At 39.1% G+C, this 230,686-nt stretch carries 207 protein-coding genes and 1 tRNA gene (2 of these 208 cut by a window edge); 93 read left to right on the top strand and 115 right to left on the bottom strand.

Translation table 11 applies throughout. From position 1 onward, the window contains the following. Together CIT02_RS02355 and CIT02_RS02350 are read left to right on the top strand one after the other, a co-directional pair. Positions 1 to 470 carry the 3' portion of a glycosyltransferase family 4 protein gene (locus CIT02_RS02355; protein ID WP_292613684.1) on the top strand. 739 nt of this gene lie to the left of the window's left edge, so the window shows 470 of its 1,209 coding nt (coding positions 740–1,209); its start codon lies beyond the left edge, outside the window; the stop codon is at positions 468 to 470. Positions 471 to 503: 33 nt separating this feature from the next. Continuing rightward, entirely contained in the window at positions 504 to 1,538 is a 1,035-nt protein-coding gene (locus CIT02_RS02350; protein ID WP_292613683.1) for a glycosyltransferase family 2 protein, read from the top strand. A 21-nt stretch (positions 1,539 to 1,559) separates the two neighbouring features. Here the strand turns inward: CIT02_RS02350 and CIT02_RS02345 are convergent, their stop codons facing one another. The 10 genes from CIT02_RS02345 to CIT02_RS02300 all read right to left on the bottom strand — a co-directional run bounded on the left by CIT02_RS02345 (position 1,560) and on the right by CIT02_RS02300 (position 13,166). Beyond that, a complete protein-coding gene (locus CIT02_RS02345) occupies positions 1,560 to 2,768 on the bottom strand; it encodes a glycosyltransferase family 4 protein (RefSeq protein ID WP_292613681.1) in 1,209 nt (402 codons plus the stop codon). A 5-nt stretch (positions 2,769 to 2,773) separates the two neighbouring features. After that, positions 2,774 to 4,894: a DUF2206 domain-containing protein gene (locus tag CIT02_RS02340; RefSeq protein WP_292613678.1), complete on the bottom strand. Its 2,121-nt coding sequence runs from the start codon at positions 4,892 to 4,894 to the stop codon at positions 2,774 to 2,776. A 10-nt stretch (positions 4,895 to 4,904) separates the two neighbouring features. Then, the gene (locus tag CIT02_RS02335; protein ID WP_292613676.1) at positions 4,905 to 6,095 is read right to left on the bottom strand and encodes a glycosyltransferase family 4 protein; all 1,191 of its coding nucleotides are present in this window, start codon (positions 6,093 to 6,095) and stop codon (positions 4,905 to 4,907) included. Then, a complete protein-coding gene (locus CIT02_RS02330; RefSeq protein ID WP_292613674.1) occupies positions 6,095 to 7,213 on the bottom strand; it encodes a glycosyltransferase family 4 protein in 1,119 nt (372 codons plus the stop codon). Before CIT02_RS02330 ends, CIT02_RS02335 begins: the two co-directional genes overlap by 1 nt. Before the next feature lie 58 nt (positions 7,214 to 7,271). Next, on the bottom strand, positions 7,272 to 8,411 hold the full coding sequence (locus tag CIT02_RS02325; RefSeq protein ID WP_292613672.1) for a glycosyltransferase: 1,140 nt from the start codon (positions 8,409 to 8,411) through the stop codon (positions 7,272 to 7,274). A gap of 108 nt (positions 8,412 to 8,519) precedes the next feature. Continuing rightward, complete coding sequence (locus tag CIT02_RS02320) at positions 8,520 to 9,638, bottom strand: glycosyltransferase family 2 protein (RefSeq protein WP_292613670.1); 1,119 nt, start codon at positions 9,636 to 9,638, stop codon at positions 8,520 to 8,522. 146 nt (positions 9,639 to 9,784) lie between these two features. After that, positions 9,785 to 11,404, bottom strand: coding sequence for a hypothetical protein (locus tag CIT02_RS02315; RefSeq protein ID WP_292613668.1), 1,620 nt, complete (start codon positions 11,402 to 11,404; stop codon positions 9,785 to 9,787). Between the two features lie 154 nt (positions 11,405 to 11,558). After that, positions 11,559 to 11,822: a TIGR00304 family protein gene (locus tag CIT02_RS02310; protein WP_292613666.1), complete on the bottom strand. Its 264-nt coding sequence runs from the start codon at positions 11,820 to 11,822 to the stop codon at positions 11,559 to 11,561. 162 nt (positions 11,823 to 11,984) lie between these two features. Continuing rightward, complete coding sequence (locus tag CIT02_RS02305; RefSeq protein WP_292613664.1) at positions 11,985 to 12,473, bottom strand: methyl-coenzyme M reductase family protein; 489 nt, start codon at positions 12,471 to 12,473, stop codon at positions 11,985 to 11,987. Between the two features lie 111 nt (positions 12,474 to 12,584). Continuing rightward, positions 12,585 to 13,166: an RNA-binding protein gene (locus tag CIT02_RS02300; RefSeq protein ID WP_292613663.1), complete on the bottom strand. Its 582-nt coding sequence runs from the start codon at positions 13,164 to 13,166 to the stop codon at positions 12,585 to 12,587. 131 nt (positions 13,167 to 13,297) lie between these two features. On the opposite strand from CIT02_RS02300, the gene CIT02_RS02295 reads away from it, so the two are divergent. The 7 genes from CIT02_RS02295 (at position 13,298) to CIT02_RS02265 (ending at position 18,773) form a co-directional block, all read left to right on the top strand. Next, positions 13,298 to 13,693 carry a hypothetical protein gene (locus CIT02_RS02295; RefSeq protein WP_292613660.1) on the top strand — a complete coding sequence of 132 codons (396 nt, stop codon included), beginning with the start codon at positions 13,298 to 13,300 and terminating at the stop codon, positions 13,691 to 13,693. A 133-nt stretch (positions 13,694 to 13,826) separates the two neighbouring features. Then, positions 13,827 to 14,345 carry a hypothetical protein gene (locus tag CIT02_RS02290; RefSeq protein WP_292613658.1) on the top strand — a complete coding sequence of 173 codons (519 nt, stop codon included), beginning with the start codon at positions 13,827 to 13,829 and terminating at the stop codon, positions 14,343 to 14,345. Between the two features lie 343 nt (positions 14,346 to 14,688). Next, a complete protein-coding gene (locus tag CIT02_RS02285; RefSeq protein WP_048073354.1) occupies positions 14,689 to 15,069 on the top strand; it encodes a roadblock/LC7 domain-containing protein in 381 nt (126 codons plus the stop codon). Then, positions 15,066 to 16,238 (top strand): ATPase domain-containing protein, encoded by a 1,173-nt coding sequence (locus CIT02_RS02280; RefSeq protein ID WP_292613654.1) that lies wholly within the window; start codon positions 15,066 to 15,068, stop codon positions 16,236 to 16,238. The genes CIT02_RS02285 and CIT02_RS02280 overlap by 4 nt, the downstream gene beginning before the upstream one ends. A gap of 4 nt (positions 16,239 to 16,242) precedes the next feature. After that, on the top strand, positions 16,243 to 16,962 hold the full coding sequence (locus tag CIT02_RS02275) for an RAD55 family ATPase (protein WP_292613652.1): 720 nt from the start codon (positions 16,243 to 16,245) through the stop codon (positions 16,960 to 16,962). Positions 16,963 to 17,038: 76 nt separating this feature from the next. Then, a complete protein-coding gene (locus tag CIT02_RS02270) occupies positions 17,039 to 17,752 on the top strand; it encodes an RAD55 family ATPase (RefSeq protein WP_292613650.1) in 714 nt (237 codons plus the stop codon). 139 nt (positions 17,753 to 17,891) lie between these two features. Continuing rightward, positions 17,892 to 18,773, top strand: a complete 882-nt coding sequence (locus tag CIT02_RS02265; protein ID WP_292613648.1) for a tetratricopeptide repeat protein — start codon at positions 17,892 to 17,894, stop codon at positions 18,771 to 18,773. Between the two features lie 198 nt (positions 18,774 to 18,971). Here the strand turns inward: CIT02_RS02265 and CIT02_RS02260 are convergent, their stop codons facing one another. From CIT02_RS02260 to metG, 4 genes are all read right to left on the bottom strand, one after another. After that, the gene (locus tag CIT02_RS02260; protein WP_292613646.1) at positions 18,972 to 19,943 is read right to left on the bottom strand and encodes a glycosyltransferase 4 family protein; all 972 of its coding nucleotides are present in this window, start codon (positions 19,941 to 19,943) and stop codon (positions 18,972 to 18,974) included. A 6-nt stretch (positions 19,944 to 19,949) separates the two neighbouring features. After that, positions 19,950 to 20,426 carry a helix-turn-helix domain-containing protein gene (locus tag CIT02_RS02255; protein ID WP_292613644.1) on the bottom strand — a complete coding sequence of 159 codons (477 nt, stop codon included), beginning with the start codon at positions 20,424 to 20,426 and terminating at the stop codon, positions 19,950 to 19,952. 119 nt (positions 20,427 to 20,545) lie between these two features. Then, positions 20,546 to 22,111: a DUF530 domain-containing protein gene (locus CIT02_RS02250; RefSeq protein ID WP_292613642.1), complete on the bottom strand. Its 1,566-nt coding sequence runs from the start codon at positions 22,109 to 22,111 to the stop codon at positions 20,546 to 20,548. 97 nt (positions 22,112 to 22,208) lie between these two features. Next, positions 22,209 to 24,233, bottom strand: coding sequence for a methionine--tRNA ligase (gene metG, locus CIT02_RS02245; RefSeq protein WP_292613640.1), 2,025 nt, complete (start codon positions 24,231 to 24,233; stop codon positions 22,209 to 22,211). 341 nt (positions 24,234 to 24,574) lie between these two features. Between metG and CIT02_RS02240 the strand changes: the two genes are divergently transcribed. Together CIT02_RS02240 and priS are read left to right on the top strand one after the other, a co-directional pair. After that, a complete protein-coding gene (locus CIT02_RS02240; RefSeq protein WP_292613638.1) occupies positions 24,575 to 26,011 on the top strand; it encodes a DNA primase in 1,437 nt (478 codons plus the stop codon). A gap of 6 nt (positions 26,012 to 26,017) precedes the next feature. Continuing rightward, a complete protein-coding gene (priS, locus tag CIT02_RS02235; RefSeq protein ID WP_292613636.1) occupies positions 26,018 to 26,989 on the top strand; it encodes a DNA primase catalytic subunit PriS in 972 nt (323 codons plus the stop codon). Between the two features lie 62 nt (positions 26,990 to 27,051). Here priS and cca read toward each other — a convergent pair whose 3' ends face one another. From cca to CIT02_RS02195, 8 genes are all read right to left on the bottom strand, one after another. Then, a complete protein-coding gene (cca, locus tag CIT02_RS02230) occupies positions 27,052 to 28,452 on the bottom strand; it encodes a CCA tRNA nucleotidyltransferase (RefSeq protein WP_292613634.1) in 1,401 nt (466 codons plus the stop codon). A gap of 112 nt (positions 28,453 to 28,564) precedes the next feature. Then, positions 28,565 to 29,113 (bottom strand): RNA 2',3'-cyclic phosphodiesterase, encoded by a 549-nt coding sequence (thpR, locus tag CIT02_RS02225; RefSeq protein WP_292613631.1) that lies wholly within the window; start codon positions 29,111 to 29,113, stop codon positions 28,565 to 28,567. A gap of 206 nt (positions 29,114 to 29,319) precedes the next feature. Then, positions 29,320 to 30,258 carry a hypothetical protein gene (locus CIT02_RS02220; RefSeq protein WP_292613629.1) on the bottom strand — a complete coding sequence of 313 codons (939 nt, stop codon included), beginning with the start codon at positions 30,256 to 30,258 and terminating at the stop codon, positions 29,320 to 29,322. Positions 30,259 to 30,574: 316 nt separating this feature from the next. Continuing rightward, complete coding sequence (locus tag CIT02_RS02215) at positions 30,575 to 31,144, bottom strand: hypothetical protein (RefSeq protein WP_292613627.1); 570 nt, start codon at positions 31,142 to 31,144, stop codon at positions 30,575 to 30,577. A 265-nt stretch (positions 31,145 to 31,409) separates the two neighbouring features. After that, on the bottom strand, positions 31,410 to 32,534 hold the full coding sequence (locus CIT02_RS02210) for a 3-dehydroquinate synthase II (RefSeq protein WP_292613625.1): 1,125 nt from the start codon (positions 32,532 to 32,534) through the stop codon (positions 31,410 to 31,412). A gap of 94 nt (positions 32,535 to 32,628) precedes the next feature. Continuing rightward, positions 32,629 to 33,426: a 2-amino-3,7-dideoxy-D-threo-hept-6-ulosonate synthase gene (locus CIT02_RS02205; protein ID WP_292613623.1), complete on the bottom strand. Its 798-nt coding sequence runs from the start codon at positions 33,424 to 33,426 to the stop codon at positions 32,629 to 32,631. Positions 33,427 to 33,440: 14 nt separating this feature from the next. Next, entirely contained in the window at positions 33,441 to 33,980 is a 540-nt protein-coding gene (locus tag CIT02_RS02200) for an SAM-dependent methyltransferase (protein WP_292613621.1), read from the bottom strand. Between the two features lie 594 nt (positions 33,981 to 34,574). Then, complete coding sequence (locus CIT02_RS02195; protein WP_292613619.1) at positions 34,575 to 35,237, bottom strand: NAD(P)/FAD-dependent oxidoreductase; 663 nt, start codon at positions 35,235 to 35,237, stop codon at positions 34,575 to 34,577. Between the two features lie 292 nt (positions 35,238 to 35,529). Between CIT02_RS02195 and CIT02_RS02190 the strand changes: the two genes are divergently transcribed. Further along, the gene (locus CIT02_RS02190; RefSeq protein WP_292613617.1) at positions 35,530 to 36,144 is read left to right on the top strand and encodes a hypothetical protein; all 615 of its coding nucleotides are present in this window, start codon (positions 35,530 to 35,532) and stop codon (positions 36,142 to 36,144) included. A gap of 147 nt (positions 36,145 to 36,291) precedes the next feature. Here the strand turns inward: CIT02_RS02190 and CIT02_RS02185 are convergent, their stop codons facing one another. The 3 genes from CIT02_RS02185 to hisD all read right to left on the bottom strand — a co-directional run bounded on the left by CIT02_RS02185 (position 36,292) and on the right by hisD (position 40,576). Continuing rightward, on the bottom strand, positions 36,292 to 37,539 hold the full coding sequence (locus CIT02_RS02185) for an NAD(P)/FAD-dependent oxidoreductase (RefSeq protein ID WP_292613615.1): 1,248 nt from the start codon (positions 37,537 to 37,539) through the stop codon (positions 36,292 to 36,294). 106 nt (positions 37,540 to 37,645) lie between these two features. Then, positions 37,646 to 38,965: an aspartate--tRNA(Asn) ligase gene (gene aspS / locus CIT02_RS02180; protein ID WP_292613613.1), complete on the bottom strand. Its 1,320-nt coding sequence runs from the start codon at positions 38,963 to 38,965 to the stop codon at positions 37,646 to 37,648. Between the two features lie 327 nt (positions 38,966 to 39,292). Continuing rightward, on the bottom strand, positions 39,293 to 40,576 hold the full coding sequence (gene hisD, locus CIT02_RS02175; protein WP_292613612.1) for a histidinol dehydrogenase: 1,284 nt from the start codon (positions 40,574 to 40,576) through the stop codon (positions 39,293 to 39,295). A gap of 255 nt (positions 40,577 to 40,831) precedes the next feature. Here hisD and CIT02_RS02170 point away from each other — a divergent pair, with 255 nt between their 5' ends. The 3 genes from CIT02_RS02170 (at position 40,832) to CIT02_RS02160 (ending at position 43,225) form a co-directional block, all read left to right on the top strand. Continuing rightward, the gene (locus CIT02_RS02170; protein WP_292613610.1) at positions 40,832 to 41,155 is read left to right on the top strand and encodes a UPF0058 family protein; all 324 of its coding nucleotides are present in this window, start codon (positions 40,832 to 40,834) and stop codon (positions 41,153 to 41,155) included. A 29-nt stretch (positions 41,156 to 41,184) separates the two neighbouring features. After that, positions 41,185 to 42,561, top strand: coding sequence for a 2,3-diphosphoglycerate synthetase (locus CIT02_RS02165; RefSeq protein WP_292613608.1), 1,377 nt, complete (start codon positions 41,185 to 41,187; stop codon positions 42,559 to 42,561). 112 nt (positions 42,562 to 42,673) lie between these two features. After that, positions 42,674 to 43,225, top strand: coding sequence for a RimK/LysX family protein (locus tag CIT02_RS02160; protein WP_292613607.1), 552 nt, complete (start codon positions 42,674 to 42,676; stop codon positions 43,223 to 43,225). 191 nt (positions 43,226 to 43,416) lie between these two features. On the opposite strand, the gene CIT02_RS02155 is transcribed toward CIT02_RS02160, so the two are convergent. Beyond that, a complete protein-coding gene (locus CIT02_RS02155) occupies positions 43,417 to 43,629 on the bottom strand; it encodes a DUF2188 domain-containing protein (RefSeq protein WP_292613605.1) in 213 nt (70 codons plus the stop codon). Positions 43,630 to 43,845: 216 nt separating this feature from the next. After that, positions 43,846 to 45,798, bottom strand: coding sequence for a cation-translocating P-type ATPase (locus tag CIT02_RS02150; protein WP_052660005.1), 1,953 nt, complete (start codon positions 45,796 to 45,798; stop codon positions 43,846 to 43,848). A 619-nt stretch (positions 45,799 to 46,417) separates the two neighbouring features. On the opposite strand from CIT02_RS02150, the gene thsA reads away from it, so the two are divergent. The 6 genes from thsA (at position 46,418) to CIT02_RS02120 (ending at position 54,615) form a co-directional block, all read left to right on the top strand. Further along, positions 46,418 to 48,004 (top strand): thermosome subunit alpha, encoded by a 1,587-nt coding sequence (thsA, locus tag CIT02_RS02145; RefSeq protein ID WP_292615002.1) that lies wholly within the window; start codon positions 46,418 to 46,420, stop codon positions 48,002 to 48,004. Positions 48,005 to 48,240: 236 nt separating this feature from the next. Continuing rightward, on the top strand, positions 48,241 to 49,008 hold the full coding sequence (locus CIT02_RS02140) for a metal-dependent transcriptional regulator (protein WP_292613601.1): 768 nt from the start codon (positions 48,241 to 48,243) through the stop codon (positions 49,006 to 49,008). Beyond that, the gene (gene feoB / locus CIT02_RS02135) at positions 49,001 to 51,004 is read left to right on the top strand and encodes a ferrous iron transport protein B (protein WP_292613599.1); all 2,004 of its coding nucleotides are present in this window, start codon (positions 49,001 to 49,003) and stop codon (positions 51,002 to 51,004) included. Before CIT02_RS02140 ends, feoB begins: the two co-directional genes overlap by 8 nt. 158 nt (positions 51,005 to 51,162) lie before the next feature. Continuing rightward, entirely contained in the window at positions 51,163 to 51,855 is a 693-nt protein-coding gene (locus CIT02_RS02130) for a hypothetical protein (RefSeq protein WP_292613597.1), read from the top strand. Positions 51,856 to 52,042: 187 nt separating this feature from the next. Then, positions 52,043 to 53,947 (top strand): acetate--CoA ligase, encoded by a 1,905-nt coding sequence (gene acs / locus CIT02_RS02125; protein WP_292613595.1) that lies wholly within the window; start codon positions 52,043 to 52,045, stop codon positions 53,945 to 53,947. 89 nt (positions 53,948 to 54,036) lie between these two features. Further along, positions 54,037 to 54,615, top strand: a complete 579-nt coding sequence (locus CIT02_RS02120) for an acetate uptake transporter (protein ID WP_292613593.1) — start codon at positions 54,037 to 54,039, stop codon at positions 54,613 to 54,615. A gap of 271 nt (positions 54,616 to 54,886) precedes the next feature. Here the strand turns inward: CIT02_RS02120 and CIT02_RS02115 are convergent, their stop codons facing one another. The 4 genes from CIT02_RS02115 to CIT02_RS02100 form a co-directional block, all read right to left on the bottom strand. Then, positions 54,887 to 55,282, bottom strand: a complete 396-nt coding sequence (locus tag CIT02_RS02115) for a tautomerase family protein (RefSeq protein WP_292613591.1) — start codon at positions 55,280 to 55,282, stop codon at positions 54,887 to 54,889. A gap of 44 nt (positions 55,283 to 55,326) precedes the next feature. Then, the gene (locus tag CIT02_RS02110; RefSeq protein ID WP_292613589.1) at positions 55,327 to 56,157 is read right to left on the bottom strand and encodes a DUF4013 domain-containing protein; all 831 of its coding nucleotides are present in this window, start codon (positions 56,155 to 56,157) and stop codon (positions 55,327 to 55,329) included. 97 nt (positions 56,158 to 56,254) lie between these two features. Next, positions 56,255 to 57,469: a GMC family oxidoreductase N-terminal domain-containing protein gene (locus CIT02_RS02105; protein ID WP_292613587.1), complete on the bottom strand. Its 1,215-nt coding sequence runs from the start codon at positions 57,467 to 57,469 to the stop codon at positions 56,255 to 56,257. Between the two features lie 31 nt (positions 57,470 to 57,500). Then, the gene (locus CIT02_RS02100; protein ID WP_292613585.1) at positions 57,501 to 57,968 is read right to left on the bottom strand and encodes a DUF5518 domain-containing protein; all 468 of its coding nucleotides are present in this window, start codon (positions 57,966 to 57,968) and stop codon (positions 57,501 to 57,503) included. Positions 57,969 to 58,206: 238 nt separating this feature from the next. Here CIT02_RS02100 and CIT02_RS02095 point away from each other — a divergent pair, with 238 nt between their 5' ends. Continuing rightward, the gene (locus CIT02_RS02095; RefSeq protein WP_292613583.1) at positions 58,207 to 58,668 is read left to right on the top strand and encodes a metal-dependent transcriptional regulator; all 462 of its coding nucleotides are present in this window, start codon (positions 58,207 to 58,209) and stop codon (positions 58,666 to 58,668) included. Positions 58,669 to 58,717: 49 nt separating this feature from the next. Beyond that, positions 58,718 to 59,431, top strand: coding sequence for a HEAT repeat domain-containing protein (locus CIT02_RS02090; RefSeq protein WP_292613581.1), 714 nt, complete (start codon positions 58,718 to 58,720; stop codon positions 59,429 to 59,431). 2 nt (positions 59,432 to 59,433) lie between these two features. Here the strand turns inward: CIT02_RS02090 and CIT02_RS02085 are convergent, their stop codons facing one another. From CIT02_RS02085 to CIT02_RS02075, 3 genes are all read right to left on the bottom strand, one after another. After that, on the bottom strand, positions 59,434 to 59,892 hold the full coding sequence (locus CIT02_RS02085) for an HIT family protein (RefSeq protein ID WP_292613579.1): 459 nt from the start codon (positions 59,890 to 59,892) through the stop codon (positions 59,434 to 59,436). A gap of 197 nt (positions 59,893 to 60,089) precedes the next feature. Continuing rightward, a complete protein-coding gene (locus tag CIT02_RS02080; protein WP_292613577.1) occupies positions 60,090 to 60,509 on the bottom strand; it encodes a ZIP family metal transporter in 420 nt (139 codons plus the stop codon). Then, a complete protein-coding gene (locus CIT02_RS02075; protein WP_292613575.1) occupies positions 60,449 to 60,835 on the bottom strand; it encodes a hypothetical protein in 387 nt (128 codons plus the stop codon). The genes CIT02_RS02080 and CIT02_RS02075 overlap by 61 nt, the downstream gene beginning before the upstream one ends. Before the next feature lie 308 nt (positions 60,836 to 61,143). On the opposite strand from CIT02_RS02075, the gene CIT02_RS02070 reads away from it, so the two are divergent. Next, on the top strand, positions 61,144 to 62,550 hold the full coding sequence (locus CIT02_RS02070) for an MFS transporter (RefSeq protein ID WP_292613573.1): 1,407 nt from the start codon (positions 61,144 to 61,146) through the stop codon (positions 62,548 to 62,550). A gap of 174 nt (positions 62,551 to 62,724) precedes the next feature. Further along, positions 62,725 to 63,186 carry a hypothetical protein gene (locus tag CIT02_RS02065; RefSeq protein ID WP_292613571.1) on the top strand — a complete coding sequence of 154 codons (462 nt, stop codon included), beginning with the start codon at positions 62,725 to 62,727 and terminating at the stop codon, positions 63,184 to 63,186. A 59-nt stretch (positions 63,187 to 63,245) separates the two neighbouring features. Here the strand turns inward: CIT02_RS02065 and CIT02_RS02060 are convergent, their stop codons facing one another. Then, a complete protein-coding gene (locus tag CIT02_RS02060; protein ID WP_292613569.1) occupies positions 63,246 to 63,527 on the bottom strand; it encodes a hypothetical protein in 282 nt (93 codons plus the stop codon). 198 nt (positions 63,528 to 63,725) lie between these two features. After that, positions 63,726 to 65,156, bottom strand: a complete 1,431-nt coding sequence (locus CIT02_RS02055) for a M48 family metallopeptidase (RefSeq protein WP_292613567.1) — start codon at positions 65,154 to 65,156, stop codon at positions 63,726 to 63,728. A 416-nt stretch (positions 65,157 to 65,572) separates the two neighbouring features. Between CIT02_RS02055 and nucS the strand changes: the two genes are divergently transcribed. Next, positions 65,573 to 66,343 (top strand): endonuclease NucS, encoded by a 771-nt coding sequence (gene nucS / locus CIT02_RS02050; protein ID WP_292613565.1) that lies wholly within the window; start codon positions 65,573 to 65,575, stop codon positions 66,341 to 66,343. A 114-nt stretch (positions 66,344 to 66,457) separates the two neighbouring features. Next, positions 66,458 to 67,234, top strand: coding sequence for a metallophosphoesterase (locus CIT02_RS02045; protein WP_292613563.1), 777 nt, complete (start codon positions 66,458 to 66,460; stop codon positions 67,232 to 67,234). Between the two features lie 110 nt (positions 67,235 to 67,344). Here the strand turns inward: CIT02_RS02045 and CIT02_RS02040 are convergent, their stop codons facing one another. The 3 genes from CIT02_RS02040 to CIT02_RS02030 form a co-directional block, all read right to left on the bottom strand. Next, a complete protein-coding gene (locus CIT02_RS02040; protein WP_292613561.1) occupies positions 67,345 to 67,596 on the bottom strand; it encodes a hypothetical protein in 252 nt (83 codons plus the stop codon). Positions 67,597 to 67,680: 84 nt separating this feature from the next. After that, on the bottom strand, positions 67,681 to 68,835 hold the full coding sequence (locus tag CIT02_RS02035; protein WP_292613559.1) for a VWA domain-containing protein: 1,155 nt from the start codon (positions 68,833 to 68,835) through the stop codon (positions 67,681 to 67,683). Positions 68,836 to 68,842: 7 nt separating this feature from the next. Next, on the bottom strand, positions 68,843 to 69,733 hold the full coding sequence (locus tag CIT02_RS02030; RefSeq protein WP_292613557.1) for a MoxR family ATPase: 891 nt from the start codon (positions 69,731 to 69,733) through the stop codon (positions 68,843 to 68,845). Positions 69,734 to 70,038: 305 nt separating this feature from the next. On the opposite strand from CIT02_RS02030, the gene CIT02_RS02025 reads away from it, so the two are divergent. The 5 genes from CIT02_RS02025 to CIT02_RS02005 all read left to right on the top strand — a co-directional run bounded on the left by CIT02_RS02025 (position 70,039) and on the right by CIT02_RS02005 (position 75,564). Then, positions 70,039 to 70,842 (top strand): hypothetical protein, encoded by an 804-nt coding sequence (locus tag CIT02_RS02025; protein WP_292613555.1) that lies wholly within the window; start codon positions 70,039 to 70,041, stop codon positions 70,840 to 70,842. A 355-nt stretch (positions 70,843 to 71,197) separates the two neighbouring features. Then, positions 71,198 to 73,504 carry a PAS domain S-box protein gene (locus tag CIT02_RS02020; protein WP_292613553.1) on the top strand — a complete coding sequence of 769 codons (2,307 nt, stop codon included), beginning with the start codon at positions 71,198 to 71,200 and terminating at the stop codon, positions 73,502 to 73,504. Between the two features lie 227 nt (positions 73,505 to 73,731). Continuing rightward, a complete protein-coding gene (locus CIT02_RS02015) occupies positions 73,732 to 74,028 on the top strand; it encodes a hypothetical protein (RefSeq protein ID WP_292613551.1) in 297 nt (98 codons plus the stop codon). Between the two features lie 49 nt (positions 74,029 to 74,077). Then, the gene (locus CIT02_RS02010; protein WP_292613550.1) at positions 74,078 to 74,524 is read left to right on the top strand and encodes a response regulator; all 447 of its coding nucleotides are present in this window, start codon (positions 74,078 to 74,080) and stop codon (positions 74,522 to 74,524) included. Between the two features lie 143 nt (positions 74,525 to 74,667). Next, positions 74,668 to 75,564 (top strand): PAS domain S-box protein, encoded by an 897-nt coding sequence (locus CIT02_RS02005; protein ID WP_292613548.1) that lies wholly within the window; start codon positions 74,668 to 74,670, stop codon positions 75,562 to 75,564. Positions 75,565 to 75,639: 75 nt separating this feature from the next. On the opposite strand, the gene CIT02_RS02000 is transcribed toward CIT02_RS02005, so the two are convergent. Continuing rightward, positions 75,640 to 75,981: a DUF488 domain-containing protein gene (locus CIT02_RS02000; RefSeq protein WP_292613546.1), complete on the bottom strand. Its 342-nt coding sequence runs from the start codon at positions 75,979 to 75,981 to the stop codon at positions 75,640 to 75,642. A 212-nt stretch (positions 75,982 to 76,193) separates the two neighbouring features. On the opposite strand from CIT02_RS02000, the gene CIT02_RS01995 reads away from it, so the two are divergent. Genes CIT02_RS01995 through CIT02_RS01985 form a run of 3 tightly spaced genes read left to right on the top strand, consistent with a single transcriptional unit; the run spans position 76,194 to position 78,464 of the window. Beyond that, the gene (locus CIT02_RS01995; RefSeq protein ID WP_292613544.1) at positions 76,194 to 76,865 is read left to right on the top strand and encodes a B12-binding domain-containing protein; all 672 of its coding nucleotides are present in this window, start codon (positions 76,194 to 76,196) and stop codon (positions 76,863 to 76,865) included. Between the two features lie 15 nt (positions 76,866 to 76,880). Further along, positions 76,881 to 77,309 carry a hypothetical protein gene (locus CIT02_RS01990; RefSeq protein ID WP_292613542.1) on the top strand — a complete coding sequence of 143 codons (429 nt, stop codon included), beginning with the start codon at positions 76,881 to 76,883 and terminating at the stop codon, positions 77,307 to 77,309. Between the two features lie 36 nt (positions 77,310 to 77,345). Then, a complete protein-coding gene (locus CIT02_RS01985; RefSeq protein WP_292613540.1) occupies positions 77,346 to 78,464 on the top strand; it encodes a sensor histidine kinase in 1,119 nt (372 codons plus the stop codon). 355 nt (positions 78,465 to 78,819) lie between these two features. Here CIT02_RS01985 and CIT02_RS01980 read toward each other — a convergent pair whose 3' ends face one another. Both CIT02_RS01980 and CIT02_RS01975 read right to left on the bottom strand, forming a co-directional pair. Continuing rightward, positions 78,820 to 81,210, bottom strand: coding sequence for a hypothetical protein (locus tag CIT02_RS01980; protein ID WP_292613538.1), 2,391 nt, complete (start codon positions 81,208 to 81,210; stop codon positions 78,820 to 78,822). A gap of 260 nt (positions 81,211 to 81,470) precedes the next feature. After that, positions 81,471 to 81,860, bottom strand: a complete 390-nt coding sequence (locus tag CIT02_RS01975; protein WP_292613536.1) for a TIR domain-containing protein — start codon at positions 81,858 to 81,860, stop codon at positions 81,471 to 81,473. A gap of 178 nt (positions 81,861 to 82,038) precedes the next feature. On the opposite strand from CIT02_RS01975, the gene CIT02_RS01970 reads away from it, so the two are divergent. The 3 genes from CIT02_RS01970 (at position 82,039) to CIT02_RS01960 (ending at position 84,563) form a co-directional block, all read left to right on the top strand. Next, entirely contained in the window at positions 82,039 to 82,932 is an 894-nt protein-coding gene (locus CIT02_RS01970; RefSeq protein WP_292613534.1) for a succinylglutamate desuccinylase/aspartoacylase family protein, read from the top strand. A gap of 237 nt (positions 82,933 to 83,169) precedes the next feature. Further along, the gene (locus CIT02_RS01965) at positions 83,170 to 83,997 is read left to right on the top strand and encodes a carbon-nitrogen hydrolase family protein (RefSeq protein ID WP_292613532.1); all 828 of its coding nucleotides are present in this window, start codon (positions 83,170 to 83,172) and stop codon (positions 83,995 to 83,997) included. A gap of 122 nt (positions 83,998 to 84,119) precedes the next feature. Continuing rightward, the gene (locus CIT02_RS01960; protein ID WP_292613530.1) at positions 84,120 to 84,563 is read left to right on the top strand and encodes an N-acetyltransferase; all 444 of its coding nucleotides are present in this window, start codon (positions 84,120 to 84,122) and stop codon (positions 84,561 to 84,563) included. 13 nt (positions 84,564 to 84,576) lie between these two features. Here CIT02_RS01960 and CIT02_RS01955 read toward each other — a convergent pair whose 3' ends face one another. The 3 genes from CIT02_RS01955 to CIT02_RS01945 form a co-directional block, all read right to left on the bottom strand. Next, positions 84,577 to 85,149: a HEAT repeat domain-containing protein gene (locus CIT02_RS01955; protein WP_292613528.1), complete on the bottom strand. Its 573-nt coding sequence runs from the start codon at positions 85,147 to 85,149 to the stop codon at positions 84,577 to 84,579. A 236-nt stretch (positions 85,150 to 85,385) separates the two neighbouring features. Next, positions 85,386 to 88,112, bottom strand: coding sequence for a PAS domain S-box protein (locus tag CIT02_RS01950; RefSeq protein ID WP_292613526.1), 2,727 nt, complete (start codon positions 88,110 to 88,112; stop codon positions 85,386 to 85,388). A 229-nt stretch (positions 88,113 to 88,341) separates the two neighbouring features. After that, complete coding sequence (locus CIT02_RS01945; protein WP_292613524.1) at positions 88,342 to 89,208, bottom strand: response regulator; 867 nt, start codon at positions 89,206 to 89,208, stop codon at positions 88,342 to 88,344. A gap of 474 nt (positions 89,209 to 89,682) precedes the next feature. Here CIT02_RS01945 and CIT02_RS01940 point away from each other — a divergent pair, with 474 nt between their 5' ends. Beyond that, positions 89,683 to 89,823, top strand: a complete 141-nt coding sequence (locus CIT02_RS01940) for a hypothetical protein (protein WP_292613522.1) — start codon at positions 89,683 to 89,685, stop codon at positions 89,821 to 89,823. Positions 89,824 to 89,957: 134 nt separating this feature from the next. Here CIT02_RS01940 and nudC read toward each other — a convergent pair whose 3' ends face one another. Next, positions 89,958 to 90,797, bottom strand: a complete 840-nt coding sequence (gene nudC, locus CIT02_RS01935) for an NAD(+) diphosphatase (protein ID WP_292613520.1) — start codon at positions 90,795 to 90,797, stop codon at positions 89,958 to 89,960. Between the two features lie 104 nt (positions 90,798 to 90,901). Beyond that, positions 90,902 to 91,282: a helix-turn-helix domain-containing protein gene (locus CIT02_RS01930; protein ID WP_292613518.1), complete on the bottom strand. Its 381-nt coding sequence runs from the start codon at positions 91,280 to 91,282 to the stop codon at positions 90,902 to 90,904. 285 nt (positions 91,283 to 91,567) lie between these two features. Here CIT02_RS01930 and CIT02_RS01925 point away from each other — a divergent pair, with 285 nt between their 5' ends. Next, positions 91,568 to 92,689, top strand: a complete 1,122-nt coding sequence (locus tag CIT02_RS01925; RefSeq protein ID WP_292613515.1) for an aldo/keto reductase — start codon at positions 91,568 to 91,570, stop codon at positions 92,687 to 92,689. Between the two features lie 86 nt (positions 92,690 to 92,775). Here CIT02_RS01925 and cofH read toward each other — a convergent pair whose 3' ends face one another. Both cofH and CIT02_RS01915 read right to left on the bottom strand, forming a co-directional pair. Then, on the bottom strand, positions 92,776 to 93,825 hold the full coding sequence (cofH, locus tag CIT02_RS01920) for a 5-amino-6-(D-ribitylamino)uracil--L-tyrosine 4-hydroxyphenyl transferase CofH (RefSeq protein ID WP_292613513.1): 1,050 nt from the start codon (positions 93,823 to 93,825) through the stop codon (positions 92,776 to 92,778). 184 nt (positions 93,826 to 94,009) lie between these two features. Next, positions 94,010 to 94,252: a hypothetical protein gene (locus CIT02_RS01915; RefSeq protein WP_292613511.1), complete on the bottom strand. Its 243-nt coding sequence runs from the start codon at positions 94,250 to 94,252 to the stop codon at positions 94,010 to 94,012. A gap of 154 nt (positions 94,253 to 94,406) precedes the next feature. Here CIT02_RS01915 and CIT02_RS01910 point away from each other — a divergent pair, with 154 nt between their 5' ends. From CIT02_RS01910 to CIT02_RS01895, 4 genes are all read left to right on the top strand, one after another. Next, a complete protein-coding gene (locus CIT02_RS01910; RefSeq protein ID WP_292613509.1) occupies positions 94,407 to 94,946 on the top strand; it encodes a DUF1697 domain-containing protein in 540 nt (179 codons plus the stop codon). Positions 94,947 to 94,977: 31 nt separating this feature from the next. Further along, on the top strand, positions 94,978 to 95,622 hold the full coding sequence (locus CIT02_RS01905) for an MBL fold metallo-hydrolase (protein WP_292613507.1): 645 nt from the start codon (positions 94,978 to 94,980) through the stop codon (positions 95,620 to 95,622). Positions 95,623 to 95,734: 112 nt separating this feature from the next. After that, positions 95,735 to 97,063, top strand: a complete 1,329-nt coding sequence (locus CIT02_RS01900) for an ATP-binding protein (protein ID WP_292613506.1) — start codon at positions 95,735 to 95,737, stop codon at positions 97,061 to 97,063. A 775-nt stretch (positions 97,064 to 97,838) separates the two neighbouring features. Beyond that, positions 97,839 to 100,877, top strand: coding sequence for a PAS domain S-box protein (locus CIT02_RS01895; protein ID WP_292613504.1), 3,039 nt, complete (start codon positions 97,839 to 97,841; stop codon positions 100,875 to 100,877). 72 nt (positions 100,878 to 100,949) lie between these two features. Here CIT02_RS01895 and CIT02_RS01890 read toward each other — a convergent pair whose 3' ends face one another. After that, positions 100,950 to 101,249, bottom strand: coding sequence for a hypothetical protein (locus tag CIT02_RS01890; RefSeq protein WP_292613502.1), 300 nt, complete (start codon positions 101,247 to 101,249; stop codon positions 100,950 to 100,952). A gap of 188 nt (positions 101,250 to 101,437) precedes the next feature. Here CIT02_RS01890 and CIT02_RS01885 point away from each other — a divergent pair, with 188 nt between their 5' ends. After that, positions 101,438 to 102,211 (top strand): phosphatase PAP2 family protein, encoded by a 774-nt coding sequence (locus CIT02_RS01885; protein ID WP_292613499.1) that lies wholly within the window; start codon positions 101,438 to 101,440, stop codon positions 102,209 to 102,211. 29 nt (positions 102,212 to 102,240) lie between these two features. On the opposite strand, the gene CIT02_RS01880 is transcribed toward CIT02_RS01885, so the two are convergent. After that, a complete protein-coding gene (locus CIT02_RS01880; RefSeq protein ID WP_292613497.1) occupies positions 102,241 to 102,861 on the bottom strand; it encodes an MFS transporter in 621 nt (206 codons plus the stop codon). 309 nt (positions 102,862 to 103,170) lie between these two features. Between CIT02_RS01880 and CIT02_RS01875 the strand changes: the two genes are divergently transcribed. The 4 genes from CIT02_RS01875 (at position 103,171) to CIT02_RS01860 (ending at position 105,599) form a co-directional block, all read left to right on the top strand. Next, the gene (locus CIT02_RS01875) at positions 103,171 to 104,016 is read left to right on the top strand and encodes a carotenoid biosynthesis protein (RefSeq protein ID WP_292613495.1); all 846 of its coding nucleotides are present in this window, start codon (positions 103,171 to 103,173) and stop codon (positions 104,014 to 104,016) included. A 158-nt stretch (positions 104,017 to 104,174) separates the two neighbouring features. Continuing rightward, positions 104,175 to 104,834, top strand: coding sequence for a ribonuclease III (gene rnc, locus CIT02_RS01870; protein WP_292613493.1), 660 nt, complete (start codon positions 104,175 to 104,177; stop codon positions 104,832 to 104,834). Positions 104,835 to 105,236: 402 nt separating this feature from the next. Continuing rightward, positions 105,237 to 105,416, top strand: a complete 180-nt coding sequence (locus tag CIT02_RS01865; protein ID WP_292613491.1) for a hypothetical protein — start codon at positions 105,237 to 105,239, stop codon at positions 105,414 to 105,416. 30 nt (positions 105,417 to 105,446) lie between these two features. Next, complete coding sequence (locus CIT02_RS01860) at positions 105,447 to 105,599, top strand: hypothetical protein (protein WP_292613489.1); 153 nt, start codon at positions 105,447 to 105,449, stop codon at positions 105,597 to 105,599. A gap of 299 nt (positions 105,600 to 105,898) precedes the next feature. Here the strand turns inward: CIT02_RS01860 and CIT02_RS01855 are convergent, their stop codons facing one another. The 4 genes from CIT02_RS01855 to CIT02_RS01840 form a co-directional block, all read right to left on the bottom strand. Next, on the bottom strand, positions 105,899 to 106,894 hold the full coding sequence (locus CIT02_RS01855) for a magnesium transporter (protein WP_292613487.1): 996 nt from the start codon (positions 106,892 to 106,894) through the stop codon (positions 105,899 to 105,901). Positions 106,895 to 107,016: 122 nt separating this feature from the next. Continuing rightward, positions 107,017 to 107,820, bottom strand: coding sequence for an alpha/beta fold hydrolase (locus CIT02_RS01850; RefSeq protein WP_292613485.1), 804 nt, complete (start codon positions 107,818 to 107,820; stop codon positions 107,017 to 107,019). Between the two features lie 36 nt (positions 107,821 to 107,856). Further along, positions 107,857 to 109,908 (bottom strand): CHASE4 domain-containing protein, encoded by a 2,052-nt coding sequence (locus CIT02_RS01845; RefSeq protein WP_292613483.1) that lies wholly within the window; start codon positions 109,906 to 109,908, stop codon positions 107,857 to 107,859. A gap of 72 nt (positions 109,909 to 109,980) precedes the next feature. After that, positions 109,981 to 111,261, bottom strand: a complete 1,281-nt coding sequence (locus tag CIT02_RS01840; RefSeq protein WP_292613481.1) for a serine dehydratase subunit alpha family protein — start codon at positions 111,259 to 111,261, stop codon at positions 109,981 to 109,983. A 282-nt stretch (positions 111,262 to 111,543) separates the two neighbouring features. Here CIT02_RS01840 and CIT02_RS01835 point away from each other — a divergent pair, with 282 nt between their 5' ends. Then, positions 111,544 to 111,936: a protease inhibitor I42 family protein gene (locus CIT02_RS01835; protein ID WP_292613479.1), complete on the top strand. Its 393-nt coding sequence runs from the start codon at positions 111,544 to 111,546 to the stop codon at positions 111,934 to 111,936. Positions 111,937 to 112,112: 176 nt separating this feature from the next. Here CIT02_RS01835 and CIT02_RS01830 read toward each other — a convergent pair whose 3' ends face one another. The 8 genes from CIT02_RS01830 to CIT02_RS01795 form a co-directional block, all read right to left on the bottom strand. Next, positions 112,113 to 112,781, bottom strand: a complete 669-nt coding sequence (locus tag CIT02_RS01830) for a response regulator (RefSeq protein ID WP_292613477.1) — start codon at positions 112,779 to 112,781, stop codon at positions 112,113 to 112,115. Positions 112,782 to 112,790: 9 nt separating this feature from the next. Next, positions 112,791 to 113,102 (bottom strand): hypothetical protein, encoded by a 312-nt coding sequence (locus CIT02_RS01825; RefSeq protein WP_292613475.1) that lies wholly within the window; start codon positions 113,100 to 113,102, stop codon positions 112,791 to 112,793. A 17-nt stretch (positions 113,103 to 113,119) separates the two neighbouring features. After that, positions 113,120 to 113,299 carry a hypothetical protein gene (locus CIT02_RS01820; protein WP_292613473.1) on the bottom strand — a complete coding sequence of 60 codons (180 nt, stop codon included), beginning with the start codon at positions 113,297 to 113,299 and terminating at the stop codon, positions 113,120 to 113,122. A gap of 100 nt (positions 113,300 to 113,399) precedes the next feature. After that, positions 113,400 to 114,842: a flippase gene (locus tag CIT02_RS01815; protein WP_292613471.1), complete on the bottom strand. Its 1,443-nt coding sequence runs from the start codon at positions 114,840 to 114,842 to the stop codon at positions 113,400 to 113,402. A gap of 13 nt (positions 114,843 to 114,855) precedes the next feature. After that, the gene (locus CIT02_RS01810; protein ID WP_292613469.1) at positions 114,856 to 116,220 is read right to left on the bottom strand and encodes a peptide MFS transporter; all 1,365 of its coding nucleotides are present in this window, start codon (positions 116,218 to 116,220) and stop codon (positions 114,856 to 114,858) included. 38 nt (positions 116,221 to 116,258) lie between these two features. Beyond that, positions 116,259 to 117,740 (bottom strand): amino acid permease, encoded by a 1,482-nt coding sequence (locus CIT02_RS01805; RefSeq protein ID WP_292613467.1) that lies wholly within the window; start codon positions 117,738 to 117,740, stop codon positions 116,259 to 116,261. Between the two features lie 15 nt (positions 117,741 to 117,755). Then, complete coding sequence (locus CIT02_RS01800; protein WP_292613465.1) at positions 117,756 to 119,210, bottom strand: amino acid permease; 1,455 nt, start codon at positions 119,208 to 119,210, stop codon at positions 117,756 to 117,758. 35 nt (positions 119,211 to 119,245) lie between these two features. Continuing rightward, the gene (locus tag CIT02_RS01795) at positions 119,246 to 119,650 is read right to left on the bottom strand and encodes a ribbon-helix-helix protein, CopG family (RefSeq protein WP_292613463.1); all 405 of its coding nucleotides are present in this window, start codon (positions 119,648 to 119,650) and stop codon (positions 119,246 to 119,248) included. A gap of 301 nt (positions 119,651 to 119,951) precedes the next feature. Here CIT02_RS01795 and CIT02_RS01790 point away from each other — a divergent pair, with 301 nt between their 5' ends. From CIT02_RS01790 to CIT02_RS01775, 4 genes are all read left to right on the top strand, one after another. Then, positions 119,952 to 120,395: a hypothetical protein gene (locus CIT02_RS01790; RefSeq protein ID WP_292613461.1), complete on the top strand. Its 444-nt coding sequence runs from the start codon at positions 119,952 to 119,954 to the stop codon at positions 120,393 to 120,395. Positions 120,396 to 120,493: 98 nt separating this feature from the next. Beyond that, positions 120,494 to 120,658: a hypothetical protein gene (locus CIT02_RS01785; protein ID WP_292613459.1), complete on the top strand. Its 165-nt coding sequence runs from the start codon at positions 120,494 to 120,496 to the stop codon at positions 120,656 to 120,658. A gap of 178 nt (positions 120,659 to 120,836) precedes the next feature. After that, positions 120,837 to 122,462 (top strand): ABC transporter ATP-binding protein, encoded by a 1,626-nt coding sequence (locus tag CIT02_RS01780; protein WP_292613458.1) that lies wholly within the window; start codon positions 120,837 to 120,839, stop codon positions 122,460 to 122,462. Between the two features lie 167 nt (positions 122,463 to 122,629). After that, positions 122,630 to 124,066: an MFS transporter gene (locus tag CIT02_RS01775; RefSeq protein WP_292613456.1), complete on the top strand. Its 1,437-nt coding sequence runs from the start codon at positions 122,630 to 122,632 to the stop codon at positions 124,064 to 124,066. 139 nt (positions 124,067 to 124,205) lie between these two features. Here the strand turns inward: CIT02_RS01775 and CIT02_RS01770 are convergent, their stop codons facing one another. The 7 genes from CIT02_RS01770 to CIT02_RS01745 form a co-directional block, all read right to left on the bottom strand. Next, entirely contained in the window at positions 124,206 to 125,168 is a 963-nt protein-coding gene (locus CIT02_RS01770; RefSeq protein ID WP_292613454.1) for an ABC transporter substrate-binding protein, read from the bottom strand. A 150-nt stretch (positions 125,169 to 125,318) separates the two neighbouring features. Continuing rightward, complete coding sequence (locus CIT02_RS01765; RefSeq protein ID WP_292613452.1) at positions 125,319 to 128,138, bottom strand: DEAD/DEAH box helicase; 2,820 nt, start codon at positions 128,136 to 128,138, stop codon at positions 125,319 to 125,321. Positions 128,139 to 128,331: 193 nt separating this feature from the next. Beyond that, a tRNA-Leu gene (locus CIT02_RS01760) sits at positions 128,332 to 128,414 on the bottom strand. Positions 128,415 to 128,660: 246 nt separating this feature from the next. Then, a complete protein-coding gene (locus CIT02_RS12065; RefSeq protein ID WP_363123957.1) occupies positions 128,661 to 128,795 on the bottom strand; it encodes a DUF6516 family protein in 135 nt (44 codons plus the stop codon). A gap of 129 nt (positions 128,796 to 128,924) precedes the next feature. Next, positions 128,925 to 129,203: a hypothetical protein gene (locus CIT02_RS01755; RefSeq protein ID WP_277897272.1), complete on the bottom strand. Its 279-nt coding sequence runs from the start codon at positions 129,201 to 129,203 to the stop codon at positions 128,925 to 128,927. A 106-nt stretch (positions 129,204 to 129,309) separates the two neighbouring features. Next, positions 129,310 to 129,792: a DUF488 family protein gene (locus CIT02_RS01750; protein ID WP_292613448.1), complete on the bottom strand. Its 483-nt coding sequence runs from the start codon at positions 129,790 to 129,792 to the stop codon at positions 129,310 to 129,312. 111 nt (positions 129,793 to 129,903) lie between these two features. After that, positions 129,904 to 130,221 (bottom strand): hypothetical protein, encoded by a 318-nt coding sequence (locus tag CIT02_RS01745; protein WP_048073276.1) that lies wholly within the window; start codon positions 130,219 to 130,221, stop codon positions 129,904 to 129,906. Positions 130,222 to 130,677: 456 nt separating this feature from the next. Here CIT02_RS01745 and CIT02_RS01740 point away from each other — a divergent pair, with 456 nt between their 5' ends. Next, positions 130,678 to 130,929 carry a hypothetical protein gene (locus CIT02_RS01740; RefSeq protein WP_048085142.1) on the top strand — a complete coding sequence of 84 codons (252 nt, stop codon included), beginning with the start codon at positions 130,678 to 130,680 and terminating at the stop codon, positions 130,927 to 130,929. 146 nt (positions 130,930 to 131,075) lie between these two features. Here the strand turns inward: CIT02_RS01740 and CIT02_RS01735 are convergent, their stop codons facing one another. From CIT02_RS01735 to CIT02_RS01725, 3 genes are all read right to left on the bottom strand, one after another. Further along, positions 131,076 to 131,603, bottom strand: coding sequence for a phospholipase D-like domain-containing protein (locus tag CIT02_RS01735; protein WP_292613443.1), 528 nt, complete (start codon positions 131,601 to 131,603; stop codon positions 131,076 to 131,078). 162 nt (positions 131,604 to 131,765) lie between these two features. Further along, the gene (locus tag CIT02_RS01730; RefSeq protein WP_048073273.1) at positions 131,766 to 132,446 is read right to left on the bottom strand and encodes an ABC transporter ATP-binding protein; all 681 of its coding nucleotides are present in this window, start codon (positions 132,444 to 132,446) and stop codon (positions 131,766 to 131,768) included. A 24-nt stretch (positions 132,447 to 132,470) separates the two neighbouring features. Further along, a complete protein-coding gene (locus CIT02_RS01725) occupies positions 132,471 to 133,610 on the bottom strand; it encodes an FtsX-like permease family protein (RefSeq protein ID WP_292613441.1) in 1,140 nt (379 codons plus the stop codon). A gap of 554 nt (positions 133,611 to 134,164) precedes the next feature. Here CIT02_RS01725 and CIT02_RS01720 point away from each other — a divergent pair. The 3 genes from CIT02_RS01720 to CIT02_RS01710 all read left to right on the top strand — a co-directional run bounded on the left by CIT02_RS01720 (position 134,165) and on the right by CIT02_RS01710 (position 136,916). Continuing rightward, positions 134,165 to 135,610: an MFS transporter gene (locus tag CIT02_RS01720; RefSeq protein ID WP_292613440.1), complete on the top strand. Its 1,446-nt coding sequence runs from the start codon at positions 134,165 to 134,167 to the stop codon at positions 135,608 to 135,610. A gap of 175 nt (positions 135,611 to 135,785) precedes the next feature. After that, entirely contained in the window at positions 135,786 to 136,133 is a 348-nt protein-coding gene (locus CIT02_RS01715) for a DUF2085 domain-containing protein (RefSeq protein WP_292613438.1), read from the top strand. Positions 136,134 to 136,169: 36 nt separating this feature from the next. Then, complete coding sequence (locus CIT02_RS01710) at positions 136,170 to 136,916, top strand: PsbP-related protein (RefSeq protein WP_292613435.1); 747 nt, start codon at positions 136,170 to 136,172, stop codon at positions 136,914 to 136,916. 96 nt (positions 136,917 to 137,012) lie between these two features. Here CIT02_RS01710 and CIT02_RS01705 read toward each other — a convergent pair whose 3' ends face one another. The 7 genes from CIT02_RS01705 to CIT02_RS01675 all read right to left on the bottom strand — a co-directional run bounded on the left by CIT02_RS01705 (position 137,013) and on the right by CIT02_RS01675 (position 144,096). Further along, positions 137,013 to 137,456 carry an Hsp20/alpha crystallin family protein gene (locus CIT02_RS01705; RefSeq protein WP_292613433.1) on the bottom strand — a complete coding sequence of 148 codons (444 nt, stop codon included), beginning with the start codon at positions 137,454 to 137,456 and terminating at the stop codon, positions 137,013 to 137,015. A 179-nt stretch (positions 137,457 to 137,635) separates the two neighbouring features. Continuing rightward, positions 137,636 to 137,866, bottom strand: a complete 231-nt coding sequence (locus CIT02_RS01700; RefSeq protein WP_292613431.1) for a type II toxin-antitoxin system HicA family toxin — start codon at positions 137,864 to 137,866, stop codon at positions 137,636 to 137,638. Beyond that, positions 137,863 to 138,099 (bottom strand): type II toxin-antitoxin system HicB family antitoxin, encoded by a 237-nt coding sequence (locus CIT02_RS01695; RefSeq protein WP_292613429.1) that lies wholly within the window; start codon positions 138,097 to 138,099, stop codon positions 137,863 to 137,865. Before CIT02_RS01695 ends, CIT02_RS01700 begins: the two co-directional genes overlap by 4 nt. A 172-nt stretch (positions 138,100 to 138,271) precedes the next feature. Continuing rightward, positions 138,272 to 139,375: an acyltransferase family protein gene (locus CIT02_RS01690; protein WP_292613427.1), complete on the bottom strand. Its 1,104-nt coding sequence runs from the start codon at positions 139,373 to 139,375 to the stop codon at positions 138,272 to 138,274. A gap of 327 nt (positions 139,376 to 139,702) precedes the next feature. Then, positions 139,703 to 141,199: a PQQ-binding-like beta-propeller repeat protein gene (locus tag CIT02_RS01685; RefSeq protein ID WP_292613425.1), complete on the bottom strand. Its 1,497-nt coding sequence runs from the start codon at positions 141,197 to 141,199 to the stop codon at positions 139,703 to 139,705. Between the two features lie 370 nt (positions 141,200 to 141,569). Beyond that, entirely contained in the window at positions 141,570 to 142,055 is a 486-nt protein-coding gene (locus tag CIT02_RS01680; RefSeq protein ID WP_292613423.1) for a TspO/MBR family protein, read from the bottom strand. An 82-nt stretch (positions 142,056 to 142,137) separates the two neighbouring features. Further along, positions 142,138 to 144,096 carry a lectin like domain-containing protein gene (locus CIT02_RS01675; protein WP_292613421.1) on the bottom strand — a complete coding sequence of 653 codons (1,959 nt, stop codon included), beginning with the start codon at positions 144,094 to 144,096 and terminating at the stop codon, positions 142,138 to 142,140. Positions 144,097 to 144,440: 344 nt separating this feature from the next. Here CIT02_RS01675 and gdhA point away from each other — a divergent pair, with 344 nt between their 5' ends. After that, positions 144,441 to 145,775 carry an NADP-specific glutamate dehydrogenase gene (gene gdhA / locus CIT02_RS01670; protein ID WP_292613420.1) on the top strand — a complete coding sequence of 445 codons (1,335 nt, stop codon included), beginning with the start codon at positions 144,441 to 144,443 and terminating at the stop codon, positions 145,773 to 145,775. A gap of 559 nt (positions 145,776 to 146,334) precedes the next feature. Here gdhA and CIT02_RS01665 read toward each other — a convergent pair. Continuing rightward, on the bottom strand, positions 146,335 to 148,212 hold the full coding sequence (locus tag CIT02_RS01665; RefSeq protein WP_292613419.1) for a DUF262 domain-containing HNH endonuclease family protein: 1,878 nt from the start codon (positions 148,210 to 148,212) through the stop codon (positions 146,335 to 146,337). 167 nt (positions 148,213 to 148,379) lie between these two features. Beyond that, complete coding sequence (locus CIT02_RS01660; protein ID WP_292613418.1) at positions 148,380 to 149,051, bottom strand: zinc ribbon domain-containing protein; 672 nt, start codon at positions 149,049 to 149,051, stop codon at positions 148,380 to 148,382. Positions 149,052 to 149,198: 147 nt separating this feature from the next. On the opposite strand from CIT02_RS01660, the gene CIT02_RS01655 reads away from it, so the two are divergent. The 4 genes from CIT02_RS01655 (at position 149,199) to CIT02_RS01640 (ending at position 152,464) form a co-directional block, all read left to right on the top strand. After that, positions 149,199 to 149,375, top strand: coding sequence for a hypothetical protein (locus CIT02_RS01655; RefSeq protein ID WP_292613417.1), 177 nt, complete (start codon positions 149,199 to 149,201; stop codon positions 149,373 to 149,375). After that, a complete protein-coding gene (locus CIT02_RS01650; RefSeq protein WP_292613416.1) occupies positions 149,372 to 149,542 on the top strand; it encodes an ATP-binding protein in 171 nt (56 codons plus the stop codon). The genes CIT02_RS01655 and CIT02_RS01650 overlap by 4 nt, the downstream gene beginning before the upstream one ends. Positions 149,543 to 149,596: 54 nt before the next feature. After that, complete coding sequence (locus tag CIT02_RS01645; protein ID WP_292613415.1) at positions 149,597 to 151,714, top strand: N-6 DNA methylase; 2,118 nt, start codon at positions 149,597 to 149,599, stop codon at positions 151,712 to 151,714. Positions 151,715 to 152,041: 327 nt separating this feature from the next. Beyond that, complete coding sequence (locus CIT02_RS01640; protein WP_292613414.1) at positions 152,042 to 152,464, top strand: YkvA family protein; 423 nt, start codon at positions 152,042 to 152,044, stop codon at positions 152,462 to 152,464. 20 nt (positions 152,465 to 152,484) lie between these two features. Here CIT02_RS01640 and CIT02_RS01635 read toward each other — a convergent pair whose 3' ends face one another. Further along, on the bottom strand, positions 152,485 to 156,312 hold the full coding sequence (locus CIT02_RS01635) for an AAA family ATPase (RefSeq protein WP_292613413.1): 3,828 nt from the start codon (positions 156,310 to 156,312) through the stop codon (positions 152,485 to 152,487). Positions 156,313 to 156,471: 159 nt separating this feature from the next. Between CIT02_RS01635 and CIT02_RS01630 the strand changes: the two genes are divergently transcribed. From CIT02_RS01630 to CIT02_RS01595, 8 genes are all read left to right on the top strand, one after another. Then, the gene (locus CIT02_RS01630; RefSeq protein ID WP_292613412.1) at positions 156,472 to 159,816 is read left to right on the top strand and encodes a helicase-related protein; all 3,345 of its coding nucleotides are present in this window, start codon (positions 156,472 to 156,474) and stop codon (positions 159,814 to 159,816) included. After that, positions 159,816 to 162,467, top strand: a complete 2,652-nt coding sequence (locus CIT02_RS01625; RefSeq protein WP_292613411.1) for a DUF1156 domain-containing protein — start codon at positions 159,816 to 159,818, stop codon at positions 162,465 to 162,467. The genes CIT02_RS01630 and CIT02_RS01625 overlap by 1 nt, the downstream gene beginning before the upstream one ends. 5 nt (positions 162,468 to 162,472) lie before the next feature. Further along, positions 162,473 to 165,535: an ATP-binding protein gene (locus CIT02_RS01620; RefSeq protein ID WP_292613410.1), complete on the top strand. Its 3,063-nt coding sequence runs from the start codon at positions 162,473 to 162,475 to the stop codon at positions 165,533 to 165,535. Between the two features lie 23 nt (positions 165,536 to 165,558). Continuing rightward, the gene (locus tag CIT02_RS01615; protein WP_292613409.1) at positions 165,559 to 168,828 is read left to right on the top strand and encodes a helicase-related protein; all 3,270 of its coding nucleotides are present in this window, start codon (positions 165,559 to 165,561) and stop codon (positions 168,826 to 168,828) included. 9 nt (positions 168,829 to 168,837) lie between these two features. Further along, the gene (locus tag CIT02_RS01610; protein WP_292613408.1) at positions 168,838 to 171,468 is read left to right on the top strand and encodes a hypothetical protein; all 2,631 of its coding nucleotides are present in this window, start codon (positions 168,838 to 168,840) and stop codon (positions 171,466 to 171,468) included. A gap of 247 nt (positions 171,469 to 171,715) precedes the next feature. After that, entirely contained in the window at positions 171,716 to 173,659 is a 1,944-nt protein-coding gene (locus CIT02_RS01605) for a HEAT repeat domain-containing protein (protein ID WP_292613407.1), read from the top strand. After that, complete coding sequence (locus CIT02_RS01600) at positions 173,619 to 174,845, top strand: tRNA-guanine transglycosylase (protein ID WP_292613406.1); 1,227 nt, start codon at positions 173,619 to 173,621, stop codon at positions 174,843 to 174,845. Before CIT02_RS01605 ends, CIT02_RS01600 begins: the two co-directional genes overlap by 41 nt. A 26-nt stretch (positions 174,846 to 174,871) precedes the next feature. Then, complete coding sequence (locus tag CIT02_RS01595; protein ID WP_292613405.1) at positions 174,872 to 179,110, top strand: hypothetical protein; 4,239 nt, start codon at positions 174,872 to 174,874, stop codon at positions 179,108 to 179,110. On the opposite strand, the gene CIT02_RS01590 is transcribed toward CIT02_RS01595, so the two are convergent. Continuing rightward, complete coding sequence (locus CIT02_RS01590) at positions 179,107 to 179,604, bottom strand: hypothetical protein (RefSeq protein WP_292613403.1); 498 nt, start codon at positions 179,602 to 179,604, stop codon at positions 179,107 to 179,109. The genes CIT02_RS01595 and CIT02_RS01590 overlap by 4 nt on opposite strands. A 240-nt stretch (positions 179,605 to 179,844) precedes the next feature. Between CIT02_RS01590 and CIT02_RS01585 the strand changes: the two genes are divergently transcribed. Beyond that, complete coding sequence (locus tag CIT02_RS01585) at positions 179,845 to 180,633, top strand: exodeoxyribonuclease III (RefSeq protein WP_292613401.1); 789 nt, start codon at positions 179,845 to 179,847, stop codon at positions 180,631 to 180,633. Between the two features lie 119 nt (positions 180,634 to 180,752). Here CIT02_RS01585 and CIT02_RS01580 read toward each other — a convergent pair whose 3' ends face one another. Together CIT02_RS01580 and CIT02_RS01575 are read right to left on the bottom strand one after the other, a co-directional pair. Continuing rightward, a complete protein-coding gene (locus CIT02_RS01580; RefSeq protein WP_292613399.1) occupies positions 180,753 to 181,532 on the bottom strand; it encodes a class I SAM-dependent methyltransferase in 780 nt (259 codons plus the stop codon). Between the two features lie 107 nt (positions 181,533 to 181,639). After that, positions 181,640 to 182,086, bottom strand: coding sequence for an N-acetyltransferase (locus CIT02_RS01575; protein WP_292613397.1), 447 nt, complete (start codon positions 182,084 to 182,086; stop codon positions 181,640 to 181,642). 378 nt (positions 182,087 to 182,464) lie between these two features. On the opposite strand from CIT02_RS01575, the gene CIT02_RS01570 reads away from it, so the two are divergent. Then, a complete protein-coding gene (locus CIT02_RS01570) occupies positions 182,465 to 183,493 on the top strand; it encodes a virulence RhuM family protein (RefSeq protein ID WP_292613395.1) in 1,029 nt (342 codons plus the stop codon). Between the two features lie 133 nt (positions 183,494 to 183,626). On the opposite strand, the gene CIT02_RS01565 is transcribed toward CIT02_RS01570, so the two are convergent. Beyond that, the gene (locus CIT02_RS01565; protein ID WP_292613393.1) at positions 183,627 to 184,070 is read right to left on the bottom strand and encodes a hypothetical protein; all 444 of its coding nucleotides are present in this window, start codon (positions 184,068 to 184,070) and stop codon (positions 183,627 to 183,629) included. Here CIT02_RS01565 and CIT02_RS01560 point away from each other — a divergent pair. Further along, a complete protein-coding gene (locus CIT02_RS01560; RefSeq protein WP_292613391.1) occupies positions 184,029 to 184,316 on the top strand; it encodes a hypothetical protein in 288 nt (95 codons plus the stop codon). The genes CIT02_RS01565 and CIT02_RS01560 overlap by 42 nt on opposite strands. Here CIT02_RS01560 and CIT02_RS01555 read toward each other — a convergent pair. Together CIT02_RS01555 and CIT02_RS01550 are read right to left on the bottom strand one after the other, a co-directional pair. Next, positions 184,264 to 184,719 carry a hypothetical protein gene (locus CIT02_RS01555; protein WP_292613389.1) on the bottom strand — a complete coding sequence of 152 codons (456 nt, stop codon included), beginning with the start codon at positions 184,717 to 184,719 and terminating at the stop codon, positions 184,264 to 184,266. The two genes, CIT02_RS01560 and CIT02_RS01555, sit on opposite strands and share 53 nt — an antisense overlap. A 107-nt stretch (positions 184,720 to 184,826) precedes the next feature. Then, a complete protein-coding gene (locus CIT02_RS01550; RefSeq protein WP_292613387.1) occupies positions 184,827 to 185,396 on the bottom strand; it encodes a nucleotidyltransferase domain-containing protein in 570 nt (189 codons plus the stop codon). Positions 185,397 to 185,588: 192 nt separating this feature from the next. On the opposite strand from CIT02_RS01550, the gene CIT02_RS01545 reads away from it, so the two are divergent. From CIT02_RS01545 to CIT02_RS01525, 5 genes are all read left to right on the top strand, one after another. Continuing rightward, entirely contained in the window at positions 185,589 to 187,904 is a 2,316-nt protein-coding gene (locus tag CIT02_RS01545; protein ID WP_292613385.1) for an ATP-dependent helicase, read from the top strand. 111 nt (positions 187,905 to 188,015) lie between these two features. Further along, a complete protein-coding gene (locus tag CIT02_RS01540; RefSeq protein ID WP_292613383.1) occupies positions 188,016 to 188,210 on the top strand; it encodes a hypothetical protein in 195 nt (64 codons plus the stop codon). Positions 188,211 to 188,424: 214 nt separating this feature from the next. Beyond that, positions 188,425 to 189,609, top strand: coding sequence for a PD-(D/E)XK nuclease family protein (locus CIT02_RS01535; RefSeq protein ID WP_292613381.1), 1,185 nt, complete (start codon positions 188,425 to 188,427; stop codon positions 189,607 to 189,609). 8 nt (positions 189,610 to 189,617) lie between these two features. Beyond that, on the top strand, positions 189,618 to 189,755 hold the full coding sequence (locus tag CIT02_RS01530) for a hypothetical protein (RefSeq protein WP_292613379.1): 138 nt from the start codon (positions 189,618 to 189,620) through the stop codon (positions 189,753 to 189,755). A 288-nt stretch (positions 189,756 to 190,043) separates the two neighbouring features. After that, positions 190,044 to 190,397 carry a hypothetical protein gene (locus CIT02_RS01525; RefSeq protein WP_292613377.1) on the top strand — a complete coding sequence of 118 codons (354 nt, stop codon included), beginning with the start codon at positions 190,044 to 190,046 and terminating at the stop codon, positions 190,395 to 190,397. A 144-nt stretch (positions 190,398 to 190,541) separates the two neighbouring features. On the opposite strand, the gene CIT02_RS01520 is transcribed toward CIT02_RS01525, so the two are convergent. The 4 genes from CIT02_RS01520 to CIT02_RS01505 all read right to left on the bottom strand — a co-directional run bounded on the left by CIT02_RS01520 (position 190,542) and on the right by CIT02_RS01505 (position 193,286). After that, entirely contained in the window at positions 190,542 to 191,090 is a 549-nt protein-coding gene (locus CIT02_RS01520) for a hypothetical protein (protein ID WP_292613375.1), read from the bottom strand. Positions 191,091 to 191,260: 170 nt separating this feature from the next. After that, positions 191,261 to 191,881 (bottom strand): hypothetical protein, encoded by a 621-nt coding sequence (locus tag CIT02_RS01515; protein WP_292613374.1) that lies wholly within the window; start codon positions 191,879 to 191,881, stop codon positions 191,261 to 191,263. 417 nt (positions 191,882 to 192,298) lie between these two features. After that, positions 192,299 to 192,646, bottom strand: a complete 348-nt coding sequence (locus CIT02_RS01510) for a hypothetical protein (RefSeq protein ID WP_292613372.1) — start codon at positions 192,644 to 192,646, stop codon at positions 192,299 to 192,301. A 1-nt stretch (position 192,647) separates the two neighbouring features. Then, positions 192,648 to 193,286 (bottom strand): SatD family protein, encoded by a 639-nt coding sequence (locus CIT02_RS01505; protein ID WP_292613370.1) that lies wholly within the window; start codon positions 193,284 to 193,286, stop codon positions 192,648 to 192,650. Positions 193,287 to 193,518: 232 nt separating this feature from the next. Between CIT02_RS01505 and CIT02_RS01500 the strand changes: the two genes are divergently transcribed. The 3 genes from CIT02_RS01500 (at position 193,519) to CIT02_RS01490 (ending at position 194,988) form a co-directional block, all read left to right on the top strand. Then, positions 193,519 to 193,728 (top strand): hypothetical protein, encoded by a 210-nt coding sequence (locus CIT02_RS01500; protein WP_292613368.1) that lies wholly within the window; start codon positions 193,519 to 193,521, stop codon positions 193,726 to 193,728. Positions 193,729 to 193,919: 191 nt separating this feature from the next. Continuing rightward, positions 193,920 to 194,627 (top strand): zinc ribbon domain-containing protein, encoded by a 708-nt coding sequence (locus CIT02_RS01495; RefSeq protein ID WP_292613366.1) that lies wholly within the window; start codon positions 193,920 to 193,922, stop codon positions 194,625 to 194,627. 127 nt (positions 194,628 to 194,754) lie between these two features. Continuing rightward, entirely contained in the window at positions 194,755 to 194,988 is a 234-nt protein-coding gene (locus tag CIT02_RS01490; RefSeq protein ID WP_292613365.1) for a hypothetical protein, read from the top strand. 146 nt (positions 194,989 to 195,134) lie between these two features. Here CIT02_RS01490 and CIT02_RS01485 read toward each other — a convergent pair whose 3' ends face one another. The 4 genes from CIT02_RS01485 to CIT02_RS01470 all read right to left on the bottom strand — a co-directional run bounded on the left by CIT02_RS01485 (position 195,135) and on the right by CIT02_RS01470 (position 197,341). Continuing rightward, on the bottom strand, positions 195,135 to 196,118 hold the full coding sequence (locus CIT02_RS01485) for an ARPP-1 family domain-containing protein (RefSeq protein ID WP_292613363.1): 984 nt from the start codon (positions 196,116 to 196,118) through the stop codon (positions 195,135 to 195,137). An 11-nt stretch (positions 196,119 to 196,129) separates the two neighbouring features. After that, positions 196,130 to 196,516: a response regulator gene (locus CIT02_RS01480; protein ID WP_292613361.1), complete on the bottom strand. Its 387-nt coding sequence runs from the start codon at positions 196,514 to 196,516 to the stop codon at positions 196,130 to 196,132. Between the two features lie 62 nt (positions 196,517 to 196,578). Continuing rightward, a complete protein-coding gene (locus tag CIT02_RS01475) occupies positions 196,579 to 196,992 on the bottom strand; it encodes a hypothetical protein (protein WP_292613360.1) in 414 nt (137 codons plus the stop codon). Between the two features lie 25 nt (positions 196,993 to 197,017). Next, complete coding sequence (locus CIT02_RS01470; RefSeq protein WP_292613359.1) at positions 197,018 to 197,341, bottom strand: hypothetical protein; 324 nt, start codon at positions 197,339 to 197,341, stop codon at positions 197,018 to 197,020. Between the two features lie 269 nt (positions 197,342 to 197,610). Between CIT02_RS01470 and csa3 the strand changes: the two genes are divergently transcribed. Next, positions 197,611 to 198,204 carry a CRISPR-associated CARF protein Csa3 gene (gene csa3, locus CIT02_RS01465; RefSeq protein ID WP_048073220.1) on the top strand — a complete coding sequence of 198 codons (594 nt, stop codon included), beginning with the start codon at positions 197,611 to 197,613 and terminating at the stop codon, positions 198,202 to 198,204. Positions 198,205 to 198,377: 173 nt separating this feature from the next. Here csa3 and CIT02_RS01460 read toward each other — a convergent pair whose 3' ends face one another. Then, on the bottom strand, positions 198,378 to 201,632 hold the full coding sequence (locus tag CIT02_RS01460) for a PAS domain S-box protein (RefSeq protein ID WP_292613355.1): 3,255 nt from the start codon (positions 201,630 to 201,632) through the stop codon (positions 198,378 to 198,380). Between the two features lie 224 nt (positions 201,633 to 201,856). On the opposite strand from CIT02_RS01460, the gene CIT02_RS01455 reads away from it, so the two are divergent. Both CIT02_RS01455 and CIT02_RS01450 read left to right on the top strand, forming a co-directional pair. Further along, complete coding sequence (locus CIT02_RS01455) at positions 201,857 to 202,318, top strand: hypothetical protein (protein WP_292613353.1); 462 nt, start codon at positions 201,857 to 201,859, stop codon at positions 202,316 to 202,318. A gap of 114 nt (positions 202,319 to 202,432) precedes the next feature. Further along, positions 202,433 to 203,113 carry a hypothetical protein gene (locus CIT02_RS01450; protein ID WP_292613351.1) on the top strand — a complete coding sequence of 227 codons (681 nt, stop codon included), beginning with the start codon at positions 202,433 to 202,435 and terminating at the stop codon, positions 203,111 to 203,113. Positions 203,114 to 203,224: 111 nt separating this feature from the next. Here the strand turns inward: CIT02_RS01450 and CIT02_RS01445 are convergent, their stop codons facing one another. Then, positions 203,225 to 204,592 (bottom strand): MFS transporter, encoded by a 1,368-nt coding sequence (locus CIT02_RS01445; protein ID WP_292613349.1) that lies wholly within the window; start codon positions 204,590 to 204,592, stop codon positions 203,225 to 203,227. A 346-nt stretch (positions 204,593 to 204,938) separates the two neighbouring features. Here CIT02_RS01445 and CIT02_RS01440 point away from each other — a divergent pair, with 346 nt between their 5' ends. Next, positions 204,939 to 205,223, top strand: coding sequence for a hypothetical protein (locus CIT02_RS01440; protein ID WP_292613347.1), 285 nt, complete (start codon positions 204,939 to 204,941; stop codon positions 205,221 to 205,223). A gap of 109 nt (positions 205,224 to 205,332) precedes the next feature. Here CIT02_RS01440 and CIT02_RS01435 read toward each other — a convergent pair whose 3' ends face one another. Then, positions 205,333 to 207,060: a sensor histidine kinase gene (locus CIT02_RS01435; protein ID WP_292613345.1), complete on the bottom strand. Its 1,728-nt coding sequence runs from the start codon at positions 207,058 to 207,060 to the stop codon at positions 205,333 to 205,335. Between the two features lie 505 nt (positions 207,061 to 207,565). On the opposite strand from CIT02_RS01435, the gene CIT02_RS01430 reads away from it, so the two are divergent. After that, positions 207,566 to 208,267 (top strand): zinc ribbon domain-containing protein, encoded by a 702-nt coding sequence (locus CIT02_RS01430; RefSeq protein ID WP_292613342.1) that lies wholly within the window; start codon positions 207,566 to 207,568, stop codon positions 208,265 to 208,267. A gap of 115 nt (positions 208,268 to 208,382) precedes the next feature. Here the strand turns inward: CIT02_RS01430 and CIT02_RS01425 are convergent, their stop codons facing one another. Then, positions 208,383 to 209,693, bottom strand: coding sequence for an ADP-ribosylglycohydrolase family protein (locus tag CIT02_RS01425; protein WP_292613340.1), 1,311 nt, complete (start codon positions 209,691 to 209,693; stop codon positions 208,383 to 208,385). A 124-nt stretch (positions 209,694 to 209,817) separates the two neighbouring features. On the opposite strand from CIT02_RS01425, the gene CIT02_RS01420 reads away from it, so the two are divergent. Together CIT02_RS01420 and CIT02_RS01415 are read left to right on the top strand one after the other, a co-directional pair. After that, positions 209,818 to 210,051 carry a hypothetical protein gene (locus CIT02_RS01420; protein ID WP_292613338.1) on the top strand — a complete coding sequence of 78 codons (234 nt, stop codon included), beginning with the start codon at positions 209,818 to 209,820 and terminating at the stop codon, positions 210,049 to 210,051. A 281-nt stretch (positions 210,052 to 210,332) separates the two neighbouring features. Then, positions 210,333 to 210,539 (top strand): hypothetical protein, encoded by a 207-nt coding sequence (locus CIT02_RS01415; RefSeq protein WP_292613336.1) that lies wholly within the window; start codon positions 210,333 to 210,335, stop codon positions 210,537 to 210,539. A gap of 158 nt (positions 210,540 to 210,697) precedes the next feature. Here CIT02_RS01415 and CIT02_RS01410 read toward each other — a convergent pair whose 3' ends face one another. Then, positions 210,698 to 211,186 (bottom strand): HEPN domain-containing protein, encoded by a 489-nt coding sequence (locus CIT02_RS01410; RefSeq protein ID WP_292613334.1) that lies wholly within the window; start codon positions 211,184 to 211,186, stop codon positions 210,698 to 210,700. A gap of 313 nt (positions 211,187 to 211,499) precedes the next feature. Between CIT02_RS01410 and CIT02_RS01405 the strand changes: the two genes are divergently transcribed. Beyond that, a complete protein-coding gene (locus tag CIT02_RS01405; protein WP_292613332.1) occupies positions 211,500 to 212,042 on the top strand; it encodes a PsbP-related protein in 543 nt (180 codons plus the stop codon). A 145-nt stretch (positions 212,043 to 212,187) separates the two neighbouring features. Here the strand turns inward: CIT02_RS01405 and CIT02_RS01400 are convergent, their stop codons facing one another. The 5 genes from CIT02_RS01400 to CIT02_RS01380 form a co-directional block, all read right to left on the bottom strand. Next, on the bottom strand, positions 212,188 to 212,637 hold the full coding sequence (locus tag CIT02_RS01400; protein ID WP_292613330.1) for a hypothetical protein: 450 nt from the start codon (positions 212,635 to 212,637) through the stop codon (positions 212,188 to 212,190). A 345-nt stretch (positions 212,638 to 212,982) separates the two neighbouring features. After that, a complete protein-coding gene (locus CIT02_RS01395) occupies positions 212,983 to 213,777 on the bottom strand; it encodes a peptidoglycan-binding protein (protein WP_292613327.1) in 795 nt (264 codons plus the stop codon). 610 nt (positions 213,778 to 214,387) lie between these two features. After that, a complete protein-coding gene (locus CIT02_RS01390) occupies positions 214,388 to 214,672 on the bottom strand; it encodes a hypothetical protein (protein WP_292613325.1) in 285 nt (94 codons plus the stop codon). 178 nt (positions 214,673 to 214,850) lie between these two features. Continuing rightward, entirely contained in the window at positions 214,851 to 215,357 is a 507-nt protein-coding gene (locus CIT02_RS01385; RefSeq protein ID WP_292613323.1) for an NUDIX domain-containing protein, read from the bottom strand. Positions 215,358 to 215,683: 326 nt separating this feature from the next. Then, complete coding sequence (locus CIT02_RS01380; protein ID WP_292613321.1) at positions 215,684 to 216,358, bottom strand: peptidoglycan-binding protein; 675 nt, start codon at positions 216,356 to 216,358, stop codon at positions 215,684 to 215,686. A gap of 1,007 nt (positions 216,359 to 217,365) precedes the next feature. Between CIT02_RS01380 and CIT02_RS01375 the strand changes: the two genes are divergently transcribed. After that, positions 217,366 to 217,581, top strand: a complete 216-nt coding sequence (locus CIT02_RS01375) for a TIGR04165 family Cys-rich peptide (protein WP_292613319.1) — start codon at positions 217,366 to 217,368, stop codon at positions 217,579 to 217,581. Positions 217,582 to 218,229: 648 nt separating this feature from the next. Here CIT02_RS01375 and CIT02_RS01370 read toward each other — a convergent pair. From CIT02_RS01370 to CIT02_RS01360, 3 genes are all read right to left on the bottom strand, one after another. After that, on the bottom strand, positions 218,230 to 218,394 hold the full coding sequence (locus CIT02_RS01370; RefSeq protein WP_292613317.1) for a DUF2116 family Zn-ribbon domain-containing protein: 165 nt from the start codon (positions 218,392 to 218,394) through the stop codon (positions 218,230 to 218,232). Between the two features lie 185 nt (positions 218,395 to 218,579). Then, the gene (locus tag CIT02_RS01365; protein ID WP_292613315.1) at positions 218,580 to 219,485 is read right to left on the bottom strand and encodes a 3'-5' exoribonuclease YhaM family protein; all 906 of its coding nucleotides are present in this window, start codon (positions 219,483 to 219,485) and stop codon (positions 218,580 to 218,582) included. Between the two features lie 378 nt (positions 219,486 to 219,863). Next, positions 219,864 to 220,079, bottom strand: a complete 216-nt coding sequence (locus CIT02_RS01360) for a hypothetical protein (protein WP_292613313.1) — start codon at positions 220,077 to 220,079, stop codon at positions 219,864 to 219,866. Positions 220,080 to 220,444: 365 nt separating this feature from the next. On the opposite strand from CIT02_RS01360, the gene CIT02_RS01355 reads away from it, so the two are divergent. Continuing rightward, complete coding sequence (locus tag CIT02_RS01355; RefSeq protein ID WP_292613311.1) at positions 220,445 to 221,953, top strand: MBL fold metallo-hydrolase; 1,509 nt, start codon at positions 220,445 to 220,447, stop codon at positions 221,951 to 221,953. Between the two features lie 181 nt (positions 221,954 to 222,134). Here CIT02_RS01355 and CIT02_RS01350 read toward each other — a convergent pair whose 3' ends face one another. Beyond that, positions 222,135 to 224,525: a HEAT repeat domain-containing protein gene (locus CIT02_RS01350; RefSeq protein WP_292613310.1), complete on the bottom strand. Its 2,391-nt coding sequence runs from the start codon at positions 224,523 to 224,525 to the stop codon at positions 222,135 to 222,137. A gap of 392 nt (positions 224,526 to 224,917) precedes the next feature. Then, positions 224,918 to 226,318 (bottom strand): Mur ligase family protein, encoded by a 1,401-nt coding sequence (locus CIT02_RS01345; RefSeq protein ID WP_292613308.1) that lies wholly within the window; start codon positions 226,316 to 226,318, stop codon positions 224,918 to 224,920. Between the two features lie 575 nt (positions 226,319 to 226,893). Between CIT02_RS01345 and CIT02_RS01340 the strand changes: the two genes are divergently transcribed. After that, on the top strand, positions 226,894 to 228,129 hold the full coding sequence (locus tag CIT02_RS01340; RefSeq protein ID WP_292613307.1) for an LL-diaminopimelate aminotransferase: 1,236 nt from the start codon (positions 226,894 to 226,896) through the stop codon (positions 228,127 to 228,129). A gap of 217 nt (positions 228,130 to 228,346) precedes the next feature. On the opposite strand, the gene rfbD is transcribed toward CIT02_RS01340, so the two are convergent. The 3 genes from rfbD to CIT02_RS01325 form a co-directional block, all read right to left on the bottom strand. Then, positions 228,347 to 229,186, bottom strand: a complete 840-nt coding sequence (gene rfbD, locus CIT02_RS01335) for a dTDP-4-dehydrorhamnose reductase (RefSeq protein ID WP_292613304.1) — start codon at positions 229,184 to 229,186, stop codon at positions 228,347 to 228,349. 47 nt (positions 229,187 to 229,233) lie between these two features. After that, positions 229,234 to 230,427, bottom strand: coding sequence for a bifunctional ornithine acetyltransferase/N-acetylglutamate synthase (gene argJ / locus CIT02_RS01330; RefSeq protein ID WP_292613302.1), 1,194 nt, complete (start codon positions 230,425 to 230,427; stop codon positions 229,234 to 229,236). A 193-nt stretch (positions 230,428 to 230,620) separates the two neighbouring features. Next, on the bottom strand, positions 230,621 to 230,686 hold the end of the coding sequence (locus CIT02_RS01325) for a hypothetical protein (protein WP_292613300.1). 261 nt of this gene lie beyond the right edge of the window; only the last 66 of its 327 coding nucleotides appear in the window; its start codon lies off the right edge, out of view; its stop codon occupies positions 230,621 to 230,623.

Genomic DNA, 230,686 nt, shown 5'->3' with positions numbered 1-230,686 from the left:
TAGATCCTGAAATTCGCCCTAAATTTGTTTTAGTAGCGAATAATGGTGATAATGAATGGAAACAACATTTGGAAGAACTGGCAGAAAGTTTAGATGTTGATATGGAAATTTTGACTTTAATTAACGATGATAGATTGGTTGAACTTTATAACCAGGCCCGGTTGGTTCTGTATTCATCCTACCTGGAACCATTTGGACTGGTACCACTGGAATCTATGGCCTGTGGAACACCAGTAGTTGCAGTTAAAGAGGGAGGGGTTAGAGAAACAGTGATCCATAATAAAACTGGACTCCTCACCGAAAGAGATGAAGAACTTTTTTCCAGTGCGGTAGAGGAGTTACTGCAGGATGAAAGTAAGAGATCCAGGTTTTCCAAAAATTCAGTGGAATTAGTTCGAAACCACTGGACACTTGCTGAAGCGGGAAAAAGATTGGATTGGCATTTGAACCGGGCTAAAAATAGTAAATAGGTATTAATTTCTAAATAATTGGAGAATTCGAAAATGAATAACAATGACCCTCATGTTTCCATTATAATTTTAAACTGGAATGGCTGGGAAGACACTCTGGAATGCCTGGAATCACTCTATGCCATCGATTATGAAAATTACAATGTAATTGTGGTGGACAACGGATCACAGGATGATTCCTTGGAAAAGATCAGGGAATATTGTCAGGGTAACCTTAAAACTGAGTCACCATTTTTTAAGTATAACCTTCATAACAAACCAATTAATCTAATTGAATTGGATAAAGATGATGTTGATAAAGCAGAGATATCTGCCAGGGTTAGCACCAAATCACCAAATCTTTATCTTCTAAAAAATGATAAGAACTATGGTTTTGCCGATGGAAATAATATAGGGATAGATTTTGCCCTAAATAATCTTTTTACTGACTATTTAATGCTTTTAAACAATGATACTGCTGTTGATAAGGATTTGATAAGTCCTTTAGTTAAAACTGCTGAATCAGACCCTAAAATAGGTCTGGTTGGCCCGAAAATTTATTCCTATGATCGCCCCAATGAGATTCAAACCGTAGGATTTAATATAAAATGGTCCCGGGGTGAAATTGTATCCATTGGTCATACAGAAAAAGATGAAGGCCAATATGATAAAGTAACCAATGTTGACTGTGTATCCGGCTGTTTAATGTTAATTAAAAAGGAAGTGATCCAGAAAATGGGAAAATTCCTGGATCATGAGTACTTTCTGTACTACGAAGATATGGATTCCTGTGTCCGCACTAGGAAATTAGGATACGAGATATATGTTGTTCCGGATTCAAGAATATGGCACAAAACTTCATCCACATCCAAAAAAGCAGCCCAAACTGCGGGTTATTACACCTCCAGAAATGTATTCATTTTCATGAAAAAGTATTCGCAAAAAAACCAGTATCGTTCATTTCTGGTGTACTTCTTTATTTATAAATTATGGTACTCTATAGGGCTCAACACAGTTTATTACAGGGATTTAAAAGCATTTATCCCAATATTAAGGGGTACCAGAGAAGGTTTAGGTTGGAAAAAGTAAAAAATCCATATTTTTCTTTTTTCACTTTTCTACAAAGTTAATAGCCTTTTGAAAACCTTCAACCATATTTTTGTATGAAAAATTAGTTTCTACTATTTCTTTAGAAGACTTACCCATCCTTTCCCGCAATTCATCCTGGGACAGGATAAGTTTCATGGAATTATACAGTGCAGTGGAATCCCTTTCCGGAACAATGAAACCATTTTTCCCATCTTGGATCATATCAACTGCAGAACCCACGGCATCTGTGGCAATAACCGGGTTTCCATAGTACATGGCTTCATTAACAACAAAAGCCCAGGCATCAACCATTTCATGGGTTATGGAGGGGACAACGCACAGATCACTAGGGCCATAATAGTTTTTTAGGAGATCATTATCAACGTGGCCCAGGAAGTACACATCATTATCAATGTGGAGATCTTCGGCCATTTTTTTTAATTCTCCTTCGTAATCTCCTTTACCAATAATAACCAGAACAACATCACTCATATCCTTTTTTAGAGTGGAAAATGCACTTAATAAGTATTCCACTCCCTTCTGTTTCACCAAACGCCCAACAAACAGTACAATCTTTTTGCCTTTAAAGGAAGGATATTCATGGTATAAATTAGCTTCATAATTATAGTCATCTACTGGTTGATCGGGGTAAGTTCCTGTTTCTATGATTCCTTCTGGACTTTGAGTGGGGGGCTGTGAAATATTACTGGCATTGGGCATTAAAAATACCTTGGAGGGTAAAGCCCCTAGATATATAACACATTCTTTTTGTTTGGTTCCCGGGAGGATAATAGCGTCAGATTTTTTAACAATGATCTGGGCAAAAAATTTCACCAATCTCCTTTTGGTGGTTTTCTGGTTCCAGTTCCAATCTTCAGTCCATAGTACGAATTTTTTCCCCCTCAACTTAGCAATGGCAAAATAAAGAGTGGTTTCGATTATTTCTGGTAGACTATCCCAGCTACCCCCAACGATTATATCGTAATCTCCTGATGATTCTTTAATAACTCCAAAAGCAATTCCCAAATAATTTTTTAATATGGTATAATCCACATTTTTCATTCCTTCAATCTTATCATCTATTTCCACATCATATATCTCTTTAGACACATCTAAATGGGTGAAAACGAATTTAATAGGATAAATTTCGGATAATAAACTGAAAAATGGCCTACGGTACCACATGGCTGTGTTGTGGATAAAAACTATGCGGGATGATTCTGGATTCATTGTTATCAGTCCCATATCCGGGAATAGCCGTTATCGTAGATGATAAATTTCCCTATAAATAAGTTACGGAAATTGGTTATGTTTTCCTCTTCTTCCAGCTGAGTATACACAATACCCTTTTTAATATTCACATTCCATTCATAGATATAACCATGGGGTATGGTTTTATTGTCCAGGAACAACTGCTGGCTGATATTGTTAAACTGGATTCCACCTAACATCAACCTCTGGTGTCCAATACCATCGGTGTATATCTTCTGGTCTATTTTAGAATTGTTTAACCATTGGGCTCCAATTATTTCCTGATCGTATATAAAGTATTCACCACGGAGTTTCCCGTTGCTATCATAGTGGGGAGAATAGGGGGTTCCATAGAAATAGTACTGCAGGTATGTACTGCATGAAAAGAGGGATACCAGAAGCACAAATATCAATACATAGCTTAGGTTAACCTTCCTAAGTAATTTAGCAACTTCATCCAGGCCTATGATAAAGGCGGGGGCTAAAAATATCAAACTTTGCAGGAATATGCGGGGAGCACCGTATAACTTGGAAACCATGGGTACAATGATGAACATGATTAACAACAATATGAATAGGTATATTCCCAAAATAAAGCCAAAGTCCATTTTTTTCCGGTAATATTTGAATTTTAGGGTTATTCCCAGTAATCCCAGGAAAATAGCAAAAAATACCAGGTCGTTGGCAATTATACTCATGAGGTTGGGTAGGGATTTCACACCAATACCGAAGATAGCCAGCACCGATGCATCCCGGGAGTCAGCAGTTATTCCTGAGGCAGTGCTGCTGCTGATCTGTTCCATGGATCCAGAACCTGCTGCCAACTGTATTCCGGCAAAAACCCCGTACCAGACCATCATAAATGCAAAAATCAATACTATAACATCAAAATTTTGGAAATTGATCTTCTTGTTTTTTAGATTTTTTAAATAAGGCACCAGACTCTTCAGGAAGGGTAACAGGATTATGGGTAGTAACAGGGTCAGTGCCACGTAGGCTGTGGAGTAATGGGAGATTATCATGGCCCATACTGAAATGATAAGCAATATTTTACGGGATTTATCGGATATTTCCTTATCAAACAGGATGAAAACAGCCAAAAAGAAGAACAAAAGTGCCACTAACTGGCGTGTACATCCCAGGGAAAGTATGAAGAAATTCTGGAACACTATAAGTAACGCCGCCAAAAACGCCTTATCCTTTTTGAAATATTTATTGAAGGTAAGATAAGCTACTAAAGGAACCAGTGAACCAATGAAGGCATAAATCGTCTTAAATATATATTCTCCGTTTATGTTACTTAAAACAGCGTATATTGTGGGGAGAATGGTGATGCTGGTACAGAGGTAGTAGGCGTTACTGGCGTTGGTTACCACATCCCAGAAGGCCTGGGAAAAGGTGATGTTAAACACGGCGTATTCATGGTGGACATCAATTCCAAAAATATGATTGGATGTTAATCCATTGAGTAAAAGCAGTGCCAGGCTTATCAACCAGATTGCCAGGGGATAAGTTGAATGGTGTGCTTTATTTTTAAAAATCAGAAGACAAGCCACGTAAATTGGAATTAAAAACAACATTACCAGTATGATAAAGTTGTACTCCATTTTATTCATTAAAAAGGTTCCAATGATGGCTAAGATGGGTAAAAGAATAGGGAATATAGCCAGGGTGATTGATTTATTTTCCAAGTTCATTTCCCAGTTAAACAACTGATCAAAGGTTAAATTCTTATTTTTCTTAAATGAGATCAGCATTAAGGCAAATATAATCAGATTTAATGAGATTAGAAGGGGAACTAATGTGAATGGCTTAATATTTACCAAGTATAGGAAGTTCAGGCCTAACCCGAAGAACATGAGGAAGGCTATGCTCAGGGCAAAGGTCAGCACTATCTTTTTAAGGAATTTTATTTTATGTAAGGGGAGTAGAGATAAAATTAAAAATCCGGGCACGGTAGTGAAAAAGACCACTCCCAAAACTTCTCGTAGGATAGGTATATTCAGAAATATACTCAGATCAGTGGCAATTAGTAAGCAGAACAAGGTAAAGATCAATTTATTTACATCGCTGCTGCTTATTTTCTTTATTATCTCTGTAATCATGGGACTCCTCTTATTTAGCAAGTTTTTGGTATTCTCTTTCTAGCTGTTTAATGTGCTTGTCCATGGTGTATCTTTGCACAGATTCGTATGTTCCTTGTTCTAATTTTTTCAGAGTTTCGGGTGAATCAATTAAATTTTCCAAGAGTTTCTGGAGTTCATTTACATTACCTGCTTCAAACAGGTAACCATTAAATCCATCTTCAATTAGTTCGGGAATTCCCCCAATTTTACTACCAATTACGGGGGTTCTGCAGCTGAAACTTTCATAGATAACCATTGGTGAGTTATCGTACCATATGGAGGGCACTACAGTTAAGTTGGCCTGTTGATACATTTTTATAAGTTCTTTTCCCTCAAGAAAGTCGTGGAATTTAATCCGATTATCATTTTCGGACATTGACTTTAATTTTTCGCTGCATAACCCTTTCCCAACAATATCCAGGCGTATATTCATATTTTCAATTTTCCTGAAGGCTTTTAAGAGTATGTGAACACCTTTATGTTCACCTAAATTGCCCACATAGAGTATATTCGTCTGGGAGTAATCTTTTTCAAATTTTTCGTTGTCCTTTAACTCAATCCCCAAGGGGATTTTTTTAGATTTAACATCTTTAAAGAGACCATTTGATTTTAATTTATTTATGACGAATTGTGAAGGTGATATTAACAGATCTACTTTGTTCTTGGCCAGATGTTTTTGGATTTGATTGTAGATTTTACAAAGTGCCGATGGATTTTTGCAGATCTCTCCTGAACTATTTAATAAATTGGCCCTCATGCAAACCAGAGAATAATCATGGGCCGTGAAAACCAGGGGAATTTTCAAACTTTTAGCCGGTGCAAATGAAGAAAGTGATAATCCTTTGAAGTTATGAATATGAACAATATCTGGATTTTCTGTTTTCAATATGTTTTTAATGATTCTTTCATCGTAGGGGTTCCATAAATCTATTATATGCCATAATGGTTTGAGTAACATTGATTGGTTAGGATGATGGTAAATTTCGTAAAGATTTAAAGGTTTAACCTGGTAAATTTTCACGCCATTAATGATTTCCACATCATTTTCACTGAAAGGGGTGGTAATAACTATTACTTCGTGTCCTTTTTTCACTAGTTCCTCTGAAACTTTTTTAACACTTACTTCAGCACCACCCAATACATTGGGCGGATATAAATTTGATATTAAACAAATTTTCATTAAAGCACCCTTTCATAAAGATTTTCAGCCATTTCAGCAATTTTTAACCAGGTATATTTCTCTTGAACCAGTTTTCTTCCTCTTATTCCCATTTTTTCAGATAATTCCTGGTTGGTTAACAGATCAACAATGGCCTGTGCTAATTTCTCCACATCCCGGGGAGGTATTATTATACCGGCATTAACCTCCTTCAAATCATCTGAAACCCCCACAATATCAGTACTTATCACTGGAGTTTCACAAGCGAGAGCTTCAAGGGCAACAATTCCAAAACCTTCCTGTTTTGATGAGATGGAAGGGAGTACAAAGGCACGGCATTTATTATAATACTCCACTATTTTTTCGTGGGGAATGAATCCATGGAATTCCACATTATTTTCTAACCCAAGATCCTTGGCCATTTTCTGGTAATAGTCCAGTAATTTTCCTTCTCCACCCACTACCAGTTTAACATCATTCACTTCTTCTTTGACAATTTTTAAAGATTTCAGTAGATAATCTAAACCTTTATACTGGTGGAATTCATCTAAAAGGCTCAGGAAAAATAGGGAATGGGCTTCTTTGGTCAAGTTCAGGGGTTTGAATTTCCTGACATCCACTCCATTGGGTATTACTTCAATTTTATCCTCATATCTCTTTAAATAAGGTGAGGACTGTAAATAATCTGGTTGAGTGATGATAATTTTTGAGGCATGGTTCAATAATAATTTCAGGGCAGTACTATTGTATAATTTAGCGATATAGTGAGCTGCCCCATTCCCAATGATATCATTGTGATAAGTAACTATCAATGGTTTATTTTTAAATTTCGATGCCATATAACTCCAGTCAGCACTCCAGGGAGTGGGGATGTGGGTATGAATAACATCAAAATTTTCTTTACTTAGGGCATAGGGCAATCCCGGTGTTAGGTTGGTATTGGCTATTTTCCCCAAGTAATTAATCCTCTTTACTTGGATATCTTCAACTGTTTCTTCCCTTGATGATGGGGGTTCATTGGCACATAAAACCCTTACTTGGTGTCCTTTTTTTACCAGTTCCTGGGAAAGATAGTAAACATAATTCTCCACCCCTCCAATGAAGGGATAAAACCTGATTGGAGTTTGCATTATCTTCATAATTATCCTCAATTTTTTAATTAAATTTTAATTTAGTCTTTTATTAAGTCTTTAGCATTTATTCATTAATGGAATTTTGATAATAAGCCTCTAAATTGGATACAATTTCATTCCAGTCATATTTCCAGGCAGACTCAATACAGTTTGTCTTTAGTTTATCCCTTTCTTTTAAGGCTTGATTTATTTTAAGTGCCATATCTTTTTCACGGGGTGGTGTTATAAATCCATTAACTCCTTCCTGTACCAGGTCAGCTGCAGCGTTCATTGAGCCTTCTACAACCACCACTGGAATGCCACAGGCATTGGCCTCCACTACAACCATGCCAAAACCTTCCCTCTCCGATGGAAGCACGAAAACACTGGAAGCCTTCATGAAACCAAATAGATCCGAAACATTTTCCAGGAATCCCATAAATTTTACATTGTTTAAAAGATCCAGTTCCTGGACCAATCCTCTAAGTTTATCCATTTCGGGTCCATCACCAATTATCAAGCATTTTACATGGGGATTGGTTTTTTTGACCGTGGAAAGGCTGCGGATCAGTAAATCTACACGTTTTTCCTTTATAAGTCGGCCCGCGAAGATCAAATCCAATTCCTCATTTTTAGGGGAGATCTGTTCTATTTCCTTAAAATTGATGCCAGGAGGGATTACCATTGAGTGGCCAGTTTTTCTGATATTTTTAAGGTCCTTTTCAGTTTTAGGGGATATGCAGATTATATGATCACTGAGATGGTAAATTATCTTTTCCAGAACTTTACCAAAAAATCCCATGAATCCCAGGTAGTTATACCAGTAATCACCCCAGACCTCCAGGGCAGTGATTATTAAGAATGATTTGCCCCTCAGGGAATGAAACTTGGCCGGGAAGCAGGAGAAGAACGGAAACCCCTGACAGTCCACCACATCAAATTTTTCTTTCCAGAGGCTGGGCATTAATTTAAATGCAAATAGTATGGCTTCACTAATGGATCTGCGGTTGTTTGTGTAAAGTTCTCGGGGTTCACCCACTCCGTGCATGTGAATGCCATCCAAGATAATATCCTTCTTTCCTTCTTCAGCCCACCACCATCCCCAGGAGTAACAGTGTATTTCATGGCCTTTTTGAGCCATTCTAAGTGCTAAGTCATATATCCTTTTCTCAGCACCACCTTTAACCCATGGATAGGCTGCATCGTAAACATAGGCAATTTTCATTTTTGAATGTACTCCAGAAATAATTTATTTATCTTGTTAGCTATTTCTTCAATTTAACAACCAGATTAGTAAGTAAATTCTGTTGATCTCGAGAAATAGGGATGGTAGTTAATCCCCTTTATTTAACAGCAGTAAACTTAAGAACATTCCGGAAAAAATGGTCTGGATACCTAACAGTGAGAGGATCATGGCCACCACTGTGGTTTGCACCTGGTATAGTGCACCAAAACCTCCGGTGCTCCAGTTAGCAATAACGTAAAGCCCAAGGATTATCCCTCCGGCCAGAAAAATGACTCCTAAAAGCAGTTCCTTCTCTAATGAATGGTAACTCATCAATTTCTTCTTAATTCCAGAGCTACTGGAATAACCGTAGGTAGCACCAAAGGCTCCAAAGTAGAACCATGAAAGGAGTAACTGATATCCGGTTAATACTAGAATACCGCCCAAGATGAGGGAGTGCATTCTGGATATTCCTTGAATCCATACCAGCAAGGTTAGGGCAGCTCCAAAAACGAGAGCTATAACTCCGGGTATTAATAGGAATGGTCCAGGCCGGTAGAGCATCATAAAACGTAGATGTCTCCATCCATCTGAAAATGAACTGAGTTTTGATTCACCTTCGCGAGGGTAGTAGGTAATGGGGATTTCAGCAATTCTTAATTTTTGGCGGGATGCTTCTATCACCATTTCCGAAGCAAATTCCATCCCGCTGGTTTTTAAATTTAATTTACCCCATGCTTCTTTAGTCATGGCCCTCATACCACAGTGGGCATCGGAAATTCCCGTGTGGAATAGTACGTTTAACACCCAGGTGAGAAAGGGATTGCCTATGTATTTATGAAGGGCAGGCATTGCTCCGGGACGTATATCTCCCTTTAACCGGGAACCCATTACAAACTCGGCATCACCCTTTAAAATTGGTTGGATAAATTCAACCATTTCATCAAAAGGATAGGTCCCATCTGCATCTCCCATTACCAGTATATCCCCAGTGGCTTCCTTAAAACCGCGCAGGTAAGCATTACCATAACCCCGGTTGGTTTCTAAAACAACCCTGGCTCCAGCTTCCGAAGCTTCTTTAGATGTATTGTCAGTAGATGCATTATCCACAACTACTATTTCTGTTTCAAGTCCAATATCATTGAGTTTTTTGATGGGCACTGAACGAACAGTTTTTCCCACAATTCCTTCTTCATTCAGAGCGGGGATAACGACAGAAACTTTCATAGAATCACTTTACAAATATTAAAAAGATTATTTAACTTAGTTTTTTATGTTATATAATTTATACTCATCACATATTATGTTTGGTTAATTTTCAACATATTTAATGATTTTGAGGTTATCTAGTACCAGTAATTAACTCACTATAATTAATAATCTATGGTGCACACAATGAAATCATCATTTTCATAAACCTTAGTAGCGTAGTCTGGTTTTATTTCTGGAAAATTTTGGGTGATATTTTTACTGAAGTAATATAATGAGAAGAACTCGGAATTAATGCTGCGCATATAAATGGGATTATCCTTATCTTCTGCGGGTAACACCAGATTCTTATCGTAAACCAGATACCCCACATTTATTTCTTTTAACCTTAACAACGGAGTATCAGTATGATTCTTAAGGGCATAATGTGCAAAACCATAATTCATGGGCATACCCGCCTCAGTAGCCAGGAACATTCCGGTGAACTGGTTGGAAATAACCAACGAACGACTTTGGTTACCATTCTCCCGGAACCAGTTGGCCAGGTCCACTTCTGAATCAGAAGGAGGAGCTATCTGCACCTTCCCAAATTCATTTTTAGCACTGTAGACTGCAATATTTGAATCCGTTACCGTTAGCATGGCAATCAACATGGAAATTGCCAGAATAACTACTAAAAATCCAGTCCGGATGGTGGGGGATGAAAATCGAGGATATTTCCCTTTTTCATGGTACTTTTTGAGTTTACAGCAGCTAATTTTAATCCCGTACCCTCCCAGTATGGAAAGAGGTATCAAAAGGTATATGAGAACCCGGTAGGTGATGACATTGACTCCTAACAAGTAGGCATTACTCAGGATGATCATGGCCATGATCCAAACCAGGATCAGGTTATCCTTTCTACGGTGGTTTTTAAGGGCAAACACAGCTCCTATCACTGAAAATATTAGCACTAAGACTCCTATGTTTCCCAGGTAACTGTAAATCCCCAGAGAACGACTATAATCTAATGAGGTACTCATACCAGTAATTGCACTTATTCCCTGTTGCATTATGGTTTGTAGAAGTTCGGGAGCGAAGATCTGGAGGGCAACAACTCCGGCAATAGCTATACCTATAATCAACAGAAAGAAGGACACAAAGTTCCCTAGAACCTTAAAGTCACGGTAAACTACCAGTTCCATCAGGGTAATGGATATAATGGTCAGACCCAGACACAGAGTAGCTGCCTGATGAGTGCCAATCACTAAAATAAACAATAACCCTCCTAAAATAGCCATTTTAAGTTTTTTATCCTGTATGGATTGGTAATAAAGGTAAACAGCCAGGGGAATGAAGATAAGGGCCAGGTTTTCTGGCAGGGCCAGAATCATCCTTTCCACCAGCATGCTGGATAACATTAGAAATCCAGCACCAATCCCTGCTATTTCCCCGTAAAATTTGTAGGCCACATAGGAAACAGATAGAACAATGGCCATGGCCAGCAAAGGCTGCAGTAAACGGGCAACCTGAAAAAAGTCAATTCCCAGTCCGGTGCCCATGGCGGCAATTAAAAAATGGAATAATGGAGGATAACCTATCTTTTGACCCACTGGAGCATTTAAGAGTGGATTAATGAGTGTGAAACCATTATGGGCGTAAACCTGTGCATACTGCACATGGTATATTATATCCCATCCCAGTGGCCACTGGTACTTCAGGGTGGGGATTAAGGCAATAATTAAGGCCGCAATAGCAGGTATTAAAATTAAATACTTTCTACTGTTAATTGAAGTGTGATCCATATAATTTCACCGTAAAAATATCATTGTAATAAAGACAGCAAATTGAACACCATCAACCTTTAAATGGGATTTGGTGTTAAATGGAAGCCGATATTGGCATCGGACTATTGTTTTTTTATTTATATATCCTTAAATCATTACCTTTATTTAAAAGTTAAAGATGTCCCCGGTAAAACAGGATGTAAGCCAGTATCATCAGGATTATCGCGCCCACTAGGGCAATGGAGACCATACTTTTATCATTACCAAATACAATTGGTATGGGACCTACTAAAATTACCCCGCCCGTGCTGACCTTACTATTGTCGTTGCTGTCCGTTTTTCCTGATGATAGGAAAGTACTGCCTATGAATATAAGGAGCATACCCACAACTACGGCCACTATGCCTATTAAAATGATTGTTTGTCCTTTTATCATCTTTTCACTTTTAGTTAAGGGATAATAGAAATTTTGGTTGAATAAGGTTGCTTTTTATCCTTAAAGTTGTTTTAAATATATATTTTTAGTCCCTATTTTAATTAGTTATATTAGCTTTCATAAATTCTAAGAGACTAAATCAATTTTTGATTAAAAATTAGACTATATCTTGGATTGATACTCCAGTTTTCCCTTTATTTCACGTTTTTCAACAAGTTCAAGGGACAGCATTAACTCTATACATTCTTGTAATTCTTCTAATTCAGCAGAAATAATAATATCTGTTTCAGATTCAAGCATATTCTCTTGACTGGATTCAGATGATTTTAAGATATTTTCCAGGCTCATCCATCTACCATTCTTACAAAGGACATTGTGAACATCCATTAGGTAGTGAAGGTTTCTTTTTAATGGTTCTTCAACTTCAATTTCCTGAATTTCTCCCTTTATCTCCCTGGCTAGTCCCTTTATACTGGATACTTCATTGGGAGGAACCATAAAAATAACCTGAATTTCTTCGGATAGAAAGTAGTTTCCCCGGCTGATATGCAAGTGGTTTTCTTGGAATAACAATCCTCCCACATCATCCACATGCTCAGCTAGGAGGTCGAACTTGTGCACACCACCACTAAAATGTAATATTCTGTACATTTTTAACCCTGTATATTAGATGGTTCAGGTCAGTATAAAATTTCTTGGTTTACCAGTTTCTTTTATGGAAAATAATTAACACCGTAAACATTTGAAAACATGTATAAATGATTAATCTTTAATCAAAAAATCTTTCCAACGGCAAACCGCAATTCCAGTGGTGTCACCCAATTCTTCTATCTGTACTATCCAATCAGAATCCCGGTCATCGTGTTCCAGATCCAGCTCACGACACAATATACTGGCTATCTGACTGGAGAGTAACTCAGCAGAATTCATATTCTCCTTACCCTTCAACGTGTAACCATTGTCCCTTAACTTACATTTCACAGTAAACGATTCATTTTTGGCAACCTTGACTTGTACCAATTTCTGGATAGTGCTAATTACTAGCCCAGGCGGTGCGGATACTATGGAATCCAGGGGTATTGCCTTTTTAATAGCCACGGTATGAGTTTTTCTTAGCTCTTCAATGGCTTTGGCAGGATCAGTATCCATTTCCACGGTTACTGTGTCAAAATATTCTGATTGCATAATATAAAACCAGATTCCAATGTGATTGAAGGTTTTTTCAATTTCTTCCACCCCCAAAATTTCTGGTTTCACTTTTTCCAGGCCATTTTCATCCATTTTTTCTTTAAATTTTACCAACAGAACAACAACATCTTTTTCTAACTGTTCATCACTTTTCATTCTATAACCCCCACCCCCCTCATACTTAGTAGGAGGAGTCATAGGATAAGTATTAATAATAGTATGATATTAATAAATTTATGGGTTCATCTATTACCATAGATAGCAGGGCCAGTCTTAATGTGGATTTTGTGTTATCCCTCTTCCTCCTCCTAGTGGTAGTTGGGGGTATCCTGGGAACAGTCCAGATAAGGTTAGAAACAGTTCAAAAGTCTGATGAATCAGTTCAGGCACGTTTAATATCAGAAAAGGTTGCTTCTGCCATTGAAGAGGTTTATGCCTCAGGGGAAGGTCATGAAATAAAAATAGAAATGCCGGGTAATATTGAAGGGTCTTCATACCGGGTTAAAGTAAATCAATCTGGGGTTAGGGTTGATGTGGGTGGCTGGACTGGTTATTCCTATTCTTTTTCCAAAAAAATATCAGACTATGCTCAGAGTCAAAATGAAGTGATTATGCGACCTAATACTAATTACACTGTTCGCAATGTAAAGGAGGGTAAACGTAATATTGTGGTAATATTTTAGGGAAAAAATACCTTTACATTTTTATTACTCTATTAAATTAAAACATGGATGTAATAATGAACATGGTTCTTAAAAAACTGTTTTTAATAAAAAATACCCTTTACTAACCTTTTCCTGGAGGATAGAACAGTTCATGTTGGTGAATGAGTATATTATACTGGATATAAAAGGACAACTACCCATTGAATTTCTACTGGTTGTTGGTTTTAGTGTTCTAATATTGATGCCTCTGGCCCTGAGTCTCAGTAACGCTGGAGAACTTAACCAGGCCATGAGTGCAGCCCGAGCCGGGGCATTACAGGGAGCAACATCAGATAGCGTGGCCATATATCCTGAAGATACATTTCGTGACTATCAAAGGGAGCATCAACGGCTGTTAGATCCATCTGGAGTAAAGATAGTTAAGATCACCTATCTAAACCAGGGTTTTAATCAGAGTTATCAGAAGACCAAAATTCAGTTAAAAATTTATGCATCTGCACCATCGGTTCCTGATAAAACTGATAGAAACTGTTTAGGTGATAGAATCAATTTCCAGGCCCGTAAAAAAATTACAAAATCATTTAATACAGAAAATCTTACCAATTCTATGTACAATCCTGCTTTTTCACAGAAATACATGTTCACCACGGCAAATGTCCAGTGGCAGTAAAATTTTTGTATAACTTTTTGCATGCCCGGTGGTAATCAATGATTTTTTCCCCATTGGATGAAGGGATTTATGAGAATTAACTCATTGCCATGGATAAAAGTTGAAGTCAATAACTAGAACTCTTCTTTTTTGTTTGGCGGTTTGAATAAGTTTTAATTAAACAATGAAATTTATCCTGAAATTATAAAAAATTTATAACCATATGAATACAACTTAATAATAGAAAAGAAATTGCCTATTGGTAAAATGCACAGTTTAACACTAGATGTTTCATTTATCCATCTACTCAATTTAATTAAATTAACATACACTGGTAGTGAATTATCAAAAAAGAGGGAAGTTCATGGCCAAAACTAAGAAAGAACAATTAGATGACACTCTTACAGCCCTAATGCAGGTGGGGCAGATAAAAGCATGTGGAATAGTATCTAAAGAGGGGCTGTTAATCAACTCCAGAACACCTCCTGATGTTGATGCCCGAATTTTCTCGGCACTCTGTTCCACTATCATGGGTGCGGCAGAGGCCGCCTCCGGGCAAATGGCCACCGGCGGAGTTAGTCAGGTATCAGTAAAAACTGATAAAGGAACCATTGTATTAATGCCTGCCGGTGCCAAAGCAATTTTAACTGCCTTAACTGAGCCAGAAGCTCAACTGGGGCTCATACTGGTGGAAATGGAATCAATAGCCCAGGAAGTAAATCAGGTCATGGGTGAGTCTAAATGAAGAAAACTCACATTCCCAAACTGGATGATTTTTTGGGTGGGGGAATACCAGAAGGTTCATCTGTACTGTTCTATGCTGACCCCGGTGTTGAATGTGAGGCTTTTGGATATCAAACCCTGCAAAGCAGATTAGAAGAGGGGGATCGCGGGTTCATTTTCACCAATGTAACGGAACCAAGCTCCATTCTTTATGAATTCGAGAAATTCGGATGGGACCTAGAAAAGGAATTGGATGAGGGTCAAGCCTTTTTTGTAGACGGAAGCTCGTATTTCATAGGGGTCCCAGTGATGGGTAAATATACCATAGAAGATTATTCACAGATAGAAGAAGTGGTTCATAAAGCAATAACCGATGTCCCTGATGGAGTAGGAGTTATTAATAATCTTTCCGCACTTATAGATTATCTTGATCCAGGGGAAACTGTGCGTATCATAAAAAAATGGAATAAGGCTGCCCGTGAAAATAAAACTGTTTTACTGTATTTATTCACAGAATGGGATTATGAAACTGATTTAATTGATGAAATAAAGGCTTCAATGGATTGTCTGGTTAACCTGAGTACCATTGAAGAGAGAGTCATTATTGGGCAGGGATTTATGGTTACAGGAGCAACCTGGACCACACCCTCCAGTAGCATGGTACTTTTCAACATTCTGCGCCCGGGCGGAGTAAAGATTTTCATACCCAAGATCCTGGTAACTGGACCATATAATGCAGGAAAATCAAGTTTTGTTAAAAATATTGCCCCAAATTCGGTTTCTGTGGATAAAATGGCCTTGGGCCAGGTTCCCACCACGGTGGCCATGGACATCGGCCACATGGAACATAAAGGATTTGTTGCCGATGTTTTCGGAACACCAGGACAGGAACGCTTTGACCTTATACTTGATTTACTTTCCAAAGAAGCAGTGGGAGCATTTATCCTGGTGGATTCTACCGATCCCCATACATTTCCCCGTGCTAAAGAAATGATAAAAAAATGCAAGGCTGAGGCCATACCTAAAGTAATTGTGGCCAATAAACAGGATCTACCCGACTCATTAACACCGGATGAAATAAGGAAGGTAATGAGAATCGACCAGAGTATTCCCATAATTCCAGTCAGCATACTTAACAATGAAGGAATTGAGGAAGCCATAGATGCACTGTTAGATATACTTTACAGGTGAATAAATGATCGTTCGCATTACATCTGGAATAACTGGTTTCGATGAATTGACAGTACCCGGTGATGATCTAGGCTTTGCCCTGGGAGGAATCCCTGAAAACACTATAACACTATTATATGGTCCGGTAGGTGTGGGTAAATCTTTATTCTGTCACAGTTTCACTTATCAGGGGTTAAGTACTGATGAACCCTGCTTATATTTAACCACCGACCAGAACTTCTCTACTATTTACCATAATATGGAAGACCTGGGACTCTCCCTGCAGGAATACATGGAGGGGACTATGTTGCAGGTAATTGATGCCTCCTCTAATGGGGAAAAATTGGAAGACTCTCCCACTCACCAATCATCCAATGTTAAAAACCCCACAGATATACTGGTTAAGGTTAGCCGGGGAATCAATTCCATATCTCAAAATAATCCTCGTTTTCGTGGTGTTGTGGATTCAATAACTGCCATACTTGAATCCAATGATGAAATGTTGATAATGAGGGTGTTAAAAAGTTACATATTACGGGTGAAGCAAGCAGGGGGCACAGCGATAATCACCCATACCCAAGGATCAGCTGATCCTCGAACGGAAATAATTATCAAATCCATGGCCGATAACATCATCCGGGTGGATGGGAAAACACTGGTTATTGAGTCCATGAAGGGGTTGGGACGGAAGAAAGCCCCCTACGAGATAACCGGAGAAGGCCTTATCCTGGGTAAAGAGGAATGAAATATTGAAAGTAATAAATATTACAGGATAAAAGCCCATTTACTAAAATAAATTTCATATAGGAGAATTCGATACAATGAGCATGGTTGAAACTGGTATACCGGGCTTAGATGAATTATTATCATCAAATGATGGGGATGGATTTCCTGAGAACACCACCACTCTGGTTTACGGACCCCCCAAGGTGGGCAAATCTATTTTTTCCTATCAATTCGCCTACCATGGATTGGACCTCAAGGAGCCCTGTCTGTACATCACCACCGATGACGGAATAAAACAATTAACCCAAAACATGATGGATTTTGGATGGTTTTTGCAGGGTTTTATTGATGAAGAACTTTTATACGTTATTGATTCAATATCTTCCCTATCGGGAGTACGTGTGGAAAATACTGCAACATATGCTTCTTCCAAAATTAATGACACCACTGATCTAATGGTTAAAGTTGGGTTAGGGACTCGTTTTGTTTTTAAAAAATCCAATGAATTTCGTTCTGTTTTTGATTCATTAACCACTCCCTTTGTTTTTAACCCGGAACCAATGGTTGTTCGTTTTTTGAAAACCTACCTAAGACGCCTGAAGGAAGCAGGGGCCACAGTACTGGTTAATTATACCGAAGGAGTTGCCTCCCCCGGCACCGAAAAAATACTCAAATCAATAGTCGACAATGTAATAATGCTTGATGGGAGTTATATGACATTTAAATCAAGTTATGACTTTATGGGAACTGCCAAATATGATATCACCGACCAGGGGATAGTTTTGGGAGAGGGGGAACTTCTGTGGTAAAAAAGATTTTCAAAACTAAACCTATCCCATAAAATGACCGTGTAGTTAACCGCAGGATTATGGCTCGGAAGAACAGCCAGAAGACACTTAGACAGTTACCAAATATAGATTTCAGTGTGAAGATGGGGAGGAATTTGCTATGGAACTTTTTAAGGGAAAAGATGAGTATGGTGATTCTCTCAAAATACTTTTAGAACAGCTTTGGGAATATCAGGAGGCTGAAGCTAATTTAATGGTCGAAATTGCAACAATTCACTACGAAAATGGAGATACAAATAACACCATAGGATTTTTAGAAAAATCAGTGGAAATATACCATGAATTGGGTTTTGATGAGCAAGAAGCTACTATTCAGGATTTAATAGGTGATGTGTATCGGAATATTGATAATCTTTCCAACGCTCTGGAACATTACTATAAATCGTTAAAAATAAGTTCCACCCTGAAAATACCACTTGAAGCAGAAGTTTTAGCCAAAATTGAGGAATGTGAAGTTCAACAGGAAAAAATGGATGATAAAAAAGTTAATAAGACATTTCCCATGGGATTAAAAGTCTCTGAGGAGTCATCTGAGCCTGAGGAGTCAATAGATTATATAAAACTGGGAAAAAGATTGGATGATATCATTGTACTTCTGGATGAATCAGCAGTTTATGGTACTTACCAGAAATATGAAAATCCCATGTTCCATCTGGAAGAAGCCTATCAGATGGCCAGCAGTATTGATGATAAAAAGGGGGAAGCAGCTTTACTCCTGATAATGGGTGATGTTTCCCTGAAAGCAGAAAAAACCAAAAAAGCCCTGGATTTTTTCCATAAATCTCTCAATTTCTTCCAGAGAATTGGTGATAAAAAAGGTGAATCAATAGCCTTACTGTTGATGGGAACTGCATATTTTTTACTGGGCGAGGTAAATGAGGGTTCCAACCATCTTCGCCAGTCCATGGATATCATAAGGGGATTGAATGATCCAGTTCTTGAAAAAGCTGCTTTAGAACTTTTAAACTCGATATATGACTGATTTTCCATACCTACCATATTTCTTATTTTACTGGAATTTTCATTAAGCCCTATCCAACCGGGTTACTATTCTTATCGACCATTAAGCACTGATTCTGCATATTTTGTATATCAATATAACAATATTAATTTCTATTAAATTAAATAAAAAAAATTGGAAAAAAAATGGTTTTTTTAAAAAAATAAGTACCTTAATTTTTTAGAACATACGTGACTTTAGGAAGTAGGCCAGGATTATTCCCAGTGCTCCAAAGATTAATCCAATTAACCATACGATTTTAACCACATCTTTTTCTTCCATGGGTCGTTTTAATATCCATCGTATCAATGAATTAAAACCAGTCTCTGGTGCCATCAGTTTTCCATCTTCTCCCACCTGGGTGGGCTGGTGTTGTTGTCTTTCCATGACCCCGGCACTGCGTAGCTTGAGCAACATATCGATTATATTGGGTATGAGGACAATCAGGGCAATGATTCGCACCCGGCCAATAAATGCCACTACTACAATGGTTGCTCCAATAATTAGAGTGCCTACATCTCCAGGGAAGACATTGGATGGGTGTCGATTGTAGTAAAGGAAGGCCAGGAGGGACCCTAGCATACACATACTGATTACCGCCACATCGTACTTGCCCATGATAATACAGGCAATACTCAACGAGGTCATGGCAATGGCACCCAGTCCAGATTCAATTCCATTTAACCCGGCCAGCATGTTGGTGAGGTTGGCGGCAATGGTAACTGCAATGGGGATGAGTAAAAGGTAGATAAGGTCCACGTTAGGTGGAGCAATCCATATAAGGGGCAAACCTGCCAGCCAGAGGAGTATAAGCTTTTCCTTGGAAGACAACATCACCAAATCATCCACCATTCCCACCAAACCTACCAGGAGGATCACCAGTAGGGTTATGGTGAGTTGGAACTGCAACTCGGGATAGAAATAAATACCCAGAAATATCCCGATAATAAATCCAAAAAGAATACCAATACCACCCATTTCTGCCACCGCAGGTTTGGATGGTTTGTGAATGTCTCGACCCACAATATCGGCAGCCTTTAATTTCTTAATAAGGCGAGGCATACTCAGGAAAGTTACCAGAAAGGCCACCAGGGCACAGATAGCCGAGGTCAAAAATAGATTCTGGTAGAGAAGTATAAGATTGGGTTCCATTTTTCATCACCGTTTTAAGAGGGAGTACACAGTTCTAAGGGGAATATCGAGTTTTGAAGAGATATTTTTAACTGAAACTCCCTGTTTATATAGATTTTTAACTTCATCAACTGTATCATTAGCGTATTTATTTTTCCTCCCTGGTTTGAGGGGGGATTTTTTAAGGTAATAAACAGTTTTAAGTGGTATATTCAGATTTTCTGATATTTCACGTGGTGAATATCCTGATTTTAATAAAGTATGTACTTTTTGAGTGTCTTTTTCACTGTACTTTTTGGGTCTGCCTTTCTTTTCTATGGATACAACAGAAACTCCCAGTTCTTCTAAGGCCTGGAGGTACTTTGGTGAGATTCGTGCGAACAGACTAGTGGGAATTGTAATCTTCTTTAGATGAGGGTATTCCTCCAGTAATTCCATGATCCTGCTGAATGATAGTGGTTTATTCACGTAAATTTCTTCTTTTACCGTGTTATCATCTTTCAATAAAGAACCACTTCCCAGTGAGATCATTTATTCTCTATTCATTAATCCATAAGAACTCAATTCATAAAAACATTTTTCTAAAAAATTAAGATGGTGAGTCTAAAAAATGATTAAATTATTTATTTTTTCATCATGGCCATGAACTGTTTGGCCCGGGAACTAGCTGGTCTTTGTAGGGTGTCGAGGGTCTCTTTGCCCTTTAAAACATCTTCAACTTCTATGGAAAACAGTTGGGCTGTTTTTGCTACCGGTAGGTTCCCTTCACTGGAAAGTAGAGCAGCACCCAGGGCAGGTCCCATCTGCAGGTGGAGACCTTTCATCTTTTTTTCCACGGAAAATTTCTGGGCCAGCACCCTTCCCATGTGGGGTATGTAGGTGATACTTTCTGAAAGGTATTCCTGCATATTCCTCACCACATCAACTTCAAAGTCCTGGAACGCCTTCATCTGATTGGTGTCCAGACCCGGTCGAAGATAAGGGAAAGGGCCAGAATACTTATTTCTCCGATCATAAGAAGTGGTTAAGTAGTAGTGTAGGAGATCCCACAAAATATATATCCGGGGAATTTCAAGGAATAAAGACTTTTCAAGCAAATTTTTCTCTTTTAAATCATTTTGAAGGGTTTCTTCAGGTTTTCCGTCCTCATTGAGCAAACCCCTTTCCTCCAGTTCCCTCTGCAGGTAAAAATTTTTAAGACTCTCGGGGTCATCTCCTGTATCATATTTATTGGCTTTTATCTTGGAAATTTCCAGGGCCTTCTGGTATTCTTCAACTTTACCTTTATTATGGAGAGTCTTTTCCAGAAGATCCGGCAAAAATTGGAGTATCCTGTTCTCGGCGTACTTAACATAGCCCAATGAAAGGGCAGTTTGCACGTGTTTATCATTTATAATGGACGGTTTCTTGCGGTGAAACTGCATCATTTCAATACGGGCGTTGGAACCGTACTGGCTGCGAATCTCCTTTTCGTAATTGGCCTCTTCCTGGGCATCAATGGTCACCCTCTTCCTGACCCAGCGGTTATCTTCCATAACCTTAATAACCAGGGAAACTGTCTTTACTATTCCTCTCTTCTCCTGTTTCAGGATGCGCACCATACTACGAAAGGCTTCCCTACTCCGGGGGCTTAGATCAGATAGTTTAACCATGTAATCTCCAGAAAGGGGTAAAAACGGGATAATTTCCAGGCGATAAACACCTTCCTGATTTACATGTAACTTTAAATCATCCTGACCACATTCACAGTTTCCCCGGGTTAGGAGTGATATTTCATGACCCCTGTACTTTCTATGGCATGAAGAACATTCCAGGGTCGCAAATTCTTCTAAATGTCCAATGGCAATCTTGTGGGAGGACATGGCTGATTTTACCCTGTCCAGGATGTTTTTCTTGGCAGCAGCATTCATCCGGAAATACTGGGTGTGGCGGCTGACATCGTACATATCCTCGGCTTTGGTTTCACCAGTGAGTGGACGGCCGTACTTGTTAATGGAACGGTAAGGCGCAGTATAACCCTTAATCTCCATGGTCTCCCTCATGTCCTGGAGGGTATCCATGTTGTTCTTGAAGTAAGTGTAAAGGGAGAGGAATTTTTCCGGGCTTTCCATGTCAATTAATGAAATTTCCCTTCTCTTTATCTGATCCAGAAAACGCTCGGATTTTCCAATGAGTACAGATTCATTCATGGTATTCCTTCATAATTGTATCAGTCACAGCCCGTTTTAGATGGAAGTTCCCTCCCTGGTATTCCATCCTTATTAATCAGAATAGTTTTACAACCCCCTACCTTATACCTTCGCCTATGGTAGCGTCAGGGGCGGTCAAGAGAGTGGAACTATCTCCTGCTGCTAATACCATTCCCTCGGATTTGATTCCAAAAAGTTTGGCTGGTTTGAGGTTCACCAGAATGATCACCTTCTGGTTGAGTATTTCTTCTGGTGAGTATTTAGTGGCTAAACCAGCTACCACCTGTAACTGTTTATCCTTAACATCTACCATGAGTTTAAGCAGTTTGTCAGAGCCTTTAACTTTCTCTGCTCCAATTATTTTACCCACCCTCAGGTCCAGTTTAGCAAAATCATCAATACTTATTAGATCATCCATGGTTTCTTTCTCCTCTAAATTTTTATACAGTGTTTCCTTTTCCTGGGCAATTACTTCGTCATCAATTTTAGCAAATAATGGTTTGGCCTTTGATATGGGGGTTCCTGGTGCCAGGAATTCGGCTGATTCTTCCCATTTTAAGTTATCTTCCAGGCCAAGTATTTCCCTCATTTCCCGGGATTTAGATGGAAGATAAGGATTTATAACCATACTTATCACCTTGGCCAGCTGATTACACAGATAAAGGGTGGTGGCAGCCCTATCACTGTCTTCCTTGACAGTTTTCCAGGGTTCCTGGTCGTTGAAATATTTATTTCCTGTTTTGGCCAGTTTAACAATGTCTTTAAGGCCTTCCCGGAAATCGAAGTTTTCAATACATTCAGCTACTCTACCAGGGGTGGCGTTGATCTCTTCAACCAGTTCCAGATCATCCTCGTTGTATGAACCAGGTTCTGGTATGACTCCTTGGAAGAACCGGTGGGTGAAGGAGAAGGTACGGTGCATGAAATTTCCCACCACATCGGCTAGTTCATCATTGACCCTTCTCTGGAAGTCATCCCAGGAGAAGTCCGTGTCCCGGGTTAAGGGTGCGTTGGCCACCAGGTAGTACCGCAACAGATCTGCATGGAATTTTTCCATGAAATCAGAAGCCCAGATCACCCAGTTCTTACTGGTTGACATTTTACGACCCTCCAGTGACAGGTACTCTCCGGCCACTATGTTGTAAGGAAGTTTGCAGTCATGGGCCAGTAGCATGGCCTGCCAGAATATGGAATGGTGGTAAATAATATCCTTACCAATGAAATGCACCGCCCGATCATCCCAGTAGGGCTCCCATGCTTTGTTTTCACGGCGAGCCCACTGTGCAGCGGAAGAGATGTATCCTAAAAATGCCTCTCCCCACACGTATATTATCTTACCCTCTGCGTCATCCAGGGGGACAGGTATGCCCCAATCCATGTCCCGGGTGAGTATCCAGTCCTTCAATCCCTCGTTTATCCATTGCATGGCATAATTACGGACATTAGCCGGTAAAACCGGATTACCCTCAATGACTTCTTTTAGTTTATCCTGAAAATGACTTAAACGGAAATAGTACTGTTCTGACTCCCTTACTTCTGGTTCACTGTCACAGATAAGGCAGTGGGGTTCCACCAGCTGCACTGGTTCCAGGTGGCGGCCACAGGTCTCGCAGTGGTCACCACGGGCCCCTTCCCCACCACAATGAGGGCAGGTACCCTCCACGTAGCGGTCAGGGAGGAAACGTTCGCACTGGGAACAGTAAAGCTGTTTAATGGTTTTAGGGTAGATACAATTTTTCTGGTAAAGATCTAAAAAGAAGTTCTGTGATATTTCATAATGCAGGGGGGCAGTGGTTCGGGAGAAGTTATCAAAGGAAATATCTGATAATTCCAGGTCCCTCTGGATCAGTTCCCAGTTGCGGGTGGCCACATCCAGAGGTGATACTCCTTCCTTTTCGGCCTGAACAGCAATGGGTGTTCCATGTTCATCAGTGGCACACACAAACAGCACATCAGTGCCCTTCATCCGATGATAACGGGCATAAATATCAGCAGGTATGTAGGTTGAGCGCAGGTGTCCCAGATGGCAGGGGCCATTGGCGTAGGGCAGTGCGCAGGTGATAAATACTTTATTTGAATCTGTACTCAAAGATATTCCTCCTATAATCGCCTTGTTAAGCATGATACAGCATATTTTAACTTAAATATCTATTTTTAAATATTTATTAACCATCTTACAGTAAAAACTCAGTTGGAGTTGATGATAAAGAATAATATCTATTTTTATCTAATTTCTATATAAGATTTATCCATTAATCTACCTTCCCCTCGAGGTGTTGTTAACACCATTACCCATTAACCTTCAATGAAGGGTAATATTCAATAAAAGATGAGAAAAAACGCGGAAGGAATAACTTTCCAGTCATCTTCTTAGCTATTGATTTTTGATATTAAACAGATTCTTAGAATATCTAAAACACCCCAACAATAAATTTTTTTAACCGGGTAAACAACACATAAATTATGGTTTCTATCTCTTTTTTAAACCCCCTCTCACCAGAGGGGAAGGATATTGTAAGGGAATTGGGCAGCTTTGATGGTATATCTCAGGACATACCAGAACTACGCAGGCTGGTAACCCGTAATCCATCTCAAGAAATAGTTGCTGATGAAGAAATACCATCCAACTACTTGGAGCTGGCCCTGAAAAGGATAGAATGGTATGTTAAGAAAAAAAATGACCGAGAATTCAATAGCCGGCGATATTCATTCCTATCAGACCAGGACATAACCAAATATGATGTTATTTCATTTTATCTACTGTGCCAGTCAATTGGGGTTAAATTCGGACCTAACTCACGTGAAACACGGGTTATGGTTGAAGCCCAGGGGGATCTGGTCCAGGAAAGGCTGGGAAAATTAAGTCTACAGGAAGGCAGGTTGATGGTGGACCAATCCCTGCAACTCTTACTAAAGGGGGATACTGTTCACTGGACATTTTTCCAGGAATTACTGAGCACCCGTAAAATACGCCTCACCGAACTGGTTCTGGACCAGGGAGAGTTGGTACTGAACCAGGAGGACTTCATTGATCGCTTTGGATCACGGATCAAGCACCGAAATCCCAGCAGCATGTACCAACTTTTAATTGGGGATGAACTCAAGGAATTGCTCATGGTCAAGATGATCATGCAGGAAACCGAGGACTACATTAAACAGGTACATGAAAAGGCCCGGATCATGGTAGAGCCCAACCCTATCCTCCTGGAACTGGCTGAAGAGGTTGCAAAGATACTGGCTGAACCAATGCAGAGTTACGGTTATGGTTCTGGTCGGGGTGGTAGTGGACCAATGAAGGCTGGACCACTGAACAGCCAGGCATTTCCTCCCTGTGTGAAAAAGGCACTGGAGGGTATAAAATCCGGGGGAAGGAACGATGCCATTGTACTATTCATGACCCCCTTCGTATCCTACGCCCGACTTTACCCGGATGTTTTCCGGATGAACCTGTCTAAACGGGTCTCTGATCAGGACCCGCAGCTCGAGATCACCGAAAAAGAGATTTTGCCCCTGATTTACGAGGCTGCCCAGCGCTGCGTACCCCCATTATTTGAGGACCAGCCCCAGGAAAAGGTCAACATCAATGCCAAACTGGGATTTGGAATGCACTCCGAACTTAAAATGGAACACGAAGGTGAAACCACCTGGTACACTCCCATGAGTTGTGAAAAGATAAAATTGCACCTACCTCATCTTTGCCGACCCGATGATGTCTGTAAAAAGATAGGAAATCCTTTAAGTTATTATAACCGGATGTTATGGGAAGTTAGAACCCTTAAAAAGGCCGATGATTCAGGAAGTACAACTGCCAGTGCTGAAAATAGTTCTGAGGGAGTTGGAGATGATAACGATTCCCCAGGTAAAGATGGAACAACACCGGATAAACCAGGGGAGGCCTGATACGGCATGGAACTCAAACCAGCAACCCCCAATGAACGCCGGCAGTACTACCGGGAAGAATGGGATGTTAAAAATGTCCCTGATTTTATCCGCAATACTCTTATACAGAGGGAGTTCGGTTTTGACCATATTGGTCGCGGACCCAATGACCGCTACCGTGTGTTTCGCAATTCTGATGATTTGAGGAAGTTCATGCGGGTTAGAACACCATTTGCCGCCTATTCATCGGTAGCATTTTACAATAATCCTAAACGCAGGGGAGGATGGCTTAAGGCTGAACTGGTTTTCGACGTGGATGCCAAGGATATACCCATAAGGTCCTGTGGATGTGATAACGTCTGTGAGATATGTTTAAACCAGGCCAAGGACATTGTCATGGGACTGCTGGACACCCTTCAGGGAGATCTGGGGCTGAAAAATATTAACGTGGTGTATTCGGGCCGTGGTTACCATATAAGGGTCTTGGATGATGCAGTGATGGCCATGGACAGTGATGTACGTAGCCAGATCGTCAAATATTTAGTGGGTGCTGATGTTCCCCGGAGTGAATACTCCAGCCACGGAATGAAATACAACCTGGAACACTTCACCATACCATTTGGCTACCCCCAGGTATTCACCCACAGGGTAAAACAGGCCCTGTTAAACCTGACTCTCGATACAGAAATCGATGATGTCAGTAAGGATATAAAAAAGGCAGTAATAAAACACCGTGAATTACTCTATGATGACCAGTGGGGAATATTCCGCAAAGCAATCGGACCCGTAAGGTACGCCCGGTTGGTTAAGGGTATTGCCTCCTTAAACCTGACACTGGTAGATGCTAAGGTATCCATAGACCTCAAACGAATACTCCGCCTACCCTCATCCCTCCACTCAGGAGTGAGCATGAAATCCACCCTCATCAAGAACCTGGAAACTTTCGACCCCTTCCAGAATGCAGTACCTAAATTCGTTTACGAAAGGGATGATAAGTAGAGTTTATTGTTTTTTTAAAAAAAATTAAGGGTATTTAACCGGATAGTGGTGTTAATACCCCTTTAATCCCGGGTTAAAAGCTCATTTTTATGAAGATAACTGTACAGGAATTTCATCACACCCTCGTCGGCATCTTCAGCGATTAACAGATCCAGAACATCCACTAGATTGTATTTTTCCAGTAGTTTCTTCTTTAAATGTTTCCCCACACGTAGATTCCGGATCCCACCAGGGGTGAGTGTCTCCTGGATAAGGGACTCTGCATCCCGATATTCCCTTCTGGTGAGTGTAAACCATCGTTCACCTTCCACCCATGATTGGGGATGCTTTTCCAGGAACCTTTTGGTGTTCTCATCATCCCACACCGTGGGTCCCGAGTACTTCCGGAAGGGAGTTAACTTCCACGTGTTCATTTCCAGGAGTATTATGCCGGTGGTGTCCTCATCACTCCAGGAATCACTCCCCATAACTTTAAAGTCCTCATTTTCCAGGATCTTCACCAGGGATTTTTCAGTCTTCTGGATCTGGGGATGCAGGGCATCCGCAGGAATATTTGGGGTGTGGAAGGCCAGGAGAACTGAATGGGTCTTTCTCTGTTGAAATTCATCCCGCAATGTTTCCCGGTCATACTTTAAGGTTTTAGGATAGAAATATGATTTTTTAGGGTTTTCCAGGAAGTTACCTGCTGCCACCCTGAATTCAGCCATCTTCTGCAGTGTCAGTGCGGCAGAAACATTCCGGTTCTGGTCAGTCGGGTCCACCACTATCAGGGGATCCTTAAACTGGGCCCCGGTACCGAAGTTCATAAGATCTATTCTGTATCCAGGTTCCCAATGCTCGAGTGCACCTTCCAGAACCTTCAGGAACGAACCGTAGTGGATAACCAGCAATTCACACAGGTAACCAGAAAATCCACCCACCTTGAACTCCGAGCCGTAGGTTCCCACCATCTTCATGAACCGTTTTAAAAGCCGGACTTCCCTGGTCTGTTCTGGCCCTAAATTATCCACCACAAATAGGGTGTGCAGCAGGGTGCGGTCCACCGCAGATTTGAGTTCACTGGAATCTGTGATGTCATAGCAGGGTACTAAATCCACCTCATAACCTTCAATAAAACCAGTGAGGTAAGGGTGGGAGGCATAACGTTCCTCATAGGTTCCATCAGCTTCATCTACACATTTATGGGCCAGTTCCAGACCCTGACTTTTCAGATCATCCAGGGAAGTGGTGAGGGGAAATTTAATGAAAATATCAATGTCCAGACCCTTACCCTCTTCAGAGTTACCATTGGATAACCAAGTGTTCTTGGCCACTGAGCCCAGGAGCACGGCTTCTGCATTAATATTCAGTTTATTAACATTTTTATTGATTATGTCCTTTAATTTATCTGCTAAACCTTTAACTTTCGCTACCTCTTCTTTTGAAGGTTCAATATCCGCTAATATTGGGTTAAAATCAATCACTTATAATTACCTCTAAGCTGGGCTTTTTGCCATGTTTTTCTTTTTATGGAATTAATTTATTAAATCAAACTTATTAGATTAAATCTTGAGTTTAAGGTTCTTGATTTCAAGATTAAATGAAAAATTGTTGGATATCGGTATAGATAGGACCTACCGGGGTTAGTTCGCTTTTTTTCAAAGTTATCTTCTCCAGGGTCATGGGTCCAATCTCAATTGACTCCAATTTTTGCACGGTTTCTGCCAGAATTTCCTTGTTTCGTGGTCCCTTTACCCGGGCAATGGTTAGGTGGGGTATGTAGCTGCGTTCCTTTTTAAATCCCATCTTGACAAATTCCTGGTCAAGATCCCGTTGCAGCTGGGAGAACTGCTCTGGTTCTTCAACTCCCAGCCAGATAACCCGCATATATCCCATGTTAGGGAACACTCCCGTCCCCTTAATATTCAGGGGAAATGATTTGTACTTTTCCAGTTTGTCCTGGGTTATCTGGATTATCTTTTCAGTCTGGGTAGAGGAGATTTCTCCAAAAAATTTGAAGGTGAAATGCAGATTCTCCGGCTCCACCATCTTCAATGGGGCGGCAGTTTTTTTTAGTTCCTTCTGTACTTTCTGAATTTCATAATTTAAAGTGCTGTCCACGTCAACTGCTAAAAATGCTCGCATATTATCACCAGTTTGATTAACTAGTCTTTTTGTTGGTTGTAATTAAATTTAATGGTAATTTAAGGAATTAATTGAATTTATGGGGAATTATCAGTGAATAACCAGTATCTATGAGGTATTCCTCAGTGATTCAAGACTCAGTGATTCAAGACATTTTCCTGTGATTATATTCTTTTTTCTTTGATAAATACTTCAAACCGTTATTATTATATGATGAGGTTCCTAATCCTGCCCAGACTTTCCTGGGGAGTTTCCACGGTGTTGAGTAAATAAACATCCACTCTCCGGAATAACTCATAGAAAAAATCACTTCTCAGGTTGAGTTTCCGTTCATCCATTATTAATTGGTGGGGGTTGCAGAAATCATTTTCCAGCATGAATTTCAGGGCCTCATCAGGATCAAGTTGGCGGAAGGGAGGATTAGAAGCATTTCTTTCCAGGAGAACCACGGCTTTCAGGGTGCTGGTTTCCCGGACCCGTCCCTGGAAGAGGGTGTTCACATCAGCGATGCCCCGCCCTTTGTTGTCCAGTTGGACACGGGCCACTTCTTCTGAAAAACCCTGCCACACCTGGCTCAAGTCATCCCGTATGTATGAGTTTTTTTCTGATGAATAAATAACCGCGGCGTTGTTAAATAGTCTGGTGAAGAACCAGTCATCGGATAGATAGTTAAAGTTAGGGTACTGGAGGAGTCCGTAGGTCAGGGTGGTTTTTCCAGTTCCGGGTGGGCCAATAATGGCCATTCCATGACCACCACAGTCCACTGCTGATCCATGGGTGGAGTATCGCCGGTGTTCAGAGTGGTACTCCTCAAAGAAGTCAGAAATAGTGGCCAGGGCAATACTTTTAATCCAGCCATAGTAGTCACAGTTTTTAATGATACAGGTCTTGGAAACAGTTTCATATAAAACCTGCAAATTTCCACCATCTTCCACGGCAAAGACCTTAGCATGGGGGCGGATATCCTCATTCATGAACTTTAAGTTATCCTCCCATTCCTCCTTAAAGCCCTCATTATCAGTAAGGAGTTTAACACAGGCCCCGTGAATATTGGCCTTTCTTTCGAACTTTACCCTGCTTTTAAGTTCAGCCAACATTCTATCCTTGGTGTGGGGTGTTACTAACTCCACCTGGTAATCTGACATGTATATTATCCCCTGAATCTTACATTACTTTTAATCTCTTCCTTTGTAACTCATGGATTATAGATCTAACTCTTTGTATAGATCTAAAAATTAAGTGGCAGTGGCTACTGTTACTTATATTATAATATAGTTACGGTGGGCTTAATTTTTTTCTCCTACCTTGGGATCATCAAAGTTAGGAATCACTCAAAGCTTAGTATATATCAATGGCCCCCATTCAGGAGATATTTCAGGGGAGATTGACCACCAGAATGATCACTCCAGGAGATATTCCCCGGGATTGGTCACCCCGGGGATATTCTTAGGGGGGATTGAATCACTCCAGGAGATTAACCAAAGTTTCCAGATGGGTTTTTAATTCAGCCATGGCTGTGTTGTACTGTTTTGAATTGTTGGCAATTAGTTTTAAATCTTCTGCGTAGGCTTTACTATCTCCCTTTTCCATATCAGTGTACAATTTTTGATTCAGGGATTCAGTTTCATTATTCAAACGGGAAAATTCTTCATGAATACTGGAAATATTTTTTAACTCATTGGAAATATCTCCCCGGAATATCAGAGTGTAGGCCCACATTCGGTAACTGAAGAACTGATCGGATACCCCTAAATTTTGATTGAAAAATTCGGGAGGTGGTGTGTTTGATATTCGCATACTACTGGCCACCGCACTCCGCTCGCTAGGGGATACATATTCCAGTGAAGATGCACTTTCTGTATAAGCCGCTGCATTTTCCATCTCTTTAATGGTAGAATCATTGTTTACCGGCACCTGAACTGTACTTAATTCAGATTTAAATGTATTCAAATCACTGGGCATTAAAATACTGGTAACTGCAACATAAAACAGGCCGTAAATACCGATGATGGCTACTAAAATAATTAACAATGCTAAAATCTTTTTATTAATAGTTCTGCCCCCTTACCTATGGATTTATCTTATCATGGTATAATGGTTAAAAAGTATTATTTAAATTTTTATCTTTAGGATTGTAGATTATAGAGAAATAGGACTTTTATAGAGAAATAGGACTTAAAAAATATCAAAAAAGCAGTGCAAAATGCCGGTTCAACATTAACATGGAAAAATAGAGAGATTAAAATAAAAGATAAAGATTAAAAGATGTATTTATCTTTTAACCAGTTTTTTGGAACTATTTTTCGATAATGGTCTCTTCAATGGCCATTCCGAAGTGTCGGGCTTTGGGATCCAGGTAGATCATGACTTTGTCCCCTACCTTGAGTTCGGCTACAGAGAGGGGTGTGCCGTCTTCTGAGACCAGGCGGATGGTTTCTGCGTTTTGGAGTAGAGTTCGGAGAATAACTCCATCTGATTCAGCTTCCACCAGCATCAGGGGACGTTTTTCAATTTTAACCCGACCTACAATGGCCACTTTACTGTTACCTTCCTGATCCACAGTTAGAACTTCATCCCCGGTTTCCAGTTCCGAGAGATACTTGGTCTTGTTTCCGGGGGTCATGACGTAGGCGTGCACTGGTCCGGCGTTAACCCGGAAGGGACGTGAGGCAACGTATTCACTTTCCATGGACTCACTGTGCACCAGGAACAGTCCCTGGGAGTATGATCCCACCAGCATACCCTCACCCAGGTGCATCATGGAACAGGTGTCCACACACACCCGGTCTCCAATACCCACTGGTTCCACCTTGGTTATGGTGGCTGGTTTCAATTGGTAACTTTCACTTTTTATCTTGTCTATTAACTCCGAAACCTTTTTTATATGGCTAATTTCATGGGGGCAGAGTAGAATACCATCGGTTCCGTGTTCCATTGTTTCCAGGGCTACTTTAGCTTCATCGTAGTCCGCTACTGCGGCAATGATCTTCACATCTTCGTCCTGCAATCCAGCAATGAGGTTTTCCAGGGGAATGACCTTCCAGTCACGTCCCATGAGTATTAGGTAATCTGCTTCCTTTCCCAGGAGAGCAGCCAGTTCCTGATGTTTTTTGGTGAGAATTTCCACATAGGCTGCTACTTTCTTGTCCATTCTCTTTAACCTTTTAACTGCAGCCAGATCCTTGGATTCTGAAAGATCATCGGGTATGATAAGGGTGCCATCACCTTCACTGTTACGACCTACCAGCATCACATCGGAGCCATCAATATCCGAGATGAGTTTTACATTACCCAGTCTGCGGATATTGTCCACATCGCTGAAGTCAACAACGTGATCCATCCCGGATTCCAGTGCAGTGGTAATGAATTGTTTTTTCTTGTCCCATACATTACCTTCAGCCATTATCCACGCAAATTTCATAGTTTAACCTTCTAAAACATTTATAGTTCCTTTCGTCTACAAATGTTCGTGTTTTTTGGGGGTTTATTTTATCGGGGTTTAAAAAATGGGTTATTTATTTACCATTTAAGATTTTAAGGGCTTCGTCCACTTCCAGGTTGTTGTGCACTATTTCTGCAATGGCCCGTGTTGTTTTCTGGGGTGATCTGGCCTGGAAAATGTTTCTACCTATGGCCACACCAGCTCCACCCATGTCCACCGAGTTTTTAACCATTTCCAGAAGTTCACGGTCGGTTTCCACTCGGGGCCCTCCGGCAATGACCAAGGGGACGGGGCAACCGTCGATAACTTCTTTGAATGTCTCCGGGTCTCCGGTGTAATTGGTTTTAATGATGTCGGCTCCCAGTTCGGCACCGGCACGGGATGCCAGCTTAACCACTTCGGCATCGTGTTCATTGTCAATTTTCTTGCCGCGGGGGTACATCATGGCAATGAGGGGCATTCCCCAGTCATCACAGATCTCGGAGATGCTTCCCAGGTGCATTAACATCTCGGGTTCCATCTCTGATCCCACGTTTACGTGTACTGATACTGCGTCTGCTCCCAACTGGATGGCTTTTTCCACACTGGTCACCAGTACTTTATGATCCGGGTCTGGTCCCAGGGCAGTACTGGCGGATAAGTGGATAATCAGCCCAATATCTCGCCCATAACCTCGGTGTCCTGTGCCGACCATTCCTTTATGCATTATTACAGCGTTGGCACCGCCGCTGGCCACTTCATCTATGGTCTCTGCCATTTTTATTATTCCTTCCACAGGTCCGATGGAAACACCGTGATCCATGGGCACGATAACACATCTCCCGGTTTTCCGGTTGATTATCCTTTCAATCCTGATTTTCTTTCCTATCATAAATACCCTCCTTCTTATAGTTTAGGAGACCAGAGTTTTAGTTCTTTTAAACGCGGTGGGATGCCATCATCTCCACAGGACTCCAGCCACCCATTTTCTGACCTGATGATCTCAGTGCCGGATGATGAGTGAATAAAGTCTAAAAGACCTCTATTTCTTATTATTGTATCACGAGGTTTTAAAGTTGATGACCAAATGTAGAAAACTTTGAAGGTGGTGTCGGGATGGTAACCTCCACCCAGATCCACCGAGAGAACATCACATCCTCCCCACTCCTCCACCTTTTGGGCCACTTCTTCCAGGGTTTCGTGTAGACGCACATCCTGCTGGATAAACTCAATGGGAGTTTCAACTTCCTTTTTCAGTTCATCCAGCTTCTCTTTAGATTCAGTGCCCTTATCGAGTGCTATTATCTTTCCGTGGGGCGCCAGCTGGGATATGATACGGGTGGAATTACCTACATGGCAGCCCAGCTCTACTACAACATCATCTTCTTTGATAATGTCTTTCAGGGTCTGTCTGTAAACTTTGATATCGTATACAATGTTGATCATGGTATTGAATCCAGGATACGTTATTAAATATATAAATTGTGTGATTTCATTCCTTTTTAATGTAGGTAATTGGGAATAGATGGCAAAAGTTCACCGGACAAGAAGCAGTAGAAATCCGGAACTTAAGGGAAGTTGGTGAAGCATTGCGATTATTTAGTCTATAAAATGGCAAATGTTTAAATTATATTAAAATTGAGAACTTTTTTTATTTTTTAATTTTTTTTATCCTTTAAAAAAATATAATAACCAAAGATAACATAATAACTTACAGGGGGGATTGTTATGACTTCGGATGATAAAAATACCGAGAATAAAGACCATTACGTTCGTAATGTACGTAAATATCGCCTGAAATCCATCAGGAGTATTTTAAAAACTACCAAGAAGTATCATTAACCATAGTCTTTTTTTCATTACTACTATCTATTTTCTCGATTCCTATTTAGATTTCTGATTCTTCATTAGCCCTGCGGTTACAGAACAAATCAGTAACGAATGTATGCCGGCTATAAAAAGAATTGGAGATATTTTCTCCAATATTATGGATTTTTAGGGCTAAATCCAATTTTTTTAAAGATTTATCTCAATTGATATTCATTCTTCGAGAACAGTGTTTTTAAATCTTTCAAAACCCATCCTCTCTATAAATCTACCTAAACGTTTTTTGTCCCCGTTTTCCTGGTAATATTCGATTATTTTCCCAATCAGTTCCAGGGCTTCTTCATCTGGCAGATCTTGGGCTAACATTTGGCCGATCATTGGTTTTATTCCACTGGTTCCACCTACCATAATTCTCCACCCCTTTCTGAAGCCAATGACTCCAATATCTTTCACTCCTGACTCTGAACAGGAATTTGGACACCCGGATACTCCAATTTTTAGTTTGTTGGGTAGTTCTATTCCCTGGAACCGTTCATCGATTTTAAGTCCCAGGCTGATGGAATCCTGTTGACCTCGTTTGCAGTAGGTGGTTCCGGGGCAAATTTTAGTGGTTCTAACTTTTTTCCCAATGAACCCTCCAGGTTTCATGTCCAGATCTTCCCAGATCCGGTCAATATCATCGTATTTAATCCCAATAATGGCAATACTCTGGTTAGAAGTTACTTTAAGAGTTTTTGCATGGTATTTCTGGGCAGTATTCGCTATTTTAATTAATGTATCCGGGTCCACCATACCCCCGGGAATATAGGGAATTATTGCGTAGGTTTCCAGATCTTTCTGGATAACTGCTCCTTTTTCTGGAATATTTTCTGGCATCTTTACCACCTTCCATTCAATACATTTCCATTCTAATTCTATATACTCAATGACTAATAAAATCGTAATTCCGTGCAATTTATTTATCTAACTGGACTTTAGCACTGAAATGCAGATGTCATCAACATCCTAAAAAGTAATAACCATATGCTTGTTGTTCTGGATAATCAAATGAAATCATCATTTCCTGTTAATTCCCATCTAAAAATTAATATATGCCTTTTACTATAATATCCATAGATTGAATTAGGTCTAATGCACCTAAAACCAATTTCTTTGGTGGGGATTTGACATGGCAGAGGATGAGGGAAATGAATTGGAAAAAAGTGTTGATGAATTAAATCAACAGCGTATTGATCTGGAAAAAGAGATCAACGATTTAAATCTCCTGAGAAATGAAAAATTGAAATCATTCAATGATGAACTTGAAATTAAGATTGAATGGATGGATAAAGAGCGGATAAAAGCCATTAAAGAGCGGGACAATTTACTGCGTAAGGTCAGGCATTCCAATGAAAAAAGCTGGAAGAATGCCCTGAAAATGGTTGGTATTTTAGGATTTCTGGATCTGGTGGTGGTACCCGCCATAATCATCTTACTGTCCATACCATTGCAGTGGATATTTGTATCCTTGGGTCTGGTCACTTTCCTGGGTATGATGCTCATTGTAAATTACATGTCGGGAACATCACCCTTTAACACCGGTGAAATCAGGAAGGCCATTACTGTATCTCTTATAACGGTGTACCTGGCATTTGTTCCCCTGTTAACCATGGGGGTGGTGGTTTTTCCGGGAGCACAGACCATTTTATCCAACTTCACCTGGCTCATTGCCGTGGTTATCGTGCTCTACTTCGCTACCCGGCCACTGGAAGAGTACATTAAAAATATGAGCTCTAAAAAATAGGCTAAAATAATTCTTTTTTAATCAATTTAACAGGATTTTAAATGGTCCTGTTATATTGATATATTTTTAAAATATTTTTTTAATTTTATTACAAATTTTTAATCAATTGGTGTTTAATAAACCAAAATATATTTTCCGGGTTCATTTTTAATTCTCTGAGGATGCCGCACTGCACCCCGCAACATAACCGGTAGAAAAGGCCTGCTGTAAGTTATACCCGCCTCTACGGCCACAGCCAGATATTATCTCCCCGGCAAAATATAATCCACTAACCAACTTGGATTCCATAGTTTTAGGGTCAATTTCCTTCTTGTCGATGCCCCCACAGGTTACCATGGCCTTATCCAGGGGGAGATGACCAGTTACAGTTAAAGGCAGGGCTTTGAGTGCTTCCTGCAACTTCAACCTCTCCTTTTTGGTGACCTGGTTCAACTGTTTCTGGGGATCAAGTGATATGGTATTTAATATAGGTTCAATGGTGCGGTTGGGGAGATGTTTTTTTAAGTAGTTCTTTAGAATCTTTTTACTGTTATTCTGGAAGTCTCTAATTAGCTCTCCTTCCAGGGATTCTCTCTTTTCTCCCGGTTTAAAGTCAATGTAGAGCTTTAAATCACCGTGTTCATCCCAAAGATTTATAATATCATGACTCATATCCAGAATTACTGGTCCTGACACACCAAAGTGGGTTAAAAGAAGGTTTCCCTGGGGTAAAGTTATTTTTTTACCTCCGTATGCTATCTTGAGGCCCACATCTATCAGGGTAACTCCCTTTAACTTATGAATCCATTTTTCCCGCACCCTAAGGGGAACACCACCTGGTTTTAGTTCGGTAATATTATGGCCCAATAATTCTGCCATATTTAAACCATCCCCAGTTGAGCCGGTGAAGCCATAGCTAACTCCTCCCGTGGCAATGATAACTTTACTGGCGGTGATTACCTCATTTTCGGTTGAGGAAAGTTTGAAAATCTTTGAACTTTTATTTAAATGCTTTAAACGGTAATTATAAACAATTTTTACCCCGTATTTATTCAAAACCTTTATTAAAACTTCAGCCACAGATTCTGCCTTTTCAGTGATGGGGAATACACGTCCCTCTTCTTCTACCTTCATTTCAAGGTCATTTTCTTTAAAAAACTCCATCATGTCCTGGTTGGAAAATGTGTTGAAGGCATCACGATAGAATGAACCTCTTTTGCCAAACTTTTCAAGGAAAACTTTCAAACTGGAAGTATTGGTAAGATTGCATCTACCGTTACCGGTTAGGAGCAGTTTACGACCTATTTTATCGTTTCTCTCCAGCAAAATCACATTTTTTCCCTGTTTTGCCCCCTGGATGGCGGCCATGCAACCGGCAGGTCCGGCTCCCACTACAGCTATGTCGTATATTTTCATTTTACATTTCCTTGAGTAATTATTTAGATTTAAGAAATAGAAAAGAAGTAATTACATAAAATAATGAATGGGGGAATATCAAACTTTTTTTATTAAAAAAGTTGACTTAAGGAGTCAACCTTCTCCTGTCCCTGGGGAAGAGCACGGTTTCCCGGATGTTTTTCATTCCGGTGATGCACATGGTGAACCTTTCTGCTCCCAGTCCCCATCCGGCGTGTGGTGGCATTCCGTACTCGAATGCTGCTAGATAGCGCTGGAAAGAGTCAGGGTTCAGTCCTTTACTCTTTATCTGTTTCACCAGGATGTCGTGCTGGTGCACCCTGGTTGCCCCCGAGGATATTTCCAGATCCCGGTACATCAGGTCGAAAGCATAGCTTTTTTCCGGTTCATCTTCATGGGGCTGGACATAGAATGGTTTGATTTCACTGGGCCAGTTGTTTATGAAGTAATAACCCTCCATAACTTCGCCTAATGCCTTTTCAGCTGCACGAGAGAGGTCTTCGCCGTGCTGAAGTTGCACACCTTTGGAATTAACTATGTCTATGACTTCATCGTATTCCAGGCGGGGGAAGGGCAGTTCAGGTACTTCCAGTTCAACTCCCAGATCTTCCAGTTCAGCCTGGCAGTTTTCCTTCACTTCTTTAATGGCATGGTGCACCAGTTTCTCCAGGAGCTCCATGGCTTCTTCCTGGTCAGCAAAGGCCAGCTCGGCATCAATGGATATTACCTCGTTGAGGTGTCTCAGGGTATCGTGTTCTTCAGCCCGGAAGATAGGGGCAATTTCAAAGACCTTATCCAGTCCAGTGGCCATCATCATCTGTTTGTAGAGTTGGGGGCTCTGACCCAGGAAGGCTTCCCTTTCGAAGTAGGTTATGGGGAAGAGTTCGGTTCCACCTTCAGTGGCGGATCCCACCAGTTTGGGGGTGTTGACTTCCATGAAACCCTTTTCTTCCAGGAAAATACGGACTGAGTGCAGCATTGTGCTTTTTATTTTGAATATGGCACTGATACTGTGTTTTCTCAGATCAAGGTAACGGGAATCCAGCCGGGTGTCAATTTCAGCCCGCACCTTTTCAGTGGGATCCAGTGGTAATGGCTGTTTGGATTCATTCAGGACCTTAACTTCTTCTGGTATGACTTCCACACCACCCGGTGCTTTAGGTGACCCTTGAATGGTTCCTTTAACCGCGATAACTGACTCTTTTTTGAATTTTCTTATTTCTTCCATTAGTTCGGGGGTGATCTTTTTGCTGGGAGCGGTTATCTGGGTTATACCGTTCCGGTCCCGTAAGAGTACGAAGATAATACCGCCCAAGTCACGGATCTCATGAACCCAGCCCATGAGAGTCACTGTTTCGCCGTCCATATCTTCGTCAAGTTCCTGTGAGTAATGTGTTCTTTTCCAGTCTCCTAATGAATCTGTCAATTTAATTCACCTCAATTTAATGTAATAGGGATACAAATTGGTGTGTGAACATCTAAAATAGCTTTTTAAGCTCAAATTCAAATTTTAGATGCAAAAAATTGCATCAATACCAGTATTGAATTTTTAAAGCTGTGATAATAAATTCAGCACTGACAAAAATGATGATTTTTTTAATTCAATTCATATTTGATTAATTTTATCCAATTATACCTTTAGTGTTCCATGTGGAATATACTTATTTCTATTAAACTAGTCACTGGCATGCTATATAATATATTAGTTTAAGGTATACTCCCTGCTCTACCAATATAATATGTCAGCACCAGGTCATTTTTTTATTCCATCCAGACGCTTTTTAAATGATTCAGCGTGTGCATAAAGGCCTTCGTATTCTGCCAGGGGAATAACCACATCTTTCAGGTTGTTTAAACCTTCTTCAGATAACCTCTGGACAGTTGGCTTCTTCAGGAAGGATTCCGTGGAAAGGCCAGAGTACATCCTGGCACAGAATGAGGTGGGCAGGACGTGGTTGGTGCCCGAACCATAATCACCGGCAGCCACTGGGGTTAAATTTCCCAGGAATATGCTACCTGCATTTTTAATATCTTCAACCACTTCTTCTGGATTGTGGGTTGCTATTATCAAGTGTTCCGGCGCGTATTCATTGGAAAACCGGATGGCATCCTCTATTGTATTGACCACAATGATTTTACCGTTTTTTTGCAGTGATTCAGTGATGATCTCTTCCCTTTTCATAAGGGGCAGCTCTTCCTCTACCTGGTCCTTCACGGCAGCGGCCAGTTCCATGGACGTGGTAACCAGTACTGAGGCAGCCTGGGGGTCGTGTTCTGCCTGGGCCAGGAGATCCAGTGCAATGTACTCGGGATTACCAGTTTCATCGGCTATTATGAGGACTTCGGAGGGTCCGGCAGGAAAATCAATATCTACCTGTCCGTATACCATTTTTTTGGCAGCGGTGACAAAGATGTTCCCTGGTCCCACAATTTTATTCACCGCAGGAATGGTTTCAGTTCCGTAGGCCATGGCCGCAATGGCCTGTGCCCCTCCAACCCGGTACACCTTGTCGGCACCAGCAAGGTATGCTGCCGCCAGAACCATGTCCGGTACCGTTCCATCCGGACCAGGAGGTGTGCAACATATAATTTCCTCCACCCCTGCAACCTTTGCCGGGATAACTGTCATTAAAATACTTGACGGATAAATTGCCCTTCCTCCCGGTATGTAACAACCCACCCTTTCCAGTGGACGGACGATCTGACCGGCAGTTATGCCTTCATCCACTTCCAGGGACCATTCCTGGGGTAACTGGGACTGGTGAAATTTTTCAATGTTGGATGCCGCTTTTTTAAGACTAACCATAAGCTGGGAGTCAATTTTCTGGATACTCCTCTTTAAATCCTCTTCTTCAATGAGAAAATCCTTAAGGTCAACTTTATCAAATTTTTCAGTGTAATGGTGGAGTGCCTTATCCCCATTATCCCTAACATTGCTTACAATGTCCTCTACAATGTTGACAATAGAACTGGAGTCTAACTCTGATCTCTGTAAGAATTTTTCCATAGTTCCGTCATCTGTTTTTATAATTTTCATTTTTTAACCAAGCATCAATTTTATTAACCAAGACCAAGTTTTTAAACAGGTTGTCGTGGATTATTGTTATTGTATTATGGATCAGTCAAAACCTTTATTTGTAACCATGGGTAAACATTAATTTACCCACTGTGCCCAGCACTTTCAAACTTTATACCTTATGCTTATGGTTTTTTCTGGGTATAGCTTTGGGGACAAATTTATATATGCCTGTTGATGGAATTTAAATTACTTAATTGTAGGTGTCTGGTAGATATGTACAAAGATGAGCTTATACAGTTACACCAATTCTTGGTATACGTTTTAAAGCATCTGGACCATGAGTATGAGGTGAAAGATGAATGTAAGGATTACTTGTGCCTTAACATCAGCCCACATCACATACACCGCACCAAAGCCGAACATAAATATGCTATTTTTGTATTATCAAATTCTATTTCTGAGATCATTGCTGCCAACAACGGAGGAACTTCTTCTAACATTTCCAATGGACTCTCAGAATTAGTAAAACGGTCGCGGAAAGAACTCATACGATTCCAGAACGATGATGCCTTAGCCATCCAAAAAATTGAAATGTAAAAAAACACCCCCTGGCTGGTGATATTGAAATGAGTACCTTATTAAAGATGGTATGCTTGATTGATGGTGAACACTATCTTCCGGTTACTAAATCCGCATTAAATACTCTTGATAACATTGAACACAACGAAGTGGTTGCCGCGGTATTCATTGGAGGCACAGAAAAACTTAGAGATGCCACACCAGAATCCATTGGTAAGAAACTGGGAGTTAAAGTTTATTTTGGTCCTGATCATCATAAAATTCCCTATGATCTTATTGTGGAAGTAGCCGTGGAACACCAGGCCGATGTGGTTATGGATCTTTCTGATGAACCCGTTGTTGATTATTCTAAACGTTTCAAGATAGCTTCTATGGTACTGGAGCAGGGAATACTCTACGAGGGGCCGGACTTTTCATTCCAACCCCTGGATGAATACGACGTCCTCACCAAACCATCCCTTAAAATTCTGGGAACTGGTAAACGAATCGGTAAAACCGCAGTGTCCGCTTACGCTGCCCGTTTAATCCACATGGAAAACTACAATCCCTGTGTGGTGGCCATGGGGCGTGGAGGTCCGGAGGAACCGGAGATCGTCCGGGGAGATGAGATCAAAATCACACCCCAGTACCTAATGGAACAATCCGATAAGGGAGTCCACGCTGCCAGTGACCACTGGGAAGATGCCCTGATGAGTCGAATACTCACCATTGGATGCCGCCGTTGCGGTGGAGGAATGGTGGGGCAGGTGTTCATCACCAACATGAAACAGGGCGCCCAGATGGCCAACGAAGTTGATTCTGAATTTGTGATAATGGAGGGAAGTGGAGCAGCCATACCACCCATTAAAACTGACCGGCACATTGTACTGGTAGGTGCCAACCAGCCTATAATCAACATTGAGAGATTCTTCGGCCCCTACCGTATTAAAATGGCTGACCTGGTGGTTATAACCATGTGTGAAGAGCCAATGGCCAGTCCCGGGAAGGTGGAACGTATCCAGAAATTTATAGAGGGAATTAATCCCCAAGCCACGGTTATACCCACGGTGTTCAGGCCCAAACCCCTGGAATCAGTGGAGGGTAAACGTGTCTTATTCGCTACCACCGCCCCGGATTCAGTTAAAAATGTTCTTATAAAACACCTGGAAGAAGAATATGGCTGCACAGTGGTGGGAACCACGCCCTACCTGTCTAATCGGCCATTACTCCAGAAGGACATTGAAAAATACATTGACCAGGTTGATGTCATGTTAACCGAGTTGAAGGCGGCGGCAGTAGACGTGGCCACCAAAGATGCACTTCAGGCCGGTCTGGAAGTGGTGTACTGTGACAACATACCACTGGTAATCCGGGAGGAAGATAACCTGGATCCCGCTATCCTGGAAGTGGTGGACCAAGCCATAGCTGACCACAGTAATAAATAAAAGCATTCTTGAAGGCAGGAATGATTTTTTCCTGTTTTATTTTCATTTTATTTAGCCTTTTTTTAGAGATATTTTTAAAAATATGGAATCCTAAGACCCGGTGGGTGATCAGGTGGAATCTACAGATTATACTCAGTTAGATTATGATAAACTCAAAAAACAGCTTTCTTTCAACTTCGCGGAGAACAAAGCCATAAAGGACCTCCAGATCAAACCGGATGCCTTCATACCTGTACTATTTTCCCTTAAATTTGGTGGAGACTGGAGTTTTAAAACCAGTGAACTGGAAGCCATGGCCGTGAAAGAGAAAATAACCCGTTACAACGAGGTCAAAGAGGAATGTTATACTCTGGAAAGGGTAACCCTATTTGTAAATCCAATTTTAATCTCCACGGAAGGTAAAGTGTTGCGTCTGGAGAAATGTGGTACTAAAAATGAACGTGAACTGGTTGAAAGACCTTTCCGGGTGAAACTGGATGCTGAAGATATCATACTGGCGGAACTCAACCCCGCAGCCATGGAAATACATCTAGAAAGAATCAAGGGACCCCTGACCTTTGAAGGGTCTGCGGCCTACGGTGTCTCCCACGAGATGGAACATCTGGCTGGTTGTGAGCATACCGGGAAATTCATATGGGAATTTAAGTATCGAGTGCAGGGTTGAACATTATGGTTAAAATTTAGGGATACTTTTTTTTAGCTACTTTTTTTTAGCTATTGTGATTAGGAGGATAAATAGTAAATTAAGTGAATGCTAGACAGGGATTAGTGATGCTAGATAAGTGAAAATTCTTAATTTAAAAAAATAGGGTATTAAGGAAAATAAAAAAAAATTGGTTAGCCAGTAGATCTATCTTAATAGAGGTTCTTACCGAAGCTTTCCCGTTTTTCTATTTTACCATTTTCACTGTGGATGAAAACTTCCACATTATATCGTTTACCTTCTTCCTCGGCGAATTCAATTGCTTCTTTTTTGGTGTCAAAATGTCCCGATGCCTTCACCGCACCATCCCTTTTAACATCCCAACCCCCCTTTCTACCAGTCATCACATGGAGATTAGCAGCCATCTTTTCACCTCTTGGATTATGGATAATTAATCTTACTCGGCCTTAGATATGTATTATAATCTTTAAATACCTATCTTAAAATTATAACAACTTAAATCAATTATTTTAAGCTAAAAATACACTGACTTAATTTTCACATAGTTTTAATGTTTTTTCAATAGGATTTAATTTTTAGGAAGATAAAAAAAAGGAAAAATAATTAAAAAATGCCTAAAATCAAGGCGGGGATACAGATTCCGCATTTTTAACGATAATTTTTGATTTTTTAGAAGTTTTATTGCGGCGATAATTGATGAGCCGGGAAGAATTACCCACCACCAGAACCGATCCCAGGTTGTGAATCAGAGCACCAGCCACCGGGCCAATGATACCAAAGGCAGCCAGGACAATGGCCGTGAAATTGATGAGGATGGGTACCACTATGTTCACGTTAATGGTGCCCCGGACTTTACGGGAGAGATGGATGAGTTCTGGTATTTTACTTATATCATCGGACATCAAGGCTACATCGGCGGTTTCAATAGCCACATCAGAGCCCAGGGCACCCATGGCCACACCCACATTGGACCGGGCCAGGGCCGGAGCATCGTTGATCCCATCACCAATCATACCCACCTTCCGGTTTTGCTGTAGCTGTTCTTCAATTACCCGGACCTTATCCTCGGGAAGTTGCTGGGAATAGACCCTATCTACTCCGATATCCCGTGCTATAGATGATGCCGTAACCTGGTTATCACCGGTTAACAGGAAAACCTCCTTAATACCTATTTCTTTAAGTTCCTCTACTATTTCTCTGGACTCTCCTTTGATCCTATCTGCTACAGTTATAATTCCAATTATTGATTGTTCAATGGCCACCAGCAGAACAGTTTTACCCCTATTTTCCTGAAATTTCATTATATCAATCATTTCCGGAGTTATAAGGACTAGGTTGTTATCCATGAGTTTTCTATTTCCAACCAGAACCTGCTGATTATCTATATCGGCCTCGACACCCTGGCCTAGTTCTACCCTGAACTTTTGAGGGTCATCTACTGATAATAATTCATTTTCTGCTTTATGGAGTACAGCTTGACCAATGGGATGTTCTGAGAATTTTTCTGCCATTGCAGATATACTCAAAATCTCTTCAGGAGTGTACTCATCACTTAATGACATAACTTCAGCTACTTCGGGTTTACCGTAGGTTATGGTACCGGTTTTATCGAAGGCAATAACATCCACCTTACCCACAGTTTCCAGTGCTTCCCCACTTTTAATCAGGATTCCCTTACGTGATGCATTACCAATACCGGCCATAATTGCCGTGGGAGTGGCCAGTACCAGTGCACAGGGACAAAACACCACTAATATAGTTACCAAGCGTATGATGTCCTGGGTTAAGAAGTAGGTTATCAGGGAGGCGGCAACTGCCAGGGGGACAATTACAGTGGCCACCCGGTCAGTTAATCTAACCACCGGTGCTTTTTTATCTTCAGAATCACGTACCAGGCGTATGAGTTTGGCCAGGGATGTATCTTCCCCCACTTTAGTAGCCTCTACTTCAATGACGCCCAACTGATTCAGAGTGCCTATAAATACTTCATCCCCTATTTTTTTATCAACCGGCATGGATTCCCCAGTCAGTATGGACTGGTCAATGGAGGTATGTCCCTTTATAATAATTCCATCAACTGGGATGGATTCTCCTGGTTTTACCAGAAGAATGTCACCCATGGCCAGATCCTCCACTGGTATTTCCCTCTCTCCGTCGGGTGTCTTAATGCGGGCCATAGGGGGTGTTAGCTCTAAAAGTTTTTTTACACTTTCCCGGGCTTTTCGAACTGTTCGGTCCTCCAGTATCTCACCAATCGTCATGATAACGGCAATTTCTGCAGCTGCAAAATATTCCCCAATTAACAGAGAGGCAATCAATGCTATACTCACCAGTACATTTGCTTTGAGATCAAAAGAGGTGATAAGTCCCTTAACTGCCTCCAAAAGAATGGGAGTTCCACTGATTACCACGCTCACCAGGGCCACGTCAAATGGTATTACATTTTTTAAGATACCGGACCAGCTGATTAATAAAAAAACTGCGGAAATAATTGTTAAAACTATGGAACGATATTCACTATCCGTTTTAAATTTATTAAAGCTAATATTATTTTTAATATCTATATTTGGCATCAAAGCACCTTTTTTATATTTTATTAATAATTCCCTGAAAACACTAACTTTTTTAATAACTCATTGTGTTTTGATTTAATGTTCCATTTGCGGTTTAATGATCATTGACTGGAGAATTGTCAATTATTCCCTGTTTGGAATCTTTTTTGCAGGGAAATGTTTCCCAATCAAAAAGAATAACCCTGTTTGTATACTGGCTAAAGTATTACTATAATTCTTTTTGAACTTTTTAACACTATAAAAATGATTATTAAAGTATTTAAAGGTTATATAAAGCTTTTTGGATTAATAATAAAGTTGGATTGACCTTTGGGATCAATTCAGTTTATTAAACCATTTTTGAAATAAATTCAAGTATCCTAAACTGTTTATTTGATCTGAAAATCCAGGTACATGAGTAATAATTTTCTGGTTAAAAAAAGATGTGACCTTACTAATTTTCAATCCGGGGAAAAGGAGTATTATATAAAACGGTCAGTACTGATGAATCTTTAAATAACCTGCTTCCGCAACATATTTATATAACCTCTAACCCACTGATAAATTACCAATTGAGAAAAACGGAGATGATAATGTGGCACAATTAGGTGGACAAGGACAAGGACAACCTATTATTATAATGCCTGAAGGCTCTTCCAGAGTATTAGGAAGGGACGCTCAGAGAATGAACATTATGGCCGGAAAAGTACTGGCTGAAACCGTTAGAACAACTTTAGGCCCACGAGGAATGGATAAAATGCTCGTGGATGGTTTAGGTGACATTGTGGTTACCAATGACGGAGTAACCATCCTCAAAGAAATGGACATCGAGCATCCTGCCGCTAAAATGCTGGTGGAAGTAGCCAAAACCCAGGAAGACGAAGTGGGAGACGGAACCACCACTGCAGTCATCATTGCTGGAGAACTCCTCAAAAAGGCAGAAGACCTCCTGGACCAGGAGATACACCCCACCACCCTGGTGATGGGATACCGAAAAGCTGCAGCAAAATCGCAAGAACTCTTAAACCAGATAGCTATTGATGCTAGTGACCGTGAAACCCTCTGCATGGTGGCCATGACTGCCATGACTGGTAAAGGAACCGAAAAAGCACGAGGACCACTGGCTGAACTGGTAGTAGATGCCGTACTCCAGGTGGCAGAAGACGGTGAAGTGGACACCGACCACATTAACATCCAGAGAATACAGGGTGCAACAGTCCACGATTCCCAGATCGTCAATGGAGTGGTTATCGACAAAAGCAGGGCAACCAATGCCATGCCTAAAAACCTAGAAAACGCCAAAATAGCACTTCTAAAATACCCAATAGAAGTCAAAGACCTGGAAACTGACGCCAAAATCAAACTCACTGACCCGGCCCAGATGCAGGCCTTCTTAGACCAGGAAGAACAGATGGTAAAGGACATGGTGGACAAGGTCGTGGAAAGCGGTGCCAATGTTATATTCTGTCAGAAAGGAATAGACGATCTGGCACAGCACCTACTCGCCAGAGAAGGAATCACGGCCCTCAAACGGGTAAGAAAATCCGATATGGAACGTATGGCCAAAGCCACTGGAGCACGCCTGGTAACCAACATTAACGAGCTCTCCCCAGAAGATCTGGGACACGCCGGCCACGTCTACGAGAAGAAGATCTTCGATGAAATACTCACCTTTGTGGAAGAATGTGATGATCCTAAGGCAGTATCCATCATCCTCCGAGGTAGTACCCGACACGTAGCTGAAGAAGTCGAAAGAGCAGTAGAAGACGCTATCGGAGTAGTTTCTGCAACCGTGGAAGATGGTCAGGTAGTAGCTGGTGGTGGGGCCCCAGAAGTAGCTCTGGCCAAAGGACTCCGGGACTACGCCGACACCATCAGTGGCCGTGAACAGTTAGCAATTGCTGCTTTCGCCGAAGCCCTGGAAATCGTCCCTAAAACCCTGGCTGAAAATGCAGGTATAGACCAGATCGATGCCCTGGTGGACATGCGAGCCGCCCAGGAACAGAGTTTCTACATGGGACTGGATGTATTCCAGCGTGATGTGGTAGACATGAAAGAAGCCCACGTCATTGAACCTAAACGGGTTAAAAAACAGGCTATCCAGTCAGCTGCCGAAGCAGCAGAAATGATCCTGCGTATCGACGATATGATCGCCTCATCTGGCTCTGGTGAACCAGATATGGGTGATATGGGTGGAATGCCTGGTGGAATGCCACCAATGATGTAAGTCTTCCGACTTACCTCCCCCATTTTTTCTATTTTTTTAAAATTCAGGAAATTAAATTGTTTTTCAAATATTAAAACATTCATATCTAATTTTTGATTAATATAAGAGTTAATTATAATTTAAACAAGAAAATAATGTTTATTATTTGTTTTAAAAATTTAGTAGGTTGTATATCTTATTAGGTTCCCCTAACTTTTATATAGTATTAAACTAAAACTTTATTTAGGTGTACCTAAATGTCTTCTGGAAATAGTTTAAGTGAAAATGCCGAGGAATACATGGAAGTTCTCTATAAACTATCTTTAAAGGAACGACCAGTTAAAACTACCAAGATATCTACCATGCTAAATGTATCACCGGCCAGTGTAACCCAGATGATAAAAAAATTACAAAAAGAGGGTTACGTTGATTATTCACCTTATAAGGGTGTCACCCTTACTGAGGAAGGATATAAAATTGCCTCCAAGATCACCAGAAAGCACAGACTTCTGGAGAGATTCCTCCACGATGTGCTTAAAATAAAAAAGGATAAAGTCCATGACCAGGCCTGTGAAATGGAACACGTGCTTTCAGACGACGCGGAAAGAGCATTATGCCAGCTCCTGGAAAACCCGGATGAATGCCCGGATGATGAAGAACTGATACCAGTGTGTGACTTCCAGTTTGAAACCTGTGATGAATGCCGTAAACGCCGGCAGGAAGAAGTTAACCAGGTTGGAAAACGTGATAAGAACCTGGTCTCCATTACAGATATGGAAAAAAATGAAAAAGGTAAAGTAACATTTATCCGGGGAGATTATAAAGTCATACGCCGACTGATGGACATGGGAATAACCATGGGTGCCCATATATCCGTCCTGGAAGTTGCTCCATTTAAAGGGCCAGTGGAATTATTGGTACGAGGATCTAACCTTGCACTGGGAAGAGATATCGCTAAAAACGTTTTTGTAGAGATAATCAGAGAAGACACAGTCCCATCTAAAGGAGCCCTATCATATGGTTAAACTTCCGGAATGCATTGAAAAATCAGAATACGAAAAGAACATTTCATCTGGAACCCCGGAATTAAAAATTGAACCAGCGGATATTACCATAGCCCTGGCCGGAAATGCCAATGTGGGTAAAAGTGTTATTTTTAACAATTTAACGGGTTCAGAACAGGTAGTGGGGAACTGGCCGGGGAAAACAGTGGATCTTGCTGAGGGAACTTTCCACTATAATGGTCAAAAATTCCATATAATCGATTTACCGGGAATATACTCTTTTTCCACATTTTCCATGGAAGAAATCGTTTCCAGGGAATACATTGCCCACGAAAAACCAGAGGTGGTTATCAATGTCCTTGATGGTTCAGTACTGGAGAGAAACCTTTTTTTCACCCTGCAACTAATGGAAATGGGAGTCCCTCTGGTGGTTTGTGTTAACCAGATGGACATTGCCCGGCAGAAGGGATTTCACATTGACACTGAAAAATTGGAAAGAGCCCTAGGTGTGCCAGTGGTTCCCACGGTAGCCATACATGGTGAGGGATTACAAAAACTGGTAGAAAAGGCCATTGACGTTGCTCAAGCCAGGAAAGTAGTGGAAGTCCCGGTTGAATATGGCGGTGAAGTGGAAAGGGTAGTTAAACAACTGGAAGAATTCCTGGATAAAGAGGGCCTTGACCTGGGATATTCCAATAGATGGGTAGCCATTAAACTTTTAGAAAATGACCCTGAAATTAATAAACAAGTTGAATCAGCATCAGAACGCGCAATCCAGTACTCCACCTACCTCGCCCTTGAACTGGAGAAAATCCATGATGAACCTTCATTTTCCATAATTGCCTCGGAACGTTATGCCCTGGCCAGTAGGATCGCAGCCGGAGCTCAAAAACAGGATAAATATAAACCTACACTATCTGAAAAACTGGACAAAATTCTTATACATCCCCTATTTGGATATTTCACCTCGGCACTGGTGATACTTGGTCTTTTAATCTGGACATTTGTTCTGGGAAACTTCCTATCCGAGATCATCACCGAAGCAATGAGTTTCTTCCAACCAGTGGATGCCGCCCTATCTGGTCCAGTAATTGCGGTTCTATGGAACGGGGCCTTTGGAGGATTTGTAGCAGGGGTCACGTTGATCGTGCCCTTTGTCATCCCCTTCTACATTCTGCTTTCCTATATAGAGAATTCTGGTCTCCTCACCAGGGTGGCCTTTATGATGGACAGTTTTATGCAAAAAATTGGTTTGCATGGTAAGGCGCTGATACCCCTGGTACTGGGATACGGTTGCAGTGTCCCGGCCATTGACAGTACTAAAATTCTGGAGACCAGGAGGGAAAGATTACTGGCCGCATTTGCCATAACATTTGCCCCCTGCTCGGCCAGAACCATAATCATACTGAGCCTGGTGGCCATCTTTGTCAGCATATGGTGGGCTCTAGCCCTTTATGTTCTGGATATAATCATAATATTTATAATGGGAAAACTGGCTCTCAAGGCCATGCCTGGTGAGTCCACGGGTTTGATCATGGAGATGCATGCCCTGAGGCTGCCATCCACATCCACCATTCTTAAACAAACCTGGAACCGAACAAAATCCTTGATCTATCTGGTGTTCCCAGTTTTCATCGCCGGAAGTGCGTTGATTCAGGTATTATACGTGCTGGGCATACTGGGGCCTATAAGTAATTTTATGGCACCATTAACAGTGGGATGGCTTTTACTACCTTCCTTTGCAGGAATACTCTTGATTGTTGGGGTAGTCCGTAAAGAATTCGTTCTCTTAACTCTGGTGTCATTTGTAGGGACAGATCTATCCCTGGCACTGACTCCGGTCCAGTTTATTGTACTGGCGTTAATAGGAATGTTGTACATACCTTGTCTTTCCACCATTAGCATATTAATACGGGAATTTGGCTTGAAAGCGGCCAGTGTTATCTCTGCCGCCAATTTAATAACCGCATTTATAGTAGGAGGAATAGCAGCCCATTTGCTGTCATTCATCCTTTGATGTTCTTCTTTTTTCCATAGCAAGTTATTTATTTGGTATGGAAGTAAGTTTAGTAGTTCACTAAAAATAAAGAAAAAAAATTAGTATCAAAAATTGTTGTACCAAAAAATATGAGTTTAGTGTCAAGATGCTTTTAATCTAAATTAGGTGATAAAAAAATGAAATGGTCATTAATTGCAATTGCCATTCTGGTGGTGATTGTAGGTTATTCTGTGGTCACTGTATCCAGTGGCCCTCTATCTCCTTTAGGTAGAATTTCATTCGTTAAAGTAGGAAATCCTGATTTTTATCCGGGGCATACTCATTCAGAACTTCTGGTTCAATATGCCAAGGAGAAAAATTCCAATTGTGCCTTGATCTGTCACTTTGCCGGAAGTTCCAACTACCGTAGCTATCAGGACGGTGATGTGTTTATAATTGAACTGGGTCTCATTGACACCCAGGGTACCGGAGCAGCGGACCCTACCAATTATTGGGATTCCATTAAATTAGCATTATTTGGAGCTCCTGACGATCGATACAAGTACAAGTCGGATGGTATCGTTTTTGACACCTATGATGAGGCTATGAACCATGTATACACCCTGGCTAAAGAACACAACCAGACTGGACCTCTCCCTATAGCCTGGCATGGTAATGCCCGTCAGGGTAATGCGGTTCTAATCCAGGGATGCGGATTCCCCCTGTACTTCCACGTCCTGCAGAAAACCTATGGGATGGTCCCCGCCTATCTGTACACATTAAATGGGATGATCTTCCCTCATATGAATAATCCCTACCGTAATTTTGAATTGGGTCATGCCACGGAGTTACAGCAACTTTATAATGAAGGTGAACTGGATTACACCTAATTTAGGGAATATTTAAGGTAAACTCGTCTATTATGTTGAGTTTCACCTTCTTTTTTTTACCAAAAATCAATTTATAATGATTAATCATAATTTATAATGATTAATAATAGTAATATATATATAGTTAGAGTAACTTAGTAGTTACATTCATTAAAAAATGGAATATCTAACTAAAGGGCGGATGAAAATGGTACGGGATACAGCAGTCCTTCTGGATGAAAGAAGGGTTTTCGAACCAAAAGAAGAGATTCTAAATAGAGCCCATGTGAAAAATTGGGAAAAAGAAATTGAAAAGGGTAAAGACCTGGAAAAATACTGGGCAGAAAAGGCCGAACAATTCGAATGGTTCCAGAAATGGGACCAGGTCCTGGATGAAAGTAATAAACCATTCTACCAGTGGTTTGTAGGGGGTAAAATTAACCTGGCCTACAATGCCGTGGACCGATGGATTGAAACGGAAAAACGAAACCAGGTGGCAATCCTCTACATCAACGAACGTGGAGAAGAGAAAAAAATCACCTTCTACGAGTTATATGTACAGGTGAACAAACTGGCCAATGCCCTCAAAAACCTGGGAGTGCAAAAAGGAGACACAGTTTCCATGTACCTCCCCATGTGCCCCGAGCTATTAATATCCATACTGGCCTGCAACAAGATCGGAGCAGTCCACAGTGTAGTATACTCTGGACTCAGTGTCGGTGCATTTGTGGAGCGTATGAACGATGCCAAGGCCAAAGTACTCTTTACTGCCGATGGTACCTACCGAAGGGGTAAAATCATCGACCTTAAAGCCATAGCTGATGAAGCAATACTGCAATGCCCCACCATTGAAACCATAGTGGTGGTAAACCACACTGGAAAACCCATCCAGATATCAGAACTATCAGGAAGGGAAATCTTCTACGAAAGACTGGTCGATGGTGAACCTGCCTACTGCGAACCAGAATGGATGGATTCCGAAGACCCCCTCTTTATATTATATACCTCCGGAAGTACCGGGAAACCCAAAGGAGTAATGCACACCACTGCCGGATACATGGTGGGAGTGGCCACCACCCTCCGTGACATATTCGATATACACGAAAACGACCTCTGGTGGTGCACCGGGGACATCGGATGGATCACCGGACACAGCTACGTTATCTACGGACCACTGCTACTGGGTGCCACCACCGTGGTCTACGAGGGAGCACCGGATTACCCTGACCCGGGGGTGTGGTGGAAGATCGTGGAAAAATACGGGGTAACCAAATTCTACACAGCTCCTACAGCAATCAGACACCTTATGAGATTTGGAACAAGATACACCAATCTTTACAACCTAGAATCCCTGCGCATCCTGGGAACAGTGGGGGAACCCATAAACCCCGAGGCCTGGATGTGGTACTACAAAAATGTGGGTAAAGAAAACTGTCCCATAATGGACACCTGGTGGCAAACTGAGACTGGAATGCACCTTATATCACCCTTACCTGCCGCCTCCCTGAAACCAGGATCAGCAACCCGTCCCTTCCCTGGAATAGATGCCGATGTGGTGGACGAAGAGGGCAACCCTGTACCAATAGGCAAAGGAGGATACCTGGTCATTAAAAAACCATGGCCCTCCATGTTCCGCACCCTGTACAAGGATGAAGAACGGTTTAAAGATGTTTACTGGAATGCCTTCCCCGGATACATCTACAAGGCCGGTGATATGGCCCGCAAAGATGAGGATGGATACTTCTGGATACAGGGACGCAGTGATGATGTTTTGAAAATTGCCGGCCACCGTATAGGTTCAGCGGAAGTTGAATCAGCCTTCGTAGGACACCCGGCAGTAGCCGAAGCTGCAGTCATTGGTAAATCTGACCCCATTAAGGGGGAAGTAATCAAGGCCTTCATCATCCTCCGCGAAGGATACGAACTCAAGACCCAGCTCATAGAGGACCTTAAAAAGCACGTCCGCTACGAACTGGGGCCAGTAGCTGTACTGGGAGAGATTGTCCAGGTGGACAAACTACCCAAAACACGTAGTGGTAAGATAATGCGCCGTATCCTACGGGCCCAGGAAAGGGGTGAAGATCTGGGAGACACTTCCACCCTGGAAGAATAATGCCTCCCAGTTTTTCAGAAGCCATAAAAAATTCATAATTCCAAAAAAGGAGATGATTTGAATAAATTTGCCCTAAGGGGTGTGATAATATGGAAGATGACAAAAAATCTGTCTTAATAAAAGATCTAACTGCAAATCCAGCACCACTGGGACTGTTGGGGTTTGGTTTAACCACCGTGTTACTGAACATACATAACGCCGGTTTCATCCCCCTCAACAGTATGATCCTGGCTATGGGAATAGCCTACGGGGGAATCGCCCAGATAATGGCCTGTGCCATGGAATACAAAAAGGGAAACACCTTTGGCACTGTAGCCTTCGGGTCCTACGGCCTATTCTGGTGGAGTTTCGTCCTTCTCCTGGTACTCCCCAAGATGGGACTGGCCACTGCACCGGATAAACTATCCCTGGCTGCCTACCTCTTCATGTGGGGGCTTTTCACCCTGGTGATGTTCATTGGCACCCTCAAGTTAAGCCGCGGATTGCAAGTGGTCTTCCTGTCACTGGCCATATTGTTCTTCCTACTGGCACTGGGAGATATAACTGGAAACACTACCATAACCTTAATAGCCGGTTATGAGGGCATATTCACCGGTTTCAGTGCCGTATACGTGGGATTGGCCCAGGTTCTCAATGAAACCTATGGAAAGGATGTGTTGCCCACCTAAATTCACACCCACCTAAATTAATTCACATTTATTTGAATAGCTAACCGCCTCCAGCTATTTAAATACAGTTTACTTCCTCTGGTCTAAACTGGGGGAAGCTTTTTCTTTTTATCAGACCTAGAAACTTGAAAATTAATTGAAAATTAATTGAAAAATAGATTGTAAAATTTAAAGATCTATAAAATTCATAACAACTTTCCTAATATTGTTGTATCCCTACAACAAAATATGATAATAAATTGAAAAATAAATAATGGAATTATTTAATCCATTAAACATCTATTTTAAATCCTAAATCCACTTCACTGGCTGGTTTTCCCCCGCGGATACCCCAATTATCCATGGGGGGTTCCAGTAGGATAATCAAAATATCGTGCCCATCAATACCAGGACTTTCACCTAAATTCTCCACAATAGCCTGATAAAGCTTCTTTTTAGCATTAAATGAACGTCCAGGGAACATTGTAATCTGGATCATGGTCACGGCATCGGTGCGATCCGGTGGACATTCAAAATCTTCCTTATCCAGTTCATATATCCGCTGGAAACGATCACTGTCCGGGATTCCCAGTGCATCCACCAGTGCCTGGTGCACACCATCCAGAATTGCCTTCTTATATTCTGAGGAAAATCCTTTATGAATTTCTATTTTTACTTGTGGACACATTTTATAAGCCTCTAAGTCTTATTTTACAGTTATTATCAAATTATTTATAGATTTTTATCTTCACAAGACCATTTTTTTCCTGAATTGTAAATTAGAGATAATGATCTAGAGAAAAATATGTAGATGTAAGGGGTTAGAATTAATGAGTCAATTAATTTTGGGGATAGATACTTGTGAATTAAGATTGAAAATATAAACATAATAAATATTCCTATTAATACTACTAATAAAGTAATTACACTTGCTAAAAAGTACCAAGAATAAAATTTAATCCATCCTATATTTTTTATTTTATCAAATATTGCTTTAAATTTAAAGGCATAACTCCATTTACCATCATTGTTGGCCATGTTAGCTATTGCTATTAAAGATATAGGGAAGATTATTAAGCAATATAACATATAAACAAAAAAATCTGTGGCATACCCCTGTAAAAACCATGTGGCATACCCCTGTAAATATATTTGTGCTATTGCACCAATTATAACGATAATAAAGCCGGGTAAATATAAATAAAAATTAATTAAAGGTAGGTTTAATATTATTAAAGGTAAAGTTGCCGGGATTGAATATATTAAGCTTACACAAGTTACTTTAAACCCATTTTTAAATAGATTAACCCACTTCCTAAATTTAGGTAGTTCCCTTGTATCTTTTAAGGAATATTGAATAATTTTGAAAAAATATCCAGTAATAAAACAATTGATCAATAAAGCAATAATTAAAAAGGGATAAGTGAAACCATTCTGTAAATTAATTGGAACCATATCATGCGGAATTGTATAAATTACAACTATAAAGCCCAAAATAAGGATTTTCTTCCAATCCAAAAAAGGATATTTAATAGAATCTATTAAAATTTCTTTAATATTCATCACAATCATCGGAATAATTTATAAAATGGATATAAATTATATTTATTCCTTATTTTATAATACTCTTTTTACCAGAGCATACTTATCATCCAACATTTCATTGATTAAGTGAGACCACATGTTTAGCCAGTCTCTTGGCCAGGGCCAGGATGGTGAGGACTGGTGGAGCACCTGGTGCCCGGGGGAAAACACTGGCATCAGCCACGAACAGGTTTTCAATTTCTGTTTCCAGGTTTTTGTCCACTACTTCTCCCACGGCCGCTGTGCCACCGGGATGGGCTCCTCTGGCTGGTGTGGAAACCAGAGTATCAGGGTTAACTCCGGCCTCGGTGAGTATGGCCCCGGCAGTAGCGCATCCTTCCGCCATTAAACCCACATCCTGGGAGGTGCTCTGTTTGAACACACCACTCTCATCCACACGACCGGATGATTCATCGGGTATTTTAACCATCATTCCCAGTATATCATTTTCTCTTACCTGGTTTTGGGATGTCAGTAAACTGGAATAATGTGGAGATAGTATGAATCCCTTCTCCTTTTTATACAATCCATTCATGGATACTTCTTTATAAAAATTAATACCGGGTAGTACACCACCTACCGTGACAAAAGTGTCCACAAATAAGTGCTCACCTGCAGATAAACCAGTTGATCCTAATAATCGGGGAGTTTCAATTGCCCCGGAACATAATATAACTGTATTTGCAGTGTATTCCTTTTTAACTCCATTTAAAGGGTCTAATGTCTCCACACCTTTAACCTGCCCTGTGTGGGTTATGATCCGGGTTACGGGACTGTTATCCACAATATGAGTCCCGTGATCTTCAGCTTCAGCCAGATATTCCAGGGAACTCCACTTGGCATTGCGTGGACAACCAAAGGCGCACTTACCACAGGGTACGCATTCTGTGGAGTTAATGAATTTGGGCATTTTCTCCATGGGCAGACCCAATGAAGCAGAGGCGGCCATGATCTTCAGGGTGCCTTCTCCAAAATGAGTGTCTGGAAGTGGACCTACCTTCAATTCCGCTTCTACTTCCTCAAATTCACAGGAGAGATCAATTCCTAACTTTTGAAATTCCTGCTGGCAGGTTCGAACTGCATTTCCGGCAGTGACCAGGGTGGTGCCTCCCAGGCAGGTGGTTTTAAGAAGTTCCACACCCACATCCAGGTTGTCGTAACACTGGAATGCCTTTTCACTGGGAACACGGCTACCCTTCTCAATTAGGGTGACATCCATTCCCTGAATGGCTAGTTCCCGGGCAACAGTTGCCCCACCAGCTCCTGATCCAACCACAATTATGTTATTCATAAAGATCAACTACATTAAAATTAATAAGGAATTATCTGCGGTTAAGGGTTCTTCTCTGGGGTTTTTGTTTCCGTTTAATGATCCTTTTTGGTCTTTCACTGATCCGGGGATTTTTGGGTTTATCCTGGGATTTAAAGAGTTTATCTGCGAAATAACCACCAATGGATCCAAACAATCCATAGATAACCACACTGACCAGCAGTCCCAGAACAAGGGTGAAAAGACCGTCAACTGCATAACCCACTCCTATGGTCACGGCATTGGGGAGTTGATATGGTAAATCTGGGGGAGTGAACAGGCAGATTACGAAGTAAAGTAGGGCCAGTAGAATTGCTGCCAGTGCACCAACTTTATAGCTGGCATCTTCATCTTTGGTAAGGAAAACGGCTACAAATCCCACTATAACCAGGGCAAATACGCCCCCCACATTAAAAAAAGCCATTATAAGGCCCAGTATCATGCTGGTTAAAATGGCCATTTCCATACTGAAGTTTGGCATCTACATATCCCTCTATCAGAATTTATTTCCTAAATCAGATTAAAACTACTATTCTAATCTCCACCTTAATCTATCTATGCTGACTCTATAAGTATATTAGGGTTTATAAGGCTTTCCATTAGGTTTGTATAAAGATTTCACAACAGAGGGCAGAGAGAAGGATTCAATGTCCACATCTTACTTTGAATACTGTGGATAAGAAAAGGTTAATAGAATAAAAAGAACAGAATAAATTACAATGACAGATTTCATGAAAATAACCCGCAGTGTAGAGGATTATCTGGAGGCCATGTACTCATTGCAACAGGAACAGGGAGCCATCAGAGTGAAAGATGTGGCTGAGATCTTGGGAGTAAAACCTCCCAGCGTGGTTGAGGCTGTTAAAAAGCTCTCAAAAATGAACATGGTCTCCTACGAGCGTTATGGTACAATTGAACTAAAGGATGATGGAATCAAAATTGCCCAAGAGGTAAGCTGCCGTCATCACCTGCTCAAGGACTTCCTGGTATTGATGGGTGTGGATCCGGAAATAGCAGAAGATGATGCCTGTTCCATGGAACATGTCATGGATGTTTCCACCATAAGCAAATTACGGAAATTCGTGGAATTCAATGATCTCTTCCCTGACGCCTGCAATTACATGGAAAAATTCAGGGAATACGCCGAAAAAGGAACCCTGGCCAGTGAAAGTAAATTGTAATCCAGCTCTATGGTAATTTTGAAGGACATGTTTATAAGGGGGATAAACAATGGGATTGTTCGATTTCAACCCTGATGTGGCTAAGCTTGAAAGTGAGGGGAATATTAACGGTCTTATAAAAGCACTACAGAAAGGTGACAGTAAAAATCGAGCCACTGCTGCCCGGGCTCTGGGAAAATTTAAGGACGAAAAAGTAGTTAAAGCCCTTATTGGAGCGTTAAATGATGAGGATAGTGATGTGCGGTGGAATGCTGCCAGTTCCCTGGGAAAAATAGGTGACAGTGAATCTACTCCCTTCCTTTTACAATCCCTGCGCGATGAAAAATGGTATGTTCGTCAGCACACTGCCGAGGCACTGGGGGAAATTGGTGATGAACGGGCCCTCCTACCTCTATTAGAATCACTAAAGGATGAAAGGATCAGGAACACCGTAGCCCTGGCCCTGGGCCGTTTAGGCGATCCAAGGGCAGTTGATCAGTTACTGGAAGCACTTAAAGCGGATGATTTCAGCTTCCGCAGTGCAGCTGAAGAAGCTCTGGGCATGATCGGTGATGAAAGAGCAGTACCTGACTTAATCGAGGCATTGAAAGATGAGGATGTGAGCGTACGCAGGCACGCCGCAGGAGCACTGGGAAAAATTGGGGATGAACGGGCTATTAAGCCCCTTTTAAATGCCATGGACGATGAAAAATGGTACGTACGCCTCCAGGTGGAAGAGGCAATACAGGAACTCAACACTCGTTTGAAGGAAAAGAAAAAATAGATTCACAGAAATTCTCTTATTTTACTGGCAATTTTAACACGCACCTCAGGGGATATATCCTTAAGAGGTCGGGGGTGCATGTGGCCAAAATGAGGGTCATCGAAAATATGCCCGGCAAAATCTACCTCATGATTATAGCGGGGTATGAAATGCCAGTGTAACTGTGGTTCGGGAGTGCCATCCAGATAGAAGGTGTTCATGAGGCAGCCCCAGTTAAATAGGGTGGCGTCAAAGGCAGTTTTAACTGCTCCTTCCATGTTTTCTAAAAGACTGATAAAATCTTCCCATTCCTCCGGGGAAAGACCAGTCAAAGTACGTTGTTCTCTTTTTAAAGCTACCACACAGGTGCCCAGGTTGCTCTGGTTGGGGGCCAGAAACACGATCCAGTGTTCAGTTTCAACCAGGGGGTCACCAAAGTTATATTCATCCAGTTTCTCACAGTAAGGACATTCAATACTCATCTATCCATCTCCCTCTCTTTACTGAATTATATTACACATTTTATATTTCAGCATTTTCATTCCAACACTTTTTATATCAATACAACAATTCTAGAGTTTAATTTTTATTTTTGAATTTATATGCAATGGATAAGTTATAATTTAAAAGGAGATTTATATCATTTTTTTAAGATATTATCTCCTTTTAAAGGATAATATCATAATTTTGAGAGGATAAAAGAAATGGCAAAACCAATCACCGTTACCATCCCGGCCAAGTTGTGGGTTTGGGAAAAAGCCTCGGGAATCATGGTATCCACCACCATGGCCAGTATACCCCCGGCAGCAATGGCCAACGTAACCGCTATCACCTCTACGGGCAGTTGACTGAATACAGAATAACCCAACAGTGAAGATATGGCCGTGATTATGGTAATTACCAGCCACAGGGAGAATACTTTACGAGGGGACCAACCATCACTTTTCATCCCTGCCGAACTGGAAAGGCCCTCGGGTATGTTGGATAAAAATATGGCAACCACGGTGGCTGTGCTCACTGCGCCACCACCGATCATGGTTAGACCAATGGCAATTGACTCCGGGATTCCATCAATAACCGAACCTGCGGCAATGGCCATGGCACCATTAGCATCTTCGTATTCCTCAGGTTTAACTGATCGTTTCGGTGTTTGGCACCCTTACGTGCCAGGTAAAGGTTGGTGATGGTGAAAATAAGGGCACCAATGATAAATCCAGCCACCAGATGCGGTGCCCCTCCCAGGGTATAGTCCTCGTTCAGAAGTTCAAAGGACACCGCTGACATGAGAACCCCGGCACCGAAGGCCATGATGGTGGCAATCAGACGTTTGGGAAGTTGGAAATAATAACCAAAGACTGCCCCCAAAATGAGTGCAGATCCAGCCACACAACCCCATATCCCCACCATAATTAATCTGGAAAACATAATAAATCACTAAGTTCACATTAAGAATATCCCTGATCATTTTTTTCTGATTCCATTTATACTATAACTATTATTTTAATTACTTAACACCTTCCTTTAAATACTTAAACAATTAGCCTTAAAAAATTCGCACCATTCCCCCTATCTCCACCATAACTGAGATATCCTCCATAACTGGAGTTTTAGTGTTCCATAATTTGGGGAAAGGGCCAAAGAGGAATAATCCTAAATAGAGGGTGGAAGATAGTAATAGGGAATATGTTTACTAGTAATAGGGAAATGATTACAATATAGGCAGGTAAAAATCAATGGATTCAACTCCAAAGAACACAACAGAGGTTTCTGTGGAAAGGTGTGCACTGGTCCTGGTAATCATCGGTTCTGTACTGATACCATTTATGGGATCATCCCTAGGTCTAATTCTTCCCCTTATCCAGAATGAACTGGCAGTGAACATATTACTCCTGGGATGGATACCCACTGCCTTTACATTGGCCAACGCTGCACTGGTATTGCCTTTTGGCCGGCTGGCTGATATACATGGCCGTAAAAAAATATTCGCTGCTGGTTTTGTAGTTTACACCCTGGCATCTCTACTGGCCAGTGTTTCCACTTCGGGGTTGACTTTGATTTTTTTCAGTTTCCTGCAGGGAGCAGGATGTGCCCTGATATTTGCCACTGGGGTGGCCCTTTTGATCTCCATCTTTCCCCCGGAAAAAAGGGGCCGAGTACTGGGGATTGAGATCAGTGCGGTGTATCTTGGCCTATTCCTGGGACCCCTCCTGGGAGGTTTCCTGGCCCAAAATTTAGGTTGGAGAAGTATTTTTCTCATAAACGTACCCATTGGCCTGTTTGCCCTGGGCCTTATATTAACCCGGTTTAAAGGAGAGTGGAAGGGTTCTGACGGTGAAAAATTCGATCTGTTGGGATCACTGATCTATGCACTTTCCCTTTCCAGTTTAATGTATGGTTTCTCCACACTAAACGAGGTTTCAGGGAAAGTTTTTCTCCTGGCTGGTTTGGTGGGGATGGCATTCTTCTTTAAAGTAATAAAGGACTCCCCTAACCCTATTATCTCCCTTAAAATTTTCAAAAACAAACTAACCCGTTTTTCAGGCTCTGCTCTGCTCCTGGTGACCATTGGAACCTCGGCAATGTGGACACTCCTCAGTCTTTACCTGCAGAACCTGCGGGGTCTGGACACCATTAGCACGGCCTTAATCCTGGCGGTCCAGCCACTGGCTGTGGCCCTATTATCTCCATTGGTGGGGCGTTGGATTGACAAAAGAGATAATAAAGGAATTATCCTCTTAGGAGCAGTTGTATGTACGCTAGGATTATTGATTCTTGCCTTTTCGGATCTTAAAACTCCCCTTCTCCAAGTAGTTGTCGGATTACTCCTGGTCGGTGTGGGATTAGGTTTGTTTTCCGCACCTACCAATCAAAATTTCCTGGGATCATTAACCAGTAAATTCTACGGTGTGGGGTCCGCCACCCTCTCCACCATGATTTTTATTGGTCAGACACTGAGCCTGGGAATCTTTCTGTTAATCTTAACTGGCTTCCTGGGCAATGTGGAAATAGCACCTTCCAATTATCCCCTCTTCCTGGAAGGCCTTAATGTATCATTCTATATATTTGCCACCATCAGTGCATTAGGGGCAGTTTTTACATATATAGGGGTGTATAGGTCAGATACACGTGTGAATAATTAATATCGTGCGGATAATGTTTCAAGGGTCTTTAAAAAATTGATGATAGACTTTAATCCCCATGAGTAAAAAAATGAGTAAATAATAATTAGTACAACCAAATAATTATCATTTATATTACGGTTATCTAATCTTACGGGTCCTGAAAATTAAGGATAGATGCATGAGGTGGTATAATTGAAAGAAACTTCTAACACTGAAGATAAGGGAAATAAAAAGGATTTTTTTAAAAAATTTCTGAAAGAAAAGAAACCCCAAAAATCAGAATTCATTGTAGCCATAATAGCTAATCTGGTATTCCTGTACATTGTAAACAATCTTCTCTCCTGGAATCTGAGTTTCATAGCCCCTTCCTTCCAGGAAGTTTTGTGGATATTTAACCTCTCCATTGGTGCTTCTATAGTAGGCAATATACTCTTCTTAATATATCACCCCGGATGGTTCAGAAGCTTAATTAAAATAATACTGAATATTCTGTCATTTATGGTGGCCTACTACTTGTATGTGGTGTTCCCCTTCATATTAAGCAGTGGAATAACCGTACTGGTGAAAATGGTTCTTATACTGGTAATGGTAGTACTGGTGATAGCTAACCTGGTGGAGGTTGTAAAACTCATTATAAGTTTATTTAAATCGTAAATAAATCCTTGTTGATTCCACAAATAAAGAGTATAGGGTTAATATTCAAATTCACCAAATTATACAGGTTTAACCCTAAACAATCGTTTCACCCGGTACTCAACTTCCAGTTTAATGGCTCTGACCAGTTCCTCCAGTGGTTCATCTTCCCATGGTTCAGCCCCACTCAACAGTGAATGGAAATAGAGCACCGAACTCTCCTCAGGGTCTACCTTAAAATCACCATCATCCCTAAGGGCTGAATGATCAATCTGGGACATCTCTTCCAGTGAAAGGGTGACCTTTAGCTGCACATCCCATCCTTTATCCGACTCCTTTAAAGAATCAACATCAATCTGCATTTTACACCACTTCTTTTTGACAATGATAATCTATGATCCTATTATCTAATCCTATTTTTATCCTATTTTTCACCATATTATATTTCTAACCTTTTTTCAACTAATAACCTCTTAACAATTAAATTCTTTACCAACTAAACTTTTGCCAATTAAACTCATTACCAAAACAGGATCTATCATTTATTTCTAGTAAATCGTTTATAGGCCCAGGGTACGTTTAAATCCATTAACCACGTCCCGGGCTGATCTTATAAGGGGGTTTTTAACTTCTGGGGGTGATTTCATATTCTCCAGGCGGTCGATACGGAAATATATGGGGGGATGGGGGTCGAAGTTAACCCAGGAGGGGAGTCTGGTGGGGGATATCCTTTCGGCATGGAGTCGCTGGTAACCAATTTTACGCAGAGCACTGGCCAGGACATGGGGTTGGCCAATTTTCATGGCTGATAGGAGGTCGGCCCGGGTTTCAAAGAATTTAGCCACGAAGAATATAACCCCCAGGGCCACAATCAGGTAAATAAAGGGAGATAGGGCTACCAGGGGGAATAGTATGGTGAATCTCATTAAGAATTCAGCGGAAATTATGCTGAAAAGAATCAGGGGGTCTCTTCCAGATAGATGGCCCATTTCATGGCCAATCACCGATAAAATTTCATCCTCTTCCAGTTGCACCAGAAGTCCGGTGGTTATGAGGACTAAGCCCCGGTTAGGGCTGGGTCCAGTGGCAGCGGCATTGGGTATCATGGTGTTACTCACGGCCACTTGGGGCATGGTAATGTTGAACTTACTAGCGGCCTCCTGCACTATACTGTAAACATCAACCACCTTGGATACCTTTAAATCAGGTTGGCAGTGGAAACCGTACGCCTGGAATGTTTCTTCACCCAGTTCACAGGTGGGAGTTAGTCCCACCCCCAGGCTTTTCTGGTAAATTTCCTCCTTCATTTTAATGATAATATTTTCATTGAATTTCTCCTGGAATTTCTGGTATTCTTCCAGGGGTAACTGGTACTCCAGGATATGCACCCGGGGATTATCAGAGGTAATCTTCCAGTCGCTGGTCCGAAGCAGTAAACGGTCGGAAAAAAGGACAATTACAAACTGAAGGGCTAATATGGCAATAATGGCTGCTATCACGCCCAGTAAAAGAAAAAGAACCAGGTTAACTCCAAAGAATAAGAGGTAAATCAGGATCATATTGCTTCCAAACATACGAAAGGAGGCCTTTTTACGGCGGGTGGGAGGTGCTTCTGGTATGATATCCTCTCCCTCCACCCATGCAAAATAGAGGGTGGATTGGCGAATGGCATCCTCAAAGGTGTGAAGACCAATTAGAATATCTTCTTTAAGGACATCCAGCTCATGGTCTGGTTCTAATTTTGGGGGTGCACTGGTGGTAAACTTGACCTGGAAGGGATTGGTAGCCCTGATTTTAATCCCAACTTCCCATTTATTCTCCGGGTCGGTGGCAGTGTAAGATAGAACTCCCACACCATCCTCCACAGTTTTAGAAACATTTTTAAATAATTCTGATTGGGGCAGTAGATAGAATTTATGTAAAAAATCCAGTGCTTTTTCCAGGTGCATTTTTGAGAGTTCGGTGTCAATTAACAGGTCTGTTTCCAACATGCTCACCCAACCACTCTTTTAATAAATTCTAAAGTTTCATTATCAAAGCCACTTTCTCCTATTAATGCCCATAAATATGTATCCTCAATTTAATAAATTCTACTATATTCTTATTTAGACATCTTGAATGGAGCTAATGATACTACAAATCTCCATTACTCCATAAATACTCAAATTCTATTGTTTTATGTTTTTATAAGGCGATATAGGGATGTTTGTGTAATTATAAAGAGTATTATGCAATTATTAAGGTTATTATATCATTCTATCTTTCTCTGGGCTTTGAAAGAATCTAAAAAAGCATTAAGTGAGGTAAAGGGAGTAAAGGATTAGTTCTATTATGTTAATTAATAATTATAATTCTTATATTATTATAACAGTGAAATATTTTTAATATAAGCTCTGAAATTCATATCATGAAACTGGTGGAAGAAAAAAACCCGGACACCCCACGTGTACTAGAGATTATCAATGAAGGATTATCCAAAAGAGCAGTTATCACCATCATGGCCTGCTGTCGTGTAGATTACGATGGAAGGGCTGTTAGCCGCCTGGGATTAGGAGACAGGATCATTTTAATAAAATCAGATGGTTCATTCATCATCCACCAGGACCGAAACCTGGACCCGGTAAACTGGCAACCTCCCAAAACCAAAGTAACTGCTGATATTTACCAGGGAATGGTTAAAATAAAGGGTGTTAGACGAAATCCCTCTGAATCATTGGAAGTTAAAATCCTGCAAACCCATATGATATCCTATTTTATAGGTGAAGATTCAGAAATCCTTGAACTGGCAGGATACGAGGCTAACATGGGGGACCTAATATTTAAAGACCCGGAAGTATTTGAAAAGGGATTCCGCCCCACTTCACGTGAATATCATACACCACAGGGTTTTATTGACATACTGGGAAAGGACCAGGATGGTAACATCACTATTCTGGAGCTTAAAAGCCGGAAGGCAGGTACCAATGCAGTTAAACAGTTAAGACGGTACGTGGACTGCTTCAGTGACCATAAAGAAAAAGTGCGGGGGGTGCTGGTTGCTCCATCAGCTACGGATGATGCCCTGGAATTACTGGAAGAACTGGGAATGGAATTCAAAGCCCTTGAACCACCCCGGGAATTAGGCACCGATAAAGTGGTTACCCTGGAAAACTTCTTTGGGCGCAGTAGTTCGGAATAAAATCGTTAGATTTTTTTTACTATTTTTTAGCATTTGATGTCATTAATTTGAATTTATTTCCCTGATTTTTCGGGTGGTAAGGGACTAATACCATCAAACATCAAATTATATACCATGTCTGATCAGGGAGGGGACGTTATAAAACTACCACGCCGGGGCCTGGCAGTACTTGCCAGCGACCTTCATGGAAACCTTAAAGACTTCCATAAACTACTCCAAATATGGAAGAATATACCAGTTAAAGACAAGTACCTCATTTTCACTGGAGATTTCATCCATGCCATGGGGACCAAAGAAGCAGATAAGTCCCTGGAATTACTGGAAGAAATCCATTTAGACTGCAAGAAATATCCCGGTTTCCACCTTTTACTGGGAAACCATGAGTGGGCAACCATAACCGGCAATCCAGTTTACAAGGGTGGAGTTAACCAAAGTCTCATTTTTGAAAAACTCTTAAAAGACAAGTATGGCAGTCAATGGAAGGTTAAACTCGATGAATATACCAGTTTTTTTAAAAAACTTCCAGTAGCAGTTAAAACATCAAATGGAGTATTTATCAGTCATTCAGGCCCTCCTGAAAATGTTAGATCACTACAGCAAATAATGAACATAACCCGAAGGGGTTATTCGGCTAACCAGTCCCTTTTTGAGCTTCTATGGAGACGTTACCCCGAGTACAGTAAGCAGGATGTGGACCAGTTCCTGGAGGCAGTGGGCTGTCAGGCCATGATGGTAGGCCACACACCAGTGGATGGCTATAAACTATACGGAAACCAGCTGATTATATCCTCCAGTTACACTAAAGGTAGAAAAGTATATGTGGAACTGGACCTGGAAAAAAAGATTAAAAATGGGGGCGATCTTAAGAAAATGGTAAGATACCTCCATTGAGGGCAAATTCCATGGGTCCAAATTCTTAATAAGGAATGTTTGCTAATTTTACAAACTTTTTTATTTTAAGCCCTTTTTTCAGTTAAACGTTGAATGATACTCCTAATCAATTAAACCGAACAGGATTTACTGGTTGGTCCACGAAAGTTTCGGGGAATGGTCCGGTAACTTTCCTCTCCACATTCCGGGCATTCAACTGGTTCTTTTAATTCTAAAATTACTTTATCCTCCCCGTGGCCGCAGACACCCCTGAATTTTTGCTTCTTCCACTCCACAGCGGTGTCCGGGGGAATAGGAAAGCGATGCCTGCATTTTGTATTCCGACAAACCACGTACCAGTCTTCAATTTTATTTTCATCCATTTAACCACCTTCCCCTGTAAATTCATGAATTTTCCTAAACATCAGAACTAATGGTTTAGGTTATGATTAAAGTTTAGGTTATAATTAAAGATCCCTTACCAATAGGGCCAGCTGATTAAGGTTCCGGACCTCGTGTATCTCGGCACCAGCATCACGGTAATGGGAAACACAGCTATCCACCACATCCCATTTTTTCCTCTCCTCAGGGTTGAGTATCATCACCTTCCGGCACTTACGACTCATCTTCCCCACCAGCTCCGCACTCTGCGGTATCCCATCTACCTTGGGACCAGCCCAATCCCGGCAATCAGTGAGAATCATAAGGGTGGAACGACGGTTAAGTTGAGCCTTACCTAAAAAGGATTCAAAGGCATGGTACATGTTGCTAGTCCCGTGGACCATTAGATTCTTATGTAAAATATCCCGAACCTTGATAAAAGCTTCCATCATATCGGGTTCACCCATGGCGCTGGTGGTTTCCACGCAACGATTGTCAAAATCAAATACCCGAACCCGGCGGAAGGAATTCTGGGCAGCGTAGAGCAGACAAAAAAACCAGTTACTGATCCAGTCGCAGGAACCACTCACATCATTTAAAAAGAAGTGGTGGTTCTTTTTAATCCGGGGCTTACTTTTAACCAGGTCAATAAGGGCCCCACCATTTTGAAGATTTTTACGGATGGTACGGCGCACATCGGGTCGCATGATCTTTGCCTGGCGCTGGCGCCGGCTACGCACCATAGCAATCTTTTTACCCATCTTCTGACACAACAGGAAAAGTTCCGGTTCAAAGGAATTCAGGGTGTTAATATCCCGCCTGAGAAGTTCTGAATCACTGGGTGTGTCCTCATTATAATCTTCCAGTGGAGGATGGTAATTGAATTCACTGGACTGTATCTCGGGGGCTTTTACTTCGCTGTTATCATCTTCCTGGTTAGTGATGACCCATTTTTGTGAACTTTTTGACCAGACATTTTTATCAGAGGCCTTGCTTGAAGTGCCTTCATCTCCTTCCTCCTCTCCATCAGCAACAACCCCCTCAAAGAACTCATCAAAAACCTGGTTAAACGATTCCCTCTGTCTCCGTTCTTTGACATACACTGCGGCCAGTGCTGACTTGAAGAGTGGATCTTCTTCAGCTATTAATTTAGAAACTTCTTTACCTGCATGGGTACTTCGGATACTGACGGGAAATCCCTTCTCGCGTAAAGTACCAGAAAATGCAACTATCTTATCCATAAAACCATCACTTGAATATCCGGGTATTCACCTTTTCACGGTCTTCCTCTGATTTTAAAACTACCTGGACAGTTTTCTCCAGGGTTTCATCACTGAAATCATCCTCTGAGGTTAAAAGCAGGGTACGTATCCAGTCCACTGTTCCCCGAATAGAGGGTATCTTCATTAACTCCAGTTTCCTAATCCTCTGCATGATCCCCACCACTTTCTCCACCAGCTCGTGGGGTGCTTCTGGTACCAGGGACTTAACAATTTCCATTTCTCTCTCCAGGGTAGGGTAATCAATATAAAGGAAAAGACACCGGTCTCTGGTTTCATCTAAAAGCATTCTCTGTGAATTTGAGGTTAAAACAACCACCAGATCGTTTTTTAGGATGAATGTTCCCAGATCATTTACCGTGATCTCCTTTTCTCCCAGAGCCTGGAGAAGGAAGCTTTCCACCTCCTCATCAGCCTTATCAATTTCATCAATCAATAACACTGCCGGAACTGGGTTAATGAAGGCCTGCAGCAATGGTCTTTTAATGAAGAATTCCTCGGAAAACACATCCTGTTCAGTCTCTTTAAGACGGGACATCTCCAGGTGGAGTAATTGTTTCTGATAATTCCACTCTCCCACCATCTGTTCAAAGGTTATGCCTTCGTAACATTGCACCCGGAAAAAATCCCTACTTAAAGCCTGGGAAATAGCCTTGGCCAGTTGGGTTTTACCGGTCCCCGGGGGACCTTCCACCAGGATGGGTTTTCCCAGTTCAAGGGAGAGGTAGAGGATGGTGATTATATTATCATCAGGAATGTAACGGGCACCCACCAGGGCATCCCTGATGTAATCGATGCTGTAAACACCTTTTTTAGTGGTACCTGATTTTGTATTGGTTTTTATGTTAGTTACCTCCATAAAGTTTAGAGTCTGCTTAAAATTGTAACATGGATCGTTTAGAAAAATTGTCTCCGCACATTATATATGTATCTGGTCCTACAAAATATGAACCCTATCTGATTTTATACCAACCTCTCCGACCTTAACTTTTCTAATTTTATTTTACCAGATTTTTATCCCGGTTGTAGTGATAACTAAATAATTTAATGGAATTTATAGAATTAATCCACTATCATGAGGCGCAAAACTTAAATAGGCCAATTTTATTAAATTATTCCCATATGCCTTATTTGATTTGCCCGAGTTGTGGTGGCTACTACCAGTTGGAAGATGATGAATCCCCGGAGGATTTTGATGAATGTCAATGTGGGGGTAAGCTATATTACTCTGAAACCAAACCCGGTAGGAGCAGAGTAAAGTTTTACGGAACTTTGTCCCTTATAGTCATTATAACCATGGCTGCTGTGGGATTTTTTGTTTTCTTGGCACCCTATTTCAACGACTCCGTATCTGCACCAACTGTTATTGCTTCTGATTACCGTGGATCAGTCAGTAAGGAGGTCATAATCTCAGCTAATGCCACATCAAATGATACTGCTAGTAAAAAGACCGTAGCAGTTATCACTGGAATGCATCCCCGGGAGAAGCTTTCCATCCGCACAGCTTCCGATGTGGTTAACCAGTACAGCTTATCCTCTAATCAGGCCATTGTTCATTACATTGTTAACGTGACCAATAACCCAGATAATTATGTTACCGGTCGTGAAAGTGGAGAGGGACTGGTATCACAGTACGTGATTGCCGATATCAAGAAATCCAATATCGATGCAGTGATCATATGCCATGATCATGCCCCGGGTTATGGTCGGGGTTACTTCATAGCCACACCTAAAATGGACTCTCCATCGGTGGCCATTGGTGAACTCGTGGACCAAAAACTACCAGAATTCACTTACTACCGTTCCAGTGCCAATACCGAGCATGGTTCTTCTACCATTACGGTATCTAATCCATTGGCATCAGCAGGTATCCGCACTGTTGTCTATGAAATACCAGAATGGGCATCCTATAACCAGGCTTATCAGGAAACTAAGAAACTTTTATCTGTCTGTTTCCAGGCTATGTAAACTTTAATAGGTTATTTTTCTTTTAATTTAAGTTTTTAAGTGGTAAATTGCCTTTATTTTAAAAAAACCTAATTTTTAGAAAAATATGCCTACAAATCAGTTAAATAATTTTTCAATAAAAATTGTTATTGTTAACAGTTATCACAATAAAAGGTAATGATGCTGTTTACCTTGGGTATAAGTAGTATTTTTTAATCAAACATTTTAGAATCCTATGATCATTTATAGATCCTATGATATATTATTCAAATGATTTATTTTCCCTTAATTGCCCAGGTTAGTATGTGTAGGGAAATAATCCTAACTTATCAGTATAACTATTCACGTTAATCAGTATCGGGGTGGAGTGATTTGCATGGTAGATAATTCTAATTCTGATCAAAATCGGGGTGTATATGATTCAATTTTCAAAAGTAGTTTAGATGCCATGTTAATTACCAAACCAGATGGTTTCATTCTTGCAGCCAACCCAAGTGCAGAAAACATGTTTGGAATGACCCAGGAAGAGATTATAACTGCGGGAAGAGAAAGATTAGTGCTTCAAGATGAATCTTTAATATCTGCCCGTCGTCAAAGTATTCAGAATGGTAGGGTAAAAGCGGAGTTAACTTTCCGGCGCAAAGATGGTTCTATTTTCTATGCTGAGGTAACTTCTACTATTTTCACTGATGTTGGAATTATCAAGAACATTATGGTTATTAGGGATATTACTCATCGTAAAATGAATGAAAAAGATCTGAAAGAGAGTAAAGCCCGTTATAAAAGTCTATATGAAACCATGATTCAGGGTGTTGTTTATCAGGATAAAAAGGGCCGTATAGTGTCCATGAACCCTGCGGCCGAGGAAATTATGGGATACACCTTTGAACAGGTTAAAAATAGGACTTCTGAAGACCCCCTATGGCAGGCTATACATGAAGATTACACCCCCTTCCACGGAGATGAACATCCCTCCATGGTTGCTCTAAAAACAGGAAAAGAAGTTAAAAATATTATTATGGGAGTTAAATATCCTCCCCGTGAGGGATACACCTGGTTAAATATACACGCGGTTCCTGAATTTGAAAATGGCCAGGATAAACCCTACCAGGTTTACACTACCTTTGAAGATATCACCGAACACCGGAAGATTGAAGAAGAATTAAAAAGACACGCTGCTTTATTGGATGTTTCCTACGAAGCTATTTTCTCCTGGAATTCTGATTCCAAAATATTATCCTGGAACCAGGGTGCAGAAAGGTTGTATGGCTACAGTTACCATGAAGCTATTGGTGCTCGTGGTCATGACCTCCTGAAAACCGAATTCACCGTGGGATTCCAGGAAATACTTAAAGAATTGGACCAAGACCAGACCTGGTCTGGTGAATTGATCCACCAAATGAAAAACGGTAAAAAAATCATAGTTGAAAGTCGCTTGCAGCTAATCACTGGTATATCCGGTGAAAAAATCTTTTTAGAAACCAATCGCGATATCACCAACCGTAAAAAGGTGGAACAAAAACTTAAAGAGGCAATGAATAATCTGGAAGAACAGGTTGAAGAACGTACCCAGGAGTTAATAAGGGCCAATGATTATAACCGTAATCTCATAGAGACCTCCCTTGATCCACAGGTGACCATTGGCCCCGATGGTAGGATCACCGATGTTAACCGGGCCACAGAAAAGGTAACTGGCTATTCCAGGGTAGAATTAATTGGAACTGACTTTGCAGATTACTTCACCAATCCTGAAGATGCTGAGAAAGGATACCAGCAAGTTTTCCAGTACGGACTGGTGAGGGATTATCCTCTGGAGATCAAACACAAAAACAACAGCATAACTCCTGTTCTGTACAATGCCTCAGTCTATCGGGATGAACATGGTGAGGTCGTGGGGGTTTTTGCCGCTGCCCGTGATATAACAGAACGTAAGAATGCCGAGGAAGAACTACGGAAGTACTGGGAGAATCTGGAGGAACAGGTTAAACTGCGCACTGAAGAATTGGCTAAATCCAATGCTGATTTGAAACAGTTTGCCTATGTAGCTTCCCACGACTTAAGGGAACCGTTGAGGATGATCACCAATTTCCTGCAACTACTGGAAAGGCGCTATAAGGATAAATTAGATGATGATGCCCGGGAATTCATAAATTTCGCGGTGGACGGTGCTAAACGTTTAGACAGTATGATCATTGACCTTTTAGAATACTCCCGGATAGCCAACAAGGATGTGATGTTCACGGAAGTGGACCTGGATAAAGTGCTGGATAAAATTAAATTAAATCTCAACATTGCCATAAATGAAAACCATGCCCGGATAACCCATGATAATCTACCCACCACACTCCGAGCCGATGAAAATCAAATGGTTTTATTGTTCCAGAATCTTATAGGAAATGCCATTAAGTACCGCAGTGAAAAGGAACCCCTAATCCATGTATCCTGTAAAAAGCAAAGGAATTTTTTCCAATTTTCGGTAAGTGATAATGGGATTGGAATAGAACCCAAACATCTGGAACGGATTTTCACCATTTTCCAGAGACTTCACACCCACCAGGAATACGAGGGATCAGGTATTGGTTTATCCATTGCCCAGAGGATTGTACACCAGCATGGTGGTGAAATCTGGGCGGAATCTGAACCAGGGAATGGAACTACCTTCTACTTTACCATCAGATCTTAATTCCTAATTTTTAATGAAAATTGCAAATTTAATTAGATAGACTTATTCACATCATTTCCCTGGCAAATGAATTAAAAATAGATTTTTCTCCTTAAAAATAACTTATCCTGTGAATTCTCCTTTGTAAAATAAGATTTTTTCAATCAATACCGAGTATATACCGATCAATAAACTGGGGAAAAATATATTTATACAAGATGTATCTAATTGTAATTAGGTGATTTACCATGAAAGACGGGAAGAAGTTCGTCAGCAGCATGGATGTGAAGGATAGAAAGGGCAATATTTTAGGTGCAGTCTGTGTGGCTCCAGCCAAGGAAATAGGTAAAAGAGACATCATACTCATGGATGAGGAAACCGGTACTCAATCGGTCCGAAGCACCACGGAACTCATTAACATGCTTTCTAAAAAAAATGTGGCCTTTGAAGAAAGAAAAGTTGTATTGGACTTTTTATCCGAGAGATTGAGGTATTTGGAACAGAATATGTCCCTTAATTCCACTAAAAATCAAATTAAAAGTTAGTTCACCATAAGTTCCTTTAAAATGTAGGGCACATCGGGAGGATAGGGCTATGCAACCAGGTATGAGGAATCCAGTTAAAATATTATTAATTGAAGACAACCTGGGAGATATTCGCCTAATTGAAGAAGTGTTTAAGGATGCCCAGATCGATAACCAGATGCAGGTGGCTCTGGATGGGGAGATGGCCATGGAAATGCTTCGAAAAGAAGGCGAACATTCCCATGCCATCCGGCCGGACCTGGTCTTACTGGATTTAAATTTACCAAAAAAGGATGGAAGGGAAGTACTTAAAGAAATTAAAGCTGATAAAAGCCTTAAATGTATTCCGGTTCTGGTATTAACCACTTCCACTGCTGAAGACGATCTTGTAGAGGCATACCAGAATAATGCCAATTGTTACATTACCAAACCCTTTGACCTAAATCATTTCATTAGGGTGGTTGGAATCATAGAGGATTTCTGGCTTAACATTGTAAAATTCCCCCTAAATGAATGAAATTTAAAAAATTATTTTATAAAATCTATTTTTACAAAAAATTAATTAATGATCACCCTTTATACATAACTATTACTCCGATCAGTAAGATATTAAATTTAGAAATTTTATTAATATGAATAGACTAATTACTTGTGATTATCATGTATGAAAATCCGGTCAAACTCCTGCTTATTGAAGATAACCCGGGAGATATGGTTCTGATAAGAGAGATGCTTAAGGATGTACAGAGTATTCATTTTAATTTTCTCCATGCGGATAATCTCCAAGGGGGATTAACCATACTGGATAAAGAAGATGTGGATGTTCTGTTGCTCGATCTTCATCTCCAGGATAGTCACGGTATCCACACCTTCATCACCACCAATAAAAAAGCCCCAAACACTCCCATAATCATATTAACCGGCCTTGCTGATGAAGAATTAGCTATTAAAGCAGTGAGTAAAGGTGCTCAGGATTACCTGGTTAAAGGACAGATTGAAAGTCAGTTACTGGTTAAATCCATCCAGTATGCAATGGAACGCAAGAATATTGAACGTAAATTAAGGGAAAGTGAGGAAAAATACCGGTTAATGGTGGAAAAAGCCCAGTCTGGTGTTTTTTTAATGGATTCACATCACAAATTAACCTATGTCAACCAATCCATTGCTAACCTGCTGGGTTATAAAGTATCAGAAATGCTTCAAAAGGATATTTCCCACTTCACGGACCGTGATGGTCAAAAATTGATCAGATACCATCTGAACCAGAAGGAAAGTGGCCGAAGCAATGCCTATGAATTAAAATTACAGAACAAGCAGGGCATCTATTTACATGTCCTGGTTTCATCCACCCCTTTATTCAAACCAAATGGGAGCTATTTAGGTGCAATTTCCATTCTCACTGATATAAGTTCACGGAAAAGTGTAGAAAGGTCATTAATGGATGCTTTAAGGGAGAAGGATGAGAATTTCTTCCTGATCATGGGCAGCATGATCGAGGCCATGAAACCCCTAATCCAAAATGATTACCGGGATGAACACATGGATAAATTTGCCTGATAAAAGGATGATCGGATATAGTTAGTGAATATGGAGGTATTTTAATTTTCCCTTGGACTTCTGAGGTGCGGTTTACTATTTAACTAGTTCCTGGAGAACCACGGCGTTGTTATGTTTTTCATCCTTGGCAGCGTAAACCAGGGTTACCTTTCCCTTTTCCTGTCCCAATTTTTTAACACGGGATATTAACTCGGATTTTTCCTTTAATTCTTCCATATAACTGGTTCGGAACCAATCCCATTTATCAGGATCGTGCCCGAATGATTTTCGAAGTTCAGGGGAGGGTGCTATCTCCTTGAGCCATAGGTCTATTTTTAATTTTTCCTTGCTCAGTCCCCGGGGCCACAGACGATCTACCAGTATCCTAAAGCCATCATCCTTGCTTACTTCCTTATATGCTCTTTTAATTTGAATCATTGTAAAACCACCACATGACTTTATTCAGCTTAATACATCTTAAAACAGCATCATTAATAAATATTTCTTCATAAAGATCAAACGGAGCATGGCATTTTACTGATCTAATCTTCTGTAGGTTTAAGGGGCCACACAAGGGCCTAAAACAACAATTCCCATAAAAAACAAATAGGATCAAAAACTATATATTAATATCTAATAGGGGGAGTGGCATGGATCAATTCGAAGAGGAATCTGGTCAATTTTTTCCGCTGGCTAAAAATTATATGGATACCCTTTTAAATCTCAGGAGAAATGAAGCCAGTGATATGATAATACAGGCAGTGGAAGAAGGAACATCAATTAAAGATATTTATATGCATGTTTTTGAGGCATCTCAGCACGAGATAGGTCGCCTGTGGCAAACCAATCAAATAACCGTGGCCCATGAACACTTCTGTACGGCAGCCACCCAGAGTATCATGTCCCAGCTTTATCCCTATATATTTTCCACGCAAAAAAATGGCCACCAGATGGTGGCAGCGTGTGCTGCAGGGGAGATGCACGAAATGGGGTTAAGAATGGTGGCGGACCTATTTGAAATGGAAGGCTGGGATACCTACTACTTGGGGGCCAACACACCCAATGAAAGCATCCTGCAAACCATCATTGATATAAAACCAGATTTGGTTGCTCTGTCAGCATCTATACATTACAACCTGCAGACGTTGATGGATTTAATAAAATTAATCAGAAACACGCCGGATATATCAGAAATTAAGATAATGGTTGGGGGCAGACCCTTTCTCCTGGCACCGAAACTATGGGAGAAAATAGGGGCAGATGGGTGCTCCCCTAATGCTGTAGAGGCCATAACCCTGGCTGAAAAGATAATTTCATCATAGGAACGGTAAAAATATATGTCCACAAAAAAATCCAATTTTCCGAAAAATGAATTATCACCAGTCTCCCCGGAGGCCCTCACATCCTTCCAGGAGAATGAAGATACTATAATTAAGGAAACTGTCCGCCGTTCCCTTGAACGCGTACAAGAGGTTGCACATCACGGGGAAATTGCACAGGAATTATTAACTGCGGGTTTAGATTTTACCACCAAGATGATGGAAGCTGCCCTGTCCACGGGTGAGTTGGCACTATTGGAAGATGAACTTGAATGGGCCAAGGACCGGCTTCCCCATGATGGAGTGGAAATGGAACACGTTCTAAACCGTTTAAAGATATACCGTGATGTGGTTAATGAGACCTTACCCTCAGAATATGCCGATGAAATCAACCCGTTCCTTAACTGGATGATCAACTACCAGCAGACTTTAACCGAAGAAAATTAAACTAAACTCATTTTTTTAATAAAGGGGGAAAAATTCATGGCAGAGAGCACGGTGGAATCCTTTGGCCTGGCCTGCGATTACAATGGGAAAATCATTGAAATTTTCTATGATAACCTGGGATTAGGATCTTTTAAAATAGGAGAACCTTTCCTGAAAATCGAGGATGAAGGGAGCCAGGAAAAGGCACAGGATTTTATTGAAAGAATAAAAAATGAAGATGCTGTTTACGACTGGGAATTGACATTAAGATTTGAAGATGAATTGATGGTTGCACATGTCTCCGGGTTCTTAGTAAACCAGAATATGCTGATTTTTGGGGCAAAATCCGCTGATGGCGCTTTTCATTTCATGGAACACCTAACCCAGGTTAACCATGAACAAAGCAGTGCTCTTAGGGGGGTTATGAAGTATTTCACCACCCAATTCCAGGAGCAGGAAGCTAAAGAAGCTAAGATTTATGAAGAACTGGGCCGCCTCAATAATGATCTCACCAATGCCCAGCGGGAGTTAACTAAAAAGAATATTCAACTTGAACAGTTAAATCAGCAGAAGGAAATGCTCATAAAGGAGGTACACCACCGGGTTAAAAACAATTTAATGATCATCTCCAGCCTCCTAAATCTCCAGTCAAGTTACTTAAAAGATGAAGAATCTAAAGAAATATTCAAGGAAAGCCAGAACCGAGCTAAATCCATGGCTTTAATCCATGAACGCCTGTATAGATCCACTGATCTTAAAAATATTGACTTCAAGGAGTACATAACCACCCTGGCCAATGACCTGTATCGCACCTATGTTAAGGACCCCGGTAGAATTGGCCTCCAACTGAACATCCAGGAAGTGAATATTGATATCAACTCTGCCATCCCCCTGGGCTTAATCCTGAATGAGTTAGTAACCAATTCCATGAAACACGCATTTCCCGGCGACAGTGGAGGCAAAATTTCCATATCCTTCGGTAAAGACGAAGATGAATTCGTTTTAAAGGTTAGTGATGATGGAATAGGATTTCCTCCTGACCTGGATTATACTAAAACCAACTCATTGGGCATGCAACTGGTAACCAGTTTAACCAGCCAGTTAAATGGAAAATTAAAACTTGAAAATAGCCACGGATCTCAGTTTACAATTACCTTTAAAGAACTGGGAGTTTAAAAGGATCTTATTAGTTTTGATACTTTCCGACTGTTTGCTGTGCTTATTAATTCACATAGACTAACCACTTTAATCAATCAACAATCAAATTAATTAGTAAAATTAAAAATTAAATAGAAACTATCCAATTTTAAGGGAATATCAAACATCAGGAGGATATGATTATAACCACCAATCCCCGGACAATAAAATTCTTAATCCTCTTTTTACTATTCATTTTAATAATATTCATAGTTGAATTCATCAAATTGGCCCTAAAAATATCATTTTAAGGCTTTCTTATCTAAAGATGGTAGGATTAGATGGATATTGAAATTTAAAAATAAAAAAGGGGGAAAAAGGGATATAAATCCCTTTATCTGTTTTTCCTGTTGCTAACAAAACCGCCTGAGATCATCAGGATGGCTAAAATCAGTCCGGCCAATGGTGTCCCTGTGTTTTGCATGGAAATGGTATGGGGGTTAGTGGCAGCAGAAACCGTTGCTGCGGTTATGGTGACCGGGGTGTACATGGTTTCAGTGTCAAGGATGGCTGAGGTTAATGCAAAACCAGCGGCTTCATCCCCACGAAGTAAGATGGTTGCCCTACCATTGTGTGTTAAAGCCGTAGCCGTCTTACTGCCCACATTACCCAGATTGGTGGTGAAAGTCACCACTGTACCATCGGGTAGATGTCCTAAAGATGGATCATGGAATACGCCATCAGAATCATAGGTGAAGTCAGCAATCAAGGTAGAAGTGCTGCCCTGAGGTATGACACCGGGAATGGCTGTGTATCTCATTACCAGCCAGGGAATGTGATCACTGGTAGTTCCGGTGATGAATTTCTCAAATTCAGGAGCATTGGATCCCCACCAGTTGTATTGGAGATCTGGAACAGATTCTGCATCGTTATGTATGGCATCGGGGGAATTATTCACGATCCTATTAAAATTGGCAATCATATCACCAAAGTTGCATACACCCCCACCAAGTGGTGCATATTTCCCGGGATTGGTAGCGGTGACGGTGTTAAATGCTAAGGTACTGCTTTTGATGATGAGGGCATTCTCATTGTATATCCCACCTCCAACTGCGAATTCACTCCCATCTATGGCGGCCACAGTATTGTGGGCAATGTTGCTGGAGTCAATATACAAATTCCCTGCGAAGGTGTTGGATATGGCTCCACCTCCCAGTCGATTTATACCGGGAGTGGTGGATGAGATAGTGTTGTATTGGAGGGTGCTATTGTTAATATACAGATTTCCTCCATTTTGTATTCCTCCGCCATAGGCACCCACCCCCGCATTGGTGTTGATAACTATTCTGTTGTATTGTATTTTACTGTTATTTAGGGTCATATCCCCATTGTTGAAGATTCCGGCACCATTAGCGATTACATCCCTATCGGCAGTGGCAGTGACTGTGTTGTTTTTGATGATGCTGTTGTTGATGAGGATAATATTATCGTTGTAGATCCCACCACCGTCGGCAGACACAATATTAAGCTGTGATGTAGCGGTGGCAGTGACACCGTTATGCTGGATGCTGGAGTTATCGATAACTAGACTTCCCCCATTGTATATTCCTCCGCCCACAGAAGACACGTTTACACCTTCACCGGTGGCAGTGACAATGTTGCTTTGAATAGTACTGTGGTCAATGGTCAGTGTGCTGTCAGGTTCATTGAAAATTCCCCCACCAGCTGCAATTATGTCTAAAGTTTCACTGATGGCCAGGGCAGTGTTATCTTTGATGTTACAATTTTCTACGGCTAATGTTCCCTTTCCATTATAAATGGCGCCTCCCTTAATCGCAGTGTTGCCAGAGAGAGTGGATTCAGAGAGAGTCATGGTTGCACTGTTCCAGATAGCACCACCATTTAAATTAGCATGGTTAGAGGAAAATTTGGAGTTATGTATATTGGCGGCAGCGTTGGAATTATAGATAGCTCCACCTCCAGAATAAGGGCTGGTTGCCGTGTTATGGTTGAATATGGTATTGTTGACAGTTAAGGTAGCAATATTATAGTTACATATAGCTCCACCTACCAGTGCTCTGTTATCAGTGAATAGGGAGTTTCCAACACTGGCAGTTCCCCCACTGACAAAGAAAGCACCACCCAAACCCTTAAGTGCAGTGTTCTGATTGAAGGTGCAGTTTTCAATTACCATCGTTCCAAAATCATTCCAGAGTGCTCCTCCTTCACCCGGGTTTGCGGTGTTAGCAGTGAAAGTACTACCAGATACGGTAACTATTCCCTCACTGTTGAAAATAGCACCCCCTCCACAGCTGAAAAAACCGCTAACATAAACAGCCTGATTGTTTAGGAATGTACAGTTTTCCACAGTTAAATTACCTGCATTGTAGATGGCTCCTCCAACGTTGGATAACCCATGGGTGAATGTGATGTTTTTCAAGGTGATATTGACACCACTTAAAATTTTGAATATCTGACTGGTACTAGATCCATTTATAACAACCCCATTCTGGCTTAAACCGTTAATGGTCATGCTTTTACTGATGGTGATGTTGGTGTTGTTTATTCCACTGTATTCCCCATCGGCAATTTTTACCACTCCATTTTCACTTACCGTGGCGGTGGCGTTGCCAATGCTGAGTTTGGCGGTGGTCCAGGATAAACCATCATTATCATCGTTTCCATTGGAACTATTAACATAAATATCAGCTGCAGATACTGCACCGGATAAAAGTATGGCAAAAAATAGTGTGATGAGTATTAGTAACGTATGTTTTTTATTCATTTTTCACCTCCAAATATAGTTTTCATTTAATATTAATTTCAATATTTATATAAAGTACTCACTTTGATTGAAAACCGAAAACTTTATCCTTACAAACAAAGTTCCAGTATCTGGGCAGTATCTAATTCGCTTTTCAAAAAAAGAATTAATTAAGAACATTTACCAGTTCTAATAATTTCAGTTAATGTTTTTCAGGAGTCAATGGATTATTGAAATGTAGAATAAAAAAGAGGGGAAATGGAATATAATCGTGTTTATTCCTATTCTAAGGCTTCCAGGATCCTATCTACAATACACACCCTATTCCAGCCCACTACACCACTGGCTATTTTCTCCAATTCCCCTGGAACTTCTTCCATTCCATAAGGACGAATTAAAACCAGGGGTTTTCCCAGTTTTTGGGCAATATTCACCTGCTCCTGGATTAAATCATGATGTCGTGCGTATAGACCGGAGAGAATGATTACCACCTCGGCTGCTTCAATCTGTTTTTTCAATTCTTCGCTGCTGTTATTCCCGGGGATTCCATGGTCTTCCCATTCAAAATCACGTGCTTCGATGAGCCGCTGGATAAAGGTTAGGTATTCCTCGTCTCCTTCGCCATTGTGGCTGATAAACAGATGATAAATTTTCATGTCCTCCTGAAACATTTAAGATCCCACCATTCTAAGTCTTAAAGTATTTTGCAATTTCATTTAGGTTCCATTAGAACTATGCATTAATCTAATTATATTTTTAATAAATAGGGTGATAAATAGCTATCTATTTATAATATTAAGCATAAAAATATTTACAACATTAATTTTTGATAGGAACTTGGGGGATTTAATGAAAAAGGGGACATCATTATACCCTAAGAAAAAATCCAGGTCCAATAAAAAAATCCTGTTACTCAATGGAAAATTTTTGGTTACAGGACTCTTTCTCCTAGTTCTGTGCACCCTCATTTTAATGAATATTCCCTATGAAAACCCACCACTGGCTACGGGGTTAGAAGTGGCCAGTTCACCTAATTACAAGATAACGATTGTAGATAACTCCACCGGTGGGGATGTGTCCAGTAACACGGTTTTAATGGATAACATCAACCAGACACCGGTAACCATGGAGATTGTGACGGCCGCTAAACAGGGCACCCCCATGATTGTATTGGGAGATGGAAGCCGTCCCCGTATCATGCTGGTTGCTGGAGTTCACGGGGGAGAATTACCCCCACAAGTGGCCGCCCTCAACCTCATAAATGAACTCAATGGGAAAAAAATCAAGGGCACAGTGTACATTATTCCCTTTGCCATCCCCCTTAACACTGCCGCTGGCACCAGAACCCCTAACGACACAGACCCTGATAGGGTGGCCCATAACCCGGGAACTCCTCTAAACAATATAATCAACACTTCCCTCAAGTGTGATGTTACCTTGTTGGCTGATTTCCACTCCGCACAACCCAACGACATCCCGGGAAAAAATTGCATTATATACTATCCTCAGAATAATAAAAGCCAGGAGTTAGCCCAGTACATTGGAAATAGAACCGGATCACCCCTGGTGGAAGTGGGACCATACCCCGGTGTTCTTTCCACAGTAAGCAATCTGAATGGTATCACCTCGGTGGTGTGTGAAGTTCTATCCTCGCACAATAAAATGGATTCCGGGAGCTTGAATTTATCCTACCAATATATGAAGGCAGTTTTAGATTATTCTGGAGTTTATAAGACTAATTAAGGGGATAAATTATAAACAGATAATAGGCCGGTATAATTAGATATTAATCCGATTGATTAATATTTAATCAGAGATTCTGCATTTAATTAACTCTTTCTTCATTATATTAGAATTTTCTGCCCATTTTCATGAAGTTCATATAATTTTACTAACGGAAGGAGGGGGAATGCATGAGTTATAAGGTTTAACTTATTAACCAGAAGAATTTAATAGACAAGTGTAAGGGGGTTAGTGAAAATGAAGGACCATTTCAAGGTTGCACTGTGTCAAATGAGGGTTGTTGAAGATAAGAATGAAAATATAGCCCGTGCACTGGAAATGACTCGCCAAGCTGCCCCCCAAGTGGACCTGGTAATACTTCCCGAGATGTGGAATTGTCCCTACGAAACCAGACTATTTCCAGAATATGCTGAGGAAGTAGATAGCAGCCCCAGCTTAGATGCCATTTCCCAGGTTGCTAAGCGGGAAAAAATTCATATCCTTGCTGGTTCTATTCCGGAAAAAGATAAGGGTAAGATCTATAATTCCAGTTTCCTTTTCAATCCCCAGGGGGAGATAATTGGCCGGCATCGCAAAGTTCATCTTTTTGATATTGATGTACCGGGTAAAATCAGATTCAAAGAATCAGAAACCCTTTCTCCAGGTGATCAAATTACCGTGGTGGACACACCACTGTGCCGGATCGGTATTTGCATCTGTTATGATATCCGTTTCAGTGAATTACTGCGCTTAATGGCTCTGAAAGGGGCTCAATTAATGATTATCCCGGGGGCTTTTAATCTCACCACAGGCCCCGCTCACTGGGAAGCGTTAATAAGGGTGAGGGCCATGGATAACCAGGTTTACCTGGCTGCTGCATCACCATCCCGAGATCTTAATGCCTCCTACGTAGCCTACGGTCATTCCATGGTGGCTGATCCCTGGGGAACAGTTATTGCTGAAGCAGGAACCGGAGAAGAAATATTATATGCTTCCTTTGATCTGGATAGAATATCCCAGACCCGACAGGAACTTCCGCTTCTTAAAAACAGACGCACTGACCTTTACCTAATTAAGGATAAATAAACTAAATTTATGGATTAAATAAAGAATAGGATCTGAAATATTTAAAAACTAATAAAATGTAAATTTAAGGGGTAAATGTAGATTTGAGATGTTTATTCCATAGATTTAGGGATGGCGGGGAGATGATTAAACTATTAGAATCCCATGAAGTAGATGAAGTTATGGATGTATGGCTGGAGACCACCATATCTGCCCACAGCTTCATATCCAAAAAGTACTGGACTGATAATTACCAGCCCCTTAAAGAGGGTTATATACCTGTTTCCACTAATTTTATCTACAAAAAAGAGGGGATAATAAGGGGTTTCATCAGTGTTCGGGATAATTTCTTTATTGGTGCACTGTTCGTTCTGGAAAAGCACCAGGGAAAGGGTATAGGTGGAGAACTTCTGGATTATTGTAAATCACGTTATCACTACTTGGAACTGAGTGTTTACATATACAATGTAAAGGCAGTGAGATTTTACCAGCGACATGGATTTCTTATTAAATCCATGCAACCCAATGAAAATTCAGGGTTCATGGAGTACATCATGTCATGGGAAAAAATAAATAAAAATGAGTAGTAGATTGTCGAATCTACTTCTTGGGTATCTTTTTCAAAGCTTTATTGGCTGCTTTTTTAAACTCTTTATCCCCGGTTGCTGCACGGCGGGCTTTTTTGATGGGGTCAATACCCCGTTCATCACCAATATCCCCTAGTGCTTTAACTGCGGCTACCCTCACACCCCAATCTTCATCAGTAAGGGTTTCAATAAGGGGGTCCACGGCAGCAGGGTTACCTATCTCACCCAGTGCCTTGGAGGCGAACTTGCGCACACTCCAATCCTCATCATTCAGGGCTTCCACCAGATGGTCAACCACGGTGTCACTTTTAATATCCTTAAGGGCCAGGGTGGCGTACCGGCGAATATTACCTTCTTCACTTTTTAATATGGTTACCAGAGGTTCTATGGCCGGGTCTCCTATCACTCCCAATGCTTTGGCTGAGGCATAGCGGACCTTTGGATTATCATCATTTAAAGCTTCGATAAGTGGGCCAATGGCATCGGGGCTTTTTGCTTCACCCAATTTTTCGGCAGCTTCTATTCTTTTTTGCGGATCATCATCTGTTAATTCTTTCAATAATTGATTATTATTATCATCTGACACATTAATCCCTCAACTTAGGTTTCTAACAACATTTCTAATCTTTCTGAGATATTAACCTAACTAAATTCATTATAATTTCTTAGGGAATATTAAATTTTATAGGGGAATAGGGCGGTCCACACCTGAAATGATATCATCCACGAACATTTTTTAATATCTTTTCCTTTCAGGGTAAAGAAAATAAGCCGATATCAAAAATAAATCTGGCATCAAAAAGGGGTAATCCTGAAATGAAATCAGGATAAATAGTCTTGTTCAGAAAATTTAATGGTTACCTGTGTTCCATGATCTACTTTAATCTTGATTTCGGCGTCTATCTGACCAATAAGATTTTTAATCAACTGTAATCCTAAAGTATCAGTTTTATCTACATCCAAGTCGGAGGGTAATCCAATTCCGTCATCGTCCACTTTCATCACGTATTTTTCATCCTTTTTGTAAAATTTAACGGTGATGGTACCGTACCTTTCTTCAGGGAATGCATACTTCATGGAATTGGTTAGAAGCTCGTTTAGTATGAGGCCCAGTGGTATGGCTGTGTCAATGTCCAGGTTTAAATCCTCCAGTCCCAGTACCAGTTGCACCCTCCCTGGTTCTCTTAGGAAGGTGTGGAATAGATCACGGGAGAGGTGTCGTATGTACTCTCCAAAGTTGATTTCTTTGGAGTTCGTGGATTGATAGAGTTTTTCATGGATGAGAGCCATGGATTTGGCCCGGGTCTGGATCTGGTGGAATATCGCCCTGGCCTTTTCATCTTCAATATCCGCAGAGGTGAGGTTGAGGAGGCTGGCCATGATCATCAAGTTGTTTTTGGTTCTGTGGTGGATTTCCCGCACCAGCATTTCCTTGTCCTGTAATGCCTTTTTTAACTTTTCTTCTGCCCTTTTACGGAGTAATGCTTCTACAATTGTGGTGGAAATGCTTTCCATGGCTTTACTGTCAGAAAAATCGTAGTCGGTTTTTTTGTTGCATAAACCAATGAGTCCCATAAATTCTCCATTTTTTAACAGTGGAGCCATGAGGATATTTTTTGGAAATTTAGCTTCAGCTAAAGAATTGACTTTAGGGGGAGAGAAATGGTTGTAAATCAGGGGTTTTTTGTTGGTTTTAAGTTCTTCCCATATGATTTTGATATTGAGCTTGCGGAGCAGGGGATAAAAATCAATATTTTGTAAATTGTGAGTGGTTAGAATATCTTCACTGATAGCTCTGGTCTGGAAGGAGCCATGTTCATCCCTTTCACAGATAAAACCGAATTCACTACCGGTAATATCTTGACAAACAGTCAAACATGTCTGGCTTAGTTCTTCTTCTGTTTCGGATAAGATTGCTTCAGTTAAGATTGTTCCCATGGATTTATGAATTTCATTCTGTCGTCCTAACAGTAATTCGTATTCTTTCCTTTCGGTGATGTCTCGGGCCACACACAGAACTTTTTCCACATCATCACCATTATTTTTCAGGGGGATGAGGGCGGTGTCCAGCCACATGGAGTCCGGGCACATGGTGACCAAGTTTTCACCTCTCAGGGTCTTTTTTATGGCCAGTACTCTCTGAATATACTTGCTCTGTAGTTCATTTTCTTCAGGGGGGAATATTTCGCTACGTGGTTTGCCCATAACCTCTTGACGGTTAAGTTTCCATTTGCGGGCAGCGTATTCATTGATGTACTCCAGACGCTCGTTTTTATCAAACATAAAGATAAAGTCTTCCACAGCTTCGGCCAGTGTTCTGTATTTATTTTCACTGTCTGTAATTTTTTCTAAAACTTCGTTTCGTTTGGTTACATCTAAGATAGAAGCTAAAATCCTTTTTGTTCCGGGAATAATGCAAATATTAGCCATTATCTCTTTAACTTCGCCCTTTTTATCAACCAGACGGAATTCATAGTTATCTGGAGCTAATTTAGAATTTTTATATCTTAACTCCCGATATTCCCTCATCTGCTCCTGGCACTCGGGAACTACAAAGTCAAGCCATGTTTTCTTTCCCATGACCTCGTAGGGAGGGTAACCTAAGATTTTTTCTGATTCTGAGTTAACCATGGATATGGTGTTATCCTCCTCGATAATGAGAGTTGCGGTTCCAGAGTGTTCAAATATGGTTTTGTAGTAAGCAACAGATTCTTTCAATGATTCTTTAGTCTTTTTAAGGTGTGTAATGTCCTGAAAACTCCATACTCTTCCAGTTATGGTGTGGTCAGTGATATGTGGTTGTGAATAAGCTTTATAAACTCGTCCATCCTTGAATCTTAAAATTTGGGTGCTGTTCTCGTGGGGGTGCTGGTATATGTTTTTTATAATTTCTTGAAACTCCACTGGATCTTCTAAACTGGCTGAGATATGGTTCAATATATGGTTTTCATCAAAATCAAGTAATTCTTCCGGGATATTCCACATTTCCAGGAATTTCTGATTGTAACAAATTACTTTTTTATGGTTGTTTACCACTACAATTCCATTGGAAACAGATTCCAGGGTGGCCTCTTGAATAGCCCATGACTCCTGTAGTGAATCTTCCATTAATTTAAGGTCGGTTATGTCCCTGGCCAAAATTGAGATGGCTATTATCTCATCCTCTGCTTTTACTGGGGAAATATCTACTTTAACATATCTAATTTCTCCCCCATTACCTAAAAAGAATGATTCAAAGGGTTCATTAATTTTGTTATTAAAAATAGAATCAATAGATTGAGTGTACTTATAAAATTCGTTGGAAGGTATAATGTTGAGCTGTGAAAGCTGGGCTGGACCCTCGGCGTCATCTACCCGGTAATTCAAATTTTTTACAGAGTCATTCACCTCTAAGATCTCACTGTCTAATCCGATTATCAGGATGTAGTTAGGGGTGATCTCAAAGATTTCATCCTTAAAGGCGATTTCCTTTTTTAGATTTGATATTTCATTTTTCAATATTTTCATCCGGTTTTGATCATTCCAACCATTATTGTTGTCGTTCATCATTATCCCCTTTAGACATGTAAGTACTACTGGGATACTTATAATATAAACGTTCCTAAATTTTTAGATATACTCACAATTTTTATTATTCATTTAGTTAATGGGTTCACCATGTCATATATTTAATACAATTTTTTGTGACATTAGTCACAGATTTATATCAAAAAAATCTTACAAATTTATTTAGATCATCCTTTACCATTGAATCGAAGCTAATGACATTGTGGGTTATTTATTCCATTTCATAATCGAATTTACACACTGATTGCAGGGCACCGGTGGTAGCTTCCTCTTTCACTGTACCCGGAAGACCAGTCCAGGAGTAGGTTAACTGCATTATGCTCTGGCAGATCAGGCATAGAAAAACATCCTTAGGCCGGATAGGTGCCCATGAACATTTTTTAACAGTCATCAAGCCTTTATCTTCACTGGTACGTGTTAATACCTTGAAACCCAGGTTTTCGTACAACTGTGAAATCCAGGAAAGGTATATCCTCATTTTGTCCCGATCACTGAGATCCTCGTATGGTTCCTGGGTGATGCTTCGGGTGAACTGTATGAAGAGTGGTTTCATATTCTGTTCGAAAAGACGCATGAATCGTGATAAAAAACCACTTCTTCCGGAAATGGGAATGTTGGCCACCAGTTCTGGGAGGGCACTACGCATGAATATTTGAACATCTTTCAATCCCAGCATTTTTTCATTGGCCATTTCCCTTTGTCTGGTTTCATAGTTTTTCAAGGCCAATTGAATGTTGTTACGTAACTCTGCCTCTTCAATGGGTTTGATTAGATATGCCGTGGCCTGTGTTTCGCTCATCCGGTTAAAGGTTTCCACATCATCTAAGGCAGTTAGATAAATTAGGGGAATATCCATAAAACTTCTGATAATGGTGGCAGCATCAATACCATCCATATCTCCCTTTAAAGTAATATCCATTAGAATTAAGTCGGGTTCAATGGAAAATGCTTCCTGTATCGCTTCATTACCACTTTTAGCAATGGATGGAACCTGGTACCCCAATGACTCCAGGCACTCCTTGATTTCAATGGCGCTTATTCCTTCGTCTTCCACTACTAAAATTGTCTCCCCAGCCATTTCGTCACCATAAACCCTGAATTGTTACATTATAAAAGTATGTTATTATGGAATTATGGATATTTTAACATATAAATTTATTAGATTACGTGCATTGTAGTCAGCCCCAGTTAAGCCTTGCCGGTAACAAAATCTATGAGGTTACTGTAATGATTATTAATTATGAATTATCAGTTTTACAACCTTTTTAGGGCATTAACTGGTGAAATATGGGCCTAAAGTTGGAATAAATATTTTTAAACCAATGTCAATTATTAGGTACCAACAGGAGGAGGTGATAAAGGTTGGAAAAAAACAATATTGATCTGCGTAGCTGTGGTTTTAATTTCCACCCTGCCTATCTATGCCCTGGATTCATACAACACTACCTATAACCAGAAAGTTAATTCTGCGGAACACCAATCTCATAATGATAATGGTCAATGAGCAGCCATTAAGAATGGGATTTCCGGGAAATACAAGGATGTGCAGGATTTGCGTTTGAAGATACTGCAAATACTGGAAGAAATAAGACTGTTACGTCAGGGAAATGAAACTTCATCCTCAGTCCGTTATGAACTGGAAGAGGAGTATGCTGAGCTACAGAGTAAGATGCGAAGTGTAATCCGACAGTAAAGTTTTTTTTAACCCTCATTTTTTTAATTTAACCTCAGTATTCAAGTAAATAACAGTATTTTTTACCAGATAGCGTATACTACCTTTCATATTATATATTTCATTAAAAAGGTATTCAAGCCTTAAAAATCAAGTCAAGGTGAATAATTATCTAAATACCATTGAATCAGGTCTCCCGCAATACTCATACCCGACGGTGTCCGGGGAAGTTCGTCTGGGCTGAACCACTGGGCATCCACAATTTCCTTACCATCCACCTGGATTTCTCCACTATCATAATCTGCAGTGAAGCCCACCATTAGGGAATGGGGGTAAGGCCAGGGCTGACTGCCAAAGTAACTTATATTTTTAACCTTCAAACCCACTTCTTCCAGAGTTTCCCTTTCCACAGCTTCAGTCAGTGTCTCACCGGCCTCCACAAACCCGGCAATCAACCCATACATGTTTCCGGTGGTTCGGGTATGCTGGGCCATGAGTAATTTACCCTCCTTTACAATAGCGGTAATCACTGCCGGTGAAAGACGGGTGAAACTCGTAAAACCACATTCAGGGCAAATTTTAGCCATTTCATCATCCTTGGTCATGGTGGGACTCCCGCACTGTCCACAGAACTGATGAGTCCGGTCCCAGTGGGCTATCTGAGATGCCCGGCCTGCCAGGAGGTACAGATCCTCACTAATAGCCCCATAAAGTGAACGAAGATCTAGAAAATCCATGCCCACCGGTGTAGCACTTTGGGGTGATAACTCTCCAGTGTGGGCTGGAAATCCATCGAACGTTCCCAGGTACTGGAATCTCTCCGGTGCAATATCTAAATCCTCTAAATTTTTTAAAAAAGGAATTTGTATGGAACTGCCATTATCTTTAACCATGATTCTGTTGGATTTGAAAAGGAACCAGTAGGAACCTTGATTATTATTTAGTTGTGGTACAAATTCCGGTTTATAACGCTTATAAATACTTTCCCGAGGCATGGGTAATGATTGTACCTTAAAATAAATAAATATCACGGCTGTAGGTAATTAGGAATAAGGGGGATTTTAGGTAAAATTTAATTTTACTAAAAAAATTAGGTATATTAAACCTGAAATAAATCTTTAAGTTCCTTTTTCAGCTGTAAATTGAATTCTTCGCTGGGATTTTCCGTGGTTTCTGTAGCGAACATGAACAACTCGTAAATTATACGGTTTAACTTCTCTCCCTTCACAGTTAAATGGTACTCGGTTTGAACTGGTGAAGAATTAATTACCCTTTTTTCAATTATACCCTTCTGTTCCAGTTCTTTCAACCGTTCTGACAGTACTTTACTGCTTAGATCAGGATTCATTTCTAGAAAATCCTTAAAATGTATGCAATGGCAGAAGAAACCTTTAATAATCTTAATACTCCACTTTTTCCCCAGATAATCAAATGTATCCTCGATGGTGTGATATATTTCATGAATATGGTTGTTTTCCATTTAATTCAACTCCTCGCTTACCAAATGGTAATTAGATTACCAAATGGTTAGAAAAACTACTTTAAACCCTGATTACTATTTTAATTTGACTAAGTTGATATTTGACACTGGTTCTAAATATAGATCACGGTGATGTCAAAAAGAGATCTCACCAAACCACTGAATATGGAAATTTTAGTAATAACTTAAAAAATTTAGTTTAATGTTTTAAAAAAATTTTGCACTGAAGGAGGAATTATCATTCTTTACAGAACTTTTGGAAAAACCAAGGAGCAGGTTTCAGTATTGGGCTTTGGATGTATGCGCCTCCCTACACTGGGAGATGATCCTGCCAGAATTGACGAAGAAACAGCCATCAACATGATCCGCCAGGCCATTGACCAGGGAGTTAACTTCATTGACACTGCTTATCCTTACCACAGCCATGGATTGTATCATACGGGGGAGAGTGAACCCTTTTTATCCCGTGTTTTGGAAGAGGGATACCGTGATAAGGTTATGTTATCCACCAAACTCCCCAGCTGGAGAATTGAAAATCAGGAGGATATGGAACGTTGTTTAGAACACCAGCTGGAACGTCTTAACACCGATTGCATTGACTTTTATATGGTACATGGCCTTAACCAGGCATACTGGGAGAAAATGAAAGAATTAAAATTCGAGATCTTTTTAGAGGAAGCCCTGGACCAGGGCAAGATACAGTATGCTGGATTCTCATTCCACGATCGTCTTGACCTGTTTAAGGAGATCGTGGATTATTATAACTGGTCATTTTGTCTCCTGCAGTACAACTATCTTGATGAGGTTTACCAAGCCGGAACTGAGGGACTAGAATATGCAGCCAGTAAAGGATTGGGGATTGTCGTCATGGAACCCTTAAGGGGAGGGCAAATAGTATCCAACATCCCACTACAAGTTCAGGAGGTATTTAACCAGGCTGAAATTAAAAGAACACCTGCTGAATGGGCATTACGATGGGTGTGGAATAACCCTTTGGTATCAGTGGTTTTAAGTGGTATGAACACCCGGGAAGATGTTGAAGAAAATTTAAAGATAGCCAATGTTGCTGAACCCCATTCTTTAAGTTCAAATGAGTTGGAGATCATTGGTAAGGCCAGGGACATCTTTAAAGGTAAACTAGCCATCAACTGCACTGGCTGCGGTTACTGTCTACCATGCCCCGCCGGGGTGGACATACCCGAGAACTTTGCCCGCTACAATGACTACCATCTTTTCGGCAGCCCGGAAGAAAAAGCCAGTTTCCAGTTTTCCTACGAAGCCTCACTACTCGAAGATCGTAGAGCTTCCATTTGCACAGCCTGCAGACAGTGTGAAGAACATTGCACCCAGAAAATAGCCATTGTTGATGAATTGAAGAAGGTCCAAGAATTATATGAAACAGGTTAGAACTCAAGACATAAACAATAATTCACTAAGATCCTGACTGGTTTTAAAGAAAAGTAGAAATGAGTTATGTGTTGTGGGGAAGATTTTTAATTAACCCGTTCATACTGGGTAGTCCTTTCCACGGGGATCCGACCTATATCCTTAATCAGGGCGTGCATCTCCTCCCGGGAGAGGTACTCTCCGTGGGATGAACCAGCAGCTATGGAAATAAGGTCCTCCATCATGGTACCACCCAGGTCATTGGCTCCACAGCACAGGGCCATCTGGGCCATCCTGGTACCAATCTTAATCCATGAGGCCTGAATATTAGGTATATCCCTCCCCAGGATTATCCGGGCTATGGCGTGTAATTTAAGGTCATCAAGCCCACTGGCGCCACTGGATTCCTGTCCCATCAGGTTATTTTTTCCCAGAAAGGTCATGGGTACCAGTTCGGTGAAACCACCCGTCTTCCTCTGGATATCCCGCAGGATCATCAGGTGTTCAATGCGGTCCTCCCAGGTTTCAATACTGCCGTACATGATGGTAGAAGTGCTGGGAATCCCTAGTTGGTGGGCTTCAGTAATAATGTCCACCCATTCCTGGGTAGAAACCTTGTTAGGGCAGAGTTTTTCCCGTATACTGTCCACCAGTATCTCGGCCGAAGCACCAGTAAGGGTGTCCAGACCAGCATCCCTAAATGAAGTTAAAGCTTCTTTGGTTGTAACATTGGACGCTTTAGCCGCATGGTAAACTTCGACTGGGGATAGACTGTGAAGCTCTATGTTATATTCATCTTTAATGGATGAAAAAAGGTCACAGTAAAAGTCAACTGTCATGTGGGGCATAACCCCTCCAAATAGGCATATTTCGCTGGCTTTAACTTCAACTGCTTCTTTAATGCTTTCCAAGATTTCTTCAGTGGTCATTTCATATCCAATGTTATCCCGGAAGGAGCAGAAGGCACATCCAATAATACAGTGGTCAGTGATGTCGATGTTACGGTTGGCCACAAAGGAAACTTCATCTCCCACAATTTCCTGCCTTAACCGGTCTGCTGTATCAAATAACTGGAAATGGTTGTCATCCACCAGTTTTAATGCATCTTCTTTGGTTATTTCACCCTCTAAGGAAAGATCGTAAATCTCTTCCATCATTATTTTCGACTCCTAGATAATCACAGTGTTAGATTTATACTTTGATAAGTTTCCCATCATAGGATATAAATTAGTTGTTCTGGGGGATGTGTTAATAAATAAAAAGAAGTATGGAAATCATTTACTCCAAGTGGAGGAGGTACATCAAAAAAGTGAATTATTTTTATTTAAAAAATTTTTTTATCTAACCTTCAATTCGATCAATATTCAGCATACCGTAACTATCCACCAGTTCTCTAAACTCATCAGTAGCTGATACAGTTTCCAAAGCCTTTTCAATATCTTTAAGTATATCCGAGTTTCGGAGTTTATCCTCAACATCAGAATAATCCTTTTTAAGGACAATAGTCACTGCAACTTTATCATCTTCAAATTTGCACACCTTATGTCCTTTAATATCCGTTGCGAAACTTACACTACCTTCCATGATTCCACCTCTTCCCTAATTAACTAATACTTTATTTTTCTATTCATAATAAGTTGACTGTAGTATAGGGAATACAACTTCACCCGGGATAATTTTTAGGACTGGAGTTCCATAATATAGTTGTAGGAAAAAGGATAAGTGAGGTGATGTTCTAATGACTAAGTACGTGGCTCTCCTTCGGGGAATCACTCCTTCCAATCCCAGTATGCGCAATGAAAATTTACGTGCTGTTTTTCGTGATCTGGGATTAGAAGAGGTGGAAAGTGTTATCTCCAGTGGAAATATAATTTTTAAAACCAGGTCCAGAGAAACCAGTGAACTGGAAGCAACCGTTGAAAAAGCACTTAAAAATAAACTGGATATTCAGAGCACAGCTATTGTTTACAGTAAAGATGATTTACAATCTTTAATTGGTAAAAACCCATTTAAAAACGTCGAAGATACTCCCCAATGTAAACCGAACGTAACTTTCCTAAAAAATAGGTTAGAAACAGAATTTAAATTCCCTTACCATCCCGATAACGGAGGTTTCATTGTTTTAGGCGCATATAACCGTGCAATATATAGTGTAGTTAATTTATCGCAGGGTAAAACACCAGATTTAATGCGCTGGATGGAAAAAGAGTTTGGCCGGGAACTTACCACCCGCACCTGGAAAACAGTGCAAAAAATACTTAATAAATTGCATGATTAATAGATGTGGATTATATAATGGAGGTCATGTTTTGCAGATAACTAATGAAGTTTATGCCCTAAATTCAACTAAAGGAAACTATGCCTACCTAATTAGGGGTGAAGAAACTATTTTAATTGACACCGGACGTCCGGGGCAGGGTAAAGGAATATTAAAAGATTTGAAAACTATAGGGGTAAAACCAGACAAGATCCAGCATATCCTTATCACCCACCACGATGTGGACCATGTAGGGAGCCTGGCCTTCATGCAAAAGGAAACTGGGGCCAAAATATGGGCATCTGCGGGAGATATCCCTTACATCTACCAAGATATAAACCGTCCGGGAATAAAAAGGTTAATTTCATTTATCATGAGGGTGGAAAAGCCGGATAAGATAAATACTTACCCTGAAGATGGAAAACTGGGCATGGATGGAGTGAAAGTTATACCCACTCCAGGACACACCCCCGGCCACGTATGCTTATTATACAAAGACGTTTTATTGGCTGGAGACCTTTTTAGAACATCCCATGGCGAAATTACTCCCATGAAATCCTTTATGAACTGGGACGATGAAGTTCTGAGAAGCTCCCTGGAACTCATACAGGACTGTGAGTTCAGCTGGGTCTGCCCGGCCCACGGGGAGCCTTTAAAAGTGGAGGGTAAATTGAATCTGGATAATCTACTGAAATAATCACCACCCCCTTTACTGGTATAACCCGAAAGAAGTATAGGAAGATGTATAAATCTTAAAACCCAAGGGTTATGGTGGACTTAAAAAATATAAGTGAAATTGGAGCTTTATAATGAATTTCTCCAGAATTTTAGACGAAGGCAAAGGAACCCAAGTAGAATTTACAGAATCCATGAATGAACATGGTTTCCGGGCAGTATCCGCATTTTCCAACACCAGTGGAGGTAGTTTATTCTGCGGAGTCTCGGATAAGGGAGAAGTCACTGGTTTTGATTGCAGTGAGAAAAATGTGCGCACCATAACCGCTAAAATAACCAGTAAAATGGGTATACGTCCTCATATTTCCTGTTTTACCTGGGAAAAAAAGAAGGTTTTGTGTATTGAAGTGGAAAAAAGTTCCAACCCTATCTCCTACAATGGGATATACTTTAGACGTGAGGGAACTAAAACCACCCCTATACTGGGTGATAAATTAAGGGATTTCTTTCTAAGGGGCAGTAACTGGGATGGTCTGACCAACGATGCTACCCTGGAGGAAATAGATGCTGAATCTGTGGCCAGGTTCATCAGCCGGGCGGCCAAAAGAGATAGGATTGCCGATGAGGATGAAGACACCTGGCAAATTCTCAAAGGCCTCAACCTGATTGTTAATGGTAAATTAACCAATGCAGCAGTTATCCTTTTTGGTAAAGACCCCCAGAAGTACTTCACCAATGCACTGGTACGGGTCATCAGATTCAAGGATGAGGTCAGTATCTTTGATCGAAGAATTACCGGGAACCTGTTCCAGCAGGCTGAAGAAGCTGAAGAAGCCATAAAAAATTCAATCAATGTTAAATTCGAAATCAAGGGCAAATTGATTCGGGAAGAAGTATGGGATTACCCTCTCAAGGCCATACGTGAAGCTTTGATAAACTCCATTGTCCACCGGGACTACTTTAAATCCCAGATCCAGACCCAGATTAAGATCTTTGATGACCAGATATGGTTCTTTAACCCGGGAGAACTTTTCGGGGGATTGACCATTGAAAAACTCAAAGAGGCCCATCCTTCATCCCCTCGAAATCCTCTAATTGCGGAGATGTTCTTCAAGGCGGGTATGGTTGAAGTTCATGGATCCGGTATTCGCCGGATGATCCGATCTTTAAAAGATGCCGGTCTCCCTAAACCAGAATTTAAAGAAGAATTCGCTGGATTTTCAGTTTATATGATGAAAAATGTCTACGACATGGAATATTTAAAAAGTCTGGGTCTTAATCGCAGCCAGATACAGGCCGTATCTTATATGCAGGAACACGGTTCTTTAACCATGTCCGATTTCCTTCGTATTTCTCCTGGAATAACTGAACGAACATTAAGACGATATTTGGCTGACTTGGTGGATAAAAAACTTGTCCGTGCTATTGGAGAGAAAAAAGGGCGGAGTTATGAACTTTACTGAATAAGGAATGTTCCATTTAGTGGGTCGTGGCGGATATTGGACAGGCAGTGGGTTGATATCGGACAATATAACGGACATATCGGACATTCAACTACACCGGTAATAGAATTCAACTTCAACTACACCGGTAATAGATTTATTCTTTTTTGGATCAATCAAAAACTAGACGGTAAAAAGTAGGAGTGCACTGGCAGGAATTTGAGGTTGACACGAAGTACACCAGTGCATCCCATCTTAATATTATTTCTACTTCTATAAATGATCTGTTAATTTCTAGTGAGGAATAATTTGGGATGATGATTATTTTTTTAAGTCTACAATATTTTTTTCCAGCCCAAATGAATGATGGATTTTATTGAAATATTAAAAATATGAGAAATCCCTGTAAATGATCCACTTCATATAGCCTCACTGGTAAAAATATGGCAAGTTCGAGGATTTTTGTTCAAGGATATTCACACAAAGATATTATTAAAAATTTATTAAAAATTTAATAAATTTACTTCGTTAAACCATGATATTACGAAGTAACTAAAAAACTTGAATATTTATGGCCTTATTGTTTGAAAAAGCACTGTGATCACATCTAACAATATGGACACATAAATGACAGAGCGAAAAAATATATAATAATTTGAGTAAATACTAATATAAACCATTAAAGATTAAACCTACCAATTTAACCTTTCATGCATTATTATTTTCATTAATTAATATTTCAAATCTTGGGCATTAAATTTAGGGTGATTTATTTTCTACGTCTGGGGGAAAAAATATGGATACTGAAGAAAAAAGTACCATTGAACCGGGAAAATTGGATATAACCAAAATACAGTTCCAGGAATTTTTTAATCATACTCCGGACATAATTACCATAATTTCCTTTGAAAACCGCCAGCCAGGAAATTTTATTGAAATTAATAAATCTGGACTGGAAAAATTGGGTTACTCCCGTGATGAGTTTTTAAAGTTGGGACTAGATGATTTAATAGTTCCGGATAAAAGGTCTGATATTCAGGAAGACACTTATAGGATCAAAAGTGGGAAAAGCTATTTTGAAACGGAATTCATCACCAAAAATGGTGAAAGAATCCCAGTAGAGACCAGTAACAGCTTGTTCCAGATCGATGGAAGAGATGTGATTCTATCAATCTCCAGGGATATAACTGAACGTAAATTAGCAGAAGAGACCTTAAATGAAAGTCTTAATAAATATCGTCTTATATCTGAGAACACCAGTGACGTTATATGGATCTACGACATCCAATCATATTCAATCAACTTCATAAGTCCTTCTATATTCAATTTAGTGGGTTATAAAGCGGAGGAATTATTAAATAAATCTTTAGAAACGATTATGGGGTCTGAAACATTCCAATTTGTTGCTAAAATGACTTTAGAACGGATCAATGCTCTGGAATCTGGAGATGAATCTGCAATAGTACGCTCAGATTTAATAGACTTAACGAAAAAAGATGGCAGTACAGTGCCTACTGAAGTAGTAACCACCTTACTTACTGATAATGGAAAAGTTTCCCAGATAATGGGTGTTAGTAGGGATATAAGCAAACGTAAGAAGGTTGAAGATGCTCTCCGGGAAAGTGAGGAATTCAACCGCAGTATTATTGCCGCAAGTCCGGATTGCATTAAAGTCCTTGACCTGGAAGGTAACCTATTAATGATGAGTGAGGGTGGACAGAACCTAATGGAAGTTGATGATGTAAGTTCCATTTTAAATACAAGTCTAATTGATTTTTACTCTGATGAATTTCAACCAGATGCACGCAAAGCCATTACCAGAGCCAGAGAAGGGAAAACTGCCCGATTTACTGCCTACTGCCCAACCCTAAAAGGAACACCAAAATGGTGGGACGTAATCGTAACCCCCATCCTAGACGCCAATGGCAAACCAGAAAAACTGTCTGCAGTATCACGTGATATTACCTTACGTAAACTAGCCGATGAAAAACTTCGATGGAGTGAAGATCGTCTGATGATGGGTATGGATATGGCTAATATGGTTTACTGGGAATACAACACTGAAAAAGATCTATTCACCTTCGATGACCAGTTTTATGCATTATATGGCACTTCTGCTGAAGAAGAAGGCGGTAACATGATTTCTGGACAAGAATATACCGAACGTTTCGTTGATCCGGGTTCCTATGAAACAATGGATAAAGAGTTTGCCAAGACCTTTGAAGTGGATGATCCTGATTTTATAAGCACACCTCAACACTGGATGATTAGGGCAGATGGCGAAAGAAGATTCCTGCAGGTTCGTTTCAAAATCATGTTCGATGAAAATGGCAATAAAATTGGGACTAGAGGTGTCAATCAGGACATAACTGAACTTAAAATCGTTGAAGACCAGCTCAAATTAAACCAGGATCTGCTTTTAATGAGTATGGACATGGCAAAACTGGTGAAATGGGAATATGATATTAAAACTGACATGTTCACCTTTGATGACCATTTTTATGCATTGTACGGAACCAATGCCCAAGAACAGGGAGGATACCAAATGTCCTCAGCGGAATATATCAATCGTTTCGTTCCCCCTGCAGAAAAGGAGTATGTAGAAAAAAAATCGGCCAAGATCTTAGAAATCGATGACCCGGATATTATCAGCACCATCCAACATGGGATAGTTAGGGGTGATGGTGAAAGCAGATTCATTTCACTTCGATTAAAGGCTATATATGATGAGAATAACAAAAAAATTGGAAATAGAGGTGTCACTCAGGATATAACTGAAATTAGAAAGGTTGAAGAGGATCTAGAAAGTACTAAAGCGGAACTGGAACGGATCATTGAATCCTCACCTGCAGCAATCATTGTTCTTGATTTTGATGGTCGAGTGCATCGTTGGAGTCCTGCGGCTGAAAGAATTTTTGGATGGACAGAAAAAGAAGTAATTGGCAAACCATCACCTACTGTTCCTCTAGATTTTATTGAAAAACTCCATATAGAGTTAGATCGATTAAGAAATGGAAAAGAAACTTTATTCAACCCACTTTTAACACCATTTGAGGTTGAAGTGGTAAAAAAAGATGGATCAAAAATTTTCATGTCCCTATCTATAGCACCAATCCAAGGGGCATCAGGTAAGCCAGAAGCAGTAATAAATGTGATGACAGATTTAAGTGAGCGTAAAGACTTTGAAGAAAAACTAAAAAAATCTATAGAAGAAAAAGAGATGCTTCTTAAGGAGATCCATCATAGGGTTAAGAATAATTTGATGATTATTTCCAGTCTATTGAATCTTCAGGCCAATTACCTAAAGGATCAGGAGTCCAAGGAAATCTTCAAAGAAAGTCAAGACCGAGCTCAATCCATGGCTTTAATCCATCAACGGCTTTATGAGTCTACAGACCTAAAAAATATCGGATTTAAAGAATATATCACCACTTTAGCCCGGGATCTTTACCAAAGTTATGTGAAAGATCGCGAACGAGTAAAACTCCTCCTGGATGTTGAAGATGTGGATATTGATATTAACACTGCCATTCCTCTGGGTTTAATATTAAACGAACTGATTACTAATTCCATGAAGTACGGCTTCCCTGGAGATATGGAAGGCAAAGTTTTCATTGATCTGTCCAAAAAAGATGATACTTATGTCTTAAAAGTGGGTGATGACGGAGTGGGAATACCGTCAGATTTAGACTTTAGAAACACCAGTTCACTAGGTATGCAGTTAATTAACGGTTTAACTAGTCAGATTGACGGTGAAATTGAATTAAACCGTGACAATGGTACTGAATTTGTAATTAAGTTTAAGGAAAATAAAATTGGAAATATAGTTAAATAATAGTTAAATAAATTTTGGAATATTACATTCTGAAAACTAAAACTAAGATAAACTAAAAGGGCCAAAAAAGCTTTAAAATATCCCTTTACTGGGCATTAATTCGATATTATTATCTTCGGCTAACCTTTTGACATACTCCATTGCGTCCTGGGGAGAGACAAGGGTTACCCGTTCATACAAGGCAGCGCTAAATGGAAAACCAAAACCCCCTTCTCTTATATTTTCTAATAAAATTTCATCTAGTTTACCCCGGTCATCATTCAATTGTGTGTAATCGTACATACAATTGGCACAGAAATATTTCCCCTGCCGTTCAATGAGGAGGCCATGTTCACGGCACTGTGGACATTTCAGATAGATAGTAGATTTCATGTTATTAATTATAGATTGATACGATAATAATTTTTTGGATTCTATGGAATACCGGTGATTGAAAATTGTTAGGTTAAAGGAGAAATATTACCATAAAAAATAAGAATTAACAAACAATAACATAAAAATTAAAATACAGGCCATAACATCACATTGTGCTTTTAACTGTTAAATTAAGATATAGTAAAATGAAAAGCGATTCAGAATACTTCTCAAGTACAGATATAAAACTGTTTGAGTTGGGAAGTAAAAAAAAGCTATTTTTAATCTTATGTGGATCCCTTTTATGGCTGGCGGCTTTGATTGCCTATCAAATTCCTAATTTTAATCACTGGTTACTGGTAAGTTTTAACACCCTGCGCACAGACCCATGGTTAGCATCTTTATGTTATTACTACACTAAATACATGCTTTATGCTATTGGAACACCCCTTGCTATCCTGTATTTAGCTTCTTTCAAGGTCAATAAATTAAAGCCTTACAGGATGGTGATTTTTTTGGCGGTGATGACTCTGGCCATGGGCATTCCCCTGGTAGACCTTTTAAAGTATTATTATGCTGTTCCCCGTCCATGGATACTTTATCCAGATATTATAGGTTTATACCCTGGAAGAGGTAGCTCTTTTCCATCTGGGCATGCATTCCAGGCATTTGCCGCCACACTACCCCTTATAATCTGTTTCCTGACCAGCGATGGAAATTTTAAAAGAAGCCGGGAAAAAATCATTTTAGCAATTATCTTGCTGGTTTTTACCATAACCCTCTCCTTCAGCCGGATACTGGCCGGTATGCATTTTGTTTCTGATGTTTTATTTGCAATAGGACTTGCCATATTATTGATGGTTATTTTAGCCATTACATTGCAATGGTTATTAAATAAAGGAAATTTTAACCTCCAAAAAGAGAAATTACACGCTTTAGTATTTCTAATACTACTTTCTATCGATATAATTTTCCTCTGAACTAATATTTTAGGTAAATTAATAAAAATTTAAAAGGATCTCTGGGATCTAATTTTTTTAAGGTAACCACCAATCCATCCACAGACCGCTCCATTAATAGCGCCCAGTATAGTGAAAGGAATTAAAAGGAGAAATGAACCGGTAAAAAGACTTCCCAGGAAGAAAGAAAGGGCTCCGGCAATTAATGCATTTTTAATTCCTAATATCTGGTTGTTGAATGAGTAACCAAGAACAACTAGGAGTATAAAGGTTAACAGGGTAAGAATACCTGGAGTAAAGGTCAGTATCAGGGTAATAGCTGCTATTACGGGTATAACTAGAACCCATCTGATGTTTCTTAAATTAAGTTCATTTCTGAGGAAATTCAGGGGATTCATCCCATAATCATAGTAGTTTCCATGGGTACCCTGAGTGTTATTCCAGTTCTGAGCACTTTGGAATCGGTACAGGAGCCGGTTCCAGAATCCATTCAGACGGTACTTTAAATTCCGGGGGAAGGATGAAACTGACTTTAGTTTGTTTCGCAGAATCTCGGTTCTGGTACTTTTCCGGGGGATGGTGGTAGGCTTCCAACCAGGATCCACAATATCCAGATTTTCCACATACCTGAACTTACCACCACATTTACATTCACGGGTAAAATCCTTCACAGATTCACCCGATTGAAGTTTATAGTAACTTTTGCATTTACCACAGATTAAATAACCCATTAGATCACCAGAATAAAAAAAATCCAGTTATAGTTGCACTATACTGGTATGATTCTCTCAATATTAACTGACAAACCTAGTATATATAGTATTAGGTCCATTCACCTGAATTCAAAGGTGGGGGTAGTAAAATTTGTTTTTAATTTTAGGCTCTTTATTTCTACCATAAAGGTTATAATCAAAATATATTTATTCGCCTTTGATTAATCTAGTTACATATTAGTATGGGGATTTTAGGGGGAAATTTGAATGTCTAACACAGTCAAAAAGCCGAGAACTTCCTTCAATAAGCTGCGATGGTTTTTAATAATACTTTATTTTGTAATTAACATTTTAATGGTTTTCACATTCAGTGATCCCAATTTACAGGCCGTAGATTACTTCCTGGCCACTGCATTTATATTTGTTCTGGCAGTTTTACACGGAGTGGATAGGTATGGTAAGAAGAACATGTTAATCTTTTTCCTGATTACCTGGGCCGTGAGTTTCACCTTCGAAAACCTGAGCATAGCCACTGGATTCCCCTTTGGATACTATCATTACTCACCCAGCCTGGGGATGATGACGGTTCCCATTATAATCATATTTGCCTACTTCGCGGTGGGATATCTTTCCTTTGCTTTAGCCCATGTGTTAACTGGTCAGTACGCTAGAAAACTTCAGGGAAAACAGATTTTCCTGGTACCATTAATAGCGGCATTTATAATGGTTATGTGGGATTTAACTCTTGATCCCCTTTCTTCCACCTTACAGGGTATGTGGGTGTGGACCAATCCCGGTGCCTACTTTGGAGTTCCGGTCTCCAACTTCTTGGGCTGGTTTCTGGTGGTGTACATTTTCTTCCAGATATTTGCTCTGTACCTTTCCCGATACGACACCATCAATGATAAAATCCGTTCGAAAATCACCAGTAAGCCATACTGGAGTGAGGCTGCCTTAGTTTATGGTATAACTGCCCTGGGAACTATATTATTCATATTTTTCCAGTACAACTACATCACCGTTGACATGGCTTTAATTACCGTATTCACCATGATATTCGTGGCCCTGGTGGCTCTGATAAACATCTCCAACAACTTGGAACTGGATAAATAAATGTAAAAAGGATTATACAAATAGGGATGCCTGTATCAAATTTATTGGCCAGATGAAACTAACCAATTTTCAGTTTAGTCACCTTAAACCATACTTTAAAAAAAAGTAAATTCATTTAAGTCCTATTAGAACATATACTAATATAGATCAGTGATAATATGAAACTACTGGATAATTTTTCAATTAAACCCAATGATACCCATCTTTACGAGCTGGCTTTTTTACATGAGTCCTATTCCCATGAACACGGTCTCAGTGAATGTTATGAACGCCTAGAATTTCTGGGGGATGCCGTACTGGATCTGGTGGTCTCTGAATTTTTATATAAAATGGATCCAGGGTTAAATGAAGGTGAACTAACCCGTATACGTGCTAACTTCGTATGCAAACAGGCACTTTATGCCTACTCTACGGAATGGGGATTGGACCAGTACACTAAAATGGGTGCCGGTGCAGAACTAACTAGGCGGGAAGTAGATTCAGTAGTTGCCGATGTTTTTGAATCTTTTATCGGGGCCCTGTATTTGGACCTCGGTCTGGGACCGGTGAAAGAGTTCCTCTCCCAAACTGTGCTGCCCCACATAGAACAGAAAGATGTATTTTTCTATGATTACAAATCTGAATTGAATCAGCTTTGCGACCATGAGAGCTTGGATTTAACCTATGATCTGATCCACGAGGAAGGAGAACCCCATAACAAAACCTTCACCATGGCTGCACTTATCAATGGAGAAAGCTACGGAACTGGTAGTGGGGGAAGTAAAAAAGAAGCAGAGCAGAATGCAGCCAAGATGGCTCTTATTAACTTTAATTTTTAAAAAGGGGATATTATTAATGATTTTTTTTTCAATTACCATTGGAAATAAATTAAAATTTAATAATGCTCATGGCAAATCCCACAATGAGGGTTATGGAAAAAATTCCAACAATGAATATAGTTTCCCTGTTGTTCATGTAATATTGGTCCTCCAAAAATTAATTCTTCAAACCCCTATTAATCTTCCAACAATATAACTTTATCCCAACATTATTAATTTTTAAGAACATTTTTTTATCATGATAGTAATATTGATGTTAATTTACTTTATGTGAACAACACTATCCCTCACTCCAGTCTTTAAATTAAAAGTTTTTTTATCCTTAATTTCGATTTAGGAATAACAGGAGAAATAAGCGAGAATTTAGATTCTGGAATAAAAAAATTAGATAATAAGCTTAAAGTGGTCGTACTGGCGCTGGTGATAAAGGTCGGGTGGTGGGAGGTGATAATTCTCTTTTCACCGGACTGGATAATGGTCTTTTTGGGTAAGGGGAGAGAGTACGTTGAGGTGAAGAGGATAAAGGCCGTGGTGACCCGGTCGAAAGGTCTCTTTCTGTTGATGGGGAAAGTGGACGAGTAACTGTGGTTGATAGCGGTCTCCAGGTTAGTGATGATAGAATTCGAGGGGAAATCTGCGATAATGGTCTTAAGGGAGAACTGGATAACATCCGGGAGGGATAAGGTGAAAGACACCGAGTTGATTCCGGGGAGAGTGGACGAAGGGGAGCTGGTGACAGGAAACGTGGGGGAAAAATGGTATTAAGATCACCAGAATAGGCATAATTCTCCCAGTAATAAGTAAAACCAGCATTAACAATCACATTAGATATTACTGGCGAATCTGAAGAATCGAATGAAGTTAAACTACTCCCCACTATAATTAATGATGATAAAAGCGTTATTAAACCCAGTAAATAGAATTTTTCCCCCAATATTGTCCCCCCAATGGATTCATAATTGCCCCCACAATTCTTATTATATTCTGTTGTTAAACCCTAATTAAATTAGTTAATGTTACCAAATGGTGGAGGTTAACTTTTTTTGGGCCAGGTTTAATTTGAATCAAGCTCCACGGAGTAAGGTCATGGCCACTGCCAGATAAATGGCCAGGGTAGCTATATCACTGAATATGGTGGCCAGTGGTCCGGTGGCCAATGCCGGGTCGTAGTTAAATTTCTTTAAAATTATGGGAGCAAAGGTGTTAATGGTAACCGAGGCAATGATGCTTAAAAACAGTGCCAAGAAAATAATAACTCCCAATATTAGACTTTGACGGGTCATGTAAGCTAAAAAAGCAGCAAACAAACCGGATACAGCGGCGAGGGTGGTGGCTACCACTACTTCCCGGGCCAGGTATTTTCGAACATTGAGATGGGATTCCAGGGCCATGCTACGGATTATCAGGGCTTCGGTCTGGGCCCCGGCAGCATCACTCATGTACACCATCACCGGTATGAAGCTGGCCAGGGCAATGAAACTGGAGAGAAGTTCTTCAAACTGAGCAATCAGGGATGCGGCCAGTGTACCCCCAATAACTCCAATGATAAGCCAGGGAAGGCGTGAACGTATCATGTGGAGGGCTGAAGAATGTATGGTGGTGTATTCATCCCCCACACGGTGGAATATTCCACCAAAGTTGAACACATCACTCTGCACCTCATGGTTGAATATCTGGAGTATGGTATCGTATGGTACCACTCCCATAAAACCCTTTTCTTCGTTCACCACGGGAATGGATTTTAAACCATGGGAAAGGGCCAGGTAAACCACGTTTTCCTGATCATTGGTAACATCAGTGGTAACCATGTCACGGATCATAATATCCCTGGCTTTTAGACTTTTATCCCCACAAGCCATCAGATTTTTAATGGAAATAACACCGACCAGGGTGTTATCTTCTTCAGTGAGGTAAATGTAATCCAGAGTGGTAAACTGGTGAGCTGAATCCTCCAGTGCCTTTTCAATGTCAGCCAGCATGTTATCTTCATTAAAAACAGGAACATCATTCACCATATTATATCCAGCAGTTTTTATAGGGTATTCAGTGGTTGATTCCATAGCTGTTGACTCCGTTGTGATCACAATAGTGTGAGTAATCTATGTTATCCTCAGTTTAAACATTTAATTACGGGATAAGAAAAAAAACTAGAATACTTTTAATCTCCACTTCAAGTTATTCGTTAATCTGTTTTAAATCCGAATTCCTTTAAGAAATCTTGCAGTAAAGAATAAGTTTTCCCTGGTTGTTCCACCAGCAGATTATGACCAACACCTTCCATAGTTGCCATTTTTCCCTGTTTTAGGTTATTCTTAATGAAAATCCCATGGTGAGAAGGGGTAAATGTATCTTCAGAACCAGCAATAACCAGTGCGGGAACTTTTATTTCATTCAAGCTGTCTTTAAGGTCGATCTGTAGACAAGCCTGGAGGGTGTCGGTTAAACTGGCGAGAGATACCATTTGCCTGGTGGTGGCTTTAATCAAAGAAAAGGTTTCCTGGTTTTCCTCCAGAAACTCCGGGGTGTAGGTAAGAGGAAGGCAGGCATCAAAAAAGGCCTCATAACCCTGCTCTTTAAGGATTTTAAGGAGTTTGTTTAATATTATTTCCAGTGGCGGGTCTACCTGGGCAAAACTGGATATGAGAGTCAGGGAATACATCTTTTCCGGGTGCTGGAGAGCCAGTTCCAGTAAGACTGCTCCACCCAGGGAATGGCCCAGGAAATGGGCTTTTTCAATGTCCAGTGATTCCAGTAACTTTAACAGATCAGTGGCAAAGAGATCCAGAGAGTAGGGACCGGGAGTTTTGCAGGAGTATCCATGGCCCCGTAGATCCACCGCCAGTGCCCGGTAGTTTGTCTGGAGCAGGGGAACCAGACCTCCCCAGGCAGTATGGTCACTACCCATTCCGTGTACTAATACAACAGGATCACCGCTACCTGCATCCTGATAGTATAAATCACAATTTTCTAGTTTTAAGAAGTTCATAGGTTAACTCTATTATTTAAATTACCTGGTAGGATTTTAAAATCTTTCTTTATATTCTGGCTCCTGGAAAGAGATGATAAATCTGGTTCCATGGTCAACTACAACTTTAATTGTACCATCTAACTGTTTGGTTAATTCATTAACTAATTGTAAACCCAGTGAGCTGGTGTTTTTGAAGTCAATATCTTCAGGTAGGCCAATTCCATTATCACACACTTCCAGCTGGTACTCTTCATTCTCCACTGCCTGTAATCGTACACTGATTAGTTTAGTTTCATCCTCTTCCACACCTTTAAATGCGTATTTCATGCTGTTTGATACCAATTCGTTGATTATCAGGCCCAGTGGCATTATGGTTTCCATACTTAAAGAGAATTCACCCACATCTACCTTCATTTCATGCCCGGGTGAATCAAATCCATAGGAATAGGTCAGGTCATGGATCAGGCTATCCACATAGTCTTTAACATCAATACTGGATAAATCCTGGGATTGGTACATGCGTTCGTGGATCAAAGCCATGGAATGGATACGATTTTCACTTTCCTTATACTTAAGAAGGAGTTCCTGGTTGTCGGTTTCTTCTGCCTGAAGCATCAGCAGGGCTGATATTATCTGCAAATTATTTTTCACCCGGTGATGTATTTCCCTTAATAAAATCTCCTTCTCCTGGAGAGAACTTTTAATGTGATTCACTGCCTGGTTATGCTCAGTTACATCAATAAGGGATATCAAGGTCTCATCATCCCCGGAAATATATCCCAGTGTGGCGAAAAAGTCCCTTACACTTCCATTTTTATTCAATAACTGGAACTGTGAATTTTGGATAACCTTAGTTGGCTTGCTTTCCCGGAGTTGATGGGTGAGCTTTCGGAGTTTATTCCCATCTCCAGTAACCACATAATCCATTAGATTTTTCTCTATACCCTCAGGGTGAGGCTTTAATCCAAATATCCTTTGAAATTCAGAGTTGGCAAGAATTATATCCAGGTCGGCGTTGATCATTATCATGGCCGTGCCGGTGTTTTCAAAGATGGTCCGATATCCTTCCTCGCTCTTTTCAAGCTGGATATTGGATTTTTCCAGGGATTGTAACATTTCATTAACGGAAAGTGCCAGATGTGACAGTTCATCATCACCCAGAACTGGAATCCGGGAGGAGAGATCATTGGTATTTTTTATTTTCAGGACACTGGTGGTTATTTTTTCCAGTCTACGCAGGAGGTTTTTATCTATATTATAGTAAACCAGAATGGCCGCCATAATACCCACAATTACAATGGACAGAGTAAGGTAAAAGGTGGCTTTTTCATAGGTCTTGTAGATCATACGGGGAATTTCCACCTTTAAAATCATGGAAGGATGGCCAGAAATCCCGTACAGTAAACTGTAACCTACAGTGGTGCTGGTGTTAACGGCCTGTACATAGGTGGGTGAGTTAACCAGACTTTGTATGTCCATTGGTAAATTAGAACTGGTTAAAGGTATTAGGGTGATGTTTGCATTTTCTGACAGGTTTTCCAGTTCAAATTCATTTAAGTATCGCCCCATTATCAGAGTTCCCTGGGCTGGTCCCTGCCCGTCACTTTTTAGAACTGGTTTGGACACCACAATCAGGGGTGTTCCATTGATAAATATGAATCCAGAGCTATCTTTACTATTCTGGGTCAGGTTGTTGTAGGTAATTTCCTCACTCAGGTTAAGGGGTAAAGGTATATCACTCATTGTCTGCAGGTCCAGGGCCTTGGCAAAGAGGATATTTCCATTTTCATCGGTGAAGATAATTAGGTTAAGGTTAAGCCTGGAAAAAGTAGCATCTAACAGGCTGCGCTCTTTGAAACTGGGATTACTACCACTAACAAATTCATAAGCAGCATCATACTGTGACCAATCATTTGCAGTGTTATTTAAATTGGATAAATCATCATTCAATGCATTCAATGTATTGTTTAGGACCATGGTGGTGTACTGGTTTTCGGTTTCCGTGGAACTGGCCGTGAAAATAGCCTCGGAAATAACCAGAAAACTGGCTACCACTAAAAGAAAAATCAAGGCAATGATGATTAAAATTTTTCCACGCAATTTCATATAAAGCGTCCTTAAACAAATTAATCAAATATTTATTTTTTTAATTATAACTAGTTAATATCCCTATGGTAGTTAGGTCTTTTGCAATATTATTTCCAGAATCTGATCATCTACCGGTACCATTCCTTTGTTAGCCAGGTTGCAAAAATTTTCAATGGTTTTTTCAGCTGTTTCTCCCATAATACCCTCTTTAGTTGGTATTTTAACACCATTAATTGCCAGGAGTGCGGATTGGATGGCGGAATAGGTGCAGGTTGCTATTTTTAGTGCGCATCCTGATTTGGCACCATCACAGATCATTCCAGTGAGGTTGGCCAGCATGATCTGCAGGGCGGATCTAATTTCTGATTTTTTACCTCCTAATAAATAGGTTATACCGCAACTGGCACCGGTGGCAGAGATAATAGCGCCGCACATGGGGGATAATAGTCCAAAATGTGATTTTATATAGATGGTGATCAGATTACTCAAGGTAACTGCCTTTATTAACATTTCTGATGGTAGATCAAGTTTTTCGCCAACGATAACCACGGGGATGGTACTGGAAATGCCCTGATTTCCACTTCCGGAGTTACTCATGGCCGGTAAAGAGCAACCTGACATTCGGGCATCGGATCCGGCGGCAGTGAAGGCTATTGCCTGGGAAATGATGTCATTGGAAAAAAATCCGTTATCTCTATTTCCTTTAATATTGATACCTACCTGGAGTCCGTAGGATTTTTTTAATCCTTCTTTACATATTTTCTTGTTGATTTCAATACTTTTGTGGATAATATCCAGTTTACAGGGGTCAACAGCTTCAACGAAATTCAAGATACCTTCTATATCCATGTCTTCGTTCTTTTCCATATTATAAGAGGGGGATTTTCTTCTAATTATCTGTCCATTAACTTCCACTAACACCACATTGGTGTGGGAATCAGCCACCACAACTTTGACCCGTGAATCATTGGTTTCAAGGATCACCTCCAGATATAATTTGGATTTTGACTTGGCAATGTTTAAGGATATTATACCCTCGCTTATCATTTCTTTGGCGTTTTCAATTTGGGATTTGCTTATATGGTTTAAAATCTCCAGATTTTTATTGGTTTCAGGATTGATAATTCCTAAAGCAGCAGCCATAAGGGGTGATGAAAGATTTATCTCAAAGGGACTGGTTCCGGGGAGAGTAACTGCCATTGCATTTTTAATGAGATTTGGGCTGGCATTTATCTGCACCCGGGTGACAATTCCGTGGTTAGCATATTTCCGGGCCACTGCTGTAGCGTAACTAAAAGCAATGGGTTCGGTACATCCCAGGGAGTTCACTAATTCTTGGTTTAAAATCGCAGTGTATTTTGATTCATCCATACTAATCCTCCTACTACCTTATAGATACCTTTATATATTAAAACTTTTACATTTTAATGTAAGCATGAATAGGGTATTATCTGGAGGTGGTCAGATGTTAGTGGAGTTTTTGTATATTGCAACGGCCGGCTGTTTGGCCTATTCTATACTGGCAGGTTTTTTGATATTTCGCCAGTTAAAAGTTCTTAAACTCCATTTATCGGAATAATTCGATTAACGAGTTAATTAATTAGTTAATATGAATTTTTTAAGGTTATATGAGAAGTTAAAGGAGAGTTTAGTATGAAAAATATTAAAATGGCGGCATCGGTGTTGTTCATGGCATTCTTCTGCATGGTAATGGTTTCTGGTTCATTTGCAGCAGACAACACCATTATGCCTATTCAGGATAAGCAAATAAAAGTGGGAGTCAATGAATCATTTGTAATTTCCCTGGAGAGTAATCCCAGTACTGGTTACAGTTGGATGGAACCTCAATATAATCATGAATTCTTATCCCTCACCAGTAGTCAATATATCCCCCCAAAGATCATTATGTGTGGGGCTCCCGGTGTACAGAAATACACCTTCAAAGCACTCCAACCCGGAGAAACCTCCATAATGTTTCAATACAAAAGACCATGGGATAACTGTATTGGTAAACTAGTTTTTTACAGGGTTGAAATTAAGGAATAACTCCCTTTTTTATTTTTTTTTGAGTTATTATTAAAGAAAGAAATTATTTTTAATTGATGATATTATTTGAAAAAAAAGGATCCTATTTTTTTAATACAAGGTAGAATGATAAAAGTTATTTAGTTAATTAAAAGGATTTAGTTAATTAAAGAATAAAAATAAAAAAAATAAAAAAATCATTTATTATTAAATTCTAAGCATAGTTCATCTCCCTTAGAATAAACCATTACTTCGGAATTTGAATCAATGAGTTGAGGCATGATCCTGCTGAGTAGTTCAAAGAAAACATGGTAAGCTTCTTTATTATTTCTATCGGCAGATACATATATCTTTTTTTGTCCTAGATCGATGTTCAAGGGGCCTTCAATGGAATACATTTCTTTTAATGCATTTTTAATGGTACTGGCTTCCTGATCAATGAAGTGGGTAACCTCGGAATATACATCTTCAAAATCCATGAACTGTCCCTGTTCTGCCTGGTGTTTGTGGAGGGCCATTTCTATATTGGCCTTGATCTCACGGTCCTTGTAGGGTTTCATTATATATCCATAGGGATAAGTTTTAGCCGCCCTATTTATAGTTTCATCGTCAGCGTAGGCAGTTAAATATATAATTGGGATATTATAAAGACTTATTAAGAGTTTTGCTGTTTCTATACCGTCCATTTCTCCTTTAAGTACAATGTCCATCAGAACAAGTTCTGGTTGTTCCTGTTGGGCACTTTCCATTGCTTCTTCACCAGTGGACACTGTACCGGTTACGGTGAACCCTAATTTTTCTAATTTTTTCTTGAGGGACAGGGCCAGTATTCGTTCGTCTTCCACCACTAATATCTTAACAGACATTAACTCACCTTAAATAGCTCTTTTAGGTGTTACCAGTTCCAAACAAATCCTTTCGCCTTTAGGGTAAATGGTGGCGGTTCCACCGTAGGCCTGAATGAAGTTTTCAATAACTTTGCCCAGGACCACGAACACCCTTTCACTATCTCGAACAACGCAGAGATAGGTCTTTTTCAGCCCCACATCCAGGGTGAAGTCTTCCAGCTCGTTGATAATCCTGTTTCCAATAACCGATTCCCTGATGAATTTTTCCTTGTCACCCAGAAACTTATCAACTTCACCAAATATATCAGAATCAATATTCCCCTGTTTATTTTCTTCCATATTTTAACCCCTTGAAACTAGTCAAATATTTCCTTTTCATCAATGTCCATTTCTTCGATTTTCCTTTTACACCAGGTGTAAAGGGCTTCTTCAGCAGCTCTGGACATTTTTCCCTGTTTTTCACCGTAGGATATCCGGGCCAACCTTCGAAAGGCAATTTCTAATTCATCTGATATACATAAAGTTATACATCCCATGGTATCACACACTGACTTAACATAATCATGTCTATTAATTAAAAACCTAACATAATATGTCTATTAATTAAAAATTAACATGTTTGCTATATAACTCTTCTTATTTAGAAGATTTACTCAATTTTAGAAATTGGTTTAAAATCAGTTTATCCTCCTTATTGAATGTTCGCAACAGGTACAATGTTACGGTGTATACAGTTAAGCCTAAAATGGATATGACCAGTAAATTGCCAATAGTGACATACATTAAGAACAGGCACAGGATTAACGTGGAAAACAGGATTTTATGAATATCTTTACCCAGGGACTTGTCGGCTAAATCTAATTTATACACGGCAAATAGGTAAAGGGGCAATATCACTGCTTCAGTTATAAGTGTGGAAACCGAGGCCCCCACGTAACTGAATTTAAAAATCAGTACCCAGTTGGTTATTCGGTTTAAACCTATTCCCAGGGACATGATTTTTACCACGGTTAACTGTTTGTTAACCGAACCCAGAACATTAATGGTTACAGTATTTAAAAATAGAAAAACCAATGCCCAGATCATTATTTGGAGAACAATTATGGAGGGACTGTACTGTATTCCAAAACAGACCGGAATTATCTGGGGTGCTAAAATGGTAATAGCTGCGGATAAGGGTATAACCACCATCAAGGTATATCTAAAACACTTATTAAAAGCGAATTTAAGGGATTTATACGAATTTTTGAATAAAACTGACATCACCGGGAATAGGGCCACCATGCAAACGGAATAAATTGAAAGGAAAAAGAATATAATTTTAAAGGCAATATTGTAGTACCCCACTGCTGTTTCTCCCACCATCAGGGAGATCATTATGGTGGTTATAAAAAAATATATGGTTAAACATACTCCCCCCATACCAAAGGGTATGGATTCTTTAAGTGAAGCCTTCCAAAAGGCAAAATCACACTCTAATTTTGGTACTTTATGTTTAATGGAGTAAACTGTGAATATGTAGAGCATTATCAGAGTATTTCTGATAACATAACTAACGGCAAAAGCCATCACTCCCCAGGAGTAATGTATTGCCGTCAATACCAACAAGATAAAGAAAACATTATCCAATCCAAAAATAATGGCCTGATGTTCCATTTCTTCATAGGCCTGGAAAATTGAAAAAAATATGAAAGCAAAAGAACTGGATACATAGGCTAATGATAAAATAACTATCACAGTAACGGTTTGAACATCATATCCAATTAAAATGGCAATTAAAAAACTGGTAGCCACGGTTAGCACCGATAAAACTGCCTTCAAGGTAATGGTATTACTCACATATTTATCCGCCAGAGAGTTATCCCGGGCCACCTCCCGCACAGTCAGCACCCCCAGACCCAATTCACAGGCAATACACACAATACCGTTAAATGAAAAACCCAGAGTGATAACCCCATAATCATGGGGGCTGAGATAACTGGCCATAATCATCACGGCCCACATGTAAAGAAAGTAACTGAATATATTGGAAATTATCAAAAAACAGGCATTTTTGACAATTCTCTGGGCTGTATTCATATTTACCACCCCCTCATTGTACTCCGTGCATCATTTTCGTAATTCTTTTACTCAGGCCCAACAGGATGATGGCCGAGGTAATGGAAAGAACAATGAAGATCATGAAGAAGGAGGTGAATCCATCAATGGGTATCCCCAACAGTAACGGTACGGGTTTGGCAGGATCTGGATATAGGGTGCTTAAAAGCCCGGCAATAAGGTTGGAGGCAGCAGTGGATAGGAACCACACTCCCATTAAAAGACAGGCAAAACGGGCTGGAGAAAGCTTGGATACCATGGACAAGCCAATGGGTGATATGCAGAGTTCACCCAGGGTCATCATGAAGTACACTCCTACTAGATATAGGGGGCTGACCACGGTACTCCCACCATCCACCATTTGAGCTGCGGGTAATAGGATTATAAATCCAAATGCGAGCAAAATCAGCCCAATGGACATTTTTAAAGGTATTGAAGGCTCTAATCCTTTATGCCGGAGTTTAGGCCATAAAGCGGCAATTAACGGCGCAGTTAATAGGATCAGAAGTGGATTGATGGATTGGAACCATGGTGTGGGGATGGTGAAGTTGTTTAAAGCGGAGATCACCCGGTCCACATTTTGATCGGCAAAAAAGGTCAAAGATACTCCGGCCTGTTCAAAGGATGCCCAGAAAAATATAACGAAAAAGGCCAGTATGAAGATCACCGAAATTTGATGTTTTTCTATGGTGGTTAAGGGACCGGTGACGGATTTTTTATCTTCACAGTAGAGTTCTGGCTTTGAACCCACACTTTTACCAGTGGGTGTAACCAGATAACGGTTTTTACCCAGGATGAAGATTATTAAACCAATTAACATACCCGTACCTGCTGCCAGGAAACCGTACATGAAGTCTCCGGGGTTACCAGTATCCCCCAGTGCCCCAATTATCAGGGGAGAAATCAGTGCACCAAGGTTAATACCCATATAAAACAGGGTAAATGCCGAGTCACGTCTTTCATCATTCTTAGAGTATAAAAATCCCACCATGGATGATATATTGGGTTTGAAGAACCCGTTTCCCAACACCAGTAATGATAATCCCAGAATAAAAAATAGGGATTGGGTGTTCAATGTGAAAAAGGAATGGGGAACGTTAATGGAAGTGGGCATGTAAAGATAGCTGGAAAAGGCCAGGGAGAACTGTCCCAATGCCATTAGAATACCCCCGGTAACAATGGATCTTCTATTACCCCAGAACCGGTCAGCCACATATCCTCCCAGAAGTGGAGTTAAATAAACCAGTCCAGTGTAATAACCGTAAATAGTGGAGGTGAAAGCTTTACTGTAGAACAGGGACTCAATCATATACAGGGACAGAATTGCCCGCATACCATAATAACTGAAACGCTCCCACATTTCCGTGAAAAAAAGTACATATAAACCTTTAGGGTGTTCTAATATCTTTTAGACCCCCTGATATTTTTCAGCAAAGCTTTTACCTGGCTTTTAATTTTCAGATTGATAGAAAAAGTATTTTCTATGTTTTCATACAGCTGATTCTGTAGTTTACTATTTTTCATGCCGTAGGCTACGTAAACTGCCAGTCCAATGATCAAACTAATGGAAAACCTCTCCAGTGTTGTGTGGGATAGTTGGGTGATTAAAAAGCCACAGAAAACTATAGAAAGCACGGGTATGACTGGCACTAAGGGACATTTGAATTTTCTAGGTAGATCTGGTTCCCGTATCCTTAGTATGATTATGGAGATAGCTAAAAAGATGAATGCCGAGAGGGTTCCAATGTTTACCAGTTCAATAATGGTGTTCAGGGGTAAAAAGCCGGCAATTAAAGAGGCAATAATTCCCACAATTAAAATGGAAACAACCGGTGATTTATGTTCGGGATGCAATTTGGAGAAAGAAGAAGGCAGGAGCCCATCACGGGACATGGAAAAGAAGATCCGGGTTTGACCAAATAGACTGGTTAACAGTACCGAGGTAAGACCAAAAATGGCCCCAAAAGACACTATGGAAGCTGCCCAATAAACATGGGCGCTGTTAAGGGCAAAGGTAACTGGGGATGAAGTATTTAAGGAAGTGTAGGGTACCATTCCATTTAAAACAGCGGCCACTGCAATGTACAGAATGGAGCTAATTACCAGCGAGCCAATAATGCCAATGGGCATGGTTCTCTGGGGATTTTTAGTCTCTTCCGCTGCAGTGGAAACTGCATCAAAACCAATATAGGCAAAGAATACAATGGCTGCCCCCTGGAGTATTCCGGACCATCCATAGGGGGCAAAAGGATGATAATTAACCGGGTTAATATGGTTCAATCCCACCAGAATAAACAGGATGATTATGGCCACGTTAACGGTTACAATGATGGCATTGAACCTGGTGCTCTCTTTCACTCCCCGGATAAGGATCCCGGTTAATAAAAGAATTATTAAAACTGCCGGAAGATTGATGAGTCCCATTCCGGGGGGCAAGGTTAAGATCTGGGGGAAGTGGATTCCAGCTGAATTGGCCAGTTCCATGATATAGGCTGACCAGCCCACGGCCACTGCTGAAGCCGAGATGAGGTACTCGTACATGAGTACCCATCCAATCATCCAGGCCCATATTTCGCCCATGGCCACATAGGTGTAGGTGTAGACACTTCCGGATATGGGTATCATGGATGCAAATTCAGCATAGCACAGGGCGGTGAAAATGCAGGCCACCGCCGACACCACAAAGGATAAAACCAACCCCGGTCCGGAGTACTGGGCTGATACTACTCCGGTTACAATGAATATACCTGCACCCAAAATGCAGCCCAGGCCAAGAATTATCAAATTTAAAGGACCAATAGTTCTTTTCAAAGAATTCTGGTCCTCCTCTTTTGATAATAGATCACTGATTGGTTTTTTACGGAAAATGTGTTTCTTCACTCTCTCACCAATCAGTTACTTGCCGCTGTCCTTTTCATCTACCATGGTTTGGATAAGAGGGATATCCGTGTTCAGGGATGCATCACTGGAATTATCCTCATCTTTTCCTGAATTCTTATACATTCTATATGCAAAATAGAAAATAAGTCCTAAAACTGTCCAGACTGCGAATACTTCCACAGTCAACTTGGTTAATTGACTTATCAAAGCCAGACAGGCTATGATGGACATTACAGGCACCACTGGTACCAGGGGGCATTTAAATTTACGGGGAATGTCTGGTCTGGTCTTTCGAAGTATTATGACACTTAGAGCCAGGAAAATGAAAGCAGTTAAGGCGGCCATGTTAACCAGTTCAAAGATATCCCCTAATGGTAACAACCCGGCTATGAATGCAGTCACTATCCCCACCAGACCAATACTCACCGCCGGTGAGTTGAAGTTGGGATGTACTTTAGCCAGTTTTTTAGGGAGTAAGTTATCCCGGGACATGGCAAACATTAATCGGGGTACCACAAACAGGTTCACCAGGATAACGGTGGTTAGACCAGCAATGGCTCCCACGGTAATTATGGTGGTAGCCCAGTTAACTCCCACGTATTCCAGGGCCATCATCACTGGTGCTTCACTACCAGTAAACATGGCAAAGGGCACCATTCCATCCATCACCGCAGTTACGGCAATGTAAATAATGGAACAGATAGCCAGGGAACCTATTATTCCAATGGGTATGGATCTCTGGGGGTTTTTGGTTTCTTCAGCAGCCGATGCTATGGCATCAAAACCCATGTAGGCAAAGAACACCATAGCCGCTCCCTGAAATATTCCAGAAATCCCGTTAGGGGCAAAGGGAACGTAATTGAGGGGGTTAATGAAGTTAATTCCCACCACCACAAACAGCAGTATAACCGCCAGTTTAACAAAAACCATGGTGGCATTTACCCGGGTACTTTCCTGAGCCCCCAGAACCAGTATGCCACTGATAATCGCAATAATCAAAAAAGAAGGTAAATTTATAAGACCTCCTGCCAAGGGGGAGGTGGTAAGGTAAGCCGGAAGGTGGAGTCCCATGGAACCTAACAAACCCATGGTATAGGATGACCAGCCAATGGCCACTGAGGCCCCGGCAATAACATACTGCAGGATTCCAGTCCAGCCCACTATCCAGGCCCACATCTCCCCCAGTGTTACCTGGGCGTAGGTGTATATACCTCCGGTGACCGTGATCATGGAGGCCATTTCTGAATAGCACAAAGCAGTGAGTGTGCAGGCCACTGCTGCAATTACAAAGGAAACTATCAGGGCTGGGCCAGAAATAGCCGAAGCAATTCCCGTTACAATGAAAATTCCCGCACCAATAATGGCTCCAATACCCATAATTATCAAACTTATCGGACCCAAAGTGCGTTCAAATTTTTCATTTGACGGATTACAATTCAAACATTCCTCTATATCCTTTTTGGTGAACATTATTTTCCCCCTACCTTTCAAAATACAGGAGATGGTTAATTCACCGGACTGGAAGTGGAAAGTTTCACATGTTCCACTCCGTTAAGGCGCTGAATTTTGTTCATCATATTCCGTATGTCTTCCATGTCACTTTCCACGACTATCACGTCTAAACAGTGACTTCTACCTGTATCCAGTTGTAGGGCGGTTTTGATATGCTGGTTAAACTGTTGCTGAATATCTTTGAGGTCTTCCAGAACTCCGTTGTAATGGAAATCATAATAAACAGTTAATACTCCTAACTGATCACCCTTAATTTCGTTCAACTCATGAGTACGTATTATGTAATCTTTCAGGGCGTCTCGGATACCCTTGGAACGGGATCGGTATTCTCGATCCAGGACAACATCATCAAAATCTTTTAACAATTTTTTCGGTAGCGATATGCTTATTCTCATCATTTTAAAACTCTCCTTTTGAATATCTCTTTAATTGGGTGTTTACTGAGGTTATGAAGGCCTATTAAAAAACATAACAACAATTGTCTCAGTTTTTAACCTTTTTGATTATCATAAATTATTACTTTTTCCATTTTAAATTAAAATGTAAAAGTTTATATATATAAACTTATCTATGTTAATTTTAAATAATAAATTTATGTCCAGAGCGTACAGGTCAAAAAAATGTTATAAAAATCTTAGATTTTATAAAATCATTAATATAATGATTTTTTAATCATTTAAAAAGTTATCAGTGGTTAATATGAATATAAAAACGTTTTTACTGGGAGTAATAATTATTGTCTTAGTGGTTACCACTATTGGAACAGTAGGCAAGGATCAGGTGGAACAAAAGGATAGTGAGCAGATTACAGCGCACGGTATGGATGAATCAGAGCTAAAAAGAGAATTCAACCGTATTGCATCCTTACCATACAGTCAATGCAAGTGCCGTGAAAAGAGTGACCTGCTCTGTGACTTCATACATCAGCACGACCCTTACAGCAAAGTTCGTACCATAAGCATCACCCATAAAAGTGGGAAATACTCCCATGTTTTTGTGGAATACGAGGGAGTTATATTTGATCCCACTTGTGAACCGGCTTTGTACCGCCAATCATGGGATAAATATAATAAAAATCTGGATATATGGGGTTTTGACCGTAAACAGATAATATCTCAGGGTTACGAAGGAGTTTACCTCTGATAATTCAGATTTCATTTAAAGGTAAAAAGTAAAAGTTTAAATATATAAAGTTTGCTAAGTATGGTTAAGGATGAAGAATACCATGAGGAGAATACAGTATGGGAGATATTCTGGGAATAGGAAAAATTGTAGATGCAAACAGTGGAAGTATACCTGCAGACTGTGAGAAAAATGGTAGTTCAGTAATAGTTAAATTAGGTGGGGCCTGTAATAAGACAGATTGTCCACTTTATGGCACATGGTCTTGTCCTTTCAGCTGGTAGAACCACTAATTTAATTAAAACATTTACGGGTATTTAAAAAATTTTGTTACCTGCAGTAGTGGTTTTCGTGGAAACAAAATACCCTAAAAGGGAGGAAAAAGGAATCATTGATGGTGTTACCTTTTTCCTCTTCCTATTAATTCAATATTTTTTTGGTTTTATGCCTAAGTAAATAATTATGACCAAGACTAGTTTCCTATCATTTTCCCGGAAATTTATTAAACCTCACTGGGGAACCTTATCACTTATCCTTTTTTTAACCATTTCCTCACTTCTTTTCACATTTATAAGTCCCTTACTTCTAAAAACCCTGGTTGACGATGTTTTCGTAGCTAAAAACCTCAATATATTTGCTTACATCATCGCGGGAATCATAGTTATGTACCTGATATCAGCAGTTTCCAGTTATTTTAACAGTTTCATCACCGGAAAACTACAGTTAACCCTGCTAAAGGAGGTGTCAGAGTGTGCATACAGTGCAGTGCAATCTGCTCCTCTGAAATCCACACAGAATATCAAGGTGGGAGATTTGATAACCCGGATCATGGGAAACACCCAGATCGCCATTAACATCCCGGTTCGTATTATTCCCCAGCTTTTTACCTGTATGGCCAGCATATTCGTACCCTTTCTTATAATGTTATCTTTAAACTTCCAGCTGGCCCTCATCATCATGAGTCCGGTGATATTATTTATCGTGCTATCTGCCCTCTTCGGTGCCAAAATGGAAGAAATTCAGAAAAAATTTTTAGAAGATAATGCACAAGTATATTCCTTTTTAAAGGAAAATTTAGCCATCATACCGCTGATTAAAGTTTTTAACCTGGAAAAATGGTCTCAAAAAAGGTTCAGCTACCAGATGGATGAATACTATAACACATCCATAACCTACACCAGAACGTCTTCTTTAAACTCCTCTTTAAGTTCGCTGATCATGGCAGTTCCCGTTGTTCTTTTAATAGGCTTCGGGGGATACATGGTGATATATGGTTCCCTCAGCCTGGGAACCTTCACTGCCTTCTTATCCTACACTTCCATATTCTTTACACCCATCTCCCAGTTGTCCGGAATATGGACTTCCTATAAAAGTGCCTTACCGGCCTTTGATAGAATAGAAGAAATCCTGGATCTGGAAGAGAAAGAGAGCAGAACCCAGTCCCTGGCAATAGATGAAGGCACCATCGAACTGGATGATGTGTGGTTTTCCTACCATCATAGAAAGGTTTTAAAAGGATTCCAGGCCACTTTCACCCAGGGTTTGAACTATATTGTGGGGGACAATGGAAAAGGAAAAAGCACCATCTTAAAATTGATCTGCAACCTTTATAACGTGGATAAAGGTTGTATCAAAATAGATGGCCAGGATATCAGTCAGGTGGAAAGGGAAAGTTTAAGATCCTCAATTTCCATGATTTTTTCAGAAACCTACCTTTTTGATGGTTCCATATATGATAACATCCTCATCGGTAACCTGGATGCCTCCCAGGAAGATGTGGTCCGTGTGGCCAAAATGGTGAAGTTACATGAGTTCGTGCTAAGCACTCCCCAAAAATATGATACCCCTGTAGGTGAAGGGGGCCTGATGTTGTCCAGTGGGGAGAAACAGAAAATAGCCCTGGCCCGTGCAGTTCTAAAAAATTCACCAATCATCCTCCTGGATGAAGTAACTAAATCCATAGATGCGGACTCAAGAAAGGCAATTAACCAGGTTATATCCATTCTAAAAAATGAGAAAACCGTGATAATTGTCACCCACCACGAAGGGGATAGGGTGGCAGAAGGTAATGTCATCCCTATAAAATAGTTTCTGGTAAATCAATATATTATCATCAATTTTTTAGGATGATTCTAGTGGTAATTCTTCAATCCTATTTATTATCACTTGGTTGGTTTAGAAAAAATTATTAATACATGTATACTGATATTAACAACTGTATTATCATTCTTTTCATTTAACAGGAGAAACATTACGTGGAAACTAAAAGAATATCCAATGCCAATCTAGTGAACCTCACTGTTATTTTTGCAATGTTTTTATGGTCATTCAGTGCAGGGGTGGTTAATATATCCCTCCCCACCATAGCTCAATTTCTGGATATCAGCATGGCACTGGCTTCATGGGTGATTATTGGACATATGCTTGTTTTAGTAAGCACATTACTGTTTTTCGCCCGATTATCAGATTACATTGGTCATAAAAAAATCTTCATGTGGGGTTTACTCATATTCATAGTTTCCTCCTATCTCTGTGGATTGTCCCAGGATCTTTACACCCTGATCTTTTACCGCCTAATAATGGGTTTAGGTTCAGCCATGCTTCTTTCTGTTTCTCCAGCAATCATCTCCACGGTTTCTTCAACCAATGTTCGGGGCCGTGCCTTTGGATATATTTCCCTGGCCACTACCCTGGGCCTTTCCGTAGGTTATCTGGTGGGAGGATTCATCACCGAAAACCTGGGCTGGAATTATGTGTTCTTTTTAAGTGTTCCTCTGGGCGTAGTAGTGCTTTTAATGGCCCAAGCCCATTTTAAACATCTCCCCTTTAAAAAAGAACATAATCATTCCTTCGATGTAACGGGTGCTCTTTTATCATTTTTCTTCTTTTTAGTATTGATCCTAACTCTAGAAACCATGGGGGATACGGGAATACCCTTTTTATATACTCTGATAGGTGTTGTAGCCAGTGTGGTCATGGGTCTGGGTTTTGCGGTGTGGGAACTTCGTCATCCCCATCCCCTGGTGAATCTTAAACTATTTTTAAATCCCTATCTTTCCATGGCTGTCGGAGCAGCCTTTTTAACCACGTTGATCTTGACGGGAACCATATTCTTGATTCCCTTCTATCTGGAACTGGTAAAATCATATACCACTGAATTTTCCGGGTTACTGGTTTTTGCATCTACTTTACTGGTAGTGGTAGTGGGTCCTTTATCTGGTTGGCTCTCTGATAGATTGGGAGCCAAAAAAATCAACACATTGGGGGCGATTTTCCTCTTAATAGCACTGGGACTTTTTACTTTAATGGACAGTACAGTGGGTCTGCTTTTCATTTTCATGGCCCTGGCTATCAGATCATTATCTGACGGAATTTTAAACCCGGCTAACAGTAAAATGGTAATTAGTCACAGCCCCCCTGGAATGTTAAACACTGTATCTGGCCTTCTTAATGCGGCCCGCTATTTTGGACTGGTTATAGGAGTTGTGGTATTCCAATCAATATTTAATAACACCATCAGCAGATACGCCCTCACCTTGGATGTTTCCGCATCCGGGTCTCTGGAGATGACCCTTCCCGTCGGTACACTGGCCCAGGGATTTCAAGCTGCGTTTGCTGTAGGGCTTATTCTATCGGTAATTGTGATCATTTTCACCCTTCTGGGATGTGAATATAAAAAACCGGCACAATAGTGTATCTAAAAAAATACAGGGTTTCAGTCAATTATGAGTCCAAACCATTGATTTAAAACCTTAAGAATTTACTCCTAGATTAACTCTTAGAATTTACTCCATGATTAATTCTTATAATTTACTAAAACCAACTATGGTCTCACGGCATGCTTAAAAACTCAAAATCATACAGACTATCATTACTGGGGAACTGATTAAGGTAACCCAGTCTCATCTGGATTTCCATGAATTGATAAACATCCTGGGTGAAATTCTGGTTTGGACAGCAGGTGTAGTTTAAATGATTCAGAGATTCTGCTTCCAGCACTTCACTGGAACCCAATTTTCGGGCTATGATCTGGCTGGCCTCTTCTTTATTATTTATAATAAATGTCGTGGCCTTAACATGGACCTTAAGGAAACGTGAAAGCTCGGAGGGACTTTTTTCAATGAATTTATCACTGGCCACCACCACGCAGCAGGGATGATTATTCCACCAGTCATTGGAGTACATTAGGACTCTACCATAACCATTGACGTTGGCGGCAGTTACATAGGGTTCCCAGGCTACATAGGTATTAATTTTACCATTCCTTAAAGATACCGGCATAAGGGGAGATTCTAATTCTATTGTAGTGATCTGGGATGGGCTGATATTGTTATCGGCCAGGAGATCATGAAGGATCACATCCTGTACTGAACCTTTACTGGGAATGGCCACTGTTTTCCCTATAAGAGCTTCTGAAAGGTTAGATGAACTGTTAAGCTCTCCAACAACTCCACTACCGCCAGTATTAACCGGGGCCACAATTTTCACCGGGGCCCCTTCACTGATGGCTGCAGTGGCTGGTGCTATACCGCAGTAACCAATATCAATCTGACCTTTTTCCAGAGCAGCTATTACCTCTTTACCGGAACGGAAAGGAACTAAGTTAACATTTAAACCAGCTTTACTGTACATATTCATTTCATCGGCCACGAAAACCGCAGCATGATGATTGCTGGGAAGGTAACCTACATTTATGGTTGTCTCCTTCACCTGAATATAATCGTAGGTGCTGTAAACTAAAAAAATAGCTATGAATATAATTACCAAGAGTTTAAGAATGTTATACTTGTCCATGGTACAACCCGATAGTATTAATTGATGATATGGAGAGGAGTTGTATTAAAGGTTTTAGATTATATGAACTGCCCCGATATAGGTAGATAATAAAAAAAATGATATAACCTTTCTATTATTTATAAATATTTACTTTAAGTTTCTAACAGTTCATTCATCTTCCAAAAGTTCCTTTAAACTATCTCTGGCCTCCTCATTTAAGGGATTAATCTCCAGGGCCTTATTATAAGCCTGAATAGCTTTTTCTCCCTCACCAAGGGCCTGCCGGGCCATGCCCAAGACACACCAAGCATCGTCCCAGTCACCCCTTAACCTGGTGAGTTTTTCCGCTAGATCCCGGCATTGCTTATGGTTACCAGTTTTATAGAGGGAAATTGCCAGGTAATAGATGGTTTCCGGGTTATTCGGGTCTATCTGCAGGGCTCTTTTAAGGGATTTCAATGCTTTCAGTTGGTGGTCCTGCTGCTGCTCTATCATGCCCTGGTACTTCCAGGCCGAAAGTAGGCTCTCATCCATCTGCAGGGCCTTCTGGAAACAGGAAAGTGCTTCCGGGTAGTTACCATTGAGGTAGAAGGATTCACCCTTTTGGGCGAGATTCTGGGGATTTTCAAATTCATGGTAACCCTCCGCACCCACCATAGATGTTTTTAAAGGAGGACTGGAGATCTCGGGATGATCCATTGCCAGATGGGTGGGGAAATCCATGGTTTCACCTTCCATCATCTTCATTATAGATTCTAAAAGGAATATAGTTCCACTTTTATGGAGGGGCTTGTTATCGTTACCACATTTGGGGGAATAGATGCAGGTGGGGCATCCTTTACGGCACTGGCAGCTTTTAACCATGTCCCGGGTGACCTCCACCAGTTTTTCCATGACTTCCACTGCCTTTTCTGCCAGTCCAATTCCACCCTCGTAGGCATCGTAAATGAAGATGGTTGCTTTCCCGGTTTGGGGGTGGTAATTGGTGGATAATCCACCTATATCAAACCGGTCACATAAAACCAGCAGGGGGAACATGGAGATAAGGGCGTGTTCTGCACCGTGGAGGCTACCAGCGTAGGCATCCTTCTTGGTGAAGATGTTTTCCAGTGCATCAGCTACCATTCCCGGTACAGTGAACCACAGGCCCCGGGTATGGTACTTTAAAGGAGGTAAGTCCAGTTCGTGGGTGGCCAGGGTTTTACCGTAGATCATTTCCTTGTACTTGTAGAAGTCCTGGGTAACCTTCACCTCTCCAAAGGAGACCGAAAAGTTACCAATTTTCCGGTTGTTCAGCTCTTTTTCAATGGTCACTTCCACATTCCGAAGGGCCTGAGTATGGTAATCCACATCCATCTTCTTGACATTGATGGTTCGTTTTTTGAGGTTGAACTGGTCCACGATGTAGGTTTCCCCCTGATTTATGAGAACTGCCCCTTCGTGGGCCTCACTGTAGGCATGTTGCCGGTCCATGGTCTCCATCAAACGTTTATTATGGAAGACACGGAAGTGGTCACTGGATATCTGGTCCAGGCTGATTTCCATGGCCGGGTCCTTCCGCCCCACATAGGTTAATCCCTGGCCAGTTTCCTGTACCAGGCCCATCTGGCGTATCTCTTCTAAAGTATCGTAGTCCGCCTCAAAGTACCTTTCAAAGTCATCCACAGTTAATGGTAACTCTTTTATGGCACACAAGAGGTGTCCGTTGACTATCCTCCGGTTCTGGAGGTCGATAACTGCGTTTTCATGTGATTTGTGGAAGAGGAATTCAGGGTGCTTCATGAGGTACTGGTCCAGGGCGTTTTCAAAGGCCACCATCACCACCAGGGACTCATTTTCCGCCCGGCCTGCCCTACCGGCCTGTTGCCAGGTGCTGATCATGGTTCCGGGGTAGCCACTGATGATCACCCCGTCCAGACTACCCAGATCCACCCCCAGCTCCAGGGCATTGGTGCAGGTCACCCCCACTAGGTTACCTGTTTTGAGTCCCTTCTCTATTTTCCTCCTCTCTTCGGCCAGATATCCCGACCGGTAGGCAGTTATGCGGTTAACCATATCCGGCCGGGTTTCATTCAACTCTTTCTTGGTCCACATGGCGATGATCTCCGCCATCTTCCGGCTAACCGTGAAGCACAGGGTCTGTAGATCGTTTAGGACCATGAGCTGGAACAGGTTCTTGGTCTCCTGGTGGGTGGAAAGATCACCCCACTTGGCAAAGGGGTTGTATAAGATGAAATGCTTCTTCCCACTGGGAGAAGTATCATGGTTAACCTCCTGGAAGGTTTTACCCACCAGGTTACGGCTGAACTCCTGGGGATTAGCCAGAGTAGCGGAGGAGAGAATGAACTGGGGGTAACTACCGTAATGGTTGCATATTCGTCTTAACCTTCGGATTAAAAAGGCCACGTTGGAGCCGAAAACCCCCCGGTAGTGGTGGGCCTCGTCAATCACCACGTACTTGAGGTTGCGGTAGAAACGGCTCCACTGGTGGTGCCAGCCCAGGATAAGATGTAACATGTAGGGATTGGTTAGAATGAGGCGTGAGTTTTCCTTGATCCAGGGGCGGATGTTCTTGGGGGTGTCCCCGTCGTAGATATTAGGCTTGAAGTCCAGTCCACAGGAGGATTCCAGGTGTTTCAGGACGCTCAGCTGGTCATTGGCCAGTGCCTTGGCCGGGTAAATGTAAAGGGCCGTAGCCTCCTCATCCTGACTCAACGTTTCCATGATGGGCAGGTTAAAGGCCAGGGTTTTACCGGAAGCCGTAGGGGTGGTTATGAGTACGTTCTCCCCTTCCCGGATGAGCTGGGTGGCATCAACCTGGTGCTGGTAGAGTTGAATACGGCTGTCCTGGAGGTACTTCTGGATGGATAATGGTAGGCCCTTCACCTCACCGTACTCTGCCTGGCGGGCATTGAGGGTTTCGATATGTTCCACCTTCCGCCTGAAGGTGCGGTTACCTTCCAGTGCATCGAGGACTTGTTGTAACATGATAATCTTCTTATCACATATATGCCCGTTATGGTATAAATAAATCGGTTAAGGTGCTTTTAGATAACCGGAGGCGGAGGTTAATTAATATTTAAATAGGGGTATTAACCTGGTAAAGGGATTTTAAAAAAAAAGACACTCGTAATAGAAGATTTAAAGAAATGGTTTCAAGAGTTAATTATTAAAATTAGAGTGCAGGGGAAGGGATTCGAACCCTTGAAGGCCTACACCAATAGGCCCTGAACCTATCCCCGTTGACCGCTTGGGTACCCCTGCAGTATAACCACATTGGTGGAGGTCATATATAACCTTTCGGTCTGAATCCACTCACTTAACACATTACCTCCGGTGTTTATTAAGAATTTTCCACTCTGGCTGGATGGTGATTCTAGTTATGATTGGGAAAGGTTGTTTCAATCTAAATTTTCCCTGATAAATGTCAAAACAGTGCGTATGGCTTTTTCAGGATTTGGATCCAATTTACTTTCAACAACATGTGCATCAGATCCAGAGTGGAAGTGATCAGGAAATGTAGAAAATGTGTTGGTGGTCCGGTGCATTGTCCCAGCGATTTATCAATCCTCTTTGGGCTCTTTGTTCCCAGTGGTATGAATAATCCCCATCTTCAGTATGCCAGATATCTAAAAAAGTTCCCATCACAGATATCTAATCTTAACTTGTTGGGTTTGCTGGTTTTACCACCTAACAGCGAGTGGAGACCACAATATCTTTAAATTCGTTTTCGGATATTTTCTTAAGAATAAGATATAATTGCAGCAAAAAAAATCACCGGATTAATTTCAATTTTTCTTCGAGATCTTTCCGGTATTTTTCCTTATTTTTCCAGGTAATATAGTCTTCCCAGGCAGGATGGCTGTTGATGGATTTAGATTCAATGAGTTTATATAAATCTTCTTTGCTAGCAACATCGTACTTGTCACGAAGATCAGCGATTTCCAGCTCAGAAAGTCTGATTTCCTTCTCCAGAAATGCTAGCATACCCCTGGCTATAAGTTCATCTGGAGGTATGTTAACAATTTTACTCACTTCAAGGACAGTATTCATAAAATATTAACCTCAATCCATGGGATAAGTATTTGTGATATAAATTATGTCCTATCAAACATATAAGAATTAACAGTTAGGGTCTGATTATCAAATTTTTCAGAATTTAAAAAAGCCTGGCCTGATAATCGTTGGCCACCTTCTCCAGGGTACCGTTCCCACGAATGTGGGTTATACTGTACCCCTTTTTAAGTAAAGACTGGCTGATGAGGTGGTGGCGGTGGCAGTGATAGGGGTTCTCCTCGCTGCACATCAACACCAATGTGTTATTGGGGATTAGGTCCACCAGTTCCTGGAGTCCCTTCTGGTACTTTTCATCCTTCTCCAGGAGGTGGTACTGGAGCTGGTCCTCATGGTAGAACTTCTTATCCCGTGGTTTTCCACCGATCTTGTTTCCCAGATAAACATAGTCTATTTCTGATTCTTCCAGAGTCTTCATTAATGGTTTTTTATTGAAATGGGGGGAGTACTTGCTGTAGGGGCTGGTGCGGACATCCACCACCATGTTGACGTTATTTTTATGGATTAATTCCAGAAATGCTCTGAAAAGATGATTGCTGTGTCCTATGGTGAATACTTGCTGGTTCATGCTAAAACTCTGATAATATTGGTACTACACTTAATTAGTGGATAGTTTAGAATCGATATTTAGGAATATTGATTACCTAGTGAATTATTCTATTACCATTAAAATTTAAGGTTATTTTTCCCGGTATTCCAGCTTGAAATCTTTCCAGGGGTTTTTACCACTCTTGGATGGTTGTTTGCCATTGAAGGTTATACGGACTTCCAGTCCCATATCCACCTTTTCCATTAACCCGTCCAGGACTGTGGAGCCCCAAACCTTAACCTCTCCTTCACTGGTCCTTATGGTGTAGAGGTTGCTCTTGAACTGGCCTACATTTTCTTCCAGATCAATGTAGGTTCCCTGCAATGTTTCTCCGATGACCTCCGGTTCCCAAAATTTGGTTTTTTCCTTTTCCTCTTCATCTCTTTTAACTTCTTTCCATTGGCTCATTTTTATTCCCTCTCAAGATTGTATTGATAGACACTGTAATAAAAATATTTGTAATAATTCTATTATAAAAGTTATGTTACATTATGTGCTGTTATGTGGGGGATAATGAAAAATACGAACGGTTCTAAATTCTCCAAACAGTTTATATAATACAAACAGTTCGTAAATTCCCCGAACAGTACGTAAAATCAGTAATTTTTTCAACAATCCCCACCATAAATATGGTGGAGAGGGGTTAACCACTATCACTGCAAAATGCTTTGCCGGCCTATAATATATCTGTACAACAACCCCTTCTCACCCTAATCACATTTAATTTTTCCTTTCTTTAGAATATTGTTTTTTATCTCTTCATCCTTTCAGAGTATTGTTTTCATCCCTTTGACGCTTTAGCACTACTTTTTTAAATTTTATAAATCAAATATTTACAGGGAGATAATAAGGAGGGTTGAACCTATGGGCGAGGGAAACACTGTTCTAGAACTGGATGAAGAAGAATTAGAAGAAGTTATGATCCGGATTATGAAGACCTTACGGGAAGCTGAGTTTCCCTACATGGAGTTTTCCGGTGAATGTGGCTACATTATCCTGGACCGGCACCCCCTGGATCTGTGGAGTGTGGAGAAACTGGAGAAGGAAGACCCTTCCGAGGCACAGCACTATTCCTTTAAAATCAATGCCACCTTCATACCCAAAGAAGAAGAGTAGTCTAGTACCTTTAATTTAACAGTGTTTTAATTTATTTCTTATTGAAACAGCCATTCTTTCCCGTTTATGAACGGTAAATCTTCCGGTTAGATATTGGTTAAACCTGGTACTATGGCATTTATAATTAGTATATAGTAAATTTAGAGTCATTTTAACCTATATCGGTATGGATCTCTTTGGTGGGGTTGCAGGTCATGGTAACATCTTAAATCTTCACGGGTTAATGGTGTGGCCTTTTCCCAGTACCGGTCCATTTCCGTGATTAATCCCGGTAATATATCTATTTTTCCAGTTATTGTGGTTTCCAGTGATTTGTGGAGGCTGTACCAGTACCAGTTGGCACTTCCCAGGTAAAATATAGCCTGGTCCAGGAGGATAACCTTGGAGTGGAGGTAGGGAAGGGTCCGGGCCTGGAAGTTTTCCAGATTTTCACGGGCCAGGTTCAAGGCGGAGAGTGTTTTGGTGTCAATAAGTTCATCTCCATCTATACGCACCAGGAAACGAACCCCTATTTTGGTGGTTTGCATTGAATCCAGGACTTTAGCTACAAAATATGCATCAAGCCAGGGACCAACTATCATTATACTTCGAGTTACCTGTGAGATATCGTGCTGGAGCCAGGGCAGTAGCTGGTCCTGGCCCAGGAGTTTTAAATCCACATTATCCTCTGTCATCTTAAATCCCCGGATCTATATATTTATTGAATATCATTATTAAGTATTATATTAAATCTATTACTGTATTTAGGTAATCATTTTTTCCAGAGAATGAAGAGAACGATAAAAAAATAGGATTATAAATAAAAAGGAGTATTTTAAAAAAAGGGTCAGATGGATTTAACTTTCAATCAATCCATCCCTGATTCTCAGTACACGGGTGTCCCGGGTGGTTTCCACATCGTGGGTAACCATGATCACCGTGGTTCCCTCCTCATTAACCTGATGCAGGAGGTCGATTATGTTGCTGGTGGCTTCACTGTCCAGGTTACCAGTTGGTTCGTCGGCCAGGATGAACTTGGGATGGTTCACCAGGGCCCGGGCAATGGCCACCCTCTGCCTCTCCCCACCAGAAAGCTTGGCGGGAAGGTAATTCATCCGGGGCCCCAGACCAACTATTTCCACACATTCCTCTGCCCTTTTTATCCGGGAGGATTTATCCATCTTCTTACTACCGGTGAGGTTCCTCATGGGAAATTCCACATTATCCCGTACACTCAACGCCGGCAGGAGGTTGAAAGTCTGGAAGATGTATCCAATATTCTCCGCCCTCATCCGGGTGAGTTCCTTATCCTTCATTGCCGCGATATTCTTCCCTCCAATGTAAAGATCCCCCTGGGTAGGGGTATCTAAGCCCCCAATGAGGTTGAGGAGGGTTGATTTACCGGACCCAGAAGGACCCATAATGGATACAAATTCTCCCGCATCTACACTTATATCCAGCCCCCGTAGGGCGTGGACCTCGGTACTATCCAGTTTATAGGTTTTCCAGAGTCCTTCTCCTTTAACTAAACCTTTCATTACACACACTTCCTTTCATTATTCTTATTCATATCGCAGAGCATCTATAGGACTGATTCTGGTGGCCAGGTAGGCAGGTATGAGTCCACTGAAGGTTCCAATTACAAATACGATGACCAGGACCTGCAAGACAATGGCTCCGGGTATGTTGAAGCTCAGGAAATTCACTTCTTTTGCTCCCATCAATAGGCCCAGCATGCTGTAGGTGGGTGACATGAGGATGATCCCCACAATACCACCCACTAAGCTCAGGATAAGTGATTCATATATTATCAAGGCCATAATTTTCATTTTACTGGTCCCAATAGCCCTCATGGTACCTATTTCCTTGGTTTTTTCCTTGACTGACATCATCATAACGATCATGATGATGATCACTGAAACCAGGAATATGAAGGTGCTGATCATGTTCATGAATATCCTGATCTGGCTCAGGTTGTCATCCAGTGTTTTCTGGGTGTCTTTCTGGGAGTAAATGGTGTAACTGGGATAAGCGTCCTGCAGGCTGGTTTCTGCACCGTCAATGGAGTCAGAAGGAGTGATGATAACCGTGGATATGAGTCCGGACATGTCCATCACTGCCTGGGCATGGGAAAGAGGCATGACCAGGGAATTATCAATGGTCAGGGGCCATCCACTGCCCACCTGCTTCATGATACCCACTACCTTGTACTGGTTTCCCTGCACAGTTATGGTGCCCCCTACCGTGGCCTTGTATTTTTTAGCAGCCTCGGAACCCACTATAACTGCATTATCACCTTCACCCACCAGGGAACTTTTCCCATTCACGGTGGCGTTCTCCAGGAAGGCCTGCTCCTTCCCAGGTGTCAAACCCACGATCATGGTGTACTGGGCACTCTCCCCGGTTTGAACCGGTGCAAAGAGGGCCTCGGTACTTTTGGCCGGGTCAACTTCGGCCCTTTTCAGGACTTCATCCCCCAGTGTTTGGGGGATTATACTGGCATAGGGTGGGAAGCTGGTCCCGTTCTTTTCAAAGTACAATTGCCCGTTAACTGTTCCCAGGTCTCCCTTGAGACCGGATTCCATTTCATAGAGGACCAGGTTAACGGTACCAATGAGTAAAACACAGACCATGACTCCAATGATACACATGGCCGTGCGGCCCTTTTTGGCTTTAAAATCTTTAAAAGCTATATCTAACATTTTTCATTTCACCTTAATCTAGAAAACACCTTAAAAAATAGTGATGATTCCTTTCTTTAAATTCCCATAAGTAAAAATACTTCAATCTAATTCTAATGTAATTATTGTAGATTTAATTAGTTATTTCCCACTGTATATAAATTTTAGTATTATTTAGGGTAGTTAGATCAGAAAATTTTCCCATGGTTAACATGTATTGCAAAATGCAATACAAATCATATGTAATGTAAAAAGCATTACTTTCTGTGGTAGTTAATCCCTATATGACAACCTTTATAAGTGATGTTAAACTAAAGTTTTAGTGTACTAATAGTGTATTATGAAGGTGTATTTTCAGTTGAAATTTACCAGTAAATTAGCTTTTAAAACTACCAAAACGCAACCATTATTATTTGATTATTTTAACAGATTTTTTTTAACTGTGGAAATGTTAGTGTCAGATGGTATTAAGGGATTATCCACCCATTCTTCTTTAAATCCCCTATCCAGGTCATGATAACATTTCTGGTTTTGAAAAGAAATGGCAGATCCTGCTAGCCCTATCTCTGGGAACCATGATGGTTCCCATTAACGCCAGCATCATCAACGTATCCCTACCCACCATCTCCGTCTACTTTGGAGTGGCCCTGGCCACAGTCCAGTGGGTACTAATCTCATATTTGATAACCCTTTTAGGCTTTGTCCTGTTCTTCTCCCGGTTGGGAGACTTCTACGGGCAGGAAAGGGTGTACATGGCTGGTCTGGTGGGATTTGTAGCCACGTCCCTACTCTGTAGTTTATCCCCTTCAGTGGAAGCTCTCATCATCTTCCGGGGACTGCAGGGGCTGGCCGCGGCCATGATGATCAGTGTGTCCATGGCCCTGGTCCGCCGATCCTTCCCCAGCCACATACTGGGAAGAGCCCTGGGAATATACGCCGTGGCCATAGCTGCCGGCCTGGCCCTAGGACCCGCCATTGGAGGAGTGATTTCTGGATATCTGGGATGGAGAGCCATATTCCTGGTGAACGTACCCACTGGAATACTGGACTTCGTATTCTGTTACCAGATCCTCAAGCGCAGCACCCGTACAGCAGTTAAATGGGACATACCCGGTACCTTGTTACAGTTTCTGGGCCTGTTTTTAACCGTACTAACCTTGAACCTGGTGGAACAGGCCAGTTATCTTTTCGCTGCCTTCACCGGGGTAGGGGCCGTGGTCATGCTGGGCCTCTTTGTTTACCAGGAACTTCACTGCGAACACCCGGTCCTGGATTTAAGACTCTTCAAAAGGAAGACCTTCGGGGCCTTTAACCTCAGCCTGCACTTCAACTACCTGTGCATGTACATGATGTTCTTTGCCGTGCCCTTCTACCTCCAGAAGGTCCTCCACCTGGACCAGGCCACCACCGGACTGGTGTTAACTGCCTCACCCATCCTGATGATGGTGGTGGCCCCCATCAGTGGTATGGTCTCCGACCGCTTCGGATCCCGGATCCCGGCCTTTGCCGGGTCCATGGTTTCCGCGGTGGCCCTATTATCCATGACCCAGTTAACAGTAAACTCCACTGCCGGGGATGTGTTCATCCGCCTGGCAGTGATGGGACTGGGAGTGGCCCTGTTCCAGTCACCCACCAACAAGGCCCTGATGAGCCAGCTACCCACTGAAAAATCAGGGGTGGCCTCCGGTATCATTGCCACCACCCGTAACCTGGGGATGGTGTTTGCTGTGTGTTATGCAGGACTTTTAATCCACCTGGCCATATCCCCGGAACTCATGCAGGCCAGCCAACTACAGGGAGTGGCTGCTGCCAATTTAACCAGTGGACTGCACCTGGTGGTCATCTTCGGAGCAATCCTCAGTGTGGGTATGGCTGTACTATCCCTGGCTGGTCTTAAAAACAAGAAGAAGGCCCTGGTCAAGTACGAACAGGTGGCCCTTAAGAAGACCATCCAGATGGAACAGAAAATGGTTAAAACCGTGGGCATGGCGTTGATGGTCATGGTTCAACACACCAAATAGGTAGATTACCCCTGGTTATCGTTCACTCCGGGATATCTTTACTCCAGGATATCTTTTACCAAGGGGTTTCTCCTTTTTTCTTAATTTTATTCTAAAAAGTCTGAGTAAATTATATTAGTTCTGGGCAACAATATTTTATCAAATTAACATGCAATGGAAGGGGGGCACCACTGGTATGTTTTCAGACGATTTTAGTGTTTCAAATTTAATTTGCCATCGTATCCCAGGGAGAACTTTTAATATTCGTGGGATTTACTTCCCGGTTTGCGCCCGGTGTACTGGATTTTATCTGGGTGCCTTTTCATACTTTATTTACGCCTACTTCTTCTACATTGACTACACCCTTTACCTGGTAGCACTGGGGATACTCATGATGATCCCTACATTTTTAGATGGTTTCACCCAGCTGTGGGGGTCACGTATGAGTAACAATACATTACGCTTATTAACTGGACTTTTAGGGGGTGTTGGCCTAGCTATTGTGGTTAAAGCAATTAAATGGGTAGTGATAACTAGTTTGTAATTTTTTACAGGGTTTTTAGTGATGTAGGTGATAGTTATGAGCAAGATTTGTCCCAATTGTAAGAGTGAAAATGAAGATTCGGCTGAGTTCTGCCAGGAGTGCGGAACCAAACTGCCTAAATATTCTTATAGTGTTCCTCCGGCCGGAGAAGAAAAAACAGAACCTAAAAAAGGTAACTGGTGGAGTAAACAGACCAACACGGTGAAGGTTCTCACCATTGTGGGTGGTTGTTGTGTGGGTCTTATTGTTATTATAGGGTTACTGGCTGTACTGTTCCCGGATGCAACCACCTTTAACTACTACGTAGGAGATACAACTGCCCTGACCAAAACCTTTTCACAGAATGGTTTAACCTTTAATTATCCCGATGACTGGCAGACTGCCACTTCCCAGGGGGATATTGTCAGTAGTGGATCGAGTGTGCAGTATCTGACCAGCCTGTACGGTTCAGATGGTCTCACCCTGCATGTTTCCATGGGAGATCTGGCGGCAGTAGGGGCGACCATGGCCCAGGCCAAGGAGGCCACCAAAACCAATATTCAGGGTGGTTCATCAGCCAAGCTATTGAGTGACACCCAGACCACGGTAAATGGACTAACCATGTACAAGATGGTATTCACACTTACTGATCCCACCAACAACCAGGAAAACAAGGTGTTAACTGCTATCACCGGTAAAGAAGGGCAGAAAGTTTACTACATGCAGTTCATTGCCGAAACCAGTGTCTTTGACAACAACCAGAAGTTGATGGACAGTATACTGAACAGTGTAAAAGTGAGTTAAGGGGTTTGGAAAAAAACACCCCTTATTTATTTATTTTTTTAATAATTTTTTTTGGTATCCAAATATTTCAAGGTTTTTAAGGTAAAATGGTCTTTTTCAATCCACCTTGACGTTGAAGGTTTCCTTTTTCTCCAGTTTGGGCATGGTCACGGTCAGGACACCGTTGTCGAATTTGGCGGTAACCTCGCCGAGTTTCACCTTGGCCGGGAGTATCAAGGTACGGGCTGCCGAGGCGTAACGCCTTTCCTTGCGGTGGTAAACCACTCCCTCTTCTTCCCCTTCCTCTTCGCTTTCCTTGGAGGACTCGGCACTTATCTCCAGGGTGTCCTCGGTGAGGTCGATCTGGATGTCCTCCCGCTTAACCCCGGGCAGGTCCGTCTTGACCACGATCTGGTTCTCGTCCTCCATAACATCCATGGCCGGTTTAAATGGTCGACTGGTGTATTCGGCAATGGCATTGTCCAGATCCACCTGTCTCTCCTTGATGGTCTGGAGCATGTTGTCTATAATCTCTTCTGCTTTTCCCTTTCTCTCATTCATGTAGGAATCCCCCTTTTATTTTATGAAAATTAAGGCCTTAAACTGAAAAAACAAGGTGAACATCACTGCATTTATTATGTTTTTAATGGTAATTATTTTTTAATGTGCAGTCCGGTGGGGGATCAGAAGGGGTTGAAGAACATTGTCTTTGAAGTAGGATATTTTAAAAATAACTTTCTTTATTTTAACAGTTCGTTAAATTTTGCAACGGTTATATCAGCGTCTTTAAGGATATTTCTTATTATTTTGGGATGCAAAGTTTTCCCGGAATGATAGGGGATGGTTATTCTTACACCATCTTTGTTTTTGTAGATTTTATGGCTTCCACTTTGTCTAACCATTAAAAAACCAGAGCGTTCAAGAACACGAATAACCTTATCAGCGGTTACTCGTGGGAGTTTTTCACTCATACCTCTACTTCCAAGGATGTTAGACTAACCAAATCGATTTCAGGTATCACTTCGCCCCTTTCTAGGCGTTCTTCCAGATGGAGTTTAATGGCATCTTTAATATTTGCCATAACCTCCTCATAGGTATCTCCCTGAGTGTAACATCCTTGAAGTTCCGGAGAAAAAGCGAAATATCCCTCTTTATCATGTTCTACAATGACCGAAACTTTATATTTTCGTTTCATTATGTACATCTTGTAACTCCTTGATTATAAAAATTTACTTCAAACAAAAATAGTAATAACTATTATATAAAAATTATGTGAATATTTTCACTCTTAATACCGGGTATTATGGGGTGAAAACACCCCATTCTAGCCAGGAAAAAAGGTATTTATAGGGACTATTCAACCCTAAATTAAAATTTCATCCCTTAATTCCAAATAGGAACCGGACTCCCTTGATTCTCCTCACCACTTCAATGGTGGCTATGGTGAATACGAAACTCAAGGCCATGGTGAGGATTACCTGTAGTGCAATCATACCCGGCATCCATCCAATAAGGTAGTAGGCAAACAGGTTGATCCATACTATGTGGAAGATGTAAATAGGGAAGGAAGCCGCAGACAGGTACAGGGTGATGGAGTTTTTAAATTCCAGGTAGTGTTTACCCATTCCCATGACACCCAGGACTCCCAGCCACAGGATAACGTTGGCGTAGAGTTGCATCAGGAACAGGGACAGGACCGAAGTTGTTGAGGTAGCGGCACTGGTAGCGTCTCCCGATGAACTCATGATAGATAAAGCTAACACCACATAGATAATGGTTAAAACCACAAAGGAGATGAAAAGTGGCCATCTTTTATCCTCCAACTTCTCCTGCACGCCGTCATCCGACAGTAAGAAGTAACCGGCCATGAAGAGTAATAAGAACTGCACTACACTTTTATCCGGGTATAAATTGAGGAAAAAACTACCGATGGTCAGGGGGATTATCAACAGTAATAGTTTAGGTACAGTTACCTTTTCCAGGGGTATTCTCCATTCTCCCTTTTTGTACTTCATGATAAAGGGCAGGGCCACCACCGAGACTATGAATAAGTATAACAGGAACCACAGGGGGCCTATAATTATTCCGTTGGCCAGGTACTCCAGGGGGTGGCTGAAAATAGATAGCCACAGGGAGAGGAAACTCCCGGTGTATCCGCTGTAAAGGAAGCCGAAGTAAACACTGAATGGTATTACCAGGATGGCACCAGCCGCTGCCGGGAGGAGGAGTTTGGTCACCCTCTCCTTAAGATATTCCGTGGATGTCCTTCTCTTTAGGGAGTAGTAGGTGGCGATCCCGGCCACAGTGAAGAGCAGTTGCATGAACCAGGGGGCAAAAGAGAGGAGGAAAGCATTGGCCACGGCGGAGTTAGCCACGTGGAAGTAGTAGGACCCGATACTGCTGTAGAGGAGCAAGGTATGATACGGGAACAATATTAAAATTACCAGCCATCGCAAATTATCAAGATAATATTTTCTCATTTAAAATTCTCCATTATTAACTAAAATCCATACCGACAATCATTACAAAACATTATTATCATTTCAAGAGATAATTAACATATTTCCCTGTTTTGAGAATGTTTACAGTTATTTTCATTCTTTAACCAGAGTAAGTGGGTTATAAATGTAGCATATTACCCCGAGTTATATAATATTTGCTATTTAATTCAAAAGAGAGATATATTTCAATTAACGTGCCAGGCTAAGTTCCACACATAATGGTTCAAGTTCCAGGGCAGCTCTTCCCAGTAAATTCATATCAAATGCTTCCGATTAAGTTCGAAAAAAAATAAAAAAAGGATGGATTTAGTTCCTTTTTGTTTGGATTAAACCACCCAAAACCATTAACACGGCCAGAACCATTAAATTAATAGGTAGTCCAGTTTCTTGCATTTTTATGGTTTTACTGGCGGCATTTACGGTGTTTGCGGGGTCATTGCTGTTGTTGCTGGTGGGATCATCCTGGGGAGAGTATGGACTCCTAATGGCCAGAAGACTGTAAACCTGTCCTAAGAGGCCATCAGTAACAATACCCACATACAGTGCTCCACTGGCTCCGATTACAGGGGCAGTCGTGGTTTGCACTGGTAAAGACCATTTGAGGGTTCCATCACGGTTTAAAGCGTATAATGTGTCGGGCACTGTATCTTCACCAAAGTAGATGGTTCCGTCGTTGCCAATAACCGGGTTGAAGTTCAAAGGATAGTCAGTGGTATAATTCCATTTCTGTGTACCATCCTGCCCTATTGCGTAAAGTATTCCAGTTCTACTGTTTTCTTTTTCGTACCATCCAGTTAGATATAGGGTTCCATCACTGGCAAGGGCTAATCCTCTTATCAGGGTGTGTAGATAGTTGCTGGTCCATTTTTCGCTTCCATCAGGATTGAAGGCATAGCCGACAGTGGTATGGTCCACGTAGTTATAGTACTGAGGGGTGATGAAGATAGTTCCATCATTTGCTACCACTGGTGATATACGGAGATTAGTGTAATAAGATGGGTTAGGGTTAATGATTTTTTGCCATTTTAGAGTACCATTGGGATCAAATGCATATAACCTACTAGTAATTGTGTAGTATGCTACTTCTGCGGTAAAGTAGATGGTTCCATCAGGACCAATTGCAGGAGCCCCATAGGAATAACTGTTACCCTGGTCGGGGATGTCATATCTCCATTTTAGGGTACCGTTAGGATTAATTGCATAGAATACACCATACATCCCGGTAACACTACCCTTAAGTCCCTGATAATATCCGGCAGTGTATATGGTCCCATCGCTTCCTATTGCGGGAGAAGTGCATCCATCTATACCTCCGTTGGTGTAGATCCATTTGAAGGTTCCATTGGGATTTAACGCCAGTATGAAACCGAAATATTGAGGATCATCACTGATATAATAACCAGGGACATATATGGTTCCATCCTGGCTTACGGCTGGTGTTCCAGAAATGCGGTTGAATGATCTGTAGGGAATAGTGTAGTTCCATTTTAAACTGCCGTCGGGGTTTATGGCTCTTAGATCATCCTTGTATCTCATATGTACTGGAAGGTAAATGGTTCCATCGGGGCCAACAGCTGGAGTTATACTGATCGTTTCACTGGAGTTTAAGGTGTAATTCCATTGGGTTTGATTGGTCTGTGGGCCAGTATAGGTAGATTGTCCGGTGTTCTGGTTGTCACCCTGATATTTAGGGGACTCGGAACTTGCCAGACTATCATCAGCCATTACCGGGGAAATAGATAGTACTAACATAAGCCCAGCGATAACCAGTAATAATTTTAGGGATATTTTCGTTTTTTCCAAGTATTTTCACCTCCTTTATGCTGTATTCCCTTTCATAATTTTCTTTATTGTATCAATAATAGTGATACATGTCATTATTCTACAAACTAAGATATATACGTAGTAAACGGAAATAAACTTCCTTCAGACCAATCTAGTTAAAATGTATATTTTAAAAAAAAGAGGGTGTCGTGTTTTTTTAAGTGGTTTTAAGGATGGATATTGGGTCTTGTAAAAAAAGTAATAAGGGAATACAAATGGGTTATTTAGCTTTTTCTTTGGAAGATAAATCATCCTATGATTTCAAGGCAGAACTATTGCATCTATTAAAATAGTAACTAGATTAGTAGCTGGTGAAAAAAATAAAAAAAGAATTAATTAAGAAATGTCCTTAATTTAAAATGTAAATAGAGTAGTTCAGGTAGGTAGCTATAGTCACCCATATAAGGTAGGGTAAAAGAATCAGACCAGCCCACTTGGAAATCCGGTAGAATACAATAACGTTAGCTATTATGGCTAGCCACATCAGTATTATGATTACCAGGCCGCCCAGGATAGAATGGAGTCCGAAGAATACCAGGGACCATAACAGGTTCAGTCCCAGCTGAACTGCAAAGACCACTATGGCGATTTTAGCTTCTTTAGTTTCCAGGCCTTTCCTCCATACCATGAAGAGGGACGTGCCTATCAGGATATAAAGAATAGTCCAGACCACTCCAAAAAGCCAGTTTGGTGGTGCCCAGCTTGGTTTAATTACATTCACATACCAGAGGGGAATTTGGGGATAGGTTGCTGCACTACCAATACCACCGACAATAAAAACAATAATTAACGCTATAAGCAGTCTCGGGATTTCGTTTAGTTTAAAACCTTCCATTTTTTTATACCTCCCTTAACCTCCTTAGTTATTAATTGTTTTTTTAAATATTAAATGGTAGTGTTGATATTGATTGAGTTATTCAGCTTCTCTTCGGTAGATAAATCCCTCCTAATATCAATAGGAAACCAATTATAACTGGTGCAATTGGTAATCCCGTATTTTGAAGTGGAATGGTAACTGCATTAACCAATCCATCGTTTGGAGTTATATGAACACTTAATACTCCAGTACTAGTCAATGGATTGTAGGTTAAGGAGTTAACTGTAACCATATTAGTGAAACTACCCAATTGACTGGCAATGGCATTGATAATAAGGATAGCTGTCTGGTTATAGGGGAGACCACCTATATTCCACAATCCACTGGCAGGGTCATAAGTTCCGAAACTAGCCCAGTAAGAAATAAACGAAAGTCCAGGGGGAAGCTTGTCATAAACTGTGACACCTGAAACAGTGTCCGGGCCCTGATTAAATAGTTTAATGGTTAACTTGATTGGATCACCCAATTTTGGGTTATCATTATCAGATTCTTGTGATAAAACCAGGCCAGCAGCACTTACAGTGAAGGCCTTTAAACATACGCTGGCATTAGTTACAAATCCGGCCATATCCAGCCAGGTTACACCATCACTACTTATGAATCCTTCCCCGAAACTAGCATTGGCCCTGCTTGAATAATTACCGAGGGGATATTCATATGCCACGGGACTAAGAATACCAGGGGACGTGATTTTTACCACAACACTAAAGATTTGTCCTAAATTAAGGGGTATGTAACTATCAAAGGGAATGGTTTTATACCCGGGAGTATCTATCACTCCGTTTTTCCAGTAAGCCAGAACTCCACTTTTGGGGTCGCCATTTTCAGGGTTTAAATAAATTGAAACATTATAGGTGGAATTGGGGGCTAGTGAGTAGAAACTGGCGGCTTTCAATGGATTGGTGGTGTTGGCAGTGAAGACATTGGAGAACCAGGCTGTTTGACAGGTAAAACCAGTCATGTTAACCAAACCATAAGGGTCATACTGGTAAACCTGGTTGTAGTTGGTGGTATTTTCAATGTTACTAAAGGCACAACCTCCTTGAGTTGCCAGTCTGGTGTCATAATAGGACATATAGAAGTACCCACCATCTCCCCAACCAGTTCCCCAGCTATTTCTTACTATGAAAGCCCCATCACCAGGGGGTGGAGTTAGGAAATTGTTCCGGTCATAATTATCATCCCAGCCCACCAGACAGATGTCATGGTTTATGGGTGCTGCAGGTTCATCACAATAATAAGCAGCTGAGCTATCATTATAAAAGTCACTGTAAACGGCCATTTGAGTTACCACAGCCCCATACTTCATAATGGCCAGTTTATACTGCGCATTATCTGAGGAATTTACCCGGGGAGGTATGATAACGTTACCCTGAACATGTTTAACTGGGGTGAGTCCGGATGGTGAGTAATCACTGGTGGTGTTATATGGGTCACCTACGGCTAAAACTGGACCAGAATAACGGGCTAAATATGCTAATACGGCTAACCAGTCCCCTCCTCCAGTGAATGTCCGGTCGAAACCTTCGGGGTAACTGTAGCTCAGGATGTTTTTAACATTGTTTTCTGAGAAATTCCAGCTTTCATATGGTAGTAAAGATGATTCCAGTGATCCTAATGTGGAGAAAACCCAGCAGGTTCCCAGGGGGTTTTGATCCTTTATCGGGGTCAGCCTGCCCAGAAGACGGAGGTCATAGTAGGAGGGGAGGTTCTCCAACTCCTCAGGGGAAAAAATCAATACACCTTTTAAATATTCGAATTTAATGGGATTGGAAAAATCATTATTGTCATCTGCACCTAGTGATGAATCTTCAAGGGCGTTGATACCTGTGGATGTATAATTAGAACTGTTATTAGTAGAGATAGAACTGTTATTAGTAAAATTATATTCAAAAGAAGTGTTAGAATGAGTTAGATTATTATCTTGACCAAAAGAAAATCCAGATGATGCAAAAACAAGTAAAAAAACCAAGGATACTATTTTTATTTTGTTAAACATTCATTTCTCCAAATTTGGCTTGTATATTAATATAAGTTAGTGATAACAATATTAAGCGTTTATCACTATATAAAATTTTTTAATGAAAAAAATCATATATTGAATTAACGAGCAAAGTTAAGCTCTACCCAACTAGGTTCTAATTACAGGGCTACTTTCCCTAGTAAATTCAATTTAAAAAAGGATTAGAACGTGATAGGATCAAATTAAAATGTTTTATAGTTGCCATTAAAAAATTTCAGGATAAACATGGGGGTAATTTCCTAAATACGCTGTTTTTGAAGAGCTATCCGAGTACAATTTTAATGAGGATGAAGACCATCTAAAAATTAGGAGATGAGGATGTGACATACGTGGATGATGTATTAAAAGAGCTTGAAAGAAAAAATCCTTATGAACCAGAGTTCATTCAGACTGCAACTGAGATTTTAAGATGTCTTAATGTAGTGTTTGAGAGGCATCCTGAATTTCAGGAAGCAAAGATTCTAGAAAGATTTTTAGAACCGGAAAGAGTGGTGATGTTTAGAGTACCATGGGTTGATGATAATGGTGAAGTACAGGTGAATCGAGGTTTTCGTGTTCAGTTCAACAGTGCACTTGGCCCCTATAAGGGAGGGCTTCGTTTTCATGAGTCAGTTAATTTATCGGTTCTTAAATTATTAGGATTAGAACAGATTTTGAAAAACAGTCTAACCGGTATGTCAATTGGCGGTGCAAAGGGTGGAAGTGATTTCAATCCAAAAGGCAGATCCGATGCTGAGGTAATGAGATTCTGCCAGAGTTTCATGACTGAACTAAAGAATTACATAGGGCCGGATATTGATGTCCCTGCGGGGGATATTGGTGTTGGTCTAAGAGAAGTAGGGTATATGTTTGGGCAGTATAATAGAATTGCAAACAGGCACAATTGTGTATTAACCGGAAGTGGAATAGAGTATGGTGGATCTCTTGTCCGAAAGGAAGCCACAGGTTATGGGCTTATTTATATATTGGAAGAAGCTTTAAGAGCAAGGGGAGAAGTTTTGGAAGGTAAAAAGATAATAATTTCTGGTTCAGGGAATGTGGCTATATATGCAGCGGAAAAGGCCATACAACTTGGAGCAACAGTTATTGCTATGTCTGACTCTAAAGGTTACATTTATGACGAAAATGGTATATCTATTCCATTTGTAAAACATATCAAAGAAGAAGAAAGAAAATGTATCCATGAATACTTAAATGATTTTCCTGACACCATTTATAAAGAAGGAAGTGAAGGTCTTTGGAACATAAAATGTGATATAGCTCTTCCCTGTGCTACTCAAAATGAGTTAGATGAAGAATCAGCTAGAAAACTTATAGATAATGGAGTTAAGTATGTTGCGGAAGGAGCAAATAAACCATCAACTCCCGGAGCTACTAAATTATTCTTAAAATCTGGATTAATGTTCTTACCAGGAAAAGCAGCTAATGCTGGAGGAGTTACCACCAGTGTACTGGAAATGGCACAAAGAAGCTCAAATATGCACTGGTCATTTGATGAAGTTGATTTACGATTAAAAAGAAACATGGTTAACATATATAGAAATATTGATAAAATGGCTAAAGAATATGGATTTGAAGGTAACTATGTAGTAGGAGCTAATATTGCGGGATTTCTTAAAGTTGCAAAGGCAATGATGGCTCAGGGTATTGTCTAAGAACTATATATTCGGTTAGGAGTAAAATACTTAAAAATTCGCATATAAGAGTTTGCAGCCATTGATTCACTGTTTTATCAACGTGCAAATGTAAGCTCTACACAACAAGGCTCTAATTCCATAGTTGAATTACTTAGGAATTACCCGGGGAGGTATGATAACGTTATCCTGAACATGTTTAACTGGGGTGAGTCCTGATGGTGAGTAATCACTGGTGGTGTTATAGGGGTCATCTACGGCTAAAACTGGACCAGAATAAAGGGCTAAATATGCTAATACTGCTAATCAGTCCCCTCCTCCAGTGAATGTCCGGTCGAAACCTTCGGGGTAACTTTAGCTGAGGATGTTTTTAACATTGTTTTCTGAGAAATTCCAGCTTTCATATGGTCGTAAAGATGATTCCAGTGAGCCTAATGTGGAGAAACCCCAGCAGGTTCCCATGGGGTTTTTGATCCTTTATCGGTGCGATTGATATTAATCTGTTAAACATTTGCGTGTCCTGATGGTTTTAATTAAATGAAAATATGAAGATAGAGATGGTAGAAAATGGAATGATTATTTAAATATTATGGGTTGACCATCTATTCATAGCAAAAGCAATTAATTCTTTTTCTCTGTGATCAATCTCATCTATCTTCCATTCCCTATATTTAATCAAATCACGCTCTATGAACCATTTAGATGTTTTATAATATTCCTTTTTATTATCAAATCCTTTATTTGATGCTCCTATGTGAGTTGTTGATAGAGTGAGGTTTCCAAGTCTCCTAACATTTTTAATATGTTCCGAAGTGGTGAATCGTTCTGTCCAGTATTTAATTTCTCCACTTGAGCCGACAATAGTTTGGGGCAAAATATGTTCAATTGTTTCCTTTTTCATTTTATTCTTAAGATGATCCCACGTTAATTCTGGTTCTTCATTGATTTCTTTACGGCATTTAAATCTTTCATACTCATAAAGGAAGTACCTAAGTCCTTTCCATTCATAAAAATCGTCATTACTGGTTAATTTAGATTCAATTTCGAACTCCGGAGCTTCATGTTCTAAAATATTATTTATTTCAGAATATATCTGAGAATAATTTTTTTTACCTTGGTAGATATCACAAGAAAGTTTATATAATCTAGTCTGAAGTTTTGAAGCCATATATCCCCACAAGTAGTATATTCTAAATGCTAAAATTTCACTTAATTGCATTAATTTTAACAATCTTTGGGGTTGATCAATGAATTTTTCATAAAGGCTAACTGCCAGTACTAAAATGTTAGATTGAACCTCTAAACGTCCTATTTGAGAAAATGTTACTAATAAATTTCTCTTAATTTTTTCATCCTCTATGTTTGGAAAAGCTTGAGGTACATCTGGGTTTAATATGTCTCTTAACCTTGCTGACATGCTTTTTAGGGAGTCAATATATTCTTCCATTTCACTGTAACATTTATCATACTCTTCATTTCGTTCGTATTTTTTGAAATAGTCTTTTAGTTGTTTATGGATGTCCGCTAATTGGCTGTTTATGCTAATTTTTTTCCCATCTTTGACTATAGTCCTCATTTTTGAATAGTAGTTGATTATATAATTTAGTCGAAGAAAACGGTTCTCATCTGAATTTTTAGACATCCCTGCTAGAGACAGATTCTCTAAGATAACTTTCCAGCTTTCGTTTATTCTTTTTACTAGATCATCGGCATCAAGTCCTTCAGAAATGCGGCCAGTTAAATAGATCAAGTAATTTTTTACTTTTTCTAATTCGGATAGTGGTTTGCCCCTATCATTCATCACTTCAAAGATAACGCCCACTTCTGCGTCATCTTCTACTTCATATAATGTAAAAACAAGCGATTGGGATATTTTATCCAATAAACGATTTAAAAGCTGAAAATATTCTTCTTCAGTTAATGGTGGGAAATTTCCAAATCTTTTAGAAACTAAATAAGATGTAAATTGTTTTTTTGCATTTGCTAAACGTTTGTGTGATTCAATAGTTTTTTCAACCCCTTTCTTATTTTCGATAATTGCGTCTCGAAAATATGAGTTGTTGTCATCATCAAGCTCTAATTTGTAAATTGAAGGCCCATCTCTGCTTTTTTCTTTAATGTAGGTCTGTTTTATAATGTCTGCAATTTCAAGGGAGGTTTCATATTTTAAATCTTCCATCTCGTTGGCGATTGAATTTAAAAGTATTATTAAGGAAGTAAATCGTTGTTGGCCATCTACAACATCATATATTGTGAAAGTTTTTGCCAAGCCTTCTCTTTTGCCTTTTTCTTTGATCACTATTGTGCCAGTATAATGATTTTTTTTATCCCTAATAAGGTCTAAATCTTCTAATAAGTCCTCACGATGCCTGTTTTCCCATGAATATCCTCTTTGATAATCTGGAACTTTAAAAATATTATGATTGAACAATTCTTGTAATGTTGGAAGATTTTTCAATATAAACACCCCCTTAATACAAATCTAATGCGTGATATGTTAATAATACTGCAAGAATGCAAGTATTATAAAGTTTTACTACGCTTGCTCCTTCTAAATATATTATCTCATTAGTCAATGAGTTATCAATATTTAAATCTATTTTAGTGATAAAAAGATAAAAAAAATCATAATTTGATGCTATGTGTACTTTCAGCAGTTTTTTTGATAAATTTGAGTGTTAACATATGGTTATCAAAATCAGCTACGGTTCTTTCGGGGATTATCTCTTTAGGTAATTTAATGTTTTTATTTAAATGACCTCTTCTAACTTCAACACGATTAATCTGAGTTCCCTGTTTTACTTCCACTTCATGGTCGAATTGCGCTTTGATGTTAAAGTTTAAAGGGGTGATATCCATGTTGATATCTTCTCTTTTAACTTGAGGTAGTTCCATATTTACAATTATGCTATCGGCAGTTTCCCTCATTTCCACAGGTATATCAAGAGTATAATCTTCAATGGCGTTTTCAATATCTTTTTTGGCTTTTTTAGCCTCATTTTTCACATCAGATAATAATTTATGGGCTAAACCTTTCTTATCTGAAACTGATCGGGAGCGGATTGGATTTTCAAAAGAAACAGTTTCCTGTATTTTTTCTACTGAAAGGTCATTTCCACAGTTCCCACAGAATTTGGCTGTTGCATTATTCTTACTACCGCAGTTGAAACAGGTTTTTTCGGTTATAACTTCTGGTTCAATTTTCTGACCACATTCAACACAGAATTTGGCAATTTCAGGGTTTTCAGCTCCACAACCAGCACAAACATTGTTATTTGATTCTAATGTTTCTTCCATTCTAATCCTCCATTACTGCTAACTATGAATATTCTTACATGCCAACAATTAAATATTTCTATTTTATAATTAATTCATAAGTTATGATCAATATTTTAAACAGAGAATATATTAGATAGAGGGATTTACATTGGGGATACTAAAGAGTTGGTTCAAGCTCCTCAATCAATATTGGAGGAGATTCTGGATGAAACCTTTGAGAAACTGAGTGAAAACCAGGATTTTGACCCAGAGTTGATTTTAAAACTGGAAAAAATTATGAATAATGGATCTTCCCTTGATGTGAAAAGATTAATTACTGTTTTAAGTGGTGGATCACCATGAGGATCCACGAACTGGAGATCTGTAACTTCAGGGGGATAAAGGAATTAAAATTTGAGCCTAAGGGGAATAACTTCCTTATTTCTGGTCCCAATGGTTCAGGTAAAAGTGCCATTGTGGATGCCGTGGACTTTCTTTTAAATGATGAGGTCTCCAAATTTCTAAAATGAAAAATTTATATTATTCCTTTAGTAAATATTGTTATGAAAAGTGGGGGGTTTTCAATGGAGAACAAATCATACAAATCTGGTTTTGTACCAGAAAACATCATTTATACACCAAATAAGATTATTTCTTTTATTTCTAACATAGTTGCTGGCTGGGAACCTGAAAGAGTACTAGACCCCGCATGTGGAAGTGGAACTCTTTTTCCCAAGATAAATGAGCATTCAACTACTAAAACAAGCTTTATTGGCGTGGATATCAGTAAAGAAATTATTGAAAAGGCGCGAAAGAAATTAAAAGATACAGATGTAAATTATGAATTATTCAATACAGATTTTTTCACATTCAAAGATAGTGTATCTGAAAAATTTGATCTCATCGTTACCCAACCCAGTTTCGTTCAATTACAGGAATCTGTTGATTTTTATGGATTCAAGATCCTGGACCTGGAAATTCATTTTTTAATGGAATCTTTAAAGCTTTTAAAGAAAAATGGTCATGCAGTGTTCATATTACCTGAACAAAAATCCTTTTTTAACTCTGATTATTATAATCCCTTACGTCAATATATCTTGGACAACTATTCTCTCGAAGCTATTATTTCTCTACCATATAACACTCTTTATCCGTATTCCAGTACAAAAACATGTATATTAATAATTAAAAATGATACCCCGAGAGATAAAGTCTTTTTTGCAAAATTTCATCAGAATGTGGAAGATATTATAATAAATAACTATTTTGAAGAAACATTTAATGATAATTTTGCCCAGGGCATATGGATTGATTCTTCAACCCTGAATGGGGATAAGGTTTATTGGACCTTTGATTTTATGAGGGGATTGGAGGAATTCAAGAAAAAAACCGAAAATTCACCCTATTCCCTAAAATTTTTGACAGATCTTACTAAATTTCGAGATAAATTTGCACCAGAACGCAATGTTTTTCTATTTCCAAAAGTTCCCCATAATGACGTTATATTTCTCACAGAACTGGAAAACAAGGATGAAATATCCGATTATTATCAGTTCATATTGTCAGATAAAAACATATCAGAACCCTATTTGAAAATATATTTAAATTCAGAAGCTGTTAAAAACGAGTTAATACTTCTCTCTTATGGTAACACTCAAAAAAAGCTGGATATGAAGGGTATCAAATCCTTGCAGATTGAGGTTCCAGATCTGAAAACTCAAAATAATATTGTTGATTCTTATCAACGGGCAGAACTGATTTTTAATGAAATAGGGTCTGCTTTCCGTAACTTTAAGCGGAATATCTTCAATTACCATGATCTGGATGATATTTTATCTAAATTTGATGATGAATATCTTCTTTACCAGTATCAGATTTGGCCTTTTGCTACTTCTCATCACATGGCCAGTAAAACAGATACCGGTTTACACAAACGCTTGGATAATTATTTCAAATTGTTCGAAATGATTGCTGCCTTCAATACTATTCTACTTTTATCCGCTCTCCCCCCGGAGATATGTTATGAAGGTAAAAAAAAGTTCTGGGATACCGGAAGTTTGAAATACTATGCCATGAGTTTCGGGTCCTGGGTGGGTTTATATGAACGTTTAATAAGTTTCTACGATGACCTTAAAGATGAAGTGTATGAATTAATCCCCTTTGAGCGAAGTTTCTACAAAAACATAGCCAATCCTCAGATAATTGATATTTTAACTCCCATTGTTAATTTAAGGAATCAAAAAGCACATGGTGGGGCAATGCCTGATGTTTTTATTAAAAAACAGATACTGGAATTAAATGAGAAACTGAATGAATTATTCCAGTTACTGGGTGATTATGAATCAATGGATTTGATCTACACTACAGGCATGGAGAAAAATAGAGGATTATACACCATACGTGCCAAATTACTCAAGGGTAATGTGTATCCCTTTGCAGAGTATAAGTTTCATACAGAAACTGATATGGATAGTAAGGTCCTCTATCTTTACAATCCAGTATCTGATGACCGTTTAAAACTCATTCCAGAACTGATCAAAATGGTAGAATGTTCTGATTGCGGTAGCTGGTCCCTCTATTTTTACAACAGTTTAAAGGACAAATATGCTCGATATGTGAGTTACCAGTACGAGATACATGATTATGAAGATACTGAGAAAGAAGTAGAAGGATTTTTTAAGAAATTGAATAATGATTATTAATTAGGATTATCGTTAGAGAACTTTGTCTAATGGGCCTCATTAGTTTTCTTAGATGTCTTAAAACATCATCTAATAAATTAATGAATATTTTTTCAAATTCTCTTCAATATTCTTGAGATGAAAGTCCCCCTTTCGATTATCTACTGTTATTATGAGAGTACCGATGGAGTCCTTCATCTGCAATGCCATTTTGTTGATACTGTTGTTTCTTTTCCCTGTTTTTCCGGTAGCTATATTTGTTAATCATTCCAAAATATCTTAAGTAATTGGAAATATATTTAAGAATATTGATTTATAATAAAACTATAACTATAAGAGGTTGTCATAATGGAAAATCAATTTAAAGATTATTTTGATGTCTTATCGGATAATTTGGCATCATATGATGGGGATTATGCCTCATTTATTGATCATGGTCCTACTCTCTACAAATTACTCACTGATGTTTTGGATGAAAAAAGTATTAGTAATGATATAAGGTTAGAAATCAGTGCAGCTATTGCTTATTATGTTATACCCATGGATATAATTCCTGAACAAATATATGGTCCTTATGGTTATATTGATGATATATTTATCAGTTCATATGTAATTAAAAAAATATCTAATAGTTTAGGATATGAAATCCTTGAAAAATATTGGATAGGGACAGAAAATCTTCAATCTGTAGTAGAAGAATGTTATAATAGATCCATCGAAGTTTTAGAAAATAAAACAGATGATATTCTCAAGTATGTTGGATTGATATAACAATATCCTTTATTCTTTTTTTAAATTAATGAATGTTTTTTAAGAATATTTTCAATTTCTTCGGAATAAATTCCTCCCTTTTTGTTATCAACACTTATAATCAGAGTACCATTTCGACCACCTTCTACGGTGATGCCATTTTTATAATACCATTCCTTTTTCTTTTCCCAATTTTGTTTATAACGAAGATTATTAAGCATTCCTAAATGTTCCCAATAATAGAATTCACCCGAATCATCATCTTCTATAATAAAGTCAGGACGCCTAACTTCACCATCAAACTCTAAAACACCCTCATATTCATAATCTATACCATAATGATAAAGTATATTAGCTATAATTAGTTCAGATTTGCTTCTGACATCTTCACCCCTTAAAGTACGATTTATTAACCTATCCTCTAGGAATAAATCTTTTTTGTCCTTAACCTCACGTGGACAGGGTGCTCGGAAAAGATTAGTGAATCTTTGATTTGTTTCAGACCATTTTTCTTCACTATAATTCATTAAATCAATTGGATTACCTTCAAATAAGATAATTATACCATCTTGTTGTCGTGTTAACGCCGTATATATCAGTTCTCTAGATATATTAAATGAATTTCGGGGAATTACAAGTATAACTTTACCGAACTCGCTTCCTTGAGCTTTATGGACAGTTAGTGCATAAGCTAATTCAAGTGAAGGTTGATCTTCATCAATATTTTTAAACCGGTATTTACTATTCATGGGAGTTAAACTCTCAAAAAACGAGTACTCCAAACCAAGCTGTGAAGAAAATTCAAATTTTAGAGCAAAATCTTTATTATTAATTGGAGATTTTTCAACGAATATGCCAATTTCTCCATTAGCAAGATAACCATCTTCCTGCTTTTTATTGTTGATATTCCAAGTACCAATAGACTGGTTTTGAATATTTATAACTTTGTCTCCCCATACTATCTCTTCAGGACCTGCTGGTTTTGCTTTTTTAGTATAATCATCGTATCGTTTTAGTTTATTTTCTCTAGATCTAGCGGATCGAATATAAGCAGTTTTAAATTTTTGATGTATGGCGCGGTTAATTTCACTTACTCCATGATTTCTATTACGAACTGGTGATAAGATTTGCCATTTTTCAGCTTTTTTAGCGGCCCCAACTTTAAATATGCCATTTACAGCACCTAAAGAATTATTAAAGGTTTTATAATCATTATTAGTCTTTAAATTGAGTTCATTTTTTAGTATTTCAAATAATAAATGGCTGAATTCATCTGGTGAGTCCCATTGGTAAATTTTAAGACAATCTGATTTTTTCAAACCATTTAATAAATCAAATATCATATCATCGGTAGAAAGAAGAGATCCTCCTCTAAACCAGTTAGCTAGTTGAATATCATACCTTTTTCCACATTCTTCTAGAGTTTGACGTCGGTTGATGGTCAATTCTGCATATGAATCACCAACTTTTGGGAACTGATTATCATCAAGAGTTTCAGGTTTGAACTCTGTAATAATATCGACAAAAGGTCTTCCAGTTCCAATTGGTGGAAGTTGATAACGATCTCCAACAAGAATCAGTCGTTTATAACCTTTGATTGATTGTAAAAGTGATGCTAACATCTCTTCAGTTAGCATGGATGCTTCATCTACTATTACAGTTTCCCCTACTCTTTTTGGAGGTTCATCATTCAAGAAGAACCTTCCTGTTTCCCCATTGTATCTGCTTGATTTAACCAAAAATTGTGCGATGTTGTATGCTTTTATTTTGGGATCTTTTCGAGAAGATAAACCCAAAGCTTGTTCCATTTTTACTCTAGCTTTACCTGTGGGGGCAAGTAATAAAATACCTCGTTCTCTAATTTCAGGTTCCTGACAAAGAATAGAAAGTAAAGTCGTTTTTCCAGTACCAGCCGATCCTATTAAAACTGAAAGACGAGATTCAGCTATTTCTCTCAATGCAGCTGATTTTTCATCCCTTGCCTTTTTTTCAGCTTCTGGATCTTTTGATTTTTCTAGAGGGTATTTTTTCTCAAGATAATTAAATAGTAATTTTTCCCATTCAATATTGCTGAGATTCCTTTTACCTTCCTTTCTAGAAAGTAATTTATTTTTAATAAAATTAGCGTTTTTATAGATCTCTGTTAGTTGATATGCGGGTTTACCATCTTCCATTTCAATTTTTTCGATTACTTCTAAGAAATATTTCTCTTTAGCTAAAATTATTTTACCATTTAAATTACATGGGGGATCTAATTGGAGTTCTTTGGATTTTTCGATAATTAAGTTCTGAGGGAGTAAAGAATGACCTTCATAGGTAGCTTCTTCAAGAATTTCTGATATTAACGCTCTAATCCTTCTCCAATCTAATTCTGATTCAATTTTACTTTTATCTGGCAAGGGGAATTTATTTGCTATTTCATGACATGGTAAGACACCATGGTCAATTGTTAAAAAGCTAATAGGTTCAACAGTATGATGAGTTTGTTCAAAAATTAAGTAAGGATTTTCTAAAACTTCATTTTCATCAAAGTTTAAACCAAACTCATCACGGGTTTCTGGCATTAAAATCATTTTTGCTTGTAGAGGAGAAAGATCAAATCTACTAATTAATTGAAGAAGATCTTTTTCGTCATTGGTAAGGATTTCCCACACATCTTTCATTCCTTTAAGTTCACCAGCCAGTTCATTAGAAAAATAGTCATCAGGATTTTCGAATGATGCTTCTAATATAATCCACGGATTTTCATCCTCTTTCAATTGGTCATCTATTTCTAATGCAATAAAGTTTCCTAAACTAAAACCTAAAGCTGTAAGCGCTGATCCCATTCCAGGGTAAGGTCCCCTCATTTTCCAAAGTTCTCCAATTTGCAAGTTAATCCAATTGAGGCTTTTTTTCCAAGGACCTTTTAATCCAATTTTAATAGCTTTTTTAAGTGATTCTGCGCAGGATAACATAACATCAATAGCGGAATCATTGCTAACATGTTCAGTTACATAAGAAAATTCACGTATTTTTCCTTTAGGGGGATAAACGGCCAATTCCGTAGGATCAAATTCTATATCTGGATTTTCGTCAGCAAATTTAATCGCGGCATGATATGGTAATATGAAACCATCATCAAAATCTGGGCGAATACTATGATGGACCATTCTCTCCCAAATTAAGCCCCTATACTCTCGATCTTCTTTATAATCATATTCGCGGTAATCATCGATTTGTTTGACTCTACCCACACCGATAATTATCCGATTCTGTTCTTCCACAAAGGGGACTTTTTTAGCATAAAAGAAGCAAAGTGATTTTTCAGGCTTTATTTGAGAATAAAACCAGTCTATTATTAGTTTTTGATTATTGTAAACGTTTGCCCAATCCGTTCTTATCTCATTATCCTTTTCGAAATCTTTTTCGTTTTCCATACTCACTGGAAGGGTATTAGATTCTAATAATGATTTAATCCCTTTTTTCGACAACCAATAAAATGGAATGGTTGAAGCAGAATATGGGGGGTTACTAATTTTAGTAGGTAAAAAATGACTAAGTTTTGGACGATAAGTATAAGGATATTTGATAGTTAAATTATACTCAAAAGGAGACATAAAGGCCATTCTTTCGCTAACACAAGCAGGATACTGTTTATCTTCTAATTCATCTAAACATTTTCCTGCATTTTTTTGATTTCTTAATTTTCGGTAATTAGGATGTTTTGTAACTTCATAATCAAGACAATAATCAGCACCATCATCTTTTTTAGGAGCTAATCTATCCAGAATTAGACAAGAACTATTTAAATTTGGATTTTGGCAGACAGTTCCTTCCCAACCCGTATCATGCCATGGCACTCTTATAGATAGATGCTTTAGACCCATTCATAATATCTCCTATTAATCAGTTCTTTTCATTAATAATTTCTAAATTGTGTATATTAATTGATTTATTACGATATAATTCAATTGTAATAAAAATATTAATTAATCGACAATATTAATTAATATCTGATTGGCATAAACCATTCATGGGAGTTAAAAATGATTAAAGAAGGATCAATACTCGAAGGACCTTACTGGCCAGAAGCGATTGAAGTAAAAATAATAGAAGATTTCGGAGATCATGTCCACATCATTGGAACTACTATAAACTCAGGTGATACTGTAGATCATCTTTTAACAAAAGCAGAATTTGAAGATCTTAATGATAGTGATGGTGAAACTGGAACCGGTAGAGAAATATTATTAGATTTTTCAGCCCCTGCCAGCGAAGTGTTCCTTTCACTAGAAGCATTAAAATACAAATTTGCTTCCATGTTTGACCCCTTTTTAGCTATGAACACTTCGAAAATAGATCCACTTCCATTTCAACTTGATGCAGTTTATTTACATGTACTTAAAAATCCTAAAATTCGTTTTATGATTGCTGATGACCCTGGTGCAGGTAAAACTATAATGGCGGGGTTGATTATCAAGGAGCTGAAACTTAGAGGTTTAGCTAGACGTATTTTGATTGTATCTCCAGGTCATTTGAAATATCAATGGCAAAGAGAATTGAAGGATAAATTCCAGGAAAATTTTACCTTAGTTGACCGAACCTTCATAAATTTATTCCAATCAGAAAATGCATGGGAAGTGGAAAATCAACTAATTACTTCCATTGATTTTGCAAAACAAGATGATATTATTGAATCCTTAAACCCAGTCCATTGGGATTTAGTTGTAGTTGATGAAGCCCATAAAATGGCAGCTTATCGATATGGGAAAAAGATCACTAAGAGAAAGGGTTACAAACTAGGGGAAGTTTTTTCTCGTACTGCTGAAAATTTATTATTCCTTACAGCCACTCCTCATAAAGGTGACCCTGAGAATTACCGTTTACTGCTTGATTTGTTAGCCCCCGGTTTCTTTGCAGACCAGAAAATGTTAACTGAGGCTCGGAAAAAGGGTGAAAATCCATTATTTTTAAGAAGAATTAAGGAAGACCTCCGGGATTTTGAGGGTAAACCAATTTTTACTAAAAGATCTACTCAAACTGTTTCCTTTAACCTTTCTGATGAGGAAATGGAACTTTATGAAAAATTATCTAAATATGTAATGTATCAGTTTAACAAAGCTATTGATCAAGAGAGGAGAAGTTTTGTTTTTGCACTTTTATTATTACAACGAAGAATGGCATCAAGCATATATGCTTTGCAAAAATCTCTTAAGCGCAAAAAAGAAAAATTTGAATACATATTAGAAAATCCAGATTTGCTAAATCAATACACATCAACAAGATTCAATAGAAGGGAAGATGAATCAGAGGATATTCGTTGGAAAGAAGAGCAAAAATGGGAACTAGCTACGTTATCTTTGAATTTGGAAGAATTATCTGAAGAGATCAAAACCCTCAGTGAATTAATTGAAATGTCTGAAACCATTCTCGTTTCAGGTAATGAAACCAAAATTGAAAAACTAAAATCTGTCATGGAATCCTTAGGTGATGAAAAAATACTCATTTTCAGTGAATCTAAAGACACAGTTGACTACCTAATTGATACAATTACCTCATGGGGTTATTCAGTTAACACCATCCACGGCGAAATGAATATGTACCAACGAATTGAAGCAGAAAAAGTTTTCAAAGAGAAAACTCAAGTTATGGTGGCAACGGAAGCCGCTGGTGAGGGTATTAACCTACAATTCTGTCATTTAATGATTAACTATGATATTCCATGGAACCCTAATCGTTTAGAACAACGAATGGGACGTATTCACAGATATAAACAAAAAGAAGATGTCAATATTTTCAATTTAGTTGCTAAAAATACTCGAGAAGGTAAAGTTCTGGCTAGAATACTAGAAAAACTAGAAGAGATTAGAAATTCCATTGGTACCGATAAAGTTTTTGATGTAATTGGTGATGTTTTCCAAGGTAAAGACCTATATCAAATGGTTAGTGATGCAGTATCCGGCAAAAGAAGTGTTGATGACATAGAAAAAGATATTGACATTCCATTAGATGAAGATTACAAAAATACCTTAATCAAGGAATTAGTTGATGAAGGTTTAGTTGATTCAATTGATTATAAATCAATTAAAGAATTAGAAGAATTAACTCAAGAATCCCGTTTAGTACCTGAATATTTGGAAGAATTTTTCAAAAAGGCATTTAAAAAAGTTGGTGGAAAATTCACAACACGAAAAAATGGTACATTAAACATAGCTTCCCTACCTGCGGATATTAGAAGAGCTGCAGATAACACTGATTTCAAGAAATCATTTGGTCGGCTGAATAAATCATATCCTAGATTAACATTTGATAAGAATTTTGCTTCTGAAAATTCAGATTACGACTTTTTGTCATTTGGACATCCACTCCTTGAAGCAGTGTTAAAATGGGTAGAACTGAATTATTCTAACACTTTACAAAGAGGATGTGTCTTCCGTGACCCTAATAATAAATTTGAAGGATTATTTTGGTTCTTTGAAGGAACAGTAAATGATGGAAAAGGAGAAACAGTAGGTAAAAAGCTTTTTGCCCTATACGAAAGTGGGGAAAAACTCGAAGATATTAACCCATCCATAATATGGGATTTAGAACCAATTGATGATTCAAAACCTTTCAAACACAATTTTGATAAAACAAAAGCCCAGAGTCATGCCATAAAAATCATTGAAGAATATTCAAATAATCTGAAAGCAGAAAGAAAACGTCAATCTGGAATAAGACGTAAATATGGTATTAAATCTCTTGAATTCTTCATTAGCGAGTTAGATGCTGATCTGACCTCATTATACTTTAGGCAAAGTATGGGTGAAAATGTTGATTTAGCCATCCACAACAAAGAAGAAAAGAAGAAGAACTATGAAATAGCCCTAAATAAGCTGAAAGAAGACATTATCAAAGAAGAAAGCGTTAGTATGTCCATGCCTAAATTTATTGGAGCCATTAAAGTCATTCAAGATGAAGATTGGGATAATTTAGAAGGAATTAGTACCAAGGAAAAATTAGAAGCTGAATTTAATGTTGAACTGATTGGAATGGATGTCACTATGGAATTTGAAAAAGAGCAAGGTAGAATTCCTGAAGATGTTTCTAAGTTAAATTTAGGTTTTGATATTCGTTCACGTAGTGAAGAAGGTGAATTGAGGTATATTGAAGTTAAAGCTCGTAGTGAAGAAGGGCTTGTGAAGTTAACCCTCAATGAATGGTTCAAAGCCAAACGATTCCGAGAGAATTATTGGTTGTATGTTGTAGCAAATGCAACAACAACCCCTACGCTATATGTAATCCAGGACCCTGTTTTTAATCTAAAAGCCGAGAAACAGTTTGATGTAAGTTTGGTTGTGTATCCTGATGAGTGGAAGAAGGGTGAAAAGGTCTACGAGAAGGTGGACTAATGGATAGAAGGTTTATTGAGGATAGTTTTCCTGTAAAGGAGGTTAGTGAGGAGTCTTCAAGTGAAAAAAACGTTCGACATGGCCATATTTCTACTCTTCATATTTGGTGGGCAAGAAGACCTCTTGCTAGTTCTCGTGCAACAAATTATGCTGCTCTAATTCCTAATCCTCCTAATAATCAAGAAAGAGAGAAAACACGAAATTTTATTATAGAATTATCTAGATGGTCAAATTCTGATAACAAAAATTTATTAAATAAGGCTAAAAAGGATATTTTAAGTGCAAACGATAATTCCCCTGTAAAAATTTTAGATCCATTTTCAGGAGGGGGTTCTATCCCCTTAGAAGCTCTTCGTTTAGGTTGTGAATGTTATGCAAATGATTATAATCCCGTTGCTGTTTTAATTGAGAAATGTACTTTAGAATATCCTCAGAAATATGGGCATCAAATTGAAACGTATGCTGAAAAATCAAATCCTCTTATTCAAGATTTTCAAAAATGGGCTTTGTGGTTATTAAATACTGCAAAAAATGAATTAAAAGAAAAGTATCCAATAGAAAAAAATAATGCGCTGCCTGTAGGTTATAAATGGGTTAGGACTCTGAAATGTCAAAATCCAAGTTGTGGATTAGAAATTCCTATTGTCAGAGATTTTTGGCTTTCTAAGAAGAAAAACAAAAAAATTGCATTAATGCCATTATTCCATAATAATAAACTAGAGTTTAAAATCGTTGGTCAGAATGATGAAATACCTACAAACTTCAATCCTTCAAATGGAACAGTTAAAAAGGCTTCTATAGAGTGTTTAAAATGTGGTTCCATAATTGAAAGTAAGGATACTCGGAATCTTTTTAAAAATCATAAATATGATGAAAGAATCGTTGCTGTTGTTTTAAAAAATTCTGATAAAGGAAAAAAAGGAAAATATTATCGAATAGGAGATGAAAAAGACAATATAATTCTTCAAAATATAAATAAAGAATTAAATGAAATTGAAGATAATTATTTCATTAACAAGAAGATTCCTAAAGGTAAAGGCAGAGGTGCAGAAAGGGGTTTTACAGTAGGAAATTATGGTTATGATACTTGGGATTCAATTTTTAATCCAAGACAAAAGTTAATGCTTATTCGTTTTTCAGATCTGGTTTTTAAAGCTTATAGATTAATGATAGAACAAGGATATGAAGAAAATTACGCTAAAGCAATATCTACTTATTTAGCTTTAGCCGTTGATAGATTAGCAGATTATAATTCCACACTATCAAGATGGGTCCCAAATGGAGAATTTATTGGAAATACTCTAACAAGGCAAGCTCTTTCTATTGTCTGGGATTATTTTGAGTTATGTCCATGGAGTGAAGCTACAGGTGATTGGAATTCGGCAGTTAATTGGATATCAAAAACCATAGAACATTGTTCAAAAACCAGCTATATTCCCTCAAAAGTTACACAGGGTTCATCCACATCATTACCTTATCCTGATAATTATTTTGATGCAATTTTCACTGATCCGCCTTACTATGACAATATCCCATATTCCTTATTAGCCGATTTTTTCTATGTATGGCTCAAAAGATCAATTGGAAACATCTATCCAGAATTGTTTACTACTCCTTTAAGTCCTAAATCAAAAGAAGTTGTGGCTTATACATATGAAAAATCATGGGAAGAATCAAAAATATTTTTTGAAAAAATGTTAAATAAATCCTTCATCGAGATTTATCGCGTTTTAAAAGAAGGAGGTATTGCTACTATTGTTTATGCCCATAAAACTACTGAAGGTTGGGAAACAGTGATTAATGCATTGTTGGATTCAGGACTGACAGTTACTGCATCATGGCCCCTTTCAACAGAAAGGAAAGCAAGAACCAGATCAAAAAGCTCTGCTGCATTAGCATCCTCCATATATATTGTGGCACGTAAATTTGAGAAAGATAGAATTGGATGGTATAATGATGTTAAAGCAGAAATCAAAGATTATGTGCCTAAAAAGTTAAACAAATTATGGGATGAAAAAATCTCGGGTTCTGATTTCTTTATAGCTGCTATAGGTTCAGCAATTGAAATTTTTGGGAAATATGAAAAAATAATGGACTTTGAAGGTAATGAAATCAGAGCTGATAAACTCCTAAGTTTTGTGAGAGATGTTGTAACAAATTATGCAATGACTCAGATCCTTCATGAAGGTTTAGCAGGAGAATTATCGCCATTAACTAAATTTTATTTATTATGGCGATGGAATTATCAGGACTCAAGCGTTCCCTTTGATGAAGCTCGTAAATTAGCTCAAAGTGCTGGTATTGATTTATCTGAAGAATGGAACAAGGGTTTTATATTAAAAAATGGTCAGTTTATTAATGTATTAGGACCAGAAAAAAGGAAAGTAAAAGATCTTGAAGATCCTGTAGAATTAATTGATACACTTCATTCAGTTTCTATCTTATGGAATAAACAAAAAAAAACAGAAGTGAAAAATATTTTAGAAAAAACAGGTTGGATTAATAACGATGCTTTCTTTAGGGTGGCTCAAGCTATTTCTGAAACTTTGCTTGATGTGAGTTCTGAAAAAATATTAATTCAGAGTTTCCTAGCAAGTAAAGACATCATCATGAAGAATATGAGTGATGAGGGTCAAAGTAAGTTACTTTAAGTGAGATGAGAGAAATGAAACCTTTTTCAATGGTTGCCAAACCACATAAGGATATATTTGAGAAAAAACTAAGAATGGATGTATTTGCAGCTGATTTGTGGTATGTTTTTAAGGGGGAGGGTCCGGAGGAATACAAAGATCCTAATCTGTTCTTTAAAAAAACTTATCTCACTCAGGGTTTGAATAATATTCTCGATGTTGCTAAGATGAGACTCAATGGGGAAGGTGGAGACCCTATAATACAGCTTCAAACTCCTTTTGGTGGAGGTAAAACACACACCTTGATAGCATTATACCATAAAGCCCGTGAAATGGGTGCTAATGTTGTTGTTATTGATGGTACTGCATTAGATCCTAAAGATGTTAATATTTGGGAGGAAATGGAAAGGCAACTAACTGGAAAAATAGATAAATTAAAAGGACCTACCTCTCCGGGGAAAGATAAAATACGAGATTTATTAGTTTCCAAACAACCAGTAATGATTTTAATAGATGAATTATTGGAATATGCCACTAAAGCATCAGGAATAGAAGTGGGAAGATCTAATTTAGCTTCACAATTACTTGCCTTCATCCAGGAACTTACCGCTGCCATTAGCACTGTTGAAAATTCGATGATGATTCTCACCTTGCCATCTAGTGAAACTGAACATTTTGATTCAGAAGCAGAAGCCCTTTATCACAATCTATCCATTAAAATTCAGAAGGTAGTGGGTAGAGTAGAGATGATATATACTCCAGTACAGGATGAAGAAATATATCCCGTCATTAGAAGAAGGTTATTTAGTTCTGTGGATGAAGAAGAAGCTGAAAACATTGTTGATGAATTCATTGATTATGCAGACCAGGAAAATATTCTACCTAAAAAAATAGACAAATCAGAATATAAAAAGAAGTTCATCCAAAGTTACCCGTTCCAACCAGAAGTAATTGACATTCTGTACACTAGATGGGGGTCCTTCCCAGAATTTCAACGCACTAGAGGAGTATTAAGGTTCCTTTCATTAATCGTCAATTCCTTACGAAATTCTAAAAATTCACTAATTCATTTATCAGATTTCGATCTTAATGATGAAACCATTAAAAGAGAACTATTAAAATATGCTGGGCATGAATATGATGCCATAATAGCTTCAGATATAACATTACCCACCTCTGGGTCTAAAGAAGTCGATGTTACACTTGGTTCGGCGTATTTGCCTTACAATATAGGCACCAAAGTTTCAACTACTATGTTTTTATATTCATTCCCAACCGGTTTAAGTGGGAAAAATGGTGCATCAATTAAAGAAATTCAACTTTCATGTATTGATGTTGATATCCCCAGCAACATCATAGAAGTAGCCATCAATAGACTTGAAGATAACCTTCTTTACTTGCACTCAAAGGACAATCGATACTTATTTTTAAACAAAATCACTCTTAACCGAGTTAAAGAGATTAAAAAAGAAGGCATAACCGATGAAATGATTCGGGAAGATGAAGAAAACCTCTTGAATAAAATTTTAGGAAAAAAAGTCTTTGATGTTTATAAATGGCCTTATAACTCGAAGGATATCCCTGATACTAAAAATTTGAAATTAGTTATTGAAAATGATAAAGACTTATTAATTGATTTCTTAGAAAACTATGGAGATCGTCCACGAGTTTACCGTAACACCCTAATTTTTTTAAGTCCTTTAGAATCTGAAAGAGGGGTATTGAGAAATGCGATTAAAGACAAATTGGCATGGAAATTAGTTATCGAAGATAAATTATTAGATCTTACTCCAGATCAGAAAAATGAAGTAAACAAAAAGATTAGAGAATTAGAAAATGATTCTAAAGAGTTTATACGCAACTTATATAGGCTAATTTTCCTCCCATCTCTAGATGGACTTAAAGAAATAGATCTTGGTCGTCATCCCTATGGGATGGATCATTCCATTGAAATAGACATTCAAAAACGATTAAAAAATGAAGATGAACTAACTGAAAAGTTATCTCCGCTTATTATTCGTGAAAAATATCTGAAAGGGAAAAGACATGTTGAAACTGTTAAAATTCATGACTCTTTCTACAAAACACCTGGTGAGATCCGGATAACATCCGAAGAAGTTTTTAAAAGATCCATTCGTGAAGGTGTCAAAGAAGGTTTATTTGGATTAGGTGATTTCGAAGATGATAAACCATACTGTAAATTCTATAAAAAAGTTTGCTCACCTGAACTAGTCCATGGAGAGTTATTAATTGATGCCGAAATTTGCATTAATTTCGCTTTCGAACCACCAACATCAGAAGAAATCAAGAATGATATTCTTAAATCTGATGACTGCGTTGAAACTCCTAAAATCCTACAACTATATGCAAAATTAAACCCTGCAGTTGATAAAAATATAATTTGTCAAAGTGTTCAATCTGCAATTATTGATGGTGTAAAAAAAGGTGACTTTGGTTTAGGAATAAAAGAAGATGAAAAAATAAAATGTATTTCATTCCAAAGAGATTGTTTAGTAGATTTAGTCTATCCAGAAATCATTATAAATCCTGATTTATGTAAAGAAAAACCACTTCATCCTCCATTTGAAATAACTCCCGAAGATATTAAGAATCTATACTTGGATTCATCTGATTTTTTCGAAACAAAAAAAATCACGGAATCTATCGTTTCAGAAAGTCCAGAACTGGACTTTAATGAAATTCGCCAAAATGTTAAAGTAGCTATTAATCAAGGGATTAAAAGAGGTTATTTCCTTTTGGGAATTTTAGAGGAAGGAACGCCTAAATGTTTGAAAAAGGATGAATTAATCCCCAAATTAACCATAGATGAAATTATAGTTATTCCAGAATTATGTAAAAAAGACGTAATTTCGGAAATTGAACTTGAATTAGAAGTTTCTTTGGAAAAAGTAGCGGATATAATCAAAATGATTGCTTACCTCAAAGGGCCTTTTGATGATGTTGACACCAAAGCTAAATTCAACATAATTGTTAAAGATGGGGAAATTTCTGCTTCTGATTATGAAAATAAAATCAAAGAAACATTAGAACAATTAGATATTTCACCTTCAGTGGAATTAACTAAATAATCTTCTAAAAGGGGAGTAAGAAGATGTTAAAAGAAGGAATAACGGTATCAGGACCTTTTTGGCCAGAACAAATAGAGATTAAAAAAGTTGAAAAATTAGGAGAAAATACTCTTATTATTGGTTCTACAGTCCAATCAAATCAGCTCTTTGAAAATTTGCTTGATGATGAGGATCTTAAAAAACTAGTTATAGATGATTTTGTAATAGATTTTTCATCTCCAGCGAGTGAAGTCTTTCTATCATTAGAAGCACAAAGATACAGATATACTTCAATGTTTGACACTTTTTTGGCCATGAATACTTCCAAAATTGATCCACTTCCTTTTCAATTAGACGCCGTATATCTTCATGCGTTGAAACAACCTAAAATGCGGTTTATGATTGCAGATGACCCTGGTGCTGGTAAAACTATAATGGCCGGGTTAATCATCAAGGAATTGAAACTTAGAGGATTAGCTAAAAAAATTTTAATCGTATCTCCGGGTCATTTAGCCAGTCAATGGCAAAGGGAAATGAAAGATAAGTTTAATGAATCTTTTAGAACTGTTAATAGGTCATATATCAATAGTTACAGTTTAGAAAATGCTTGGGATGTCGAAAATCAATATATTACTTCGATTGACTTTGCAAAACAAAAAGATATACGTGCAATGTTAAGTGGAACAAAATGGGATTTGGTAGTGGTTGATGAAGCCCATAAAATGTCTGCATATATGTACGGTAAAAAAATTTCCAAACGACAAAGATATCGTTTGGGTGAAGTTCTATCAAGAACTACTGAACACATGCTATTTCTTACTGCAACTCCTCACCAAGGAGATCCAGAAAATTACCGACTACTTCTTGACCTACTTTTACCAGGTTTTTTTGCAGATCCTGCAATGATCAATGAAGCTCGGCGGAACGGTGATAATCCTCTTTTTATTAGGAGAATAAAAGAAGATCTCAGAGATTTTGATCAAAAACCTATTTTTACCAAAAGGTATACAACAACAGTTAAATTCGATTTGAATGAACAGGAAATTCAATTATACGAAGATGTATCAAGATATGTTCGTACGCAATTCAATCGAGCTTTAATGAGAGGTAAGCGAGTAGGTTTTTCATTTGCACTTTTAATTCTTCAAAGAAGAATGGCTTCGAGTATATATGCACTATTGAAGTCTTTGGAAAGGAAAAAAGCTAGTTTTGAAGAAATCATTGAAAACCCAAAATTACTCAAAAAATATCAATCCATTGATGATAAGGATTTAGAAGATGAATCAGAAGAAGATCGTTGGATATTGGAATCAGAATGGGAAAAAAAGACCACCGTAGATACTATCACTGCCTTAAAAGCTGAAATAAAAACGTTAGACCATCTTATAATATTAGCAAATTCTATCTTGGGTGAACGAAACGAAACGAAACTTTCTAAACTGAGAGAAGTAATGGATTCTCTAGGTGAGGAAAAGATACTGATTTTTACTGAAGCTAAAGATACTCTGGATTATTTGATTGAAAAAATTAGCTCTTGGGGGTATGAAGTAAATACCATTCATGGTGGTATGAATATGGATGAGCGGGTTAAAGCTGAAAGGGTTTTCCAAGATCAAACTCAAGTCATGGTAGCCACAGAAGCTGCAGGTGAAGGTATTAATCTCCAATTCTGTCATTTAATGATAAATTATGACATTCCATGGAACCCTAACCGTTTAGAACAAAGAATGGGAAGGATTCATCGATACAAACAAGAAAAAGATGTTAATATATTTAATTTTGTAGCTGAAAATACCCGCGAAGGTGCAGTATTAGCAACCATTCTAGATAAATTAAATGAAATAAAAAAATCGATAGGCTCTGATAAAGTATTTGACGTCATTGGTGATGTATTTCAAGGAAAAGATCTTTATAATTTAATCGCTGAAGCGGTTTCAGGCGAAAGAAGTGTAGTTGATATTCAAGATGAATTAGACTTTGAAGTTGATGGAGAATACAGGGAAAGGTTAAAAAAAGAATTATTAAATCAAGGTTTAGTAGATAATATTGATTATGAATCCATTTTTGATTTAAGTGAGATGAATGCTGAATTAAGTCTCGTGCCAGAATATTTAGAAGAATTCTTTAAAAAGGCATTTATAAAAGCTAATGGCAGATATAACATTAGAAAGGATGGTACAATCCAAATACGAACAGTACCGCTTGAAATTCGTAAAAATAATGATCAAAATTCATTTAAAAAGAACTTTGGCATTATTGAAAAATCTTACACAAGTATAACCTTTAACCGTGATAATGCTAATAATGGAACTGAACTAGTTACATTTGGACATCCACTTTTAGAGGGTCTTATTGAATGGGTTGAAAAATCATTTTATGAAAAAATGCTAAAAGGTTGTTCTTTTTTTGATCCTTCTGGAGAATATGATGGATATATTTGGTTCTATGAAGGTGCCGTTAAGGATGGTAAGGATGAAATTGTAGGTAAAAGATTGTTTGCCATATACGATGATGGTCACGAAATTAAAAAGATTGATCCATCAATATTATGGAATTTTGAACCTGTGGATGAACCAACACCTTTGAATGTTCAATTAGATCGAAAAACACCCAAAATTCAGGTTATTGGGTTGGCTAAGAACTATCTAAAAGAACTCAAAGTTGAAAGAGAGCGTCAAGCTAATGTGAAGAAGAAGTATGGAATAAAATCACTCCAGCAATTAATAACTGAAATAGATGCTGATTTAACAGAACTTTATATAAGATCAGATATTGGTGAAGATGTTGATTTAGCGATATACAATAAAGAAACAAAGAAAAAAGAATATGAATCTTCATTAAAACAATTGAATCAAGAGATTGTTCAAGAAAGTAGCCTTAGTATATCTTTACCTAAGTTTATTGCCACTATTAATGTTAAATCGAAAACTATTCCCACGACTAATGACTCGAAAATTAATATAATTTTAAATTATGAAATTAAGGAAGGTCGTGAACCCTTATTGACTCCATCAAGCTCCGGCTTTAATATCAAATCAAAGGATAAAAACAAGATTAGATTTATAGCTTTTAAATTTGTCAAAGATATTGAAAGTAAAATCACGTTAACGCTTAATGAATGGTTAAAAGCAAAACGATTCGGAGAAAATTACTGGTTATACATCTTAGTAGATAACGGTAATTCTTATGATTTGTACTTGATCCAGGACCCAAAAAATAAATTAGAAACGTCAAAAGAAGATTTTTCTGTTAAGGTAGTTCCTGAGAGGTGGCAAGTAGCTAATAAAGTTCTTGAAATAAATAAAAATTATTGAGGTTAGTAAATGACTAGTATCTCCAAAATACAAAGTTCAATGAAAGCCCTAACTGATAAAAAAACTGAAAAATCGATTATAACGCGTAAAATAAATGATTTAAAGCTTCAAAAAGATATATTGATTAAAGAATTACCCACGTTAGAAGAAGAACTGTCTATTTGGCAAAATGATATATCAAAATTAGAAAAAAATAATCAAAGTGTAGATGAACTTAATGTATGGAATGATGAAATAAAAAGTATTGAATTTCAGATTGAAAAGATAAAATCAGACATAAAAGAGAATTCCCTTGATTTTAAAAAGGAAAACAATATTGAATCAAATTTAAAGGATGAAATTGATAATTTAATATTGGAACTTAAAACCCAAATTTTTGAAATATTAAAGTCTGAAAATTTGTCTACGGAATATAACAAAAATGAGATTATTACTCTAACTGAAATCCTTAAAACGGTATTAGAATCCAATTCCAATCTAAATATCGAGGATTTCATTGAAATTATTTCTAATGAAGGAGTCAATATTTCTTTAAATTACTTGGAGATAATTAATCAAGTATTTGGAGAAAAATTAGTAATTTTACCTGAGGTAATCTCTAAATTTATTTCTGATTATTTGAACGATTTAAAACCGGGTAATGTGCTTGATCCCTGGCCTTTAAACGGTTTTATGTCAAAAAGTTTATTAGAACTTAAAAATAAGGATATAATTACACTAAAAACTAATTCTACTATATTAAAAAACTTAATTAACACAGAATTTCAAAGCAACAGTGAAATCAAAAAATCATATGATTTTATAGTAGGCTGTCCTCCAATTGATAACTTAATTTCTATCAATGATGATTTAAAAGACATAATATCTGACGATATTGCTTCCATAAATTTTATTCATATGGCTCAGAAAATCAGTGCTGAGGGTGAAGGGCTATTTATTTTAGAACCTGATTTTTTACTTAAACGAGAAACCACATCAACATTTTCTAATTTAAATGAATTTGGACTATATATTAAAGCAATTATTGAGATTCCTTACATATTAGCTCCGGATGAAACAGATAAAATACTATTAATAGTATCAAAAAAATATCACAATGATATATTTGTTGGTACGCTAAGCCATGACTACGATGCAAACAAAATTCTCAAAAATAATCTAATTTTAAGAAAACTTGGAAAAATTCCACAATATGGTTATATAACTACTTTAAGTTCATTTTTTACTTTTAAATCATTCTATGCTCAAATTGAATCATTAAAGATTAGTGAAAGTTCAAATTTCAACACCAAATCGTTTTCTAGCGTAGTAAAAGAAGTTCAGATACCATCAAAAAATTGTGAAACTGAAGTACAAGTAAACTCATTGTTTTTACCTTTAGACGAAAACTTCAAAGTTGTAGTTGATAATGATAAAATCGTGAATACAGATTATTTGCATCTGATTTTAAATCAAAAATGTTGTCTTGCCGAATATTTAGCAAATTATATTAATGATACCCTTTTAGGGCAGAAAATTAGAGAATCAATAACAATTGGCAAATATACACCAGCTTTATTTGATGATCTTATATCGAATACAGAAATTTATTTACCGGATTTAGACTCTCAAGTTGAAGTTTTAAGAGTTGATTCTATAATAAGTGAAATAACTGCCAGAGCAAACAGTTATAGAGATCAATTATGGAAAAACCCTGATGAATACAAATTAATCACTGAACATGTTGACGCATTAGACGACAAAAGGGAATATCATTTTGAAAAATGGCTTGAATCATTACCTTATCCCTTATCTTCTATTCTTTGGGAGAGTTTCAGAACTTCAAAAGCAGATTTAAAAGTTAGATATCTTCTCCACTTTTTTGAGGCTTTTTCAGAATTTAATGTGATTATTATGTTAAGTGGTTTAATATCTGATGATAGATTCTTCAACCGTGAATTTTATCGCTGCACACAATTCAATCCAAAGTTCAAAAATTGGTATTATCATCCTAGTTTCGGAAATTGGAATTTTTTTGGCAGTTGCCTTGCAAAAAATCTTCGGTTTATTTTAGGGAAACAATATAAACGAAACCAATTATTGAACATTTTTGGGGCTTATAACCCTGTATTTATTGAAAAAATTAGTTCGTATGAATTATACGAAATTTTAAATGAAGTTAGCAGGTATCGAAATAGTTGGGATGCACATGGACCTGTAGTTTCAAAAACTGAATATGGAAATAGATACAAAATTTTAAGGAATTCTATCTCTAAATTGTATAATTGTATCAATGATATTTTTAAAGATAATTTGTTAGTTCTGCCATTAGATAACACATTTAATGATAGTATTTATTATTACACTGCCAAAAAATTCATGGGTTCCAATAATCGTTTCATAAGTATGGAAATTGAATCTATGAGTCCAATGGATTCTAATAATATTTATCTTATTATGGACAATAATCGAAAACCAATCAAGTTATTACCTTTACTTAAATATTACAAAGATACTTGTTATTTTTATAACTCTCTGGTTAAAGATGAATATAAAACACAATTTGTGTCTTACCATAATAAAGAAAAACCTCAAATATTCTGTCCTTCAATTGAATTAGATGATTTTTATTCTATTTTTGAAAGAGATACCTACTACTAGTCCCCTGATTTAATTTGAGTGATATTAATTGCTAACATTAAAGAATATTGTTATCATTTGTAAATATTTTTAATTAATATTAATAAATGTTGCTATTAAAAACATATGGAAAAGGATATCTACCATATTACAATATTAATAATTAAACAAATAGTGGGGGCAAAATATTAGAAAAATAAGGCATAGATCTAATCCTAAAGTTGATTCTAGTTCCGGTTTTGCTAAATGCCATGAATGTGGTAAACTTATGGCGAAATCAGACTTAATTGATTCTAAATATTGCAAAGATTGCTACGATAAAATCAATTTAGCTAATAAATTATCTTTACAACGCTGCTCATCTTGCCATGAATATTTTGATCCATCATCATCAGATGATCCCTATCACTGCTCAAAATGCGTTGAAAAGATGAGAAGATGCATTAATTGTCATAAAAAATTTATTCCGGATAGTAAAATTATTTTATGTCCTGTATGCTACAGTAATATCGTAAAAACATGCCAGATATGTAAAAAAGATTTTGTCCCTAAATCTAGATATCATAACTTATGTCCTAAATGTCATAATAAAATTAAAAATCCTAAGAAGTCTACCCCGACTAGATCCATGGCTGAAGATAAATCAGCTGAGGAAAAAACAATAGAACTTCTGATCAAAGCACTTGATGATCCTAATAATCAGGAGAATGCTAAAAAAACTTTAATTGAATGGGGTAATTCATCAATCGACCAAATTATTCAAAATTTAGGAACTAAAAATAAGAATAAAAGAGATATATTAATTGAAATATTATGCGAGATGAAGCCAATTGCTGTTACTAAATTAATTCAAGTTCTAAATGATGAATACTATCAAGAGGAGTATTTTATCAAAACAGGTTGTGTGAAGGCTTTAGGATTAATAGGAGATAAAAGAGCGGTTGAAACATTGATCGTAACTTTGGATGACTATGATTCTTTTGTAAGAAGCAGTTCTGCTAAAGCTTTAGGATTAATAGGGGATAATCGAGCTGTTGAACCTTTGATAGATACACTTGAAAATGATATTGACTCTATCGTCCGAATTGCATCTGTGAACGCATTGGGTAAATTTGAAGACATTAATACGATAAAGCCAATAGTTGAAGCGATGGAGGAAGAATATTCTTCAAATTTAACTATTCATTGTTTAAAAACACTAGTTGATCTTGATGAAGAAACAGCTGTGACCTATTTATGTAAAAATATTGATAATAGTCAAAAAGAAATCGCATACTTCTCAATTGAACTACTTAGTTCGCTAAAGGGAGATGAATATGTGGAAAAAATACTTAATTCCTGTAAAACAAGGGAATTAAGCAAAGATGAATTTTTAAAATTAGTGAATAATCTATTAAATGAAGATCTTGATATTAGGATGGAAGCTGTTAAACTTTTAGGAGATAGTAACAATAAAAGGGCTTCGAAATATCTGCTTAAACTAATTGATGATGAGGATAATGAAATAAGATTAGAAGTTCTCAAATCACTGGGTAAACTTAAAAACCCTGAAACACTTGATGTTTTAATAAATACATTAAAAGATCGTGACACATCCGTACGTTGGGCTGCTGAGGAAGCTATTGGGAATTTTGATCAAGAAGCCATACCAAAAATATCCGAATCTCTTAAATCAGAGGATGATGTCTTAAGATATTATTTAGTTGCTATTTTAGGTGAAATTGAGGATGTAGATTCTGAAACTCTTTTACTTAGATCTTTAAATGACCCTGATATTGATGTCAAAATAAAGACCATAGAATCTCTTGCCAAAATAGGCACAGAAAGGTCTATAAATCCACTATTAAATTTATTAAATGATGAAAATTCAAAAATTCAACGCATTTGTTCTTATTCTCTAGTTAAAATTTGTGAAGAAAATGATTTAATTCGTTTAGAATCTATTCTGGAAAATGAATATCAAGGTGAAAATAAAGCTTTAGAAGATATTATTAAAAAAGTATACTCAAAAATTGAAAAAATACAAGCAGCTGAGAAATGTAATGAAAATGAATCTAAGATACAAATAAATGAACCAGATACAACTTTTACAACAGATAAAAAGACAAAACAATCATCTGAGACTACTCCTCCTGAAGATCCTTTAGAAAATATGGCTGAAGATATAGGAGATGACCCATTTGCAATCCTTGATGCAATCAAAAAAAAGTGAATCGTATCCAATACCTGATGGTGATTTATTGAGCTATAATTTTGATTTAAATTATTTAGAACAATATCATTCTAACTTAAACTTCAATATTCATTATAATGATAAAGAACTATTCTCTCGAAGAGGTGAAGCATTAATTAATAATAGAAAAATCCAAACACCTGCATTGTGGTTAGGGCATGTAATGGGCGGACGTCCACATCCTTGGAAATTTTTAGATATAAAAACTATTATTGTGAATGCAGCAGATATTCTTAGAACTAAATCAAATACAAACTCAATTTGTGAAAACGGAATTCACAAACATCTCGATTTTAATGGTGCTATATTAATGGATTCTGGTGGCTTCTTATTCCAAAAAAAAGATGATTTGGATATCGATCCATTATTGATAATCGATTTATACGAAAAATCTAAACCTGATTTAGGGGTTATTCTAGACCATCCTTTCAATCCTTCTGAAACTAATAAAGCTAATCAAAAAAGATGGAAAAAAACACTAGAAAACACGAAAATAATGGTAAAAAATAAAGGAAAAGTCGATTTAATGCCTGTTGTTCATGGATATAATCCCAAAGAGTTAAAAAAAGCTTGTGATGATATTAAAAAGATTATCCCCGAACCAACTATGGTAGGTATTGGTAGTTTAGTTCCTTTATTATTCAGAACTAACGGTACAAAAAGATTCAAAGATCCAATCAAATTTGTTATCGATGCTATTAGAATTGTACAAGAAGAATTCCCTAACTCTTTTCTGCATGCTTTCGGAATTGGAAGTAGTAAAACAATGCATTTAATGTATTCATTAGGTGTTGATTCTCTTGATTCAACCAGTTGGAGATTAAAAGCAGCTTATGGTGTAATTCAGTTACCTGGAGTTGCAGATCGTCACCCTTTATCACGAAATAACGGACGTTCATTTCTAAATGAAAAAGAAAAAAAATTACTAAATAAATGCCAATGTCCTTCTTGTAAGAATTTATCCATTAATAAAAGATTGAACACATTAAATGATCAATTTTCCGCAAGAGCTATTCATAATGCTCATGTTTTTTTAACTGAACAAAAGAAGTTCCAAGATAAAATCAAAAATGGGAAAACTAAAGATTTTACTCAAAAACGTTTAAATAGTGGAATTTTTCTTAAAGCTTTTAAATATATCCTTGAAAAAAAAGAATTCAATTAAATCAAACATACTTAGGGGTTTTAACAATGGAAACTACTGCAAAATTCAAAAGATTTCCTCCAATTAGTGGTGTTACATTTTCAGGTAATGAAAAAACTGCAATTAAAAGCAGACTTTCAATAGAAGAAGAGATTAAAGATTCTATTAACTATTGTAAAAAAGAATCAGAGGGAGTGGCTGCTAGATTTATTCTAGGTGATTGGGGCGAAGGAAAAACTGATACCTACGAAAGAATTATCGAACCATATATAACAAATTCTGGAGATTATCTTTTCTTTCTTTCGGCATCACGTTTAGCAAATTCATATGAAAATGAAACTATAATGAATTTTGCTAAATTCTTACTGGCAAACCCTGACAGATTGTTAATACATCTGTTTAATGTTATCAAAGCAGATTCTAAATACAATGATTTAATACCGGAAATGAAAGAAAATCCTAAATCATTTCTTAGTAGAACGTTGGATAAATTATTAAATAATAATGATAAAAAAATCTTTATATTTATTGATGAATTCGAAGAACTACTATTATCTCCAAAAACTCTCAAAAAAGTAGTATCCGGTATTAAAGAATCTATCAATGGAGATTTCGAAGTTGAATCTTTAGGTAAAGATGGGGAATACAAAGACCGTTTGCACTTTTTCTTATCTTGCACACCTGACGCTTATTATAAAATTCAAGTTAATTATGATTTTATAATGCCTGGTTTCGATAGAAGAGTGGGAAAAATACGATTAACTCAAATAACTAGAGAAGAGGGACTTAAATTTTTGATGGATTTGATTAATTATTCTTATACTTCCAACGATGGTGATTCGCCTACACTACCAAATAATCTACCCATATCTAACATTTCAGTATTTAATACATTATTAAGAGTCAGTCAGAGGAATATGGGTAATTTGACTAGTTTATTCACTGAAATATTTAAAAGTCTCGTTGTTGACGACCAAATCGAAATATTAAACTATTCTAATCTAATAGATCAATTAAAACGCCATGAAATTACTGCCTATGGTGGACAAACACCTTGCATTGATAATAACTACGATCGTGTTATAAAATATTTGGAAGAATCTTGCAGTACACAAAATCAAGAAATATGCAAAGAGATTTTTAGATTAATTATAGGAGAGTTAAAACCTAACTCTTTAAATTACATTTCACAAATTATTTCAGAAGATAATCTGTCAGCCCAAAACCTGATCAAAAATATTAATCAAGAAATTAAAGAAAACGACAAAATTGAAAATGCTATAATTAAAGTTGCACCATTATCAGCCACTAATAATTTAGAGGATTTACTAAACAAATTATCAAAAGAAAAATACATCAAAGAGAATAAAACTTTTTACATACAAAAAATAAAGTTTTCTGAACCAATTGAGGACTTTAAGGAAAGAATTATTTCTTATGAATTAAATGAAAAAAACAATTTAATACCTAAGGTTTATTTGCCTATTGATAAAGAAGATACAAAAGCATTTTTTGAAGGCTTAATTGAAGATGATGAAGAAGCAATTCTTTTAAGCGGCATCTTTAAAGAATTTGTTGAAGATGAATATGCTTATTTGGCTAATGAATCACTGCTAAATCTAATTTATCCAACACCTATACCTCTAGATACTGCTTATTTAACTAATGAAGAAGAAAAATTGAAATTATGGAGATACTTATCACACAATCTCAATGAAGAATATGAAAAAAATATTTTAGAAGCCTTTTATTTGTTTATGGAAAAATCAAAAATATTTGAGATCAATGAACAAATAAATTCTAGAATACAATTGATTGTGCCTGAAACTAATACCAAGATTAATACGAAGATTTTGCTTGTTAATGGAGATGTGGAACCTAATCACATCAATGAGGCTAGTGCAATTTTAAGTAAAGATTTAGCCACAAATTTAGTACTTATTTTACATAACGGTGAATTCACGGAACAAGCATACGATGAGTTATATGATCAGAAATTGGGTCAGAATGATAAATATCAAGTTATGGGCATTCAACTTCATCATTCTCTTGCCAAAAAACTTTTGTTTGGTTTGAAAGCGTTGCAAAAATTTGAAAAATATATTGATAAGGATTTATTTGAGGGTGTTTGCCAAGAGAAAATTGAAGAATTAAATCTTAAATCTAAGATTAATACTTGGATTGATTATCAAATTAAAAAGGGTCTTGTAATAAATCAAATTAAATTAAAAAATGCTCGTGACCCTAAAACTTTTGCCGATGGACTTAAATTATATTTAAATTATGACGGTTCTCATACTCCTGATGAAATCCACAGTCTAAACATGGATGGAGTTTTGTTATTTAAAAGATATGGAAGTAAAGGTTTCATAGCATCTGATTTTGAAGATGGGTCTGGTGAAATCACCAAAGTTTCGTTAGATTTAGCTAATAATGGTTTTTTAATTGAGAGTGGAGACAAATATACTGTTACCACTAACCCTGTAGAAGATAGAATCTTTGAATTTATTAAAAATGCAGGTGGCAAATTGAGTTTAAATGATTTGAAAAGCTATTTCATAATTCGAGACAGAAATGAACGTGCCTTTCAAGATGTTTTTATAAATATTATGGATTATAAAGGCATTATTAGATCTAGGCCTAAAAATGATATAATTGAAATTAACAGTATTGATTCTGCATTTGAAGATTTAAATAAACTTTATAGCGAATATAAAAACAATGTGAATGATGATGAATTCAGAAGATTCGGACATTATTATATTAAAAAACAAAGAGCATCTAAATTAATCGTTTTTGATGAATTTGATGAATTTATAACTTCTACTTTCAAAGAAGCTGAGTCCTCCAATGATTTATTAAAAATTAATATTTGTACCAAAATTTTAAAACATTTTAATAATAATTTCTTGATTGCTATTCAAGAAGCTTCCAAAGCTGCACCTACTTTAATGAAAGAGATAAATGAAATAAAATCTGAATTAGATGAATCAATAGATGACGTGATTAATAGAAGTGTTATGTGGTTAAAATATAATTTTAAAAGAAATGATATTGTTGAATATAAGGGTTTATTAGAAGATTTTGATGACTTGAACAATCTTTACTTAGAAAATTATTCGAAAGAAGATTTGTTAAACAAGATTGATGATATTGAGATGAAATTTAAACGCCAATATCCCGATGAATATGCTAAAAAAATGCTTGAAATTTTTGGATTTAATAAAGATAATAGTACACCCCCATACTTTAACATAAAGATTTATTTATTAAAAGAAAAAATGGAAAAAATTTCTGAAAAGGCTTCAGAAATTAAGGATAGTCTTGACAAACTCTGTACAAAATTTGAAGAAATTGAAACCAGACAAAATGAATTAGAAGAAAGATTAGAAAAAACTAAAAAAACCGTTAATGAAAAGAATAAATTAGCTTTTTATATGTTTAAACAACTAGAAGAAGCTAACATAAATCATAAACCTGATGTTAAAACTTCTTCTGAAATTATAGATCTATCCTCATTATTAAAATCTTCTGAAGATTCAATAAAGAAAATTGGTGATAGAATAAGTCTAGTTATCACGTTCACTAACTTAATTGAAAATATCAATGATGCAGAAAAAGATTTTTTAAAAACTTTGCATCAAAAAAAGGAAGATTATATAATTTATGAAAAGATAGGCGATACAAAAAACTTCCAGGACGATATAAAGTTTTTTAAGGATAAAATAAATCAACTTGAAGTTAATTATGAAGAAATCGACATGAATGAGCTTAGAAAAGATGTAAAGAAAAGAAAAACACTAGTAAAAGATTTAAACTCTTGGACTCATACTCTTGACATAGCTTCTGATGCTATTTCTAGTGAATGGGAAGATTATCAAAAGAATAATCGTGAATATGTATATAAAATTCAGACACAACTTGATATCCTTAAATCAGACGAATTTAGTGAAGATCAAGAGGCATTAATTAAGTATGGCGTCAAAAAATTAATTCAATACAGTAAAGTTGACATGTTAAATTCTGAATTTACCGCTTCTAAGTTAGATTCAATGAGAGAAAATCTCAATAATGACGTAATGGAAATAATTACTAAAATTTTACCCCCCAATGTTAGAGATCTTTTATTGAATCTTAAATCAATACATTCAGAGTGGATTACATTTGAGGAAATAGAATCAATTGCCAAAGAGAAACTTGGAATGGATCAAAAAAGTCTAGATGAATCTGTGAATATTTTAATAGATAAAGGTTATATCAAGCGAGGATTATCCCTAACACTTTAATATTCCTCCAATATTTTTATTTTAGATATGTAAAATACAGGTAATTCAGAATACCATAAAATTTCAAAATATGGAATTGATTGTAATGGACTAGGATAATAAAAAATTAGCTCTTTAAAACCTTGTTCTAATATTTTATCGCGAACGACCAACCCTAAATTAAACTTATCATCCAAACTCAGATTACTAGGATGAATATCATAATAGTCTAGGCATTCATCTCTCATATGTATCCCATATTTGTCAGAAATTATCCCATAATCTAAATTAAATAAATCGGTATATTTATAAAATAATTTGTTATATCGGCCAACATAAAAATCTCGTGGGTATCCACGTGATTTAGAAGATTTGGTTTTGGAACAAGAAGTAGACCATAATGCTCCATCAGGTATATTATCAATATGTTGAATATATTGAAACTTATAATCATTACAGAGTACTTTGACCCATTCTTTAGAAGCAGGTATTTTTGGGGGTTCCTTTATTTTCATAATATCTTTAGACATCCCTATTTAATAATTGAATAGTAATAATGTAATGCTATATGAATTACCAGATAAATAATTTAAGGTAATTTAAGGCTATTTAAGGTTTAATAATTTTTTCGGAGCGAATTATACAATGAATTTAGATTATAATCTAAATAAAAAAGATATCAAAGAATCATTTTATAATGAATTTTTATGACAATAGGGTCCTATAATTTAATATCTTTAAATCAGGAGAAAAACATGACAACTGATATTCTATCATGGAACGTAAATGGTCTCAGAGCACGATATAGCAATCGACAGCTTGATTGGTTACAAGAGGAGAGCCCCGATATATTCTGCCTGCAAGAAATTAAAGCCACCGAAGATCAGGTAAAAGCAACTCTAGATGGATTCGATGATTACTATTCCTTTTATTCATCTTCAACTGTAACTCCAGGTTTTAGTGGAGTTGCTATTTACTCTAAAATTAAGCCCAACAAGGTTGTTGATAGTTTTGGAGATGGGAAGTACAAGGAAGAAGGCAGAATTCTATTAGCAGAATTCGATGATTTCATTCTTTTAAACATTTATTTCCCTAGTGGTGCGAACTCTGATAAAAATATCCAGAACAAGATGCTCCATCATAAATTAATGTTTTATGATAGGTTTCTAAACCTAACTGAATCCTTATCAACTTCAGGTGAAAAAGTATTGATTTGTGGGGATTTCAACATTGCTCATAAACACTTGGATCTAGCAAACCCTAAAAAGGCATCTAAAAAGCCGGGATTTCTGCAAGTAGAACGAGCACTTATTGACAGATTAATAGCCCAGGGATATACCGATACATTCCGTGAGTTTACTCTGGACCCCCATCACTATACTTGGTGGAGTAACATGTACAATCTCCGAGAAAAAAATATAGGAATGCGTTTAGATCACTTCTTTGCCACTCAAAATCTTAAAGATAGCATTAAAGATGCATACACCCGTCCTGAAATCATGGGATCTGACCATTGCCCTATAGGAGTTGAAATTCAACTCTAAGTTTTTTTTAAGGTTTTAATAGAAGGATCATATCTAAAAAATTGAAAAAGCCACTAAAGAAAGGCCAAGAAAAAATATAAAGATCTTAGATCATGACTGCTTGTTAGAGGCAGTCATTATTAGATTCTTTTCCCAATATAAAACACATACCCATAATATGCTTTATATTTGTCGTATAACTCTGCTTCATATTGCTGATAGGCTATAAAGTCTTCTGCGGATTTATTGCCCTTATATTTTTCTTTTTCCAGTAAAGATTCTTGCATTTGGGGGTGCTGAACTTCATAATAATATGTCCAACAGGCTTCGGGGACAACAAAAGTCGCAATGGGAAGATAACCTGCTTTTTCCATTTGAGCAACCTTGTTGGATATGGTGTCTATTTCGGGATAGGCTTCTTGCCAAAAGTCCTGAATTTCGGTGGGTCTCTCTTGGGTAAACCAGGTATTTTCGGTAACTGCGATATATCCTCCTGTTTTAAGATATTTTCGCCACTCATTTAATCCACGTTCAAATCCAATGTTATAAATCGCACCTTCCGACCAGATCAAGTCCAATTCTTCTTCTTGAAAGGGAAGATCTTTCATATCACCGGTGACACCTTTCACTCTATCTTGAAGATTTAGGTTTTGGGTGTTCTGGTTAAATTGGATGATAAACTCCGGAAATAAATCAACACCGATAATCTCACTGGCTGTGTTTTGCGCCAACACCATGGTTTGACCGCCTGTTCCGCAACCAATATCGGCAATTTTGGATTTAGCGGTAAGACCATCTATAAAACTCAAAGCTTTGAGGGTTATTTCGGGACTTCCGGGTCCTTGCCGTTCTGTGTTTCCAAAATAATCATAAATAATATTCAAGTCAAATTCGTGAATCGTTTGGTTTTCGTTGCTCATAAACTAATCCCCTATTTGTCAAATTTTCCGTACTCATCACCCTGCTTGCCCTCTAACGGTCGCGGTTTAAACGTTTTATTTCGTTGGTAATACATTTCCTGCTATTCCTATAAATCCTTTTTAAGATAAATCATATCCACCAGTTGGATGTCACCCTCGAAAATAGGGTGGTCATAATTGTCGGTAAAGAAATTCTTTACTCGATATGACTTTTCAAACCCACAACTTTCATAAAACGACAAGATTGCAGGGGTTTCGCCGGTCCCCACCAGCATTGTTTGGTAGTCCTTTTTATAAAAATCAGAAATGAAATTTATCAATGCTCTACCGTACCCTCTGCCTTGATATTTCTCGTAGGTCGCTATGTTTTTCAACTCGCAGTTTCTGCTATTTATGGGCACTACAACACAAACACTTTTCAAATCATCGTCGTATAAAGCAAACAAGTCTCCACCTGGCAAATACTTGTCAATCATATCTTCCTGCTCGTCTGCCAACAACAGTAAATCCAGGAACTGTTTTTTATTTTCGGTAATTTTTTCTATTTTCATCATATCTTTGTTGTTTCCTAATCTGTCAAGTTTTATTTTTCGAGGTATCTCCCCTCATTACTGCTAATGATTAATCTCAAATGCCCCTATTGTAGGATAATCCATGTTATTAGTTTTTGTTAACCCCTTATAAAAACTAAATCATGTAGAGAAATGGTAAAACCTGAACTCACTGTAGTTTTTGACCCTTAGTTAATTCTTTTTTACTTCTCAGACACTCTCCAGGACAAACTATCAAAACTTTTAATGATCATAGTAAAATACACACATACCCTAATCATTAGATGAAAACTAAAGATGGGGATAATTAGTGAAGTTATAAACAATTCATGAGGGTTGTTTGGTGCAAAACTGGAGTAGATATTTTTAGGGTTGAGATCTATGGCCGAAGATCAAAAATTAGAAAAAAATAATATAATTCTTTACAAGGGTGATGAAGGGGCGGCAACCATTGAAGTTCTTTTAAAAGACGACACCATGTGGTCCACACAAAAAACAATGGCCGAACTTTTTGATGTTAAGGTACCTGCTATTTCTAAACATTTAAAAAATATTTTTTCAGAGGGGGAACTAGTTGAAAAATCAGTTGTTTCCATTTTGGAAAATACTGCCAGCGATGGGAAAACATATCAAACCAAGTATTATGATCTTGATGCAATCATAGCAGTTGGCTACCGCGTAAACTCCAAAAAGGCAACTGATTTCAGAATCTGGGCAACAGAAACATTGAAAAAATACATTACCAAAGGTTTCGTCTTAGATGATGAACTTCTAAAAAACGGTACTCGCTTTGGTAAGGATTATTTTGATGAATTACTGGAAAAGGTCCGTGAAATCCGGGCCAGTGAACGTAGATTCTACCAAAAAATCACTGATATCTATGCACAGTGCAGTTTTGATTATAATAAAGATGCCGAGATTACCCGAACCTTCTATGCCACGGTTCAAAATAAGCTTCACTGGGCCATCACCCACCACACTGCAGCAGAAATCATATCAGAACGAGCTGACAGCACCAAAAAGAATATGGGCCTCACCACTTGGAAGAATGCACCAGAAGGTAAAATCCTAAAAACAGACACTGATGTAGCTAAAAACTATTTATCCCCAAAAGAGATTTCAGAATTGAATCGTATCGTTAACATGTACCTGGACTATGCCGAAAACCAGGCAGAAAGACATAAACTAATGTCCATGGAGGACTGGTCATCAAGGTTAGATGCATTCCTTAAATTCAATGAATACGATATTCTCGAGAATCCCGGGAAAGTTTCCCAGGCAGTAGCCAAGGAAATAGCCAATAAAGAATTTGAAAAGTATCGAAAAATCCAGGATAAAGATTATATCTCTGATTTTGACAAAGAGGTAGCTAAGAAATATTTGGATAAAAAAGGGAATGGAAACACTTAAATTTCTTTTAACAAAGAGATCTCCAAATAACCTACCGGTACAGAGTGGTTTTATAGGTTGAATCACAAACCGCGCATTATTATGTGGTATTCTTCATTTATAAAAAAATAATAAAAAAAAGGAAATTAAAGGTTTATTTTTTAATCTTAGGTGCTATTAATCCACTTGCCACCATCAAAACAGCCAGTACCAGGTAATTCACTGGTGTTCCGGTACTCTTCAGAGGTACGGTTCTGGTGGTGCTGGCGGCGTTTACCACCGTGCCCTTAGAACCATTACCCTGCACACTAAAGGAGAATATTCCAGTAGGGTCCAGGTTACTGTTGAAAGTGCCGGATCTTATCACTGGTTTAATGGTAAAACTTCCCCCTACCGGTGATATCACGGTTAAGTTCAGGTAGGGATCTCCCATGGGTACTGAGTCCAGTATCCAGGTTAACATCCGGTTGTTAGCATTGTAGCTCACACTTCCCGTGTCTACCTGGGCACCCACGTAGTTCAGGCCTTCCGGTAATTGGATGTTAATGACCACGTTTTGGGCAGTATTTGGTCCCTTGTTTCCCAGTTTATACTTCAAGGTGAATGGTTCGCCCGCCACAGGATTGGCTGGATCAGAAGTCCCTTCCAGGTAGAGGTAACAGGCGGGTTAACCAGCAGGTTAAATGAAACTGTCTGGTTATCGGTGGTGGCGTTAACTGAACCAGAACTCGTTGCCGTGGGCGTGAAGATCGTGTTCACCACACCATTAACCGTGGATAAATTAGCCGGGTTTAAGCTTCCAATATCACTCTGGAAGTTAACCGGGGTTCCATCTGGAATATGACATTTACCGGGTCGATTGGTGTGAAGATGGTTCCATTGCTGGCATTGTTGAAGCTAACTGTAACGTTACTGGTACCGTTAGAATATATGGGTGAATCAGCGGTGATGGTCATGTACAGCCAGGTACTAACATCCACTATGCTGGATTCATTACCAATGAGTACTGAAAAATCGGGATTGTTGGTTCCCCACCAGTTAAGGGTGGTATTAATAAAACTGGAACCTTCCTGGATAAAAGCACTGTAGATAGCAGCACCATTATCAGCGGTGTTGTTAACCAACCGGTTGAAGTTAACTAGCATATCACCACCAAAATTGCAGATAGCACCACCATAGTCGGCAGTGTTATGGATGAAGGTACAACCTGTCACCTTATTGAAATGCCCAATCATAATCGCTTTCATCTAAGATTTTCCTAGCGGTATTAACATCTCTCCTAGCCAAACTCAAAGAGTTTTGTACTCTGCGAAAGTCAGGTAATAATTTCTTAATGTAACCCTCTTTTTCAAGGTTATCCAGCATTTATTTCACCTAAAATTATGATTTTGGGTTCATGGAGTATTTCTTTAATGAAAGGATCATTATTATGGATTTTTTCATGATATTCCTCATTGGATAATATGATGTAATTTATTTCACGGGATAACTTTCTTTCCAGTGTATTAAATTCAGTTATTAGGGCATCCTCATCTATATCGCCCACCATAAAAACGTCAATATCACTGCCGGGTCCGGCCTCTTTAGTAGCGTAGGATCCATAAATGAAAGCTAGTTTAATCTGACCCCATTTTTTCACATTTTCCTTTAACAATTGGGCCACACCTTCAGTTTTCATCACCATACTGTAAAGTTCATGGTAAAGATAAAATTCATTATCTACCTTAAAATATTTTAGATTTCCCGCTTTTCTACTAGTTAAAAGACCAATATTCTCCAGATTGCTGAGTTCCCTCCTAACGGAGTTTATGTTTTTATTTATTTTCTTGGTGATTTCCCGGACATACAACTCTTCACCAGGATTCAGCATGAAAAGGGTGATAATTTTACTCCGGGTTTTGGATGTGAAGAGTTTACTTAACATGAATAAAAAATGTATTCGATTGTATAAATAATTTATTCATTAAATATTAAGTTTAGTAATATTTTTATTATTAAGGTGAAGGTGATATAAGCAATTTTCTATCCTAAAATCAAACTCCCTGCAAATAATTTTATTATTAACATCATACCAACATAGATTATCATTTTATCTTGTAAAATGGGGAGTTATCACTTGATATCATGGGAAACATATCAGAATATAGTAATTGGGCATTTACACCGGAAGATAAGCTCTGCTGATAATCCGGATCAACACCAGGCCATCAGTGCTTCCACTGGTGAATCTCAGTTTCTGGTGGCCGGGCCGGGTAGTGGGAAAACCACGGTCATGGTGTTGAAGATACTGAAGTTCATATATGTGGATGATGTGCACCCTTCTTCTATATTGGCCACAACCTTCACCAGAAAGGCTGCTACCGAGTTACGCTCCAGGATCCTTTCATGGGGGGATGAAATACGTCAAGTACTCCTGGACCTTCCGGACTTTAAAGAGGTACATCCATCTCTAAGGCACCTGGACTTCAACCAGATTACCACTGGAACCCTGGACAGCATATCCCAGGACATACTGAAGATACACCGCGCCCCTGGTTCAGCACCACCAGTGGTTATCCAGGACTTTGTAACCAACGCCCTCATGCTCAAGGTGGGCCTCTTCCAGGAAGAAAAACACCACAACGAGGAACTAAAGGAATATCTAGTTCAGCTCCGGGGAGGTAAATTCGGGTTCAACACCAATGAAATGGCCAGACAGTTACTGGAGATAAAAGACCGGGTTTACTACGACCAGGTGGACTGGGATAAACTCCGCCAGGAAAAGGAGAACCAGCACCCCGGCTTTGATATGGCCCATCAAGCCATAAACCACTACCTCCAGGAACTTAAAAAACGGAGCCTCTATGATTTCGCCATGCTGGAAGCAGAATTCCTGGACCAGTTAAAGGAGGGTAAACTGGACGACTTCCTGGAAGGTTTGAAACTTATCCTGGTGGATGAGTACCAGGATTCCAACCTCCTCCAGGAGCAGATCTATTTCCAGCTGGCACGAGCAGCAATAAATAACGGGGGTAGCATGACCGTGGTGGGGGATGATGACCAGTCCCTTTACCGGTTCCGTGGTGCCACCGTGGACCTTTTCACCAGTTTCCAGGAACGATTCCAGCAGGAAATGCCCCAGGCACCCCAACCAAGGGTTATCTACTTATCCCAGAACTACCGTTCCACCAGTAACATTGTCCAGTTCTGTAACCAGTTCGCCCAGCTGGACCAGAAATTCCAGGAAGCCCGAGTTAGGGATAAACCAGCCATTAAACCAGAAAGAACACCACCACTGGCTGAGTTTCCCATACTGGGAATGTTCCGGGAGGACGTGGAAACACTGGCCACCGACCTATCCAGTTTCATCTGGCAGGTAGTGTGTGGAGAGGGATACCAAGTACAGGACTACGTGATCAAGGTGAACCCCGATGAAGGTTCACCCACGGATCTATCCATTCTTTTAAGCTCACCCCAGGAGCAGGCCTACAAGAACAAGAAATTACCCTATTACCTCCGGGAGAAACTTAAAATACCCATTTTCAATCCTCGCGGCCAGAGTTTAGAGAAGACCTGGGAGGCCAAGGCCCTCTGTGGACTCATGTTAGACTGCATTGATCCGGAGTGTGAGATACAAAACTCCATCGAAAAATTGCCATTCACTGCCACGAAAAACTTCAAATCCTGGCGGAAAACTGCCCGGGAATTAGTGGAAACCAATCCCGAACCAGCAAATCCCCTATCACTAAAACAATTCGTTACTGCCTGGCAGGGGCGTCGCCCTCTGGGACGTAAGACTTGGAAGAGGGATGTTCCCTTACTGGATCTAGCATATAAACTGGTGACCTGGATACCCACCCTGCAGGATGATGTGGAAGGACTGGTTTACTTGGAGGCCATCACCCGGACCATAGCCGAAACTGCCCTTTTCAGTAACTACGGTGGGGAACTGGTTTTCGATAAAAAATTCCCGGAACTGGAATGTTACTCCATAAAGGAAGCCTACTGGAACATATTCGTACCCCTGGCCAACGGGGCTATAAAGGTGGATGAGGGATTACTGGACACCCTGCCCGATAACCGGATCAATGTCATGTCCATCCACCAGTCTAAGGGATTGGAATTCCCCCTAGTGGTGGTGGATGTGTGTTCAGATTTTCGTAACAATCACCGTATGAACGCCTTCAAACGATTCCCAGATGATGGTGGTAAATCCTGTACCATGGAAGATGAGATACGTTCCTGCTCCCCCTTGGGACTACCCCAAAGAACCGGACGGGACCGGGCCTTCGATGATCTAATCCGGCACTACTTCGTGGCTTACAGCCGGGCACAGGATGTATTACTATTAGTAGGGTTAACCACCTATCCCGATATTCCCAACGTGGCCACGGGCTGGACCAGGAATGAGGCCTGGCCCTGGGATGGTCTGGAAAACTTGGTCCTGATCTAATAATAATATTTATATCTAAATAAGTATTATATTAAGGATATGAAAACCTCCCATGCAAAAAGTGAAATTTTATCATCTAAAAAATCCAGATATATAAAACGAGGTGGGATAATGGATATCTCTGACCTGGAATACCGGCTGTTAAATTTAGATAAAGAATTACACCTTATACTAAAAGAAATCCGTAAAGCAAAATCTACCCCTAAAAATATTGTTGAAAATGCTACTGGTTCATGGGGATATGATGTGGATAGTAAAGAATTTGTTAGTAAATTACGGCGTTCTGAAAGGTTAGATCAGCTATGAAATTTTTCATTGACACCTCAATTTTTGTGGATGTACTCCGCACTGATTCTAAACCATCATCTAAAAGATTTCTAGAAAGTATTGAAAAAGAGAATAAAGGTTTTTCTTCAGTTATTACCGGGTGTTGAAGCTATCGAACCCGAAGAATTTGGGTTTTAAAATAGGTTAAGTCTTATTTCATTATCAAAAGAATCTAAAATATAGGAAGGTAAATATGAGTCTTTCTGTCCGTTCTAAACCATACATAATCCCCGAGTACAGTTTAACTGGTGATCTACTGGCTTACCTTACCTGTGGTTTGCAGTACCGCTACCAGAACAAAGGAACCTTACCCCCTTCCATGCCTATCCAGTTATGGTTTGGGGACTTTATCCACGGGGTTATGGAGGAATCTTACCTTAAGTGGAGGGATGATGACTGGAAGGATTTCCCCTGGGACTGGGAAACACAGATCCGAAGGGTGGAACTGGAGATACACAACCGCATGCAGTCCCGTGGACTTCAACCACCAGCCAACCTGTTCTGTCCCTTCCAGGGAGAAAGTGAACACCAGGGCCTCTGCCCGGATTCCCATCACCCCCACAAGTTGGTGGCCAGTATCCGGGCCGAAGCCGCCATCAACACCTGGGGACCACACCTATTCCCCCTGGTCGATGACAACGAAGTACGGTTAAAGGGTATACGGGACATGCCCCACTACCAGAAGGGTGTCAGCCGCTCCAACTACTATGGTGTAACCGGGATCATAGATGTTTTAAGCTCGGTTAAGTTGGAGGAAGCCAGCGATAAAAATCTGATTATAAAATACCTCCACCAGGACCCCTCCTTCCAGGAAAAACTGGAAAAGTTAGAATCAGACAAGTATGAAGTTATAGTGGATTATAAAGGTATGAAACGACCCGCTACTGGTTCACCCTCCTGGAAGCACCACTATTGGCAGGTGCAAACCTATTCCTGGTTACGATCACTGCAACCTGACTCCAACCCGGTGCTCATAGGTATTCTGTTCTACCTTAACGAGTTATCCCTGTTTAAAGAGGACCTGTTAGAGCTTCAAAGGGAAGTTAAGGAAAAGAGTACCGATGTCATGCCCACTGAAGATGACCGGGAACTGATTTTACGGTGGAATCCTAAAAACAAAACACCTAAACTCTCGAAACCTTTCCGGAACCTGCGATCTATACGTATGATACCCATGGATGATGAATTACTGGCCCAATCCCTGAAGGAATTTGATAACGTAGTGGAAGAAATTGAGGGGAGCATCATCCAGGAGGTGGATGGGCAGGTGATCCAGGATTCATGGAACACTAATCCGGACAAGCGAACCTGTGATGCCTGTGACTACAAAACATTCTGCAAAACCTCGGCCAGCACTAAAAAATTAACAGTGCCCTAGGGGGAAAAATGTGTGAAAAATGTGATTTCTGCGGTAATCCTGGACTGGATAGATGCATAGTATGCCATAGATGTTACTGTATTGACCATATGGGTGGTGATGGTTACTGCCTGGACTGTTTCTTTGGAACCGGCTTGTTCGAGTAACCATTTTCCCAGGTAACCATCTTGTTATATCCATATACAGAAAGATTATAAAAAACTTATTTTAATCATTCACTCTTTTTAACTGTGATCTTCATTTAAAAATCACCGTGGACTGCACTGGTCTACAGAAATATTTATGTATAGTTATTGATCACATAAACAATATCACTGATATAAATTAGTGATTTATTAAATGTAAGGAGCAAATGTAGAACAAAAAACCATAGTATATCTTTTTTCAGTGAAAGTTATGGTAAAATATTGATTTATTTAGGGAGGAACCTTAAAATGTGGAAGAAACTGGAACTGGGTTTATTAGTTGTATTTGTATGCATGGTAGTGGCAGTATCGGGATGTATGTCCTCTTCAGTGAAGGTGGCTGTTGATTACCCTGGCAGCTGGAATGGTACACTGAAAACCGATGCAGGAACCCGTAGCATTGAAGGTACAGGAAATCAAACCATTGACTTAGGTAGCATGACCGGTAGTTTATACGTTAAGGTGGAAAAAAAGGATAAAGGATCCAACAACACCATAAAAGTGTCAGCCATAAAAGGGGATAAAACCGTAAACACCATGAATTCCTCCACCCAGTACGGAGAACTGGACGATGCAATACTGAGCATTTACCTGACTCCATAGCTCCGAGGATACATTAACACCCAGATGTAGAGTTAAGTGTCCCTATTTATTGAAAAAAAATTGAGAAGTTATCTACAGGGAATGATAACTTCTCCATAACTTTTTTTTATCGAAAGTGGTTTAAACCATTTTGTTATATTCATATTACAGAATAGGCGTAATCTCATTATTTTTAAGATCGTACCATTTTCCATTCTGCCAGTACTCTTTACTTAAATATCCGCAGCTGGTGCAGTAGTTTTCACCGATCATTATCCTTTCTCCGGCAGAATTTTCATATTCAGTTACCTTCCGGGTAACTGTCCACTGGTCGCAACTCCGGCAGTGGATATTACCGGTATCACTGCCTTCTCTCACATCCACCACCTGGTAACCAGTTAAATCCACACTTTTACCACTGGAAGTTACTATGGAGGGTGGGAGACTGGTATTGGTTGATTTGGCCTGATTTCCTGTTATAGTGGTGTTCTGTGGCATTGACGTGGTGTTGTTGGCGGTGGTGTTAACTGCCGGTGATTGATAAGTTAAGAGCATCGCTGTACCAATACCTAGTACTGCCACCATGATGATCACCACCGCTACGAGGATCCTGGTGGTTTTACTCACATTTGATGCATGTTCAGGAGTGGTGTAGCATGGATCAACAACACATTCCCCCCAGATGGATGGTTCATTATTTTTGTGTGCGCACATCTTACCATACATCTCCTTTTCCTCGCATACCCCTTGAATAAAAAAAGATTCTTCTTAAATAAAAGATAAATGATTTTAGGTTCCAGTTAAACTTTTAATTAAAAACCTTCATTAATTATATGGATTTTGAGGATTATAAAAATTTTTGTAAGGATAAGCCGGTAGCAGTGTCAATTGAAGTTGGACAATCCATACCGGAACAGGATTACTCCCCGGGTACTGGGCTGCACTGCCTTTATTTCAGATAAAACAGTACTTTCCATAACCGGAGTTATATTCTGGTAGGACTGGTAGGTTTGCAGCCCGGCCACGATTTTTCGGGGATATATAATACTGTATGTTCTGACCCAGTTTCTTAAACCGGTTATTCCATGGTCATAGTCACCTATATAGAGCATGGGAACTATGTAATCACAGTAGGGTGCTATCAGGTAATAATACTGATCCCCATCCCATCCCTCGGGTTTCACACAGAGGGAAAAGGTTACTCCCTTGGTTTCCTCTCGCATGGCCTTTATCTGTGAAAGGTAAGAAGGCATGTCGTAGGTTTCCACGTCAAGATGAACCCCTATTTTCATCTGGGCTACCTGAGACGCATGGTTGAACCCGGGGAATACCCAGGCATGGGTACGGATCCCCACTTCGTCCGCTTTGGTCTGGGCTTCAGTGAGTACCGGTAAGTAATTATCATTGCTCACCCGGATGTAGACATCGGTGATCCCCGCGGCCTTTAAGGCGGTGAAATTGATACCGGACAGGGGTGTGACACCGGGGTTTATGTAGTAACCCATGATGAAACCCGCCCCTAAATACTGGATGGGGTTCCAGGGAGTAACTGTACTGGTGTAAGGTACTGGTACGGGTTCTGTGGTACTGATATTCCGTGTATTATTGTCCGCTGCTGTTACACAGCACAGTGTCAGTGAACTTAGTACTAAAAGTGTTAATATCCATTGGTACTTAATTTTAACGCCCTCAAGAAGTTTTTTATCAGTAATTTTAATATTTCCATAAGACTATTGTAAAAAGACTATTGTAAATATACTAATGTTTTAGTCCATTAAGATGGTAAGTATAATAATATTTTAGGTGAATGTACTGTAATTTTTTTGGTTCACACCCTTTTCTCGGGATAATTATACACTCTTATTTCAAAAATTAGTATTATCCTAAATATTTATTCCCTAAAATGAAATGAATTGACTTATTTAGAGGCTGATCAAGCCCTTTATAAGGGCCCCGATAATGATGGAATAGGTTACGTTGATCATGGTTCCGGCTAAAAAATACAGGGAATTCTTTTTAATGTCTTCCTCCCGGATGATGGTTTTGGCGGCGAAGATTATGGCCAGGGCAATGTAGGCATCGAGGAGCATGAAGGTTAATATCAGGATGTTTTCACATTTTCCAATTATAAAACCGGTATCCCAGTCCTTTTTATCGGCAATTTTTCCCTTTTCTGCACGGGAAAGGATGAATTTGATTATAAATCCGCTGGTGGTTATTAAAAAGATATAACCCGCAATAATGATAATTATCTTATATTCTGGATTCATACTATCCCATTTTTAAGTCTTGTAATACCTGGTTAAGATTTGCTTCCATTTTTTTGATTTCCTTCCAATGGGAAGATTTAAGATGATAAGATACAGTCTGCTGGGTTATCCCCAGTTCCTGGGCTACCTTACTCTGGTCATTCCCTTCTTCATAGGAGTGAATGATCTCTCTTTTAGCCGGGGACCAGTGTTGTTTTAGGAGGTAAATGAGGTTGATGTTATTGGAGAGGAGAGTGTCCACTGTTTTATTACTAGTATGGATGTTTAATATTAATTTTTCTTTTTTAAGATCTGTCATCAGCTTAGCCGCTTGGTGGAAAGCCGGGCCATCCATGAGAGAAATATCTTCAGTATCCCAACCAGTATCGATTTCACCCTGAACCAGTACAAAACGGATTTTCACCGGGTATAAGTCCTGTAAGATCCTATCTACAATGGAATAGAGTGGGGCCAGGTTTCTTAACAGGCCACCGATCTCATCGGATCCTTTTATAATTTTCATGGGGGCAATTATGTCTTTCCCATTGGTCTGGTTAACAACATTACAAACTTCTATCAGATTTTCCTGGAATTTAGACCGTTGATTGATCTTTTTGGATGAAATGATATCCCCCAGCAACACATATCCTTTCCGACTCATGGTTATTTTATAGTCCTTATTCTATATAAATACAAGGATATTTTTAGTTTAAAAAAATACAAAATTAAATTATGTAAAGTTTAACACTGAATTATTTTAAGTAAAATGAATAACGAAGTGAGGGAGTTCCAGAAATCATTCCCTGAAAAATTTATGTCTAAAATTACATATTATAAAATACAAAAAATGGGTGTATAAGTCCAGGGATAACTGTGCAGGGGGAAGTGAAACCGTGAATAAAGATCTATTGATCGGGGTGGTGGCTCTTCTATTGGTTACCGGAAGTCTATTCATCAGTGGATGTGCGTCTCCAGTATCCTGCCCTCAGTGTGGTTCTTCCAGTCTGGAGATAGTTGGGAATTACACCAACCAGACAACTGGACATGACATGCTACTATGTAACTGCAACAACTGCGGATATGTCTTTCAAGTTAAAAAATGAACATAAAATTAGGTGTTAGGTATAAGTAGATAGGCATATGGTGTAAAGTAGATGGGCAAATAATAACTGAGTGAACCATATCCCTGATTTAGTCATATTAATACAACAGTTCCACTTTAAACCATTTTTATATACATAAGAATAGACATGCACTTGAATCCAAGTATTGAGGAAGATGAGGTTTAGGTTTTATGGAAAGGGAAGAAAAAGAATCGAAGATCCTCAAATGCAGTGCCTGTAACACGGAAGTTCCAGAAGGTGCCCTGATCTGTACGGTGTGTAGTGCACCACTGCCTGCAACTGCATCTCCTAAAAAGAGTATGTGCCCTCACTGTTACGCTGAATTTCCACTGGAAGTTGAATTCTGCCCATCCTGCGGGTCCAAAACCAAACAGATTACCGACAAAAGTCAGGTAACTACCTGTCCCCGGTGTTATTCAGAAATAGAGCCTGATTTGGCTTACTGTCCCCAGTGTGGTAGTGATCTTAGTCCCTCCCTCATCTGCCCCAAATGTAAGGGTAAGATACCCCCCGGAATGAGTCGTTGCCCAGTATGTGGAACTTCCCGAAAAGATAAGGGTGTATCCAGCTTTTCAATCCACCAGAAACTGCGAAAACAGCGGGAAATAAACAGGATAACTACTCCCTCCGAAAATGTGACTCCCATTCCCGATAATAAACATTCACTTAGTCCAAAAATGCACAGTACTACCTTCCCTGACCGTGAATTGGAAGAAAGTAACCCTGAAAAGAAAAAGGAGGAAAAAATAAACCAACCGGGGTACCTGGTTTGCAATAGCTGCGGTGGTTACTACAAATTGCAACCAGGTGAGTATCCCGCTGACTTTAAAGAGAAATGTCCCTGCGGGGGAAAACTGCAACACCAATTAAAATTATGAAAACATTTATTTCTAAATGAAGAACTCACAAAAACTTAAACAATAAACACTAAAACCTTAACAATAAATAAAATAAACCATTTGTTACTTATTAACTGTAAATAATGAATTTATAGGGGTGCCTTTAATGTATTTCACAGCAGGATTAATATTGGTGATAATTGCCTGGATAATTCAGTTCTATAAAACCGTAATCCAAAAGGATAAGGATATCAATCCCTATTTCCTCATCCTATACATTATAGGGGTTATTTTCCTGGTAATTGGTAATTTGTTAGCTAACGATATCTTTACTGGAATTTTAAATCTGATAAGTGCCCTATTGCCCTTATTGATATGCATAGCCCTACTCAGAAACTGAATAAATCAAATTGGATGTATGAAAATGCATCTGAACTGACTGTAGCCAGAGAAATGGGTATTTAAAATAAATAATAAAAAAATGAGGGATTAAAGAAGAGAGAAGTTATTTTAATTCCCTTCCTCTCCAAAAACTAGTTTTTAAGGTTAGCTCCTGAAATCCCGCCGTTTTCTGTAAGTGGACATTGCTCCTATTTTTTCATTTTCTTCCATCTGGAAGAAGGCCGCGTGTATCACCTGGTCCTGGTAGGTGAGAGCTGAACCCACTATCTGTGGCCCTTCCAGACGGTGGTCCCAACCATAACCCACAGATTTGTGTTTTTCATCCACGGATAATTGGGCATCATCCAGGAATGAACAGGCACACTCCTGTCCGTTGAATGTCCCTTCACCCTCCTCCCCCTCATTGAGCATTGCCTCCAGGGCGTAGCTTTTCAAGATTTTCTGGTGGAGTAACTGGTAAGCACTGGCACTGGATAAGATATCCAGACCCATAACTTCCCCTTTAACCATCACCAACAAACCCTTCTGCCCATCCTCCAAATGGAATGACTCCAAGTATTCATCCAGATCCCTTCGACGGGAATGGTATACATCCTGCAAGGCCCGGGTATTGGATTTTGCCCGGGCTTTTTCACTCACCTCATCGATTTCATCCCAGACCAGTCTCTGGTTAGAGCAGAACTCCCCTCTCTGTCGCAGAGAAGTATTCACTGAGGCGGATTTTGTTCGACGCATCCGGTAGGAAGCCACGTTACCTGATTCAGCAAATTCCAGAGAATTGTAACTCCACCTCCCCTGTTCAGTGCAGCTTACCGGTATCACAGTTACTGAGTGTGGTTTTAATAATATAGTAGTGTTTAAAACACGGTTCTGTTTGGCCCCAACCAGTTCCTCCCCGTCAAGTAATAGTACCGGCATATCGGCATGGTTTTGAACCTTCAACTCCGGGACAGAAGCCACATCATCTATTTCAGTGACAGTCAGTACTTCTGCCTGCAGGGCTTCGGTCAGGGTTAAATAGGCACACTCACTTCCATTATGGTAAAGAGGGAACACTCCCATACCCTGATGTTCCTGTAGCTGGCCCAGTTCCAGCTGGTAAATATAGTCGGCAATCAGTTCATCCAATTAAATCACCTTCATCCTGTTTTTTGTCTTATTTTTAATTCCAGGGCGGATCTTATCTTGTGCTTTAACACTTCATAATCCACTGGTTTTTTCAAAATGGCGTAGGGTACAGTTTTTGCTGCTTCGGTTATTATGGCCTCATCACCCTGGCCAGTTACGTAGATGAGGGGAATGTGCAGGTTCATAATTTTTCGGGCAGTTTCCACCCCATTGAGTTCTCCTTTAACCCCAATATCCATTATTATCAGATCCGGTTTTTCCAGGAATGATTCCTCTATTGCTTCTTCTCCAGAAGAGATCACTGGCCCCACATTGTATCCCCATGACTCCATTTTACTCTGGAGGTCCAGGGCAAAGATAAGGTTATCCTCCACCACCATTATCTTAAAATCAACCACTTTTTGGCCTCCCCTTAATTATTAACTACCAAAAAAAAAGAAAAAAAATATATTAGGTATTCCTATAAAGTCACAGTTTGATTGTAGATGTTTCCGTCTTCACTTCCACCGGAAAACGGAGAGTCAAATATCAACACTTTAACCTTGGCTGGTGTTCCTTTTTGATACAATGATGCGGTACCTCGGGCTTTTATGGTTTGACCGGCCTTGGCATCGTTGATATTCCAGGCCAGGGAAGTGCGATCTAGGACGGCATTACTTGAATCGTACCATACCAGGACCATTTCCAGGTAGCTGGTATCCTGTTTAGGTACGATATCACAGGTAACGTAGTACATGCCGTATCCTTCACTGGATACTTTTAAATTGGTTACATTCAATGAATTCTTATCTCCAGAACTGGTACAACCGCTCACACACACAACCGCCAGAACAGCAAATACCACTAATATTAAGGCCATTTTTTCTATTTTCATTTAATTCCTCCTATTTTGATGAAAATCACTTTCTAAATATAGCTATCAAACCGGCCAGTAGGAACAGTATGAATCCCAGAACTCCAAAGAAGGATATACTTATCAGTAGCCAGATGGAGCTTAATACCAGAATTATGCCACCCCCGGTGTGATTTCGGGTTACGAATACTGCTCCAACAATCCCCACTACTGAGGCTAGGATGGCACTGACTCCTAATTCTGGAAGGAAGAGTAAAGCAAATACGCCCCCTATTAATCCAAATATTCCTCCAGCAAATCCTAAAGCTAATTCAATCGTTCTTGTTCGTTTATTTTCAGGTAAGGTGTTTTCCTGACCTTCATTTGCCATTTTTTCTCCCATAAAATTACTCTCCAATATAATTAACATTACCATTGCGGTACATAATATTCATATTATGATTATATTATATAAATGTTAATGTTTACCATTAACAAATTAGTTATAATACATACAACACCATAGTTAACCAAACATGTTCAATATGAAAAAGGGTAGTTTATCACTGAATAGGCTACTTAAGCAGCAAAACACTAATATACAGGTTAAAGGAGAATAGATAACAATGAATATGATACATGACACCTTAACGTGGTAAAATGGAAAACACCTTAATCTCTACCATATATTCTTTGGAGCCGGTAATGGCCTGTATTACCCAGTTTTCTCCAGATAAAATAGTCCTTATTCGGGAAGAAGATGCTCCAGCTAAAATGAAAGAAACTGAACGCATGCTGCAGGAAACTGTAGGGAGGGTTCTGGAAATTGAAGTGAAACCCACCAGTATATACAACGTGGTTATGGTGGCCCGGGACACTGCAGAAATAATAGAAGAAGAACACGCCCACGGAAGGAACATCGTGGTGAACATCAGCGGCGGTAGGAAACCACAGGCCCTGGGAGCTCTTTTTGGTAGTTACGCGCGCCACGATATGGTGGAGAAGATCGTTTACATCACTGAGGAAGATAAGAACATTATCGACCTGCCCATTCTCAACTTTGGAATTTCCAAAACCAAAAGGATCATCCTGGAAGAGTTAAATGATGGTGAAAACAACGTTAAAAACTTATCCACCAAGATCGGTATCAGCCGGGGGATGACCTACAACCACATCAGGGAACTCCGGGAAATGGGTTTAATTGATCAAAAAAGCCTGCAAATAACCAGTGCCGGTGAACTGGCCATTATATAAACAGAATTTCATCGGATAATTCAAAGTAAGTCTATAATTCACTAGTTAATTATTACACAGTTAATTTCTTGATTAAAAAATCATGATTATACTTATTTTTAACCAGTTATACTCATTAATTGGTTACTATTTGCAATATCCAGTAATGCCCATTTAACCAGTTAACTCTAGAGTTATATCCTTTTTTTATATTGTAATTCCTGGAAAGAAATAGTAAAAGATGTCCCCTTACTGCGGTCCAGTGTTATTTGACCATCCAGTTGTCTAACCAGATTATTAACCAGTTGTAAACCCAAGGAATCAGTATTTTCATAATCAAGGTTTTCAGGAAGACCAATGCCATTATCGGCAATAACCATTTCCATGTGGTCATTCCTGGTTTTGAGCCTGATCTGCAGTGTGCCCTGGTTATTGGGGAAGGCGTATTTGACACTGTTGGTTACCAGTTCGTTTATAATCAAGCCACAGGGAATAGCCGTGTCTATGCCGATATGAATATCTTCCACATCTATTTCGGTTTCAATGGTTCCTTTCCGGACTCCGTATGAGTAGAATATGTCGTTTATCAGTTTTTCGGCGTAGTCTTTAAAGTCGATTTTGGTGAAGGTGGGGGACTGGTAAAGCTTCTCGTGCACCATGGCCATGCTTTTAACCCTTCCCTGGCTCTCTTTTAGAATGTTTATCTCCTGTTCTCCATCCACATGTCTTATCTGCAGGTTCAGGAGACTGGATATTATCTGCATGTTGTTTTTAACCCGATGGTGAATTTCCCGGAGTAAGACTTCCTTATCCTGGAGGGATTGTTTGATTTCCTGTTCTGCCCTTTTATTCTGAATGGCCAGGGCACAGAAAACAGCTAACCTACTAATATCATCCAGATCATCCCGGTTATAACCTTCTGGAGCATTGGCCACACTGATCTGCCCCACCAGTTCCTCAGCCAGAACCACTGGCACTGAAAGTAAACTGTCCACTGTAAAGTGTCCTTCTGGAACCGTTACAAGGGGAAGGTGTTCCTGAGGAGTGTTAGTATAAAAAGGTTCTATGGTGTGGAGTATATGGTCCCAGAGCTCATTATAACTACCATCATGGGACAGGTGTAAAGCTATATCCTTTCCATTTAAAAACTGAGAGCCAATAAGTGTCATTTTATTGGTACCATTATGAGAATCGAGTATGGAAACAAAACCTTGTGGACTGTTGGTTAATTTTTGGGCTTCATTCAGTATAGTACGGCCTACGTCTTCCATGGTGGATACTGGTGAAATTATGGGGGCGTATATATTGGCCAGTGCCCGGTTGATTTCCAGTTCCCTCCGGATCTTCCGCCGGGATTGTTTCATCTCATTGATATCCCTTATGGCCTCAATGGCACCCACGAAGTTACCCATACTATCATACAGGGGCACGGCCTTGCCCCAGACTGCACGGATTTCGCCCCTCAATAGGGCCTCAGTTTCGGCAGTCAACACTTCACCTCTGCGCTGTGGTATCTGGTAGTGTTCACGGATCTCCTTATCCTCGGCATTTACCATATCCACCAGTATCGGGCGTCGTATGCCATAGAAGGGTATTGCGTATTCATAATTTCCCTTTCCCAATATTTCATCAGCCCGGACACCGGTCATTTCTTCTATGGCCCGGTTCCAGGAGATTACCCGGCCCATTTTATCGATAACAAAGGTGGCATCGGGTAAAAAATCGATGATGTCTGCTAGGCGCCTATCAGATTCCTTTAAATCTTTTTCAACCATTTTAAGTTCGGTTATATCCTGGTTAACACCACGGGTCCCGATTTTACGTCCATCTTTATCCATTACCACCCTTATACGGACGATAATGTACCTTTCCTCTCCATCGCGACGGATGATATTGTGTTGAGCTGTGCTGGAGAAGTGGGGATCATCAGTTTCCAGGGCACGGCCCACTTCCTGGGCCACCATGGCCTGATGTTTGGGGGGAATAAAGCGTTTTGAGTACTCCTGAGGAGTCATCTGGTAACCACCTTCCTGTTCTGCGGTGGTACCGTAAAGTGCATAGAACTGGTCATCGAAGGTAAAGAGGTCGCTCCCAATATCATATTCCCAGTAAGCCAGACTGGCCATGTCCATACCCATCATAAGACGTTCCTGACTCCATTGGAGCTCTTCTTCCGCTTTTATCTTACTGGTTAAGTCCCGGATAATGGAGGTGAAATAAAATTTTTCTCCTGATTTCCAGGAGGATAACGACATTTCAAAGGGGAACTCAGTACCATCCCTTTTCAACCCTGTGGTTACCACTGTTTTACCCACTAATCGATGATAACCACTTTTTTTAAACCTTTCCAGTTCCTTTAAATAAGTATCCTTATAGCGATCCGGCATTAAAGTGATAAGGGGTTTCCCGGTGAGTTCAGCTCGATGGTAGCCGAAGATTTGCTCCAGACTGTGGTTAAAGAACTGGATGTTACCCTCCAGGTTGGTGGTTACTATTCCATCCACTGCGGACTCGGCCACAACCCTAAATCGTTCTTCACTCCTTTGAAGGGTTAGTTCAGCCTTTTTACGATTTATAACTTCTAAAAAAGTAATTGACAGGGGTTCCATGGCCCTTTGATCACTGGAGGTGTAACCGGATTTTTTATTGGCCAGGGCAATCAGTCCCACAGTTTCATTTCCCTGTTTAAGGGGTACTCCCATAAAGGAAGTTATTTTAGGGTGTCCGGGTGGTTCACCCCTTTGATCAGGATCCAAAGTGGGATCATTTACCCTAACTGCTTTTCCAGTTTTAATGGGTCTGCTCCAGTAACTTTTCAACTCCATATTAAATACTGCATTTTCAGCCTGGGTTTTAGGCATGAGGCAGTTGTTCCAGCCAGGGTCACTGATGGCAATGGTGTTGAATCGACCCTCTGGATTTACTTCACCAATGAAACCAAAGGCACTATGGGTGAACTCACAAGCAACATCCAGACATATCCTGGCCACTTCATGAACTGACCTGCAGTTTAAAGATTCTTTTAGTACTCGGTTCATGGCTGTGGTTAGGGATATCTGCCAAGATGTTTCCCGGTCTTTTTCCTTCTGGAAGATGGCATGTTCAATGGAAAATTTGAGTTCATCCCGGTCAATAGATTTGACCACACCGACCGGAGGTTCAATAATCATTGCCTTTTCAATGGCCGACTCCTCGGCACGTGCTGTTAAAAATAGGATAGGAATGTTTAAATTTTTAATCTTAGAGGCAAGTTCGAAAGCATCAACATCTCCCTTAAGCATGATATCTATCAAAATAAGATCGGGCATTATCTCTAGTATTTTACTTAAAGCCTCTTCACCGCTGGAGGCAACGAATGGAACATTGTAGTTTAATGACTTTAAACGCCGTTTAATATCCATGGCATCGGTTTTTTCGTCATTTACCAAGACAATTTTAATTTCTGACACAGTACTCAGTGAATGTATACGTTAGTAATACCTATTAATTTTTTCTATTTTATTACCACTCTTAATTAACGCTAAATATATGATAACGCTTTATATCAGCCACTCCGGTTACGTTGGAGAGTATTTTTTTAAGAATTAATATAAATCAAAAAAAACAGGTATAAATCAAAAGATTTAGAGAATATAATAACGTGCTAAAACAAAAAATAGGGTAGTAATTCACCATGAAAAATAGAGAAAAATCACCAGTGGTTCCCTATCTGGATAAACGCCTTATCCGTAGGCTGCGGATCTACACTTTGGTAATGATCTTCATGTTACTGGTTATAAGTGGAGAAGTGCTTAGTGGTACCTTCAGTGTGGCCTGGGCCCTGGGAGGTATACTGATTGGTCTGGGTGTGGGCATATTGGCCACTCGCATGTACCGCCTGAGCTGGGATGAAGATACCAGCCATGTTATCAGCAGAATTGACTGGATTGGCGGGATAATTCTTATTTGTTACCTTATCTTTGTATTCACCCGGACACACTACCTGTCCTACTGGGTGCAGGGAGCTCCGTTAATGGGAATTATCTTTAGCATCACCGCCGGTACCATGCTGGGCCGGGTGCTTGGCACTGAAAGAGGAATAAAGAAGGTCCTGAAGACCTGGCATATACTCATAAAGGGTACTCCTGCCCAATGATAGGGACCAGTATAAGATTTTTCACCAGGAAAAAATGTCTTATCGGTGATGATCTAAGATTTTTTCAAAGTCTCTTAACCTGGATATGAGAAGCGTGAATTGGAGGTTCTATCAATGTTGGATTTTGGGTTAACTGATCTGGTTCCGGAAGAGTACAATACCCGATTAGGGTCAGAACTGGTTGATGGAGATGAAATAACCGGGAAAATCCTTATTGGGGAATTAGAAAGGAGTGTAACTGGTGAAAGGGAGGTTGCCCAGTTTTACTTGGTGATATCCAGCGCCCATGATCAGTCAAAATGGGTCTGCAAATTTAGAGTTCCCCACTATCCCGAAACTGACACTCTCCACATTACCGTTGGCAGTGCCTTTTACACCTTCCTGGATAGTCTGCACCATGTGGTGAATAAAACTCCCTTAAACTGGAAAGAAAATTATTACCTTCATTTTCCTCAGTTTCAAAAAACAGTTAACCAGTCCCTGGACACAGTAACGGTTAAAGCCGTGCCCCCAGTTAACGATGATGAAGGACGGGTTAACCTGGTGGTCACCAGTGCAGGTATTAAACCTAAAACTACCTCCAGTTCACCGGCCACCATTTACAGCCTGGCAGAGAATGATCCGACCATACTTCAAGCTTACTCCAGTCTGCGCAATAAAGGGGACCGGATAACCATTAAAAATATTTCCTTTCAACTGAAGAGCTTCAGGGATGATGGTGATATTTCCGAAGTTGACTATGAGAATGCATTAAGTGCCTTGAAAAGATTAAAACCCTCGGTTGATTATCTGTGAAACACTTTCCTAATATCTATTTTTAAAACCAAAATAATCAACTTGAAGATATAATTGAACTAAATCTAATTTCTAACTAATTATTTCTGAAATAAATAGTCTAAACTAAATCTAGATTGCAGTTTCAATTTGTTCTTTCCTGCTTTTAAGTCCAACAGCCAGTAAGGCCATCACAATAGCCACTAAGCCAATAAAGAGGTAAGCATACTGGTATCCCATGATTTGGCCATCATAGGACCCGATGAAGGCCCCCACCAGAGCCCCACCCACCAGCTGTCCGGCACTGGTTATGATGTTCAGTAGGGCCTGGCCTGATGCCCTTTCCCGGGGAGGTGTCTCCACCAGCATGATGTAACGGGGTGGGGAGCCAATGGTGGTGCTCATTCCCACACCAATTAGTATACCCGCCAGGATTAAGAGATAAAAGTCCCGGGCAAAGATTCCCGCGGTAAACAGTCCAGTGGCCATAATCAGGGATCCGATGAGCATTATATTACGGGAACCAAATTTGTCCAGGAGCTTCCCTACAACCGGAGCCCCGACGGCCATGGTAATGACCACAGGGATCAACATTAAACTGGCCCCCGTAGATGAAAAGACCAGGGCTACGATAATAAAGGCCGGTATAAAAACTGTGGAAGCTTGAACCAGGCCAGTTCCCACCATTATACTGTTCACCAGTTTAACCTCCCTGCTTTTAAAAAGACCTACCTGAATAAGTGGATCTTGAGCCTTTTTTTCAATCTTCCAGAGAACTGGAATGAGAGCTACTGCTAAAAGCAAGTAGGGTAAGACATCTACCGATAGCAGACTGGTGAGGAAGGTGTCGGTGTTGATCTGGTTGATTCCGTAGGCTAAAAAGGTCACCAGCAGGCCTAATACCATCATCCCCCACCAGTCAAAGGTGACGTTATTGTTTCGCTCACCACCAGGGAGGATTCTGAGACTCAACACTATTACCATGATGGTTATAGGCAGGTTGATGATGAACAGCCATTGCCAGCCGTACTGGAGGAGCACTCCTCCCAGTATAGGCCCCATAACACTGGACCAGCCCCATACTGAGCTCAGGATTCCCAGGGCACCTCCCCTTTTTTCCGGGGGAAATATGTCCCCGATGAAGGCATTAGCCACAGGAAATATTCCACCGGCACCCAATCCCTGTATGGCTCTACCAAAGAGGAGCATTTCAAATGAAATTGAAGTTATGGTCAACAGGGAACCAATGGTGAAGAGAAGGATGTCTAAGAGGTAAATAGCCTTTCGACCATAAATATCAGATAATTTGGCCATTACCGGCGTTCCCAGCATAAAGAAGAGTATATAAATGGTAAAAACCCAGGAAAGCATCCGGTCGTTCACCGTGAAGTAAGCCTGGATACTGGGGAGTGCTGGTCCCACTATACTTATATCCATGGAACCCATGAACACCCCTACAAAGAGGAGAATAAGAATGCGGTTCTGTCGGTGGTTTACCATACAGTGAATTATTAAAGTTCCCGGTTTAAAAAAGTTTTTTTTCTATTGTCGTGAATCCTAAATAACAATTGATTCCTAATTAATAGGGGACCCTGCAGGAAAACTGGACCCAATAGCCCCTCTTATACTACAGTCAAGGGGAGGTGTAAACCAAGGTTTTATTATTGATGGTGACCATAATAAAATACAAGAAGTTAATTTTTCATTTCCAAAAGCATGTTGTTTAATGTTTAAAATATGTTTTAATTGAGGATTTGAATTTTTAATTGGTTACACTTAATAAACTTAACCAATTACCTGATTGGTTAACTATAAAATATTCTTTTTATATATGGAGGATAAAAATATGAATGAACATCTCATTGAATCTCAAATACATACCATACCCTACAGAATGACTTTACAGCCCCAACTTCTTGCTAAAGAGCAGCAAAATATTTTAAAGGAGTACATCATGCCCCTCTTAAAAAAACAGGGAATTGAGTTAAAGGATGTGGGGGAATCTTTCCACAGTCTTCTAAGTCCATTGAGACTGGAAAGAATTAAAGAAAAACGTCCTTTTTATCTGGTTCTTAAGGGGAATAATCACAGTAAAAGGGCAGTTACCGTGCTGATAAATCCCAATAAATAATAAAAACTGGGATATTCTAGACAATAACCCCTTTAAGACGTTTTCTAACCAAATTCTATTTTATCAGACCAATTAATTTATTTTATAATATTACCGAGTCCCAGGAAGTTTAAAATCTTTTCTGGTAAGTTAACTCAGCAAAGGTGATTCTGTACAATGTGCCTTCGCTTTCCAGGATTTCCAGTGAGGCATCCAGTTGTTTGATGAGGGATTTTACCAGATTAAAACCCAGTTTCTTACTGCTTTCCAGTACTGATTTTTCCAGAGGCCCTATTCCATTATCCCCCACCATCAAAACGTATTTATCTTTTATTTTATGGAATTTCACAATGATTTTACCATTCCTGCCATGGGGGAAAGCATGTTTAAGTGAGTTGGATACCAGTTCATTTATAATTAGACCGCAGGGCACTGAGGTTTCTATATTCAGGTCCACATTTTCAATATCCAGTTCAAGGTCAATGTGACCCAGTTCCTGAGAATAATCATATATTAATCTATTGATAAGTGTTTTTAGGTAATCTGAGAAGTTTATGGAGTTGAATTTATCTGATTGGTACAGTTTTTCGTGGATCATGGCCATGGTCCGCACCCGGTTTTGGCTTTCCACAAAGAGTTCATGATCCCGGGGATCCCTAACATTATCGGACTGCAGGCTCAATAAACTGGAGATGACCTGTAGATTGTTATTCACCCGGTGGTGGATTTCCCTTAAAAGTGCTTCCTTTTCTTCCAGAGATTTTTTAATATATTCTGCAGATTTTTTCTGTTCAGTGATGTCCCTGCCACTGTATATAAATCCTCTAAATCCCTTTTCATCAACAACTGGTTTTCCCGTTGTTTCAATCCATATATATTTCCCTTCTGCAGTTTTTAACCTGCTCTCCACCCTCAAATCTTCGGTGACATTGCTTGATTTTTCAATGATCTGGCGTACTTTTTCCCGGTCATCCGGATGTATCAGTTCATACAAGGAGTGGCCCACCAGTTCCTGAGGAGAGTAGCCAAGGAGTTGTTGGGTAGAGGGACTCACATATTTCAAAACACCATTGACATCGGATTCACTGATGATATCCAGCATGTTAGAGGTTATAAAGTCCAATTGTTTTTTTCTCTCAGATATAACTTCCTTATTCTTTTTGAGAGTAATTTGAGCCCGTTTCAAATCATTTAAAAAGATGACCTGCCTCAGTATTACCAGAACCACAATGATCCCCACACCCCAGATCAACGCAGTATCGGGAGTGGTTATTATTAAAAGACTGTAGGTGAAAAGAACCAGGACCAAAGGTAAATAAGAAATCCAATCATTATAAGGACTTAAAACACTATAAAATGATAATTTATTCTTAATATCAATATCAACATTATTGATGTAGGACAAAACTCCAAGGGCGATGAAAATGATGGTTAAAGTGTAGAAGGTATTAGCCAGCCATAGATAAAACAGATTAGAGACCACCACCTGGTAGGCAAAGACCATGTCCCCCACTACCTGGGAGAATATGCCTAAGGATACTAAAAAGAGGGGTATAATACTGATCTTTTTCTTTTTACTGAAGAGAACTACCTGTGTAACCAGTAGTAAGAGAAGATCTAGAAACAGGTAGGATATGGAAAATATCATGGACGTTGTATCCGGTTGGCTGGGTTCAATCACTGGCCAGATAAGGGGGAACCATATAATGAACATTACCGAAACCGAAACAACAATCGCGTCTAAAAAGGATTTTAACTTTAATCTATAGGGTTTTTCCATAAGGGCCAGTATTCCCAGCATCAAAAGGGGGTAGGCAACAATGTACAGAGTATCAACCAGTGAAGGTAAAGATATCAAACCCAGGTAATCCCTTAATAAAAAATAAAGAAAATTCGCCATAAAATATAGGAATAAACCTGCAGTAACTAGCATCCACGCTATTAAAACTTTTTCATTATTTTTATGAGTCCACCAGGTAGCATAAACCATTAAAGCCAGGAGAAAAAAACTGGCGATAGGGATTACTATTGTTAATATATAGAGGGGTTAAGACCGTACTCCTGAAAGAGAATGTGAGCAAAGTAAATACTAGGAAAGTAACCAGTAGCAGCACTGCCCACCATCTGAATCTGGTAAATGTTTTAAAGGAATGCATCATCACACCTATTCATATAAACATCAACTCATATCCTGTTAATTATTTATTTTAATTTATTAATCAAGTTTTATAAAATTTATTACCCCTATGAAAAATCTTATTCAAAAACAATAAAATCAACCATTACCAAGGAGGGCGGATAATCTTTTATAGGTAATGCCCCTAATTTTATAACAAAAGAGATATTTAGAGGGGGTTTAATAGATGGAAAATTCAAGAGATGATGTTTGCAGTGCCTGTAACGCTCGGATAGAGCCCGGATCAAAATTCTGTACCGAATGTGGTAAACCTGTTGAAGAATACCAGCCAGAAAGCATGGATGATGTGGAAGGTGCAAATGAAAAGGTTGAGGATAATGAAACACTGCCATCCACAGTTAAATGTCCTCAGTGTAACACGGAACTATCCTCTGAAGATAAGTTCTGTATTGAGTGTGGTGCCCAAATAGAAACGTCCACAAATTGCCCGCAATGCAAATCTCCCCTGGAACCGGGGGCCAGATTCTGTACAGAATGTGGCACTGTTATTGAAGCTACAGATGAAAAAACATCTCCCACCACTGTAAAAACTGGTAATGTTCATACCACCATTCCCTCCACTAATAGTTCAACCTCCCCGTCACGCACCAGACAAGATCCTATGGATGATCTTAAAGAAACAGGCAAGGATTTAATGCAGGATGTGGAAAAAACTGGAAAGGGACTTATGAAAGATCTGGGTAGTTTCTTGGGTAAATCATCTAAAAGTGATTCTAGAAAAAAGATTAAACCAGCTAAAAAGGACCAGCATTTCCTGGTATGTAATAAATGTGGTGGGTACTATGAACTTCAGGAGAATGAGTCACCGGATGACTTTGATCGTGAATGTGACTGCGGTGGACATCTGGAACACCAGGACCATATATAATCTTACCATGATTTTCCTGTAATAACTTTCTTTTGGGAGAATTATTTTTTTAACAAGATTCTCTAGTATAAACCTCCCTTTATAGGTCTCATTTAGTAAACCTTTTATAGAAGAATTACATCTGATGAGCCAGCAATCTCTGAATTTTTTCATGGATCATTTCCTTGCAGGCCAGTTTTTCAATCCATTCACTGGGAATGCCACTTTTTCCATAAAATGCTCCAGCCAGTTGTCCGTAGATCGCCCCGGTGGTATCGGCATCTTCACCGAGATTAACTGCCAGGAGACAACCTTCCCGGAATGATTCGGATTGGTGAAAGGCCCATAATGCTGCTTCCAATGATTTAACCACCAAACCTCTACCCCTTATTTCCGGGGGTTCTTTTTCCTGGTAGGAACCACTGGCTACTTCATCTATTTCTTCGGCCAGGGGATATTCATCCCAGAATCCAGGTACAATTGAAAAACGTGGCGATAGTAACTCTTCCTTGGAGAATCCAGCCAGTGCACCGTTAATTAAAGACCCCATGTAACGGCAGGCATCCACCGCCAGGATATGGTTATGGGTGGTTCGTGAACTTTGGCCGGATAATTCAATGGTTTTACAGGGTTGGGTGAAGTAAAATAGGGGCACTGGAGCCAGGCGCATTAATGAACCATTTCCCGCAGAAAGTTCATGGTCCAGTCCAGGATAGGGTTCACCAGTTTCCTGGAATATGTGGAGAGCTTCACGGGTGGTGTTTCCAATATCAAAGCAGCGCCCGTTAACACTCAGATATCCTTCCTGGTACCAGCGCAGATAGCGTTGCAGCTGGTCAAGTGGATCAAAATCTCCCTTCTCAATTAAACTCTCAGCCAAGCAAAGGGCCATACTGGTGTCATCAGTCCACATCCCGGGACTCAAATTGTGGGTTCCCCCACCAGTCATATCATTTACTGGCTGAAAGCTACCAGGATTCTTGAACTCAAGGGGCGCACCCATAGAATCTGCAACAGCTAATCCAATTAAAGCACCATGAAATCCATCAATGATTTTTGATCGGATCTTCCCCAGACGCAACAGGAGTTTTAGCACAATACCCTTATCAACCATTTCCCCCACCAAACCCTCGAAACGTTCTGCCCGGACCATAGTGAATAAAAGATTCATAACCGTTGTGATATTGGCATTTTCCAGTTGAAGAGGATCTTCAAGGTAGTTAGATGCCCCACTGGACCACTGAACCCAATCAAAATGGAACATGTTCTGCTGATTGATAAGGGTTATCAGGTCTACTATTTCTGGAGAATAGACATAGTAGGGGAACTGGGGAGCCTCATCCACCAATTCATAAAAACTACTGTCCTTACTTTTAAGGTAGGGTAAAAAATCCAGGAATAGATCGATATCCCTGATACCTGGTAGCTGTACTTGTTTTGAATCCATTATCACCACTCCCTAAATAATTTATAATTTTATAGTTTGCCCCTAGAGGAAACCCATAGTTAGAGGGAAAAATTTATTCATTATAATTCTATAATGATTATTATTAAATTATAGGGGGAATGGTGTGACCTGTCAAGTGAGGATTCATGCGGGGGATAATGGAAGTGTCAGTCCCCAGGGAGAGTTTGAGGTGGAACAGTCCAGTCATGTTTATGTTCTTGCTGAACCTGAACCAGGATACCAGGTTGAGATGTGGTATATAAACGGGAACCAGCTCTACGGTGGCACTAAACAGTTCAGGGTTACGGCTACTAACAATGAGTTAGAGATTAGGGTCACCTTTTCCAGGACCCAATAATGGCCCAGACTTAAAATTTCAGGATGTAATCAATGGATTTAACAGGGTTAAACTGGATAATAGTTCTTTTCTATTATTTTACCTTGATTTTATTGGTCATACTTATGAGTGGGCATCCCCTATGTTTTAGGAAAAAAATAAAATAATCATAAGATATATTGATAAATAACTTAATTTGATAATAACAATTCGATTAAAAACTTCTCGGAACCATTTGGTTAACTGTAGTTATTCAATAATATAGATGCACAGAATTTGTGAAATCTAAAGGTGTCATACCCATGTCCTCTGATTATCTGAAAAAAGACAAAGAAAGAGTGGAAAATAAGTTCAAAGAACTAAAATCCAAGAGTGAAATCGAGGCCATTGAAAAAAGGCTTGAATCCCTGGAGGATACAGATTCTTCCATTAATAGAATATGGGCGGAAATATACCGCGATGTACTGGACTTAAAAAAGAAGGAAGAAGAACATGAGGATAAGGACTGATCTGTCTTATATTCCCAACCTATAATTTTAAAATACTCTTTTTCCCCAAATAAAGTGTATCTTATTCCTAATTCTTGATAATATATTCTAGATTCAACAGGTTAACTATTCCTAACTGGTTATGCTATATATGTTCCGGTTATTATTCAATAATGGTCCTAGCCACCATAATCGTTTTCTCTGATGGAATTTTTTATAACTGAGCGAGGTAGTCTGGCTGTTTTGTCCAGTAAATTTGTTATGCAGTTAATGAATTCGTGTCCAAAGTCGATGGCCTGCTTTAAATCATCAGGGTTCCGGGTGATCTGGAAGTGATGCTGATCTTCGTAGTTCAGGTTGAATATTACTGTAAGTACGTCTAGACATTCCTGACTGAGATTGCCTTCGGCACAGTATTTTTCCAGGTAATTCACCAAGTAGAGGGGATCCTCCAGTTCCACCCCGTCCCGTAATGTAACGGATCTGGCCGCGTGTAGAACAGTAAAGTAGGTTGAAACACGTGAAGAACGATAAAATCCTACTTTAAAAGTTTCTTCAGCTTCTTTTAACCATATTTTAGCTTCTTTAAGAGATAAAGCACTTTTTAAGGGAGAAGCTTCCACCTTCCGGAGATGGCCTTCGTAATATAATTCATCTTTTTTGTCCACGTAAATCACCTTGCTAATCTACCCTATAAATTTAATCAACCTAAAACTTGTGATATAGAATTATAGATAAATTATTGTTCATCAATTATAATATAATGATCATATGGTATAAATGCTTGATTATCGTCTATAGATAAATATTTTCCCGCCAGTTTGCACCAAATATCTGTTTTTTTAATAAACCCAGTAAATCGTAGGTTGAAAAATTTTAAACCCTTCCTTAATCAGGCAGGGGCATCTTTTTATTTGGTGTTAATCATATAGTGCCATTGGTAATTTATTGAAGTGTTTCTATAATTTGAGGTGTTTCTATTTGAATAAGAAATTTATAAATAAAAAATTCATGGTGATAGCTGCAGTTATCCTGGTCATAGTCCTGGCCATGGTTTACTTTATCATAGCCTCTGGAACTCATTACACCAGTAAAGATAGTAAAGGAAATGAAATTTCTTTTAATTATCCCAGTGGCTGGGCTTTCCAGGAACGTACTGCGGGTGAACTGATTCAAGGAGAAAAAAACAGTACGGATAATTCCACCTACCGTTCAGTAGTTACCATCACCCGGACCCTGGCCAATGGAACCTCCTTGGACCAGGTAAAAAGTAACAATATCTACCTTAAAACCGGCAAGGTCATCAATGAAACCAACCGAAGTGTGGATGGCGTTCAGGCCACGGTAATTGATATTGATGAAATGGCTGGCCCGGAAAGGGGTAAACTCGGTGAAGTGAAACTGGTACTGCTCAGTAAGGATGATTACATCTACATCATAACCTTCGTAACCGGAGGAACACTGGAAAAGATGAAGGGAGATATCGACCATATATTAAACAGTTTCCAGACAGTTAAAAGCTAAATCATTTATTTTATCAAAATAATATCTTTTTTTATATTTTTTCTTAATAATAACCGGTTATATTTAAAATAAAAATAAATGAGGCTTTAATAATACGAGAATGTAAGAAAAATAATTTTTAATTTATATTTTTTTAGTACATCCCTTAACTCGATATTTTCTTGATAACCATGGAATCAGCCACTATCTGGTAGGCATCACGATAGTTTTTAGCATCAAAATTCAATATCATAGTTTTCACATCGGTGTAATCGGATGTGAGGAAAACATAACTGCAGACCTGGAGACCATCTTCGATTTTAACCCCTGATTTATCAGCAATAGTGATGCTCTTTCTTTTGGTGAAAGACGACATATCGGTTCGGTTGCTCTTACAGTAAAATACCTCTCCCACAAGGTTTTCAATGGTGGTGTTGGAGTTTGCATAGACTTCTAATCTTAAATGGGTGCTGTTGGAATGGTCCACCACAAATAATCCTGAAGGATACTGGAATTTCACCCATTCATTCTCAAAGTTTCCCCCAGTACTGGTATTGTTGGTAGCCGTACTTTCCGGGATATTAAGATATCCCACAAAGGCCACCACACACGCCACAATGGCCACTAACAGAATTGATTGGTATCTTTTCGTTAAAATCCCCTCGATTAAAATATTAGTTTATCATAAAATTCAAGTTTTAATTTATCATAAAGTACAAGTTAAATTATTAAGGAAGTTTGGGTTTAAATTTATATCTTTCCTTTGTTTTGAGAATTTTATCTTTTACCGGATTTATTAAAATTCTATGTATTAGTCCCTTAAAAAGGATTTCTAGATAATGAATGCAGATAGGTACTATTTTTTTGGAAAAAATGGGAGTCAACAGTTGCTGGCCCTGAGAAAGTAGTGGGCCTGTACAACTGTTGGACAATCGTAGATTGTTTTATCGGTTTTCTTTCTTTATCCGCCTGCTATTACTGCTCCGGACGAGCTGCCACCAGTGGCGTAGTATCTCTGAGCATAACCATTACCACGGTAATCATAGTCAACCCAGCTGTTGCCATTCCAGACCTGAACCGAACGATGATTTGATGAGTAACGGTTAGCATACTGAACAATACGTGCTCTGGTTCCTGAAGAGGTCAATGAACTGTATAGTGCTGCACTGTTAGCCCAACAGTCACCAGTACCCTTACCATTATACCAGCTGCTACTGTAATACTTGCTGTAACTGCGAACAGCATTGGCATAGGATTTTTTAGAAGAGTAGGTTGATTTGCTTGAACTAGAGGTAGAACTGTAATCACTTTCACCGGCAGCGGCCTGGACTTCTGCCAGGTATTTATCCCAGGTGACCATGGCCTTACGAGTGTCATTACCCACAACGCCGTCAACAATTAAACCGGCTTCTTCCTGGAAATTTCGGACAGCAGTTTCCGTGTCTTCACCGAAAATACCATCGATATCCCCCGAATAATAACCGTAATCAGTTAACCATTGTTGTAGTTCTTTGACCTTATCACCGGTAGTTCCCAGTCTCAATGAACCATCAGTGGAGTTGTTGGTTCCCAGGATCTTACTAGTGGAATTAGCACCAAATGGGTTACTACTCTGGAGAACATTCTGAGTGTCCTGAATCTCCTGGTCACTCACTCCAATCTGCAAACCATTGGCCGCGTTATTATCGCCCGCATTATGGTCCGGGTCGCTCACAGCACCGGATATTGGTACTGTAGCAGCGACCATGAACATCATGCATAGCACTGCATAGATAGAGTTTTGCTTTACTCCCTTAATTTTACCGCCTCCGTGCCCATAAATACGTATTTATGGGGCTTTTTTTTACAATAATGGTTGGATTCAAAGTCCCTTATAAAGCTTTCGAAATAATTTTCAAAAAAACGAGCGTATAGAGCTTTGTTTTAGATTTAGGACTCAATTTGCGGTTTTTGATCATGCTGTCCAGAGAGCCGCTATTTCCTTTAGTATTTCCAAGTAATTAACTCAATTTAAACCCTGATTGAAGAAAGAGGCTATTTTCAAATCTTTTATTTCTACGGCAGCTTCACGTTTAATAAGCCTATAAAGTCTTTAATCTCGCTTTAAATCTATAAAGACCGTTAAATCTTGTTTATTAGCTAAAAAATACTTTCATAAGTTTTAAACAAAATTAAAGAATTTTAAAGAATTTTAAAGCATCTTTTCATTAATGAGGCAAAATAGTCAGATATTACAATATTAGCGTCATTATTTTAAGGATTTTTAATCAGCATTTTCCATTAGGGTGCAAAGAGGACATTGCCATAGAAAAGTAAAAATATTAAAAATAATTAATTGAAAAAAATTAAAAATATTATTAAGAATACTATTTCGGAGCGTTTTCCGAAGCTTCACCCATTTTTAATTGATTTATATTTTCAGAGATCCGCAGCAGGTAATCAGTAAGCTCATCTATTTTCATGGCCACAACAGTTTCGCTCATTTCCTCCATTTCGTCCTCATTGCTGGTATCATAAACCTTCAGATGAGTTTCTCCAAAATTTTCCATATTAAACCTTTTTATTTTCTCCAGCGCCACTTGAAGGTCTTCATATACCTTTAATTCCGCCAGTATATAATTTCGTTCATTGACCAGTTTTTCTAAAGTCACGGTGGTGATCCCCTCATCATTTTATTAATAAAAATCTGCCAATATATTTTAAAGCCCTCATATCTCTATGTTTTTGTCGCAGATTTTATTATTAAAAAACTATTAAGTTATTAATGGTTTAAATGTTTTTATTTATTGTTCCCCTGATCCTGACCAAAAAATAGATGTTAAAGAAAGGTCATTGTTTTAAAATTTTATCCATTGAATTCTTTACGGATTTTAACCAGGGTTTCACAGTGCGGGTAACCTGATTAACCTCTTCACCACCAATTTCGGAGTTATCATCAGTTTCCTGGTTGTTAACAAAGTCTTCTAACCAATCAGCCAGTTCATACTCTGAAAGATTTTCAAAAAACACCCAAGCATATCCCTCGTGCTCGTGACTGAGGGTAAGGGTACCTTCGGTGATTTTTCCCGACATTATAATGTGCACTGCTCTAATCAAGTGTAGGTTCTGTTCTGATACTCCAACAACATGTTCCAGAGATATTTTAAGTCCAGTTTCTTCACTAACTTCCCTGATCAGGGCTTGATCAAAGGATTCTCCCTGATCAACCTTTCCACCCGGAAGTTCCCACTTACCCGGGTTGGTTTTAGAGTCAGTTGATCGTTTAAGAATCAGTATCTTGTTATCCTCATCAGTGATTAAAACCCGCACAGAGAGTCCAAAAACAAAGTCTATCATTTTTTTCCTTCCATAAACTTACCTTAATCCTGATTCTCATGTTTAATTTGTGGATAATTTTTGAATTCTATTATAAATATTTATTTGATTAAAACACTTTTTATGGGATAAACTATTTTAAGATACAGGCTACTGCCCCTTTGAATTTGTCTAGGAATGGATTTGTTTTGGAATATGAAATTCATATCTTATCTTAATGGATAATACCCTAAACTTGTATCTAACCGTGAATTCTATAAGGGAAATTCTATTAAATTAAATTTAAAAAAAAAGGATTTCATCAGCAGTGTAAACTGCTGATAAATTTTTACTCACGTGGAATGGGTTTAACTACTGGCAATCACGGATGCTGAGGAACCGTGAGAAGTTGCGTAGTATCGGTTGGAATACCCATTACCTTTGTAGTCATAATCTACCCAACTGTTACCATTCCATACTTCTACAGAACGGTGGTTGGATACATAACTGTTGGCGTACTGAACGATCCTTGCTTTTTGACCAGATGCAGTTAATTGACTGTAAAGTGCGTTACTGTTATCCCAGCAATCTCCGACACCTTTTCCACTGCTCCATCCACTACGACTGGATCGGTAAGAGTTGGAGTAAGACTTACCAGAGTAAGTTTTGCTGGTTCCGTAAGCAGCTTTACTGGATGAACTGGAACTGCTAGTACTACTGTATGAGCTGGATGAACTATCGTCACCTGATGCGTAAACACCGTTAACCAGATTATCCATACCCTCACGAGAAATTGGCCCAACAATTCCATCTTCTTTTATTCCAACGTACTGCTGGAACGCTTTGACAGCCTGATCGGTGTAATTACCGAATTCACCATCAATTTTACCTTTGTAGAATCCTTGGGTCTGTAACCAGGTTTGTAATTGAGTGACATTTTCTCCAGTCATTCCTATTTGTAAATTTTGGTCTGTGCTTGCGTTGGTCACGACCGTATTTTCAGTATCTGAACTTTCCGCGGCTCCCACAGCAGGGATAACCATGAAAAGTGCACACAATGCAACAACTATTGCTTGTGTGAATTTTCGCCTAATTTTATCGCCTCCGTGCCCTAAATCTTAAAATGAATGATGTAGGACGTTTTACACCATCACATCATTGAACATGTTATATAAAGGTTTCGATTTATTTTCTTTTTTAAGGCCCATTTTAAGCCTATTTAATCAAATAAAGCACATTTAGAGGTTTTCTTTCCTTGGATAATAGGAAGAGACCAAAGGAGGTTTAAATTGGTTAATAATCATCAAATCATGACCAAATCTAAAAAATAAAAGAGTATTATGGCAATTTTAAATAACGGGTAACTAGTGTATAATCCATCACCGGGGAGCCAATATGTAGCAGTTAAGAACTCTTCCTTATTTCTATTTTAATAGAAATCCATGGTTTTAGATAGTTTTATAATCAAATTAAAGATTATAAAAGCCTAAAAGTTTATTTATTATGTAATTGGCAGATTTTTCTTAAATTAGGCCAGTAATACTTTTTTTTATATCAATACAACAAAATAGGATTAATTTATATAATTAATCAAAATATTGACTATTAAAGTAATATAATATATTTTAGGTTTTATTATCAAATTATATTCTTAAAAGTGGTAAAATCCGATGTAAATAATTTAAATACTCATGTTAATTACGAATTTTCAAGAGAAAATACATCCCAATCCCTCTAAAAATTCATAATACTATGATATGGCGATAAAGAATAAAAAAAATTCTTAGAGTGGTTTATGTTTTATTTAAACAAATTTGATGACTAAATCTGCAGTTTAAATCATTATAATAAATTTTTCCAAACACAATAAAAAAGTTTATATAGTATTGTTCGTATAATACCATACGTTCGAGTATGTCCGAACCAATCATGGTGATAGATGTAGGGATTTAATTGATTGTGCCTGTGCAGCAGTGCAAAATCGCCCTAACCATAAAAAAAATATACTATAGGTAACAAATAATAAATGGGAGTAAAGGAGGAACATATAATGAAATCAGAAGATCTTAACCAGGCCTGTCCTGAATGCGGTTGTAAAGACAAAACAATATCCCAAAGAACTAAACAGACCTCAGTTGATACTTGTTACATTCCACATATTCCCGATGGTAAACAAGGGGTAATTCTTTGCAGTGAATGTGGCCATCTGTTTGAGTTCTGCAAGGATCGTAAGCTAAAAGAAGAAGTAAAGAAGATCGAGATTTAAAACACCTAAATTCGATCATCCTATTTTTAATATATCCACTTTTTCACAATTTACTTATTTTTAAACTGAGTTTCTTATTATGAACTGAATATCCCACTAAAACACCTTCTAAATTATTGTTGATTTTAATATTATCTTCCTTTTCTTATTTTTCTCCAAATAAGATTAATTCAATAAAATCAAGTTTTACTTCATGTTAAAAATAACTTTTAATTTGATTATCAATTTTATTTCTAACTAATAATTGATCCCGCTGTTAAATTTTTTTATCCTTTTATTCGATTATTATCATAAACTTTATAATACAGGTAATCCAAAACTCTTTTAGAGTATGGTGGTGGAGAATGGTTGATAAAAGAGTGGCCTGTGATCACCTGGATGACAGGTTCGAAGAGTTCTTCGATGGTTTAATTGAAGAGGGACTTAACGAATTAAAATTAAAATGTAAGTGAATGGGTATTCTATGCAAAATCATTAGATTATGCAGGTAAACATCCCTAATGATTAAATATCCAATTTTATATCCTATAACGATAGTTATCAATCCATATTACATTCATGTCTAATTTTTCCACATATTTCAAAATTAAAACTTATTTTATACATTGGAATAAAGTTTAAGGGATTATCCAAAGGAATTATCCCTGGTTAGTTAAGGGCTTGATATCTCCACAAGGAATATACAAAGATAATTATCACCACTATCAAAACCAAGAAAAGCAACCAGTTTATACGCGCTGTTTTTCTTTTTTCATTATTCATTGCTTTCTGATAGTTTTCCAGTTCCCGGTCAATGTCATCCATTACCATCATAAACCCCCTTTCTCATATAACTGAAAATCATGCACACTAGTCCATAATCCTTATAAAGTCCTCAATAAGTCTCCACATTAAGTCCCTGAATTCCGATTGAATTTATTGATCAAACGTTGATTTTCAATCTCCAATGGATAAAGGAATTCCGGAATGATTTATCATCCAATCTTCACTATTTCGGATTATTTTTGGATTGATCCCTTAACCTTTGCATCTAAATCATCAGCATGGTGCAAGGCAATTGCCTCGGGAGTTTTGGGATCAACTGGTGAGCCCCATCCATTTCGAACGGCACCATGATGGCTGAGTATTAAATGTAACACTTGGGTTTGTAGTTCTTCCGGCATATCCACATCCAAGGTGTTAATCTTCTCTTTAACCATTTCTGCAGAGATGAATAGATGATCCAATAGTTTTCCCTCGTTGGAGATGTCAATACTGATGAGGTCATAGTCATAGGCCTTTAATTTACCCACGTCATGGAGTATTGCTCCGGTATATAAGAGATCCTGGTCCAGCTGGGGGAATATATGGCATATAGTTCGGCATATCTGCAATACTTCTACACTGTGTTCCAGTAAACCCCCTACATAGTTGTGGTGGTAAATTTTTGCTGAAGGTGCTGTGCAAAATTCCTGGGTAAATTCGGGGTCATTGAAAAAGGAATTAAGTAGAACCTTCAGATAGATGTTTTCCATTTCGTCCATGGTGTTTTTAATCTCAGCCAGGAGTTCATCCCGGTCTTTACTAGATGTTCGGATGAAATCATCCAGATGGTAATTATCTTCTTCCAGGGCCTGCAGATCATCAATTTTTATGCTGAAATTCTGGGAGTTACGTGGAAACTCATCTACCACTCCATTTATCTGGTAAATGCATTTCTCATTAATTGTATCGTAGATCTCATGGGCATTTCGGTTGGGAAACATTCGCGCCGTTATCTGACCACTCTTATCAGTTAAACTAAATTCAAGGTAGTCTTTGCCGTTGCGCGCCTTTTTGACTGTGGCACTGGCTATGACAAATGAGGTACTGATTCTTCTCACACTGTTCAAGTTTTCAATGAAATCTTTTTCCTCTTTAAACATGATTAAGTCTCCATTCCCTTCCTTATCCTTAGAAATCCATTATAAAAGTTAATACTTAATATTAACCATAGTTAGGGTTAAAGTAATCTAATTTCATTTGGGATGAGCATACTACCGCTGCTGATTTTACTTATTCATAGGTAGTTAACATTCCACCATAATTAAAACATTACTATCCTTCATGGTTAGAATTATGGTTTAAAATTAGGGTTACGTTTTAATCTTAAATGATGTTAATCCTGAAAATAACTAGTAAAAAAATAAATGTAATAAAAAACAGGGCAAATAAACCTCTATTCTGAAGTTTTTAATTTACCGGAAAAAAATAGTTTTAGATAGTGAATGAAAAAAAAGGGGAATATTTTTTGTGGAGCATGGTTAATGTTCATGTTTTTTAAGTTTACAAACGTAAATCTTAAAAAAATCCCCTTCTTTTATGTTTGCTACCTCAAATAGTATTTCTGGGATATTCACTGTCTCTCCCGTCCTTTTGGCTATGGTGGCGTATCCACGGTGCCCATGATGGTGGTGATAGTGTCCGTGATGTCCCTGGTGATGTTTTTTATGGCAGCCACAATCTTCATCTTCACACATCTTATAACACCTCCATGCATACTATTGTATTTTGAGGTTGAAATTATTTTCCATGATTTTTCTTACCACAGGAAGGTCTTATGGAGTGTAAGTTTGATAGCCTAAGGGTGGTGGTAACCTTAGTTGACTACTGGATTTAGGGATAATTCTATTAACCCCCCATCCCAAATAAATAAACAGAAAAAATGCAATAATAATATAATCCCTCCTAATTTCCTATAGATTACCAGTTAACCCTCGTAATACCTCTTTAACGGGAAATTCATCTATATAAACATTAAAACAGAACTAAATTTATCCAAAGATCTTAATGGTAACCGAAGTTAATTAGAAATGTAACTAATAGCTAATGTGGGTGTATTCCTTTGACCAGTATTGATTTTTTCGGAGGCGTGGATGAAATTGGAGGGAATAAAATCAGGGTTAATGATGATGAAACCTCATTCTTCTTTGATTTTGGAATGGGATTTTCCCAGGCCAATGATTATTTGTCGGAGTTTCTGCAACCCCGCAAGGCCAATGGAATCTGTGACTTTATCGAACTGGGCCTGTTACCCTACATAGAAGGGATTTACCGTGAAGACTACCTGCGGCATGTAGGTCTGCCCTACCCCTCTGAACCATCGGTTGATGGAGTGCTGATTAGCCATTCCCACGTGGACCACGTAGCCTATGTGCATCACCTCCGGGAAGACATTCCCATCTACCTCACCAATGAATCACACCTAATTTTAAAGGCACTGGAAGAAACTGGTGCCGCATCCTTCTCAGAATATCTCCATTTAAAAAAATCATTTTACCTGGAGCCCAAAAAGCGTGGAGACGGTTACATGCGCTCCCGGGCCAACATAGTTGACCGGGACATCCACGTGGTGAAACCCTACCAAAAATTTGAAATTGGGAATTTTAAGCTTAAATCTGCCCCGGTTGACCATTCACTACCGGGCGCAACGGCATATATTGGTGAAAACGAGGAGGACACCATTGTATATACTGGAGACCTTCGTTTCCATGGACGTCACCCGGAACTCACCAATAAATTCGTTAAAGAAGCTAAAAAATCCAAGCCTACCATTATGATCAGTGAAGGGACTCGTATTGACAGCCAAACCAGTGTGAATGAGTTTGATATTGAAAAACGGGCAGTTGAATCCGTTAATCGGTGCCAAGGCCTGGTAGTGGTTAATTATCCTGTGCGGGATCTGGACCGGCTTTTAACCTTCTACAAAGTGGCCGAGGACACTGACCGAAAACTGGTAGTGAGCCTAAAACAGGCCTATATTCTGAACCTATTCCAGGAACACAACCCTGAGTATCCAGGTATAGGGGAGGTTATGATCTACAAACCCCGTAAAGGATGGGGTCTGGTGGGAGATAATAGTTTTGCCTGTGTGGAAGATGAATGGCTGTGTGCCTCCACCATTGATGAGGACATTGAATCTGCACATTCTCTCCGGGATTATAAAAAATGGGAAAGAAAACTACTGGAAAATGACAACGTTCTCACCTACCATGATCTCCGGGAAAATCCACGGGATTACATATTCCGCTGTGATTTTTTCGAGTTAAAGGAACTTATCGATATAAAACCAGACAATGGTATCTACATCAAGTCCAGTACAGAACCCTTTGATGATCAGATGGAAATAAATGAAAGGAAGGTGCGTAATTGGTTGAAGTTATTCAACTTACCTCTCTTAAATAAATGCTTCCATGCATCTGGGCACGCCAATGGCCCGGAGATACTGAAGATGATAAGGGAGATACATCCAGATAAGTTATATCCAGTACACACTACCCACCAGGAGAAATTCCTTGAACTTGTCGATGATGGGATTGAGGTTATTTTTCCCAAAAAACAGGAAATAACCTGAAAAGAGCACGGCATGGATATTTCAGATTATTATGGAGTGTTATATAGAAATAAAAAAAATTAGAAATAAAAATACTTATTAATTTAAAATGAAGTTAAAGGCTTATACCCTAGGATTAAACCAAATTCGTTTTATCAATCCAACTGGAGGTAATTTAAATTTAGGATTTAGGATTTTTAGTCTAGCTCATGGTGAGCAAAATACCAACCACTAAAGACAGGGCAAAAAGGGCTATAAATCCTAACAATTGTAAATCTGTTCGTTTTAGGCCTAAGAATTCCTGAGAATCAGAGGTGCTGATGACGTCACCTTTGACTGATCCCCCTGCAGGCGTGGGATTCAATTTAACATCCGAACCAGTTATATTTACTTCCATTGAAGCAGGTTTGTTATTTATTATTGTTTTGGAAATTTCTGGAGAGGTAACCCCACTTTCCAATTTAGTATCCTCTGGGGAAACCGCGTTTTTCGCATATTTATCCATTTCTTCAGCAGTTTCTTCAACTTCTGAAGATTCCTCTAACTCTAAAGGCTTATTAACCTCTAAGGATTCCTCCAACTCTAAGGACTCCTCATCCTCCACAAGTTTCTCCTCTTCAAAAGGAATCTCAACCTTCAAAGACTTCTCCAACTCTAAGGACTCCTCATCCTCCACAAGTTTCTCCTCTTCAAATGTATTCTCTACCTTCAAAGGTGTTTCTACTTCTACGGGCTCATTTACCTCTAAACTATCATCATTAGCCGAGGATTTTATCTGGGATGTGGATTCACTAGTGAATAGGCACTCATCGGTAAGAAGATCATCTTGAATCCCGGAGCTGTCTTCTGGAATAAAGTGATCATCTGGAATTTTTTTATTGGTTTCTTTATTGGTTTCATTAGTTTTTCCAGATTTCACATCTCTATCAATAGTCCTATCAATAGTTACAGGGGATTTTTTATCTGTATCATGAACTTCAGGAGAAGTGGTATCAGATTTGGCTTCCTTTAAATCCTTCAAATCATCTATTTTCTCATATATAATTTTCTCCGACGATTCCTGATTATTATACGTGGATTTAGGCGGCATGTGCGATTTATCAGATAACACCGGTTCATGAGATTGAGACTTGCCAGGTCCCCTAAATTTTCCCAGTATCCTGTTTTTCACTGATTTACGATCCGTACTTGATCTTATGGCTTCATCTACAGCTTCTGGGCCACTGGTTAAATCTGATTTTAAAGTTTTATCTGATTTTAGAGATGTATTCTGTTTAATAGGAACATCGGTTTCGGCAATTGGGTATTTCAAACTTATATCTTTATTAGCAGCACCCTTAGATTCAATAGGTACTTCAGGTTTAGCCGGAAACTCTAATTCATCATGTATTTCCTGCCGGGTAGGGACCTTCGAATCAATAGGAGTTGGTTTTTTAGATTTATTCTGCACTTGGCGATCTACGGATCCAATTCCTTCTGATACTTGAGTATTTTTATTTTCTTCAGGTGCATGGGAAGTTTCTGGTATTTTAGTGACTACAGTATCTTTAAGGGAAGAATTAGCAGGAACTGAATTTTTAAACACGGGAATTTGGGTTAAATCGTCCCGGTTTTTATTTACATTGTGATTTATAAGTTTACTTTTTCCCGGGGGGGACAGGGATTCTTCATAGTATTTTTTACGATAATCAGCCCGGTTCCTGGATTTCAATCCTTTATTTTTGGATTCAATTTGAAAAATAGCATTACCGGCAAAGGTTCTAAGGACACCTTTCTCCTTTTCTTTAACTTTCTTTAGGGGTTCAATAGCTCTCTCATCAGCTATGCTACCCAGTGCCTTCACTGCTTCCAGTTTAACCGAGGAATCATCAAAATCAAGAGCAGCTATTAATCCGTTAACATCTTTTATGAGTTTTAATGTTTTTACATCGGGTTTCTTATCCCGGGAATTTATTTTATGATAGTAATTTCTATTTTTAATGGTCTGTTTTCCCTCTGGTTGCCGGAATAAAGGAAAACTAGGGGGTTTACTTGGGCCAGAAGCTACAGATTTTTTAGTTTCAGGGATCGGCGAAGATTCAGTACTCAATTTTTCAATAACACCCGCCACTGATTCTTTATAACCAGAGTCTCCTTCAGAATTAATGCTGATTTTAGAAGGTGTATCTGCCATTTCTTCAGGAAGTGCAGATGACTTAATATCAGAGTCCTTCTTCTCTTTATTTTCGAGAATAGGTGTAGGTGATTTATCCCCCGGTTTCTCAAAAATAGGAGCAGATTGTCTATCCCCTGGTACCTCAAGAATAGGATTAAATGGTCTATCCCCCGGTTCCTCCGGATAAGAATCAGATGAGTTATCATCCAAATTTTCAGTAACCGAGGTAGTTGATTCGTTCTTCAAAGTTTTAAGAACATCATCGGATGATTTATCCTTAACTTCGTCGGGAAATTGTTCATCTGGATTAAAATAATCTTCAATGGACTCCACGTACACTAAAGTACCGTAACATTCACAGGAGACGAAATCATCCTTTGATTCACCTTCCTGTAATTTATAATAGCCACCACATTCCTGGCATACCAGATATCCCATTTTTTAAACACCTTAACCTTAATTAAAGTCCGACATTAATTATGATATTATTAAATCTCAGTTTAGTTACCCTTTACAAACTGATTTTTAACTTAATTACGTTTTTCCATCTAAAATACATGTAGCAATGACATATTTTTGTAACCTTTGTTATGATTCCGGCAGAATTTATGTGCCCTCTACAGTGCATCAATTAATCCTTTAATAACATTGTTATTGATGGAGTAGATTTTAGGGGACAAAAAAGCCTTTATCCCGGTGAAAATTATGAATACTTTGATTCTTCTTTGGTCAATACCCTAAGATTTTGATAGAGAAAAGATGAAAAAAATAGATTATATTTCAATTATTTTTCTGATAATTTCTATTCCAGATTATTGTAAAACCTGTTTTTATGAATACTTTTTACATCCTTCTTCTATTCCTTTCATCATTTTATCTTTGAGGTCCTGGTAGTTGGTTATGGCCCCCGGACCAATATGTAGTATGATATCTCCTGGTTTTGAATGTTTAATTGAATATTCACCTGCAGTGATCATATCCTCGGTGGCGATTTTTAGGGCATCCGCGTCTTTAGCACCTTCCAGAACTTCCTGGGCGGATTTCATGTCCAGAACACCAGTGGTTTCATTGAATCCGCTGGCGATGATCACCTGGGCATAATCCCCCAGTAATTTACCGATCTGGAACTTGTCACGGGGATTGGTACTATCTGGATTATCAATCAATACTATTAAATTAGATTTGTCCTGAGAAAACTGTTCCAAGGTGGAAATTATACCTTCTGGAACAAATGCAGCATCGAAGTGAACTTCACGTCCACAATAATCCCCAACATACTCTAAATGGCCAGGTATGCCCTTAAATTTATTCATTCCATCTACAATGGAATCTTCTTTAAGACCATAGGCCAGGGCAACGGCCGCCGCAGCAACTGCATTTTCAAAGTAGTATCCCTTCAGGTTGAATTTTGTTTCAAATTCGCCTTCTTTTTTCTTTAATTTATATTTTATCCTAATTTTATCCTCTTTTAAGTATCCTTTGATGTCACAGTCACTGCCATGGGAGCAGTAATAAACAGCATCGTGGTCCTGAAGAAATGGAGTACACTGGGAGCTGGCCACCAGAATTTCACTGGATTCCGTGATCATGAGCTTTCTCTTGGTGTACTTCTCCAGGGACCCCTCAAATTCGGATAGATGATCTGCATAGATATTGGTTATTAATCCCACCTTAAGTTTGAGCTCCGAAAGAAGCCGAATGGTACCGTGAGGTAGTTCTAGCACTGCAATATCACTTTTGATATGATCTCCATTGATAATCCCATCCACAATAACTTCACTGAGCAGGTTGCCTGATAGGGATGAACAGGTCCATACACTGTAACCAGCATTTTTAAAAATTTCGGAGATGGCATGGGTGGTGCTGGTTTTTCCCAAAGTTCCAGTCACACCGATAACATCCATATTAATAGTTTTATCGACAATATCAGCAATATCCTGATTAATGAGTAATTTTAATTCATTATCCACCAGATAATGTCGGATGGGAGAATCTTTGGGGATGTTAGGGGAAATGTAAACTGCATCCACATCGTCAATGTTGGTGGGATCGTCCCATCCTAGTTGGAGATCCACTCCCTCTTCTTTCATTTTAAGGAGAGTTTTCTGCACGTCTTCCGGGAATTCCTCCATTTCCTTTTCATCAGTTATTTGAACTTGGTGACCTGCATAATTTAAAATTCTGGCAGCTGGTCTTCCAGCATTACCTGCACCTATTACCACGCACTTCATGTTAAATTCTCCTTAATTTAATAAATATTCCCTGAAATATATTTTGAATAGGAAACGTGAAAATTTAATCCTAATCCCAGTTTTAATAGGGGTTGAAATTCCCCATTATAACCATCAAAACTCATATCCTGAGGATGAACCCTCCGGAAGATATAACACTAACGGTTCCCTGAGCATTTAACATATTAACTTTACTCGTATAAATATATTAAATTAAATGCAACATATTGGCTTTTTTAAATAATTCCAATCAAACCATTAAGATAATTATCCACAAGGTTATTTTGGGCTTAGTCAACTTATAGATTTTTTCCCAAATCTTTAGTCAACATTATGTTACTTTAGTTAGATTAGTAATATTAGGAAATAAATTTTCACTCTTCCCCTAATTATATTTATGATTATAATACGGACTGGTAAAAAAGGATAAATAGAGATAAAGAGAAAACTAAGTTATAATAAGAATAGTGGGATAAAAAAGATTGAAAATAGATTTACTTTCTTAATAAATAGTTCTTTATATAATACCCCATTAATAGGAATTTATTCATGAAAAATCATAGGAGTAATCGTCAATGTCAGTTATAATAAATGAAAACTATCTGTTAATTAAAAGCAACTATATTTTCTCGGAAATTAACCAGAGAGTAGAAAAATACCAGAATGATAATCCTGATGCGGATATAATACGAATGGGTATTGGAGATGTAACCCGGCCTTTACCCCGTGCTGTGGTTGAAAAATTCACTGAAGCTGTACAGGAAATGGGTAATGCCGAATCATTCCGGGGTTATGGTCCGGAACAAGGTTATGACTTTTTGATCAATGAAATCATAAAAAATGATTATGCACCACGCGGTATCACCCTTTCCCCGGACGAAGTTTTCATCAGTGACGGTGCCAAGTGTGACACGGGCAATATTCAGGAAATATTTGGCCTGTTAAACACCGTGGCGGTTACCGATCCAGTTTACCCGGTCTATGTGGAAAGTAATGTCATGGCCGGCAGAACCGGGCCCATGGGTGATGATGGACGTTACCAGAAACTGGTTTACATTCCCTGCACTGAAGATAATGGATTTGTGCCCGAACTCCCCACAACACCAGTGGATTTAATTTACCTGTGTTTCCCCAACAATCCCACGGGTACTGCACTTACCAAGGAACAGCTAGCACAGTGGGTGGATTACGCCCGGGAAAACAATTCTATTATACTGTTTGATGCTGCTTACGAAGCTTACATAAGGGAAGACAACATTCCTCACAGTATATACGAGATTGAAGGTGCCCGTGAAGTGGCCATTGAATTTAGGAGTTTCTCTAAAAACGCTGGTTTCACTGGTACCCGGTGTGCTTTCACCGTGGTACCCCAGGAACTGGTGGGATATGATGGTGAAGGAAACCCCCATTCCATCAACTCTCTATGGAATCGGCGTCAGACCACAAAGTTCAATGGAGTTTCCTATCCTATACAGATGGCTACCTGTGCCGTGTACTCCCCTGAGGGTCAAAAAGAGATCAACGAATCCATTGATTACTACATGAACAATGCTTCTATCATCAGAAATAGCTTGAAAAATCTGGGTTTAAGGGTTTACGGTGGAATTAATTCACCATATATCTGGGTTAAAACTCCCCAAGGTATGGATTCCTGGCAGTTCTTTGATTTATTACTGGATGAAGCCCATGTGGTGGGAACTCCCGGTGTGGGTTTCGGTCCCAGTGGTGAAGGTTACCTCCGGTTAACCGCCTTTAACACCCTGGAAAATACTGAAAAAGCCATGGAGAGAATCTCTAAACTCACACTCTAGGTCAAATTTAAAGAAGGAATAACTGTACTTAAGAAAATTCATAAAAATAAAGGAATTGCTAATCAATTCCTGTTTACTATTTTTTTTATTATGTAAAATTGATTTATTTAGAGAATATATCTTTAAAAACAGTTTTTGCCAATATTTATGGAATAATAAAATGAATAGAAGAAAAAAAGTTGGTTAATAATATTTTAACCTTTTTATTAGTATTTTTTTATTTTAACAATTCCATATAATCCTTCAAAGCATCTTTATAACTTCTTATTGGTGGGAATCCTTCCATTCTCCAGTTGTAGTTATCCAGGACAGAGTACAGTGGACGGGGAGCAGGACTACCAAATTCCTCAGTGGATACTGGTTTAAGTTCAATGTCAATACCGGCATTCTGGAAGATTTCCTGGGCGTATTCATACCAAGAGCAGTGATCACTGTTGGTAACGTGGTAAATACCATAGGCTGGTTTGTTTATGAGTTGGTTTATGGCTTTAGCCAGGTCCCGGGTGTAGGTGGGTGATCCTATCTGGTCGCTGACCACCGATATGCTATCATGGTTTTCTGCTAATTTCAGCATGGTAGTGACAAAGTTAGGTCCATGGTATCCGTATAACCATGCTGTCCGGACAATGTAGAATTTATTCAGGATATCACGGATGTATACTTCACCCTGGTGTTTGGTTTTTCCATAAACACTGAGTGGATTGGTCTGATCATACTCCCGGTAGGGTGTGCCTTTGGTTCCGTCAAATACATAGTCCGTACAGATGTAAACCAGTGCACTGTCAGCTTCCCGGCAGGCCAGTGCCACGTTACGTGTTCCCAATGCATTTACATTATAAGCCAGGTCTTCTTTGGCTTCACTTCCATCAACATCGGTAAATGCAGCAGCATGTACCAATACATCGGGGTTAATGTCTTTCACAGTTTTAATGGTTTTTTCAATGTCAGTTATGTCCAGGGTGTCAATGGTGGTGGTGCTTATCTGGTGGTCCTTGGATAAAATATCTTCCAAATCGTGCCCTAACATTCCTTCTGCGCCTATAATCATTACTTTCATTTTATCTTACCTGTATGTTTGAATATAATCAATTTTGTAATTAAAATTTAAGTAGAGTACTCTGAATTTATGCTTACATAGTCATAACTTAGGTCACATCCGTAGGCTGTGGCCGTAAATGTTCCGAGTGATAAATCAACGGTTATTTTGATGGTTTCCCTTTCCATTATGCTTTCTGCCAGTTCCAGCTCTTCTGTACCGTCAAAGGCCTTTATTTCACCTTGATCTACCACAGCCACCCTCCGTTCACCATCTTCCAAGGAAACAGTGACGGTTTTCTCATTCATACTGGCTCCGGAATAGCCCACTGCAGCCACAATACGGCCCCAGTTTGGATCGGCTCCGAATAAAGCTGTTTTTACCAGTGGTGATTTAACAACTGATCTAGCGGCGACTCTAGCATCGTTAAGGCTTTCAGCACCCCTAACTTCTACTTCCATGTACTTGGTAGCCCCTTCTCCATCCCGGGCCAGCATCCGGGTAAGTTCACAGCACAGATAGTCCAGTGCTTCCTGGAATTTTTCATCGAGGTTTCCCTGGCCTGGTCGGGATAAGAGTACCACGATATCATTGGTACTTTCATCTCCATCCACCACCACCATGTTGAATGTTTTTTCCACAGATTTCTGCAGGGCTTCTTCGAGTTCTGCTGGGCTGGCTTCTATATCTGTGGTAAGAAAGGAAAGCATGGTACCCATGTTAGGGGCGATCATTCCCGAACCCTTACATATACCCCCAATACGAACTGTTTTGCCATTAGAAAGTGTAGTTTCCACTGCAAATTCCTTGGGATATGTATCAGTGGTCATTATAGCCTCAGCCGCGTTTCTGGAGGCTGCAGGTGAATTATCCAGTCTTCGCAGAGCATCGGTGATGAGTTTGTTAATGAGGGGTAAGGGTAGTTGGCGTCCAATGATTCCAGTGGAGGCTACAGCCACATCTTCCGGGAGGATGTCCAGGTCTTGAGCAACTTGGCGGGTCATCTCTTTGGCATCTTCAATACCTTTTTCACCAGTAAAACAGTTGGCATTACCACTGTTGGCGACTATTGCCGATAGTTTTCCATTTTTGACTGATTCTCTGGTGATGATAATAGGAGCGGCCTGTACTTTATTTCTGGTGAATACTGCTGCTGCACTGCTTTGTGGGTAATGGATAAGTGCCACCCCATAATTGTCTTCACAGGCACCAGCTGCCCGGACATTTTCCACTGCACATATTCCACCTTCAATTTTTTTCATTTTCCCACCTTTTTATCCGTCTAAATATTTTTTTATCCTTCTAAATATTTCATCTATTCCAATCATCTCATCATCATAAAATGAAGACTAATTAAACGAAGTTTATCCCTTAGTAGATGTATCCATAGAAGGTGTACTACTTTAAGAATCTTCCAGAAATTAAGTTCAGATGTTAATCCCTATTTACCCTCTATTACTGCCCATTAGTACTGGTATTGGATTGATTAGTCTGGGTATTAGTAGGGGTATTATTGGGTTC

The organism is Methanobacterium sp. BAmetb5 (assembly GCF_003491305.1).
GTDB lineage: Archaea > Methanobacteriota > Methanobacteria > Methanobacteriales > Methanobacteriaceae > Methanobacterium.
Note: the sequence above shows the minus strand (reverse complement) of the source record. Positions and strands in the feature narration are given on the sequence as shown.

Coding starts and splice junctions, on each gene's coding strand:
- CIT02_RS02270 (WP_292613650.1), top strand. CDS start 17,039: ATGAGCATGGTTGAAACTGGTATACCGGGCTTAGATGAATTATTATCA.
- CIT02_RS02010 (WP_292613550.1), top strand. CDS start 74,078: ATGCAACCAGGTATGAGGAATCCAGTTAAAATATTATTAATTGAAGAC.
- CIT02_RS02130 (WP_292613597.1), top strand. CDS start 51,163: ATGAAATGGTCATTAATTGCAATTGCCATTCTGGTGGTGATTGTAGGT.
- CIT02_RS02345 (WP_292613681.1), bottom strand. CDS start 2,768: ATGAATCCAGAATCATCCCGCATAGTTTTTATCCACAACACAGCCATG.
- CIT02_RS02250 (WP_292613642.1), bottom strand. CDS start 22,111: ATGAATGAATCTGTACTCATTGGAAAATCCGAGCGTTTTCTGGATCAG.
- CIT02_RS01600 (WP_292613406.1), top strand. CDS start 173,619: ATGACCCATTTGCAATCCTTGATGCAATCAAAAAAAAGTGAATCGTAT.
- CIT02_RS02100 (WP_292613585.1), bottom strand. CDS start 57,968: ATGCCAAACTTCAGTATGGAAATGGCCATTTTAACCAGCATGATACTG.
- hisD (WP_292613612.1), bottom strand. CDS start 40,576: ATGAAAATTATAAAAACAGATGACGGAACTATGGAAAAATTCTTACAG.
- CIT02_RS01590 (WP_292613403.1), bottom strand. CDS start 179,604: ATGAAAATAAAGGAACCCCCAAAAATACCTGCTTCTAAAGAATGGGTC.
- CIT02_RS01675 (WP_292613421.1), bottom strand. CDS start 144,096: ATGTTTAACAAAATAAAAATAGTATCCTTGGTTTTTTTACTTGTTTTT.
- CIT02_RS01385 (WP_292613323.1), bottom strand. CDS start 215,357: ATGATAGACTTTGTTTTTGGACTCTCTGTGCGGGTTTTAATCACTGAT.
- CIT02_RS01960 (WP_292613530.1), top strand. CDS start 84,120: ATGATTAAACTATTAGAATCCCATGAAGTAGATGAAGTTATGGATGTA.
- CIT02_RS01510 (WP_292613372.1), bottom strand. CDS start 192,646: ATGAATCCAGAATATAAGATAATTATCATTATTGCGGGTTATATCTTT.
- CIT02_RS01550 (WP_292613387.1), bottom strand. CDS start 185,396: ATGTTAAGTAAACTCTTCACATCCAAAACCCGGAGTAAAATTATCACC.
- CIT02_RS02300 (WP_292613663.1), bottom strand. CDS start 13,166: ATGAAAAGTGATGAACAGTTAGAAAAAGATGTTGTTGTTCTGTTGGTA.
- CIT02_RS02265 (WP_292613648.1), top strand. CDS start 17,892: ATGGAACTTTTTAAGGGAAAAGATGAGTATGGTGATTCTCTCAAAATA.
- CIT02_RS02290 (WP_292613658.1), top strand. CDS start 13,827: ATGTTGGTGAATGAGTATATTATACTGGATATAAAAGGACAACTACCC.
- acs (WP_292613595.1), top strand. CDS start 52,043: ATGGTACGGGATACAGCAGTCCTTCTGGATGAAAGAAGGGTTTTCGAA.
- CIT02_RS01555 (WP_292613389.1), bottom strand. CDS start 184,719: ATGAAAGCGATTATGATTGGGCATTTCAATAAGGTGACAGGTTGTACC.
- CIT02_RS02210 (WP_292613625.1), bottom strand. CDS start 32,534: ATGAAATTTGCGTGGATAATGGCTGAAGGTAATGTATGGGACAAGAAA.
- CIT02_RS01610 (WP_292613408.1), top strand. CDS start 168,838: ATGACTAGTATCTCCAAAATACAAAGTTCAATGAAAGCCCTAACTGAT.
- rnc (WP_292613493.1), top strand. CDS start 104,175: ATGAAACTACTGGATAATTTTTCAATTAAACCCAATGATACCCATCTT.
- CIT02_RS01995 (WP_292613544.1), top strand. CDS start 76,194: ATGGATCAATTCGAAGAGGAATCTGGTCAATTTTTTCCGCTGGCTAAA.
- CIT02_RS02240 (WP_292613638.1), top strand. CDS start 24,575: ATGGTTTCTATCTCTTTTTTAAACCCCCTCTCACCAGAGGGGAAGGAT.
- CIT02_RS01690 (WP_292613427.1), bottom strand. CDS start 139,375: ATGAGAAAATATTATCTTGATAATTTGCGATGGCTGGTAATTTTAATA.
- CIT02_RS01440 (WP_292613347.1), top strand. CDS start 204,939: ATGAATGAACATCTCATTGAATCTCAAATACATACCATACCCTACAGA.
- CIT02_RS01710 (WP_292613435.1), top strand. CDS start 136,170: ATGAGCAAGATTTGTCCCAATTGTAAGAGTGAAAATGAAGATTCGGCT.
- CIT02_RS02330 (WP_292613674.1), bottom strand. CDS start 7,213: ATGAAGATAATGCAAACTCCAATCAGGTTTTATCCCTTCATTGGAGGG.
- CIT02_RS02080 (WP_292613577.1), bottom strand. CDS start 60,509: ATGGCCATTGCCGCAGGTTCGGTTATTGATGGAATCCCGGAGTCAATT.
- CIT02_RS01450 (WP_292613351.1), top strand. CDS start 202,433: ATGTTGGATTTTGGGTTAACTGATCTGGTTCCGGAAGAGTACAATACC.
- CIT02_RS02195 (WP_292613619.1), bottom strand. CDS start 35,237: ATGCCAGAAAATATTCCAGAAAAAGGAGCAGTTATCCAGAAAGATCTG.
- CIT02_RS01430 (WP_292613342.1), top strand. CDS start 207,566: ATGGAAAATTCAAGAGATGATGTTTGCAGTGCCTGTAACGCTCGGATA.
- argJ (WP_292613302.1), bottom strand. CDS start 230,427: ATGAAAAAAATTGAAGGTGGAATATGTGCAGTGGAAAATGTCCGGGCA.
- CIT02_RS01730 (WP_048073273.1), bottom strand. CDS start 132,446: ATGAAAGGTTTAGTTAAAGGAGAAGGACTCTGGAAAACCTATAAACTG.
- CIT02_RS01770 (WP_292613454.1), bottom strand. CDS start 125,168: ATGGACAAGTATAACATTCTTAAACTCTTGGTAATTATATTCATAGCT.
- CIT02_RS01525 (WP_292613377.1), top strand. CDS start 190,044: ATGTGGAAGAAACTGGAACTGGGTTTATTAGTTGTATTTGTATGCATG.
- CIT02_RS02060 (WP_292613569.1), bottom strand. CDS start 63,527: ATGCAGATTGATGTTGATTCTTTAAAGGAGTCGGATAAAGGATGGGAT.
- CIT02_RS01720 (WP_292613440.1), top strand. CDS start 134,165: ATGATGGTTCCCATTAACGCCAGCATCATCAACGTATCCCTACCCACC.
- CIT02_RS01415 (WP_292613336.1), top strand. CDS start 210,333: ATGTCCTCTGATTATCTGAAAAAAGACAAAGAAAGAGTGGAAAATAAG.
- CIT02_RS01740 (WP_048085142.1), top strand. CDS start 130,678: ATGGGCGAGGGAAACACTGTTCTAGAACTGGATGAAGAAGAATTAGAA.
- CIT02_RS01515 (WP_292613374.1), bottom strand. CDS start 191,881: ATGGGTTACTACATAAACCCCGGTGTCACACCCCTGTCCGGTATCAAT.
- rfbD (WP_292613304.1), bottom strand. CDS start 229,186: ATGAAAGTAATGATTATAGGCGCAGAAGGAATGTTAGGGCACGATTTG.
- CIT02_RS01530 (WP_292613379.1), top strand. CDS start 189,618: ATGTGTGAAAAATGTGATTTCTGCGGTAATCCTGGACTGGATAGATGC.
- CIT02_RS02105 (WP_292613587.1), bottom strand. CDS start 57,469: ATGAATAACATAATTGTGGTTGGATCAGGAGCTGGTGGGGCAACTGTT.
- CIT02_RS01705 (WP_292613433.1), bottom strand. CDS start 137,456: ATGAATGAGAGAAAGGGAAAAGCAGAAGAGATTATAGACAACATGCTC.
- CIT02_RS01375 (WP_292613319.1), top strand. CDS start 217,366: ATGAAATCAGAAGATCTTAACCAGGCCTGTCCTGAATGCGGTTGTAAA.
- CIT02_RS02120 (WP_292613593.1), top strand. CDS start 54,037: ATGGAAGATGACAAAAAATCTGTCTTAATAAAAGATCTAACTGCAAAT.
- CIT02_RS01930 (WP_292613518.1), bottom strand. CDS start 91,282: ATGGAAAACAACCATATTCATGAAATATATCACACCATCGAGGATACA.
- CIT02_RS01980 (WP_292613538.1), bottom strand. CDS start 81,210: ATGAATAAAAAACATACGTTACTAATACTCATCACACTATTTTTTGCC.
- CIT02_RS01445 (WP_292613349.1), bottom strand. CDS start 204,592: ATGGTAAACCACCGACAGAACCGCATTCTTATTCTCCTCTTTGTAGGG.
- CIT02_RS02075 (WP_292613575.1), bottom strand. CDS start 60,835: ATGTTTTCCAGATTAATTATGGTGGGGATATGGGGTTGTGTGGCTGGA.
- CIT02_RS01370 (WP_292613317.1), bottom strand. CDS start 218,394: ATGATGGTAATGGATGACATTGACCGGGAACTGGAAAACTATCAGAAA.
- CIT02_RS01970 (WP_292613534.1), top strand. CDS start 82,039: ATGAAAAAGGGGACATCATTATACCCTAAGAAAAAATCCAGGTCCAAT.
- CIT02_RS01855 (WP_292613487.1), bottom strand. CDS start 106,894: ATGGAATCAACCACTGAATACCCTATAAAAACTGCTGGATATAATATG.
- CIT02_RS01470 (WP_292613359.1), bottom strand. CDS start 197,341: ATGGCAAATGAAGGTCAGGAAAACACCTTACCTGAAAATAAACGAACA.
- CIT02_RS01625 (WP_292613411.1), top strand. CDS start 159,816: ATGGATAGAAGGTTTATTGAGGATAGTTTTCCTGTAAAGGAGGTTAGT.
- CIT02_RS01985 (WP_292613540.1), top strand. CDS start 77,346: ATGGCAGAGAGCACGGTGGAATCCTTTGGCCTGGCCTGCGATTACAAT.
- CIT02_RS01945 (WP_292613524.1), bottom strand. CDS start 89,208: ATGGCTGGGGAGACAATTTTAGTAGTGGAAGACGAAGGAATAAGCGCC.
- CIT02_RS01575 (WP_292613397.1), bottom strand. CDS start 182,086: ATGATGAAAATAGAAAAAATTACCGAAAATAAAAAACAGTTCCTGGAT.
- CIT02_RS01455 (WP_292613353.1), top strand. CDS start 201,857: ATGAAAAATAGAGAAAAATCACCAGTGGTTCCCTATCTGGATAAACGC.
- CIT02_RS01635 (WP_292613413.1), bottom strand. CDS start 156,312: ATGGGTCTAAAGCATCTATCTATAAGAGTGCCATGGCATGATACGGGT.
- CIT02_RS01790 (WP_292613461.1), top strand. CDS start 119,952: ATGAATATAAAAACGTTTTTACTGGGAGTAATAATTATTGTCTTAGTG.
- CIT02_RS01755 (WP_277897272.1), bottom strand. CDS start 129,203: ATGAATACTGTCCTTGAAGTGAGTAAAATTGTTAACATACCTCCAGAT.
- feoB (WP_292613599.1), top strand. CDS start 49,001: ATGGTTAAACTTCCGGAATGCATTGAAAAATCAGAATACGAAAAGAAC.
- CIT02_RS01650 (WP_292613416.1), top strand. CDS start 149,372: ATGAGGATCCACGAACTGGAGATCTGTAACTTCAGGGGGATAAAGGAA.
- CIT02_RS01750 (WP_292613448.1), bottom strand. CDS start 129,792: ATGAACCAGCAAGTATTCACCATAGGACACAGCAATCATCTTTTCAGA.
- CIT02_RS01820 (WP_292613473.1), bottom strand. CDS start 113,299: ATGGGATGTATAACTTTATGTATATCAGATGAATTAGAAATTGCCTTT.
- CIT02_RS01660 (WP_292613418.1), bottom strand. CDS start 149,051: ATGGAAGAAACATTAGAATCAAATAACAATGTTTGTGCTGGTTGTGGA.
- CIT02_RS01645 (WP_292613415.1), top strand. CDS start 149,597: ATGGAGAACAAATCATACAAATCTGGTTTTGTACCAGAAAACATCATT.
- CIT02_RS02190 (WP_292613617.1), top strand. CDS start 35,530: ATGGCAGAGGATGAGGGAAATGAATTGGAAAAAAGTGTTGATGAATTA.
- CIT02_RS02020 (WP_292613553.1), top strand. CDS start 71,198: ATGGTAGATAATTCTAATTCTGATCAAAATCGGGGTGTATATGATTCA.
- nudC (WP_292613520.1), bottom strand. CDS start 90,797: ATGCCTCGGGAAAGTATTTATAAGCGTTATAAACCGGAATTTGTACCA.
- CIT02_RS01885 (WP_292613499.1), top strand. CDS start 101,438: ATGAAAAGCGATTCAGAATACTTCTCAAGTACAGATATAAAACTGTTT.
- CIT02_RS01695 (WP_292613429.1), bottom strand. CDS start 138,099: ATGTACATAATGAAACGAAAATATAAAGTTTCGGTCATTGTAGAACAT.
- CIT02_RS02280 (WP_292613654.1), top strand. CDS start 15,066: ATGAAGAAAACTCACATTCCCAAACTGGATGATTTTTTGGGTGGGGGA.
- CIT02_RS02305 (WP_292613664.1), bottom strand. CDS start 12,473: ATGTACAGAATATTACATTTTAGTGGTGGTGTGCACAAGTTCGACCTC.
- CIT02_RS01580 (WP_292613399.1), bottom strand. CDS start 181,532: ATGAGCAACGAAAACCAAACGATTCACGAATTTGACTTGAATATTATT.
- CIT02_RS02320 (WP_292613670.1), bottom strand. CDS start 9,638: ATGAAAGTTTCTGTCGTTATCCCCGCTCTGAATGAAGAAGGAATTGTG.
- metG (WP_292613640.1), bottom strand. CDS start 24,233: ATGCTTAACAAGGCGATTATAGGAGGAATATCTTTGAGTACAGATTCA.
- CIT02_RS01830 (WP_292613477.1), bottom strand. CDS start 112,781: ATGTCTGTTAAGATATTAGTGGTGGAAGACGAACGAATACTGGCCCTG.
- CIT02_RS02055 (WP_292613567.1), bottom strand. CDS start 65,156: ATGTTGGAAACAGACCTGTTAATTGACACCGAACTCTCAAAAATGCAC.
- CIT02_RS01540 (WP_292613383.1), top strand. CDS start 188,016: ATGGATATCTCTGACCTGGAATACCGGCTGTTAAATTTAGATAAAGAA.
- CIT02_RS01585 (WP_292613401.1), top strand. CDS start 179,845: ATGACAACTGATATTCTATCATGGAACGTAAATGGTCTCAGAGCACGA.
- CIT02_RS01875 (WP_292613495.1), top strand. CDS start 103,171: ATGTCTAACACAGTCAAAAAGCCGAGAACTTCCTTCAATAAGCTGCGA.
- CIT02_RS01425 (WP_292613340.1), bottom strand. CDS start 209,693: ATGGATTCAAAACAAGTACAGCTACCAGGTATCAGGGATATCGATCTA.
- CIT02_RS01495 (WP_292613366.1), top strand. CDS start 193,920: ATGGAAAGGGAAGAAAAAGAATCGAAGATCCTCAAATGCAGTGCCTGT.
- CIT02_RS01520 (WP_292613375.1), bottom strand. CDS start 191,090: ATGTGCGCACACAAAAATAATGAACCATCCATCTGGGGGGAATGTGTT.
- CIT02_RS02045 (WP_292613563.1), top strand. CDS start 66,458: ATGTCTGATCAGGGAGGGGACGTTATAAAACTACCACGCCGGGGCCTG.
- CIT02_RS02000 (WP_292613546.1), bottom strand. CDS start 75,981: ATGATTCAAATTAAAAGAGCATATAAGGAAGTAAGCAAGGATGATGGC.
- thpR (WP_292613631.1), bottom strand. CDS start 29,113: ATGCGAGCATTTTTAGCAGTTGACGTGGACAGCACTTTAAATTATGAA.
- CIT02_RS02090 (WP_292613581.1), top strand. CDS start 58,718: ATGGGATTGTTCGATTTCAACCCTGATGTGGCTAAGCTTGAAAGTGAG.
- CIT02_RS02315 (WP_292613668.1), bottom strand. CDS start 11,404: ATGGATCACACTTCAATTAACAGTAGAAAGTATTTAATTTTAATACCT.
- CIT02_RS01965 (WP_292613532.1), top strand. CDS start 83,170: ATGAAGGACCATTTCAAGGTTGCACTGTGTCAAATGAGGGTTGTTGAA.
- CIT02_RS01840 (WP_292613481.1), bottom strand. CDS start 111,261: ATGGATGAATCAAAATACACTGCGATTTTAAACCAAGAATTAGTGAAC.
- CIT02_RS01860 (WP_292613489.1), top strand. CDS start 105,447: ATGATAGAATTCGAGGGGAAATCTGCGATAATGGTCTTAAGGGAGAAC.
- CIT02_RS02285 (WP_048073354.1), top strand. CDS start 14,689: ATGGCCAAAACTAAGAAAGAACAATTAGATGACACTCTTACAGCCCTA.
- CIT02_RS01715 (WP_292613438.1), top strand. CDS start 135,786: ATGTTTTCAGACGATTTTAGTGTTTCAAATTTAATTTGCCATCGTATC.
- CIT02_RS01345 (WP_292613308.1), bottom strand. CDS start 226,318: ATGAAGTGCGTGGTAATAGGTGCAGGTAATGCTGGAAGACCAGCTGCC.
- CIT02_RS01620 (WP_292613410.1), top strand. CDS start 162,473: ATGAGAGAAATGAAACCTTTTTCAATGGTTGCCAAACCACATAAGGAT.
- thsA (WP_292615002.1), top strand. CDS start 46,418: ATGCCTGAAGGCTCTTCCAGAGTATTAGGAAGGGACGCTCAGAGAATG.
- CIT02_RS02185 (WP_292613615.1), bottom strand. CDS start 37,539: ATGAAAATATACGACATAGCTGTAGTGGGAGCCGGACCTGCCGGTTGC.
- CIT02_RS02220 (WP_292613629.1), bottom strand. CDS start 30,258: ATGTCAGATTACCAGGTGGAGTTAGTAACACCCCACACCAAGGATAGA.
- CIT02_RS01570 (WP_292613395.1), top strand. CDS start 182,465: ATGGCCGAAGATCAAAAATTAGAAAAAAATAATATAATTCTTTACAAG.
- CIT02_RS01535 (WP_292613381.1), top strand. CDS start 188,425: ATGAGTCTTTCTGTCCGTTCTAAACCATACATAATCCCCGAGTACAGT.
- CIT02_RS01605 (WP_292613407.1), top strand. CDS start 171,716: ATGGCGAAATCAGACTTAATTGATTCTAAATATTGCAAAGATTGCTAC.
- CIT02_RS01395 (WP_292613327.1), bottom strand. CDS start 213,777: ATGATGTTCATGGTCGCTGCTACAGTACCAATATCCGGTGCTGTGAGC.
- CIT02_RS01990 (WP_292613542.1), top strand. CDS start 76,881: ATGTCCACAAAAAAATCCAATTTTCCGAAAAATGAATTATCACCAGTC.
- CIT02_RS01900 (WP_292613506.1), top strand. CDS start 95,735: ATGAATTTCTCCAGAATTTTAGACGAAGGCAAAGGAACCCAAGTAGAA.
- CIT02_RS02340 (WP_292613678.1), bottom strand. CDS start 4,894: ATGATTACAGAGATAATAAAGAAAATAAGCAGCAGCGATGTAAATAAA.
- CIT02_RS01850 (WP_292613485.1), bottom strand. CDS start 107,820: ATGAACTTCTTAAAACTAGAAAATTGTGATTTATACTATCAGGATGCA.
- priS (WP_292613636.1), top strand. CDS start 26,018: ATGGAACTCAAACCAGCAACCCCCAATGAACGCCGGCAGTACTACCGG.
- CIT02_RS01380 (WP_292613321.1), bottom strand. CDS start 216,358: ATGGTTATCCCTGCTGTGGGAGCCGCGGAAAGTTCAGATACTGAAAAT.
- CIT02_RS01890 (WP_292613502.1), bottom strand. CDS start 101,249: ATGAAATCTACTATCTATCTGAAATGTCCACAGTGCCGTGAACATGGC.
- CIT02_RS01810 (WP_292613469.1), bottom strand. CDS start 116,220: ATGTGGGAGCGTTTCAGTTATTATGGTATGCGGGCAATTCTGTCCCTG.
- CIT02_RS02095 (WP_292613583.1), top strand. CDS start 58,207: ATGACAGATTTCATGAAAATAACCCGCAGTGTAGAGGATTATCTGGAG.
- CIT02_RS01680 (WP_292613423.1), bottom strand. CDS start 142,055: ATGGAAGGTTTTAAACTAAACGAAATCCCGAGACTGCTTATAGCGTTA.
- CIT02_RS02335 (WP_292613676.1), bottom strand. CDS start 6,095: ATGAAAATTTGTTTAATATCAAATTTATATCCGCCCAATGTATTGGGT.
- CIT02_RS02115 (WP_292613591.1), bottom strand. CDS start 55,282: ATGTGTCCACAAGTAAAAATAGAAATTCATAAAGGATTTTCCTCAGAA.
- CIT02_RS01630 (WP_292613412.1), top strand. CDS start 156,472: ATGATTAAAGAAGGATCAATACTCGAAGGACCTTACTGGCCAGAAGCG.
- CIT02_RS02015 (WP_292613551.1), top strand. CDS start 73,732: ATGAAAGACGGGAAGAAGTTCGTCAGCAGCATGGATGTGAAGGATAGA.
- CIT02_RS02030 (WP_292613557.1), bottom strand. CDS start 69,733: ATGGAGGTAACTAACATAAAAACCAATACAAAATCAGGTACCACTAAA.
- CIT02_RS01845 (WP_292613483.1), bottom strand. CDS start 109,908: ATGAAATTGCGTGGAAAAATTTTAATCATCATTGCCTTGATTTTTCTT.
- CIT02_RS02310 (WP_292613666.1), bottom strand. CDS start 11,822: ATGATAAAAGGACAAACAATCATTTTAATAGGCATAGTGGCCGTAGTT.
- CIT02_RS12065 (WP_363123957.1), bottom strand. CDS start 128,795: ATGGGAACTTTTTTAGATATCTGGCATACTGAAGATGGGGATTATTCA.
- CIT02_RS02205 (WP_292613623.1), bottom strand. CDS start 33,426: ATGATAGGAAAGAAAATCAGGATTGAAAGGATAATCAACCGGAAAACC.
- CIT02_RS02040 (WP_292613561.1), bottom strand. CDS start 67,596: ATGGATGAAAATAAAATTGAAGACTGGTACGTGGTTTGTCGGAATACA.
- CIT02_RS01640 (WP_292613414.1), top strand. CDS start 152,042: ATGGAAAATCAATTTAAAGATTATTTTGATGTCTTATCGGATAATTTG.
- CIT02_RS02005 (WP_292613548.1), top strand. CDS start 74,668: ATGTATGAAAATCCGGTCAAACTCCTGCTTATTGAAGATAACCCGGGA.
- CIT02_RS02350 (WP_292613683.1), top strand. CDS start 504: ATGAATAACAATGACCCTCATGTTTCCATTATAATTTTAAACTGGAAT.
- CIT02_RS01785 (WP_292613459.1), top strand. CDS start 120,494: ATGGGAGATATTCTGGGAATAGGAAAAATTGTAGATGCAAACAGTGGA.
- CIT02_RS01340 (WP_292613307.1), top strand. CDS start 226,894: ATGTCAGTTATAATAAATGAAAACTATCTGTTAATTAAAAGCAACTAT.
- CIT02_RS01475 (WP_292613360.1), bottom strand. CDS start 196,992: ATGAAAATAGAAAAAATGGCCTTAATATTAGTGGTATTTGCTGTTCTG.
- CIT02_RS01745 (WP_048073276.1), bottom strand. CDS start 130,221: ATGAGCCAATGGAAAGAAGTTAAAAGAGATGAAGAGGAAAAGGAAAAA.
- CIT02_RS02150 (WP_052660005.1), bottom strand. CDS start 45,798: ATGCCAAATATAGATATTAAAAATAATATTAGCTTTAATAAATTTAAA.
- cofH (WP_292613513.1), bottom strand. CDS start 93,825: ATGATGGAAGAGATTTACGATCTTTCCTTAGAGGGTGAAATAACCAAA.
- CIT02_RS02140 (WP_292613601.1), top strand. CDS start 48,241: ATGTCTTCTGGAAATAGTTTAAGTGAAAATGCCGAGGAATACATGGAA.
- CIT02_RS02110 (WP_292613589.1), bottom strand. CDS start 56,157: ATGAATATTAAAGAAATTTTAATAGATTCTATTAAATATCCTTTTTTG.
- CIT02_RS02165 (WP_292613608.1), top strand. CDS start 41,185: ATGAGTACCTTATTAAAGATGGTATGCTTGATTGATGGTGAACACTAT.
- CIT02_RS01700 (WP_292613431.1), bottom strand. CDS start 137,866: ATGAGTGAAAAACTCCCACGAGTAACCGCTGATAAGGTTATTCGTGTT.
- CIT02_RS01835 (WP_292613479.1), top strand. CDS start 111,544: ATGAAAAATATTAAAATGGCGGCATCGGTGTTGTTCATGGCATTCTTC.
- CIT02_RS01490 (WP_292613365.1), top strand. CDS start 194,755: ATGTATTTCACAGCAGGATTAATATTGGTGATAATTGCCTGGATAATT.
- CIT02_RS02325 (WP_292613672.1), bottom strand. CDS start 8,411: ATGAAAATTGCCTATGTTTACGATGCAGCCTATCCATGGGTTAAAGGT.
- CIT02_RS02085 (WP_292613579.1), bottom strand. CDS start 59,892: ATGAGTATTGAATGTCCTTACTGTGAGAAACTGGATGAATATAACTTT.
- CIT02_RS02170 (WP_292613610.1), top strand. CDS start 40,832: ATGTACAAAGATGAGCTTATACAGTTACACCAATTCTTGGTATACGTT.
- CIT02_RS01595 (WP_292613405.1), top strand. CDS start 174,872: ATGGAAACTACTGCAAAATTCAAAAGATTTCCTCCAATTAGTGGTGTT.
- CIT02_RS01910 (WP_292613509.1), top strand. CDS start 94,407: ATGACTAAGTACGTGGCTCTCCTTCGGGGAATCACTCCTTCCAATCCC.
- CIT02_RS01365 (WP_292613315.1), bottom strand. CDS start 219,485: ATGTTTAAAGAGGAAAAAGATTTCATTGAAAACTTGAACAGTGTGAGA.
- CIT02_RS01615 (WP_292613409.1), top strand. CDS start 165,559: ATGTTAAAAGAAGGAATAACGGTATCAGGACCTTTTTGGCCAGAACAA.
- CIT02_RS02035 (WP_292613559.1), bottom strand. CDS start 68,835: ATGGATAAGATAGTTGCATTTTCTGGTACTTTACGCGAGAAGGGATTT.
- CIT02_RS01505 (WP_292613370.1), bottom strand. CDS start 193,286: ATGAGTCGGAAAGGATATGTGTTGCTGGGGGATATCATTTCATCCAAA.
- CIT02_RS02260 (WP_292613646.1), bottom strand. CDS start 19,943: ATGGAACCCAATCTTATACTTCTCTACCAGAATCTATTTTTGACCTCG.
- CIT02_RS01725 (WP_292613441.1), bottom strand. CDS start 133,610: ATGTTAGATATAGCTTTTAAAGATTTTAAAGCCAAAAAGGGCCGCACG.
- CIT02_RS01800 (WP_292613465.1), bottom strand. CDS start 119,210: ATGTTCACCAAAAAGGATATAGAGGAATGTTTGAATTGTAATCCGTCA.
- csa3 (WP_048073220.1), top strand. CDS start 197,611: ATGGAAAACACCTTAATCTCTACCATATATTCTTTGGAGCCGGTAATG.
- CIT02_RS02155 (WP_292613605.1), bottom strand. CDS start 43,629: ATGGCTGCTAATCTCCATGTGATGACTGGTAGAAAGGGGGGTTGGGAT.
- CIT02_RS01950 (WP_292613526.1), bottom strand. CDS start 88,112: ATGATGAACGACAACAATAATGGTTGGAATGATCAAAACCGGATGAAA.
- CIT02_RS02275 (WP_292613652.1), top strand. CDS start 16,243: ATGATCGTTCGCATTACATCTGGAATAACTGGTTTCGATGAATTGACA.
- CIT02_RS01975 (WP_292613536.1), bottom strand. CDS start 81,860: ATGTTTCAGGAGGACATGAAAATTTATCATCTGTTTATCAGCCACAAT.
- CIT02_RS01360 (WP_292613313.1), bottom strand. CDS start 220,079: ATGTGTGAAGATGAAGATTGTGGCTGCCATAAAAAACATCACCAGGGA.
- CIT02_RS01350 (WP_292613310.1), bottom strand. CDS start 224,525: ATGGGATATCTGGTATGCCAGGAATGTGGTGGCTATTATAAATTACAG.
- CIT02_RS01795 (WP_292613463.1), bottom strand. CDS start 119,650: ATGATGAGAATAAGCATATCGCTACCGAAAAAATTGTTAAAAGATTTT.
- CIT02_RS01825 (WP_292613475.1), bottom strand. CDS start 113,102: ATGGAAGAAAATAAACAGGGGAATATTGATTCTGATATATTTGGTGAA.
- nucS (WP_292613565.1), top strand. CDS start 65,573: ATGAAACTGGTGGAAGAAAAAAACCCGGACACCCCACGTGTACTAGAG.
- CIT02_RS01815 (WP_292613471.1), bottom strand. CDS start 114,842: ATGAATACAGCCCAGAGAATTGTCAAAAATGCCTGTTTTTTGATAATT.
- CIT02_RS02200 (WP_292613621.1), bottom strand. CDS start 33,980: ATGATCAACATTGTATACGATATCAAAGTTTACAGACAGACCCTGAAA.
- CIT02_RS01780 (WP_292613458.1), top strand. CDS start 120,837: ATGACCAAGACTAGTTTCCTATCATTTTCCCGGAAATTTATTAAACCT.
- CIT02_RS02070 (WP_292613573.1), top strand. CDS start 61,144: ATGGATTCAACTCCAAAGAACACAACAGAGGTTTCTGTGGAAAGGTGT.
- CIT02_RS01735 (WP_292613443.1), bottom strand. CDS start 131,603: ATGACAGAGGATAATGTGGATTTAAAACTCCTGGGCCAGGACCAGCTA.
- CIT02_RS01895 (WP_292613504.1), top strand. CDS start 97,839: ATGGATACTGAAGAAAAAAGTACCATTGAACCGGGAAAATTGGATATA.
- CIT02_RS01915 (WP_292613511.1), bottom strand. CDS start 94,252: ATGGAAGGTAGTGTAAGTTTCGCAACGGATATTAAAGGACATAAGGTG.
- CIT02_RS01765 (WP_292613452.1), bottom strand. CDS start 128,138: ATGTTACAACAAGTCCTCGATGCACTGGAAGGTAACCGCACCTTCAGG.